The organism is Nonomuraea sp. NPDC001636, from assembly GCF_040298265.1.
Taxonomy (GTDB): domain Bacteria; phylum Actinomycetota; class Actinomycetes; order Streptosporangiales; family Streptosporangiaceae; genus Nonomuraea.
Genome location: NZ_JBEOZT010000006.1, coordinates 1 through 225,236, shown reverse-complemented (window position 1 = coordinate 225,236; position 225,236 = coordinate 1). Strand labels below are relative to the sequence as shown.

General features: G+C 72.4%; 221 protein-coding genes and 3 riboswitches (1 of these 224 running past the window's edge). Of the genes, 136 read left to right on the top strand and 85 right to left on the bottom strand.

What is annotated here, in order from left to right; translation table 11 throughout:
- The 5 genes from ABT158_RS15185 to ABT158_RS15165 all read right to left on the bottom strand — a co-directional run.
- Window positions 1-58 carry the 5' portion of a YhaZ family DNA alkylation repair protein gene (locus ABT158_RS15185; RefSeq protein ID WP_352353457.1) on the bottom strand. 1,055 nt of this gene lie to the left of the window's left edge, so the window shows 58 of its 1,113 coding nt (coding positions 1-58); its start codon is at window positions 56-58; its stop codon lies beyond the left edge, outside the window.
- 135 nt (window positions 59-193) lie between these two features.
- Window positions 194-1,966, bottom strand: coding sequence for an NAD+ synthase (locus ABT158_RS15180; RefSeq protein ID WP_352353455.1), 1,773 nt, complete (start codon window positions 1,964-1,966; stop codon window positions 194-196).
- A 32-nt stretch (window positions 1,967-1,998) separates the two neighbouring features.
- On the bottom strand, window positions 1,999-3,495 hold the full coding sequence (locus ABT158_RS15175) for a BTAD domain-containing putative transcriptional regulator (protein WP_352353453.1): 1,497 nt from the start codon (window positions 3,493-3,495) through the stop codon (window positions 1,999-2,001).
- 49 nt (window positions 3,496-3,544) lie between these two features.
- Window positions 3,545-5,425 carry a sensor histidine kinase gene (locus tag ABT158_RS15170; protein ID WP_352353451.1) on the bottom strand — a complete coding sequence of 627 codons (1,881 nt, stop codon included), beginning with the start codon at window positions 5,423-5,425 and terminating at the stop codon, window positions 3,545-3,547.
- Between the two features lie 116 nt (window positions 5,426-5,541).
- Window positions 5,542-6,735: an MDR family MFS transporter gene (locus tag ABT158_RS15165; protein WP_352353449.1), complete on the bottom strand. Its 1,194-nt coding sequence runs from the start codon at window positions 6,733-6,735 to the stop codon at window positions 5,542-5,544.
- Between the two features lie 58 nt (window positions 6,736-6,793).
- On the opposite strand from ABT158_RS15165, the gene ABT158_RS15160 reads away from it, so the two are divergent.
- Complete coding sequence (locus tag ABT158_RS15160; RefSeq protein WP_352353447.1) at window positions 6,794-7,759, top strand: DUF5937 family protein; 966 nt, start codon at window positions 6,794-6,796, stop codon at window positions 7,757-7,759.
- 20 nt (window positions 7,760-7,779) lie between these two features.
- On the opposite strand, the gene ABT158_RS15155 is transcribed toward ABT158_RS15160, so the two are convergent.
- Entirely contained in the window at window positions 7,780-8,760 is a 981-nt protein-coding gene (locus tag ABT158_RS15155; protein ID WP_352353445.1) for a terpene synthase family protein, read from the bottom strand.
- An 8-nt stretch (window positions 8,761-8,768) separates the two neighbouring features.
- A complete protein-coding gene (locus ABT158_RS15150) occupies window positions 8,769-9,314 on the bottom strand; it encodes an EF-hand domain-containing protein (protein WP_352353443.1) in 546 nt (181 codons plus the stop codon).
- A gap of 153 nt (window positions 9,315-9,467) precedes the next feature.
- Between ABT158_RS15150 and glnA (ABT158_RS15145) the strand changes: the two genes are divergently transcribed.
- On the top strand, window positions 9,468-10,829 hold the full coding sequence (gene glnA / locus ABT158_RS15145) for a type I glutamate--ammonia ligase (RefSeq protein WP_352353441.1): 1,362 nt from the start codon (window positions 9,468-9,470) through the stop codon (window positions 10,827-10,829).
- Window positions 10,830-10,855: 26 nt separating this feature from the next.
- On the opposite strand, the gene ABT158_RS15140 is transcribed toward glnA (ABT158_RS15145), so the two are convergent.
- Both ABT158_RS15140 and ABT158_RS15135 read right to left on the bottom strand, forming a co-directional pair.
- The gene (locus ABT158_RS15140; RefSeq protein ID WP_352353439.1) at window positions 10,856-11,200 is read right to left on the bottom strand and encodes a YciI family protein; all 345 of its coding nucleotides are present in this window, start codon (window positions 11,198-11,200) and stop codon (window positions 10,856-10,858) included.
- Between the two features lie 45 nt (window positions 11,201-11,245).
- A complete protein-coding gene (locus tag ABT158_RS15135) occupies window positions 11,246-11,839 on the bottom strand; it encodes an AAA family ATPase (protein WP_352353437.1) in 594 nt (197 codons plus the stop codon).
- A 445-nt stretch (window positions 11,840-12,284) separates the two neighbouring features.
- Between ABT158_RS15135 and ABT158_RS15130 the strand changes: the two genes are divergently transcribed.
- Complete coding sequence (locus ABT158_RS15130) at window positions 12,285-12,998, top strand: PaaI family thioesterase (protein ID WP_352353435.1); 714 nt, start codon at window positions 12,285-12,287, stop codon at window positions 12,996-12,998.
- Between the two features lie 44 nt (window positions 12,999-13,042).
- On the opposite strand, the gene ABT158_RS15125 is transcribed toward ABT158_RS15130, so the two are convergent.
- Window positions 13,043-13,891: an alpha/beta fold hydrolase gene (locus tag ABT158_RS15125; RefSeq protein ID WP_352353433.1), complete on the bottom strand. Its 849-nt coding sequence runs from the start codon at window positions 13,889-13,891 to the stop codon at window positions 13,043-13,045.
- A gap of 101 nt (window positions 13,892-13,992) precedes the next feature.
- Here ABT158_RS15125 and ABT158_RS15120 point away from each other — a divergent pair, with 101 nt between their 5' ends.
- Complete coding sequence (locus tag ABT158_RS15120) at window positions 13,993-14,679, top strand: type 1 glutamine amidotransferase (RefSeq protein ID WP_352353431.1); 687 nt, start codon at window positions 13,993-13,995, stop codon at window positions 14,677-14,679.
- 74 nt (window positions 14,680-14,753) lie between these two features.
- Here ABT158_RS15120 and ABT158_RS15115 read toward each other — a convergent pair whose 3' ends face one another.
- Window positions 14,754-15,317, bottom strand: coding sequence for an HXXEE domain-containing protein (locus tag ABT158_RS15115; protein WP_352353429.1), 564 nt, complete (start codon window positions 15,315-15,317; stop codon window positions 14,754-14,756).
- An 83-nt stretch (window positions 15,318-15,400) separates the two neighbouring features.
- Here ABT158_RS15115 and ABT158_RS15110 point away from each other — a divergent pair, with 83 nt between their 5' ends.
- Together ABT158_RS15110 and ABT158_RS15105 are read left to right on the top strand one after the other, a co-directional pair.
- A complete protein-coding gene (locus tag ABT158_RS15110) occupies window positions 15,401-18,322 on the top strand; it encodes a bifunctional [glutamine synthetase] adenylyltransferase/[glutamine synthetase]-adenylyl-L-tyrosine phosphorylase (RefSeq protein ID WP_352353427.1) in 2,922 nt (973 codons plus the stop codon).
- Between the two features lie 33 nt (window positions 18,323-18,355).
- Entirely contained in the window at window positions 18,356-19,399 is a 1,044-nt protein-coding gene (locus ABT158_RS15105; RefSeq protein WP_352353425.1) for a hypothetical protein, read from the top strand.
- 13 nt (window positions 19,400-19,412) lie between these two features.
- Here ABT158_RS15105 and ABT158_RS15100 read toward each other — a convergent pair whose 3' ends face one another.
- The gene (locus ABT158_RS15100) at window positions 19,413-20,240 is read right to left on the bottom strand and encodes a LysR family transcriptional regulator (protein ID WP_352353423.1); all 828 of its coding nucleotides are present in this window, start codon (window positions 20,238-20,240) and stop codon (window positions 19,413-19,415) included.
- Between the two features lie 83 nt (window positions 20,241-20,323).
- On the opposite strand from ABT158_RS15100, the gene ABT158_RS15095 reads away from it, so the two are divergent.
- Window positions 20,324-21,598, top strand: coding sequence for an MFS transporter (locus tag ABT158_RS15095; protein ID WP_352353421.1), 1,275 nt, complete (start codon window positions 20,324-20,326; stop codon window positions 21,596-21,598).
- 32 nt (window positions 21,599-21,630) lie between these two features.
- Entirely contained in the window at window positions 21,631-22,317 is a 687-nt protein-coding gene (locus tag ABT158_RS15090) for a B3/B4 domain-containing protein (RefSeq protein ID WP_352353419.1), read from the top strand.
- 25 nt (window positions 22,318-22,342) lie between these two features.
- Here the strand turns inward: ABT158_RS15090 and ABT158_RS15085 are convergent, their stop codons facing one another.
- Complete coding sequence (locus ABT158_RS15085) at window positions 22,343-22,576, bottom strand: hypothetical protein (protein WP_352353417.1); 234 nt, start codon at window positions 22,574-22,576, stop codon at window positions 22,343-22,345.
- A gap of 143 nt (window positions 22,577-22,719) precedes the next feature.
- On the opposite strand from ABT158_RS15085, the gene ABT158_RS15080 reads away from it, so the two are divergent.
- Window positions 22,720-23,292 carry a hypothetical protein gene (locus tag ABT158_RS15080; protein WP_352353415.1) on the top strand — a complete coding sequence of 191 codons (573 nt, stop codon included), beginning with the start codon at window positions 22,720-22,722 and terminating at the stop codon, window positions 23,290-23,292.
- Between the two features lie 76 nt (window positions 23,293-23,368).
- Here the strand turns inward: ABT158_RS15080 and glnA (ABT158_RS15075) are convergent, their stop codons facing one another.
- Window positions 23,369-24,793: a type I glutamate--ammonia ligase gene (gene glnA, locus ABT158_RS15075; RefSeq protein ID WP_352323044.1), complete on the bottom strand. Its 1,425-nt coding sequence runs from the start codon at window positions 24,791-24,793 to the stop codon at window positions 23,369-23,371.
- A 95-nt stretch (window positions 24,794-24,888) separates the two neighbouring features.
- A complete protein-coding gene (locus ABT158_RS15070) occupies window positions 24,889-25,911 on the bottom strand; it encodes a hypothetical protein (protein ID WP_352353413.1) in 1,023 nt (340 codons plus the stop codon).
- Between the two features lie 77 nt (window positions 25,912-25,988).
- Here ABT158_RS15070 and ABT158_RS15065 point away from each other — a divergent pair, with 77 nt between their 5' ends.
- Genes ABT158_RS15065 through ABT158_RS15050 form a run of 4 tightly spaced genes read left to right on the top strand, consistent with a single transcriptional unit; the run spans window position 25,989 to window position 29,257 of the window.
- Entirely contained in the window at window positions 25,989-26,450 is a 462-nt protein-coding gene (locus ABT158_RS15065) for an RDD family protein (protein WP_352353411.1), read from the top strand.
- Window positions 26,447-27,643 (top strand): MFS transporter, encoded by a 1,197-nt coding sequence (locus ABT158_RS15060; protein WP_352353409.1) that lies wholly within the window; start codon window positions 26,447-26,449, stop codon window positions 27,641-27,643. Before ABT158_RS15065 ends, ABT158_RS15060 begins: the two co-directional genes overlap by 4 nt.
- 49 nt (window positions 27,644-27,692) lie before the next feature.
- A complete protein-coding gene (locus ABT158_RS15055; RefSeq protein WP_352353407.1) occupies window positions 27,693-28,316 on the top strand; it encodes a TetR/AcrR family transcriptional regulator in 624 nt (207 codons plus the stop codon).
- Window positions 28,316-29,257: a glycoside hydrolase family 113 protein gene (locus tag ABT158_RS15050; protein WP_352353405.1), complete on the top strand. Its 942-nt coding sequence runs from the start codon at window positions 28,316-28,318 to the stop codon at window positions 29,255-29,257. Before ABT158_RS15055 ends, ABT158_RS15050 begins: the two co-directional genes overlap by 1 nt.
- Here the strand turns inward: ABT158_RS15050 and ABT158_RS15045 are convergent.
- The 14 genes from ABT158_RS15045 to ABT158_RS14980 all read right to left on the bottom strand — a co-directional run bounded on the left by ABT158_RS15045 (window position 29,238) and on the right by ABT158_RS14980 (window position 44,395).
- Window positions 29,238-30,002 (bottom strand): class I SAM-dependent methyltransferase, encoded by a 765-nt coding sequence (locus ABT158_RS15045; RefSeq protein ID WP_352353403.1) that lies wholly within the window; start codon window positions 30,000-30,002, stop codon window positions 29,238-29,240. The genes ABT158_RS15050 and ABT158_RS15045 overlap by 20 nt on opposite strands.
- Complete coding sequence (locus ABT158_RS15040; RefSeq protein WP_352323051.1) at window positions 30,002-30,682, bottom strand: DUF4191 domain-containing protein; 681 nt, start codon at window positions 30,680-30,682, stop codon at window positions 30,002-30,004. The genes ABT158_RS15045 and ABT158_RS15040 overlap by 1 nt, the downstream gene beginning before the upstream one ends.
- A 57-nt stretch (window positions 30,683-30,739) precedes the next feature.
- Window positions 30,740-33,109 (bottom strand): glycoside hydrolase family 3 protein, encoded by a 2,370-nt coding sequence (locus ABT158_RS15035; protein ID WP_352353401.1) that lies wholly within the window; start codon window positions 33,107-33,109, stop codon window positions 30,740-30,742.
- A 67-nt stretch (window positions 33,110-33,176) separates the two neighbouring features.
- Window positions 33,177-33,968 carry an alpha/beta fold hydrolase gene (locus ABT158_RS15030; RefSeq protein ID WP_352353399.1) on the bottom strand — a complete coding sequence of 264 codons (792 nt, stop codon included), beginning with the start codon at window positions 33,966-33,968 and terminating at the stop codon, window positions 33,177-33,179.
- Complete coding sequence (locus ABT158_RS15025; RefSeq protein WP_352353397.1) at window positions 33,965-34,348, bottom strand: VOC family protein; 384 nt, start codon at window positions 34,346-34,348, stop codon at window positions 33,965-33,967. The genes ABT158_RS15030 and ABT158_RS15025 overlap by 4 nt, the downstream gene beginning before the upstream one ends.
- A 96-nt stretch (window positions 34,349-34,444) precedes the next feature.
- Window positions 34,445-35,431 carry an AraC-like ligand-binding domain-containing protein gene (locus ABT158_RS15020; protein WP_352353395.1) on the bottom strand — a complete coding sequence of 329 codons (987 nt, stop codon included), beginning with the start codon at window positions 35,429-35,431 and terminating at the stop codon, window positions 34,445-34,447.
- 84 nt (window positions 35,432-35,515) lie between these two features.
- Complete coding sequence (gene lipA / locus ABT158_RS15015; RefSeq protein WP_352353393.1) at window positions 35,516-36,445, bottom strand: lipoyl synthase; 930 nt, start codon at window positions 36,443-36,445, stop codon at window positions 35,516-35,518.
- A gap of 42 nt (window positions 36,446-36,487) precedes the next feature.
- Window positions 36,488-37,471, bottom strand: coding sequence for a M48 family metallopeptidase (locus tag ABT158_RS15010; protein ID WP_352353391.1), 984 nt, complete (start codon window positions 37,469-37,471; stop codon window positions 36,488-36,490).
- A 56-nt stretch (window positions 37,472-37,527) separates the two neighbouring features.
- The gene (gene lipB / locus ABT158_RS15005; protein ID WP_352353389.1) at window positions 37,528-38,220 is read right to left on the bottom strand and encodes a lipoyl(octanoyl) transferase LipB; all 693 of its coding nucleotides are present in this window, start codon (window positions 38,218-38,220) and stop codon (window positions 37,528-37,530) included.
- A 37-nt stretch (window positions 38,221-38,257) separates the two neighbouring features.
- Window positions 38,258-38,995 carry a Type 1 glutamine amidotransferase-like domain-containing protein gene (locus ABT158_RS15000; RefSeq protein WP_352353387.1) on the bottom strand — a complete coding sequence of 246 codons (738 nt, stop codon included), beginning with the start codon at window positions 38,993-38,995 and terminating at the stop codon, window positions 38,258-38,260.
- Window positions 38,996-39,031: 36 nt separating this feature from the next.
- Window positions 39,032-39,925: a TIGR01777 family oxidoreductase gene (locus ABT158_RS14995; protein WP_352353385.1), complete on the bottom strand. Its 894-nt coding sequence runs from the start codon at window positions 39,923-39,925 to the stop codon at window positions 39,032-39,034.
- Between the two features lie 70 nt (window positions 39,926-39,995).
- Complete coding sequence (gene sucB / locus ABT158_RS14990) at window positions 39,996-41,471, bottom strand: 2-oxoglutarate dehydrogenase, E2 component, dihydrolipoamide succinyltransferase (protein ID WP_352353383.1); 1,476 nt, start codon at window positions 41,469-41,471, stop codon at window positions 39,996-39,998.
- Between the two features lie 38 nt (window positions 41,472-41,509).
- Complete coding sequence (gene lpdA, locus ABT158_RS14985; protein WP_352353381.1) at window positions 41,510-42,874, bottom strand: dihydrolipoyl dehydrogenase; 1,365 nt, start codon at window positions 42,872-42,874, stop codon at window positions 41,510-41,512.
- 51 nt (window positions 42,875-42,925) lie between these two features.
- A complete protein-coding gene (locus tag ABT158_RS14980) occupies window positions 42,926-44,395 on the bottom strand; it encodes a leucyl aminopeptidase (protein WP_352353379.1) in 1,470 nt (489 codons plus the stop codon).
- A gap of 105 nt (window positions 44,396-44,500) precedes the next feature.
- Here ABT158_RS14980 and ABT158_RS14975 point away from each other — a divergent pair, with 105 nt between their 5' ends.
- From ABT158_RS14975 to ABT158_RS14965, 3 genes are read left to right on the top strand one after another with little or no spacing between them, the layout of a single operon-like run.
- A complete protein-coding gene (locus tag ABT158_RS14975) occupies window positions 44,501-44,848 on the top strand; it encodes a GntR family transcriptional regulator (protein WP_352353377.1) in 348 nt (115 codons plus the stop codon).
- Entirely contained in the window at window positions 44,845-45,810 is a 966-nt protein-coding gene (locus ABT158_RS14970) for a hypothetical protein (protein ID WP_352353375.1), read from the top strand. Before ABT158_RS14975 ends, ABT158_RS14970 begins: the two co-directional genes overlap by 4 nt.
- Window positions 45,807-46,694, top strand: a complete 888-nt coding sequence (locus ABT158_RS14965; protein WP_352353373.1) for a CPBP family intramembrane glutamic endopeptidase — start codon at window positions 45,807-45,809, stop codon at window positions 46,692-46,694. Before ABT158_RS14970 ends, ABT158_RS14965 begins: the two co-directional genes overlap by 4 nt.
- 75 nt (window positions 46,695-46,769) lie before the next feature.
- Here ABT158_RS14965 and ABT158_RS14960 read toward each other — a convergent pair whose 3' ends face one another.
- On the bottom strand, window positions 46,770-47,513 hold the full coding sequence (locus tag ABT158_RS14960) for an adenosylcobinamide-GDP ribazoletransferase (protein ID WP_352353371.1): 744 nt from the start codon (window positions 47,511-47,513) through the stop codon (window positions 46,770-46,772).
- Between the two features lie 35 nt (window positions 47,514-47,548).
- Between ABT158_RS14960 and ABT158_RS14955 the strand changes: the two genes are divergently transcribed.
- On the top strand, window positions 47,549-48,349 hold the full coding sequence (locus ABT158_RS14955; RefSeq protein WP_352353369.1) for an ABC transporter ATP-binding protein: 801 nt from the start codon (window positions 47,549-47,551) through the stop codon (window positions 48,347-48,349).
- A gap of 24 nt (window positions 48,350-48,373) precedes the next feature.
- On the opposite strand, the gene ABT158_RS14950 is transcribed toward ABT158_RS14955, so the two are convergent.
- Both ABT158_RS14950 and ABT158_RS14945 read right to left on the bottom strand, forming a co-directional pair.
- The gene (locus ABT158_RS14950; protein WP_352353367.1) at window positions 48,374-49,357 is read right to left on the bottom strand and encodes a bifunctional adenosylcobinamide kinase/adenosylcobinamide-phosphate guanylyltransferase; all 984 of its coding nucleotides are present in this window, start codon (window positions 49,355-49,357) and stop codon (window positions 48,374-48,376) included.
- A gap of 10 nt (window positions 49,358-49,367) precedes the next feature.
- Window positions 49,368-50,099, bottom strand: a complete 732-nt coding sequence (locus ABT158_RS14945) for an SCO2322 family protein (RefSeq protein ID WP_352353365.1) — start codon at window positions 50,097-50,099, stop codon at window positions 49,368-49,370.
- Between the two features lie 84 nt (window positions 50,100-50,183).
- On the opposite strand from ABT158_RS14945, the gene ABT158_RS14940 reads away from it, so the two are divergent.
- Window positions 50,184-50,390, top strand: coding sequence for a hypothetical protein (locus tag ABT158_RS14940; protein WP_352323071.1), 207 nt, complete (start codon window positions 50,184-50,186; stop codon window positions 50,388-50,390).
- A gap of 79 nt (window positions 50,391-50,469) precedes the next feature.
- Here ABT158_RS14940 and ABT158_RS14935 read toward each other — a convergent pair whose 3' ends face one another.
- Window positions 50,470-51,468 carry an aldo/keto reductase family protein gene (locus ABT158_RS14935; RefSeq protein ID WP_352353363.1) on the bottom strand — a complete coding sequence of 333 codons (999 nt, stop codon included), beginning with the start codon at window positions 51,466-51,468 and terminating at the stop codon, window positions 50,470-50,472.
- A 56-nt stretch (window positions 51,469-51,524) separates the two neighbouring features.
- Here ABT158_RS14935 and ABT158_RS14930 point away from each other — a divergent pair, with 56 nt between their 5' ends.
- The gene (locus tag ABT158_RS14930; protein ID WP_352353361.1) at window positions 51,525-52,481 is read left to right on the top strand and encodes an SMI1/KNR4 family protein; all 957 of its coding nucleotides are present in this window, start codon (window positions 51,525-51,527) and stop codon (window positions 52,479-52,481) included.
- Between the two features lie 109 nt (window positions 52,482-52,590).
- On the opposite strand, the gene ABT158_RS14925 is transcribed toward ABT158_RS14930, so the two are convergent.
- Window positions 52,591-53,175 (bottom strand): DUF3043 domain-containing protein, encoded by a 585-nt coding sequence (locus tag ABT158_RS14925; RefSeq protein WP_352353359.1) that lies wholly within the window; start codon window positions 53,173-53,175, stop codon window positions 52,591-52,593.
- A 151-nt stretch (window positions 53,176-53,326) separates the two neighbouring features.
- Between ABT158_RS14925 and ABT158_RS14920 the strand changes: the two genes are divergently transcribed.
- From ABT158_RS14920 to ABT158_RS14895, 6 genes are all read left to right on the top strand, one after another.
- Window positions 53,327-54,130: a PspA/IM30 family protein gene (locus ABT158_RS14920; RefSeq protein WP_352323075.1), complete on the top strand. Its 804-nt coding sequence runs from the start codon at window positions 53,327-53,329 to the stop codon at window positions 54,128-54,130.
- Entirely contained in the window at window positions 54,127-54,405 is a 279-nt protein-coding gene (pspAA, locus tag ABT158_RS14915; protein ID WP_352353357.1) for a PspA-associated protein PspAA, read from the top strand. Before ABT158_RS14920 ends, pspAA begins: the two co-directional genes overlap by 4 nt.
- Before the next feature lie 5 nt (window positions 54,406-54,410).
- On the top strand, window positions 54,411-55,310 hold the full coding sequence (htpX, locus tag ABT158_RS14910) for a zinc metalloprotease HtpX (protein ID WP_352353355.1): 900 nt from the start codon (window positions 54,411-54,413) through the stop codon (window positions 55,308-55,310).
- Window positions 55,311-55,316: 6 nt separating this feature from the next.
- Window positions 55,317-55,874 (top strand): PspA-associated protein PspAB, encoded by a 558-nt coding sequence (gene pspAB / locus ABT158_RS14905; protein ID WP_352323078.1) that lies wholly within the window; start codon window positions 55,317-55,319, stop codon window positions 55,872-55,874.
- A 25-nt stretch (window positions 55,875-55,899) separates the two neighbouring features.
- Entirely contained in the window at window positions 55,900-57,243 is a 1,344-nt protein-coding gene (locus ABT158_RS14900; RefSeq protein ID WP_352353353.1) for an alpha/beta fold hydrolase, read from the top strand.
- A gap of 91 nt (window positions 57,244-57,334) precedes the next feature.
- Window positions 57,335-57,934: an SIMPL domain-containing protein gene (locus tag ABT158_RS14895; protein ID WP_352353351.1), complete on the top strand. Its 600-nt coding sequence runs from the start codon at window positions 57,335-57,337 to the stop codon at window positions 57,932-57,934.
- Between the two features lie 85 nt (window positions 57,935-58,019).
- Here the strand turns inward: ABT158_RS14895 and nadA are convergent, their stop codons facing one another.
- Window positions 58,020-59,177 carry a quinolinate synthase NadA gene (nadA, locus tag ABT158_RS14890; protein ID WP_352353349.1) on the bottom strand — a complete coding sequence of 386 codons (1,158 nt, stop codon included), beginning with the start codon at window positions 59,175-59,177 and terminating at the stop codon, window positions 58,020-58,022.
- A gap of 157 nt (window positions 59,178-59,334) precedes the next feature.
- On the opposite strand from nadA, the gene erpA reads away from it, so the two are divergent.
- Complete coding sequence (gene erpA, locus ABT158_RS14885) at window positions 59,335-59,688, top strand: iron-sulfur cluster insertion protein ErpA (protein WP_049566397.1); 354 nt, start codon at window positions 59,335-59,337, stop codon at window positions 59,686-59,688.
- A 108-nt stretch (window positions 59,689-59,796) separates the two neighbouring features.
- Window positions 59,797-60,783, top strand: a complete 987-nt coding sequence (locus ABT158_RS14880; RefSeq protein WP_352353346.1) for a carbohydrate kinase family protein — start codon at window positions 59,797-59,799, stop codon at window positions 60,781-60,783.
- 54 nt (window positions 60,784-60,837) lie between these two features.
- Here the strand turns inward: ABT158_RS14880 and ABT158_RS14875 are convergent, their stop codons facing one another.
- The 3 genes from ABT158_RS14875 to ABT158_RS14865 are packed head-to-tail and all read right to left on the bottom strand — an operon-like array spanning window position 60,838 to window position 62,705.
- Complete coding sequence (locus tag ABT158_RS14875; protein WP_352326606.1) at window positions 60,838-61,266, bottom strand: CBS domain-containing protein; 429 nt, start codon at window positions 61,264-61,266, stop codon at window positions 60,838-60,840.
- A gap of 54 nt (window positions 61,267-61,320) precedes the next feature.
- Complete coding sequence (locus ABT158_RS14870) at window positions 61,321-61,566, bottom strand: sulfurtransferase TusA family protein (RefSeq protein WP_352353344.1); 246 nt, start codon at window positions 61,564-61,566, stop codon at window positions 61,321-61,323.
- Window positions 61,563-62,705, bottom strand: a complete 1,143-nt coding sequence (locus ABT158_RS14865; RefSeq protein ID WP_352353342.1) for a cysteine desulfurase family protein — start codon at window positions 62,703-62,705, stop codon at window positions 61,563-61,565. Before ABT158_RS14865 ends, ABT158_RS14870 begins: the two co-directional genes overlap by 4 nt.
- Window positions 62,706-62,847: 142 nt before the next feature.
- Here ABT158_RS14865 and ctaC point away from each other — a divergent pair, with 142 nt between their 5' ends.
- The 4 genes from ctaC (at window position 62,848) to ABT158_RS14845 (ending at window position 67,104) form a co-directional block, all read left to right on the top strand.
- Window positions 62,848-63,681: an aa3-type cytochrome oxidase subunit II gene (ctaC, locus tag ABT158_RS14860; protein WP_352353340.1), complete on the top strand. Its 834-nt coding sequence runs from the start codon at window positions 62,848-62,850 to the stop codon at window positions 63,679-63,681.
- Window positions 63,678-65,339 carry an aa3-type cytochrome oxidase subunit I gene (ctaD, locus tag ABT158_RS14855; RefSeq protein ID WP_352353338.1) on the top strand — a complete coding sequence of 554 codons (1,662 nt, stop codon included), beginning with the start codon at window positions 63,678-63,680 and terminating at the stop codon, window positions 65,337-65,339. The genes ctaC and ctaD overlap by 4 nt, the downstream gene beginning before the upstream one ends.
- Window positions 65,339-65,752: a cytochrome c oxidase subunit 4 gene (locus ABT158_RS14850; protein ID WP_352353336.1), complete on the top strand. Its 414-nt coding sequence runs from the start codon at window positions 65,339-65,341 to the stop codon at window positions 65,750-65,752. The genes ctaD and ABT158_RS14850 overlap by 1 nt, the downstream gene beginning before the upstream one ends.
- Before the next feature lie 152 nt (window positions 65,753-65,904).
- Entirely contained in the window at window positions 65,905-67,104 is a 1,200-nt protein-coding gene (locus ABT158_RS14845) for a L,D-transpeptidase (RefSeq protein ID WP_352353334.1), read from the top strand.
- A gap of 110 nt (window positions 67,105-67,214) precedes the next feature.
- Here the strand turns inward: ABT158_RS14845 and trpD are convergent, their stop codons facing one another.
- Complete coding sequence (gene trpD, locus ABT158_RS14840) at window positions 67,215-68,261, bottom strand: anthranilate phosphoribosyltransferase (RefSeq protein ID WP_352353332.1); 1,047 nt, start codon at window positions 68,259-68,261, stop codon at window positions 67,215-67,217.
- Between the two features lie 6 nt (window positions 68,262-68,267).
- Entirely contained in the window at window positions 68,268-68,666 is a 399-nt protein-coding gene (locus tag ABT158_RS14835; RefSeq protein ID WP_352353671.1) for a hypothetical protein, read from the bottom strand.
- Window positions 68,667-68,873: 207 nt separating this feature from the next.
- On the opposite strand from ABT158_RS14835, the gene ctaE reads away from it, so the two are divergent.
- The 4 genes from ctaE to qcrB are packed head-to-tail and all read left to right on the top strand — an operon-like array spanning window position 68,874 to window position 73,115.
- Entirely contained in the window at window positions 68,874-69,524 is a 651-nt protein-coding gene (ctaE, locus tag ABT158_RS14830; protein ID WP_125630774.1) for an aa3-type cytochrome oxidase subunit III, read from the top strand.
- 14 nt (window positions 69,525-69,538) lie between these two features.
- Window positions 69,539-70,348 carry a cytochrome bc1 complex diheme cytochrome c subunit gene (gene qcrC, locus ABT158_RS14825; protein ID WP_397162240.1) on the top strand — a complete coding sequence of 270 codons (810 nt, stop codon included), beginning with the start codon at window positions 69,539-69,541 and terminating at the stop codon, window positions 70,346-70,348.
- Window positions 70,345-71,460, top strand: a complete 1,116-nt coding sequence (gene qcrA, locus ABT158_RS14820; RefSeq protein WP_352353328.1) for a cytochrome bc1 complex Rieske iron-sulfur subunit — start codon at window positions 70,345-70,347, stop codon at window positions 71,458-71,460. The genes qcrC and qcrA overlap by 4 nt, the downstream gene beginning before the upstream one ends.
- Entirely contained in the window at window positions 71,457-73,115 is a 1,659-nt protein-coding gene (gene qcrB / locus ABT158_RS14815; protein WP_352353326.1) for a cytochrome bc1 complex cytochrome b subunit, read from the top strand. Before qcrA ends, qcrB begins: the two co-directional genes overlap by 4 nt.
- 229 nt (window positions 73,116-73,344) lie before the next feature.
- Here qcrB and ABT158_RS14810 read toward each other — a convergent pair whose 3' ends face one another.
- Together ABT158_RS14810 and ABT158_RS14805 are read right to left on the bottom strand one after the other, a co-directional pair.
- The gene (locus ABT158_RS14810) at window positions 73,345-73,632 is read right to left on the bottom strand and encodes an Lrp/AsnC family transcriptional regulator (protein ID WP_125630767.1); all 288 of its coding nucleotides are present in this window, start codon (window positions 73,630-73,632) and stop codon (window positions 73,345-73,347) included.
- A gap of 17 nt (window positions 73,633-73,649) precedes the next feature.
- Window positions 73,650-75,374, bottom strand: a complete 1,725-nt coding sequence (locus ABT158_RS14805; protein WP_352353319.1) for a DEDD exonuclease domain-containing protein — start codon at window positions 75,372-75,374, stop codon at window positions 73,650-73,652.
- 136 nt (window positions 75,375-75,510) lie between these two features.
- Here ABT158_RS14805 and ABT158_RS14800 point away from each other — a divergent pair, with 136 nt between their 5' ends.
- The 3 genes from ABT158_RS14800 (at window position 75,511) to ABT158_RS14790 (ending at window position 80,245) form a co-directional block, all read left to right on the top strand.
- Window positions 75,511-77,016: a serine/threonine-protein kinase gene (locus ABT158_RS14800; protein ID WP_352353317.1), complete on the top strand. Its 1,506-nt coding sequence runs from the start codon at window positions 75,511-75,513 to the stop codon at window positions 77,014-77,016.
- Window positions 77,006-78,448, top strand: coding sequence for a serine/threonine-protein kinase (locus ABT158_RS14795; RefSeq protein ID WP_352353315.1), 1,443 nt, complete (start codon window positions 77,006-77,008; stop codon window positions 78,446-78,448). The genes ABT158_RS14800 and ABT158_RS14795 overlap by 11 nt, the downstream gene beginning before the upstream one ends.
- 333 nt (window positions 78,449-78,781) lie before the next feature.
- Entirely contained in the window at window positions 78,782-80,245 is a 1,464-nt protein-coding gene (locus ABT158_RS14790; protein ID WP_352353313.1) for a hypothetical protein, read from the top strand.
- 200 nt (window positions 80,246-80,445) lie between these two features.
- Here ABT158_RS14790 and ABT158_RS14785 read toward each other — a convergent pair whose 3' ends face one another.
- Genes ABT158_RS14785 through ABT158_RS14775 form a run of 3 tightly spaced genes read right to left on the bottom strand, consistent with a single transcriptional unit; the run spans window position 80,446 to window position 82,843 of the window.
- Window positions 80,446-82,107, bottom strand: coding sequence for a PH domain-containing protein (locus ABT158_RS14785; protein ID WP_352353311.1), 1,662 nt, complete (start codon window positions 82,105-82,107; stop codon window positions 80,446-80,448).
- Window positions 82,104-82,595 (bottom strand): PH domain-containing protein, encoded by a 492-nt coding sequence (locus ABT158_RS14780; protein ID WP_352353309.1) that lies wholly within the window; start codon window positions 82,593-82,595, stop codon window positions 82,104-82,106. Before ABT158_RS14780 ends, ABT158_RS14785 begins: the two co-directional genes overlap by 4 nt.
- A complete protein-coding gene (locus ABT158_RS14775) occupies window positions 82,592-82,843 on the bottom strand; it encodes a hypothetical protein (protein ID WP_352353307.1) in 252 nt (83 codons plus the stop codon). Before ABT158_RS14775 ends, ABT158_RS14780 begins: the two co-directional genes overlap by 4 nt.
- 111 nt (window positions 82,844-82,954) lie before the next feature.
- Between ABT158_RS14775 and ABT158_RS14770 the strand changes: the two genes are divergently transcribed.
- Window positions 82,955-84,178, top strand: coding sequence for a sensor histidine kinase (locus ABT158_RS14770; protein ID WP_352353305.1), 1,224 nt, complete (start codon window positions 82,955-82,957; stop codon window positions 84,176-84,178).
- 14 nt (window positions 84,179-84,192) lie between these two features.
- Window positions 84,193-84,849 (top strand): response regulator, encoded by a 657-nt coding sequence (locus tag ABT158_RS14765; protein WP_352353303.1) that lies wholly within the window; start codon window positions 84,193-84,195, stop codon window positions 84,847-84,849.
- On the opposite strand, the gene ABT158_RS14760 is transcribed toward ABT158_RS14765, so the two are convergent.
- Window positions 84,839-85,918: a phosphotransferase family protein gene (locus ABT158_RS14760; protein ID WP_352353301.1), complete on the bottom strand. Its 1,080-nt coding sequence runs from the start codon at window positions 85,916-85,918 to the stop codon at window positions 84,839-84,841. The two genes, ABT158_RS14765 and ABT158_RS14760, sit on opposite strands and share 11 nt — an antisense overlap.
- Before the next feature lie 144 nt (window positions 85,919-86,062).
- Here ABT158_RS14760 and ABT158_RS14755 point away from each other — a divergent pair, with 144 nt between their 5' ends.
- On the top strand, window positions 86,063-87,385 hold the full coding sequence (locus ABT158_RS14755) for an NYN domain-containing protein (RefSeq protein WP_352353299.1): 1,323 nt from the start codon (window positions 86,063-86,065) through the stop codon (window positions 87,383-87,385).
- Between the two features lie 132 nt (window positions 87,386-87,517).
- A complete protein-coding gene (locus ABT158_RS14750; RefSeq protein WP_352353297.1) occupies window positions 87,518-88,444 on the top strand; it encodes a C40 family peptidase in 927 nt (308 codons plus the stop codon).
- 116 nt (window positions 88,445-88,560) lie between these two features.
- On the opposite strand, the gene ABT158_RS14745 is transcribed toward ABT158_RS14750, so the two are convergent.
- Window positions 88,561-88,791: a hypothetical protein gene (locus tag ABT158_RS14745; RefSeq protein WP_352353295.1), complete on the bottom strand. Its 231-nt coding sequence runs from the start codon at window positions 88,789-88,791 to the stop codon at window positions 88,561-88,563.
- Between the two features lie 2 nt (window positions 88,792-88,793).
- A riboswitch (cyclic di-AMP (ydaO/yuaA leader) is annotated at window positions 88,794-88,957 on the top strand.
- Window positions 88,958-89,117: 160 nt separating this feature from the next.
- Between ABT158_RS14745 and ABT158_RS14740 the strand changes: the two genes are divergently transcribed.
- From ABT158_RS14740 to ABT158_RS14725, 4 genes are all read left to right on the top strand, one after another.
- A complete protein-coding gene (locus ABT158_RS14740; RefSeq protein WP_352353293.1) occupies window positions 89,118-89,561 on the top strand; it encodes a C40 family peptidase in 444 nt (147 codons plus the stop codon).
- Window positions 89,562-89,767: 206 nt separating this feature from the next.
- Entirely contained in the window at window positions 89,768-90,601 is an 834-nt protein-coding gene (locus tag ABT158_RS14735; RefSeq protein WP_352353291.1) for a gluzincin family metallopeptidase, read from the top strand.
- A gap of 11 nt (window positions 90,602-90,612) precedes the next feature.
- Window positions 90,613-92,370, top strand: coding sequence for a M48 family metallopeptidase (locus ABT158_RS14730; RefSeq protein WP_352353289.1), 1,758 nt, complete (start codon window positions 90,613-90,615; stop codon window positions 92,368-92,370).
- Window positions 92,367-93,461 carry a glycosyltransferase family 4 protein gene (locus ABT158_RS14725; RefSeq protein ID WP_352353287.1) on the top strand — a complete coding sequence of 365 codons (1,095 nt, stop codon included), beginning with the start codon at window positions 92,367-92,369 and terminating at the stop codon, window positions 93,459-93,461. Before ABT158_RS14730 ends, ABT158_RS14725 begins: the two co-directional genes overlap by 4 nt.
- 8 nt (window positions 93,462-93,469) lie before the next feature.
- Here ABT158_RS14725 and ABT158_RS14720 read toward each other — a convergent pair whose 3' ends face one another.
- Genes ABT158_RS14720 through ABT158_RS14710 form a run of 3 tightly spaced genes read right to left on the bottom strand, consistent with a single transcriptional unit; the run spans window position 93,470 to window position 96,542 of the window.
- Entirely contained in the window at window positions 93,470-94,387 is a 918-nt protein-coding gene (locus ABT158_RS14720; protein ID WP_352353285.1) for a carbohydrate ABC transporter permease, read from the bottom strand.
- A complete protein-coding gene (locus ABT158_RS14715; RefSeq protein ID WP_352322927.1) occupies window positions 94,384-95,256 on the bottom strand; it encodes a carbohydrate ABC transporter permease in 873 nt (290 codons plus the stop codon). The genes ABT158_RS14720 and ABT158_RS14715 overlap by 4 nt, the downstream gene beginning before the upstream one ends.
- Window positions 95,256-96,542 carry an ABC transporter substrate-binding protein gene (locus ABT158_RS14710; protein WP_352353283.1) on the bottom strand — a complete coding sequence of 429 codons (1,287 nt, stop codon included), beginning with the start codon at window positions 96,540-96,542 and terminating at the stop codon, window positions 95,256-95,258. Before ABT158_RS14710 ends, ABT158_RS14715 begins: the two co-directional genes overlap by 1 nt.
- A gap of 182 nt (window positions 96,543-96,724) precedes the next feature.
- Here ABT158_RS14710 and ABT158_RS14705 point away from each other — a divergent pair, with 182 nt between their 5' ends.
- Window positions 96,725-97,507: a DeoR/GlpR family DNA-binding transcription regulator gene (locus ABT158_RS14705; RefSeq protein ID WP_352353281.1), complete on the top strand. Its 783-nt coding sequence runs from the start codon at window positions 96,725-96,727 to the stop codon at window positions 97,505-97,507.
- Between the two features lie 134 nt (window positions 97,508-97,641).
- Here ABT158_RS14705 and ABT158_RS14700 read toward each other — a convergent pair whose 3' ends face one another.
- Complete coding sequence (locus ABT158_RS14700) at window positions 97,642-98,535, bottom strand: aldo/keto reductase (protein WP_352353279.1); 894 nt, start codon at window positions 98,533-98,535, stop codon at window positions 97,642-97,644.
- 59 nt (window positions 98,536-98,594) lie between these two features.
- On the opposite strand from ABT158_RS14700, the gene ABT158_RS14695 reads away from it, so the two are divergent.
- Complete coding sequence (locus ABT158_RS14695) at window positions 98,595-99,011, top strand: MerR family transcriptional regulator (protein WP_352353277.1); 417 nt, start codon at window positions 98,595-98,597, stop codon at window positions 99,009-99,011.
- Window positions 99,012-99,014: 3 nt separating this feature from the next.
- Here ABT158_RS14695 and ABT158_RS14690 read toward each other — a convergent pair whose 3' ends face one another.
- Window positions 99,015-100,760: an AMP-dependent synthetase/ligase gene (locus ABT158_RS14690; RefSeq protein ID WP_352353275.1), complete on the bottom strand. Its 1,746-nt coding sequence runs from the start codon at window positions 100,758-100,760 to the stop codon at window positions 99,015-99,017.
- A gap of 128 nt (window positions 100,761-100,888) precedes the next feature.
- Here ABT158_RS14690 and ABT158_RS14685 point away from each other — a divergent pair, with 128 nt between their 5' ends.
- From ABT158_RS14685 to ABT158_RS14655, 7 genes are all read left to right on the top strand, one after another.
- Window positions 100,889-101,656: a metallophosphoesterase gene (locus ABT158_RS14685; protein WP_352353273.1), complete on the top strand. Its 768-nt coding sequence runs from the start codon at window positions 100,889-100,891 to the stop codon at window positions 101,654-101,656.
- Between the two features lie 83 nt (window positions 101,657-101,739).
- Complete coding sequence (locus ABT158_RS14680) at window positions 101,740-102,183, top strand: SRPBCC family protein (protein ID WP_352353271.1); 444 nt, start codon at window positions 101,740-101,742, stop codon at window positions 102,181-102,183.
- Window positions 102,180-103,343, top strand: coding sequence for an ArsA family ATPase (locus ABT158_RS14675; RefSeq protein ID WP_352353269.1), 1,164 nt, complete (start codon window positions 102,180-102,182; stop codon window positions 103,341-103,343). Before ABT158_RS14680 ends, ABT158_RS14675 begins: the two co-directional genes overlap by 4 nt.
- Before the next feature lie 39 nt (window positions 103,344-103,382).
- Entirely contained in the window at window positions 103,383-103,778 is a 396-nt protein-coding gene (locus tag ABT158_RS14670) for a hypothetical protein (protein ID WP_352353267.1), read from the top strand.
- Between the two features lie 13 nt (window positions 103,779-103,791).
- Window positions 103,792-104,724 (top strand): ROK family glucokinase, encoded by a 933-nt coding sequence (locus ABT158_RS14665; RefSeq protein WP_352353265.1) that lies wholly within the window; start codon window positions 103,792-103,794, stop codon window positions 104,722-104,724.
- A 12-nt stretch (window positions 104,725-104,736) separates the two neighbouring features.
- Complete coding sequence (locus ABT158_RS14660) at window positions 104,737-105,471, top strand: endonuclease/exonuclease/phosphatase family protein (RefSeq protein WP_352353263.1); 735 nt, start codon at window positions 104,737-104,739, stop codon at window positions 105,469-105,471.
- A 37-nt stretch (window positions 105,472-105,508) separates the two neighbouring features.
- Entirely contained in the window at window positions 105,509-106,615 is a 1,107-nt protein-coding gene (locus tag ABT158_RS14655; RefSeq protein WP_352353261.1) for a hypothetical protein, read from the top strand.
- Between the two features lie 9 nt (window positions 106,616-106,624).
- Here ABT158_RS14655 and ABT158_RS14650 read toward each other — a convergent pair whose 3' ends face one another.
- Both ABT158_RS14650 and ABT158_RS14645 read right to left on the bottom strand, forming a co-directional pair.
- Complete coding sequence (locus tag ABT158_RS14650; protein WP_352353259.1) at window positions 106,625-107,086, bottom strand: hypothetical protein; 462 nt, start codon at window positions 107,084-107,086, stop codon at window positions 106,625-106,627.
- Window positions 107,087-107,132: 46 nt separating this feature from the next.
- The gene (locus ABT158_RS14645; protein ID WP_352353257.1) at window positions 107,133-107,891 is read right to left on the bottom strand and encodes an alpha/beta hydrolase; all 759 of its coding nucleotides are present in this window, start codon (window positions 107,889-107,891) and stop codon (window positions 107,133-107,135) included.
- Window positions 107,892-108,038: 147 nt separating this feature from the next.
- Between ABT158_RS14645 and ABT158_RS14640 the strand changes: the two genes are divergently transcribed.
- A complete protein-coding gene (locus tag ABT158_RS14640) occupies window positions 108,039-108,746 on the top strand; it encodes a lysophospholipid acyltransferase family protein (protein ID WP_352353255.1) in 708 nt (235 codons plus the stop codon).
- 73 nt (window positions 108,747-108,819) lie between these two features.
- Here ABT158_RS14640 and ABT158_RS14635 read toward each other — a convergent pair whose 3' ends face one another.
- The gene (locus tag ABT158_RS14635; protein ID WP_352353253.1) at window positions 108,820-109,275 is read right to left on the bottom strand and encodes a MarR family winged helix-turn-helix transcriptional regulator; all 456 of its coding nucleotides are present in this window, start codon (window positions 109,273-109,275) and stop codon (window positions 108,820-108,822) included.
- A gap of 81 nt (window positions 109,276-109,356) precedes the next feature.
- On the opposite strand from ABT158_RS14635, the gene ABT158_RS14630 reads away from it, so the two are divergent.
- Window positions 109,357-109,785 carry a DoxX family protein gene (locus ABT158_RS14630; protein ID WP_352353251.1) on the top strand — a complete coding sequence of 143 codons (429 nt, stop codon included), beginning with the start codon at window positions 109,357-109,359 and terminating at the stop codon, window positions 109,783-109,785.
- Window positions 109,786-109,956: 171 nt separating this feature from the next.
- On the opposite strand, the gene mmuM is transcribed toward ABT158_RS14630, so the two are convergent.
- From mmuM to ABT158_RS14615, 3 genes are all read right to left on the bottom strand, one after another.
- Complete coding sequence (gene mmuM, locus ABT158_RS14625) at window positions 109,957-110,823, bottom strand: homocysteine S-methyltransferase (protein ID WP_352353249.1); 867 nt, start codon at window positions 110,821-110,823, stop codon at window positions 109,957-109,959.
- A gap of 496 nt (window positions 110,824-111,319) precedes the next feature.
- On the bottom strand, window positions 111,320-113,779 hold the full coding sequence (locus ABT158_RS14620) for a VIT domain-containing protein (protein ID WP_352353247.1): 2,460 nt from the start codon (window positions 113,777-113,779) through the stop codon (window positions 111,320-111,322).
- Window positions 113,776-114,516 (bottom strand): helix-turn-helix domain-containing protein, encoded by a 741-nt coding sequence (locus ABT158_RS14615; RefSeq protein ID WP_352353245.1) that lies wholly within the window; start codon window positions 114,514-114,516, stop codon window positions 113,776-113,778. The genes ABT158_RS14620 and ABT158_RS14615 overlap by 4 nt, the downstream gene beginning before the upstream one ends.
- 116 nt (window positions 114,517-114,632) lie before the next feature.
- Here ABT158_RS14615 and ABT158_RS14610 point away from each other — a divergent pair, with 116 nt between their 5' ends.
- Together ABT158_RS14610 and ABT158_RS14605 are read left to right on the top strand one after the other, a co-directional pair.
- On the top strand, window positions 114,633-115,100 hold the full coding sequence (locus ABT158_RS14610; RefSeq protein ID WP_352353243.1) for a Dps family protein: 468 nt from the start codon (window positions 114,633-114,635) through the stop codon (window positions 115,098-115,100).
- Window positions 115,101-115,350: 250 nt separating this feature from the next.
- A complete protein-coding gene (locus tag ABT158_RS14605) occupies window positions 115,351-116,373 on the top strand; it encodes an alkaline phosphatase PhoX (RefSeq protein WP_352353241.1) in 1,023 nt (340 codons plus the stop codon).
- A 64-nt stretch (window positions 116,374-116,437) separates the two neighbouring features.
- Here the strand turns inward: ABT158_RS14605 and ABT158_RS14600 are convergent, their stop codons facing one another.
- The gene (locus ABT158_RS14600; protein WP_352353239.1) at window positions 116,438-117,295 is read right to left on the bottom strand and encodes a bifunctional helix-turn-helix transcriptional regulator/GNAT family N-acetyltransferase; all 858 of its coding nucleotides are present in this window, start codon (window positions 117,293-117,295) and stop codon (window positions 116,438-116,440) included.
- Window positions 117,296-117,389: 94 nt separating this feature from the next.
- Here ABT158_RS14600 and ABT158_RS14595 point away from each other — a divergent pair, with 94 nt between their 5' ends.
- Window positions 117,390-118,289 (top strand): lactonase family protein, encoded by a 900-nt coding sequence (locus ABT158_RS14595; protein WP_352353237.1) that lies wholly within the window; start codon window positions 117,390-117,392, stop codon window positions 118,287-118,289.
- An 82-nt stretch (window positions 118,290-118,371) separates the two neighbouring features.
- The gene (locus ABT158_RS14590) at window positions 118,372-119,838 is read left to right on the top strand and encodes a N,N-dimethylformamidase beta subunit family domain-containing protein (RefSeq protein WP_352353235.1); all 1,467 of its coding nucleotides are present in this window, start codon (window positions 118,372-118,374) and stop codon (window positions 119,836-119,838) included.
- 36 nt (window positions 119,839-119,874) lie between these two features.
- Here ABT158_RS14590 and ABT158_RS14585 read toward each other — a convergent pair whose 3' ends face one another.
- Complete coding sequence (locus ABT158_RS14585; RefSeq protein ID WP_352353233.1) at window positions 119,875-120,600, bottom strand: Clp protease N-terminal domain-containing protein; 726 nt, start codon at window positions 120,598-120,600, stop codon at window positions 119,875-119,877.
- A 170-nt stretch (window positions 120,601-120,770) separates the two neighbouring features.
- Here ABT158_RS14585 and ABT158_RS14580 point away from each other — a divergent pair, with 170 nt between their 5' ends.
- A complete protein-coding gene (locus ABT158_RS14580; protein ID WP_352331196.1) occupies window positions 120,771-121,796 on the top strand; it encodes a 6-phosphofructokinase in 1,026 nt (341 codons plus the stop codon).
- A 235-nt stretch (window positions 121,797-122,031) separates the two neighbouring features.
- Here the strand turns inward: ABT158_RS14580 and ABT158_RS14575 are convergent, their stop codons facing one another.
- The gene (locus ABT158_RS14575; RefSeq protein WP_352353231.1) at window positions 122,032-122,898 is read right to left on the bottom strand and encodes an MHYT domain-containing protein; all 867 of its coding nucleotides are present in this window, start codon (window positions 122,896-122,898) and stop codon (window positions 122,032-122,034) included.
- Between the two features lie 114 nt (window positions 122,899-123,012).
- Here ABT158_RS14575 and macS point away from each other — a divergent pair, with 114 nt between their 5' ends.
- The 3 genes from macS (at window position 123,013) to thiI (ending at window position 126,056) form a co-directional block, all read left to right on the top strand.
- A complete protein-coding gene (macS, locus tag ABT158_RS14570) occupies window positions 123,013-124,110 on the top strand; it encodes a MacS family sensor histidine kinase (protein WP_352353229.1) in 1,098 nt (365 codons plus the stop codon).
- Window positions 124,111-124,139: 29 nt separating this feature from the next.
- Window positions 124,140-124,793 (top strand): response regulator, encoded by a 654-nt coding sequence (locus tag ABT158_RS14565; protein WP_352353228.1) that lies wholly within the window; start codon window positions 124,140-124,142, stop codon window positions 124,791-124,793.
- A 66-nt stretch (window positions 124,794-124,859) separates the two neighbouring features.
- Window positions 124,860-126,056: a tRNA uracil 4-sulfurtransferase ThiI gene (thiI, locus tag ABT158_RS14560; RefSeq protein WP_352330713.1), complete on the top strand. Its 1,197-nt coding sequence runs from the start codon at window positions 124,860-124,862 to the stop codon at window positions 126,054-126,056.
- Between the two features lies 1 nt (window position 126,057).
- On the opposite strand, the gene ABT158_RS14555 is transcribed toward thiI, so the two are convergent.
- Entirely contained in the window at window positions 126,058-126,348 is a 291-nt protein-coding gene (locus ABT158_RS14555) for a YiaA/YiaB family inner membrane protein (protein ID WP_352330712.1), read from the bottom strand.
- Between the two features lie 155 nt (window positions 126,349-126,503).
- Between ABT158_RS14555 and ABT158_RS14550 the strand changes: the two genes are divergently transcribed.
- From ABT158_RS14550 to ABT158_RS14540, 3 genes are all read left to right on the top strand, one after another.
- Window positions 126,504-127,100, top strand: coding sequence for a molybdopterin-dependent oxidoreductase (locus ABT158_RS14550; RefSeq protein ID WP_352353227.1), 597 nt, complete (start codon window positions 126,504-126,506; stop codon window positions 127,098-127,100).
- 55 nt (window positions 127,101-127,155) lie between these two features.
- Window positions 127,156-128,295: a sensor histidine kinase gene (locus tag ABT158_RS14545; protein ID WP_352353226.1), complete on the top strand. Its 1,140-nt coding sequence runs from the start codon at window positions 127,156-127,158 to the stop codon at window positions 128,293-128,295.
- 66 nt (window positions 128,296-128,361) lie between these two features.
- Complete coding sequence (locus ABT158_RS14540) at window positions 128,362-129,102, top strand: LytR/AlgR family response regulator transcription factor (protein WP_352353225.1); 741 nt, start codon at window positions 128,362-128,364, stop codon at window positions 129,100-129,102.
- Between the two features lie 628 nt (window positions 129,103-129,730).
- Here ABT158_RS14540 and ABT158_RS14535 read toward each other — a convergent pair.
- The gene (locus ABT158_RS14535; protein WP_352353224.1) at window positions 129,731-130,573 is read right to left on the bottom strand and encodes a deoxyribonuclease IV; all 843 of its coding nucleotides are present in this window, start codon (window positions 130,571-130,573) and stop codon (window positions 129,731-129,733) included.
- Window positions 130,574-130,718: 145 nt separating this feature from the next.
- On the opposite strand from ABT158_RS14535, the gene uraD reads away from it, so the two are divergent.
- From uraD to ABT158_RS14500, 7 genes are read left to right on the top strand one after another with little or no spacing between them, the layout of a single operon-like run.
- On the top strand, window positions 130,719-131,240 hold the full coding sequence (gene uraD, locus ABT158_RS14530; protein WP_352353223.1) for a 2-oxo-4-hydroxy-4-carboxy-5-ureidoimidazoline decarboxylase: 522 nt from the start codon (window positions 130,719-130,721) through the stop codon (window positions 131,238-131,240).
- Window positions 131,237-131,536 carry a hydroxyisourate hydrolase gene (gene uraH, locus ABT158_RS14525; RefSeq protein ID WP_352353222.1) on the top strand — a complete coding sequence of 100 codons (300 nt, stop codon included), beginning with the start codon at window positions 131,237-131,239 and terminating at the stop codon, window positions 131,534-131,536. Before uraD ends, uraH begins: the two co-directional genes overlap by 4 nt.
- Window positions 131,537-132,400: a factor-independent urate hydroxylase gene (gene pucL / locus ABT158_RS14520; protein ID WP_352353221.1), complete on the top strand. Its 864-nt coding sequence runs from the start codon at window positions 131,537-131,539 to the stop codon at window positions 132,398-132,400. It abuts the gene before it with no gap.
- 6 nt (window positions 132,401-132,406) lie between these two features.
- The gene (locus tag ABT158_RS14515; RefSeq protein WP_352353220.1) at window positions 132,407-133,267 is read left to right on the top strand and encodes an FAD binding domain-containing protein; all 861 of its coding nucleotides are present in this window, start codon (window positions 132,407-132,409) and stop codon (window positions 133,265-133,267) included.
- Window positions 133,267-133,737, top strand: coding sequence for a (2Fe-2S)-binding protein (locus ABT158_RS14510; RefSeq protein ID WP_352353219.1), 471 nt, complete (start codon window positions 133,267-133,269; stop codon window positions 133,735-133,737). The genes ABT158_RS14515 and ABT158_RS14510 overlap by 1 nt, the downstream gene beginning before the upstream one ends.
- Window positions 133,734-135,116 carry an 8-oxoguanine deaminase gene (locus ABT158_RS14505; RefSeq protein WP_352353218.1) on the top strand — a complete coding sequence of 461 codons (1,383 nt, stop codon included), beginning with the start codon at window positions 133,734-133,736 and terminating at the stop codon, window positions 135,114-135,116. The genes ABT158_RS14510 and ABT158_RS14505 overlap by 4 nt, the downstream gene beginning before the upstream one ends.
- Before the next feature lie 47 nt (window positions 135,117-135,163).
- The gene (locus ABT158_RS14500) at window positions 135,164-135,376 is read left to right on the top strand and encodes an EF-hand domain-containing protein (protein WP_352353217.1); all 213 of its coding nucleotides are present in this window, start codon (window positions 135,164-135,166) and stop codon (window positions 135,374-135,376) included.
- A gap of 127 nt (window positions 135,377-135,503) precedes the next feature.
- On the opposite strand, the gene ABT158_RS14495 is transcribed toward ABT158_RS14500, so the two are convergent.
- On the bottom strand, window positions 135,504-136,655 hold the full coding sequence (locus ABT158_RS14495) for a winged helix DNA-binding domain-containing protein (RefSeq protein ID WP_352353216.1): 1,152 nt from the start codon (window positions 136,653-136,655) through the stop codon (window positions 135,504-135,506).
- 340 nt (window positions 136,656-136,995) lie between these two features.
- Between ABT158_RS14495 and ABT158_RS14490 the strand changes: the two genes are divergently transcribed.
- From ABT158_RS14490 to alc, 3 genes are read left to right on the top strand one after another with little or no spacing between them, the layout of a single operon-like run.
- Window positions 136,996-138,138: a glycerate kinase gene (locus ABT158_RS14490; RefSeq protein WP_352353215.1), complete on the top strand. Its 1,143-nt coding sequence runs from the start codon at window positions 136,996-136,998 to the stop codon at window positions 138,136-138,138.
- Complete coding sequence (gene allB, locus ABT158_RS14485; protein ID WP_352353214.1) at window positions 138,135-139,445, top strand: allantoinase AllB; 1,311 nt, start codon at window positions 138,135-138,137, stop codon at window positions 139,443-139,445. The genes ABT158_RS14490 and allB overlap by 4 nt, the downstream gene beginning before the upstream one ends.
- Window positions 139,446-140,393, top strand: coding sequence for an allantoicase (alc, locus tag ABT158_RS14480; protein WP_352353213.1), 948 nt, complete (start codon window positions 139,446-139,448; stop codon window positions 140,391-140,393).
- A gap of 9 nt (window positions 140,394-140,402) precedes the next feature.
- Here alc and pknB read toward each other — a convergent pair whose 3' ends face one another.
- The 4 genes from pknB to ABT158_RS14460 all read right to left on the bottom strand — a co-directional run bounded on the left by pknB (window position 140,403) and on the right by ABT158_RS14460 (window position 144,985).
- Complete coding sequence (gene pknB, locus ABT158_RS14475; protein WP_352353212.1) at window positions 140,403-142,328, bottom strand: Stk1 family PASTA domain-containing Ser/Thr kinase; 1,926 nt, start codon at window positions 142,326-142,328, stop codon at window positions 140,403-140,405.
- 242 nt (window positions 142,329-142,570) lie between these two features.
- Window positions 142,571-143,326 carry a thiazole synthase gene (locus ABT158_RS14470; protein WP_352353211.1) on the bottom strand — a complete coding sequence of 252 codons (756 nt, stop codon included), beginning with the start codon at window positions 143,324-143,326 and terminating at the stop codon, window positions 142,571-142,573.
- Window positions 143,319-143,519 (bottom strand): sulfur carrier protein ThiS, encoded by a 201-nt coding sequence (gene thiS, locus ABT158_RS14465; protein WP_352353210.1) that lies wholly within the window; start codon window positions 143,517-143,519, stop codon window positions 143,319-143,321. The genes ABT158_RS14470 and thiS overlap by 8 nt, the downstream gene beginning before the upstream one ends.
- Window positions 143,516-144,985: an FAD-dependent oxidoreductase gene (locus tag ABT158_RS14460; RefSeq protein WP_352353209.1), complete on the bottom strand. Its 1,470-nt coding sequence runs from the start codon at window positions 144,983-144,985 to the stop codon at window positions 143,516-143,518. The genes thiS and ABT158_RS14460 overlap by 4 nt, the downstream gene beginning before the upstream one ends.
- A riboswitch (TPP riboswitch) is annotated at window positions 144,975-145,091 on the bottom strand. Its footprint overlaps the gene before it by 11 nt.
- 52 nt (window positions 145,092-145,143) lie before the next feature.
- On the opposite strand from ABT158_RS14460, the gene ABT158_RS14455 reads away from it, so the two are divergent.
- The 3 genes from ABT158_RS14455 to thiE are packed head-to-tail and all read left to right on the top strand — an operon-like array spanning window position 145,144 to window position 147,349.
- Entirely contained in the window at window positions 145,144-146,313 is a 1,170-nt protein-coding gene (locus tag ABT158_RS14455; RefSeq protein ID WP_352353208.1) for an NAD(P)/FAD-dependent oxidoreductase, read from the top strand.
- Window positions 146,314-146,343: 30 nt separating this feature from the next.
- The gene (locus ABT158_RS14450; RefSeq protein WP_352353207.1) at window positions 146,344-146,718 is read left to right on the top strand and encodes an Rv2175c family DNA-binding protein; all 375 of its coding nucleotides are present in this window, start codon (window positions 146,344-146,346) and stop codon (window positions 146,716-146,718) included.
- Window positions 146,696-147,349 (top strand): thiamine phosphate synthase, encoded by a 654-nt coding sequence (thiE, locus tag ABT158_RS14445; protein ID WP_352353206.1) that lies wholly within the window; start codon window positions 146,696-146,698, stop codon window positions 147,347-147,349. Before ABT158_RS14450 ends, thiE begins: the two co-directional genes overlap by 23 nt.
- Window positions 147,350-147,457: 108 nt before the next feature.
- Here the strand turns inward: thiE and ABT158_RS14440 are convergent, their stop codons facing one another.
- Window positions 147,458-148,525 carry a polyprenyl synthetase family protein gene (locus ABT158_RS14440; RefSeq protein WP_352353205.1) on the bottom strand — a complete coding sequence of 356 codons (1,068 nt, stop codon included), beginning with the start codon at window positions 148,523-148,525 and terminating at the stop codon, window positions 147,458-147,460.
- Between the two features lie 85 nt (window positions 148,526-148,610).
- Between ABT158_RS14440 and metF the strand changes: the two genes are divergently transcribed.
- Window positions 148,611-149,531, top strand: coding sequence for a methylenetetrahydrofolate reductase [NAD(P)H] (gene metF / locus ABT158_RS14435; RefSeq protein WP_352353204.1), 921 nt, complete (start codon window positions 148,611-148,613; stop codon window positions 149,529-149,531).
- Between the two features lie 189 nt (window positions 149,532-149,720).
- Here metF and ABT158_RS14430 read toward each other — a convergent pair whose 3' ends face one another.
- Both ABT158_RS14430 and ABT158_RS14425 read right to left on the bottom strand, forming a co-directional pair.
- Window positions 149,721-150,284 (bottom strand): GNAT family N-acetyltransferase, encoded by a 564-nt coding sequence (locus ABT158_RS14430; RefSeq protein WP_352353203.1) that lies wholly within the window; start codon window positions 150,282-150,284, stop codon window positions 149,721-149,723.
- Window positions 150,285-150,294: 10 nt separating this feature from the next.
- Window positions 150,295-150,771 carry a YbaK/EbsC family protein gene (locus ABT158_RS14425; protein ID WP_352353202.1) on the bottom strand — a complete coding sequence of 159 codons (477 nt, stop codon included), beginning with the start codon at window positions 150,769-150,771 and terminating at the stop codon, window positions 150,295-150,297.
- Window positions 150,772-150,894: 123 nt separating this feature from the next.
- Between ABT158_RS14425 and ABT158_RS14420 the strand changes: the two genes are divergently transcribed.
- Window positions 150,895-151,746: a L,D-transpeptidase family protein gene (locus tag ABT158_RS14420; protein WP_352353201.1), complete on the top strand. Its 852-nt coding sequence runs from the start codon at window positions 150,895-150,897 to the stop codon at window positions 151,744-151,746.
- A gap of 77 nt (window positions 151,747-151,823) precedes the next feature.
- Entirely contained in the window at window positions 151,824-153,599 is a 1,776-nt protein-coding gene (locus ABT158_RS14415) for a hypothetical protein (RefSeq protein WP_352353200.1), read from the top strand.
- Here the strand turns inward: ABT158_RS14415 and ABT158_RS14410 are convergent.
- Window positions 153,588-154,085, bottom strand: coding sequence for a hypothetical protein (locus ABT158_RS14410; protein WP_352353199.1), 498 nt, complete (start codon window positions 154,083-154,085; stop codon window positions 153,588-153,590). The two genes, ABT158_RS14415 and ABT158_RS14410, sit on opposite strands and share 12 nt — an antisense overlap.
- 204 nt (window positions 154,086-154,289) lie before the next feature.
- Entirely contained in the window at window positions 154,290-154,889 is a 600-nt protein-coding gene (locus tag ABT158_RS14405) for a TetR/AcrR family transcriptional regulator (RefSeq protein ID WP_352353198.1), read from the bottom strand.
- Between the two features lie 92 nt (window positions 154,890-154,981).
- Here ABT158_RS14405 and ABT158_RS14400 point away from each other — a divergent pair, with 92 nt between their 5' ends.
- From ABT158_RS14400 to ABT158_RS14390, 3 genes are all read left to right on the top strand, one after another.
- Window positions 154,982-156,154 carry a cytochrome P450 gene (locus ABT158_RS14400; protein WP_352353197.1) on the top strand — a complete coding sequence of 391 codons (1,173 nt, stop codon included), beginning with the start codon at window positions 154,982-154,984 and terminating at the stop codon, window positions 156,152-156,154.
- Window positions 156,155-156,160: 6 nt separating this feature from the next.
- Window positions 156,161-156,352, top strand: coding sequence for a ferredoxin (locus ABT158_RS14395; RefSeq protein ID WP_352353196.1), 192 nt, complete (start codon window positions 156,161-156,163; stop codon window positions 156,350-156,352).
- A 185-nt stretch (window positions 156,353-156,537) separates the two neighbouring features.
- Window positions 156,538-157,260: an SAV_6107 family HEPN domain-containing protein gene (locus ABT158_RS14390; protein ID WP_352353669.1), complete on the top strand. Its 723-nt coding sequence runs from the start codon at window positions 156,538-156,540 to the stop codon at window positions 157,258-157,260.
- 343 nt (window positions 157,261-157,603) lie between these two features.
- Here the strand turns inward: ABT158_RS14390 and bldD are convergent, their stop codons facing one another.
- From bldD to ABT158_RS14350, 8 genes are all read right to left on the bottom strand, one after another.
- The gene (gene bldD, locus ABT158_RS14385; RefSeq protein WP_026214021.1) at window positions 157,604-158,098 is read right to left on the bottom strand and encodes a transcriptional regulator BldD; all 495 of its coding nucleotides are present in this window, start codon (window positions 158,096-158,098) and stop codon (window positions 157,604-157,606) included.
- A 300-nt stretch (window positions 158,099-158,398) separates the two neighbouring features.
- Entirely contained in the window at window positions 158,399-159,265 is an 867-nt protein-coding gene (locus ABT158_RS14380) for a universal stress protein (RefSeq protein ID WP_352353195.1), read from the bottom strand.
- Window positions 159,266-159,267: 2 nt separating this feature from the next.
- The gene (locus tag ABT158_RS14375) at window positions 159,268-160,689 is read right to left on the bottom strand and encodes an amino acid permease (protein WP_352353194.1); all 1,422 of its coding nucleotides are present in this window, start codon (window positions 160,687-160,689) and stop codon (window positions 159,268-159,270) included.
- A gap of 25 nt (window positions 160,690-160,714) precedes the next feature.
- Window positions 160,715-161,650, bottom strand: coding sequence for a carbamate kinase (gene arcC / locus ABT158_RS14370; RefSeq protein ID WP_352353193.1), 936 nt, complete (start codon window positions 161,648-161,650; stop codon window positions 160,715-160,717).
- Window positions 161,651-162,655, bottom strand: a complete 1,005-nt coding sequence (argF, locus tag ABT158_RS14365; RefSeq protein WP_352353192.1) for an ornithine carbamoyltransferase — start codon at window positions 162,653-162,655, stop codon at window positions 161,651-161,653.
- 44 nt (window positions 162,656-162,699) lie between these two features.
- Window positions 162,700-163,944 (bottom strand): arginine deiminase, encoded by a 1,245-nt coding sequence (locus tag ABT158_RS14360; protein WP_352353191.1) that lies wholly within the window; start codon window positions 163,942-163,944, stop codon window positions 162,700-162,702.
- Window positions 163,941-165,356, bottom strand: a complete 1,416-nt coding sequence (locus ABT158_RS14355; RefSeq protein WP_352353190.1) for an amino acid permease — start codon at window positions 165,354-165,356, stop codon at window positions 163,941-163,943. The genes ABT158_RS14360 and ABT158_RS14355 overlap by 4 nt, the downstream gene beginning before the upstream one ends.
- 105 nt (window positions 165,357-165,461) lie before the next feature.
- Window positions 165,462-165,677 carry a DUF3040 domain-containing protein gene (locus ABT158_RS14350; RefSeq protein WP_352353189.1) on the bottom strand — a complete coding sequence of 72 codons (216 nt, stop codon included), beginning with the start codon at window positions 165,675-165,677 and terminating at the stop codon, window positions 165,462-165,464.
- A gap of 226 nt (window positions 165,678-165,903) precedes the next feature.
- Between ABT158_RS14350 and pyrR the strand changes: the two genes are divergently transcribed.
- The 36 genes from pyrR (at window position 165,904) to ABT158_RS14170 (ending at window position 206,666) form a co-directional block, all read left to right on the top strand.
- Window positions 165,904-166,449: a bifunctional pyr operon transcriptional regulator/uracil phosphoribosyltransferase PyrR gene (gene pyrR, locus ABT158_RS14345; RefSeq protein ID WP_352322601.1), complete on the top strand. Its 546-nt coding sequence runs from the start codon at window positions 165,904-165,906 to the stop codon at window positions 166,447-166,449.
- The gene (locus ABT158_RS14340) at window positions 166,446-167,363 is read left to right on the top strand and encodes an aspartate carbamoyltransferase catalytic subunit (RefSeq protein ID WP_352353188.1); all 918 of its coding nucleotides are present in this window, start codon (window positions 166,446-166,448) and stop codon (window positions 167,361-167,363) included. Before pyrR ends, ABT158_RS14340 begins: the two co-directional genes overlap by 4 nt.
- A gap of 67 nt (window positions 167,364-167,430) precedes the next feature.
- Window positions 167,431-168,726 carry a dihydroorotase gene (locus tag ABT158_RS14335; RefSeq protein ID WP_352353187.1) on the top strand — a complete coding sequence of 432 codons (1,296 nt, stop codon included), beginning with the start codon at window positions 167,431-167,433 and terminating at the stop codon, window positions 168,724-168,726.
- Window positions 168,723-169,829 carry a glutamine-hydrolyzing carbamoyl-phosphate synthase small subunit gene (gene carA / locus ABT158_RS14330; protein ID WP_352353186.1) on the top strand — a complete coding sequence of 369 codons (1,107 nt, stop codon included), beginning with the start codon at window positions 168,723-168,725 and terminating at the stop codon, window positions 169,827-169,829. Before ABT158_RS14335 ends, carA begins: the two co-directional genes overlap by 4 nt.
- Window positions 169,816-173,103, top strand: coding sequence for a carbamoyl-phosphate synthase large subunit (carB, locus tag ABT158_RS14325; RefSeq protein ID WP_352353185.1), 3,288 nt, complete (start codon window positions 169,816-169,818; stop codon window positions 173,101-173,103). Before carA ends, carB begins: the two co-directional genes overlap by 14 nt.
- 22 nt (window positions 173,104-173,125) lie before the next feature.
- Window positions 173,126-173,992, top strand: coding sequence for a dihydroorotate dehydrogenase electron transfer subunit (locus ABT158_RS14320; protein WP_352353667.1), 867 nt, complete (start codon window positions 173,126-173,128; stop codon window positions 173,990-173,992).
- Window positions 173,982-174,959 (top strand): dihydroorotate dehydrogenase, encoded by a 978-nt coding sequence (locus tag ABT158_RS14315; protein WP_352353184.1) that lies wholly within the window; start codon window positions 173,982-173,984, stop codon window positions 174,957-174,959. The genes ABT158_RS14320 and ABT158_RS14315 overlap by 11 nt, the downstream gene beginning before the upstream one ends.
- Window positions 174,956-175,654: an orotidine-5'-phosphate decarboxylase gene (pyrF, locus tag ABT158_RS14310; protein ID WP_352353183.1), complete on the top strand. Its 699-nt coding sequence runs from the start codon at window positions 174,956-174,958 to the stop codon at window positions 175,652-175,654. The genes ABT158_RS14315 and pyrF overlap by 4 nt, the downstream gene beginning before the upstream one ends.
- 538 nt (window positions 175,655-176,192) lie before the next feature.
- On the top strand, window positions 176,193-176,516 hold the full coding sequence (gene mihF, locus ABT158_RS14305; protein ID WP_020541698.1) for an integration host factor, actinobacterial type: 324 nt from the start codon (window positions 176,193-176,195) through the stop codon (window positions 176,514-176,516).
- Window positions 176,517-176,637: 121 nt separating this feature from the next.
- Window positions 176,638-177,225: a guanylate kinase gene (gene gmk, locus ABT158_RS14300; protein ID WP_352353665.1), complete on the top strand. Its 588-nt coding sequence runs from the start codon at window positions 176,638-176,640 to the stop codon at window positions 177,223-177,225.
- 5 nt (window positions 177,226-177,230) lie between these two features.
- Window positions 177,231-177,500: a DNA-directed RNA polymerase subunit omega gene (gene rpoZ, locus ABT158_RS14295; protein ID WP_043638590.1), complete on the top strand. Its 270-nt coding sequence runs from the start codon at window positions 177,231-177,233 to the stop codon at window positions 177,498-177,500.
- Window positions 177,501-177,508: 8 nt separating this feature from the next.
- A complete protein-coding gene (gene coaBC / locus ABT158_RS14290; RefSeq protein ID WP_352353182.1) occupies window positions 177,509-178,702 on the top strand; it encodes a bifunctional phosphopantothenoylcysteine decarboxylase/phosphopantothenate--cysteine ligase CoaBC in 1,194 nt (397 codons plus the stop codon).
- 88 nt (window positions 178,703-178,790) lie between these two features.
- Entirely contained in the window at window positions 178,791-179,153 is a 363-nt protein-coding gene (locus ABT158_RS14285; protein ID WP_352353181.1) for a hypothetical protein, read from the top strand.
- A gap of 163 nt (window positions 179,154-179,316) precedes the next feature.
- Window positions 179,317-180,504, top strand: a complete 1,188-nt coding sequence (gene metK, locus ABT158_RS14280) for a methionine adenosyltransferase (RefSeq protein WP_352322591.1) — start codon at window positions 179,317-179,319, stop codon at window positions 180,502-180,504.
- Between the two features lie 593 nt (window positions 180,505-181,097).
- Complete coding sequence (locus ABT158_RS14275; protein WP_352353180.1) at window positions 181,098-183,812, top strand: primosomal protein N'; 2,715 nt, start codon at window positions 181,098-181,100, stop codon at window positions 183,810-183,812.
- Window positions 183,813-183,861: 49 nt separating this feature from the next.
- Entirely contained in the window at window positions 183,862-185,331 is a 1,470-nt protein-coding gene (locus ABT158_RS14270) for a hypothetical protein (protein ID WP_352353179.1), read from the top strand.
- Window positions 185,332-185,368: 37 nt separating this feature from the next.
- Window positions 185,369-186,715: a hypothetical protein gene (locus ABT158_RS14265; protein ID WP_352353178.1), complete on the top strand. Its 1,347-nt coding sequence runs from the start codon at window positions 185,369-185,371 to the stop codon at window positions 186,713-186,715.
- A gap of 38 nt (window positions 186,716-186,753) precedes the next feature.
- Window positions 186,754-187,302, top strand: coding sequence for a peptide deformylase (gene def, locus ABT158_RS14260; protein WP_352353177.1), 549 nt, complete (start codon window positions 186,754-186,756; stop codon window positions 187,300-187,302).
- A 2-nt stretch (window positions 187,303-187,304) separates the two neighbouring features.
- On the top strand, window positions 187,305-188,234 hold the full coding sequence (gene fmt, locus ABT158_RS14255) for a methionyl-tRNA formyltransferase (protein WP_352353176.1): 930 nt from the start codon (window positions 187,305-187,307) through the stop codon (window positions 188,232-188,234).
- A complete protein-coding gene (locus ABT158_RS14250; RefSeq protein ID WP_352353175.1) occupies window positions 188,221-189,774 on the top strand; it encodes an RsmB/NOP family class I SAM-dependent RNA methyltransferase in 1,554 nt (517 codons plus the stop codon). The genes fmt and ABT158_RS14250 overlap by 14 nt, the downstream gene beginning before the upstream one ends.
- Window positions 189,775-189,904: 130 nt before the next feature.
- On the top strand, window positions 189,905-190,558 hold the full coding sequence (gene rpe, locus ABT158_RS14245) for a ribulose-phosphate 3-epimerase (RefSeq protein WP_352353174.1): 654 nt from the start codon (window positions 189,905-189,907) through the stop codon (window positions 190,556-190,558).
- A 1,068-nt stretch (window positions 190,559-191,626) separates the two neighbouring features.
- Complete coding sequence (locus ABT158_RS14240; protein WP_352353173.1) at window positions 191,627-192,604, top strand: ABC transporter permease; 978 nt, start codon at window positions 191,627-191,629, stop codon at window positions 192,602-192,604.
- Entirely contained in the window at window positions 192,605-193,444 is an 840-nt protein-coding gene (locus ABT158_RS14235) for an ABC transporter permease (RefSeq protein WP_352353172.1), read from the top strand.
- The gene (locus tag ABT158_RS14230) at window positions 193,441-195,510 is read left to right on the top strand and encodes an ABC transporter ATP-binding protein (protein WP_352353171.1); all 2,070 of its coding nucleotides are present in this window, start codon (window positions 193,441-193,443) and stop codon (window positions 195,508-195,510) included. Before ABT158_RS14235 ends, ABT158_RS14230 begins: the two co-directional genes overlap by 4 nt.
- Entirely contained in the window at window positions 195,507-197,216 is a 1,710-nt protein-coding gene (locus ABT158_RS14225) for an ABC transporter family substrate-binding protein (RefSeq protein WP_352353170.1), read from the top strand. Before ABT158_RS14230 ends, ABT158_RS14225 begins: the two co-directional genes overlap by 4 nt.
- A gap of 88 nt (window positions 197,217-197,304) precedes the next feature.
- On the top strand, window positions 197,305-198,117 hold the full coding sequence (locus tag ABT158_RS14220; protein WP_352353169.1) for an oxygenase MpaB family protein: 813 nt from the start codon (window positions 197,305-197,307) through the stop codon (window positions 198,115-198,117).
- A 77-nt stretch (window positions 198,118-198,194) separates the two neighbouring features.
- Window positions 198,195-198,325: riboswitch (FMN riboswitch) on the top strand.
- Between the two features lie 105 nt (window positions 198,326-198,430).
- Entirely contained in the window at window positions 198,431-199,603 is a 1,173-nt protein-coding gene (gene ribD, locus ABT158_RS14215) for a bifunctional diaminohydroxyphosphoribosylaminopyrimidine deaminase/5-amino-6-(5-phosphoribosylamino)uracil reductase RibD (protein ID WP_352353168.1), read from the top strand.
- Window positions 199,603-200,205: a riboflavin synthase gene (locus ABT158_RS14210; RefSeq protein ID WP_352353167.1), complete on the top strand. Its 603-nt coding sequence runs from the start codon at window positions 199,603-199,605 to the stop codon at window positions 200,203-200,205. Before ribD ends, ABT158_RS14210 begins: the two co-directional genes overlap by 1 nt.
- Window positions 200,202-200,846 (top strand): nicotinamide mononucleotide transporter family protein, encoded by a 645-nt coding sequence (locus ABT158_RS14205; RefSeq protein WP_352353166.1) that lies wholly within the window; start codon window positions 200,202-200,204, stop codon window positions 200,844-200,846. Before ABT158_RS14210 ends, ABT158_RS14205 begins: the two co-directional genes overlap by 4 nt.
- Window positions 200,843-202,072 carry a bifunctional 3,4-dihydroxy-2-butanone-4-phosphate synthase/GTP cyclohydrolase II gene (locus ABT158_RS14200; protein WP_352353165.1) on the top strand — a complete coding sequence of 410 codons (1,230 nt, stop codon included), beginning with the start codon at window positions 200,843-200,845 and terminating at the stop codon, window positions 202,070-202,072. Before ABT158_RS14205 ends, ABT158_RS14200 begins: the two co-directional genes overlap by 4 nt.
- Window positions 202,069-202,536 (top strand): 6,7-dimethyl-8-ribityllumazine synthase, encoded by a 468-nt coding sequence (gene ribH, locus ABT158_RS14195; protein ID WP_352327123.1) that lies wholly within the window; start codon window positions 202,069-202,071, stop codon window positions 202,534-202,536. The genes ABT158_RS14200 and ribH overlap by 4 nt, the downstream gene beginning before the upstream one ends.
- Window positions 202,537-202,555: 19 nt before the next feature.
- Complete coding sequence (locus tag ABT158_RS14190; protein WP_352353164.1) at window positions 202,556-203,014, top strand: PH domain-containing protein; 459 nt, start codon at window positions 202,556-202,558, stop codon at window positions 203,012-203,014.
- A gap of 84 nt (window positions 203,015-203,098) precedes the next feature.
- Complete coding sequence (locus ABT158_RS14185; RefSeq protein WP_352353163.1) at window positions 203,099-203,965, top strand: AAA family ATPase; 867 nt, start codon at window positions 203,099-203,101, stop codon at window positions 203,963-203,965.
- The gene (locus ABT158_RS14180; RefSeq protein ID WP_352353162.1) at window positions 203,958-205,031 is read left to right on the top strand and encodes a vWA domain-containing protein; all 1,074 of its coding nucleotides are present in this window, start codon (window positions 203,958-203,960) and stop codon (window positions 205,029-205,031) included. The genes ABT158_RS14185 and ABT158_RS14180 overlap by 8 nt, the downstream gene beginning before the upstream one ends.
- A complete protein-coding gene (locus tag ABT158_RS14175; protein WP_352353161.1) occupies window positions 205,024-206,115 on the top strand; it encodes an XdhC family protein in 1,092 nt (363 codons plus the stop codon). Before ABT158_RS14180 ends, ABT158_RS14175 begins: the two co-directional genes overlap by 8 nt.
- Window positions 206,115-206,666, top strand: coding sequence for a nucleotidyltransferase family protein (locus ABT158_RS14170; protein ID WP_352353663.1), 552 nt, complete (start codon window positions 206,115-206,117; stop codon window positions 206,664-206,666). The genes ABT158_RS14175 and ABT158_RS14170 overlap by 1 nt, the downstream gene beginning before the upstream one ends.
- Before the next feature lie 28 nt (window positions 206,667-206,694).
- Here the strand turns inward: ABT158_RS14170 and ABT158_RS14165 are convergent, their stop codons facing one another.
- Window positions 206,695-207,582, bottom strand: coding sequence for an endonuclease/exonuclease/phosphatase family protein (locus ABT158_RS14165; protein WP_352353160.1), 888 nt, complete (start codon window positions 207,580-207,582; stop codon window positions 206,695-206,697).
- Window positions 207,583-207,675: 93 nt separating this feature from the next.
- Here ABT158_RS14165 and ABT158_RS14160 point away from each other — a divergent pair, with 93 nt between their 5' ends.
- From ABT158_RS14160 to ABT158_RS14115, 10 genes are all read left to right on the top strand, one after another.
- Window positions 207,676-208,716: an LLM class F420-dependent oxidoreductase gene (locus tag ABT158_RS14160; RefSeq protein WP_352353159.1), complete on the top strand. Its 1,041-nt coding sequence runs from the start codon at window positions 207,676-207,678 to the stop codon at window positions 208,714-208,716.
- A gap of 252 nt (window positions 208,717-208,968) precedes the next feature.
- Window positions 208,969-210,270 carry a dicarboxylate/amino acid:cation symporter gene (locus ABT158_RS14155; RefSeq protein WP_352353158.1) on the top strand — a complete coding sequence of 434 codons (1,302 nt, stop codon included), beginning with the start codon at window positions 208,969-208,971 and terminating at the stop codon, window positions 210,268-210,270.
- Window positions 210,271-210,540: 270 nt separating this feature from the next.
- Window positions 210,541-212,109, top strand: a complete 1,569-nt coding sequence (locus tag ABT158_RS14150) for a serine/threonine-protein kinase (RefSeq protein WP_352353157.1) — start codon at window positions 210,541-210,543, stop codon at window positions 212,107-212,109.
- An 81-nt stretch (window positions 212,110-212,190) separates the two neighbouring features.
- Window positions 212,191-213,252, top strand: coding sequence for a M24 family metallopeptidase (locus ABT158_RS14145; protein ID WP_352353156.1), 1,062 nt, complete (start codon window positions 212,191-212,193; stop codon window positions 213,250-213,252).
- 25 nt (window positions 213,253-213,277) lie between these two features.
- Window positions 213,278-213,838, top strand: a complete 561-nt coding sequence (gene efp / locus ABT158_RS14140; protein WP_352326968.1) for an elongation factor P — start codon at window positions 213,278-213,280, stop codon at window positions 213,836-213,838.
- A 1-nt stretch (window position 213,839) separates the two neighbouring features.
- Window positions 213,840-214,250, top strand: a complete 411-nt coding sequence (nusB, locus tag ABT158_RS14135) for a transcription antitermination factor NusB (RefSeq protein ID WP_352353155.1) — start codon at window positions 213,840-213,842, stop codon at window positions 214,248-214,250.
- A 241-nt stretch (window positions 214,251-214,491) separates the two neighbouring features.
- A complete protein-coding gene (locus ABT158_RS14130; RefSeq protein WP_352353154.1) occupies window positions 214,492-214,830 on the top strand; it encodes an MmcQ/YjbR family DNA-binding protein in 339 nt (112 codons plus the stop codon).
- 94 nt (window positions 214,831-214,924) lie between these two features.
- On the top strand, window positions 214,925-215,680 hold the full coding sequence (locus ABT158_RS14125; RefSeq protein WP_352353153.1) for a methyltransferase domain-containing protein: 756 nt from the start codon (window positions 214,925-214,927) through the stop codon (window positions 215,678-215,680).
- A gap of 32 nt (window positions 215,681-215,712) precedes the next feature.
- Window positions 215,713-216,954 carry a DNA polymerase IV gene (gene dinB, locus ABT158_RS14120; protein ID WP_352353152.1) on the top strand — a complete coding sequence of 414 codons (1,242 nt, stop codon included), beginning with the start codon at window positions 215,713-215,715 and terminating at the stop codon, window positions 216,952-216,954.
- Window positions 216,955-217,194: 240 nt separating this feature from the next.
- Window positions 217,195-217,590 (top strand): SCO2097 family morphological protein, encoded by a 396-nt coding sequence (locus ABT158_RS14115; protein WP_352326972.1) that lies wholly within the window; start codon window positions 217,195-217,197, stop codon window positions 217,588-217,590.
- Window positions 217,591-217,693: 103 nt separating this feature from the next.
- On the opposite strand, the gene ABT158_RS14110 is transcribed toward ABT158_RS14115, so the two are convergent.
- Genes ABT158_RS14110 through ABT158_RS14100 form a run of 3 tightly spaced genes read right to left on the bottom strand, consistent with a single transcriptional unit; the run spans window position 217,694 to window position 222,353 of the window.
- Window positions 217,694-220,120 (bottom strand): transglutaminase TgpA family protein, encoded by a 2,427-nt coding sequence (locus ABT158_RS14110; protein ID WP_352353151.1) that lies wholly within the window; start codon window positions 220,118-220,120, stop codon window positions 217,694-217,696.
- On the bottom strand, window positions 220,117-221,379 hold the full coding sequence (locus tag ABT158_RS14105; RefSeq protein WP_352353150.1) for a DUF58 domain-containing protein: 1,263 nt from the start codon (window positions 221,377-221,379) through the stop codon (window positions 220,117-220,119). Before ABT158_RS14105 ends, ABT158_RS14110 begins: the two co-directional genes overlap by 4 nt.
- A complete protein-coding gene (locus tag ABT158_RS14100) occupies window positions 221,376-222,353 on the bottom strand; it encodes an AAA family ATPase (RefSeq protein WP_352326975.1) in 978 nt (325 codons plus the stop codon). The genes ABT158_RS14105 and ABT158_RS14100 overlap by 4 nt, the downstream gene beginning before the upstream one ends.
- 466 nt (window positions 222,354-222,819) lie before the next feature.
- Between ABT158_RS14100 and mraZ the strand changes: the two genes are divergently transcribed.
- The 3 genes from mraZ (at window position 222,820) to ftsL (ending at window position 224,912) form a co-directional block, all read left to right on the top strand.
- A complete protein-coding gene (gene mraZ, locus ABT158_RS14095; protein WP_352326976.1) occupies window positions 222,820-223,251 on the top strand; it encodes a division/cell wall cluster transcriptional repressor MraZ in 432 nt (143 codons plus the stop codon).
- A 259-nt stretch (window positions 223,252-223,510) separates the two neighbouring features.
- Window positions 223,511-224,437 carry a 16S rRNA (cytosine(1402)-N(4))-methyltransferase RsmH gene (gene rsmH, locus ABT158_RS14090; protein WP_502911531.1) on the top strand — a complete coding sequence of 309 codons (927 nt, stop codon included), beginning with the start codon at window positions 223,511-223,513 and terminating at the stop codon, window positions 224,435-224,437.
- Window positions 224,427-224,912, top strand: coding sequence for a cell division protein FtsL (gene ftsL, locus ABT158_RS14085; RefSeq protein WP_352353148.1), 486 nt, complete (start codon window positions 224,427-224,429; stop codon window positions 224,910-224,912). The genes rsmH and ftsL overlap by 11 nt, the downstream gene beginning before the upstream one ends.
- The last annotated feature ends 324 nt before the right edge of the window (window positions 224,913-225,236 follow it).

Genomic DNA, 225,236 nt, shown 5'->3' with positions numbered 1-225,236 from the left:
CGTCGGCCAGCACCGAGACGGACCGGGCGTTGATCAGGTCTTTGAGCGGTTGTGCCACGGCCCCACCCTGCCACGCACGACCGACAATCCGCCCGCCCCTCCGGGGTGGAGGGGCGGGCGGGCCTGCCGGTCGTCCTGCGGACGAAGGCGGGCGGGGCGGCCCGTCGTCCCGCGGGTGGACGAGGGCGGTGAGTCAGGTCGTCGTCTCGCGCCACCGGTTGGTGATGGGCAGACGGCGGTCGCGCCCGAAGTTCTTCGGCGTGATCTTGGGGCCCGGCGGGTACTGGCGGCGCTTGTACTCCGCCAGGTCCACCAGCCTGATCACCCGCGTGACCAGCGCCGGGTCGTGCCCGGCCGCGATGAGCTCCTGCGAGCCCATGTCCTTCTCCACGTAGTCGTCCAGCAGCCGGTCCAGCACCTCGTACGGCGGCAGCGAGTCGGTGTCGCGCTGGTCGGGACGGAGCTCGGCGCTGGGCTCCTTGGAGATCGAGTTCTCCGGGATCGGCTGCTCGACGGCCATCAGGAAGCCCTCGCAGGTGTGCGCGTTGCGCCACTTGGCCAGCTCCCACACCATCGTCTTCGGCACGTCCTTGATCGGGGCGAAGCCGCCGGCCGAGTCGCCGTAGAGGGTGGAGTAGCCGGTCGCCAGCTCGCTCTTGTTGCCGGTGGTGAGCACCAGGTGGCCGTGCTCGTTCGACAGGCCCATGAGGATCATGCCGCGCACCCTGGCCTGGAGGTTCTCCGCGGCCAGGCCGGACAGCTCGATCTCCTTCTCGAAGGCCGTGACGATCTCGGCGATCGGCGCGATCCTGGAGTTGATGCCCTGCCTGGCCACCAGGTCCTCGGCGTCGGCCAGCGAGTGGTCGGAGGAGTAGCGCGAGGGCATGAGCACGACGTTCACCCGGGACGGGCCGATCGCGTCGGAGGCGATGGCCGCCGTCAGGGCCGAGTCGATGCCGCCGGACAGGCCCAGGATGACCGACTGGAAGCCGTTCTTGGCCACGTAGTCGCGTACCGCCAGCACCAGGGCCGAGTACACCTCGGCGTGCAGGTCGAGCCGCTCGGCGACGGGGGCGGGCGCCGCCGGGTAGGGCGCCACGGGCTCCTGCGAGAGCACCCGGCGCTCCACGGTGATCGTGGTGCCGTCGAGGGCGTCGTAGGGGAACGTCCCGGGCTCGGCGTCGGCGACCGGCAGGTCGAGGTCCACGACCAGCAGCTCCTCGCGGAACTGCCCGGCCCGCGCGACCAGCTCGCCCGAGCCGTCCACGACGATCGAGTCGCCGTCGAAGACCAGCTCGTCCTGGCCGCCGACCTGGTTGACGTAGGCGAGCGCGCAGCCGGCCTCGCGCGCCCTGCGGGCGCACAGCTCCAGCCGTACGTCGTCCTTCTCCTTCTCGTACGGCGAGGCGTTCGGCACCACCAGCAGCCCGGCGCCCGCCTGGCCGACGACGGACACCGGCCCGCCCTCCTGCCAGAGGTCCTCGCAGACCGCGATCGCCACGTCCACGCCGTGCAGCCGGAAGATCGGCAACCGGTCGCCGCGCACGAAGTAGCGGTACTCGTCGAACACGCCGTAGTTGGGCAGGTGGTGCTTGGCCGTGCGGGTGACGACCTCGCCCTTGTGCAGCAGCGCGGCCGCGTCCAGCGGCGCGCCCTTGGGCTGCCCCACGCGGGGGGCCAGGCCGGCGCGGTCGACGTAGCCGACGACCACGGGGAGGTCGCCCAGTCCCTCGCGGTCGAGCCTGCGCGCCACCTCCTCCAGGGTCCTGACGCTGGCGTCCACGAAGGACGTGCGCAGCACCAGGTCCTCGACGGGATAGCCGGTGAGGAACATCTCGGTGAAGACGACGAGGTGAGCGCCCCGCTCGGCGGCGTCACGGGTCCACGCGACCAGCCGCTCGGCGTTGGCGGTCAGGTCGCCGACGGTTGGATTCGTCTGTGCCAGGGCTATGCGCAGTTGTGCCACGTCATTAGCCTAGTACGACCCGATTTTTATCGTCAAAGCGACGAAAAGTGTCCCATGTCGCCAGGAGTGACCAATCCGGACTCGTAGGCCGCCATCACCAGCTGCGCCCGGTCGAACAGCCCCAGATGGTCCAGCAGCGACTTCACCAGCACCGACACCTCCTCCTCGGGCAGCGCGAGCGTCTGGCCGATCTGCCGGTTCGTCAGCCCGCGCGCGACGAGTTTGAGCACGTCGAGCCGGGCGTCGGAGAGCCCGGCCAGCGCCGGCGGCGAGGCCGGGTCGGTGCGGCCGGCGAACGCCGAGATCAGCCGGGTGGTGACCGACGGGTCGATGAGCGCGTCCCCGACGGCGGCCGCCCTGATGGCGGCCAGGAACTGCTCGGGGGCCGAGGTCTTCAGCACGAAGCCGCTCACGCCCGCGCGCAGCGCCGCGTACAGGTTCTCGTCGCTGCCGAACGTCGTCATCATGACGACCTTGGGCGGGCGTTCCCCGGCCAGGATCCGGCGGGCGGCGGCCAGGCCGTCCAGGTGCGGCATCTGGATGTCGAGCAGCACGACGTCCGGCCGGTGCGCGCGCACGCCCGCGATGGCCTCCTCGCCGTTGGCGGCCTCCCCGGCCAGCGCGACGCCGTCCTCGCTGTCGAGCATGGCGCGCAGCCCCGCCCGTACGAGCGCCTGGTCGTCGGCCACCAGCACGCGCAGCACCCGCTCGCCGGCGGCCGCAGCCGGCCCGGCGGACGGCCCGGCGGACGACGCGGCGGACGGCGGCGACGGCGGGGACGGCGGTTCCTCCAGCCGCTGGGCCAGCATGTCGGCCTCCAGCCGGCGCAGCCCGGCCGACAGGTCGAGCCCCAGCTCGTCCCGCCACACCGCGCGGGCCCGGCGCAGCGCGGCCAGCGCGTCGCCCTGGCGGCCCATCCGGTACAGCGCGAGGGCCAGCAGCCGCCACGCCTCCTCGCGCAGCGGATGGGCCGAGGCGTGCGCCTCCAGGTCGGCCACCAGGGAGGTGGCCCGGCCGAGCGCGAGACCGGCGTCGGCGCGCCGCTCGACCGCGATCAGCCGCAGCTCCTCCAGCCGGCCCGCCTCGGTCGCCGCCCAGGTCAGCTCGGCGAACTCGGCCAGCGCCGGCCCGCGCCACAACCCGAGCGCGCTGTCCATGGCCGCCCACACCTGCGGCGGCGGCCCCTCGGTCTTCACCAGGCCCTCGAACCGCCACGAGTCCACCTGCTCGGGCGCGGCCCGCAGCGCGTAGCCGGGCGCGGCCGAGACCAGCACCTCGGCCTCCTCGCGCGGCGCGCGGCCGGGCTCCAGCGCGCGCCGCAACCGGGAGACGTAACCCTGGATGGTGGACAGGGCCTGCGCGGGCGGATCGCCCGGCCACAGCTCGTCGATGAGGGTGTGCACGGGCACGGCCCGGCCGCCCGCCACGAGCAGACGGGCGAGCACCGCCCGCTGCCGCTGGCCGCCGAGGTCGAGGGGGACGCCGTCGCTCCAGGCGTGGAACGGTCCCAGTGCGGTGAATGTCAGCATGTCAGGGGTAAGCGTAGAGGGAGAACACGTCCGGGGATATGGCGAATTGTCACAGGGGGAGTTCGGCGTGGACAACCGTGCCACCTCCCGGTCCCGCTCGTACGGCGCAGGTGCCCCCGAGCTCGGCGGCCCGTTCGCGCATCGAGCCCAGCCCGACGCCGGGCCGCGCGTCCGGCGGCAGGCCGATCCCGTCGTCGGCGACCGTGACGCGCAGCCGGTCGTCGCGGCGCAACGCCACCGTGATCCGCGAGGCGTCGGCGTGCTTGCGGGCGTTGGTGAGCGCCTCCTGCACGATGCGGTAGGCCGCGACCTCGACCGCGGCGGGCAGGCCGGTCAGCTCGCCCGACGTCTCGATCGGCGTCCCGGCCAGCTCCTCGATCGCGCCGGCCACGCCCAGCTCGTCCAGGGCGGGCGGACGCAGGCCGTAGACGAGCTGCCGGATGTCGCCGGTCACGGCGTCCATGCCGGCGCGCAGCCCGGCCAGCAGCCGGTCGGCCTGCTCGGGGGCGCTGTGCATGGTCAGCCGGGCGGCGTTGATCGACATGGCCATGCCGGTGAGCGACTGGCCGAGCCCGTCGTGCAGGTCGCGGCGCAGCCGACGCCGTTCCTCCTCCCGCGCGGTCAGGATGCGCTCGCGCGAGCGCTGCAACGCCGCCGTCAGCCGGACGGCGTGCGCGGCGTCGGCGATGTACGGCGTGATCGTGGCGATCACCCGCTCGTCGTGGGCCGCGGGGAACCTGCGCCGGTCCGTCGGCCCGATCAGCAGCAGCCCGACCGGCTCGCCGTGCCACACCAGCGGGACCGTCCTGGCCGCCGCGCCCACCACGCCGGACGTGGTGACCGCGCCGTCGGCCTCGACCGCCACGCCGGTCACCGACAGGCCCTCGCGCAGCACGTCGAGCGTGGCCAGCAGGCCGTGCACCGGGTCGGTGTGCTGGAGCCGGTGCCGCAGCCGCCGGGCCAGCGTGCCGGGGACGCCGGTGCTGCCGTACAGCAGGCGGTCCACGCCGCGTTGCAGGCCGCGGCGCATCGGCTGGAAGAACGCCCCCGCGAACAGGGCCGCCGGGATCCCGGCGATCCGGTCCACCTCCGACAGGAACAGGCTGAGCGCCGCGCTGACCGCCACGTACACGAGGGTGATCACGATGGCCAGGCCGGTGCCCACCAGCGCCCTGCTGATCAGCGTGTCGATGCCGAACAGCCGGTAGCGCAGCACCGCCACGGCGATGGCCGCCGGGATCAGCGGGATGGCCAGCGAGGCCACCCACCAGACGTCCGCGCCGAGCATCCAGGGCACCAGCAGGCCCGGCAGGGCCACCAGCAGCCACAGGAGCTGGCGCCGCTCGACCGCGTCGCCGCGCCGGAAGCGCACGACCAGCGAGGCGAAGGCCAGCACCATACTCGCCGACAGCGTGCCGTGCCCGGCCTCGCGCAGCTCCGGCCGGCCGGTCAGCAGCCCGGCCCAGTCCAGCGCCTGCCCGGCCACGGCCAGCGCGACCACCGCCCGCCAGCGCCGCGACAGCAGCCTGCCCACCGGGTACAGCAGGGGCAGCAGGACGCCGAGGGTCAGCTCGCAGACGTTCCAGGTCAGGTTGACGACCGGCCAGCGCGGCCCCGGCCGTCCGTCGAGCAGCTGGTAGAGGTTGGCCGACAGGATGTTGGCCGCGGCGCTCGCCCCGCCCAGGCACAGCAGCCAGCCGATGACCAGCCGCGGCCTGCTGTGCACGAGGATCGCGCCGAAGACCGGGAAGGCCGTGCCCGCCATGTCCTCCGGCGCGAACGGCAGCGGCGTGTGCGCCGACGGCGGCAACTGGGCGGTCACCCAGATGTCGGCCAGCTCCAGCACGACGGCGAACGTGGCGATCCCGATCGCGACGCGGGGAGTGGCCAGCCTCGTCACCGCCCGGCGCGCCCATACTGCGTGGCGCATCCCACCATTTCCTTCCGTGATCGGCAGGAAATTATCGGGAACCGGCCAACATCCGATCAAAATTCTCTCAACGGCGGCGGATTCCGTGGAGCGCCGCCCCGGACCTCAGGCCGGCGTCAGCGCCGCCGGATCGCCGGGCCGAGGGCCAGCATGCCGGCCGCCGAGACCAGCGCGACGCCGCCCACGGAGAACCACAGCGTCTTCGGCCCGGCCGCGAGCAGCGGGCCGCCCATCAGCGGCGCCAGCACCGAGGCCAGCGACCAGGCGAAGCCGAACAGCCCCGAATACCGCCCCCGCAGGTGCTCGGGGGCCAGCGCGGCCACGATCGTCCCGGAGATGCCCGCGGTGATGATCTCGCCGACGGTCCACACCGCGATCGTGACGGCCAGCCAGAACGTCGTGGTGACGAAGGCCGTCAGCGCGAACCCGGCCCCCATGACCGCCAGCCCGAGCGCGAACGTGCGGGAGGGGTCCCTGCGCCCGAGCCAGCCGGAGACCAGCGGCTGCACGACGACGATCAGCACCCCGTTCAGCGCCATGGCCAGGCCGAACTGCCCCGGCGTCAGCTTCACCACCGACGTCATCGCGACCGGCAGCATGGTCACGGTCTGCAGGTAGACCAGCGCGTTGCCGAGCACGACCAGCGTGAAGGCCACCATCAGCCGGTCGCGCAGCACGACGCCGAACCCGCCGGACGACTCGCGCGCCGGCGGCCGGGTCTCCGGCACCGCCCGCCACACCAGCGCGGCGAAGACCAGGCACGAGACCGCGTCGATCCAGAACAACCAGGCGAACCCGACGCTGGCCAGCCAGCCGCCGGCCGTCATGCCGACCGCGTAACCCAGGTTGATCGCCCAGAACAGCAGCCCGTACGCGCGGGCCCGCTCCGACGGCGACACCAGGTCGGCCACCAGGGCGCTGGACGCCGGCCGGTAGATGTCGATCACCAGCCCGAGCACGAACATGGAGGCGACGATCGCCGGCAGCGAGGTGCTGTAACCGAGCGCCAGCATGGTGGCGGCGGTGGCCAGCATGCCGCCCGCCAGCGTGACCCGGCGCCCGATCCGGTCGGTGAGCACGCCGGCGAGGATCTGCGACAGCAGCGAGCCCGCGCCGTAGACGCCCATGACCAGGCCCACGGCGGTCACCGACATGCCGCGGGAGTGGGTCAGGTACACGCCGGTGAACGGCATGACCAGAGTGCCCAGACGGTTGACGAGGGTGCCGCTCCACAGGGCCCAGAAGGGCCGCGGCAGTCCGCCGACCTGGGAGCGGAGGAAGGAAGGCTTCTCAACAGCGGTGCTAGACACGGACCAAGGGTCAGGTCTGGACGGCCGAGGCGCCATCGATTTAGTGCACACTAAAACCATGGCCGTCACCTGGGACCTCAAGCCGGAGGACGTCGCGCGCATCCGGTTCGCGTTCTCGCCCATGTGGGAGCTGGTCGCGAGCCTGCGCACCCTCCAGGACCCCTCCAGGCAGTCGATCCACCTGCCCTGGGTCAAGGCCGTGCGCCCACGGCTGGCCGGGCTCGACCTCGACGAGCTGTTCGCGCTGGTGCCGCCGACCGGCTACCTGGCCGACTTCATCACCCCGCCCCCGCAGACGCCGCTGCCCGACTTCGCCGCCGAGCTGGAGCAGGTCCGCGGCACGCCGCCGGAACGCGCCCGCACGGAGGCCGCGACCATCGCGGGCACCGGCCGGGCGCTGCTCGACCGGTTCATGGCCGACCCGGCGGCCGGCGTGGCGCGGGTGGCCGACGCGCTGGAGACGTACTGGCGGGCCTGCTTCGAGGAGTTCTGGCCGCGCGTCTACGGGCTGCTCGAACGCGACGTGCTGCGCCGCTCCCGCCAGCTCGCCCAGGGCGGGGCCAGGGAGCTGTTCGCCGGGCTCGGCCCCGCCGTGGAGTGGACGGGGGAGCGGCTGCTCATCGACCGGCCCTGGTGCCACGCGGGCGGCCTGCACGGCGACGGGCTGCTGCTGGTGCCGAGCGCGTTCTACTGGCCGTCGGTGGCCGTGATGTCGGCTCCGTACCAGTCGATGCTCGTCTATCCGGTGCTCGGCGTCGGCACGCTGTGGGAGCAGGGCCCGCCGCCCGCCCCCGGCGCGCTGGCCGCGCTCATCGGCCGCAGCCGGGCGCAGATCCTGCTCGCGCTGGCCGAGCCGAGCACCACCTCGGCGCTGGCCGCCCGGATGTCGCTCACCCCGGGCGCGGTCAGCCAGCACCTCGGGGTGCTCAGCGACGGCGGACTGGCGGTGGGCCTGCGCCTCGGCAAGCAGGTCGTCTACCGCCGGACGGCGGCCGGCGACATGCTCGCCGGCGCCGCCGCCTGACCGGGTCCCCTCCGGCCGGCTCAGGCGTACCGGGACGACTCCAGCAGCCAGTCCAGGTGGGCGCGCGGCGCGGCCAGGTAGGCGCAGGCGACCTTGCTGACGTCCCTGGCCGCCTTGGGCGGGAGGTCGTCGAGCGGCAGCCGCCTGGCCGCCCGGTTCATGTCCTGGCAGCGCCCGGCGATCCGGTCGAGCACCCACGCGACGGCCTCGCGCTCGCCCAGCCCGAGCTGCCGGACCGCCAGCTCGACCAGGTTGTGCGCGTCGCCACGCTCCTTGGGCCGCGAGGCGACGTCGTTGCACCAGGCCGTGACGTCGCTGCAGGCGTCCACCAGCTCCCGCCACGGGTCGCACTGGACCACCCAGGCCGGCACCTCGACCCGCAGGCACGGCTCCACCAGGTCGTACAGGTAGGGGCCCACGGTGCCCCTGCGCAGGGCCGGGTACTCCTCCAGCGTCGGCATGCGCCCGGCGGCCCGGTTGTCGGCCTCGGTGCGGCAGGCGTCGGCCTGGCGGCGCAGGTTGACCGCGAAGCGGGCCCGCCACTGGTCGCTCATCCGCGCGCTGGTCACCCGCCACAGGTCGGCGAAGGCCGCCTCCAGCGGGTGCCGGGCCGCGCCCTTGAGCATGCCGCCGAAGATGTCCAGCGGGCACGACCCCTCGTCCAGCTCGTCGTCGAGGTGGAACAGCCAGGTCAGCCACTGGGCGAACAGCGCCGCCGCGGCCGCGTCGAACTCGGCGAACGCGCGCCCGGCCATCCGGTGGAAGCCCACCCCGGCGTCGGCGCGCAGGCCCGTCCGCCTGGCCCAGTCGATGACCGCGGCCTCGATGGCGTACACGGCCGGGTGCATCCGGCAGGGCGCCGCCATCGCCGGCACCCGCTCGACGAGCGGCAGCAGCGCCAGCGCGGGCGAGCCGCCCTTGCGCGGCAGCGGCAACATCGGCTTCCAGTGCAGGACCGAGCGGAGCGCGGTGCGCACCGTGGCGAACACGGTGGTGCTCACGGCCGTGTTCACAGCGGACCGTAAAGCCAGTTGCCCGCGGCGTTCGGGTCTGAGCTGCGGTAGTAGTCCTCGGCCGCGCGGATCAGCTCCTCGACGGTGAGCGCGCCTCTGCCCTCCCGGTCGAGCCGGTCGAACGCCTCGTCCACGTCGTCGTAGGCGGTGCCGAACGCGCTGAGCATCGTACGGAACTCGCCCGGCCGGATCAGGCCGTCGCCGTCGCCGTCGCAGAGCTGGGCCACCGCCACCGTCGCCGGCCGGAACACCGGCTCCCACCGGTCGCCGGTGACGAACGCCGCCGTCATCCCGCCGCGGAAGTCCGTGCGCGCGATGCCGGTGTCGCCGTCGCGGTCGAGCGCCCGCGACAACGTCGACCAGATGCCGTCGAAGCTGCCGACGAGCCGGTTGCCGGTGACCGAGGTGGGGGACTCCCCGAAACCCACCAGCAGGCGTGCGCCCAGCCCCAGCAGGTCCTCCCGTTCGACGACGCCGTTGCCGTTCGCGTCGATGTGGTCGAACGCCCGATCGAGCTTGTGATTGAGCAGGTCGATAGCCACCAATGCCTCCCCCGAGACTAACTGCGTGATCACAGTAGATCTGGGCGGCCCCTTTGTCAGTGAGGCTCGCACCGGCACCCCCCGTAACGTGTGCGAAACACGGGCACGGCATGCTGATATCAAGACCCGCACTGTCTTCAACGAGGGGACGCCTTGGACCGCCAGCAGGAGTTCGTGCTCCGCACGCTAGAGGAACGCGACATCCGGTTCATCCGGCTCTGGTTCACCGACGTCCTCGGCTTCCTCAAGTCCGTCGCGATCGCGCCCGCCGAGCTGGAAGGCGCCTTCGCCGAGGGCATCGGCTTCGACGGCTCGGCGATCGAGGGCTTCGCCCGCGTCTACGAGTCCGACATGCTGGCCAAGCCCGACCCCTCGACGTTCCAGATCCTGCCCTGGCGCAGCGAGACGCCGGGCGCGGCGCGCATCTTCTGCGACATCCTGATGCCCGACGGCACCCCGTCGCACGCCGACCCGCGCTGGGTGCTCAAGCGCACCCTCGCCAAGTGCGCCGACATGGGCTTCACCTTCTACACCCACCCCGAGATCGAGTTCTTCCTGCTGAAGAACCGTCCCGAGGCCGGTCAGCGGCCCGAGCCGATCGACTCCGGCGGCTACTTCGACCACACGCCGCACAGCTCCGGCCACGACTTCCGGCGCCAGGCGATCATGATGCTGGAGTCGATGGGCATCTCCGTCGAGTTCAGCCACCACGAGGGCGCCCCCGGCCAGCAGGAGATCGACCTGCGCTACGCCGACGCGCTCACCACGGCCGACAACATCATGACGTTCCGGCTGATCATGAAGGAGGTCGCCCTGGAGCAGGGCATCTGGGCCTCGTTCATGCCCAAGCCGTTCACCGAGCACCCCGGCTCGGGCATGCACACGCACATGTCGCTGTTCGAGGGCGACCGCAACGCCTTCCACGAGGCCGGCACCGACTACCGGCTGTCGAAGATCGGCCGCTCGTTCATCGCGGGCCTGCTGCGGCACGCCGCCGAGATCACCGCCATCACCAACCAGTGGGTCAACTCCTACAAGCGGCTGTGGGGCGGCGCCGAGGCCATCGCGGGGCAGGGCGGCGAGGCGCCCTCCTACGTGTGCTGGGGGCACAACAACCGCTCGGCGCTGGTCCGGGTGCCCATGTACAAGCCGCACAAGGGCGGCTCGACCCGCATCGAGTTCCGCTCCCTCGACTCGGCGTGCAACCCGTACCTGGCCTTCGCGCTGGTGCTGGCCGCCGGGCTCAAGGGCATCGAGGAGGGCTACGAGCTGCCGCCGGCCGCCGAGGACAACGTCTGGACCCTGACCAGCGCCGAGCGCCGGGCCCTGGGCATCCAGCCGCTGCCCGGCTCGCTCGACGAGGCCATCGCCGTCATGGAGCGCAGCGAGCTGGTGGCCGAGACGCTGGGCGAGCACGTCTTCGACTTCTTCCTGCGCAACAAGCGGGCCGAGTGGCGCGAGTACCGCCGTACGGTCACCGAGTTCGAGCTGGGCCGCTACCTGCCGGTGTTGTGAGGCCGGGCGGGGGAGACCCGCCCGGTTCAGCCCTTGAACTCGCGCACCTCGACCGGCAGCACGGCCACGGCGCGGGCGAGCCGGCGCCCCCACTCCAGCGCGGCGTCCCGGTCGGGGGCCCGGATGACGGTGAACCCGCCGACGTGCTCCTTGCCCTCGGTGTAGGGGCCGTCGGTGGTGAACGGCTCGTCCGCGCGCATCCGGATCACCGACGCCTGTTCGGCCGGGGCCAGGCCGCCGGAGAAGACCCACACGCCGGCCGCGCGCATCTCCGCCTCGACCGCGCCGATGTCGCGCATGATCGGCTCCAGGACCGCGGGCTCGGGCGGCGGGCCGTCGGGCTCGAACAGGGTGAGCACGTACTGCTTCATGGGTCGTGGTCCTTCCTCGTGCGTCCGCGTCCCCCCCGGACGCCGTCAGTCGGCGGGGGCGCGGTCGGCGCTGTCGAAGACGATGTGCTCCAGCAGGTCGGCCTCGGCCCGGGTGAGCACGTGCGCGCTGACGGCCGGGGCCGGGTCGCCGCCGGTCACCCGCGCCAGCAGGCTCTCCCAGCGGCGGCGGTGGCGGGCGAACGTGCGGGGCGCGACCACCCGGCCCCTGGCGTGCTGCCCGGCGACCGCCGCCTCCGGCGGCGCGTCGAGCAGCAGCAGGTGGAAGCTCGCCCGCTGCCTGCGGGCCAGCCAGGCGAACCCCTTCAGCACGTACGTGGCGCAGCCCCGGTTGTGCGCGAGGACCGCCCGCCCGCCGGCCAGCGCCCGGCTGATGCGGCTCAGGTGGGTGGCGAACACCACGGCGCGGCGCACCGGACGGGGAGCCCAGAGGATCCGGCCGTCCCAGCGCAGGCGGGACTGCCCCGAGTCGATCACCACGACCGCGTCGGCGGCGACGGGCGCGCTCTCGGCGCCGTGCAGGCCGTAGAGGCGGCGCAGCAGCGTGGTCTTGCCGGCGCCGGGCAGCCCGGTCAGCACGACCAGCGACCCGGGCGGAAAGCGTAACGTCGCCCGCTGCACAGCCCCACCCCGCCCGATCGGATTCGCTTCGACCCCTGTTCGCGTCAGCATAGGGCGCGGGGACGCGCGGCGGGCGGGCCCGGCCGCCGGAACGGTCCGACGGGATTCACCGGGAATGGGCCCGGGGCGGGGAAATCACGGGATAAGGTACTGCCGACGCCTTGATCGGTCTCACCCCGGATACAGATGCGGCTCCGGGTTGGGGCCGATTTTCGTTGTTCCTCACCCCCGAGTCACATCCGTGCCATGGACGGCGCCGACCCTGGGAGGGGATGGCCGGGGGCGGCCGGGGAAGTTTCGGCCACGCCTGTGGCGTTATGGCATGAGTCGGCCGTCGCTCAGGGACCCCCAGCATCGTGGTAATCCGGGAGTCCAGTAAAATCGGCCTACTCTTTACGATATTTCCGGACTTCTCGCCTTCTGGGGCGATATTGGAGGGTGTGGCATGACGACGGCTGCCCTGCAGACCGTGTTGACCGTTCCCGAGCGTTTCCGGGGCCCGGTGGGAGTCGCCAACGGCGGCTGGATCGCGGGCACCATGGCAGAGGCGCTGAACGGCGGCCGATCAGCGGTCGAGGTCACGCTGCACGCGCCCACGCCCCTGGAGACCGAGCTGCGCCTGGAGCACGTCGCCAACAGCGTCTCGCTGTCCGACGGCGACAAGGTCCTGGTCGAGGCCATCCCCGTCGCCGAGACCCTGACCGGGCCCGGGTTCGTGCCGTTCACCGACGCCGCCCGCGCCGAGGCCGGGTTCGTCGGCCTGCAGGCCCACCCGTTCGCCGAGTGCTTCGCCTGCGGCCTGCGCGAGCCGGGCGACGGCCTGCGCATCTTCCCCGGCCCGGTGGAGGGCTCCGACCTGGTCGCCGCCGGGTGGCGGGTGCCGTTCACGGTGAGCGGCGAGGACGGCGTGCCCGCCTCGATCGTGGGCGCGGTGCTCGACTGCATCACCGGCTGGGCGCACTTCGGCCCCGGCGAGTCGGCCCTGCTCGGCCGCCTGGTCGTGCAGATCAACGGCCCGGTGCTGCCGGGTGGCCGCTACTCCGTCGTGGCCCGTCCGACCGGCCGCGACGGCCGCAAGATGTACGGCGAGAGCGGCATCTACGAGGACGACGGCACCCTGGTGGCCGCCGCCCGCGCCACGTGGATCGCTCCACGCTGACCTGCGTCTGTGAAAGGCCCCCGAACTCGGCTCGGGGGCCTTTCTCATGCCCCGGTGATCCGTTCCAGGACGGTCGTGACCGGCTGCTCGTCGAACAGGATCGTGTAGTGGTTGCAGTCGGGCACGACCTCGTCGCGCAGGCCGGGCACGCGGGCGGTCCAGGTGCGGGCGACCTCGTCGGGGAGCATGCCGGTGTCCTGGTTCAGCAGGCCGCGCGGGGCCCGGAGCAGGTAGGTGGGCGCCTTGATCGCGGCCAGCGCGGCGCCGATCTCGTCGGACTGGGTACGCATCCAGCGCCCGTCCGCCATCACGGCCTCGCCGACCGCCCGCGAGCGCAGCGCGCCCTCGGGCCCGTCGAGGTCGTAGCGCACGTACGCCTCCACGTCGGGGCTCCAGTGGCCGGCGAAGGCCGGGTGGGCCTTGAAGAAGTCCACGTACTCCTCCGGGGAGGCGAACGTCCGGCGCAACCGGGCCAGCGCGGGGCCGAGCGTGGCCGCCAGCGCGGCGTCGGGATCCTCGCCCTCGGGCAGGGGGAGGGGCAGGCCGCCGTCCACCAGGACGACCCGGTCGAAGGCGCGCTCGGCCCCGGCCAGCACGGCCACGTACGCGCCCATCGAATGGCCGGCCAGGACCGCGTCCGGGCCCGCGCCGACGTGCTCGGCGACGCGCAGGACGTCCTCGGCGTGCCGGGGCAGCCCGTACGGGCCGGGCAGGGAGGCGCTGTGACCACGGCCGCGCAGGTCCATCGCGATCAGCGACCACTCCTCGGGCAGCCGCCGTCCGACCGCGCCCCAGGCCATCAGCGAGGCGCTGATGCCGTGGACCGCGATGACCTTGCGGGGGCCGGTGCCGAACGTGGCGACGCGGAGCCCGTCCACTTCGTCGAATCTCATAGCCGGATCCTAGGGACGCCGTCCGGGGCCGGGAATCACCGCCCGTCGTCGCGGCGGGCGTAAGAGCGTCTTCACCAAAAAATGGGGATAAATTACCCGATATGCGCATCACCGTGATCGAGCACGAGGCCGGCGCCGGGCTCGGCTACCTGGCGGACTGGCTGGGCCTGACCTGCGACGTCGTCCGGCCGTACCGGGGCGAGCCGGTGCCGGAGCGGGCCGCCGACGGCCTGATCGTGCTCGGCGGCGCCGCGGCCGCCTGGGAGGACGAGCGCAGCCCCTGGCAGCCCGCCACCCGCGCCCTGCTGCGCCGCGCCGTGGAGGAGGGCACGCCCACGCTCGGCATCTGCCTCGGCGCCCAGCTTCTCACCATGGCGCTCGGCGGCACGGTCGAGCGCGGCGGGAATGGCCTGGAGGTGGGGGCGTGCGAGGTGGTCGCACTGCCCGCCGCCGCCTCCGACCGGCTGCTGTCCGGCGTCCCGGCCAGGGCGACCGCAATCCAGTACCACCAGGACGCCATGACGCGGCTGCCGGCGGGCGCGGTGCCGCTGATGACCGGCGCCCAGTACCCGAACCAGGCCTACCGGGTCGGCGAGCGCGCCTGGGCGGTGCAGTTCCACCCCGAGGCCACCCCGGAGATCTTCACCTCCTGGACGGCGGAGTCCGACCTGGCGGCGGCCGAGGACCTGAACGCCGCCGTCAAGGCCGCCGAGCCCGCCCTGGTCGCGACCTGGCGCCCGGTGGCGCAGGCGTTCGCCCGGGTGGTCGAAGCCTCCGGCCCGGCCTGACGGCCCCTCGACCCGCCGCCACTGCTGCGCCGCCCCGGAACCATGGGCGGCCGGGGGCGAGACGCCGGTGCGGGTCAGAACCAGCGGTCGCGGCCCAGGCCGTCGGCGGCCGAGGACGCGGCGGCCCGGTCGTGGCGGCGGGTGAGCAGGTGGGCGATCGTGTGCACGCCCCCCGCCGTCAGCGGCAGCGCCGCGAGCCCGTACGCGGCCGACCGCCCCGGCGCCGCCACCGCTCCCGCCCGCCGCAACCGCCGCCACGCCCACGCCGAGAACGGGATCACCACCAGCGGCGCCGTCACCACGCCGGGCGTGTACCCCCGCGTGGCGGCGGCCTGCGCCAGGTGGACGACCCCGTGCAACCCGAACCCGGCCAGCATCGCCTGGAACACCGGGCTGCGCCCGCCGCTGCGCGCCCCCAGCGCCGAGGCCCCCGCCACCACGCCGCCCATCAGCCCGATGGCCACGTTCACCCGCGCCTGCGACACCTCCAGCCGCTCCCACGGCACCCCCGGGTACAGCCGTTCCAGCCGGGGACGGGCCCGCCGCGCCCATCCCGCCATGGTGGCCAGCTCCTCGGCGTCGTGCACGGCCCAGGCCGCCAGCAGTCCCCAGGTCACCGCCGCGGGCATCCGGCTCATGTCGTCCCCCTCCTCAGCAAAACACAACGCTACGTTGCGTTGTACTCTACGGCTTTCCCGAAGTGACCTGTCAAGATGAGCAGGTGCCCAGGATCGAATCGACCGCCGCACGCCTCGCCAAGCTCGGCTTCGCCGACGGTGCCAGAGCCGCCCAGCTGCTCGACCGCACCCCGGCCGACCTCGACGACCTCCTGGAGTTCCTGGTCGCCGTGGCCGATCCCGACCTGGCCCTGGTCTCGCTGACCCGGCTGGCCGAGCGCGAGCCGGCCGTCCTGACCGCGGTGCGCGAGGACGAACGGCTCAGGGCGCGCCTGTTCGCCGTGCTCGGCGTCAGCGCCGCGCTCGGCGAGCACCTGGTCCGCCACCCCGGGCAGACGGCCCTGCTGGCCGAGCCCGAGCTGGGCGGGGCGCGCGCCGCGCTGCTGCGCGCCGTCGGCGCCGAGCCCGGCGAGCCCGAGCCGCGCGCCGGCGACCCAGACCCGCTGGTGGCGCTGCGGGTGGCCTACCGGGGCCGGCTCATGCACCTGGCCGCCCGCGACCTCACCGGGCAGGCCACGCTCCCGGAGGTCATGGCCGAGCTGTCCGACCTGGCCGGCGCGGCGCTGGAGGCCGCCCTCGCGATCGCCCGCGCCGAGGTCGACGACTCCGAGGCGCGCCTGGCGGTCATCGGCATGGGCAAGTGCGGCGCGCGCGAGCTCAACTACATCAGCGACGTCGACGTGATCTTCGTCGCCGAGCCGCGCGAGGGCGCCGACGAGACCAAGGCGCTGCGGTCGGCGACCCGGCTGGCCCAGGCCATGATGCGGGCCTGCACGGCGGCCACCCAGGAGGGCTCGCTGTGGGAGGTCGACGCCGGCCTGCGCCCCGAGGGGCGGTCCGGCCCGCTGGTCCGCACCCTGGCCAGCCACCTGGCCTACTACCGCCGCTGGGCCAAGACCTGGGAGTTCCAGGCGCTGCTCAAGGCCCGTCCGGTGGCGGGCGACCAGGAGCTCGGCGAGTCCTACGTCCAGGCGGTCAACGACCTGGTCTGGACGGCCGCCACCCGCGAGCACTTCGTCGAGGACGTCCAGTCCATGCGCCGCCGCGTCGAGTCGCACGTGCGCGCCGAGGGGGAGCGGCAGCTCAAGCTGGGGCCCGGCGGGCTGCGCGACATCGAGTTCGCCGTCCAGCTCCTGCAACTCGTGCACGGCCGGCTCGACCCGCTGCTGCGCCGCCGGGCCACCCTCCCGGCCCTGGCCGCGCTCTCTCGCGGCGGCTACGTCGGCCGCGACGACTCGCGCGGGCTCGCCGAGGCGTATTCGTTCCTGCGCCAGGTCGAGCACCTGTTGCAGCTCCACCGGCTGCGGCGCACCCACCTGCTGCCCACCGACGAGGCCGACCTGCGCAGGCTCGGCCGCGCCCTCGGCATGCAGGCCGACCCGGTGGGGGAGTTCACCGCCCGGTGGCGCCGGCACGCCATGGAGGCGCGGCGGCTGCACGAGAAGCTGTTCTACCGTCCGCTGCTCCAGGCGGTGGCCCGGCTGCCGGAGTCGGAGGCGCGGCTGTCCACGGCCGCCGCGGCGGCCCGGCTGGAGGCGCTCGGCTACGTCGATCCCAACGGCGCCCTGCGGCACATCGCCGCGCTGACCACGGGCGTGTCCAGGCGCGCGGCCATCCAGCGCACGCTGCTGCCCGTCATGCTCGGCTGGTTCGCCGACACGCCCGACCCCGACGCGGCGCTGCTCGGCTTCCGCCAGGTCAGCGACAAGCTCGGCAGCACCCCCTGGTACCTGCGGCTGCTGCGCGACGAGACGGCGGTGGCCGCCCGCATGGCGCGGGTGCTCGGCACCGGCCGCTACGCCACCGGCCTGCTCATGCACGCCCCCGACGCGGTCGCCATGCTCGGCTCCGACGCGGAGCTGGCCGTGCGCCCGCCCGAGTCGCTGCGCGGCGAGGCGTCGGCCGCGGTGTCCCGGCACGCCGGCGACCCGGAGACCGCGGTGGCGGCCGTGCGCGGGCTGCGCCGCAGGGAGCTGTTCCGCACGGCCGTCGCCGACATCTCGGGGCTGCTCGACATCGAGGCCGTCGGCACGGCCCTGTCGTCGCTCACCGACGTGACCCTGCAGTCCGCGCTCGACGCCGCGCTGACCAAGGCCCCCGACGTGACCAGGTTCGCGGTCATCGCCATGGGCCGGCTCGGCGGCATGGAGTGCTCGTACGCCAGCGACGCCGACGTGATGTTCGTGCACTCGCCGCTGCCCGGCGTCGAGGAGCGGGAGGCCACCGACGCCGCCTTCGCCGTGGCGAACGAGCTGCGCCGGCTGCTGTCGCTGCCCGCGCCCGACCCGCCGCTGCTCATCGACCCCGATCTGCGCCCCGAGGGCCGCCAGGGGCCGCTGGTGCGCACGCTGGCCTCCTACCGCGCCTACTACGCCCGCTGGTCGTCGCCGTGGGAGGCGCAGGCGCTGCTGCGCGCCCGCTTCTCGGCCGGCGAGGCCTCGCTCGGCGACGCGTTCACGTCCGTGATCGACGAGCTGCGCTACCCGGCCGGCGGGCTGCGCGAGGACGCGATCAGGGAGATCAGGCGGCTGAAGGCGCGCATGGAGGCCGAGCGGCTGCCGCGCGGCGCCGACCCCGCCCTGCACACCAAGCTCGGCCCCGGCGGGCTGTCGGACGTGGAGTGGGTGGCCCAGCTGCTCCAGCTCTGCCACGCGGGCGAAGTGCCGGCCCTGCGCACCACCCGTACCATCGGGGCGCTGCGCGCGGCGGCGGCCGAGGGGCTGCTCGACCCGGCCGACGAGCGCGTGCTGGCCGAGGCGTGGCGGTTCGCCTCCCGGGTCCGCGACGCGATCATGCTGGTCCGGGGCAGGCCGGGGGACAGCGTGCCGGCCGAGGCGGGGGAGCGCCGGCTCATCGCCCGTACGCTCGGCTACCCGCCGGACGGCTCGGAGGACTTCCTCGACGACTACCGCCGCGTCACCCGCCGCGCCCGCCAGGTCGTCGAGCGCGTCTTCTACGGGGGTTGATCCCGGTCCGCCGCCGGGTGTATCAAGGCGCAGGTGTTATCCGTTTACGTGGACCTGGCCCTCGGCCTGGTGGTGTCGTTCCTGCTGCTCTCACTGCTGGTGAGCGGGGTCAACGAGGCGTTCGTACGCCTGCTCGCGATCCGCAGCAAGTTCCTGTGGGCCTACCTCAGGGACACCCTCGACGGCGCCGACGCGCAGGGCAGGTCGTGGCTGCCCGCCAAGGTGCGCGACGTGTTCGCCGCGCTGCCGTTCTCCCGCGATCCCCGGCCGGTCCACAGCGACCAGCCCGCGCCCGCCGAGCCCGGCACGCTGCCGGTCGCCGAGCCCAAGGCGCAGGACGCCATGGTCAAGCTGCTGTACGAACGCGTCCAGGAGATCGACCACCCGACGAAGGGCCGGACGAGCATCGCCAACATCCCGCCGGGGCGCTTCGCCGTCGCCCTGATGGAGCTGGCGGCCGCCGAGCCCGAAGGCGTCGAGGGCTTCCTGGCCAAGCTCAAGGAGATGGGCAGCCCCCTGTACGGCCACCTGCGCGGCGTCTGGGAGACCGCGCAGCGCGACCTCGACCGGTTCCGGCAGGGCGTCGAGACCTGGTTCGACGGCGAGATGGAACGCCTGTCGATGTTGTACAAGCGCTACGTCAAGTGGGTGGTGGCCGTCCTCGGCCTCCTGGTCACGCTGCTGTTCACCATGGACGGCCTGGAGTACGGCAAGACGCTGCTGCGCGACAACGCCTTCCGCGCCTCGGTGACCGCCGTGGCCGAGGCGGGCCCGGCGGCCTACGACGAGCTCAAGGCCCGGTGCGGCCAGTCCGACCCCGTGCCGTGCATCACCGAGACGCTCAGCGAGCCCGCGATGGTCCAGATGCTCCAGCACGCGCTGGTCAGCATCGCCATCCCGGCCGAGGGCGACCCCACGCTGCACTGGAACGGCGCCACCTGGTGGAGCCGGCTCACCACCCCCAGCCACTGGCCCGGCTACCTGCTGACGTACGTGGCCCTGCTGTTCGGCGCCCCCTTCTGGTGGGACGTGTTCCGCCGCATCACCGGCATCAAGGCCCGGCGCAAGGACCAGTGAGCAGGCCGCCGATTCAGGCGCTCATGGCGTACAGCACGTCCCGCAGCGACTCCTCGCGCCCGCGCAGCCAGACCAGGCGCAGGGCCAGCGCGGGCGCCCGGCAGTCGAGCGCGACCAGCACGCCGGAGCGCAGGTCGGCGCCCAGCGCGAAGTCCGGCAGCAGGGCCTGCCCGAAGCCCTGCCTGGCCCACTCGCGGGCGGTGGCGATGCTGGTCAGCTCCCTGCGCGGCACGTCCGGGCCGAACGTCTGGTCGGCCGCGAGCCGGATCGAGCAGCCGGGCGGGCTCACCAGCAGCGGCTCGCGCTCGCCGTCCGGCGCGGCGACCAGCGTCAGCGCGACCTCGCCGACGTCGAGGAAGTCCATGCCGGGCGGCGGGGTGAACCCGAGGCCGCCGATCCGCGGGCCGAGGTCGAGCAGGAGCGCCGCGTCCAGGTCGCCGGCGGCCACCTGGGCCAGCAGGTCCTGCCGCATCAGGGAGCGTACGTCCACGTCCAGGTCGGGGCGGCGTTCGGACAGGCGGCGCAGCACGGCGGGCAGCCGGGCGGCGGCCAGCATCTCCAGCGCGCCGACGCGCACCCGGCGGCGCCGGCCGGTGACCGCGCGGCGCACCTCCTCGGCGTGGTCGAGCAGGCCCTGCGCGCGGCCGAGCAGCGCGGCGCCGGCCTCGGTCAGCCGCATGCCCTGGGGCGTGCGCTCGAACAGCGGCACGCCGAGGCTGCCCTCCAGCCTGCGCACCTGCTCCGACACCGACGCCGGGGCCAGGCCGAGCGCGTTCGCCGCGCCGGTGACGGTGCCCGCCCCCGCGACGGCGACAAAGCCCCTCAACTGCCGCAAGTCCATATAGAGCAGCATAAGGTTGTGCCGAATGCCCCGTACGGCGCCGCCTGTTGAGGGGAAAAGCGGCGTTTGACCAGGCTGTGGGCATGCGAATGTTCGGTTTCTCCCTCGCCTACTTCCTGGTGATCCTCGACACGACCGTGCTGACGATCGCGCTGCCGGACCTGCGCGCCTCCCTCGGCGGCTCGCTGGCCGGGCAGCAGTGGGCGGTCAACGCCTACACCGTCGCCTTCGCCGCGTCGCTGCTCACCGCCGGCGCCGTGGCCGACCGGTTCGGCGCGGCCCGCGTCTTCAAGGCCGGGGTGGCGTTGTTCGGCGCGCTGTCGCTGCTCAGCGCGGCGGCGCCGGACCTCGGCGTGCTGGTCGTGCTGCGCGCGCTGCTCGGCGTGGCCGCGGCGCTGTGCACCGGCGGCTCGCTCGGGCTGCTCGCCGAGATGTTCCCGCCGCCCGCCGCCCGCGCCCGCGCCACCGGCCTGTGGGCGGCCGTCACCGGCTCGGCGCTGGCCGCCGGCCCCCTGCTCGGCGGCCTCCTGGTCGGACTGTCCGGCTGGCGCGCGGTCTTCCTGGTCAACGTGCCCTTCGCCGTGGCCAGCCTGCTGATCATGCGGGACGTCGCCTCCCCGCGCGGCTCCCGGCGGATCGACTGGCAGGTCCAGGCGCTGGCCTGCGTGCTGCTCGGCCTGGTCGCCGAGGCCCTGATCGACACCTCCGCGCTCGCCGCCGGGCTGGCCGTGGCCGTCCTGGCGGCGCTGGTGCTGGTGGAGCGCCGCAGCCACGCCCCCGCCCTGCCCGGCGGCCTGCTCGCCGCGACCTGGCCCGAGCTGCTGGCCGGGACGGTCGCCAACTTCGCCTTCTCCGGCGCGCTGTTCGTGCTCACCCTCCTCCTCCAGGACACCCGCCACCTGTCCCCGGTCGCCGCCGGGCTCGCCTTCCTGCCGCTCACCCTGCCCATGACGGTGAACCCGCTGCTCACCGGCCGCCTGGTGGCCCGTTACGGCCCCCGTCCGCCGATCCTCGGCGGTCTCGCCCTGCTCGCGGCCGGCCTGGCGGGGGTGGCGTTCACCGACGTGCTCGCGCCCTGGCTGGTGGTCATGGGGTTCGGGCTGTCGTTCGTGTTCCCGGCGCTGATGGCGGGCATGGTGAACGCCGCCCCCGCGGGCACGGCGGGCACCGCGGGCGGCGTGCTGAACGCCTCCCGCCAGGTCGGCGCCACCCTCGGCGTGGCGGTGCTGGGCGTCGTCGGGCGGCCCCTGCTCGCCGCGGCCGTCCTGACGGCGGCGACGTTCGGCTGCTACGCCCTGACCGCCGCCCGCGCCCGGCACGCCGCGCGGGGACGGCGGGCGGCCGCCGCAGTATCGTGAGGCGCACGAGTCAGACGACCGGCGAGGTGACAGTGCGTTTCCAGCATTCCGCGGACATCTGGCGGGACTTCCCCGACCTGGTGCCCTTCGCGCTCCACGTGGCGGGCGTCGACGCCGCCGCCCGCGTCGACGACCAGGTGGCCCGCTACGGCGACCTGGCCGCCCGGCGGGCCGGCCCCGAGAGCGAGCTGCCCGAGATCCAGGCGTGGCGGCGGGCGTTCACCCGGATGGGGCTCAAGCCGACGCAGTACCGGTGCGCGTCGGAGTCGTTGCTGCGCCGCTTCAGGAAGGAGGGCGCACTGCCGCGCCTGCATCCCCTGATCGACCTGTGCAACGCGGTCTCGATCGCCTTCGCCGTGCCGGTGGCGGTGTTCGACGTCTCCCGCGTCTCCGGCTTCGTCGAGGTGCGGTACGCCTCGGGCGAGGAGACGTACCTGACCTTCTCCGGCGAGACGGAGCACCCGGCCGCCGGAGAAGTGATCTTCGCCGACGCGGACGGCCAGGCGCACGCGCGCCGCTGGACCAACCGGCAGAGCGGCCTGTCGGCGGTCCGCGACAGCACCACCGACGTGCTCATCGTGGCCGAGGCCCTGCACGAGACGGCCCGCGCGGACGTCGAACGCCTGGCCACGGCCCTCTACGACGAGCTGACCGCCCTGTGGCCGGTGTCGCCGAAGTCGGAGATCCTCACCGCGTCGGCGCCCCGCTTCGACTTCTGACCACGGGGCGGTCCCCGCGCACGGCTCAGCAGGGCGTGAAGTAGACCTTCTGGGTGCCCGACAGGACGCCCCACTCGCCGGCGGGCTGGCCGCAGCCGAACCAGCGCTGGCCGACGAGCTGGTCGCCGTTGAAGTAGGCGAAGACGACGAGGAGGTCGCCGCCGGGCGGCGGCGGCGGGATGGCGTGAGCCGGGGTCGAACCGAGACAGAGCGCGCCGGCGGCCAGCACCGCGGCTAACAGCCCTCGTCTGATCCTCATGACGGTCCTCCAGATCCTTCGGGCGCGTTCGGCCGATGGCCGGTTGCGTGATCTGGGATCAAGGTAACCGCGTTCGGCGAACCCCGCCAGAGCCCCCGCGACCGGCCGTTGCGGGGGCGCGGAACGGGTGCCACGCTCTCCCCATGAGCCAGTTGCTCGCCCAGTTGCCCGCGCTGCTGGGCGTCGTCGTCGGCGCCCTGGCGACCCTGGCCACGACCAGAGCGGCCGACCGGGCTCGATGGAACCGGGAGCTGCGGACGCGATGGGACGCCCAGCGTCTCGACGCCTACATGCAGTACGCCGGCACGCTCAAGGACCTGTCGGTCCTGGCACACAGGGCGACCGCGAGGAAGCGGCCGGGGTCGCGCAGCGAGCCGATCGACGCCGAGGAGGTCGGCCGGCTCTACGCGGAGGCGGAGAACCGCCGGACCAGGACGTGGGAGGGCGTCCTGCTCCTGGGCGACGCGGCCACCGTGGAGGCGGCCCGCGCGTGGCGCGGGGCGATCGAGCGGCTGAACGACTTCACCCGGGGCGTCACCGACGACTGGGAGTCGTGGGGTCCGGCGGTCCGCCGGGTGGACGAGGCCCGGGACGCGTACTACGCGGCCGCCCGGCGAAGTCTCGTCGTCGGCGGCGGAGAGGTCCCCCAGGCGACCTTTCTGGGGAAGGCGATCGACCCGCCCGAAGGGCGCGGCGGCTCCGTTTCGCGGGGGTGAGCGAGAAGGGGCCCGGCGCCGTCATCGGCGCCGGGCCCCCTCGGTTCCGGGTTCTCCCGAGGGGAGAACCGCGGCCTCACACGTCGTAGTACAGCTCGAACTCGTGCGGGTGCGGCCGCAGGCGGATCGGGTCGACCTCGTTCTCCCGCTTGTACGACACCCACGTCTCGATCAGGTCGGGCGTGAACACGCCGCCTTCGAGCAGGTAGTCGTGGTCGGCCTCCAGCGCGTCGAGCACCTCGGGCAGCGAGCCGGGCACCTGCGGCACCTGGCGGGCCTCCTCCGGCGGCAGCTCGTAGAGGTCCTTGTCGACCGGCTCCGGCGGCTCGATCTTGTTGCGGATGCCGTCGATCCCGGCCATCAGCATCGCCGAGAAGGCGAAGTACGGGTTGCACGACGGGTCGGGCACGCGGAACTCGATGCGCTTGGCCTTCGGGTTGGACCCGGTGATCGGGATGCGCACGCAGGCCGAGCGGTTGCGCTGGGAGTAGACCAGGTTGACCGGGGCCTCGTAGCCCGGGACCAGGCGGTGGTAGGAGTTGACCGTCGGGTTGGTGAAGGCCAGCAGCGACGGCGCGTGCCGCAGCAGGCCGCCGATGTAGTAGCGGGCGGTGTCGGACAGGCCCGCGTAGCCGACCTCGTCGTAGAACAGCGGCGAGCCGTCCTTCCACAGCGACTGGTGGCAGTGCATGCCGGAGCCGTTGTCACCGAAGATCGGCTTGGGCATGAACGTGACGGTGTGGCCGTACTCCAGGGCGGTGCTCTTGATGACGTACTTGTAGAGCATCAGGTTGTCGGCCGTCTTGAGCAGCGTGCCGAACCTGAAGTCGATCTCCGCCTGGCCCGCGGTGCCGACCTCGTGGTGCTGCATCTCGACGTCGATGCCGCACTCGATGAGGTTGCGCACCATCTCCGAGCGCAGGTCGGTGAAGTGGTCCATCGGCGGGACGGGGAAGTAGCCGCCCTTGTAACGCGGCTTGTAGCCCAGGTTGCCGCCCTCGGCCCGCTTGCCGGTGTTCCAGGCGCCCTCGATGGAGTCGATGTAGTAGTAGCCGGCGTTCGCCTTGGTCTCGAAGCGCACGTCGTCGAAGATGTAGAACTCGGCCTCGGGGCCGAAGTAGGCCGTGTCGGCGATGCCGGTGCCCTTGAGGTACTCCTCGGCCTTGCGCGCCACGTTGCGCGGGTCGCGGCTGTAGGCCTCGCCGGTCAGCGGGTCGTGCACGAAGAAGTTGAGGTTGAGCGTCTTGTGCTGGCGGAACGGGTCGAGCACCGCGCTGGACGGATCGGGCAGCAGCAGCATGTCCGACTCGTGGATCGCCTGGAAGCCGCGGATGGACGAGCCGTCGAACATGAGCCCGTCGGTGAAGACGTTCGCGCCGAAGTTCTCGACCGGGAAGGTGAAGTGGTGCGTCGTCCCCGGCAGGTCGGTGAACCTGACATCGACGAACTGCACCCCTTCGTCACTGATGAACTTCAGGACGTCGTCGGCGGAGTTGAACACTCTCGAACCTCCCTGAGGGACTGGCCATCATGCCGACGCTAAGTCGCGGCCGTTTCCGTACGGTGTCTCGATTGTTTCGCATGTGTTACGCAGGGTCACGTCCCCTGGGACGTGTCGCAGCCGCCGTCGAAATCCGGCCGGTCGTCCAGGTCGTAGGGGTCGTGGGCCGGGCCCGTCGGGGCGACCGTACCGGGCGCGTCGTCCTCGTAGACGGGGTGGACGAACCCGTCGTCGATGTCGCAGTCGGCCGGGGTGCTGCTCATGCCCCACTTCACCCACAGGGCCGGCTTGCCGTCCGAGCGGTACAGCTGCACCTCGCCGGTGAGCTGCGAGACCAGCCGCATGGTGGTGGCCGGCGCGCCGGGGCGGCGCACGGCGTAGACGGCCAGGTAGTTCACGTCGACCTTGACGCCGTGCAGCCCGTCCTCCCGGAAGGTGCCGAGGCGGGCGGTGCCGTTGATCTTGACCACGTCGGTGGCGAGCTCGGCGCTGCCGGGGGCGAAGCTGTTGACCATCTGGCGGCTGTCGTACTTCTTGCCGCCCAGGTCCTTGTGGAACGACTCGCGCTGGTCGGCGTCGAGCAGCCGGGCGAACGCCTTGGGGCGGCCGCCCAGCAGCGTCTCACGGTCGAGCAGGGCGGCCGCCAGCAGGGCGCGGGTGCGCTCCAGGCCCTTGGCCACCTCCGCCTTCGACAGGCCGCCCAGCGCCTTCGCCGCCGGCATCACCAGGCCCGCGGCGCCGTCGGCGTAGCGCTCGGCGGGCGAGCCGGCGAAGGGGTCGTCCGCGTCGACGCGGTTCGCGGGCACGGACAGGGCCTCCGGGCCGGGGTTCCCGCCGAGCAGGTCGGGGCGGTAGGTGACCACGAGCCCCGCGGCGCCCACGATCGCGCACAACGCGATCAGGGCGACCGACATGCGCCCGAGCCGGCGCGGGCCGTGGTCGACCCGAACGTGATCGGCGGGTAAGCGGTCCCGCCGCGGCGGGCGTGGCGCGCGTTGCCGCGTCACGCCTTCCTTGGCCCCCTTGGCGGCGGACGAGCGCATCCTGCGGCGCTCGCCCTCGTCGATCTGCGCGATCACCTCGTTGAAGCGCGCGTCAAGGTCATCCCCGTGTGGCATGGCGACCATGATGGCGACGGCAGAGCGCGGTTGGGTCACGATGCCGACCGCCCCTGGGGCCGGATACCGTTGACGGCATGAGCAGCAACGAGCCTCGGTGGACGCAGACCTGGCTGGGCGGCGTCCGGTCCGCCGGAATCGACCTCGGATACCCGGGCGAGCGTCTCGGGCTGCCCGAGGAGGGCAGCGGATCGGTCGCCGGGTGGGGGCGCAGGATCGCCGCGCTCGTGATCGACTGGATGATCTGCACCTGGGTCGTCGTGCAGCTGCTGCTCAGGATGAACCCGGCCGAGTCCCCGTGGGCGCCGGCGCTGGTGTTCGCGCTCCAATACCTGCTGCTCGTCGGCTTCATGGGCCAGACGTTCGGCCACCGGCTGGCCGGCGTCCGCGTCGCCGCCATGGACGGCGGCGCCCCCCGCCTGCTGCCCGTGCTGGTGCGCACCGTCCTGCTCGGCCTGGCCCTGCCGGCCCTGATCTGGGACCGTGACCACCGCGGGGTGCACGACCGGGTGTCCAACACCATGGTCGTCCGGATGTGACGTCCCGCCGGGCCGGGACGGGCCGGTGGTTCGGCCCGCTCATGGTGGCGGCGGTGTGCGTGCAGGCGGCGACGTTCGCGGCCCGTCCGATGGTCAGCTACCGGGCCATCGAGATCGGCGCGGGCAACCTCGGCATCGGGCTCATCACCGCCGGGTTCTCGGTGCTCCCGCTGTTCGCGGCCGTCTCCGTCGGGCGCTGGGTGGACGCCTCCGGCGAGCGCGGCGCGGCCCTGCTGGGCGCCGCGCTGATCACCGGCAGCGCCCTGGCCCTGGCCGTGGCCCGCTCGTTGTGGGCGCTGGTGCTGCTCAACGCGCTGTTCGGGCTCGGGCACCTGCTGTCCGTCGTCGCCCAGCAGGCCGTCATCGCCAACCGGGTGGCCGCCGGGGGCCACGACCGCGCCTACGCGCGCTTCACCGTGTTCACCTCGCTCGGCCAGCTCGCCGGGCCGTCCGCCGCGGCACTCGTGGCCGGCGGCACGCTCGCCACCGGTGGCGAGGCGGGCAGTGCGGCCGGCGTCGGGCCCGCCCTCGTCGTGGCGGCCGGGTTCGGGCTGGTGGCGGGGGTGGCGAGCCTGTGGACCGGCGGGCCGGGCCCGGCGCGCGGGCGGGCCGCCGTCCGGCGTTTCCCGCTGCGCGGCACGCTCGGCCAGGAGGGCATGTGGCAGGCCCTGGTGACGAGCCTGGCCACCGTGTCCACGATCGACCTGGTGCTGGCGTACCTGCCGGCCTGGGGGCAGAGCCGCGGCGCCGGGGTGGTCGCGGTCGGCGCGCTGCTGGCGCTGCGGGCCGCCACCACGATGGTGAGCAGGCTCGCCATGGAACGCTTGGTGCTGCGGTACGGCCGCCGCGCCGTCCTGGTGACCAGCACCGTCGCCGCCGCGGTCACCGTCGCCGCGCTGCCGCTGTGCGGCCCGGCCGCCGCGGTGCCGGTGGTCGCGCTGATGGGGTTCGCGCTGGGGCTGGGCCAGCCGCTGACGTTGTCCTGGGTGGCCGGTCGCGCGCGGGCCGGCGAGCGCGGGACGGCGCTCGCGCTGCGCCTGACCGGCAACCGGCTGGGCCAGGTGCTGGTGCCCGCCGTGGCGGGCGTGGTGGCGGGGGCGACCGGCGTGCTCGGCGTCTTCGCGCTCAGCGCCGCCATGCTGGCCGCCACCGCCGGTTTGGCCGCCCGCGCGCCGATGAGCACCGCGGAGTAGAAATCCGTACCGGGTTTGTTTTCTTACCCGGTACGGTTATTGTGGAGTCATGATGGCGGGGCTCAGGGAGCGCAAGAAGGAGCAGACGCGGCGGCGCATCGCGGAGACGGCTCTGCGGCTGTTCGCCGAGCGCGGCTACGACGCGGTGACGGTCAACGAGATCGCCGAGGCGGCCGGGGTCGCCAAGGTCACGCTGTTCGCGTACTTCCCCAGCAAGGAGTGCCTGGCGCTCGACGGCGTCACGGAGGACACGGCCGCGATCGTGGCGGGCCGGGCGCCGGGCGTCTCGCCGCTCGGCGCGCTGCGCGAGCACTATCGGGCGATGGCCGCCCAGGGTGCGAAAGAAGTGGACGTGGAAGGGCTGCTGACCCGCGTCCGGGTGATCGCGGCCACCCCGGCGCTGCTGGCGGCCGTCCAGCAGACCCACGCGGGGGAGCGGCACGCGCTGGCGGCGGCGCTGGCCGAGGCCGTGGGCGTGCCCGCGGGCGGCCTGACCGCCCAGCTCATGGCGGCCCAGATCACCGCCGCGGTCACCACGCTCCAGGAGACGTTCTTCCATCGGCTCGCCGCGGGGGGAGCGCTGGAGGAGGCGGGCCGGCTGCTGGCGGACGACGTCGAGACGGCCTTCGACCTCCTCGAAAACGGCTTTTCATCCATAAAAGAGGGAAAATAGTGAAAAAAGGGATTAACTACGACACTGGGTTTCTGAACGGCCCGCAGCTCAGCCGCCGGACCTTCGACCCCGACGTCGTCGCCCGCGAGATGCGGGTGATCGCCGACGAGCTCCACTGCACGGCCGTCCGCGTCTCCGGCGGCGACCCCGACCGGCTCTCCGTCGCGGCCGAGCGGGCCGCGGCGGCCGGTCTGGAGGTGTGGTTCGCGCCCTTCCCCGTGGACGCCACCCCCGAGCAGGCCGTCGCCCTCTACGCCGACTGCGCCGCCCGCGCCGAGTCCCTGCGCCGCACCGGCGCCGAGGTGGTGCTGGTCGCCGGGTGCGAGACCAGCGCGTTCTGCCACGGCTTCATCCCCGGCGCCACGTACGCCGAGCGCCTGCAGGCCATGACGACGGCCGACCTCGCCTGGTGGCAGACGACGGCCGCCGACGTCGCGCCCCGCTTCAACGCCTTCCTGGCCGAGGCCGCCGCGGCGGTCAGGGCCCGGTTCGGCGGCCGGCTCACGTACGCGTCGGGCCCCTGGGAGTTCGTCGACTGGACGCCCTTCGACATCGTCGGCGTCGACGCCTACCGCGCCGCCTACAACGCCGCCGACTTCCCGGCGGAGGTGCGCGCCCACTTCGCCCACGGCAAGCCGGTGGCCGCCACCGAGTTCGGCACCTGCGCGTACAAGGGCGCGGGGGAGCGGGGCGGCTCGGCGTACCTGGTGCCCGAGGGGGCCGTGCCCGACGAGGGCGAGCAGGTCCGCTACTTCGAGGAGTTGCTCGACGTCTTCGAGGCCGAGGGCCTGGCGGCCGTGTTCTGGTTCACCTTCGCCGCCTACAACCGGCGCGGCGCCGACGACCTCGGCTCCTACGGCGTGGTCAGGATGCTCGACGAGACCCGCTGGGAGCCCAAGGAGGTCTTCGCCGCGCTGGCGGCTAGGTATTCGCGCAGGTGAAGATGGCCGTGCCGGGGATGTGCCGGCCGCGCAGCGGGCTCCAGCCGCCCCACGCCCGCTCGTGCCCCTGCGGCCACTCCGGCTCCAGCAGGCCGGTGAGAGTCAGCCCGGAGGCGGCCAGCAGGCCGATCCAGTCGCCCATCGTGCGGTGGTGCTCGACGTAGGAGGGGGTGCCGTCGTCGTCCTGCTCGACGTAGGGCGAGCGGTCGAAGTAGGAGCGGTCGGAGGTGAGCCCGCGCGGGCCGGGATCGTCGGGGAAGGCCCAGCGGATCGGGTGGCTCACCGAGAACACGAACCGGCCGCCCGGCCGCAGCACCCTGCGCACCTCGCGGAAGACCGCCAGCGGGTCGGCCACGAACGGCAGCGCCCCGTACGCCGAGCACGCCAGGTCGAAGGCGCCGGACGCGTACGGCAGCGACTCGGCGTCGGCCTGCGCCACGGGCACGCGCAGGCCGGTGTCGAGGTCGATGCGCTGGGAGTGGCGCAACTGCCGGTGGGAGATGTCGAAGGCGGCCACCTGTGCCCCCTGCGTCACCAGCCACCGCGCGCACTGCGCCGCGCCGCAGCCGATCTCCAGCACCCGCCGGCCGCGCACCTCGCCCAGCAGGTGCGCCTCGGCCTCGTCGACGCCCTCGGGGCACCAGACGAAGCCGGTGTCCCGTAGGAAGCCGCCGTGCTCGACCTGGTAGTCGTCGGCGTTGCCGTCCCACCAGTGGCGGTTGGCCCGCGAGGAGACCGACAGCACTAGCGCATCTTCGGGCCGCGCGGCATGCGGGCCCCCTTGGGCATCGGGCCCTTCGGCATCGGCAGGTTCTTCGGCAGCGAGCGCAGCCGGTCCTTGACCTCGTTGACGGAGGGCTTCTTCAGGTTGCGCGGCAGCTTCATGATGTGCCGCTGGAGCTTGGCGATCGGCACCTGGCCCTCGCCGTCGCCGCACTGGATGTCGTAGATCTCGACGCCCAGCACCACGCGCGCGACCCGCTTCTTCTCGGCCGCGAGCATCTTGGCCACCCGGTTGCCCGGCCCCTCGGAGACCAGCACGACCCCCGGGAAGCCGACGACGAGGTGGACCAGGTCCTGGTCACGGTTGACGGCGATGGCCGGGGTGACCTGCCAGTTGCCCCGCATGCCCTGCAGGACCGCGGCGGCGGCGCCGGTCTGGCCGTGCAGGATCGAGTACTGGGCCTTCTGGGCGAGCTGGCCGAAGACGACCAGCCCGACGGTGAGCGCGGCCAGGACGCCGATGAACACCGAATACCACAGGTAGTCCGTGACCAGGCCGATCACGACGACCACAGCCAGCGTGCCCACCGCCGAGAGGAAGACGATCGGCATCCCCTTGGGGTTGGCCTGCTTGATGATCTGCGCGATCATGCGGAGCTGCTTGATGCGCCCCGGCTTCTCTGGATCCTCGGACTTTGCCATGCTCAGAAGGATACAAACCAACTGGTGCACTATGGAAAACGCGACCGGCCTTTGTCGCTAGATCTTCACCGCGATCGACAGCCTCGGGTCCGCGACGTGGTGCGACGCCTGGACCGTGTACTCGCCCTCGACCGTGCGCCAGCCGTCCTCCCACACCTGGAAGGCGCTGTCGGGCAGGAAGACGGTCGTGATCACGGTCTCTCCCGGCCCGGCCTCGACCACGTCGAACCCGGCCAGGCGGCGGTCGGCGCCCCGGCAGAGGTAGATCTGCACGACCTCGCGGCCGAAGCGGTCGCCGGTGTTGGTCAGCGCGACGGTCACGGTCGCGCCCTCGGCGGCGATGGAGTCGTAGCTCCACGTCGTGTAGCCGAGGCCGTGGCCGAACCAGAAGGCCGGAACCCGCCCCGACCGCTCCCAGGCCCGGTACCCGATGGACGTGCCCTCGTCGTAGACCACAGCGCCGTCCACGGGGGTGACGTCCGTGACGGGGGCGTCCGCGAGCGTCGCGGGCCACGTGGTGGGCAGGCGGCCGCCGGGCTCGGCGCGGCCCGACAGCACGTCGGCCAGCGCGGACCCGGCCTCCTGCCCGGGGAACCAGGTCAGCAGCACGGCCGCGACCTCGTCCGCCCACGGCATCTCCACCGGCGAGCCCGCGTTGACCACGACCACCGTGCGCGGGTTGGCCGCGGCCACGGCGCGGATCAGCTCGTCCTGGCGGCCGGGGAGCGCCAGGGTCTCGCGGTCGAAGCCCTCGCTCTCGACCTCCGGCGTGGTCGAGGCCATGACCACCGCCACGTCGCTGTCCGCGGCCACCCGTACGGCCTCGGCGATCAGCTCGTCCGGCCCCGGCGCCGGGTCGGCGTGGCCCAGCGTGTACGCCACGAACGCCATGCCCCCGAAGGCCCCCGCCGGATGCGTCACGCTCAGCTCGTACGGCTCGCCCGCGGCCATCTCGACGGCGAAGCGCCGCTCCGGCGGCGACAGGAACGCGGCCGCCGGATCGCCCCCCTCCGGCTCGATCGTCGCGTCGAGGACGGTCTCGCCGTTCACCGTGACGGTGAAGGCGCCCACGCCCGCCACCGACAGCTCGTGCCGGCCCGACGTGCCCGGCGTGTACGCCGCCCGCAGCCGCACGGCGTCGAGCCGCTCGCCGTCCACGTCCGGCGGCAGCTGGCCGACCCAGCGCGCCTCGGCCGCCGCCAGCGGATGCTCGGCCAGCAGGCCGCCGCTCGCGTCGAGGAACTGCGCCACGACCGGGCAGGCCAGCGGCGCCAGGCGGATCCGCGGGTCGGTCCCGACGGCGTGCCGGACCTCGACGCCCTCCAGCGCGCTCAGCCCGGCCAGCGGCGAGACGATCCGGTCGGGGAAGACCTGGGCGCTGCCGCCGCCCATGACCCGGGCCTCGCCGGCCGCCGAGCCGATGAGCGCGAGCGTGCGCACGTCCCGCAGCGGCAGCACGCCGTCGTTGGTGAGCAGGGTGAACCCGCGCGCGGCCACCTCGCGGGCCAGCGCGAGTCCGTCGACGGGGCCGTCGACGGGGCCGTCGACGGGGCCGGGGGCGGGCCGGTCCTCGCCGCCGCCGAGCGCGCCCGTGCGCCGGGCCAGCCGCAGGACGCGCCGGACCTTGTCGTCGATCACCGACTCGGGCACCCGCCCCTCCCGGACGGCGGCCTCCAGCTTGTCCCCCCACGGGCCGAACGGGCCGGGCATGGCCACGTCGGTGCCGCCGAGGGCGGCGGCCTCGGTGCTGCGCACGGCCGTCCAGTCGGACACGACGAGCCCGTCGAACCCCCACTCGTCCTTCAGCACGCCGTTGACCAGGGCGGAGTGCTCGGTCATGGTGGTGCCGTTCACCGCGTTGTAGGCCGTCATCAGGCCCCACGCGCCGGCCCGCACCACCCGCTCGAACGGCCGCAGGTACACCTCGCGCAGCGTCTTCTCGTCGACCCGCACGTCCACGGTGAAGCGGTCGGTCTCGAAGTCGTTGGCCACGAAGTGCTTCGGCGTGGTGGCCACGCCGCCCTCCTGCACGCCCTCGACGTAGGCCGCGCCGATCTCGCCGGTCAGGTACGGATCCTCCGAGAAGCACTCGAAGTGCCGGCCGCCGAGCGGCGAGCGGTGCAGGTTGATCGTGGGCGCGAGCAGCACGTGTACGCCCTTGCGCCGGGCCTCCTGGGCCAGCAGCGCGCCGGCCCGCCGGACGAGCTCCACGTCCCAGGTGGCTGCGAGCGCGGTCGGGCTGGGCAGCGCGATCGACGGGTCGGCGGAGGTCCACTGCTCGCCGCGGACGCCGATCGGGCCGTCGCTCATCACGAGCCGGTCGAGCCCGATCTCGGGGATCGGCGGAAGGGACCACATGCCGGCCCCGGTGAGCAGGCGGATCTTGGTGGGTAGGTCGAGCCGGGCGATCAGTTCGTCGAGTTCCACGGCATCAGTGTTCACCAGAAAACCGAGCACTCGATAGGTTTGTGGCCTTTACGTTATGCAAAGCCTGTCACCGGGCGAAGAACTCCAGCAACTCGGGCACCAGCGCCTCCGGCGTCACGGCGTGGGCCTGCTCCTCCAGCACCCGGTGCCGCGCCCCCGGCACGGCCGCCGCGACCGCCAGCGCCGCGCCCGCCATCCACCGGGGGCTCCGCTCCCCGCTCAGCACCAGCAGCGGCTGGGCGATCGCGGCCAGCGTGGCGGCCGGCAGCCGGTTGCCCGGCCCGAGGACGGCGGCCTCGTAGGCCAGCGTGCGGGCCACGTCCTTGAGGTGCGCCCACGACGCGTCGGCCCGCATCGCGGCCACGGCCTCGACCGGCACCTCGGCCGCCTCCACCATGAACCGCTCGACCGCCTCCTCCCAGCGGCCCGCCTCGACCAGCGCGTCGAGCTGCGCGGCGAAGTCGTCCGGCAGCGGGGGAGCGTCCTCGTCCACGTGGTACGGCGGCTCCCACACCGCCGCCCTCGTGATGCCGAGGCCCCGGGCGGCGGCCTCCAGCACGAGCGCCGCGCCGGACGAGCCCCCGAACACCATGGCCGTCCCGCCCGCCGCGCCGATCACCGCCGCCAGGTCCTCGATCTCCCGCTCGACCGCGTACGGCCGGGTGTCGCCGCTGCCGCCCCGGCCCCTGCGGTCGTAGTTGACGACCGTGAACCAGGGCGCCAGCGCGGCGGCCACGCCCGCCAGCGTGGGGTGCGCCCGGTCGCCGAACGCGCCGTTGACCAGCACGACCGCGGGCCCGGCGCCGTAGCTGTCGTAGGCCAGCACGGTGCCGTCCGCCGAGGTGGCGTGGCCGTTCACGCGGGCTGGACCAGGCAGAGGGCCTCCCAGTGGTGCCCGTCGAGGTCGGCGAAGCCGCGCTGGTAGCGGAACCCGGCCTCCTGCGGCACGCCGGCCGGGGTGGCGCCGAGCGCGAGCGCCTTGTCCACCAGCTCGTCCACCTGGGCCGGGTTCTCCATGCCGAGCACCAGGATGGCCTCGGTGCTGGTGGTGGCGTCGGCGATCTCCTTGGTGACGTACGTCGAGAACGTCGGCTCGGTGAGCAGCATGACCTGGGTCTGCTCGTTGACGAGCATCGAGGCCATGCCCTCGGCCATGCCGTACATCGTGAAGCCGAGCTCGGTGAAGAACTTCTGCGACCGGTCCAGGTCCTTGACCGGGAGGTTGAGGAAGAGCTGCATGTCGTGCTCCTAGGCGTCTGAGGTGTTTTGCGACACCTTCAGTCTGCTGGCCACGACCTCGCGCGTCTTGGATCCCCGTGCCAGGACGGTTGACGATCAGCGCACGGGGTTGGCGCGCCGGAACTCGGCCGGCGGCAGCCCGTACGCCCGCTTGAACAGCCTGCTGAAGTGCGCCGAGTCGGGCAGCCCCCACCGCGCCCCGACCTCGCCGACCGGCAGGTGGCGGGCGCCCAGCAGGTCGGCGCGGCAGCGCTCCAGCCGCCGGTGCCTGATCCAGGCGGCCACCGTCGTGTTCTCGGACTCGAACAGCCGGTGCAGGTAACGCACCGAGACGTGGTGCGCCTCGGCCACCATCGCCGGATCGAGGTCGGACCAGCCCAGACGCTGGTCGATGAAGGCGCGCACGCGCAGCAGCAGGGCGCGGCGGCGGGCGTCCTCGGGCACCGCGGCGGCCTGCTCGGCCCGTTCGGCCAGGGCCGTGGTGACCAGGTCCATCACCACCGTCGCCAGCCTGGCCGCGCTGGCCGGGGTGTAGTCGTCGTAGTCCTCGGTGACCCGGCGCAGCAGCGGCACGGCCAGCGCGCCGGCGCCCTCGCGCGCCGAGACGGGCACCGCGGTCAGCCGGGCCACGTCGGCGTAGGGCAGCGGCAGCAGTTCGTGCGGGAAGCTGAACACCGCCAGCTGCACGGCCGAGTCGTAGGCGATCTCGTAGGGGCGGGTGAAGTCGTAGATGGCGAACTCGCCCTTGTCCAGGCGGATCTCGCGTCCGTCCTGGCGCAGCACCGGCTTGCCCGAGACGGCCAGCACGGCCCGGTAGAGCTCGGGGTTGTCGCGGTGGATCAACTTCGCCGTGCGGTGGACGCTGTGCGGCGTGGACGTGCGCACCCGGCCCACGCCCACGGGGCCCAACTGCCCCAGCTCGATCTCGCCCCGCAGCGGCGCGCCGGAATCGATGCGCAGGTCGAGCGGCCCGAGCGTGTCGCAGACGATGCCGCGCCAGGCGTCGTGACGGCTGCGCGCGGGCAGGTCGCTGGTGCGGATCACGGTCGCCACGGCCTCGCCCTCCCTCGGCAGCCCTGCCATGCTAGGGACGCGAAAAGCCCCGGGCAAACGGCCCGGGGCTCCGCTCAAGCAAGATCAAGCAGGATCGGCTGGGGTCAGCCTGGATCAGGTGGTCTGGCGGGCCGCGATGGCCTGCTGGTAGAGCCTGCCCGCGCGGTACGACGAGCGCACCAGCGGCCCCGACAACACCCCGGCGAACCCGATCGCCTCGGCCTCGGCCTGCAGCTCGACGAACTCCTCCGGCTTGACCCAGCGCTCCACCGGGTGGTGGCGCGGCGTCGGCCGCAGGTACTGGGTGATCGTCAGCAGGTCGGTGCCGGCGGCGTGCAGGTCGCGCATCGCCTCGACGATCTCTTCGCGGGTCTCGCCCATGCCCAGGATCAGGTTGGACTTGGTGACCAGCCCGGCCTCGCGGGCCGTCGTGATCACCCCGAGCGAACGCTCGTAGCGGAAGGCGGGGCGGATGCGCTTGAAGATGCGCGGCACCGTCTCGACGTTGTGCGCGAACACCTCGGGCTTGCTGGAGAAGACCTCCTCCAGCTGGTCGCGGTTGCCGTTGAAGTCGGGCACCAGCAGCTCGACGCCGCAGCCGGGCAGCAGGGAGTGGATCTGCCGGGCGGTCTCGGCGTAGAGCCAGGCGCCGCCGTCGGGCAGGTCGTCGCGGGCCACGCCGGTCACGGTCGCGTAGCGCAGGCCCATCTGCTGGACGGACTCGGCGACCCGGCGCGGCTCGTCGCGGTCGTATTCCTTGGGCTTGCCCGTGTCGATCTGGCAGAAGTCGCACCGGCGGGTGCACTGGTCGCCGCCGATGAGGAAGGTCGCCTCGCGGTCTTCCCAGCACTCGTAGATGTTGGGACAGCCCGCCTCTTCACAGACCGTGTGCAGGCCCTCCCGGCGCACGAGCGATTTCAGCTCGGTGTATTCGGGGCCCGTCTTCAGCTTGGTCTTGATCCACGGGGGCTTGCGCTCGATAGGGGTCTCGGCGTTGCGCACCTCCAGGCGGAGGAGCTTTCGGCCATCAGGAGCAACGGTCACCCGTCCAGCTTACGTCCGCCGCAGAACCGGACCGGTCGAGGGTCAGGTGATGAGCCCGAAGCCGCGGATCGCCCTGGTGTAGTGGCGCAGCAGCTCCTCGTCGATCAGCGCGGACCCGGCGGTGCCCAGCAGCTCCGAGTGCGGCGCAGAGGTCAGCACGCCGTCGTCGGTGAGCCGGTGGCGGGCCAGCGCGCCCTGCCTGATGGCCGTGACGCTCTCGCCGCGCAGCGCCGCGGCCTGGATGGGCGCCAGGTAGCCGCCGGCGGCCAGGCCGCGCAGCTCGTCCAGCTCGGCCTCGGACACGACCCGCCGGGCGATCGCCTCGCGCCGCTCCTCGGCACGGGGCCGCCCGGCGCGGGCCAGCGCCGTCAGCGCGTACTCCGCCAGCAGCACCGGGCCGCCCAGCACCCGCCCGATCAGCCGGCCGAAGAACCCCGCCGCCTCGTACGTCGTGCCGGGCTGGTCGAGCGCGCCCAGCGACGAAGCGGCGATCTTGGCCTGGGCCTCCTCCCTGATCTTCAGCGGAGCGCTCGACCCGAGCAGCGCGTCGTGCCAGGAGGCCAGCGTGTACAGGGCGCCGTCCACGATCAGCTCCTCGGCGGCGGGGGTGCGCGCGTACGCGGTGGCCAGCAGCGCCACCCGCTGCCGCGGCGTCAGGGCCAGCCACAGCGGCAGCCCGATGACCAGCACCGGCGTGCGCGGCACGCCCACATGGTCATAGACGGTCTCGGTGGCCAGGTCCCGGACCGCGACCTTGCGCGGCCTCTTGACGCGGGCCCGGTCGGCCACGCGGTCGGCCAGCGAGTACAGCTCGCCGGCCGCGGCGCGGTCGAGCACCTCGGCGTCGGCCGGCAGGCGGGGAAGACGGGGCCGCAGCGCCCATCCCAGGGCCAGGCTCACGCCGCCGACCAGCCACGCGACGAGGGAGCCGAGATGCGCCAGCACGGCCCACGCGCCCAGCGCGAAGAAGGCCAGCGTGAGCAGGTGAACCAGGAGCGCGAGAACGAGAGCGGCGGAACGCTTCACACGGCGATGTTAAGCCGGAAAGATCCGGATTCAACCGCTGTTCGATGCCGATCTGGTCACCTGCGCAGCAGATCCTCCTCGTGCAGGTCGAACGGCTCCCTGCCGAGCGCCTCGGCCAGGCGCTTCTCGGCGATCGGGATGACCTCCTCGACCACGATCCGGCGGCCGGTCTCGGCCGAGAGCGAGGAGACCCCCGCGTCGGGCAGCCCGCACGGCGTGATCCGGTTGAACCACCGGGGGTCGTTGGCGCAGTTGAGCGCGAACCCGTGCATCGTCACGCCGCGCGCGACGCGGATGCCGACCGCGCCGAGCTGCCGGTCGGGCAGCCCCAGGGCGGCGTCGCCGGACGCCCACACGCCCGGCCGCCCCGGCACCCGCCGGCCGGTGACGCCGAAGTCGGCGCACACCTGGATCATCGTCTCCTCCAGGGCGCAGACGTAACGGGTCACGTCGGCGACGGCGACGATGGGGTAGGCGACGAGCTGGCCGGGGCCGTGCCAGGTGACCCGGCCGCCCCGGTCGGCGTCGACGACGGGGGTGCCGTCGGAGGGGCGGTCGCCGGGCAGGGTGCGCCTGCCCGCGGTGTAGACGGGGGCGTGCTCCAGGATCAGGACCGCGTCGCCCAGCTCGCCGGCGACCCGCTTGCCGTGCATCCAGCGCTGCAACGACCAGGCTTGCTCGTAGGGGACGTCCACACCAAGGCGGACGACGGCCAGCGCGTGGGGATCGTCCCCGTGGATGGGGCGCATGAGCCTATTGTGCCGTTCCCTCACCCGGTCCGGGTAATCAGGGGGTCAACAGGCGTGGCTCGATCCTGAACTCCTTGACGCCGTTGGCGCCGTCGTACTCCAGCCGGTAGGCGTAGGCCCGCGGGTCGACGGTGACCGCCTGGATGAACTCGGTGCCCACGTAGTGCAGGGCGACGCCCTCGTCGGCGGCGTACCCGCCGGGCAGCTCGCCGGAGGCGACCGACTCCTGCAGCAGCGGGCGGCGCTGCGGCTCGGCGTTGTAGTGGACCCCGCACGAGTACGGCAGCAGCGCGAGCCCGTCGGCCCACGGACGCAGCGCCGGGCCGAAGGAGTCGGTGTTGCCGCCCACGTGCCAGCACAGGGCGCCCGCGCTCTGCCCGGACAGCACCACGCCGGCCCGCCACGCCTCCTCGAAGACCTCGTCGAGGCCGTGCAGCCGCCACAACGCCATCAGGTTGGCCACGCTGCCACCGCTGACGTAGATCATGTCCTGTTCGAGCGCCCAGGCCCGCGCGTCCTCCACGTTGGGCATGGGGAAGACCGTCAGGTGGCTCAGCTCGACGTCCCAGCCGGAGAAGGCGCCGTACATCTTCAGCAGCCAGTCGGCGGAGTCGCCGAGGGCGGTGGCGACCAGGCCGAGCTTGGGGCGGTCCTGGCCGGTCAGGTCGAGGCCGTACCGCAGCAACCCGCTCGCCTCGATGAAGTTGTGACGCTCACTCGGGCGGAACGATCCGCCCCCGATGGCCAGAATGTGCGACTGCCCGGACCTGCTCATGTCGGATCTCCCGCGTGCTGAAGGACGAACGGCACCCTACAGTACGGCGCGCAGCGCCTCGTCGAGACGGGTATGCGTGAAGCCGTAGCCGCTGTCAAGCAGTTTCCGCGGGATCATGCGATGGCTCGGCAGGAGTCCCGCGCGGGCGAATTCGCCCACCCCGATGGACAGGGCGAACGCCGGTACGGGCATGGGGACTGTGCCTTTACGCAGGCATTTACCCAGAGTCCGGGTGAATTCTTCGTTGGTGACCGGAGAAGGGGACCCGAGATTGACCGGACCCTCGATATTCCGATTTTTCAGGATATGTAGTGCGGCGGCCACCCAATCGTCCAAGGAGATCCACGACCAGTACTGCCGGCCCGTCCCCAGCGGCGCGCCCAGCCCGACGCGGAAGATCGGCAACATGCGCCCGAGCGCCCCGCCGTGCCGGCTCAGCACCATCGCAGTGCGCAGCCGCGCGACCCGGCACCCGGCCTCGGCGGCCCGCTCGGCCTCCCGCTCCCAGCGCTCGCACAGCTCGGCCAGGAACCCCTGGCCCCTGCCCTGGCTCTCGTCGATCTCCCGGCTGCCCGTGTCGCCGTAGAAGTCGACCCCCGAGGCCGACAGCAGCACCTCGGGCGGCCTGCCGAGCGCGCGCAGGGCGTCGACCAGCAGCCGGGTGCCCTCGACGCGGCTGCGCACCAGCTCGCGCTTGTAGTCCGCGGTCCAGCGCCGGTCGCCGACCGAGGCCCCGGCCAGGTGCACCACGGCCTCGGCCCCTTCGAGCGCGGCCCGGTCGATCACCCCCGCCGAGGGATCCCAGAAGGCCTCTCCCGGCCCCGCGGGCTCCCGCCGGACCAGGCGGACGACCTCCCGCCCCTCGTCGCGCAGCGCCCCCACCAGGGCCGTACCGATCAGGCCCGACGCCCCGGTCACGATGATCGCCATGGCTCCCACAGTACGCCAAAGGCCGGGCGGCCCCCCGGAAGGGGAGCCACCCGGCCTTCATGGGCGATGACTACGCGAGGCCGAGCTGGGCCTCGAAGCGGCCCTCCTCCAGGCGACGCTTGATCGTCGTCAGGAAGCGGGCGGCGTCGGCGCCGTCGACCAGGCGGTGGTCGTAGGTCAGCGCCAGGTAGACCATCGAACGCACCGCGATGACCTCGCCCTCGGGCGTGTCGAGCACGACGGGCCGCTTGACGACCGCGCCGGTGCCGAGCATGCCCACCTGCGGCTGGTTGAGGATCGGGGTGTCGAACAGCGCGCCACGGCTGCCGGTGTTGGTCAGCGTGAACGTGCCGCCGGTGATCTCGTCGGGCGTCACCTGGTTGTTGCGGGTGCGCTCGGCCAGATCGGTGACCTTGCGGGCGAGGCCGGCGAGGTTGAGGTCGCCGGCGTTCTTGACGACCGCCGCGAGCAGGCCGCGCTCGGTGTCGACCGCGATGCCCAGGTTCTCCACGTCGAAGTACGTGACCTCGTTGGTCTCGTTGTTGATCGTGGCGTTGAGCTTCGGGTGCTGCTTGAGCGCCTCGACGGTGGCCATCGCGAAGAACGGGGTGAAGGTCAGCTTCACGCCCTCGCGGCGGAAGAAGTCGTCCTTCGCCCGCGCCCGGAGCTGGGCGATCTTCGTGACGTCGACCTCGACGACCGACGTGAGCTGCGCCGCGGTCTGCAGCGACTCGACCATGCGCTTGGCGATGGTCTGACGCAGCCGCGTCATCTTCTCCGTACGGCCGCGCAGCGTGGTGTCCACCTCGACCGGCTCGGGCGCCGCGGCGACCGGGGCCTGGGCGGCGGCGGGAGCCGAGGCGGCGGCGGCCGGCTGGGCGGCCGGAGCCGCGGCCGGGGCGGCGGCCGGGGCGGCGGCCTGCTCGCGCTGGGACTTGGCGGCCTCCAGCACGTCCTGCTTGCGGATGCGGCCGCCGACGCCGGTGCCGTTGATCGAGTCGAGGTCGACGCCGTGCTCGTTGGCGAGCTTGCGCACCAGCGGCGTCACGTAGGGGCTGTCGCCCGAGGACGGCAGCGGCGTGGGCTCGGCGGCGGGCTGCTGCGGAGCCGGCGCCTGCGGGGCCGGAGCCGGAGCGGCCTGCTGCGGGGCCGGGGCCTGCGGGGCCGGAGCCGGGGCGGCCTGCTGGGGAGCGGGCTGGGCCGGGGCCGGCTGCGGGATGGAGGAGGCCGGGGGAGCCGGGGCGGGCTCGGGCTCCGGCTCGGGCTCGGGAGCGGCCTGCGGGGCCGGGGCGGCGGCGCCCGGCTGGGCGTTCTCGTCGATGATGGCGAGCTCGGCGCCGACCTCGACCGTCTCGTCCTCAGCCACGACGATCTTGGTGAGGACACCCGCGGAAGGCGACGGGATCTCGGTGTCGACCTTGTCGGTCGAGACCTCGAGGAGCGGCTCGTCGGCCTCGACGCGCTCGCCCTCCTTCTTCAGCCAACGGGTTACCGTGCCCTCGGTCACGCTCTCGCCGAGCTGGGGCATCTGTACGGAGACCGGCATCGTTATTCTTCTCTCGCGTTCTGATCTCGAGGGCTGGACTAGTTGTGTACGTGCAACGGCTTGCCGGCCAGGGCCAGCATCGCCTCACCGACTGCCTCGGACTGGGTCGGATGTGCATGGATGAGCTGGGCGACCTCTGCGGGCAGCGCCTCCCAGTTGTAGATCAGCTGGCCTTCCGTGACGAGCTCGCCGATGCGCCGGCCCACCATGTGGACGCCGACGACCGGGCCGTCCTTCTGGGCGATGACCTTCACCGCTCCGGAGGTGCCGAGGATCTGGCTCTTGGGGTTGCCGGCCAGGTCGTAGACCTGCTCGACGATCTCGATGCCGCGCTCGGCGGCCTGCGCCGACGTGATGCCGACCGAGGCGACCTCGGGGTCGGAGTAGGTGATGCGGGGCACGCCGGCGTAGTCGATCGGCGGCGGGTTGAGGCCGGCGATGTGCTCGGCCACCATGATGCCCTCGGCGAACCCGGCGTGGGCCAGCTGCAGCGTGGGGATCAGGTCGCCGATGGCGTAGACGCCGGGGACCGAGGTCTGGCAGTGCTCGTCGACCACGACGGCGCCGCGCTCGACCGTGACGCCCTGCTCCTCGAAGCCCATGCCGGCCGACACCGCGCCGCGGCCGACCGCGACGAGCAGGATCTCGGCGTCGAGGGTCTTGCCGTTGGCCAGGGTGACGACGACGCCCGTCTCGGTGGTCTTGGCGGAGTCGAAGAAGACGCCCAGCTCGTACTTGATGCCGCGGCGGCGGAAGGCCCGCTCCAGCAGCTTGGAGCTGGACTCCTCCTCGGTCGGCAGCAGGTGCGGCAGCGCCTCGACGATGGTGACCTCGGCGCCGAAGGAGCGGTAGACGCTGGCCAGCTCGACGCCGATCACGCCGCCGCCCAGGACGATCACCGACGACGGCACCCGGTCCATCTTCAGGGTGTGCTCGCTGGTGATGACGCGCTCGCCGTCGATCTCCAGGCCGGGCAGCGTGCGGGGGGCCGAGCCGGTGGCCAGCACGAGGTTGGCGCCCTCGTAGACCTCCGAGCCCACCTGCACGCTGCGCGGGCCCACCAGCCGGCCCTCGCCCTCGACCACCGTCACGCCCGCGCCCTTGAGCAGGCCCTGGACGCCCTTCCAGGCCCGCGTGACGATCTTGTCCTTGAACGCGTGCACGCCCTGGACGTCGATGCCCTCGAAGCTCGCCTTGACGCCGAAGGACGCGCTCTCGCGGGTCTCGTCGGCGACCTCGGCCGAGTGCAGCAGGGCCTTCGTGGGGATGCATCCCCTGTGGAGGCAGGTGCCGCCGATCTTGTCCTTTTCGATGAGGACGACCGACTTGCCCAGCTCGGCCGCCCGGAGGGCGCAGGCGTAACCGCCGCTGCCGCCACCTAGGACGACGATGTCATAGGCCACAGGAAGGCTCCTTGTCGGGGTGTTCGTGATGCCGTCATCTTTTCATTTGTTTCAGATGCTCGCGTGCCGCTCTGCGAGTCCGATGAGGGTGCGGGTGATGGCGCCGGTGCCGCCCTTGGGGGTGTAGCCGTACGCCTCGCCCTTGTTGAAGGCCGGTCCGGCCATGTCGATGTGCGCCCAGCGCACCCCGTCGGGCACGAACTCCTTGAGGAAGATGGCGGCGGTGAGCATGCCGCCGAAGCGCTCGGGGTGGAGGTTGGCGATGTCGGCGACCGGCGAGTCGAGGCCCTTGCGCAGCTCCTCCGGCAGCGGCATGCCCCAGGCGCCCTCGCCCGCGGCGGTGGCGGCCTCGACGACCAGCTCGCGGACGGCGTCGTCGTTGGCCATGACGCCCGCGGTGCGCCAGCCGAGCGCGACGATCTGCGCGCCGGTCAGCGTGGCGATGTCGACGATCAGGTCGGGGTCGTCCTCGGCGGCGCGCGCGATGCCGTCCATGAGCACCAGGCGGCCCTCGGCGTCGGTGTCGAGCACCTCGACGGTCTTGCCGCTGTAGCTGTGGATGACGTCGGAGGGGCGCTGGGCGGTGCCGCTCGGCAGGTTCTCGGCCAGGCAGAGGTAGCCGACGACGTTGACCGGCAGGCCGAGCCGGGCGATGCCGATCAGCGCGCCGAGCACGGCGCCCGCGCCGCCCATGTCGGACTTCATCCAGTCCATGGCGGCCGACGGCTTGAGCGACAGGCCGCCGGAGTCGAACGTGATGCCCTTGCCCACGAACGCCAGCGTCTTGCCCGCCTCGGGGTGGCTGTAGGCGACGCGGACCAGGCGCGGCGGGTTGACCGAGCCCTGGCCGACGCCGACCAGGCCGCCGTAGCCGCCGTCCTTGAGCTGCTTCTCGTCGAGGACCTCGACGGTCAGCCCGTGCTTGGCGCCCTCCTGCTCGGCGATCTCGGCGAACTTGGCCGGCCACAGGTCGGACGGCGGCGTGTTGACCAGGTCGCGGACGAGCGAGACCGACTCGGCCAGCACGCCGGCCCGCGCGGCGGCGGACCCGCCCTGCCCGGACAGGACGGTGATCTCGGAGACGGGGGCCTTCGGCGGCTCGCCCGTGCGGTAGCGGTCGAAGCCGTACGCGCCGAGCAGCGCGCCCAGGGCGACGGCCTCGGCCTGGGCGTCGTCGTCGGCCGGCAGGGCCAGCGCGGCGCGCGCGGTGCCGGCCAGCGACCGCACGGCGGCACCGGCGGCGCGGCGGAGGGACTCGTGGTCGGAGGAGTCGCCCAGGCCGACGGCGACGAGCACCGGGGCCTGGACGGCGCCGAACGTGGGCAGCTTGGCCAGCTCTCCGGGTTTGCCGGAGAAGCCGAGCGAGCTGAGGGAGGTGGCGAGGTTGCCGCCGAAAGCCGCGTCGAGGGACTCAGCGCCCGTGGCCGGGCGGGGGCCGTCCTGGCCGGGCCGGAAGCCGACGATCAGGGCGTCGGTGTCGACAGAGACTGGGTCTGCTGAGTTCAGCCGCACAGTGGTCACGTAAACCGATGCTATCCACGGTTTCTGCGTACTCACAAACAGGGGTTCATCCTACAAATGCTGGTCGGGTGCATTCTGTTTCATGGTGCTAGTCTCATTAGCATCATGTTGCTAGCGCTCGATCTCAACGACGCACGGCCCCTCCACGAACAGGTGGCCGGCGCCATCCGCCGCGCCATCGGCGAGGGCTCCTACACGCCCGGTGACCGCCTTCCGCCGGCCCGCGACCTCGCCAGGGCGCTCGGCATCAACCCCAACACCGTGCTGCGCGCGCTGCGCGACCTGCGCGACGAGGGGCTGCTGGAGTTCAGGCGGGGGCGCGGGGTCAGCGTCGCGGGCCAGGCCGACGGGCGCGCGCTGCTCGTGCAGCGCGCCCGGGAGCTGCTGGAGGAGGCCGAGAGGCACGGCTACCGCCGTGAGGACCTCATCACCATCCTGGAGGATCTGCCATGAACCCCCGAATCCCAGCGGCCGGGTGGGGCGCGGCCGTCACGGCGGCCCTGCTCCTGGCCCCCATGGGGCTGCGCGACCGGTTGCCCGACCCGCTGGCCACCCACTGGGGCGCGGCGGGGGTCGACGGCTCGGCGTCCTTCCAGGCCCACGTGCTGACCGTGGCGGCGGTGTGGACCGCGGTGTGGATCGCGTTCCTGGCCGTCGCCGCGCGGGGCTGGGCGCTGCGGCACCGCAACGGGCGGGCGCTGTGGTGGGGCGGCCTGTTCGGCGGCGGCGTCCTGATGCTCGGCACGCAGTCCTCCACGCTGGCGGCCAACCTCGACGTGCCCGACTGGACGGCCGCGAGCCTGCCGGGCTGGCACGTCCCGCTGGTTCTCTTCGGCTCCATCGGCGTGGGCGTGCTCGCCGGTTACCTCGGCAGGGGCGGGCCCGACCCGGTCGAGGCGGTGCAGCCGCCCCCGGCGCTGAAGCTGCGGCCCGGCCGCCGTACGGTCTGGGTCAGCCGGCTGGTCAACCCCTGGCTGGTCGCGCTGACGCTGGTGGCCGCGGCGGCGGTCGTCGCGCTCTGCGGGCTGCGCCTGGCCGGCGTCGTGTCGGCGGCGACCCTGGCCTCCGCCCTGCCCGGCGCCGTGATCGTACTGGTCGCTGGGCTGGCGACGGCGACGCTGTCCGTACGGGTCGGCGACGACGCGCTCGTCATCGGCTTCGGGCCGCTCGGCGTCCCGGCGCGCAGGATCCCGCTGTCGCGCATCGACCGGGCCTGGACCGAGGACCGCAGGCCGAGCGAGGTCGGCGGCTGGGGCTTCCGCGGCCTGCCCGGCGCGGCCACCATCATGCTGCGCGGCGGCGAGTGCCTGGTCATCGGCTACCGCTCCGGCGGGCGGCTGGCGATCAGCATCGACGACGCCGAGCGCGGCGCGTCCCTCATCAACGCCCTCGTCGCGGAGCGTGCACGGTCATGAGAAAACAGCTTCCCGTCTTCCTCGTCCTCGCCTTCGGGCTGTCCTGGCTGGTGGCGCTGCCCATCTGGCTCGGCGCGGGCCTGGGCTCGCCCGCGGCCAAGGGGCTGGCCGCGGTCATGATGTTCACGCCGGCCGCCGGGGTGCTCGGGGTGTGGGCGCTGTCGCGCGCGCCCTGGCGGCGCTGGGCCGCCGAGACCGGCCTGACGCTGGGCGAGAGCAAGGGCCGCACCGGCCGGTACGTGCTGGCCGCCTGGCTGGGCGTGCCGCTGCTGATCGCCGTCTGCGCCGGGCTCAGCACCGTCGTCGGGCTGTTCCCGCTCGACCTCGACCGGTTCAGCCTGTTCCGGGCCCAGCTCGCGGCCGCGGGCGTGCAGCCGCCGGCCGACCCGGGCCCGGCGCTCTACCTGCAGATCGCCATCGGCGTGCTGGCGGGCCCGGTGCTGAACGCGGTCCCGGCGCTGGGCGAGGAGTGGGGCTGGCGCGGCTGGCTGCTGCCCCGGCTGTCCGCCACGTACGGCCCGATCGGCGGCCTGGCGCTGTCCGGCGCGATCTGGGGGCTGTGGCACGCCCCGCTCACCCTGCTCGGCTACAACTACCCGAGCCTCGGGTCGTGGGCGGCGCTGCAGTTCATCGGCTTCTGCGTGCTGGCCGGCATCGCGATCGGCTGGCTGCGGCTGCGTACGGGCAGCGTGTGGCCCTGCGTGGTCGCGCACGGCTCGCTGAACGCGGTGCTGCCCGCCGTGCTGCTGCTCGGGGACGCCGCGGCCCCGCCCGACACCGCGGTGTCCGGGCTCACCGGGCTGGTCGGCTGGGTGCCGCTCGCGCTGCTGTGCGTGGTGCTCCTGCGCCGCCTCCCGGCCCGCGCCCCGCAGCCGGTCGCCTGACCCCGCCTGCGCCGGGAGCCGGGCGCGGCGACCGCGTGGGCGGTCCGCCGGTTCGCCGGTCAGCCAGTCAGCCGGTCAGGGCAGGATCGCGTACACCACCAGCGCGGCCGCCGTCCCGGTCTCCACCAGGGCGCCGAACACGTCCCCCGTGACGCCGCCGAGCCGCCGCCGGGCGTGCCGGAGCAGCAGCAGCGCCGCCCCGAGCCCGGCCGCCAGCGCGACCGGCGGCGCCCACGTCCCGGCCGCCAGCCCCAGCCCGGCGCTCACGGCCAGGGCGGCCGCCGTGGCCAGCCACGCCGCCGGATCGCTCACGGTGCCCGCCACCATCGCCCCGAGCCCGCCGGGCCGCGCGGCGGGCACCCCCGCCCGGCACGCCCAGGTGAGCGCCAGCCGCCCGGCCACGCAGGCGGTCACCAGGGCGGGATAGCCGGCCCCGGTCAGCGCCGCCGCCTGGACGAGCAGCGTGATGACCAGCGTCATCACCCCGAACGGCCCGATGTCCGACTTTTTCATGATGTCGAGGGCCTCTTCGGCGGGCCGGCCGCTGCCCAGGCCGTCGGCGAGGTCGGCCAGCCCGTCCAGGTGCAGGCCGCGGGTGAGCGCGGCGAGCAGCCCGAGCGCGAGCGCCGCGCCCAGCAGCGGCGGCCCCGGCAGCAGCAGCGCCAGGCCCGCCACCGCGCCGAGCCCCAGCCCGATCGCGGGGGCCGCCACCATGGCCGGCCCGGCGACCTCCCGATCGACCCTGTCGACCCGCACGGGAACGGCGCTGAGCATGCCGATCGCGAAGCGCAGCCCATGGGTCAGCTCAGCAAGCGGCATAACGACCGATCCTAGGGCCGACTAATGTGGCGGGAATGCACGTGCTTGAACTCGAAGGTGTAGCTGTCCGGGTTGTCGGCAAAACGCTGCTCGACGGCATCGACTGGCAGGTGGCGTACGGCGACCACTGGGTGATCCTCGGCCCCAACGGCGCGGGCAAGACCACCCTGCTCTCGCTGGCCGGGGCGGTGCGCCACCCGAGCGAGGGCGCGGTCAGCGTGCTCGGCCACCGGCTCGGCCGGGTCGACCTGCGGGAGCTGCGCCGCCACATCGGCCTGGTCGCGGCCAGTCAGCGGCTGATCGACGAAGACCTGCTGGAGGAGGAGGGCGCCACCGCCCACACGGTGGTCCTGACCGGCCACACCGGCACGAGCGTCCCGCTGTGGGACAAGTACGGCGACAACGAGCGCGAGCGCGCCACCCGCCTGCTGGCCGACCTGGGCTGCAAGGACCTGGTCGAGCGCCCGTTCCGGGTGTGCTCGCAAGGGGAGCGGGCCCGGGTCAGGGTGGCCAGGGCGCTCATGGCCGAGCCCGCCGTGCTGCTGCTCGACGAGCCGTTCGCCGGGCTCGACCTGCCGGCCCGCGAGGACCTGATCACCGCGGTCGAGCAGCTGGCCGCCACCCGTCCGGTGCTGACCACGGTCACGGTGACCCACCACCTGGAGGAGGTGCCCGCGACCACCACGCACGCGCTGCTCATGCGCGACTCGCGGCTGCTGGCCGCCGGGCCGGTGTCGGAGGTGCTCACCCCCGATCTGCTGTCCGAGTGCTTCGGCCGCCCGCTGCACGTCGACCGCCTCGACGGCCGCTGGTACGCCAGGGCCGTACGCCCGTAGCCCCGGCTCCCGGGGGCCACGGGGTCACAGTTCCAGAAGACGTCCCGCGACCACCAGGGCGACGTACTCGGACTCGGCGGCGAGCCGTTCGTTGAGCCTGCCGAGCGCGTCCCTGAAGGCCCGGCCGGCGGACGTGGCGGGCACCACGCCCATCCCCACCTCGTCCGAGACCGCCACGAGCGGCACCGGCGTGCCGCGCCACGCCTCGACCAGCTCCGCGCAGCGCCGGGCGACCGGCGTGCGGTCGCCGTCCCAGGCCCCGTGCTCGTCGAACACCGCCGCCAGCCACGTGCCCAGCCCGTCGATCAGCAAGGGCGTGCTCGCCGTCGCGATGACCTCGGTCAGGTCCGTCGTCTCGGCCGTGTCCCAGTGAGCGGGCCGCCGTTCCCGGTGCGCCCGGACCCGCGCCGCCCATTCGCCGTCCGCCGCGCCGTCGCCGCCGGTGGCGACATAGGTGACGTACGGCTCGGCCGCCAGCCGCAGCTCGGCCTCGGCCGACTTGCCGGACCTGGACCCGCCGAGCAGCAACGCCCGCCGCGGCGGCGTCTCGCGGACCGTTCCGCCGCTCTCCAGGACCGTCCCGTCCGGCACGGCCACCGCCCCCCACAACCGCAGCCGCCTGGCCAGCTCCTCCTCCGACCTGATCCGGTGGTCCAGCCACGCGGCCACCACGGTCGTCCGCTCGTCGGCCAGCCCGGCGCGGCGCAGCTCACCGAGCCGCTGCGGGCGGTCCAGCAGGTCCAGTACGACGACGTCGTAGCGGGCGGGACCGTCCGAGGGGGCCTCCCGGCCCGGCGGCAGGCACAGCACCGCCGCGCCGTCGGCCGTCACCAGCCCGAGCCCGCCGCCGAACGCGCCGCCGCCGGTGAAGGGGAACCGCGCCATGTCGTCCACGAGCAGCTCGAAGGGGCGGCGACGGCCCTGGGGGAGGCGGGCGCACGAGGCGCACGGGCACCCGTCCTCCGGCCAGCCCGCTGCACCCCCGGTTCCGGAGAGAAGAATCTTCACCGCCCAGAGGCTACCGACCAGCGCGACCGGCCCGACCGGCCCCACCGGGGCGGCGGCGGGCGGCCAGGGCCGTGGCGCCGCCGAGCAGCAACAGCGCCCCCGCGCCGCCCGCGATCAGCAGCGCCGGAACCCCGCCGGACGCGCTCGCGGGCGCGGCGGCACGCTCGGCGACGCCCGCCTCCTGGGACGGGGCGGTCCCCGCGCCCTGGGAGAGGGCCGTCCCCGCGCCCTGGGACGGGTAGCCGCTGACCGACACGACCTCGCCGCGCCCGTTCACGCCGACCCTGGCCGCCGAGGCCAGGAGCTGGGCGGCGGTCGCGTCCTCGGCGCCGGTCACGCAGCGCAGCAGCGGGTGCGCCGGCGGCCGGTCACCGGGCGGGACGTCGCCCTCCCCGTCCCCGAAGTCCACCGCGACCGCCACCCGCTTGTGCCCGGAACCGGCCGCGTCCTGGACGCACACCGCCGGGAACGACGGCAGCTCACCCCCTGGCGGCTCGCCCACCGACCCGTCGGCCGAGACCCCGAAGCGCCACCCGACGACCGAGCCGTCCGCCGGCTGGTACGCGGCCGTGGACGCCAGCCACGCCGTGCCGTCGCTGCGCCAGACCCCCCACAGCCGCACGGCCCCCGGCGCGGGACCGCCGGGCCGCGAGGAGGGTGAGCCGAGCGCGGAGGAGGGGAGAAGGACTACGGCGGCCGCCCCCAGGACGACCGCCGCGGCAACACGGCCCGCGCGCAGCATCGATGGACCTCCGAGCTCGGGAGTAGGGTTCCAGTGCCGTCGGAGGGAAGGCGCCGGCGAACCCGCGGAGAAGGAGCGTATGGCATGACATGGCGGTGGCGTTATGAAAATGCAAATGGTGGTGAGGTGACGGACCGCCCTTTGCCGCGAGAGGTTTTCCCGAGTCAGGCCGATGCGGAGTCCTGGCTCGGGGAGAACTGGCGTGAGCTGCTCGAATCCGGCGTCGAGCAGGTGGCGCTGCTCGACGAGGACCGCGTCGAATACACGGGATTGTCATTGCGTCCGGAGTGATCCGCGAAAAAACGGAAACCCCTTGAGCGCATTGTGGCTCAAGGGGTTTTTCGTTTCACCGGGTCATGGACTTACCGGGTCACGGACGGATGGCGGGGCTCACCGTCTTGGCCGGGTCGCGCTCCACGACCGTGCCGAGCACGTCGTCGATGCGCTTGAGCACGTCGTCCTCCAGCTTGACGCCGGCCGCCTTGACGTTGTCGCGCACCTGCTCGGGGCGGGTGGCGCCGACGATGGCGCTGGAGACGTTCGGGTTCTGCAGCACCCACGCCACGGCGAGCTGGGCCATGGTCAGGCCGAGGTCGTCGGCGATGGGCCGCAGCTCCTGCACGCGGGTGAGCACGTCGTCGTTCAGGTACCGCGCGATCATGGCGCTGCCGCTCGCGTCGGTCGCCCGCGAGCCCTGCGGAGGCTGCCGGCCGGGCAGGTACTTGCCGGTGAGCACGCCCTGCGCGATCGGCGACCAGACGATCTGGCCGAGGCCCTCGCGCTCGCTCAGCGGCACGACCTCCGCCTCGATGACCCGCCACAACATCGAGTACTGCGGCTGGTTCGACACGATCCGGTCGAAGCCCATCTCGTCGGCGATCTTCAGCGCGCGGCCGATCTGCTCGGCCGTCCACTCGCTGACGCCGACGTAGAGCACCTTGCCCTGGCGTACGAGGTCGTCGAACGTCTTGAGGGTCTCCTCAAGAGGCGTCTCGTTGTCGAAGCGGTGGGCCTGGTACAGGTCGACGTAGTCGGTCTGGAGGCGGCGCAGCGAGGCGTTGATCGACTCGGTGATGTGCTTGCGGGACAGCCCGCGGTCGTTCTTGCCGGGGCCGGTGGGCCAGTAGACCTTGGTGAAGATCTCCAGCGACTCCCTGCGGACGCCCTTGAGCGCCCGGCCGAGCACCTCCTCGGCTTTCGTCCCCGCGTAGACGTCGGCGGTGTCGAAGGTGGTGATGCCCTCGTCGAGCGCCGCCTGCACGCACAGCTTGGCGGCGTCCTCCTCGACCTGGGAGCCGTGGGTGAGCCAGTTGCCGTAGCTGATCTCGCTGACCATGAGACCGCTGCGGCCGAGGTGTCGGAATTCCATACGTTCGACCTTAGAGCGTCACATGAGCCGATTCGATTCGGGATAGGGTGCGCGACGTGCTCAAGCTCGTCCGCCAGGCTCTCACCGCGGCCGTCCTGATCGCCCTCGCGGTGCGGTTGCGCCGCCGGGCCCGCCTGCCGCGGGCCGAGCCGCCGCCGTCCGTCCCGGCGCCCGCACCGCGGCGCCGACGTGCGGGAACGGTCCTGTCGTGGCTGGCCGTCGCGGTCGTCGTGACGCTGACGCTGGGGTTCGCCCTGATGGGGACGTCGGTGCAGCGCGGCGCCCTGGCCCTCGTGCGCGCCGTCACCGAGCAGGAGGAACCGCCCCCGGCGGGCCCCGAGCCCGTGACACCGGATACGGCCGTGACGGCCGTGGAGCCGCCGGCCGAGCCCGTGGCGACAGCGCAGCCCACGCCCGCCGCCTCCGCGGCCCAGGCGCCCAACTGCGCGCCCCGGCGCCGCCCGATCGACCCCCGCAGGGTCGCGCCCGACGTCAAGCGGGCCGTGGACGCCCAGTGGCGGCGCATCGAACGCTGGCTCAGGAGCAACGCCCCCCGCACCTACCGCGCGCTCGGCGGCCCGGTCAGGGCGCGCACGATCGCCGTGGCCGAGTCGCAGATGGGCGTGGACTTCCCCGACGCCCTGCGCGCTTCCCTGCTGCGCCACAACGGCGCGCGCGGCCCCGGTGTCCTGGGCTTCCGCCCCGGGGCGGGCGACCACCTCACCGTCCGCGGCATCAGGGACGCCTGGCGCGAGATGTGCGCCCGCCGTCCGGCCGGGTCCTGGGACGGCCTGCTGATCCCGATCCTGTCCTACACGGCCGCCGACGGCGCCATCGCGTACGCCACCGTGAGCTCGGCCGACGGGACGGTGGCCGGGGTCACGGGCAGGCGGCTGCGGTCGTCGTACACGCTGCTGCGGACCGTCGCCGACGCCCTCGAACGGGGCGGCGCGATCGACGGCCGCCGCCCTGTGGTCACCGGCGGCGTCCTGCGCTGGAAACCGGCCCGCTGAGCGGGGACGTACGGCGAAAGGCGGGAAGCACGAGTGCCCACCACCGGGCGGTGATGGGCACGCGGGCGTCGCCGATAAGTCGCTTTCCCGAAAAATCGGGAAAGCGGGGCTACTTCTTGGGCGGCGCGGGCTTCCCGCCCGGCAGCACCGTGGGCGGCGGGAAGCGCAGCTTGCGGATCTGCAAAGCGCGCATCGCCGCGTAGAAGCCGACGCCCTTCACGCTCTCGTTCGGGAGCTTGGCCGCGACCTCCTTCTTCACCTTCCACGCCACGTAGAGGGAGGTGGCCAGGACGCCGACCATCATGATCGGCCAGCCGACCGCGATCACGATGTTGAGCACCTTGGCGCGGATCTCGATCGGCCACGGGATCCAGGTCGCCAGCAGGATCAGTAGCGAGAACGGCAGGAAGTACTGGCTGGGCAGGCGCCGCGAGTCGACCCAGTCGCGGGCGAACTTGCGCGCCGGACCCTTGTCGCGAACCGGAAGATAACGCTCGTCACCTGCGAGCATGCCCTTGCGGGCCCGGTCGCGCTCGGCGGCCTGCTTGGCGCGCATCTGCCGATAGGCCTCCTTGCGGTCCTTCGGCGCGGAGACCGGCTGGCGTCGTCTGCCCTCGGCATCCCGGCGCTTGGGTGTGGGACGACCTTTACCCTGGGGCTTAGGATCGTCAACGGGGACGGGGGTGTCGTCCACGGAGGTTTGGGATCGGCGTCGCAACACACGTCAACCCTACCTGGACTGCAACTTAGTGACGCCCCCGTGCGTTATGCGTAGGGTAATCCCAAGGCGGCTGCGCTGCATTGGGTGAACACCAGCACGACCTAGAAGGGGACGGCCGACGCGCATGAGCGTGATGAAGAGACTTTCGATGATCTTCAAGTCCAAGGCCAACAAGGCCCTGGACAAGATGGAGGATCCGCGCGAGACGCTTGACTACTCCTATCAGCGGCAGCTCGAGTTGCTGCAGAAGGTGCGTCGAGGGGTGGCCGACGTGGCCACTTCGCGCAAGCGGGTAGAACTGCAGATCAACGGCCTGGAGGCGCAGGCCAGGCGCTACGAGGACCAGGGTCGCAAGGCGCTGTCCGTCGGGCGCGAGGACCTCGCGCGCGAGGCCCTGCAGCGGCGGTCCAATCTGCAGGGGCAGATGGCCGACCTCAAGGTCCAGCACGACAACCTGCAGGCCGAGGAGGAGAAGCTGACCACGGCTTCCCAGCGGCTGCAGGCCAAGGTCGACTCCTTCCGCACGAAGAAGGAGACGATCAAGGCGACCTACACCGCCGCCGAGGCCCAGACGCGCATCAACGAGGCGTTCTCCGGCATCTCCGAGGAGATGGGCGACGTCGGCCTGGCGATCCAGCGCGCCGAGGACAAGACGGCGCAGATGCAGGCCCGGGCGGGCGCGATCGACGAGCTGCTGGCCAGCGGCGCGCTCGACGACTTCAGCGGCACCCGCGGCGACGACATCCAGGCCGAGCTCGACCGCATGGGCGGCGGCATGGACGTCGAGCTGGAGCTGGCCCGGATGAAGGCCGAGCTGGGCCAGGGCCCGGCGCCCAAGAGCGCCATCGAGCAGGGGCAGCCCCAGCAGCAGGCCCAGCCGCAGCAGGGTCACACCCAGCAGCTGCGTCAGCCCGGGGAGAACGCATGATCGTCAGAATCATGGGCGAGGGCCAGGTCGAGATCTCGGCGGACGACATCGCGGTGCTCAACGAGCTCGACAGCGAGCTGGAGGCCGCCATCGAGACCGGTGACGAGGGGGCCTTCCGCGTCAAGCTGCACGCGTTGCTCGACAAGGTGCGCCATGTGGGCAAGGCGCTTCCCGACGACAGCCTTGAGCCGTCAGAGCTGATCCTTCCCCCCGCGGACGCCTCGATCGAGGAGGTCCGGGAGATGCTGGGCGACCAAGGCCTCATCCCGGGCTGAGTCCCGTGGGCACGCGGTTCGCGTCCGACAGCGGCCTGACCCGCCGCATGGTCGTGACGATGTTCCTGCTGGGGTTGCTCTACGTGGCGTTCGTCGGCGTGCTGATCGCCTTCGGCGTGCGCGCGCTGACCGTGCTGGTGCTCGCCGGGGGGCTGCTGCTGGTGCAGTACTTCCTGTCCGACCGCATCGCCCTGTTCGCGATGCACGGACGGGAGGTCTCCCCACAGGAGGCCCCCGAGCTCCACGGCCTGATCGACCGGCTGTGCGCGTTGGCGGACATGCCCAAGCCGCGGGTGGCGATCGCCGACTCCGACGTCCCCAACGCCTTCGCCACCGGCCGCAACCAGAAGCGGGCCGTCGTCTGCGTGACGACGGGCATCCTGCGCCGCCTGGAGCCTCAGGAGCTCGAAGGCGTCCTGGCGCACGAGCTGTCGCACGTCGCCCATCGCGACGTCGCCGTCATGACGATCGCCTCGTTCCTCGGCATCGTCGCCGGGCTGATGACGAGGTTCGCCCTGTACGCCGGCTTCGGCGGGCGCCGGGACAACGGCCAGGGCGGCGTGCCGGTCGGGCTGATCATCATGCTCGTCTCGCTCGTCGTGTACGCCGTCAGCTTCCTGCTCACCAGAGCCCTGTCCCGCTACCGCGAGCTGGCCGCCGACCGGGCCGGAGCGCTGCTCACGCAGCGTCCCTCGGCTCTGGCCAGCGCGCTGACCAAGGTCACCGGCGACATGGCCCGCATCCCGACCACCGACCTGCGCGAGGCGGCGCCGTTCAACGCCTTCTACTTCGCGCCGGCCCTGGCCAAGGGGGAGACGCTGGCGAACCTGTTCTCCACGCATCCGCCGCTGGAGCGCCGGCTCGAACTGCTCGCGTCCATCTCCAAGCAGCTCGGAAGGGGCTGAGGCCGTATGGGCTGGCTCGACTCGCTGCTGGGCCGGTCCAAGCCGGTCAAGCCCAACCTCGACGCGCTGTTCGCGCTGCCGTCCGCCGCCGTGACGCTCCAGGCCGCGACCGGTCTCGTCCCCACCGGTCTCGGCTCGGTGTCGTTCAGGGCGGCGGAGGGCGGCGCGTTCGCCACGCTGGAGAGCGACGTCAAGGCGCTGCTCGGCGGGCGCGTCGAGGAGTCCGACGACGGCTACGGCTACACCTGGCTGCTGGTCCGCCGCGCGCCGGACGACGTCAGCGACCTGGTCACCGAGCTGCACGCGGTCAACTCCTCGCTGGAGTCGGCCGGGTTCGGGCCCTCGTTGCTGTGCTCGCTGGTGTCGTTCGCCGATCCGGCGGGCCGGCGGCTGGCGGTGGTCTACCTGTACAAGCGCGGCACGTTCTACCCGTTCGCGCCGCTGCCCGGGAACAGGCGCGACAACGCCCTCGAACTGCAGGCCAGAGGCGTCCTGGACGGCGAGCTGCCACTGGAGGCCGACCTCGGCCGATGGTTCCCGGTATGGGGTGCCCCGGGCCTTTGACCACGGATGGTGTTCTAATCATCACGTGGAGCGAAGGTTGTTCGTCGCCGCGGCCGCGGCGCTCATCGTGGCGGCCGTGCTGTACAGCGCCTGGATCACCGGCCAGTTCACCACGCCCGCCGTGGACCGGACCGACGGCTACGTGAGCGAGCTGGCCGCCCGCGACCAGCCGTGGACGCGCCTGTTCCGGGCCAGCGACGTGCTGTCCGGGCTGGCCTGCCTGGCCGCCGTGGCGACGCTGCCCAGGGTGGCGCGCGAGTGGGCCGGCTGGCTGGCGCTGGCCGCCTTCGGGCTGCTGACGGTCGTCTCCGGCCTGGTCCCGCTCGACTGCGCCGTGCTCAGCGACCCCTCCTGCCGCGGCGAGGGGGTCTCGCACCGGCTCCACATGGTGGCCGGCGCGCTGGCCACGACGGCCCTGCTGACCGCGATGGCGGTGCTCTCCGCACGCTGGCGCTCGTGGGTGTCGTGGTTGTTCACCGGCCTGAACGTGGGGGCCGCCGGGCTCATGCTGGCCGCCCTGGCCGCCGGGCGGCTGGCCGGCGTCGCCCACCGGATCCAGCTCACGATGGTCGCTGTCTGGGTCGTGTACGTGGCGCTCAGGCTGCTCGTCCACGACGACGACGAGGCCCCCGCCGGCCCTCCGCACGTCCTCGACCAGGGCGCGGGCCCCGGCGTGCTCATCACGGCGGGTCTCGGCGGCGCCTGGTTCCACTGGGACGCCGTGGCCGCCGGCCTGGCCGCCTGCCACCGGGTCGTCCGCTTCGACCGTCCCGGGCTCGGCCTCAGCCCGCCCGCGACCGACCGGCCCACCCTGTACGGCGAGGTGGCCCGGCTGGCCGCGCTGGCCCCCGCGCAGCCGTCCCAGGTCACCCTGGTCGCGCACGGCCTGTCCTGCTGGCACGCCGAGGCGTTCGCCCGGTTGCACCCGCTCTGCGTGGCCAAGCTCGTCCTGGTGGACCCCAGCCCGCCGCCCGTGCGCCGGCCGCTCGCGCTCGCCGCCGTCCTGGGCGCGTGGCTGCCCGCGCTCGGCGGCACGTGGGGCGCGAACGTGCTGGCCCGCCTGGCCGGGCCGCCGGCGCACCGCCTGGTCACGGGCATGGGCGACCCCTTCGGCGTGTACCGGATGGGCAAGGTGCCCGCGGCGGTGGCGGGGGAGTGGCTGGCCCGCCGCGACATGGCCGCCGACCTCCGCGACATCCGGGCCGTCCATCCCTTTCCCGACATCCCGGTCACCGTGCTCGGCGTGGGCGGCCGGGACGCCCGCAGGCAGAGCCTGGCGGCCTGCCTCGACGCCAAGCTGGTGCTGCTGCCCCGCTCGGGGCACCAGGTCGAGCTGGACGATCCGGGCGCGATCGTCGACGCTGTGTGAGCCGCCGTGTGAGCCGCCGGGTGAACCGGCCGTGGGCGGGGGCAGGACACGCCCGTAGGATCGAGGCGAACCCAGTCGAGGGGGGCTAGGCGTGGACATCTCCGTCGTCGGTGAGGGCAGCGTGCAGGCCGCGCCCGACGTCCTGCGGTTGCTGGCGGGCGTCGAGGTGCGCAGGGCGTCGGCGTCCGAGGCGTTCACGGCGGTCAGGGCCGCCGCGGCCCGGCTGGCCGACGCGCTGGCCGGGGCCGGCGTCGCGGCCCACGACGTGCGCACGGTCGAGCTCTCGCTCGGCCCCGAGTACGAGGTCTACCCGAAGGTCTCCGCCTACCGGGCGGCCCAGGGCGTCGAAGTGGTCGTCAGGGACCTGTCGCGGGCCGACGCCGTCATCGACACGGTCGCCGGCGTGGGCGAGGAGGCCCGGCTCAACGGCGTGACCTTCGAGCTGTCCGACCCGGCGTCGGTGCTCGGCGAGGCCAGGACGAGGGCGTTCAGGGACGCCGCCACCAAGGCCGCCCACTACGCCGAGCTGGCCGGACGCCCGCTCGGCCCGGTCGTGTCGATCTCCGAGGAGGTCAGGGGCGGCCCCCAGCCGCTGGTCGCGATGGCCGCGGCGGCCGAGAGCTCGTCCTCGGTCAGCCCCGGCCGCCAGACGCTGACGGTCGGCGTCCGCGTCGGCTACGACTTCGCCTGACCAGGCCCGAAGGAGCAGGAAAGAGCCGGGCCCGCGGCGAGGGCGGGCGCTCCTCGCCGCGGGCCCGGCCCGTCGGGGGAGGGCGTTACGGGAGCGCCAGCATGCGGTCCAGCGCGACCCTGGCCCAGTGGGCGGTGTCCTCGTCCACCGTGATCCGGTTGACGACGTCGCCCAGCACCAGCGACTCCAGCGCCCACACCAGGTGCGGCAGGTCGATCCGGTTCATCGTGGAGCAGTAGCAGACCGTCCGGTCCAGGAACGACACGTTCTTGTCGGGGAACATCGTGGCCAGCCGCTTGACCAGGTTCAGCTCGGTGCCGACGGCCCAGCTCGACCCGGCGGGAGCGGCCTGGAGGGTCTTGATGATGTGCTCGGTCGAGCCCACGTGGTCGGCCTTGAGCACCACCTCGTGCCGGCACTCGGGGTGGACCAGCACGTTCACGCCGGGGATGCGCGCGCGCACGTCGTCGACGGACTCGGCCGTGAAGCGGCCGTGCACCGAGCAGTGGCCCTTCCACAGGATCATCCGCGCCCGGTCGAGCTGCTCGCGGGTCAGCCCCCCGTCGGGACGGTGCGGGTTCCAGACCACGCAGTCCTCCAGGGACATGCCCATCTCCAGCACCGCCGTGTTGCGCCCGAGGTGCTGGTCGGGCAGGAACAGCACCTTGCGGCCCTGCTCGAAGGCCCAGTCGAGCGCCCTCCTGGCGTTGGAGGAGGTGCACACCACGCCGCCGTTGCGCCCGCAGAACGCCTTGATGTCGGCGCTGGAGTTCATGTACGTGACGGGGACCACCTCGCCGGCCAGACCGGCGTCCTCAAGGGCCTCCCAGCACTCCTCCACCTGGTCGAACGTGGCCATGTCGGCCATGGAGCACCCGGCGGCGAGGTCGGGCAGCACCACCTTCTGGGCGTCGCCGGTGAGGATGTCGGCGGACTCGGCCATGAAGTGCACGCCGCAGAAGACGATGAACTCCGCCTCGGGCCGCGCGGCGGCCTGCTGGGCGAGCTTGAAGGAGTCGCCGGTCACGTCGGCGAACTGGATGACCTCGTCGCGCTGGTAGTGGTGGCCCAGCACGAACAGGCGGCCGCCCAGCGCCTCCTTGGCCTTGCGGGCGCGTTCGACCAGGTCAGGGTCGGACGCGGGCGGCAGCTCGCCGGGGCAGTCGACGCCCTTCTCGCTGTGCGGATCGGCGCCCTGCCCGAGGACGAAGAGCGGCAGCCCAGTCTGGGTGGCCATCGCCATACCCCCTTATCGTCGTTTTGACGATACTCACTATGACACATGGACGAACGTGGTTATTCCGGGGGTAGGGGACCCGGGAATGTGTGGCATGGGCGAGGTGTTGGTAGCGTCATCAGTAGGACGTCGGAAACAGACAGCCGGGTTAGGGAGTCAGCAGATGACGGTTGAGAGCAGCGAGACCACGACGCAGGGCCTGATCCTGACTGACGCGGCCGCCGCGAAGGTCAAGAGCCTGCTGGAGCAGCAGGGTGAGGAAGGTCTGCAGCTGAGGGTCGCCGTGCAGCCGGGTGGTTGCTCCGGCCTGCGCTACCAGCTCTTCTTCGACGACCGTTCCATGGACGGTGACGTGGTGACGGACTTCGGCGGTGTCAGTGTGGTCACCGACCGCATGAGCGCCCCCTACCTGATGGGCGCCAGCATCGACTTCGTCGACACGATCGAGAAGCAGGGCTTCACCATCGACAACCCCAACGCCACCGGCTCCTGCGCCTGTGGCGACTCGTTCAACTAAGGGGTCACGGCTTCGGCCCGTGGGGTCCCGCCCGCCTTTGTGCGAGCGGGACCTTCGCGTATTCTCGTGGGGCTCATTGGCCTGCTGACAACGAGGAAGAAGAATCCCGTGCGCATCGCCGTAACCGGCTCCATCGCGACAGACCACCTGATGACGTTCCCAGGAAGCTTCGGCGATCAGCTCATCGCCGAGCAGCTCGACCGGGTGTCGCTCTCGTTCCTGGTCGACGACCTTCAGATCCGTCGCGGCGGTTGCGCGGCCAACATCGCCTTCGGCATGGGCTGCCTCGGCCTCAAGCCGATCCTGGTGGGCGCCGTCGGCAACGACTTCGCCGACTACCGCTCCTGGCTGGAGCGCCACGGCGTCGACTGCGAGTCCGTGCACATCTCCGAGACGCAGCACACCGCGCGCTTCCTGTGCACCACCGACGAGCACCACAACCAGATCGCCTCCTTCTACACCGGGGCGATGGCCGAGGCGCGGCTGATCGAGCTGCAGCCGGTCTCCGCCCGGGTCGGCGGCCTCGACCTGGTGCTGATCAGCCCCAACGACCCCGACGCGATGCTGCGGCACACCGACGAGTGCCGCCAGCGCGGCATCCCCTTCGCCGCCGACATCTCCCAGCAGCTCGCCCGCATGGAGGACGAGCAGATCAGGCAGCTCGTCGACGGCGCCGCCTACCTGTTCTCCAACGACTACGAGAAGGGGCTCATCGAGCAGAAGACCGGCTGGTCCGACGAGGAGATCCTCGACCGGGTCGGCGTCCGCGTCACCACGCTCGGCCCCAAGGGCGCCGTCATCGACCGCAAGGGCGAGCCGTCCATCCAGGTCGCCCCGGCCCCCGAGCGCGGCAAGGCCGACCCCACGGGCGTCGGCGACGCCTTCCGCGCCGGCTTCCTGTCCGGCCTGGCCTGGGGCCTGCCGCTGGAGCGCTGCGGCCAGATCGGCAACCTGACGGCCACGCACGTGCTGGAGCGCGTCGGCGGCCAGGAGTACGAGCTGGGGCAGAAGGTCTTCCTGGAGCGCTTCACGGCCGCCTACGGCGCCGAGGCCGCGGCCGACATCGCCGGCCACGTGCGCTGCTACCACCCCTGACACGCGTACGCCCCGCCCGCCGCAGGCGTGGCGGGGCGATCCCCGTACGGGTGGTCAGCGCTTGGCGTACACCCGGTGCACGAACTCGGCGAGCTGGTCGTCCGGCAGGCACCGGGCCAGGTCGGCCTCGCTGATCATGCCGACGATGCGGTCGTTCTCCAGCACCGGCAGCCGCTTGATCTGGTTCTGCTCCATGCGCGACAGCGCCTCCTGCACGGTGGCGTCCGCCGTCACCCAGACCAGGCCGGTCGCCAGCTCGCCCGCCGTCACCTGCGCGGGGTCGTGACCGGCCGCGACGCACTTGATCACGATGTCGCGGTCGGTGATGATGCCGGTCACCCGGTCGTCGGGGCCGCACACGGGCAGCGCGCCCACGTCGTTGTTGCGCATCATCTGAGCCGCCCGGTCGAGCGTCTCGTGCGCGGCGATGCACTCCGCGCCCGTGCTCATCACGTCACGGGCGGTCTCGTTCCCCTTGGCCATGGTCTCCCCCGAATGGTCGATGTGCCGTCAGGGGAGGGCCCTACCCACAAACCGTCAGTAGTTGCGCATCACGTGGATCGCCCAGCCGCCCTCGGGCAGCTCGTACGAGGCCACGTGGCGGTGGGACTTCAGCCGGCACCACGCCGGCACGTCGGTGTAGGCCGCCGGATCGTCGGCCAGCACCGCCACCACGGCGTTGAGCGGCACGTGGTTGATCTGCTCGGCGAGCATGATGATCGGGATCGGGCACTTCTTCCCGAGCGCGTCGATCGTCAATGACGGCTGAGTTACCTCGGTCATGCGACTCCTGCGTCGTGCCGGATGCGGCGCACCAGATCGGGCAGCACGGCCAGGAACCGGTCGACCTCGGCCGCGGACGTGCCCCTGGGCAGCGACACCCGGACATTCCCATGCGTCAGCACGCCCATCGCTTCGAGGACGTGCGATGGACGAAGCGTACTAGCGGTGCACGAGCTTCCGGACGATACGGCGAATCCCGCCTTGTCCAGCTCGGTGAGCAGCGCCTCGCCGTCGACGTAGAGACACGAGAAGGTCACGATGTGGGGCGCCCGGCCGACCGGGTCGCCGATCACCTCGACGTCCGGCACGACCTTCGGCACGGTCTCCCTGATCCGGGCGACGAGCGTGGACAGCCGCGCCTGCTCCTGCGCCGCCTCGGCGCTCATCGCGCGCAGCGCCGCCGCCGCGGCCACGATGCCCGGCACGTTCTCGAAGCCGGGGACGCGCCGCCGCTCGCGTTCGTCCTCGGGCAGGAACGAGCGGAACCGGGTGCCCTTGCGCACCGCCAGCACGCCGACCCCGGCCGGGCCGCCCCACTTGTGGGCGCTGGCGGTCAGCACCGACCAGCCCGGCGGTATCGGCATGCGGCCGGCCGTCTGGGCGGCGTCGACCAGCAGCGGCACCCCGTTGGCCCGGCACGCGGCGGCGGCCTCGGCGACCGGCTGCACCGTGCCCACCTCGTGGTTGGCCGTCTGCAGGCAGGCCAGCGCGGTGCCGGGAGCCGCGACCGCCCGCGCGAACGCGTCGAGGTCGACCCGGCCTTCGAGATTCACGCCCACGGTCTCGACCGTGCCGCCGTCGCGTTCGTGCACGCCGGCCGCGTGCAGCACGCTGGAGTGCTCGACCGCGCTGGTGATCAGATGACGCCCGACCCTGCGCCTGCCGTGTAGGGTGCCGAGCACGCCGAGATGCGCGGCCTGCGTGCCGGACGAGGTGAACGACACCTCGTCGGGGCGCGCGCCGAGCGCCTCGGCCACCTCCGTGCGGGCCTGCTCCAGCAGCAGGTGAGCGCGGCGGGCCTGGGTGTACAGTCTCGCGGGGTCGGCCCAGCCGACGTCGATCGCCGCCAGCAGCGCCTCGCGTGCCTGAGGGTGGAGCGGCTCGCTCGAGGCCGCGTCGAAATACGCCACGAGACTCATCGTCCCACTTGCGGCACCATCGAGGGGTCGCGCGGTAGGGCGGGACACCTGCACGCTAATGTGTCTGCAATCAGCTGTGCATTTGGAAATACGAGCACCCAAGGGAAAGACTCTTGGGCTTCATCTGTGGGGTAGGCGATCCGTGAGTCCGACTCGCCGTACGACGCGGCGTTCGTTGGCCCGGCGCAGGGTGCCGCGCGCCGCCGCTTTGGCGTTGCTGCTGGCCACTGCTACGGCGTGTGCTAATGACGTTCCCAAGTTCGACTGGTCCAACGGCCTGCTGCCCGAGGGCGTGACCGAGCAGGCCAAGGTCGTTCAGCATCTGTGGAACGGGGCCTGGATCGCCGCACTCGCCACGGGCGCCGTCGTCATCGTCCTGATCGTCTGGGCCGCGATCTTCCACCGCAAGCGCAAGGGGAAGGCCGAACTGCCGCCCCAGGTGCGCTACAACCTGCCGATCGAGATCCTCTACACGGTGGTCCCGCTCGTCATGGTGTCGGTGTTCTTCTTCTTCACCGCCCGCGACAGCAAGGCCCTCACGGAGGTCGCGGGCGACGCGCCCGTCAAGGTCAAGGTCGAGGCGTACCAGTGGAGCTGGCGCTTCACCACGACCTACAACGGCAAGACGACGCAGCCCGTGTCCGGCATGCCGGTGCACGACTACCACCAGGGCCCTCAGCTGGTCCTGCCGACGAACACCAAGGTCGAGTTCGACCTCTCGACCGACGACGTCATCCACTCGTTCTGGGTGCCCGAGTTCCTGTTCAAGCGGGACATCATCCCCGGCATCCCGGAGGGCAACCCGGGGCGCAAGTTCGAGATCAAGACGCTCGGCGACGACCGCGTGGGCGTCTACGCCGGCCGGTGCGCCGAGCTGTGCGGCGTCGACCACAGCCGGATGCTGTTCTCGGTGAAGCTCGTCAAGCAGGCTGAGTTCGACCAGTACATCGCGACCCAGGCTGGAAGTGCCCAGTGACCGCCATCCAAGAACCGCTTCGCGCACCGGTCCGGCCCGTCACCAAGGGCCAGATCATCGCCAAGTGGCTGTCCTCGACTGATCACAAGATCATCGGACACCTGTACCTGATCACGTCGTTCGCCTTCTTCCTGATCGGTGGCGTCATGGCGCTGATCATGAGGGCCGAGCTGGCGCAGCCCGGGCTGCAGATCACCAGCAACGAGCAGTTCAACCAGCTGTTCACCATGCACGGCACGATCATGCTGCTGATGTTCGCGACGCCGCTGTTCGCCGGCTTCGCCAACGAGCTGATGCCGCTCCAGATCGGCGCCCCCGACGTGGCCTTCCCGCGCCTGAACATGGTCAGCTACTGGCTCTACCTGTTCGGCAGCATCATCGCGGTGTCTGGCTTCCTCACGCCGGGCGGCGCGGCCTCCTTCGGCTGGTTCGCCTACACGCCGCTGTCGAACGCGATCCACTCGCCCGGCATCGGCGGCGACCTGTGGATCATGGGCCTGGCCCTGTCGGGTCTCGGCACGATCCTCGGCTCGGTGAACTTCATCACCACGATCATCTGCATGCGCGCGCCCGGCATGACCATGTTCCGCATGCCGATCTTCACCTGGAACGTCCTGCTGACCAGCATGCTCGTGCTGATGGCCTTCCCCGTGCTGGCCGCCGCGCTGCTGGCCCTGGAGGCCGACCGCAAGCTCGGCACGCACATCTTCGACCCGGCCAACGGCGGGCCGATGTTGTGGCAGCACCTGTTCTGGTTCTTCGGCCATCCCGAGGTGTACATCATCGCGTTGCCGTTCTTCGGCATCGTGACCGAGATCCTGCCGGTCTTCAGCCGTAAGCCGATCTTCGGCTACATCGGCCTGGTCGGCGCCACCATCGCGATCGCCGGTCTGTCCATCACGGTCTGGGCGCACCACATGTTCCCGACCGGGCAGGTCCTGCTGCCGTTCTTCTCGTTCATGACGTTCCTCATCGCGGTGCCGACGGGCGTGAAGTTCTTCAACTGGATCGGCACGATGTGGCGGGGGCACCTGTCGTTCGAGTCGCCGATGCTGTTCTCCGTCGGCTTCCTGATCACCTTCCTGCTCGGTGGCCTGACCGGCGTCATCCTGGCCTCGCCGCCACTGGACTTCCAGATCAGCGACACCTACTTCGTCGTCGCCCACTTCCACTACGTGGTCTTCGGCACGGTCGTGTTCGCCATGTTCGCCGGCTTCTACTTCTGGTGGCCCAAGTTCACCGGCAAGATGCTCGACGACAAGCTGGGCAAGGTGCACTTCTGGCTGCTGTTCATCGGCTTCCACACCACCTTCCTCGTCCAGCACTGGCTGGGCATGGTCGGCTTCCCCCGCCGGTACGCCGACTACAGCGCGGCCGACGGCTTCACCGACCTGAACATGATCTCGTCGGCCGGCGCGTTCATCCTGGGCGCCTCGACGCTGCCGTTCTTCTACAACGTCTGGAAGACCTGGCGGTCGGGGGTCAAGGTCACCGTCGACGACCCCTGGGGCTACGGCGGCTCGCTCGAATGGGCGACCTCCTGCCCGCCGCCGCGGCACAACTTCACCTCGCTGCCGCGCATCCGGTCCGAGCGCCCGGCGTTCGACCTGCACTACCCGCACATGTCCGCCAAGTCCGCCCAGGAGGTTGAGGCCTGATGAAGGTCCAGGGTTGGCTGTTCCTGCTGTGCGGCCTGTTCTTCGCCGGTGTCGACGTCGGCTACTGGTTCTGGACCAAGGCCGCGACCGGCCACGGTGAGCCCGTGGGCACCACCGCCATGGCGATCTCGGTCGGGTTCGCGTTCATGGTGGGCTACTACCTGATGTTCACCGCGCGGCGCATCGGCGCCCAGCCGGAGGACGACAAGCAGGCCGACATCAGCGACGGCGCCGGCGAGATCGGCTTCTTCAGCCCGAGCAGCTGGTGGCCGCTGTTCCTGTGCCTGGCGGCGGCCTTCGCCTTCGCCGGGTTCGTGATCGGCTTCTGGATGTTCCTGATCGGCGTGTTCCTGATCATCATGGCCATGATCGGGTTCGTGTTCCAGTACTACCGGGGCAACTTCTCGCACTGATCTCGCACTGACAAGCGGCTCGAAGCGGGCGTCCTTCCCATAGGGGAGGACGCCCGCTTTTTCGTGTTCTTTACCAGGTCACGGATGTCGTGAATAGATCACTCAGGGTAATAAGGGAGGAGAAGGTTGGATCTTGGGCGAGGGGGTCACTCGTGAGACGCGTGGCGAATGGATCGGCCGGCCTGCTGGCCCTGGCGCTGCTCACGGCGTGCTCGCTGAGCGGCACGGCGAACGAGACGAAGGAGCTGACCGCGGTCGCGCGGCAGCCGGCGGTGGGCGTCACGCCCCAGGACAAGGCCGTGAACGTGGCCACCGACCAGCCCGTGGTGGTGGCCGCGCACGGCGGCACGATCAAGAGCGTCCGGGTGGACGGCGGCAAGGCGGGCCGGCTGAAGGGCGTCCTGAGCGGTGACGGCACCCGCTGGCGCAGCACGACCACCGCCCGGCCGAGCGCCGCCTACACGGTCACCGTCGTCAGCGTGGACGCCTCGGGCAAGCAGAACGAGACCTCCAGCACGTTCACCACGGTCAAGGGCGACAAGACATTCGACATCCAGACGATCACTCCCAACAAGGACGACACCGGGCTGACGGTGGGCGTCGGCATGCCCGTCATGATCGCCTTCGACAAGCCCGTGAGCGACCGGGTGGCCGTCGAGCGCAACCTGACCATCCGCAGCTCCAAGCCGGTGGACGGGGCCTGGCACTGGTTCGACGACAGCCATGTGGACTTCCGGCCGGAGGAGTACTGGCCGGCGTACACGAAGGTGCGGCTGGAGGCGAAGCTGGCCGGCGTGCGCGGCGGCCCCGGCCTGTACGGCAAGCGCGACGTCACCCTCGACTTCAAGATCGGCCGCTCCCAGATCACCCGGGGCAGCACCGACGAGCACGTGCTGACGGTCCGCCGGGACGGCAAGCGCATCCGCACCATGCCGATGAGCGCCGGGCAGGGCGGCCAGTGGAAGTACTACACCACCTCGGGCGTGCACCTGGCGATGTCGCGGGAGCCGGTGACCGTCATGACCTCGCCCGGCATCGGCCCGGGACAGTCGGGCTACTACCAGCTCACCGTCTACAACACCGTGCGCATCTCCAACAGCGGCGAGTACGTGCACAGCGCGCCCTGGTCGGTGGGCTCCCAGGGCAACTCCAACGTCAGCCACGGCTGCGTGAACGTCAGCCCGGAGAACGCGGCCTGGTTCATCAAGAACACCCTGATCGGGGACCCGATCATCATCACCGGCTCGCCGCGCAAGCTGGAGCCCACCAACGGGTGGGGCCACTGGCAGGAGAACTGGAAGGACTGGCTCAAGTGGAGCACGCTCAAGGACGGCCCGAGCATCACCTTCTGAGCCGACTGACCGCCACCCGGCCCTGAGCAGGCCGTGGAGGCTCTGCCAGGGCCCCCGGGCACCTGCGTACCGACGAAGGAGGTGAGCGCGCCTCAGGGGCGCGCTCACGCTCACGACGGGCGGTAGGAGCTGCTGACCTCGATCCAGCGGCGCAGGGTGTCGGCGGCCGCGCCGGAGTCGATCGCCTGCGTGGCGCGCTCGTAGCCCTTGATCATCGCCGTGTCGAGGTCGTCGCCGGCGCCGTCGTGGGCGACCAGCGCGGCGGCGGTGTTGAGCAGGACGGCGTCGCGCACCGGCCCCTTCTTGCCGCCCAGCACGTCGTGCACGGCCTGGGCGTTGAACTGCACGTCGCCACCGCGCAGCGCGCCCGCGTCGGCCCGGGGGATGCCCAGGATCGCGGGGTCGAACCTGGACTCGGTGGCCGTGCCGTCGCGGACCACCCACACCGTGGAGGTGCCGGTGATGGTCAGCTCGTCGAGCCCGTCGTCGCCGCGGAAGACCAGGGCGGACACACCGCGCTCGGCGAAGACGCCGGCGATGACGGGCAGCATGCGGGCGTCGTAGACGCCGATGGCCTGGGCGCTGGGCCGGGCCGGGTTGGTCAGCGGGCCCAGGAAGTTGAAGACCGTGGGGACGCCGATCTCCTTGCGCGCCGGGCCGGCGAAGCGCAGCGCAGGGTGGTAGACGGGCGCGAAGCAGAAGGCGATGCCCGCCTCGCGCGCCACCCGCGCGGTCTGCTCGGGCGTCAGGTCGAGCCTGATGCCCATGTGCTCCAGGACGTCGGCGGCCCCGCACAGCGAGGAGGCCGAGCGGTTGCCGTGCTTGACGACCCTGGCCCCCGCCGCGGCGGCCACGATGGCGGCCATGGTGGAGACGTTGACGGTGTGGGCGCGGTCGCCGCCCGTGCCGACGACGTCGAGGACGGGCCCCTCGACGGTCAGCGGCGTGGAGAACTCCAGCATCGTCCGGGCCAGGCCCACCACCTCGGCCACCGTCTCGCCCTTGGCCCGCAGGGCCAGCGCGAAGCCCGCGATCTGCGCGGAGGTGGCATTGCCCGAGAAGATCTCCCGCATCGCCCAGGCCGTCTCGTCGGCCGACAGGTGCTCGCCGGAAAGGAGCGCGGAGAACAGGGCAGGCCAGGTCGTCCGGGAGTCCATGGGCACCTACTTCGCGTTGAGTCGGGTGGCGGAACGGCGGCGCATCAGGTCGGCGACGGTGTCGGCCAGGACCATGGGCTCGATGGGCTGCGGGACGACGGCGTCGGCCTTGGACCACTCGGCCAGCCAGCGGTCGTCGCGCCTGGCGATGATCAGGCAGACGGGCGGGCAGTCGTAGACCTCGTCCTTGGCCTGACGGGAGACGCCCATGCCGCCGGCGGGCTGGGTCTCGCCGTCGAGGACCGCCACGTCGATCTCGCCGGAGCCGAGCCACTGGTGGACCTTGGGCTCGGTGGCGCACTCGATGATCTCGACGAGGGGCAGATCGGCCGCCGGCCGCCGGCCGATCGCCTGGCGGACCTCGGCCCGGGTGGTGGCGTCGTCGCTGTAGACGAGGACCCTCATCGTGTCGTCGGTGCTCCCAGAGGACGTCACTGTCGCACTCACTATCGGTCGAAGCTGTATGGTCACCTGGATCGTACCGTTGCGCCGGGATGCAATCCCAGGCCACCGGGTCTGACAGGCGTTTTGTCCCAATTATCCCAGGTTGATGGCCGGTTTGTTCCTCCTAACGGGGGGTCGTTGGCCGGACCGAACACCGGAGCCGCAATAATGCTGCCCGTGGCGACAGCATCCGCAATAACTTCGACGACGACAGCACAGTCGTACCGGCGGCCGAACCTGGTCAGTGTCGGGACGATCGTCTGGCTGTCCTCTGAGCTCATGTTCTTCGCGGCGCTGTTCGCGATGTACTTCACCATCCGGTCGGTGAGCGAGGGGAAGGGCATCGAGTGGGGCCCTGCCTTCCTTCCTGCAGGCGTTGAGGCAGAAGGCGCTCACCTGAACATCCCGTTCGCGACGGTCAACACGATCATCCTGGTCCTGTCGAGTGTGACGTGCCAGCTGGGCGTGTGGGCCGCGGAGAAGGGGCAGGTCGGCAAGCTCCGCTTCTGGTACATCGTCAGCTTCCTGATGGGCGCGATCTTCGTCGCCGGTCAGCTGTACGAGTACGGCGAGCTGGCGTCAGAGGGCGCGACCCTGTCCGCCAACGCTTACACCTCGGTGTTCTACCTGACGACGGGCTTCCACGGCCTGCACGTGACCGGTGGCCTGATCGCGTTCCTGTTCATGCTGGGACGCACGTACGCCGCGAAGCGCTTTACGCATGAGCAGGCCACCAGCGCGATCGTCGTGTCCTACTACTGGCACTTCGTAGACGTCGTCTGGATCGGTCTTTTCGCGACCATCTACATCATTCGTTAAGGAACGGGATCTCTGTGACTAGGATCACCGCTTGGCGGCGGCATCCCCTCGCGAGATACGCCGTCCTGATTTTGGCGTTGGCGCTGGTCGGGATGGTATACGCCGCCTTTGTCCAGGCGGGCAAGCCTGCCGACGCGGCGCTGGCGGCAGGCAAGGTCGACGACGTGGCCGAGGGCAAGAGCCTGTTCGTGGCCCACTGCTCGAGCTGCCACGGCATGAACGCGGAGGGCACCAACACCGCCCCCACGCTCGTCGGCGTCGGCGCCGCGGCGGTCGACTTCCAGATGAGCACGGGCCGCATGCCCGCCGCCAACCCCGGCCCGCAGGCGCCTCGCAAGCCTCCGGCCCACTGGGTCACCGAGGAGACGACCCGTCAGGTCGCCGCCTACGTGCAGTCGCTCGGCGGCGGCCCGCAGGTGCCGGGCAAGGAGCAGGTCGACCCCAAGCTCGGCGACGCAGGCAAGGGCGGCGAGCTGTTCCGGGCCAACTGCATCCAGTGCCACAACTGGGCGGGCTCCGGCGGTGCCCTGACGCAGGGCAAGTACGCGCCCAACCTCAACGAGTCCTCACCGACGCAGATCTACGAGGCGATGGTCACCGGCCCGCAGGCGATGCCGGTCTTCAACGACTCGACGATCACGCCTGAGGAGAAGCGCAGCATGATCGCGTACATCACCCAGGTCCGTGAGCAGAAGGACCCCGGAGGGTTCGGCCTCGGGCGCATCGGCCCGGTCACCGAAGGTCTCGTAGCGTTCGTGGTAGGCATCGCCGCCCTAGCCCTCGCCGCCATCTGGATCACCGCGAAGAAGCGACAGAAGTCATGACAGACAACGAGCACGAGATCGAGCAGCCGGACGAACGCGTGCCCAAGCGCGTCATCGGCACTCCCGCGCCGGGCACGTCGATGCTGGGCGCCGCGGAGAAGCAAGACGTTGCCGAGCGCGACGTCCCGGGCGTGACGCTGCCGGACGAGAGCAAGGCCCGCAAGGCCGAGAAGATCGTGGCGCTCTGCTTCGCGATCACCTTCCTGGCCGGCATCGCCTTCCTCATCTCCTACGTGGTGTTCCAGGTGGGCAGCCCCGAGGCGACGGGGGTCTCCAACCTCGCCCTCGGCGGCACGCTGACCCTGGCCGTCCTCGGCCTCGCGGTCGGCATCGTGGTCTGGGTCCGCCAGATGATGCCGAAGTACGCGCTGGTCCAGGAGCGCCACACGATGGCCTCCGACGAGGACGACCGCGAGGTCGTCTCCGAGACCTTCCTGCAGGGCGCCAACGAGAGCGGTTTCGTCAAGCGCAAGCTGATGCGCCGCACGCTGCTGCTGGCCGCCGCGCCGCTCGGCCTGGTGCCGCTGGTGCTGCTGCGCGACCTCGACAACTCCAAGATGCCCGGCGCGAAGTTCAACAAGCTGCTGCGCCACACGGTCTGGGGTGAGAAGACCAAGGAGGGCAAGCCGCTGCGCCTGGTCGTCGAGGGCACCGGCCAGCCGATCCGCGCGGCCGACTTCAACTCGCCCGGCGGCATCCTGTCGGTGGTGCCCGAGGGTTACGAGCACGACCTCAACGCGCTCGCCAAGGCCACGCTGATCCTGATCAAGTTCCGTCCGGAGGAGCTCAAGAGCGGCGTCAAGCAGAACTGGACGCACGACGGCATCGTCGCCTACTCCAAGATCTGCACGCACGTCGGCTGCCCGGCGGCGCTCTACGAGCAGACCACCCACCACATCCTGTGCCCGTGCCACCAGTCGACCTTCGACGCGGCCGACGGCGCGAAGGTCATCTTCGGCCCGGCCGCCCGGCCGCTGCCGCAGCTGCCCATCACCGTCGACAGCGAGGGTTATCTGATCGCCCAGAGTGACTTCAACGTGCCCGTCGGTCCCAGCTACTGGGAGCGCGGCGACGCCGAGGCCGAGGCCAGGGAGAAGGGAGGCCAGGCATGAGCGACCTGAACGCCGTACCGAAGGCCATCGCCGGGCCGTCGACCTTCCTGGACGAGCGTCTGGGCGGGGCGAACTTCCTCAAGCGCAACCTGCGCAAGATCTTCCCTGACCACTGGTCGTTCCTGCTGGGTGAGATCGCGCTCTACTCGTTCATCATCCTGCTGCTCACCGGTACGTTCCTGACGCTGTGGTTCAAGCCGAGCATGGGCGAGATCGCCTACGACGGCTCGTACGCGCCGCTCAAGGGCGTCATGATGTCGGAGGCCTACGCGTCGTCGCTGGAGATCAGCTTCGACGTCCGGGGTGGTCTGCTGATGAGGCAGATGCACCACTGGGCGGCCCTGCTCTTCGTGGCCGGCATGACGGTGCACATGCTGCGGGTGTTCTTCACCGGCGCCTACCGCAAGCCGCGCGAGCTCAACTGGATCATCGGCGTGCTGCTGCTGACCCTGGCGCTGGCCGAGGGCCTGACCGGCTACTCCCTCCCCGACGACCTGCTCTCCGGCGCCGGTCTGCGGATCACCGAGGGTGTGGCGATCTCGCTGCCGCTGGTGGGCACGTACGTCACGTTCTTCCTGTTCGGCGGGGAGTATCCGGGCGGGGACGTCATCTCCCGGTTCTACTCGCTGCACATCCTGCTCATCCCGGGCATCCTGCTGGCGCTGGTCTCGGCCCACATGGTGCTCATGTGGGTGCAGAAGCACACGCAGATGCCGGGCAAGGGCCGCAACAACAAGAACGTGGTGGGCGCGCCGTTCTACCCGGCCTTCATGGCCAAGGCGGGCGCCTACTTCCTGTTCACGCTCGCCGTGGTGTCGGGGCTGGCGACGTTCGCCCAGATCAACCCGATCTGGCTGTTCGGGCCGTACACGCCGGCGGACATCTCGGCCGGTTCGCAGCCCGACTGGTACATGGGCTTCCTCGAAGGCTCGCTGCGGCTCATGCCGCCGTGGGAGTGGAACCTGTTCGGCACGGCCCACGCGGGCACGCTGCCGCTGAGCGTGATCATCCCGGCGCTGGTGCCGATGGGCATCATCATGACCGGTCTCGCGCTCTACCCGTTCCTCGAACGGTGGGTCACCGGGGACAACCGCGAGCACCACGTCGCCGACCGTCCGCGCAACAACCCCCACCGCACCTCGATCGGCATCGCGGCGATGACGTTCTACGGTGTGCTGTGGCTGCTCGGCGCCAACGACGAGATCTCGGCCAACTTCCACGTCAGCCTCAACTGGACGACGTACATCGGCCGGGTGCTGGTCTTCGTCGCGCCGGCGCTGGCCTACCTGATCACCTACCGCATGTGCCTCGGCCTGCAGCGCAGCGACGCCGCGGTCATCGGGCACGGTGTGGAGTCGGGTGTCATCAAGCGCATGCCGCACGGTGAGTTCATCGAGGTGCACACGCCGCCGTCCGACGACCTCGAGGCCCACATGCGGGGCAAGGAGGCGGTGCCGGCCCTGCCCGTGGACGAGGACGCCTCCGGCATCCCGCCCAAGGGCATGCGCGGCCCGCTCGGCAAGCTCCGCGGCCGGATGTCCAAGGCGTACGGCGGGGAGAAGATCCCGCTCGACGACGGGCACCACGGCGAGCACGGCGAGCACGGCGAGCACGCCGCGATTGGTTCCGGCGACGACCGGAGCCTCACCCACTAGGGTTTCGCCTGATCGAGATCGGCCCGGACGGGGTTTCCCCGTCCGGGCCGTTCCGCGTTCCGGCCCGCCAGCCGGGGAACGCGTCGGGCCCGGCCGAAGAACGGCCGGGCCCAGAAGACGGACGCGGAGGACGGGTGCCGAGGACGACGCCCAAGACGCATGCAAAAGCAGACGCACGCAGTAGCCGAGGCGGGTGCGGGGATTTACGCGGGGATCGCGGGGGAGCGGGTCAGTCGGATTCGGGGAAGCCGATCGAGAAGGCGGCGTCGAGGTCGTGCCTGGAGTAGGTGCGGAAGGCGATGTGCGTCTCGGTGTGCTCGACGCCGTCGACCTTGTTGACCCGCCCGGGGATGACCTCGGCCACCTCCTCGTAGCGGGCGACCCTGACCATGGCGAGCAGATCCCATTCGCCGGTGATGGAGTAGACCTCGCTGACCCCGTCGATCTCGGCGATCGTCTGGGCGACCTCCGGGATCCGGTCTACCTCGGCCTTGATGTGGACGATTGCCGTGACCATGTATTAACTGTATCCGGTCATCGCAAAGGCCGTCCCTCTCGGTCGCGGCGCTGATCAAGCCCGCGGTAGGCCAGGTCGATGCGGGCCTTGTGGCGGGCGGCGCCCCGGGCGGGCATCGACCACACGCCGTCGACCTCGACCAGCCGCACGCCCGGCGACTCCAGCCAGCGCAGGATGCACTCGGTCTCCTCGGCGCTGGCCGCGTGGACCGGGCCCGGACCCGGGATGACGGCCTCGGCCATGGCCTTGAGCGAGGCGACGAACGGCGTGGGGTGGGCGCCCTTCGGCATCACGCCCGCCGCGGCCAGCCGCCCGTAGCGGACGACGTGGATGTCCCAGCCGCCGTCGAAGGCCGGGCTGGCGGCCACGAGCTCGGGGATGCGGGTGATGGCGGTCAGGCGCTGCATGCGGGCCGCCGCCCGGACGAACGCGGCCAGCCGGTCGCGGTCGACGGACGCCTCCTCGTAGCGCTGCTCGACCGACAGGCGCTCCATGCGGGCCGAGACGGCGGTGTAGACGAGCGAGGCGTCGGAGGTCATGGCCCGGCGGGCGCTCTCGACGTGCGCGGCGTACTCCTCCGGGCTCTCCTTGCCCGCGCAGGGCGCGCCGCAGCGGCCCATCTCGTGCAGGACGCAGGCCGCCCGGCGGGTGCGCAGGCTGATCGGCTGGGTGCACTGGCGCAGCGGCACGGCCTCGTGCAGGGCGATGCGGGCCTCGTCGGCCAGGCGGGAGCTGCTGAACGGGCCGAGGTAGGTGGCGTCGTCGTCCTTCAGCTCGCGCACGATCGACAGGCGGGGGAAGGGGCCGGCGGTGAGCTTGAGCCAGACCACCTTCTCCGGGAAGCGCGAGCGGCGGTTGTAGCGCGGCTTGGCGCCGCCGATCAGCCGCAGCTCCCTGACCTCGGCCTCCAGCCCGGTGGCGCAGACGACGTGGCGCACGCGCTCGGCGATGCCGATCATCTCGCGGATGCGCGGGCGGGTCTCGGCGGCCGTGAAGTAGGAGCGCACGCGGTTGCGCAGGTTGGTGCTCTTGCCGATGTAGAGCACCTCGCCGCGGTCGTCCTCGAAGAAGTAGACGCCGGGGGCGTGCGGGACGGACTCGGCCAGGTGGCGCTTGCGCTGCTGCTCCGGCGTGGGGGCCCGGACGAACGACTTCAGCTCCTCCAGCGTGTGGACCTGGAAGGAGCCGGCCCGCTCGATCAGACCGTGGAGCACGTCGACGGTGGCCCTGGCGTCCTGCAGGGCGCGGTGGCACGGCTCGGTGGGGCTGCGGAAGAAGCGGGCGAGCGTGGACAGCTTGGCGTTGGGCGTCTCGTCGCGGGTCAGCACCCGCCGGGCCAGGTCGACGGTGTCGACGACCGGGTTGGCGGGCGGGGGGTAGCCGTGGGCGGCGCAGGCGGCCTTGACGAAGCGGGTGTCGAAGCCCGCGTTGTGGGCCACCAGCGTGGAGCCCTTGATGAACTCCAGGAAGCTCGGCAGCACCGCCTCGATGCGCGGGGCGGCCACCACCATGGCGTCGGTGATGCCGGTCAGCACCGAGATGAACGGCGGGATGGGCCCGCCGGGGTCGACCAGGGTGGAGAACTCGCCCAGCACCTCACCCGCCCGCACCTTGACCGCGCCGATCTCGGTGATCGAGTCTTCGGCCGGCGAGCCGCCGGTGGTCTCCAGGTCGAACACGACGAACGTGACGTCGCTCAGCGGGGTGCCGAGCTCGTCGAGGGTGCCTTGTACCGCGTCCACGTTCCAAGACCATAGAGAGGGGGACCGACAGTTACTCCGCCGGACCACGCCGGAGCGTGGGGACGGGGGGCCTGGACGGCATGGGGGGACGTGCTCGAATAACCATCCTTCTTGATCCTTAGTTACCCTTCCCTTTATGTCCGCGGGAAGACTTGCCGGCCGCTACGCCCTGCTGCGCCCACTCGGCGCCGGCGGCATGGGGAAGGTGTGGCTGGCCAAGGACGAGATGCTCGACCGCGAGGTCGCGGTCAAGGAGCTCACCCTGCCCGAGGGCATGCCGTCCAAGGACCGCGCCGACGCGGTCACCAGGGCCGTGCGCGAGGCGCAGGCCACCGCCCGGCTGCGCCATCCCGGCATCGTGGCGCTGCACGACGTCATCGTCGAGCACGAGCGACCGTGGCTGGTCATGGAGCTGCTGCGGGGCCGTACGCTGGCCGACACCGTGCGCGAGTTCGGCCCCATGCCGCCCGAGTACGCCGCCCGCGTCGGCGCCGACGTGCTGGAGGCGTTGCAGGCCGCCCACGCCCAGGGGCTGCAGCACCGCGACGTCAAGCCGGGCAACGTGTTCCTGACCGACAGCGGCAGGGTGGTGCTGACCGACTTCGGCATCGCCCGGCAGGAGGGGCAGGCCGCGCTCACCGAGCAGGGGCTCATGATCGGCTCGCCCGGGTTCATCGCGCCCGAGCGGCTGGAGGGCGAGCCCGGCGGCCCGTCCAGCGACCTGTGGTCGCTCGGCGCGACCCTGTTCGTCGCCGTGACCGGCGGGAACGCCTACCAGGGCTCGATCGCCGAGCGGGTCAGGGCGACCGTGACGCAGCCGGTGCCGGTCGCGCCGGGGCCGCTCGGGCCGCTGCTGGCCGCCATGATGGCGCGCCATCCTGACGCCCGTCCCGATCCGCGCAATGTCGTGCACGCGCTCAGGCAGGTGGCCGCGGGCGGCCCGCCGCCGGTCCTGGCGGCAGGCGAGCAGGCGACCGCGCCCCGCCGGGTGGGGCGGCGCGGGCGGCGGCCGCTGCTGCTGTGGGGGGCGGTCGCGGCGGTGCTCGTGGTCGCCGCCGGGGCCACCGGCTTCGTCGTGCTGCGCGACGACGACGGGCCGCCGGCCGCGTTCACCGTGCCGATGGACGTGTGCACCCTTCTCACCCCGCAGGACGTCGGCGGCCTGCTGCGCACCCAGAGCCCGCCCAAGGCCCAGCCGGACAGCGACGAGGTGGGCCCCGAATGCGGCTGGCCGGCCGCAGGCACCGGCATCGGGCTGCAGGTGCAGAAGGACTCCGACACCGTCGATCCCTGGTCGATGACCGCCGCCACGGCCCGCACCCTGTTCCAGAACCAGAAGCGCTACTGGGCCAAGTACGACCAGATCGACTGGACCTGGCCGGAGATCGGCGTCAAGTCCGACATGCGGTCCACTCGCACCCCCGTCCACGACCTGGCGGGCCTCGGCGAGGAGGCGTTCGCGTTCGAGCTGAAGGGCAAGACCGGCCGGGTCCACTCGGCGCACGTCTACTACCGGATCGCCAACCTGGTGGTGGCCGTCCAGTACGCCACCCTGGCCGACAAGCCGACCGACGAGGACGTCCGGCAGGCGGCGATCAAGGCGGCCCGGGCCAGCGAGCAGGCGTTGCGCCGTGCGAAGTGACCACTACCTGCTGGCCGGCCGCTACCGGCTGGTCGAGCAGCTCGGGCAGGGCGGCGCGGGCACGGTGTGGCGGGCGCTGGACGAGACGCTCGACCGCGAGGTCGCCGTCAAGCAGGTGCGGGTGCCGCCGGGGCTGAGCCCCCACCAGCGGGCCGAGTTCGCCGGTCGCGCCATCCACGAGGCCAGGTCGGCCGGGCGCCTGCGCGACCCGGCCATCGTGCTCGTGCACGACGTGGTGCTCGACGGCGACCAGCCGTGGATCATCATGGACCTGGTCACCGGCCGGTCCCTGGACAAGGTGATCAGGGAGAACGGGCCGCTGCCGCCCCCGTACGCGGCCCGCATCGGGCTGCAGGTGCTGTCGGCGCTGGAGGTCGCGCACTCCCACGGCATCCTGCACCACGACGTCAAGCCGGCCAACATCCTGCTCGACGCCGACGGCTCGGCCATGCTGACCGACTTCGGCATCGCCGTCCCCATGGGCGGTCAGGGCGACGGCGCCGGCAGCGGCGGCTCGCCCGGCTACATGGCGCCCGAGCGGCTCAACGAGCAGGCGCCGGGCCCGGAGTCCGACCTGTGGTCGCTGGGCGCGAGCCTGTACACCGCCGTGGAGGGGCGGGCGCCGTTCGAGCGGCAGCTGCCCGCGGCGGTCGCGGCGGCGGTGCTGCTGCACGACCCGCCCTTCCCCGCGCGGGCGGGCCGCGAGTTCGGCGGTCTGCTCATGGCGATGCTGGCCAAGGAGCCCGCCGCCCGTCCCACGGCGGCCCAGGTCCGGCAGGTGCTCAGCGGCGCGCCGGTGCGCTCTGGCCCGGTTCCCGGGCGTCGCCGGCGGTGGTTGCTGCCGGTGGCCGTCGCGTCCGGCGTCGCGGTGCTCGGCGCCGGCTGGTACGCCGTCGACGCCCTGGCCGGTCAGCCGGAGACCGGCCGGTACGCCGCCGCCCCCGACCCCTGCCGCCTGCTGAGCGACGCCCAGGCCGCCGAGCTGGCGAAGGGCGCCGTCCGGCGCAGCGCCACGCGTGACGGCGAGTGCCAGTGGGTCGCGGGGCTGGAGGAGCGGCGAGGCCGGCGGATCACCGTACGGACCTGGATCGAGAAGCCCGACGGCGACCTCGGCGGGCCGCAGGTGGCCGCGCGCCGGTTCACCAGCGAGAAGGGCACCAGGAACGCGGCGCAGGGCACCCGGGCGCGGATGGCCGCCGGTGAGGTCGTGGACGTCGCGGGGGTGGGGGAGGCGGCGTTCGTGCAGAACCGGTTCGAGCTGTTGATGACCTCCAGCACGGTCGGCCGGTCCGACAGCGTCGTGCTCTTCCGGTCCAGCAACCTGCTCGGCGAGGTGGTCTGGCACCGCGACGACGTGTCGGTCAAGACGCCGGTCGACAAGGAGACGGCGCTGCGGATCGCCCGGGTGGTCTCCGGGGCGCTGCCGGGATGATCGTCGTGCGTGCTGCAAGGGGCGTTTCGCCATGTCTCACCGCAAGTCAGGGCAATCTCAGGAGTCGCAGTGAATCCCGGTAGCGAGTACGAGCCGCCGACCACCCCTCATCCGGTGCCGGGCAGGCGGTTCGAGCCGCAGGGAAGGCCGCCGACGCCGCCGTCCGGCCCGCCCCCCGCACCGCAACCGGGCCCGCTTCCTGCACCGCAACCGGGCCCGCCGCCTCGCCCGCAGCCGGGGCCGCAAGCGGGTCCGCAGTCCGGTCCGCAGTCCGGTCCGCAGCCCGGCCCGCAGTGGGGGCCGCCGTCGGAGCCGCAGTGGGGGCCGTCGTCGTTGCCGCCCACCGGGCCGATGGGCGGGCCGCCCGCCGGTCGGCCGGGACGCCGCCCGGCGTGGTTGCTGCCCGCCCTCGCCGCGGCCCTGGTGGTGGTCGTGGCCGGCGGCGGCGTGGGGGCCTACCTGCTGCTGTCCGGCAAGGGCGGCGGCGGGACGGCCGCCGGCCCGTCGTCGTCGGGGGCGCGGTCGGTGGTGCCGGCCGCCGCCGTGCCCGGCCCGGACGCCTGCTCGATGCTGCCCGCGGACGAGGCCGAACGGCTGGCGCCCGGCGCGACGGTGAGCAAGTCCTCCAGGGACTCCGACTACACCGTCGCCTTCACCTGCAACTGGCAGAACCAGCGCATCTCGTTCGGCGAGTTCTGGCGCAGCCGGGAGATCGACGTCAGGATCGAGCAGCACAAGGGCGAGGGCGCCAAGACCGGCCGCTCGATGGCCCAGAACTCCTACGAGATGGACTACCGCGGCGCCAAGTACGGCGCCACCGCCAAGCCCTCGCTCGACCCCGACGAGAAGGAGTACGTCTCCCCGGTGAAGGACGTCCCCGGCGTCGGCGAGGGGGCGTTCGCCCAGTACACCTGGCGGCGCGACGGCAAGCTGCTGTGGTACTCCTTCGGCCAGGCCCACGCCCAGGTCGGGGACATGACGATCCGGGTCAAGTTCCAGGCCGGGCAGCAGCGCAAGGACGCGCAGATCCTGTCCAACGAGAGCACCAGGTCCATCACCGAGGAGAACGCGATCCGCGAGGTCAGCGGCCTGATCGCGTACTTCGCCAAGGGGGTGGCCGCCTGGCAGGCGCAACACCCCGGCGTGCTGGCCAAGCCCGACCAGGCCCCGGCCACCACCCAGAGCCCGGCCGCCCGCCCGACGCCCTCGCCCACGGAGCTGGCCGCCTTCCCGCCCGCCTGCCAGGCCGTCACGCAGGCCGCCACCCGCCTGGTGCCGAAGCCCGCCACCAGGGCGCGCGCCACCGAGTCGGGCAACGACGACGAGACCGAGTGCCGCTGGCTCAACCTCGACCTGCCGGGCACGGCCGGGAACGTCAGGATCCGCAGCATGCTGATCACCACCCACCGCTTCACCAACCGGGCGGGCGCGATCGACCCGGGCGCGGCCAAGGCGTACTACGCCGGCGAGTACGGCGGCGACAAGAACACCGCCGGATCGTCCATCGGCGGCATCACCTGGGGCGAGCTGAGCGACATCAAGGGGCTCGGCGAGCAGGCCTACGGCCAGTTCGTGGAGACCAGGCAGGGGGAGGTGTCGGCCTCCAGCGGCACGGTGATCGCGCGTACCGGCGCGCTGGTGGTCAGGGTCGACTACTCCGGCTCCGAGCGGCCGAAGGGCGAGCCGGCGAACTCGCCCAAGGCCCGGCTCATGCCGCGCAAGGAGGCGCAGGACGGCGCGCTCGCCCTGGCCAGGGCATACCTGGCCGAGCTGGCCAGGCAGCCGGCCGGAAGCTGAGCCCGCGCGGACCCCGCGACCGGCAGGCGACGCCGGTCCTGGCACCACGCGGGGATCATCCGCCCGGCGGGCGATCTACGTCAACGGTCAACAAGGCTGCAACTCGGCTGCAAGCGCGACAAATAGCGTATTGACCAGAAAGCCGCCGGGCCGCGCGATCACGGCTTGTCCGCTACAGGGGCATGGGCAACCGTGGTGGATCACGCGGCCTGCCGCCCGCCGCCCTGTCCGCCGCCCTGTCCGCCGCCCTGTCCGCCGTCCTGTCCGCCGCCCTGTCCGCCGCCCTGTCCGCCGTCCTGTCCGCCGGTCAGGAACGGCTCCAGCAGGCCCGGCACCGCGCGTGCCGCCAGGTCGAGCCCGTCGCCGCGGCCCACGTCCAGCACCTCGTAGTGGCCGCCGCCCGCGGCCGTGCAGGCCGAGACGGTCAGCAGGCCCGAGCGCCGCTGGAAGAACGACTGCCGGAACGTCCAGCCGGTGATGCCGGCCCGGTCCAGCGCCACCGTACGGCGGACGAGCGCGCCGCGGCGCGTGACCAGGTGCCGCGGGCCCAGCGCGTGACCGAGCGCACGCCGGCTCTCGGCGGCCAGCCACAACCCCGCCGGGAGCGCCAGGACGGGCGCCGCCCACACCCACGCCCGCGGCCACGACGCTGGCAGCAGCCACCAGGCGAGCCCCGCGCCCGCCGCCAGCACGACCACGGCCACCAGCGCCCGCACGACCCGCCGCCGCCCGGCCGCCACCGGATGCGCGACCAACGACGCAACCCCCGCGCCGACCCCCGCGCCGACCTCGGCGCCGACCCCCGCGCCGACCCCTGTGCCGTCCCTCGTGCCGATTCCCGTCCTGGCTTCGGGGCCCGCCGTCGTGTTCGCGATCGCGGCGGCGACGCGGGCGGCCTCGGCGCGGGGGAGCGGCGGGGTGAGGGCGGCCACGTCCTCGGTCTCGTCCTCCGTCTTGGCCAGGCCGGTGGCGACGGCCTTGACCCGGGCGCCGCCGCCCAGCCGCAGCAGCAGCGGCTCGCTGATCTCGACGCCGCGCAGCCGCCGTTCCTCCAGGGTCAGCGAACGCGTGGTCAGCAGCCCGCGGCGCAGCCTGAGCCGGCCGGGCTCGCGTTCCAGGCGGTAGCGGCCCCAGGACTCGGCGTACAGCAGGAACGCGCCGACCGCGCCGACGGCCGCGTTGACCGCCAGCACCAGCGGGACCGCGAGCCACGGCTGCGCGCTCACCCAGCCCCACAGGCCGCTCGCCGCCCGGTCGGTGAAGTCCTTGAGCCCGACGGCGCCGAGCCCCTTGTAGGCCGCGCCCAGGACCACGGCCGCCCCGGTGAACGTCCAGACCGACAGGGGCGCGTACCGGATCCACGACCAGCGCAGCTCGGCCAGGGGGCCGTCCTCGGGCGCGGGCGCGTCCTGGCGCAGCAGCGTGCGGCGCAGCATCTCGGCCGAGTGCCGGTCGAGGGCGTCCAGCACCAGCTCCGAGCCCTCGGCCGCGCGCTCGCCGGTGCCGACCTTGACCACGGTCAGGCCGAACGCCCGGCGCACCGGGTCGGCGCGCAGGTCCACGCTGCGCACCCGGTCCAGCGGGACCGCGCGGTGCTGCCGGACGGTCACGCCCGAGCGCAGTTCGAGCCGGTCGGCGGTGAGCCGCCAGGCGGTCGTCCGCAGCCGGGCCGCCTCGTAGGCCACAGCCCCCGCCACGATCAGCACGGCGGCCCCCGCGCACGCGGCGACGACGCCGCCCGCCTCCCAGTCCTGGCCCACCAGGAACCGCGCCAGCGCGGCCACGGCGCCGGCCACGAACGCCAGCGACCTGGCGGCCGCGTTCCACAGGCCCCGGCCCGACAGCCGCTGCCAGCCGGTCACGTCGCGTCCCCGGGCGTCGCCTGGGTGCGCGCGGTGAGCCGTTCGGCCAGGTCCGCGGCGAGCCGGTGGTCCAGCGCCGTGATCTTGACGGCCCCGGCGGAGGAGGCGGTGGTCACGATGACGTCGGCCAGCCCGAACAGCCGCTGTACCGGCCCCCGCTCGGTGTCGACCCGCTGGATCCGCGACATCGGCGCCACCTTCCACGTGTGCGTCAGCCACCCCTGGCGGACGTAGACCGCCTCCTCGGTGACCTCCCACCGCTGCATCCGGTAGGCCGCCCGCGGCTCGGCCAGCGCCACCAGCAGGCACGCCGCCGCGAACGCCCCCGCCGCCACCCCCAGCCCAGGCGTGCGCGGTGTGAACGCCAGGTACGCGCCCACGGCCGCCGCCGCCACCGGGACCATGAGGACGAGCCACTGCACCGTCCACCACGCCACCGCCCGGCGGTCGGGACGGTGCCGCGGCGGACGCAGCGCGGCCCCGCTCATCGGCCCTCCTCCGCCCCGCCGGCCGCCCCGCCGGCCGTCCGCCCGGCCGCGCCCGCCACCGAGAGCAGCGCGAACCCGAGCACGCCGAGCACGACGGCCGCGAACACCTCGTAACCGTCGAGGAAGGGCAGCACATTGACGACGAGCAGGCCGTGCGCCCACCCCCACCAGCCGAACAGCGTGTTGAGCAGCCCGCCGACCCCCTGCAGGATCAGCAGCCAGCCGAACACCTCCACCACCGCTTTCATGCCGTCCACACTCGCCGCCGCGGCGGCCCGCCCGCCTCGGCCATCGGTCTGCTGCGACACCGACTTTGGTCGCTGTCGCCGGCTCCCGCGCAGGGCATAACCTCGACGAATGTGAGGGAACTGCGGGGGGAGGGCGATCCGGCCCTGGAATACCGGTGGGCGTTGCCGTCCACGCTGCTCGGCGACGGGCGCGGGGGCCGGGTGCGGCGCTCGACCCATGACTGGATCTCCGACGCCGCGCTGTTCCTGCTGGCCTGCGGCGTGACGTTCATCAGCCTGGAGGAGATCAGGAACGAGCCCGAGCCGCTGCTGGTCGTCGAGCAGATCGTGGGGGCGCTGGCGTGCGCGGGGGTGTGGCTGCGGCGCCGCTGGCCGGTGGGGTTCGCGCTGGTGACGATCCTGCTGTCGTCCTACCTGGAGCTGGTCGGCGGGGCCTCGCTGGTGGCGCTGTTCACCGTGGCGGTGCACCGGCCGTTCAAGGTGTCGGGGCCGGTCACGCTGCTGGCGCTGGTCACCCTGGCCCCCTACGTGCTGCTGCGGCCCCAGGAGGACCTGACGCCGCTGTGGGGGGCGGCGTTCGGGATCACGATCGTGCTCACCGTCTACGCCTGGGGCATCGTCATCCGGGCCAGGCGGCAGCTCGTCTGGTCGCTCAGGCAACGGGCCGAGACCGCCGCCGAGGACGCCAAGCGGCTCGAACGCGAGCGCATCGCCCGCGAGATGCACGACGTGCTGGCCCACCGCATCTCGATGCTCAGCCTGCACGCCGGGGCGCTGGAGTTCCGTCCCGACGCGCCCGCCGAGGACGTCGCCAGGGCCGCCGGGGCGATCAGGAGCAACGCCCACCTGGCGCTCCAGGACCTGCGCGAGGTGATCGGCGTGCTCCGCCACACCCCGCCGGGGGCCGCCGACCCGGTTCCCGACCGGCCGCAGCCGACGCTCGCCGACCTGCCCGCGCTGGTCGAGGAGTGCCGCCAGGCCGGCATGGACGTCCGCCTCGACCTGGACGCCGCCGACGGCGTCCCGGCCGGGGTGGGCCGCAACGTCTACCGCATCGTGCAGGAGGCGCTCACCAACGCGCGCAAGCACGCGGGCGGCGCGCCGGTGGCCGTGGCGGTGGCCGGCGAGCCGGGCGAGGGGGTCTCGGCCGAGGTGCGCAACCCGGTGTGGACGCGGCAGGGGCCGCGCATGCCGGGCGCGGGCGCCGGGCTCATCGGGCTGACCGAACGGGCCGAGCTGGCCGGCGGCCGGCTGGAGCACGGCGTGACCGGCGGCGAGTTCCGGGTGCGCGCCTGGCTGCCGTGGCCGCCGGAGAAGGACGGGGACGGACGTTGACCGACGGAGGGCAGATGGACGCGCCGATCAGGGTGCTGATCGTGGACGACGACGCGATGGTGCGGGCCGGGCTGTCGATGATCCTCGGCGGGGCCGCGGACATCGAGATCGTGGGCGAGGCGGCCGACGGGGCCGAGGTGCCGCCGCGGGTGGCCGAGCACCGGCCGCACATCGTCCTGATGGACATCCGCATGCCGGGCGTCGACGGGCTCACCGCGACCGAGGCGCTGCGCCGCACCGCCTCGCCGCCCGAGGTCGTGGTGCTGACCACGTTCCACGCCGACGCCCAGGTCGTGCGGGCGCTGCGCGCGGGGGCGGCCGGGTTCCTGCTGAAGGACATCCCGCCCGGCGACCTGGTGGACGCCGTCAGGCGGGTGGCCGCGGGGGAGCCGATCCTGTCGCCGGCGGTGACCCGGCAGCTCATCTCGCACGTGTCCGACGGCGGCGGCCGCGACCGCACCGAGCGGGCGCGGGGGCTGCTCGGCCGGCTGAGCGAGCGGGAGCGCGAGGTCGCGCTGGCCGTGGGGCAGGGCAGGTCGAACGCCGAGATCGGGCGGGAGCTGTTCATGAGCGTGCCTACGGTCAAGGCGCACGTCTCGCGCATCCTGACCAAGCTCGACCTGAACAACCGGGTGCAGATCGCGCTGCTGGTCTACGACGCTAGCGGGTGAGCAGCTCCTCGATGGCGGCCCGGTGGAGCACCAGGTCGTCGGGGTCGTCCGGCATGGGCTGCTCGCCGAAGTGGATCCTGCGCTGCCACACCCGGGCCATGATGACGCCGTGGCGGAGGGCGGCGTACATCTCGTAGAAGTCGAGGTCGCGGGGCTCGTAGCCAGTTATTTCGCAATATTTCTGGCATACGTCGTCGCGGCGCATGAAGTCTGGCATGCCGGGCAGGCCCATCGCCACCGCGAGGTCCTGGAAGAAGCGGTGCAGGAAGATCATCCAGGAGACGTCCAGCTCGCGCGGGCCCACGGCGGCCATCTCCCAGTCGAGCACCGCCACCGGCGTGAAGTCGCGGTACATCACGTTGCCGATCCTGGCGTCGCCCCAGGTCAGGACGTCGGGGCCGGGGTCGTCCGGCCAGTGTGAGCCGAGCCAGTCGAAGGCCCGCTCCAGCACGGGGATCGGCCGCGCGCCGTGCGCCCACCGGTAGTAGGCGCGCTGGGCCTCGACGTGCGCGCGCAGGCCGTCCGTGCCGCCGGGGGCGAGCGGGCCGAGCACCGCGACGTCCTGCCCGGTGTACGGCGTCTCGTGCAGCGCCGCCACGAGCCCGACGCTCGCCTCCTGCAGCCGCCGCCGGTCGCCGGGGGAGGCGTCGTGCAGCCAGCCCCCGAACGTGTACGGCATGACATCGGGCGGCACGTCGCCCTCGGCCCGCTCCATGACGAAGAACGGCGTCCCGAGCGGCGCGGGGTCGGGCTCGAACCAGAGCGGCCTGGGCGCTGGGATCCCAGCTTTCTCCCTGGCCAGCCGCATCACCTCGAACTGGGCCCGCAGATCGTAGGAGGGGAACACCGGAACGGCTTCCGCCGCAGGTGCGAGCCTGGCCACGCACCGCCGCGTCCCGGCGGCCCAGGTGGCGGTGAAGAACAGCGTCTCGCTCGACATGCCGTTGCCGGAGGGCCGCGACAGCTCCGACACCGTGGCGTCCCCGCCGACCCGGCCGCGCAGCCAGCGGGACGCCCGCTCGCGCAGTTCCTCCAGGTCACGTGTGGACGTGCGCATCTGTTCCGTCACCGCTCACCTCCAGGCCGCACCGCTGCCCCGGCTCAGTCGTATACCCCCTACCAAGCGCTTGTCTAGGTTCAAGGGACCGTTACGGTCAGGTACGCAAGAGCCGTACCCTTGTCTGAAAGGGCATGTCACGAAGGGACAAGTGGGATGAGTTCAGCGGGTGAAGGCCTGTCTCGCCCGCTTCCCGAGCAGGTGCGCCTCAACGTCGTCGACCTGGCCGCGCAGGTTCTCGGCACGATGCCCGCCGTCTCCGTGCCGCCGCCGCTGCGCGGCATCGCCAAGTTCGACCCGCGCAAGCGCGCCAAGCTGGGCAGCGCGCCGATCGCCGCGCAACTGGAGAACGACAAGAAGTTCCGCGAACTGGTCGCCGAGTCCGTCGCCGCCGGATGGCCCGAGCTGGTCGCCGCGCTGGCCGAGGGCAGTGTGCCGCCCGCCGCCGACCCCGTGCTGGTGGCTGCCGCAGCCTATCTCACCAGGCCCCCCGGCTGGGCGGAGATGATCGAAACCGCCCGCGCCGACCTGGAGCAGTCCGCCGTGGCGGCCGAGGGGTCCGAGCGCGAGGAGGCCGTGACGCGGCTGCGCGAGCAGCTGGCCGCCCAGAAGACCGCCGCCAAGGAGGAGGCCGACCGGCTGCGCGAGCAGATCAAGGCGGCCCGCGCCGAGAACTCCGATTTGCGGCGCAAGCTCCACGACGCCCGCGAGCGGGCCAAGGCCGCCACCCGCAGGGCCGAGGAGATGGAACAGGCCGCCGACGACGCCCGGCACGCCGCCTCCACCGCCGGCAACGCGGGCGAGGCCGAGCTGCGCCGCCTGCGCGAGCGCCTGGCCGACGTGGAGAGGCAGCTCGAAGCCTCCCGCCGGGCCGCCCGCGAGGGCCGCAGCATCGAGGACGCCCGCATCAGGGTGCTGCTCGACGCCCTTCAGGACGCCTCGGCCGGGCTGCGCAGGGAGCTGGCGCTGCCCACCACGATCAGCAGGCCCGCCGACTCGGTCGCGGCCAGCACCGGCGAGCGTCCAGGGGTGCGCGGCGTGCCCGCGCGGGCCCTGGCCGACGACGACCCGCAGCTCCTCGACCAGCTCCTGGCGCTGCCGCAGGTCCACCTGATCATCGACGGCTACAACGTCACGAAGACCGGCTACGGCACGCTCACCCTCGCCGACCAGCGCAACCGGCTGATGACCGGCCTCGGCGGGCTGGTCGCCCAGACCCGGGTCGAGGTGACGGTGGTCTTCGACGGCGCCGAGCTCAACGCGCCGGTGCAGGTGGTGGCGCCGCGCGGGGTGCGGGTGCTGTTCAGCGCGCCGGGCGAGATCGCCGACGACCTGATCCGCCAGCTCGTCCGGGCCGAGCCGCCCGGCCGGGCCATCGCCGTCGTCTCCTCCGACCGCGAGGTCGCCGAGTCCGTACGCCGGATGGGTGCCAGACCGGTTCCGTCGGGTCTGCTGCTGCGCCGGTTGGGCCGCGCATAAGTTACGAATTAGCACTATTGGCAAGACCCCACCCGCCACTTCTGTACTATTTCGCCCCAGGTGTAATCCCTGGGAGGCGACGCTGTGAGGTTTGGCCGGGTGACGGTGGCCGCGGGTCTCGCGATCGGACTGATGACGGTCCCGATGGGTGCGGCGCTCGCTGATCCCAAGCCCACTCTCAAACAGGCCAAGGCCAAGCTGGAGAAGCTGAACGACAAGGCCGACAAGGTCGTCGACCGGTACAACACGGCGACCGAGAACTATAAGAAGGCCAAGGACGCCTACACCAGGCTCAACGACCGCTACAAGCAGAAGCTGCAGACGGTCGCCGACCTCCGCGCCGAGATCATCAGGGTGGCGGTGGACTCGTACAAGCTGGGCGGGGACGTCACCTCCCTGCCCGGCATGGTCGGCGTCGAGGACCCCGAGAACCTGCTGGCCGGGCTGGCCATGGCCGGGCAGCTCTCGCGCGAGCGGCTGGAGAAGCTGGCCGCCTTCGACCGCGAGAACAAGGGGCTCAAGGCCGAGCGCGACAACGCCGAGACCGCGCTCGCCGACGCCGACAAGGAGCGGGACGCCGTCCAGCGGGAGCGGGCCGAGGTGCTGAAGCTGGTCGGCCAGCAGAAGAAGCTCCTGGACAAGCTGGGGGCCTACAACCCGGGCAACCCCAACAGCACCGGCATCAAGTACACCGGTCCCGCCTCGGGCAGCGCGGCGGCCGTGCTGAACTTCGCCTTCGCCCAGGTGGGCAAGCCGTACATCTACGGGGGCACGGGCCCGCGCGGCTACGACTGCTCAGGGCTGACCCAGGCCGCCTGGCGCGCCGCCGGCGTCTCACTGCCGCGTACGACGTGGCAGCAGTGGGCCTGGGGCGCGAGCCGCAAGGTGGACCTCAAGGACCTCCAGCCGGGTGACCTCATCTTCAGCGAGGGGCTCGGGCACGTCAGCATCTACGCGGGCGGCGGCAAGATCGTCCATGCGCCGCAGACGGGCGACGTCGTCAAGGTCGTCCGCCTGGCCGACTACGGCCGTCCGCTCGTCGGAGCCATCCGCCCCTGACCCGGCCCCCGCCCGAATCGCGGGCGGGTTCGGCGTGCCCATGACCGCTGGGGCGAACGGGACAAACGGCGCGAAAGTGCCCTGACAATCAGGTGTGCCGGGAAGTGTGAGAAGGGTCACAAATCCGTAACGGAACCCTCAGCTCCAACAGGGGTTTCACCCTTTACTTGCACCTTTATCTGATCTTTACAGGCCGTGTCTCCCTTTGCCAAATCTTGACCCCTCGGCGTAGTTTCTGGCGTCGCGGTCAGCAAGCCATGCGCACCGCGGATCGACATCGGTACCCCCGATGCGGACCGAATAAAAATCCAGCGGTCGCCGCCGATATCCCCGTTCAGCACCACCATCGGGCGGCGACCTGCCGAGTCCGTGCAGCCAGGAGGCACGGAGCCGGGGACCCAACGATCCCGTAATCCCCCGGGATCAGGGGTGAATCGGCGCGTCTTCGCGCCGTAGGGCGACTTCCAGGCCCGAATCCGTCAGCTAACCCGGTAGGCGTTCGTGGAAGACACAAGGAGAAATCCTGTCTACCTCCCTGCATAACCCCCGTCTGTCCCGTCTTGCCCTGAGGGGCGTCGCACTCACGATGACCGTGACGGCCGGAGGTGCGGTTCTCCATGCCGTACCGGCCGGGGCGCAGACGGCGAACGAATCGGCCGCCAGGCTCACCGCGGTGTCCAGCACCGCCAAGGCGGCCACCGCCAGGTCGGCCAAGTCGGCGAAGACCGTCAGGTCGGCCAGAGCCGCTCGGCAGACGTCGAAGGCCCGCAGGGCCGTCGCCGTCGCCAAGCACCAGGTCGGCGACCCGTACCGGTACGGGGCCACGGGCCCTGGTGCGTTCGACTGCTCCGGACTCGTCCAGTACGCCTGGAAGAAGGCCGGGGTGCGGCTCCCGCGCGTGGCGAGCAGCCAGTTCGCCCGCATCAAGCGCAAGGTCTCCTGGCGCAATCTCAAGCCGGGCGACCTGATGTTCTTCAACGGGCTGGGCCACGTCGGCATGTACGTCGGCCACGGCAAGATGGTCCATTCGCCGCGGACCGGCGAACGGGTGCGCATCGACAAACTGGGCGGATGGCGGAAGTCGTCGTTCGTCGGCGCGGTGCGTCCCGGCGCGTGACAACGGGCCCCGCCCGGACCCTCCCCGGTCCGGGCCGGGGCCTGTCGCATGCCCGGTCCCGTGCAGAGGCCGGTCCTGTGAAGTGGCCGGTCCCGTGCAGAGGCCGGTCCGGCGAAAGGGCCCGGCGTCGTGAAGGCCCGGCGCCCATGCGGGGCCCGGTATCGCGGAAGGGGCAGGCAGGGGCGTGGGCCTACTAGCATCGGGCCGTGTCCTCGCAGGTGCGTCCGTCCCTCCGCGGGCCGCGTCTGCTCCTCTCGGTCCTGCTGCTGTTGACGGCGGTGCTCGTGATCGCCGACGCGCCGCCCGCCGCCGTCCTGCCCGCCGGGGCGCGCGGGTTGTGGAGCGACGGCGGTCAGGTGGCCCGCGGCGCGCGGTCCGTGGTCGTGGGGCACCGCGCAGAGCCCGCCGTGCTCGCCGATCTGGCCCGCCGCGCCGACCTCGCCGGACGGCGGGTGTCCGCGATGCTCGGCCGGCCGGTGCGCGCGCTGGTCGTCGTGCCGGACTCCGACGCCGAGGCGGCCGGGCTGGCGGGCACGGGCCCGCTGGACGGGCTGGCCGCGGTGGCCGACGGCGCCAGGGTGATCGTCGTGCCCGGCTCGTTCGCCCGGCTCACCCCCACGGGACGCGACGTCGTCCTCACCCATGAGCTCACCCACGTCGCCGCGGGCACCGACGGGCTGCCCGTCTGGCTCTACGAGGGGTTCGCCGACTACGTGGCCTACCGCGACGCCGGGCTCCCCGTCCGGACGGCCGCCGCCGAACTGGCCGCCGACGTACGGGCCGGCCGACTGCCGAGCGAGTTGCCCGGACCTGCGGCTTTCGCCCCCACGGCCGCCGATCCCGGACGGCTCGCGCGGGCGTACCAGGAGGCCTGGATGGCGTGTCGCTTCCTCGCAGACCGGTTCGGTGACGGGACCCTGGTACGGCTCTACCGTGATGCCCGCGTGGCCGGCGTCGATCAGGCGCTCGCCTCCGTGGGGCTCACCGCCGGGACGCTGGCGGCACGGTGGCGCGAGTACGTACGAGAGCAGCTCGCGTGAAGGGGAGGCAGATGAGCGAGCGGAACGACCCGCCCCGGGAAGGGGACGAGCCCGCCGGAGCGGTCGCCAGAGGGGCCGACGAGCCCGGCACGGCGGTCGCGGCGGCGCACGGCGGCGGTGTGGCCATCACGGACGACGGCGGAGACCGCCCCGGCGACGGTACGCCGCGGGAGCCGTCCGGCACCAACGAGCCCCCCGAGTCCCCGGGCCACCCCGACGACCCGGACGATCCGGACGCCCGCCCCGACGCCCGCCCCGACGCGGACGCCGACCCCGACACCGAGGACCCCCGTCACCCCCAACCCCCCACCCCCGACGACCGCCCCCACGCGACCCGCGCCGACGCCCCCGCCGCCGACGCCTCGGCCCCCGCGCAGGCCGCCGAGGGCACGGACGACCCCGGCAAGAGCCCCGAGAACCCCGACGCCCCGAGAACAGGCGGCAAGGACGACGGCAAGGGAACCGGCAAGCTGACGGGGACGGCGGAGCACCTGATCGCCCGCGAACGGCAACGCGCGGAATCCCGCTCCAGGCGCGCCGCCGGCGCCGCCCTGGCCCTGGTCGGCGGCGTGATCCTGGCCGTGGCCGCGTTCACCACCCCCTGGCGGGTCCTGGCGGCGGGCGCGCCCGCCGTCGCCCCCGACCCCGCCCGCGACTTCAGCGCCGCCCAGATCGCCAGGTCGCAGGCGTTCGACGCGGCCACCACCCTGCCCGGCTACATCTCGCTCGGCCTCACGGTCCTGTTCGCCGGGCTGCTGGTCCTGACGCCGTTCGCGGCCAAGGTGCTGGGCGTGCTCAGGGGCCCGTGGTGGGTGCGGGTGCTCCTCGGCGTGGTGGTGCTCACCGCGATCACCGAGCTGCTGAGGTGGCCGCTCGGCATGTGGTTCGAGACGATCCTGCGCGACTACGGCCTGTCCACCCAGGACTGGACGGGCTGGGCCGCCGACCGGCTCAAGAACACCGGCGTCAGCGTGCTGCTGATGGCCGTCATGCTGCTCGCCCTCGTGGCGCTGGCCCGCAAGGTGCGCCGCTGGTGGATCCCGGCCGCCGTGGGCGCGTTCGCGCTCACCCTGGGCGTGTCGTACGTCTACCCGGTGGTGTTCGAGCCGCTGTTCAACGACTTCACCTCCATGCCGCAGGGCTCGCTGCGGACGGAGCTGCTGGCCATGGCCGAGCGGGACGGCGTCCCGGTCGAGGACGTGCTGGTCGCCGACGCCTCGCGGCGCACCACGGCGCTCAACGCGTACGTGTCGGGCTTCGGGGCCACCCGCCGGATCGTCGTCTACGACACGCTGCTCAAGGCGCCGGAGTCGGAGGTCGAGCTGGTGGTCGCGCACGAGCTGGGCCACGCCAAGCACGCCGACGTGCTCGACGGCACGCTGCTCGGCGGCCTGCTGGCCGCCTTCGGGGCGATCGGCCTGTTCCTGCTGGTCGGGCCGCTGCGGCGGCGTACGGGGATCGCCTCGGTGGCCGACCCGCGCGCCATCGGCGTGCTCATGGGGCTGATGACGCTGGCCTCGCTGGTCTCCGACCCGGCCCAGAACCTGATCACGCGGCACGTGGAGGCGCGGGCCGACGTGCACGCCCTCGACCTCACCAGGGATCCGGCCACGTTCGTCGCGATGCAGAAACGGCTCGCCATAACCAACATTTCCGACTTGTCGCCGGATGCGGTGGAATATGTGCTCTATGCCTCCCATCCCTCCAGCCCCGAGCGCATCGCCCTGGCCCGCTCGTGGGCGAGACTGAACGGCGTCCCCGAACCGTGACCGACGTGGTCTTCGTGACGAACGACTTCCCGCCCAGGCCGGGCGGCATCCAGTCGTTCGTGCACGGACTCGCGCTCCGCACGCCGGGCGTGGCCGTCTACGCCCCCGCCTGGCCGGGATGCGAGGAGTTCGACCGGCGTCAGCCGTACCGGGTCGTCCGGCACCCGACGCGGCTGATGCTGCCCACCCCGGCCGTCGCGCGCAGGGCGGCCGGGCTGGTGGCCGAGCACCGCGCCGAGACCGTCGTCTTCGGCGCGGCCGCGCCGCTCGGCCTGCTCGCCCCCCGCCTGCGCGCGGCGGGCGCGCGGCGGGTGGTGATGCTCACCCACGGCCACGAGGCGTCGTGGGCGGGCGCGCCGGGCTTCCGCTCGGTGCTGCGCAGGATCGGCGCGCACGCCGACGTGGTGACCTACCTGGGCGACTACACGCGGCAGCGCCTGGCCGCGGCGATCCCGCCGCACAAGCTCGTCCGCCTGGCGCCCGGCGTGGACGTCGAGCAGTTCCACCCGGGGGCCGCCAAGGCGGCGCTGGGCCTCGACGGCCGGCCGGTGGTGGCCTGCGTGTCCCGGCTGGTCCCGCGCAAGGGCCAGGACCAGCTCATCCGGGCCTGGCCCAGGGTGCTGCGCGCGGTGCCGGACGCGGTGCTGCTGCTCGTCGGCGGCGGCCCGTACCGGTCGCGGCTGGAGCGCCTGGCGGGCGGGCACGAGTCGATCAGGTTCACCGGCACCGTCCCCGCCGCCAGCCTGCCCGGCTACTACGCGGCGGCCGACGTCTTCGCGATGCCCTGCCGCACCCGCTGGAACGGCGTGGACGTCGAGGGCCTCGGGATCGTCTTCCTGGAGGCGTCGGCGACCGGCCTGCCGGTGGTCGCGGGCAACTCCGGCGGCGCGCCGGACGCCGTCCGGCCCGGGGAGACGGGCCTCGTCGTGGACGGCGCGGACGTCGCGGACGTCGCCCAGGCCGTCGTCGACCTGCTGTCCGACCCCGCGCGGGCACGCAAGATGGGCGCCCGCGGCCGCGACTGGATCACCCGCGAGTGGACGTGGGAGCAGGTCGCCACCCGCTTCCACGCCCTGCTCCGTCCCGCCTGACCCTTGACCTAGCCCTTGGTCGAGCCCAGCGTGAGCCCGGCGACGAACTGCTTGTGCAGGAGCTGGAAGACGACCAGCGTGGGCAGCGCCACCAGCAGGGACCCGGCCGCCAACAGGTTGTAGTCGGTGAAGAACTGGCCGCGCAGGTTGTTCAGCGCCGAGGTCACCGGCAGCTTGTCGCCCGAGGACATCAGCACCAGCGCCCACAGGAAGTCGTTGTACATCCAGGTGAACTCCAGGGTGGCCAGCGCCGCCAGCACCGGCCTGCACAGCGGCAGCGTGAGCCGCCAGTAGCGCTTCCACACGCTCGCGCCGTCCACGAGCGCCGCCTCGGTGATCTCCTCCGGGATCGTCCGCATGAAGTTCGCGATGACGAAGACGCAGAAGCCGAACTGGAACGCCACGTGGATGAGGATCAGCCCGAGGTAGGAGTCGTAGAGCGACTGGGAGTCCGACAGCCAGGCGGGCAGCGGCACCAGCGTGTAGAGGGTGTAGAGCGGGGTGATGAGCACCTGCGGCGGCATCAGGTTCCCGGCGGTGAACACGATCAGCAGCGCCTTGCGCCCCGGGACGCGCACCCGCGCGACGGCGAACGCCGTGAACGAGGCCAGCAAGAGCGTGACCAGCACCCCGGGCACGACGATGATCAGCGTGTTCAGGTAGTAGCGGGGCAGCTCGGCCTGGCTCCACGCGTCGGCGTAGTAGCCCAGTGTGAGGTGCTCGGGCACCGACAGGTAGCCCAGCCGGGCGGTCTCCTCGTACGGCCGCAGCGAGGCGTAGACCGACAGGGCCAGCGGCAGCACCCAGCCCAGCGCGACCAGCGCGAGGAAGACGTGCAGCAGGATGCGCAGCGGCCGCACGGGCCGGCGCGCGGGCGGCCGCCGGTCCTGCGCCGGGGGAGCGGCGGCGGGCGCGGTGAGCGTCATCGCTCCTCCTTGAACAGCTGCGACAGGTACGTGACGATGAACCCCAGCGAGATCACCAGCAGGATCACGGCGATGGCCGAGCCGAAGCCGATGCGCCCGGCCTCGCCCACGATGTTCTCGGTGACCAGCACCGACAGCAGCTCCAGGCCGTTCCTGCCCTTGTTGACGGCGTAGACGACGTCGAACGCGCGCAGCGCCTCGATCACGGTGATGACCAGCACGATCACGTTGACCGGCCGCAGCGTCGGGAACACCACGCGGAAGAAGGCCTGCGCCTCGGTGGCCCCGTCGATGGCGGCGGCCTCCTTCAGCGCCGGGTCCACGGCCTTGAGCCCGGCCAGGTAGATGATCATGACGTAGCCGACGTGCCGCCAGCCGGCCGCGACCATCACCACCCAGATGTTGATCGACCGGTCGCCCAGCCAGTCCACGGTCAGGCCGGTGACCGCGTTCAGCACGCCGTAGTCGGAGGAGTAGACGAGCTGGGCGATGAAGCCCACCACGGCCAGCGACAACACGACCGGCAGGTAGAGCGCGCTCTGGTAGACCCGCGACCAGCGCAGCCGCCGGTCCAGCAGCACCGCGCAGAACAGCCCGAACGGCGTCGCGACCAGCCCCAGGAAGCCCAGCCACAACACGTTGTTGCGCACCGCCGACCAGAACGGCGGGTAGGCGGTGGCCAGGTCGTGGTAGTTGCGCCCGCCCACCCACTCGATCGGCCCGATGCCGTTCCAGTCGGTGCCGGACAGCGCGACGGAGGCCAGCGCGGGCCCCCAGATGAGGCCCACGTTGACGATGACGGCCATCCCCAGCCCGATGACCAGCACGGTCACGTCCCGGGCGGAGTAGCGACGGGTTTTGACGGTCATCAGCGGAAGATGTTGGCCTTCTGCTTCTCGATGCCCGCCAGCAGGGAGTCGATCTCGTTCGGTGCGCCGACGAACGCCTGCAGGGACGGGATCATCACGGTGGAGGCGAAGTCCGGCCGGGTGTCGCGGTCGAGGAACTGCGCCAGGTGGGTGGCCTGGGAGACCAGTTCGGCGCCGCGCTTCTGCAGGGCGCTGTAGCCGCTGGTGTCGGCCTTGGAGCTGGAGGCCAGCGTGCCCGGGTCGAGCTTGGTCGCCTCGTTCTGGGACGAGCCCTTGGCCAGGTGCTTGAGCAGGGCCTTGGCGCCGTCCACGTTCCGGGCCTTGGCCGAGATCATGTAGCCGTCGATGGGGGCGTCGATCGAGTCGGTGCCGTGGGCGGGGTCGATCTCGGGGAAGGTGAAGAAGTCGATGTCGTCCCGGTCGGCCTCGGGGAACTGCTGGGCGACGAACATGCCGAGCAGGATCATGCCGGTCTTCTTCTGCGCCAGCGACTGCCCGGCCTCCTGCCAGGTGCGCCCGAGCGCGGCCGGCTGGTGGTACTCCATCAGCCCCCGCCAGGTGTCGAAGACCTGCCTGACCCGGGGGTCGGTCCACGACTCCTTGCCGGCCATGAGCGAGATGTGGAAGTCGTAGCCGTTCGTGCGCATGTTGAGGATGTCGAACGTGCCCATCGCCGGCCAGCCGTCCTTGTCGGCGAACGCGATCGGGACCAGCCCGTCGGCCTTCATCCTCCTGGCCAGGGCGGTGAACTCGTCCAGGGTCCTCGGGGGCTCGTACCCCTTGGCCCGCCACAGGCTCTTGCGGTAGAAGACGGCCCACGGGTAGTAGGTGAACGGCACGAAGTACTGCTTGCCGTCGGTGCCGGTCGACTGGTCCTTGAACGCCTGCGTGTAGTCGCCGCCGATCTCCCGCCACACGTCCGAGATGTCGGTCGCCAGGCCCTGCTCGGCGAAGAAGCGCATCCGGTAGCCGGCGAACCAGGTGAACACGTCGTCGGGCGTGCCCTTGAGATAGCGGTTGATGTTCTCCTGGAACGTGTTGTGGTCGACCGTGTTGACCTTCGGGACGGCCTGGGTGAAGCCCTTGAGCACGGTCTCCAGGGCCTTCTTGGGGACCTCGTCGGAGGCGTTCGAGCCGATCGTGACCGTGCCCGTCCCGCCGCCGGACGACCCGCCCGGCCCGGCGGAGGGGCTGCCGGACCCGCACCCGACGAGGACGGCGGGCACGCCGAACGCGGCGGCTCCGAGGAGTAGACGGCGGCGGGAGATCGGCATGTGTCGGTCCATGGTGGTTCCTCCTTGCCGGACCCTTCAGATTCCCCCGAGTTCGCTCACACCCATTCATCGAAAGACGAAGCCCTACCGCTGTCAACGCACTGTTTCATGACGTTTTCGACGCATTCACTAGGTCGGTGTCATGTCATGATGCGGACGGGATGTGTCGGAACCTGTTGGGATCTGGTGATGCGATGCTCGCCCCGCAGCGTCAGCAGGCGATCCTGGACCTCGTCCGGCAGAACGGCGGTGTCAGGGTCGTGGACCTGGTGCGCACGTTCGGCGTCTCCGACATCACGATCCGGCGCGACCTGGAGCTGCTGGCCGAGCGCGGCCTGCTGGCCAAGGTGCACGGCGGCGCGACCACCATCGGCTCGACGAACGAGCCCGGCTTCGCCGCCAAGTCCGTGCAGCAGGAGCAGGAGAAGCAGGCCATCGCCGGGCACGCCGCCGCGCTCGTCCGCCCCGGCACGGCCGTGGCCCTGTCGGCCGGCACCACGACCTGGACGCTCGCCCACCACCTGGGCCAGGTCCCCGGCCTGACCGTCGTGACGAACTCCGTCCGCGTCGCCGACGTCTTCCAGCACGCCGGCCGTCCCGACCAGACGGTCGTGCTCACCGGCGGCGTGCGCACCCCGTCCGACGCCCTGGTCGGGCCGGTCGCGGTCGCCGCGATCCGCCGGCTCAACGTGGACCTGCTCTTCCTGGGCGTGCACGGCATGACCGCGAGGACGGGCTTCACCACCCCGAACATGATGGAGGCCGAGACCGACCGCGCGCTGGTCGAGGTGGCCTCCCGGCTCGTCGTGCTGGCCGACCACACCAAGTGGGGGACCGTCGGCATCAGCACGATCGCCGAGCTCGGCGAGGCCGACGTGGTCGTCTCCGACACCGGCCTGCCGGAGCCGGCCAGGCAGGCGCTGTCGGAACGGGCGGGCCGGCTCGTCCTGGCGGAGGCGCGGCCGGTCATGAGATGAGGCCGGTCATGAGATGAGGCCGGTCATGAGATGAGGCCGGTCATGAGATGAGGCCGGTCACGAGATGAGGCCCGTCACCGGCTGAGGGGCCGCCCAGCGGCCGCGCCGAGCCCCCCTTTTCCGGACAGGCGGCCTCAAGCGGCCGCCGCCGACAGCCGGTCGTACTGCTCGTCGGTGAGCTCGACCGACAGCGCCGCCACGTTCTCCTCCAGGTGCCCGATCGAGGAGGTGCCCGGGATCGGGATCACCGTGGGGGAGCGGCGCAGCAGCCAGGCCAGCGACGCCTGGGCCGGGGTGAGGCCGATCTCGGCCGCCACCGCAGCCAGCGGCGTGCCGGGCCCGGCGTGGGAGCCCGCCGCGATCGGGAAGAACGGCAGGAACGCGATGCCGTGCGCGGCGGCGTGGTCCACGACGTCCTCGTGCTGCCGGGTGGCCAGGTTGTACATGTTCTGCACGGCCGCGATCGGCGTGATCTCCGCAGCCTGGCGCAGCTCCTCGGCGCTCACCTCCGACAGGCCGATGTGCCGGACCTTGCCCTCGTCCCTGAGCTGCTTGAGCGCGCCGATCTGGTCGGCGAGCGGGTAGGCCGGGTCCAGGCGGTGCAGCTGGAGCAGGTCGATGCGGTCCACCCGCAGCCGGCGCAGGCTCAGCTCGGCCTGCTGGCGCAGATAGGCCGGATGGCCGAGCGGCACCCACTCGGCCGGCGAGGGCCGCAGCACGCCGATCTTGGTGGCCACCGCCACGCCGTCCCCGTACGGGTGCAGCGCCTCGGCGATCAGCTCCTCGTTGGCGCCGAGCGCGTAGGAGTCGGCGGTGTCGAAGAGGTTCACGCCCAGCTCGGCCGCCCGGCGCAACACGGCCACGGCGCCCGCCCGGTCCGCCGGCGCCTCCCAGATGGGCGCCTCCATCGCCGAGCGCGCGGGGTCGGGGGCGTCGGCCAGCCGCATCGACCCGTAGCCGATCCGGCGCACCTCCAGGTCTCCGCCAATGGTGAACGTCTGTACAGTTTCGCGAGGAATTTCTCTCATGGACGTCACGCTAGAAGTTCACATCGATGTGAGATGCAAGCAGGTGTGAGGAGCATCACGTGAAGATCGGCGCGCTCTCCGCGGAGACCGGGGTCAGCCCCCGGCTGCTGCGCTACTACGAGGAGCAGGGGCTGCTGACCTCGTACCGGGCCGACGGCGGTCACCGGCGCTACGGGACGGACGCGCCCGTCGTGGTCCGGCGCATCCGCACGCTGCTCGCCGCGGGCCTGCCGACCAAAGTGATCAGGGACGTGCTCCCGTGCGCCTCCGGCTCCGGCGACGTGCTGGACGCGTGCACCCTCGGCCACCTCCGCGGCCGGCTCACCGGCCTGGACGAGCAGCTGGCCGAGCTCGAGGCCACCCGCCAGGCCCTGGCCGCGATCCTGACCGCGACCGAGCGGGCCGGCGACCCGGCCCGTGAGCCGGCCGATGGGCCCGCCCGTGAGCCGGCCCGTGAGCTGGCCGGAGCCGCCTGACGGCTAGTGGCCGTAGAGCTCCTCGATCTCCTTGGCGTAGTCGCGCATCACCAGGTTGCGCTTGACCTTCAGCGTGGGCGTCAGGTGGCCGCTCTCCTCGGTGAGGTCGGTGTCGAGGATCGTGAACTTCTTGATCTGCTCGGCCTTCGACACCGTGCCGTTGGCCCGGTCGACGGCCTCCTGCACCTGCGCCAGGATCGCCGGGTCGGTGCGCAGCTCGGCCGCGCTGCGGCCGCCGGGCGTCGCCTCGGGGTCGAGCGTGACCAGCGCGGCGACGAACGGACGGCCCTCGCCGACGATCATCGCCTGGGACACCAGCGGGTGGGCGCGCAGCGCGTCCTCCAGCGGGCCGGGGGCGACGTTCTTGCCCGCGGCCGTCACCAGGATCTCCTTCTTGCGGCCGGTGATGCGCAGGTAGCCGTCGGCGTCGAGCTCGCCCACGTCGCCCGTGCGGTACCAGCCGTCGGCGTCGACCGCCTCGGCGGTGGCGGCGTCGTTCTTCCAGTAGCCCTGGAAGACGTTGCGGCCCTTGGCCAGGATCTCGCCGTCGTCGCCGATGCGGACCGAGACGCCGGGCAGCGGCTTGCCGACCGTGCCGATCTTGTTGGCGCCCGGCATGTTGACCGAGATGGGGGCGGAGGTCTCGGTCAGGCCGTAACCCTCGAAGACCTCGATGCCGACGCCACGGAAGAAGTGGCCGAGCCGGTCGCCGAGCGCCGAGCCGCCGGAGACGGCGGCCGACAGCCGGCCGCCGGTGGCCGCCCGCAGCTTGGCGTAGACCAGCCGGTCGAACAGCAGGTGACGCAGCCGCAGGCCGAGCGGCGCGCCGCCGGACGCCTCGGCCTTGCTCCAGGCCACCGCCACGTCGACGGCGCGGGCGAAGATCTTGCCCTTGCCGCTCGCGGCGGCCTTCTGCTCGGCGCCGTTGTAGACCTTCTCGAACACGCGCGGCACGCCCAGCAGGAACGTCGGCTTGAAGTCCTGGAGGTCGGGGGCGACGTTCTTCATGTTCGGGGTGTGCGCCATGATCGCGCCGGCCTCGACCAGCACCACCTGGATCATCCGCGCGAAGATGTGCGCGAGCGGCAGGAACAGCAGCGCCGCCGGGTCCTTGGAGCTGAACAAGGGGTCGAGCGGCCCGCGCAGCACGTTGAGCGCGGTGAACAGCAGGTTGTCGTGGGTGATCCGGCAGCCCTTGGGACGGCCGGTGGTGCCCGAGGTGTAGACGATCGTGGCCAGATCGGCGGCGACGACCTTCTTCCTGCGCTCCTCCACGGCCGAGCCGGGCACGCCCTCCGCGTCGAGCCGCCCCTCGACCCGCCAGACGGCCTTCAGCTCGGGCGCGGCCTCGCGGACGGTCTCCTCGTGCGCGTCGAGCTCGACGAAGGCCGCCTTGGCCTCGCTGTCGGCCAGGATCCACCGGACCTGCTCCACCGACGAGGTCTCGTAGATCGGGACGGTGACCGCGCCGACGGACCAGAGGGCGTAGTCGACCAGCGTCCACTCGTAACGCGTGCGCGACATCAGCGCGACCCGGTCGCCGTGCTCGATCCCCGCCGCGATGAGCCCCCTGGCCACCTCGACCACCTGGTCGCGGAACTCGCCCGCGGTCACGACGGGCCAGCCGTCGTCGGTCTTGCGGCGCATGATCACGGTGCCGGGCTCCCGCTCGGCCCGGTCGAAGACCGTGTCCGGCAGGCTTGCTGAGGCAGGCACATCGACCAGGACGGGGACGCTGTACTCGCGCACGAACTTTCAACTCCTCTACGGGGACCGCCTGGACGTTACCGCCTTAAGTTACGCGCCGGTAGCATCGTCATGGGAGCGTTATGAAGGGCGTTCATCACGCTAGCAGCCGTCCCACCTAGGATTTCCCCATGAGGGTCCACGTGGTGAGTGACGTGCACGGCAGGGCCGACGCGCTGGCCCGCGCGGGCGAGGGCGCCGACGCGCTGGTGTGCCTGGGCGACCTGATCCTCTTCATCGACTACGACGACCACGCCAACGGCATCTTCGCCGACCTGTTCGGCGCGGAGCGGGCCGCCGAGTTCATCGCCCTGCGCACGGCCAAGCGCTTCGACGAGGCCAGGGCCATGTCGGCGCGGCTGTGGGCCACCCTCGACGGCGACCCGCGCGAGCACATCGAGCGCAACGTGCGCGCCCAGTACGCCACCCTATTCGCCGCCATGCCCACCCCCGCCTATCTCACCTACGGCAACGTGGACATTCCCCGCCTGTGGCCCGACTACCTCAAACCGGGCCATCAGGTGCTCGACGGCGAGGTGGTGGAGATCGGCGGCCTGCGCTTCGGCTTCGTCGGCGGCGGCCTCAAGACCCCCTACCGCACCCCGTACGAGATCGGCGACGAGGAGTACGCCGCCAAGGTCGAGGCGATCGGCCAGGTCGACGTGCTGTGCTGCCACATCCCGCCCGCCCTGCCCGAGCTGCTCTACGACGTCGTGGCCAGGCGCTTCGAGCGCGGCAGCGAGGCCACGCTGGCGGCCATCCGGCGCACCCAGCCGCGTTACGCCCTGTTCGGCCACGTCCACCAGCCCCTCCACCGCCGCGCCCGCGTCGGCCGCACCGAATGCGTGAACGTCGGCCACTTCCGCGGGAAAGGAGAGCCGTTCGTCCTGGAATGGTGAGCCGTTCGTCCTGGAATGGTGAGCCGGGCGGCCCGTGACCGGCGCTCCGCCGCAACGGGCGGATTCTGCATTACGGTGGTCGCATGGCTGATCGCACCACTTCGAGCACCACCATCGGCGCCGGCCGCGCAGAGGTCATGGCGGTCATCGCCGACTTCCCCGCCTATCCCGAATGGGCCGGATCGATCAAGCGCGCCGAGGTCGTCAGTACGGGCGCCGACGGGCGGCCCGAGCAGGTGCGGTTCGTCCTCGACGCGGGCGTGATCAACGACACCTACACCCTGGCCTACACCTGGGACGGCGACGACAACGTGCGCTGGCAGGTGGTCGAGCCGGGCAAGATGGTCGGCGACCTGCGCGGAAGTTACCAGCTGGCCGAGACGGGCAGTGGCACCGACGTGACGTACGAGCTCACCGTCGACCTCACGGTGCCCATGATCGGGATGATCAAGCGCAAGGCCGAGAAGGTGATCGTGGACACCGCGCTCAAGGGGCTGAAGAAGCGCGTCGAGGGCCGTACCCGGTGAGCCCCCGGGTCCTGCTCTTCACCGGCAAGGGCGGCGTGGGCAAGACCACCGCCGCCGCCGCGACCGCCACGCTGGCCGCCGAACGCGGGCTCAAGACGCTGATCGTCTCCACCGACACCGCCCACTCGCTGGCCGACGCGCTCGCCGTCGAGCCCGGCGAGATCGCGCCGGGCCTCCACCTGCACCAGGTCGACACGCAGAAGACCCTGGAGCGCCACTGGGGCGACCTGCAGCACTACGCCAGGGGCGTGCTCACCGAGCTGGGCCTCGACGAGATCACCTCCGAGGAGATCACCGTGCTGCCCGGCGCCGAGGAGGTCATCGCCCTGCTCGAACTGCGCGAGCACGCCCGCCAGGGCGCCTGGGACGTCATCGTCATCGACTGCGCCCCCACCGCCGAGACGCTGCGGCTGCTGGCCCTGCCCGAGGCGCTCGACTGGCACGTCACCAGGCTCATGCCGGTCGGCCGCAAGCTGGTCAAGGTCGTCGCGCCGTTCGTGCGCAGCGTGGCCAGGGTCAGCGCGCCGGGCGACGACGTCATGAACGCCGCCGAGCGGTTCCACCGCGGGCTGATGGAGGTGCGCGAGCTGCTCACCGGCGACAGCGCGTCCGTGCGGCTCGTGCTCACCCCCGAGGCCGTGGTGCTTGCCGAGGCCAGGCGCACCCTCACCTCGCTCAACCTGTACGGCTACCGCGTCGACGCCGTCATCGCCAACCGCGTCTTCCCGGCCGGCGGCGCCGACGAGTGGCGGGCCAACTGGGTGAGCGCCCAGGCCAGGCTGCTGGCCGAGGCCGAGGAGTCGTTCGCGCCGCTGCCCGTCCACACCGTTCCCTACCTGCCCGCCGAGCCGGTCGGCCGGCGCGCGCTGGCCGAGGTGGGCGCCTCCGTCTACGGGGACACCGACCCGTTCGCGGCGCCCGCCGTCGAGCCGCCGCTGCGGCTGAGCGCCGACGAGCTGACGCTCGCCCTGCCCGGCGCCGACCACGACGACGTCGACCTGGCCCGCAAGGGCGACGAGCTCATCATCACCGCCGGCCCGTACCGCAGGATCCTGGCGCTGCCCGCGGCGCTGGCCCGCAGGAAGATCAGCTCCGCCGTGCTCCGCGACGGCGCGCTGAGAATACGGTTCAGTGTGGGGAGCGAATCCGGCTCCGAATGAGTTGAGCAGGATGAGCGAACCATACGCAGGGAGGGCCAGATGACCGAGAACAACGACAGAGACCCCATCGGCACCGTGGCCGACGAGGCGCGCAAGCTGTTCGAGACGATCCAGGGGCGTGCCACGCGCCAGGTCGGCAAGACCGTCTACAACTCCTTCACGGGCGGCGGCGCCCGCAAGGAGCGGGACGTGTGGAGCGAGGCGGTGTCCGAGCCCCACGACGAGTACATCTGCCGCGCCTGCCCGGTGTGCCGGGCGATCGCGGCGCAGCGCGAGTCGGGCGCCGACGTGACCGGCCACCTGGTGGCCGCGGGCGGCGAGCTGTTCGCCGCGGTGCGCGGGGCGTTCGACGCGCTGAGCAGGCCCGCCCCCCGCGGGCCGCGCGACACCCGTGACCGCGATCGCGGCGACGTGGAACACATAGATCTGGGATAGGGAGACACGCGGCATGCTCACGATCGGTGTCGACATCGGCGGTACCAAGGTCGCCGCGGGCGTGGTCGACGACAACGGCGAGATCGTCGAACACACGCTCAGGCCGACCGCGGCCGACCGGCCCGACGTGGTCGCCGACACGGTCGCGGACGTCGTCCGCGAGCTGTCGCAGGACAGGGACGTCGAGGCGGTCGGCGTCGGCGCGGCCGGGTTCGTCGACGAGACCCGCTCGATCGTGCGCTTCGCCCCCAACCTCGCCTGGCGCGAGGAGCCGCTGCAGAAGAAGATCAGCGACCTGGTCGGCCTGCCCGTCGTGATCGAGAACGACGCCAACGCCATGGCCTGGGGCGAGACCAGGTTCGGCGCCGGGCGCGGCCAGTCCCACGTGGTCTGCCTGACGCTCGGCACCGGCATCGGCGGCGGCATCGTCATCGACGGCGCCCTCTACCGCGGCCGCTGGGGCATGGGCGCCGAGCTCGGCCACATGCAGGTCGTGCCCGACGGACGGGTGTGCGGCTGCGGCAACATCGGCTGCTGGGAGCAGTACGCCAGCGGCCAGGCCCTGGTCAAGGAGGCCAGGGAGATCGCCGCCCGGCAGCCCGACCGCGCCGAGATCCTGCTCGGCCTGGCCGGCGGCCGGATCGAGGGCGAAGAGGTGACCGAGGCCGCCCGGCTGGGCGATAAGGCCTCGCTGGCCGCCTTCCGCAGCCTGGCCGACTGGCTCGGGCAGGGCATGGCCGACCTGGCCGCCGTGCTCGACCCCGGCTGCTTCATCGTCGGCGGCGGCGTCTCCCGGGCCGCCGACCTGTTCCTCGACGAGGCCCGCGAGGTGTTCGCCAGGCAGCTCACCGGCCACGGCCACCGGCCGCTCGCCGAGATCCGGCTGGCCGAGCTGGGCGCGTCCGCGGGGGTGGTCGGGGCCGCCGACCTGGCCAGGCGGCGCTAGCGCGTGCCGGCCGTGGCTCCCTCGTCCGGCACGCGGGGCATGCGCGACGGCGTGCTGGTCAGGGTCGCCTCGTACAACGTGCGCAGCATGCGTGACGACGTGCCCGCGCTGCGCCGGGTGCTCGCCGCCATGCGGGCCGACCTGGTGTGCGTCCAGGAGGCGCCGAGGTTCGCCCGGTGGCGGGCCAGGCGCCGGGCCCTGGCCGAGGCCGGCGGGCTGCGCGTGGCCACGCCGGGACGCGCCGGCGGCGTGTGCGTGCTGGCCGGGCCGCGGGCCCGGGTGCTGGAGGCGCGGCTGCACCGGCTCAAGGCGTTCCCCGGCCTGGAACGCCGGGTGCTGGCCGTCGCCGTCGTCGAGATCGGCGGCGCGCGGCTGGCCGTCGGCTCGCTCCACCTCGACCTGCACCTCGCCGCCCGGCTGCGGCACGCGGGCGAGGCCATGTCCCTCATGGAACGGGCGGCCGCCGCGCACGACGCGGCCGTCGTGGTCGGCGCCGACGTCAACGAGCGGGGGCACCAGCCGGCCTGGCGTCTCCTGGCCGCCCGGCTGTCCGACTGCCACGCCGTCGCGCCCGCGGGCGACGGGCTGACCTTCCCCGCCGCGCGGCCCGCCGAGCGCATCGACGCGGTGTTCGCCGCGCGCGAGGCACGCGTCCTGTCCTGCGGGGGAGTGGCGGCCGGGAACGCCGATCTGGCCGGGGCCAGCGACCATCTGCCGGTGCTCGCCGAGTTGCAGGTTGGACTCTGACGGGCGAGCCGCCCGGGGCAGCCCGTAGCATTTGTTCATGACCCGTCGCTCTCAGCGGCGTGCGCTCTCCGTCCTTCTGGCGACGTCCGTGGCCTTGCCGCAGGTCACGCCCGCCGCGCATGCCGAGCCCCGTCCCGCCGCCGAGGCGTGGCAGAAGTCGACGAGCGCGCGCCTCGACGCGGACGGCTCGCTCTCCGACGTGCTCGCCGTCTCGCCGGGCGACGTGTGGGCGGTCGGCCAGCAGGAGATCTGGGACGTCTGGAAGAACCGCGGCACGATCCGCCACTGGAACGGCACCTCCTGGAACGAGGTGGCCGTGCGCGACGCCACCGCCGCGGGCAACCTGCGCGGCCTGGCCGCCGCCGGCGCCTCCGACGTGTGGGCGGTCGGCGACGGCCACGACAGCCTGCCCTACCTGGCCCACGGCGACGTCACCGGCTTCGACCGGGTCCGGCCGCAGGGCCTGCACGCTGGCGACTGGCTGGGCGGCATCGACGCCAAGCCGGGCCGGGTGGTCGCGGTCGGCAGCCGGGAGAAGTACGGGCTCATCCTCAGCGGCCAGGGCAACACCTGGACCGTCCAGCAGACCAAGGAGAAGGGCGCGCTCTACGCGGTCGCCTCGGGCTTCGCGGTCGGCGACACCGGCGGCGCGCCGCTGATCATGCATTACACGTCGGGGGCCTGGAAGTCGATGTCCGTGCCCGCCGTCCCCGGCGGCTACCTGCGTGACATCCAGGTCGACAGCGCCAAGCGGGCGGTGGCCGTCGGCGGGGTCTACCACGGCCCCGGCGAGATCTCGCCGCTCGTGCTCACCTGGAACGGCAAGCGCTGGCAGCGCCTGGCGATCCCGGCCACCGGCGCCCGCCTCTACGGCGTCACCGGCGACGGCAAGGGCCGCTACTGGATGACCGGCTACGACCCGGAGCAGGCGGCCCAGCCGTTCGTGATGCGCTGCGAGAAGGACGCCTGCCAGATCATCCGCGGCGCCGCGGAGAAGGGCCGCAGCAGCGTACGCCTCCAGGCGGTGGCCTACCTGGCCGGCAAGGGGGCGCTGTGGGCGGTCGGCCACGCCGTCGACGCGGCCGACCGCTACACCGACGTCGTGGAGTCCTTCGCCCCCCGCACCACCACGGCCAAGTCGTAGCGGGCCGGGCTACAGGACGGCGCCGTCGTCCCAGCCGGAGTCGTTGGGCGGGCCGTCGCCCATGCGCACGACCAGCGCCACGAACCCGCCGATGAACGCCGCCACCGCGGTGAACAGCGCCCATCCCTCCATCTGCCAGCTGGCCATCGCCGCCACCAGCAGGTAGGCGGGCCCGCCGAACAGCGCCACCCAGGCGAGCTTGGTGGGCAGGTCGAGCTTGGGCAGCGGCGGCGGGGGAGGCGGCTCGAAGTGCCCCTCGTCCTCGTCGTCGTCGCGGGCGGGTTCGTCGCGGTCGGGCGCGTCCTGGTCGAGTTCGGGCTCCTCGGACGGTTTGACCACCCTGCGGGTGGGCTCGGCGGGCACGTTCTCGCTGTCCGGCCATGGCTGGTCGGCCGAGTCGCGCTCGGCTGTGTCGTTGAAGGACGCGACGATCTGCCGCCAGACCTCGTCCTCGTCACTCTGGGGCGTCACCTAGATGGGCCTCTCCGCAGCGATCGCGACTTCCCCCTGGGTGCGATCAGTCCCTCTGCAAGGGTACCGAGGCATGTGTCCGGATGAAGTCGAGGCTACCGGCAAAGATCCTGTCGGCATCGTTGTCAAGCGTCGCAACATGGTAGCTGTCCGTGAGCTCCTCGATCGTGGCCTGCGGGACCTTCTGGCGAATGATCGCCACACTCGTCGGTTTCACCACGTGGTCGTCGCGGCTGTGGAAGACCAGCAGCGGCTGGGTGACCTTCGCCAGGTCGGCCTGCACCAGCGACCACAGCCCCGGCAGCGACGCGGCCGCCTTGACGGGCGTGCGGGAGTAGGCCAGCTCGGTCACGCCCGGCTTCTTGACGTCGTTGGCGACGCCGGGCACCGACGGCAGGAACCACTTCAGCAGCGGCGCCAGCCTCAGCAGCGGCACGTCACTGGCGATGGACGGATTGACCACCACCACGCCCCTGACCGCGTCCCCGTGCACCTCGGCCAGCCGCAGCGCCAGGCAGCCGCCCAGCGACAGGCCCGCCACGAACATCTCCGAGCAGCGCCCCTGGAGGTCGGCGAACGCCTTCTCCACCTCGGCGTACCAGTCTTCCCAGCGGGTGCGGTTCATCTCCTGCCACGTGGTGCCGTGCCCCGGCTGGCGGGGCAGCGAGACGCTGACCCCATGGCCCGCCAGGTACTCGGCCCAGGGCCGCAGCGACTGCGGCGTGCCGGTGAACCCATGGCACAGCAGCACACCGACCTGACCCGCTCGGTGGTGGTAGGGCTCCGCGCCTGGCATGAGCGGCATAACAGCTCCTTGACGCAATTTCATCCCGGAACTGCCCGATCGTCGCACGTTCAGGGGTGATTGTGCGAGAGCTGGTGTAGTTGCATCTCGTCAGGGATGGGAAGATGACTCTGCTCAATCACGCTGTCCTGGGGAAGAGGTGGCCGGGTGTTCTACTGGGTGGTCAAGGCCATCTTGAAGCCGATCCTCATGCTCTTCCGCCCGTGGACGGAGGGTGGGGACAACGTACCCAAGCAGGGTCCCGCGATCCTGGCCGGAAACCACCTCTCCTTCGCCGACCACTTCTTCGGCCCGCTGCAGATCCGCCGCAAGGTGATCTCGCTCGGCAAGGCCGACTACTTCACCGGCACCGGCGTCAAGGGCTTCTTCACCCGGCTGTTCTTCAGCGGCGTCGGCACCGTGCCGATCGACCGCTCCGGCGGCAAGGCCAGCGAGGCCGCGCTCCGCACCGGCCTGCGCATCCTGCGCGAGGGCAACGTCCTCGGCATCTACCCCGAGGGCACCCGTTCGCCCGACGGCCGCCTCTACAAGGGCAAGACCGGCGTGGCCCGGCTGGCGCTGGAGTCGCGGGTGCCGGTCATCCCGTGGGCGATGGTCAACACGTACGAGATGATGCCGCCCGGGCGGCTGTTCCCCAAGCTCGGCATCCGGCCGGGCGTCCGGTTCGGCAAGCCGCTCGACTTCTCCCGCTACTACGGCATGGAGGACGACCGGCTGGTCCTGCGCGCGGTCACCGACGAGATCATGTACGCGCTGATGGAGCTGTCCGGCCAGGAGTACGTCGACAAGTACGCCGCCAGCGCCCGGGTCGAGATGGAACGCGCCCGCCGCGCCGCCGCCAAGACCGGCTCCTGAGGGCCTGTCCGTTTTCGCGGTCAGCTCCCAAGGGCCTGTCCGTTTTTCCGGCCGGTTCCCGGCGCCTTCGCGGTCAGCTTCTGAGGGCCTGTTCGCTCTTCGTCATCGCGCTGGTCAGTGAGGTCAGCTCCGCGCGGGTGAGCCGGTCGATCAGATAGTCCCGCACGACCTCCACGTGCCCCGGAGCGACGCGCTCCAGGCAGCGCTCGCCCGCCTCCGTGAGCACCGCCAGCACCCCGCGGTCGTCGGACGGGCACGTGGCGCGCTCCACCAGCCCCGCCTTCTCCAGCTGCGTGATCTGGTACGTCAGCGCGCTCTTCGACACCACCACGCCCCGGGCCAGCTCGGTCATCCGCATCCGGCGCTCGGGGGCGGCCGACAGCCGCACCAGGATCTCGTACTGCGGGTGCGTCAGCCCGGCCGCGGCCTTGAGCTGCTCCTCGATGCGCCGTTCGAGCAGGTGGGAGGCCGACAGGAAGGCGCGCCAGGCGGCCATCTCCGTCTCGTCGAGCCAGCGGGTGTCCGTCACGTCCCAAGTGTACTTGTTGTTCAGATTTGAACTACCGGTAGAGTGGTTGTTCAAATCTGAACGACTCCCTTTGGAGGGTCCATGATCGACCAGGCGCGTCCCATCGCCCTGCTGCTGGCCAGGATCGCCGTCGGCGTGATCTTCCTGGTGCACGGCTACCAGAAGTTCGCCGACATGGGCATCGCGGGCACCACGAAGTTCTTCGAGTCCGCGGGCATCCCCCTGGCCGGGGTGGCCGCGCCGGCCGTGGCGGTGCTGGAGGTGGCCGGCGGGATCGCGCTGATCCTCGGCGCCGCCCTGCCGATCGCGGGCACGCTGCTGGCCCTCGACATGATCGGGGCGATCGTGTTCGTCCACGGCTCCAGCGGCTTCGGGGCCGGTGAAGGGGGCTACGAGTTCGTCCTCGCGCTGGCGGCGGCGAGCCTGGCGGTGGGATTCACCGGCGGCGGCGCCCTGGCGCTCGACACTCTCCTCGGCCGCCGCCGCACCCCGGCTCCGGCCACCGCCTGACAACCCGCCCGTTCCGGCCGCTCACGACCCTCGCGCGCGCCCGTGCGCGGGGGTCCTGCGGCCTTTTCGTCCGTACGGCGTGCGCGGGGGCCTGCGGTCGGGGCTTCGTCCGGACGGCGGCCGGGGCGTCGGGGTGCCGGTGACGTCTCGCCGGGTCCGGGCCCGGGGGTGTCAGGTCAGGTGGGCGCGGATCTGCCGGATGTGCTCAGGGGTCGTGCGGCAGCAGCCGCCGATCAGCGACGCCCCGGCGCGCTCCCACTCCTTGGCGGCCAGGCCGTACTCCACCGGGTCGGACAGGCCCAGCCACCGGCGCTGCTCGGCGTCCCACGTCTCGCCCGAGTTCGGGTAGACCACGACGGGCAGGCCACCGGACAGGCGGGCGACCAGCCCCGGGATGTGCCGCGGCGCCGTGCAGTTGACGCCGACCGCCACCACCTGCGGGTTTCCGGAGAACAGCGCGGCGGCCCGGTCGATCGGGGTGCCGTCGTTGATGCGCTCGGCGTCGCGGCAGGAGAAGCTCACCCACGCCTTGACCCCCGGCGTGGAGGCCAGCAGCCCGGCCAGCGCCCGCGCCTCGGCGTAGGACGGGATGGTCTCGCAGGCCAGCAGGTCGGCGCCGGCGGCGGCCAGGATCTCCCAGCGCGGACGGTGCCAGGCCAGCAGGCCGTCTTCGTCGAGGTCGTAGTCGCCGGTGTACTCGGCGCCGTTGGCCAGATAGGCGCCGTAGGGGCCGACCGAGGCCGCCACCAGGCCGCGACCGGCCTCGTCGCGGGCCTGCCCGGCCAGCTCGACCGACAGCCTGATCAGCCGCTCGGCCTCGGACCGGTCGAGCCCGCGCCGCTGGAAGCCGGGGATGGTGGCCTGGTAGCTCGCCGTGGTCGCCACGTCGGCGCCCGCCGCGTAGTAGTCGGCGTGCACCCGCCTGATCAGCTCGGGCTGCTCCAGCAGCAGGCGCGCCGACCAGAGCTCGTCGCGCAGATCCGCGCCGAGCGACTCCAGATGCGTGGACAGGCCGCCGTCCAGGACGAGTGTGCTCACCCGTCCAGAATAGGAGGCCGCGGGGGATGGTGGCACATGAGAATGGCACGCCTTTTCCCGGGGACGCCGGAATATCGCGGCGGAGATATCGCCGGGCGTGGAATTCATAATGGGTCGTGGGGTCATTCGTACGCGGGTGTGCCGGGTCGTTCGCGACGCCGGGGCCGGTCATGGCGTGCCGTCGTTCCCTGGACGGCCGCCATGGCCCATTACGCCGGGCTCGCAGAGCGTCGAGATGATTAGGCGCTGAAATCAGCAAAGAATCCAGAATCCCCGCCTTTGGCGGAAACGACGGTTCTGGAAACGGTGCCAGCGCCAAGTCCGGTGCGGCACGGCTGGACCCGTTAGTGGCCGATTACCCATTCGCCACAAGTGTCCTTGAACGCGAGCCTCCGCCGAGGCGGATCGCTGCGGCGCGTTCCCTCGTCGGACCGCTCGTGGATGGACGTGGCAGCGCTGCGGGATGGCGCAGCGCTGCCGGGGTGTCAGGTGGGCGTCAACCTCGTTTCCAGAAGGGGCGGTGGCGCTTGCCGGGCTCGGGGTCGCCGGGGGCGAGCGGGCCGTCCTTCGGCAGCGGGTCGCCGGGGGCGACGGGGTCCTCCGGCGAGGCGGGGTCGGTCGGGGCGTGGTCGGCGGGGGCGCCGGTGAGGGCGGCCAGCGCCTCGACGGCGTGGTCGTGCAGGGCGCGGAGGTCCGTGCCGGGACGTTCGGCCGCCTCCAGGTCGCGGGCCAGCGTCGCCAGCGCCTCGTTCCCGCCCAGGTACGCCGCCAGCGCCGCCAGCCGCGAGCCCAGGTCGGCCAGGTACAGCGCGTCCGGTTCGCGCATCGCCCTGAGCCGGTCCAGTTCGGCCTTCAGCTGCGGCCCGACCGACTCCAGCCGGTGCGCCGGGCGCGGCGACGACGGAGGCGCGAACTTGGGCGAGGCCCCATGCCCAGGGCCGCCACCGGAACCGGGCGCGGACGGCGCAGGACCGGCGGGGCCGCCCGTGAGGGGCGGGGCCGGGGAGGGGCCGCCGAGCGGAGGCGGCGCGCCGAAGCCCTGGTCGAAGCCCTGGTCCAAGAACGACGGGGCCGGCGGCATCATCCGGGCAGCACTCGCGGGACGCGCCATCGTCATCGCCTGCGCCACGAACCCCCCGCCCGTGGACGGGTTCGGCGGCAGCTCCCACCCGCTGGGCGGCTCGACCGGCTGGATGACCCGGTGCTCGGGCGCGCCCTCCGCGACCTGCCTCGTGTCGATCGCCACGTACGCCGTGAACCTGCACAGAACGCCGTTCTCCAGCGAGACCTCGACGATCCGCGACTCCAGGCCGTGCTCGCCCATGGCGTACCGGTCCTCCAGCTCGCGCAGGTGGGCGCGGGCCCAGACGGCGCGCAGGGCGGGACTGTCGGTGGTCACCCCCGTGACCCGCTCCTCCCACGGCCCCTCGGCCGACGTGCCGCGCACGGTGACGGCCTCGGCGCCCTCGCGGCACCGTCCGTACACCCGGAGCGGGACCCCGGGGAAGATCGAGCCGAGGTGGGTCACCGTGCCGGGCTCGGGCTCCAGCCCCTTCAGGGACAGGTCCGTCACCAGCGGCGCGCCGATCCTGCGGTGGATCTGCTCCATCGCCGCGTCGAGCCGGTCCTCGGACTCGACCAGCTCGCACCGGCCGGCGCCCAGCCCGGCCAGGCGGCCGAGGAAGCCGGCGTTCACCGCCCGGTCGATCCCGACCGTGTGCACCCGCATCGCCGACAGCGCGCCGCCGGCCTGCTCCAGGATCTGGTCCTCGTTGCCCACCTGGCCGTCGGTGACCAGCACCACCACCCGTTCCCGGCCGCCGGGCGCGCCGAGGAGCGCGATGGCGCGGCGCAGCGGTTCGAGCAGCTCGGTGCCGCCGCGCGCGTCGACCCGCGCGAGGTGCTCGACCGCGCGGTACCGGTTGCGGTCGGACGCCTCCACCAGCCCCTCGAACGCCGCCTCGACCACCGAGTCGAACGTCAGCACGTTGAAGCGGTCGTGCGCGGTCAGCGTGTCGACGATGCGCGCCGCCGCCCGCCGCGCCGCGACCATCTTCCAGCCGCCCATGCTGCCCGAACGGTCGAGCACCAGCACCACGTCCCGCGGCGCGCGGGCGGCCTGGAGGGCGGGCGGGACGACGGTGAGCGCGAACGTCCCCCGCCCGTCGAACTGCAGGGACGTGGACGCCTCGAACGACAGCCGCAAAATGAAGTCACGGTCGAGGCGCTCGCCCGGACGCAGGCGCACGGTGTGGCCGTCCTCCTCGACCACGTGCAGGCTGGAGGCCAGCTCCCGCAGGTCGAGCCCGGCGGCGTCGACGCGGGCGGTGAGCGAGAGCCGCACGGGGCTGGGGAAGCCGGGCAGCAGCACCGGCGGCGTGATCCTCGACGCGTCGGGCACGGCGTCGGTGTCCGGCGCCACCCCGGAGCCCGCCGGGTCGCCGTCGAGCGGGGTGCCCGGGACGTACCGCGGGGCCACGACGAGCGGGAACCGGAAGGTCGCGGCGCCGTCCTCGTAGGGGAGGGGCTGGCTCATGGTCAGCCTGACCGAGACGCGTTCGCCGGGCAGGATGTTGCCCACCCGGATGGTGAAGACGTCGGGCCGGTCCTCCTCGGCGATGGCCGCCCGCCGGCCCTCGCGCAGCGCCTGGTCGTAGTCGGCCCTGGCCTGGCCGCGCTCCTTCAGCACGCCCTCCACGATCCGGTCGTCGGCCTCCATCCTGAAGGCCGTCACCGCCGCCCGGTCGGGCAGCGGGAAGACGTAGGTCGCCTCCAGCGTGACGTCGAACGGGTTGCGGAACCCCTGCTCGACCTCGACCCCGGCGACGAGCCCGGCGATGTCGGCGTGCACGTCCACGCTGTCCAGCGGCAGGTTGCCGCGCTCGGTCAGCAGCGCGCCGAACCCGGCCTCCGGCACCGGCAGGCACCGTGCGGGCTCCAGCGAAGTGATCTTCACAGCAGTCTCCTCTCTACGAGCACCGCGAGCAGCGGCCCGGCCGCCGCCAGCACCGCCTGAACGTCGTCCTCGGACGGAGGCCGCCCCCCGTCCCACACAATGCGCACCCCGTCCGCGAGCACGACCCCCGCGGCCGGCCCGCCCCCGGCATGCCCCGCCGCCGCGCCGGCGGGCCGTTCGCTCCCGTCCGGCGCGCGGCGGACCGGCCGCTCGGCCCAGAACCTCTCCCGGCCGGGCTCGCCGCCGCCCGCGGCCCGCCCGCCCGGCGGGCGTCGCGCCGCACGCGCCTGGCCGTCGAAGGTCCCGTCCGCCTCACCGCCGGGCGTCACGTTCGTGGTCGTGGCGATGACGGACGCGGGCCCCGCGAAGCGCGGGCCGTCCGGCGGAGAGCCAGGGATCGCCCGCCCCTCGCCCGCGGACGGCACGTCGGCGAGCCCGGCGGCCGCCGCCAGCGTGGCGTTCGTCGCGCCGGCCAGCGCCGCCTGGATCTCGGCGATCGAGTGCCCCGCCGCCTGCATGCGCTTGACGGCCACCAGTTGCAGCAGGTGCCGCCGGCCGTAGCGGGCGATTCTGCCGCGCCGGGTCAGGGGCGGGTCCACGAGGCCGATGGTGGTGTACCACCTGATCAGGCGTTCCCCTGGCACGTCGCGGACCCGGCCGTTGACCGGCTGGGCGCCCGCACGCAGCGCCCGCGCCGCGTGCTCGGCCAGCTCGCCGATGGTCCAGGTGTCGCTCATACCTCCACAATGACACTGTCACTATTACACTGTCAACGACGGAAAGATCGGAAGAATCCAGCCCCGGATGACGTTCTAAATAGGCAAAAGCACCACTGAAGGGGAGGAAATACGACATGGCTACGATCACCGGTCCGCTCGCGGGTGAAGCCAAGAACACTGTCGCCGAAGCCCTGCAGGGCGCCCTGGTCGATCTGATCGATCTGTCGCTGATCGCCAAGCAGGCGCACTGGAACCTCGTCGGCGCCCATTTCCGCCCGATTCACCTTCAACTCGACGAGCTGACCGACCTGGCCCGTGCCCACATGGACACCATCGCCGAGCGGGCGGTCGCCCTCGGCGTGAACCCCGACGGGCGCTCGGCGACCGTCGCCAAGTCCACCCAGCTCCAGCAGCCCGAGCGCGGCTGGCTGGAGGACGGCAAGGTCGTGGCGACGATCACCGACATCCTCGACGGCATCAGCAAGCGCATGTACGAGCGCATCCGCGCCACCGACGAGGCCGACCCGGTCAGCCAGGACCTGCTCATCGCCGTGACGCAGGACATCGACAAGCAGCACTGGATGTTCCAGGCCCAGCGCTGACCGCGCGCGGCCGCCGGCCGCACCACCCGAAAAGCCCGGGCACGAGCACAGTGTCCGGGCTTTCGCGTGTCCGCCCCCGAAGTGGGCGATCTTCCGTCCCGTGGGTACGGACTGTCACGCATCGTCCAGGGGCCTGCGGCGATCTCCCGCCACGACCGGGCGCGGGGTTTGCGCAGAGTTTGATGTCACGAGTCCTTGCCATTCATGTCGGTGCGGTCGACTAGCGTGGCACCTAGAGGGAGGCCCCACGATGTCCCACAAGACTCTCCTCCGCACGGGCCCGCTCTTGCAGGGCGGCATCAGCCCGTACGGGCCGCTCACGCCGGCGTCCGCCGACGGGCTCGCGCTTCCGCCGGGCTTCACCGGCCGGGTGGTGGCCCGGTCGGGCGAGAAGGTGGCCGGGCTCACCTGGCACGCCGCGCCCGACGGCGGCGCCTGCTTCCCCGACGGCGCGGGCTGGATCTACGTCTCCAACTCCGAGCTGCCCCTGCTCGGCGGCGCCTCCGCGCTGCGCTTCCACGCCGACGGCACGGTCGCCGACGCCTACCGCATCCTGTCCGGCACCGACCTCAACTGCGCGGGCGGCGCCACGCCGTGGCACACCTGGCTGTCGTGCGAGCTCGGCGACCGCGGCCGCGTCTTCGAGTGCGACCCCTACGGCGCCCGCGCGGCCCGCCCCCGCCTGGCCATGGGCCGCTTCCGGCACGAGGCCGCCGCCTGCGACCCCGAGCGGCGCGTCGTCTACATGACCGAGGACGAGCACGACGGCTGCTTCTACCGCTTCCGTCCCGGCGACTGGGGCGACCTGACGGAGGGCACGCTGGAGGTGTTGTGCGCGTCGGGCGGATGGCGGCCGGTGCCGTCCCCGGCCGCGCTGCTCACCGCGGCCCGCCACCAGGTCGAGGACGCCCGCCACTTCGACGGCGGCGACGGCTGCCACTACGCGGGCGGCGTCTGCTACTTCACCACCAAGGGCGACACCGGCCTGTGGGCCTACGACGCCCACACCTCCACGCTCGACCGGCTGTGCGAGGGCGTGCGCGCGATCACCGCCGCCCCCTCGGGCGACCTCTACGTGGCCAGGGAGACGACGGAGATCGACGTCATCGCGCCCGACCGGGCCGTCACGCCGTTCCTGCGGCTCACCGGGCACGAAGGGGCCGAGCTCACGGGGCTGGCGTTCTCGCCGAGGGGCGACCGGCTCTACTTCTCGGCCAGGCGCGGCCGCACCGAGGGCCACACCTTCGAGGTCCGCGGCCCCTTCCGCCCATGACCCCGCCGCCCATGACCCCGCCGCCCCCGGGCTCAGGTCGGGCGGCGGGCCGGCATGAGGTCGCTCAGGTGGCGGCCGCGAGGTCGAGCGACCACATCTCCTCGGTGACCTCGGCGCCGTTCTCCACGCCCCGCTCCGCCGACTCCAGCTCGAACCCGGCCTCCTGGTAGATGCGCCGCGCGCTCACCAGGCAGTCGCGCGTCCACAGCGTGATCCGCCGGTACCCCCGGTCCCTGGCGTGGCGCAGGCACTCGGCCACCAGGCGCCGCCCGATCCCGAGGCCCCGCGCCGACGGCTCGACCAGCAACATACGCAGCTTGGCCGTCGTGTCGTCCTGGTGCACGCAGAACACGCACCCGGCGCGCTCGCCGTCGACCTCGGCGATCCAGCCGGCGTCGCGGGCGGGGTCCCAGGCGCCCACGATCCTGGCCACGAGCTGCTCGAACTCGGTGCCCCAGCCGTACTCCTCGCTGTAGAGGGCGCCGTGCCGGTAGGCGACCCAGCCCAGGTCGCCCGTGCGCGGGGGCCTGATCACGTACGAGCGGGCGGCTGGTTCGCCGAGCAGCCGCCTGATCGTCGCCATGCTGCCGACCAGCAGCGCCCGGTCGGCCTCGGGCAGGCCGCCGAGCAGCCGTTCGATCTCCTCGGCCGAACGGCGGTCGAGCCCGGCGAACGTGGCCGCGCCCGCCTCGGTCAGCCGGACGAGCTGCTTGCGGGCGTCGGCGGCCGACCGCTCGCGGGCGACCAGCCCGTCGCCCTCGAAACGGGCCAGGATCCGGCTCAGGTAGCCCGCGTCGAGGTCGAGCAGGCCGCGCAGCTCGCCGGTCTCCATGCTCTCGGCGTGCGCGAGCTCGAACAGCACCCTGACTTCCGTCAGCGAGTAGGGCGAGTCGAGCATGCCTGCCTGGAGGACGCCGATCACTTTCGTATAGAACCGGTTGAAGGCTCTGATCTCAGAAACCCTTGCCTCCGTCAACGAATTCATTGCCCCAGTCAACCATAAGAAGGATCCCGTTGTGAACCTCTACATAGGCGGCTACGGTCCCGGCATCGTCACGGTGGGCGGCGAGCTGACCCGCGTGGCCTCGCCGTCGTTCCTGGCCGCCCACCCCACCCTGCCGGTGCTGTACGCGGCCGGCGAGCTGCAGCGCGGCTGGCTCACCGCCTTCACCACCGAGGGCGGCCTGTCCCCCCTGGACGAACGGTCCAGCGACGGCGACAGCCCCTGCCACGTCGCCGTGCACCCCTCGGGCAGCCTGCTGGCCGTGGCCAACTACGGCGACGGCACCGCCGGCCTGCACCACCTGGACGAGCGCGGCGCCTTCACCGGCGACCCCGTCGTCCTGCGGCACGAGGGCTCGGGCCCCGACCCCGACCGCCAGGCCGGCTCGCACGCCCACATGTGCGTCTTCCACGACGACGTCCTGCACGTCTCCGACCTCGGCACCGACGAGATCCGCCGCTACCGGCTGGACGGCTCCCCGCTCGACCCGATCACCCTGGCCCCCGGCACCGGCCCCCGCCACTTCGCCTTCGCCGGCGACCGCCTGTACGTGGCCGGCGAGCTGGACGGCACGGTGACCCTCGTCGAGGGCGAGCGCCGCACCGTCGTGCCCGCCTCGCGCGCCGGGGGCGACAACGCGCCCAGCCACCTGCAGCTCGACGGCGACCTGGTCTACGTCGCCAACCGCGGGCCCGACACGGTCTCGGTGCTGCGCGCAGCCGACCTGTCCCCGGTGGCCGAGGTGCCGTCGGGCGGCGTCTGGCCCCGCCACTTCGCCATCGCCGGCGACCGTCTGTACGTCGCCAACCAGAACTCCGGCGAGGTGACCGTGTTCACGCTGGAGGACGGCGTGCCCGAACCGGCCGGTCAGTCGTACGAGGTGCCCAGCCCGTCCTGCGTGCTGCCCGCGTAGGAACGCCGGGAAGGGCGCGGCCTGGTGTAAGGATCTGGCCAAGTCGTGGCCCGGCCCCGTGGCGGGCCGCGACGATGGCCGGGTGCGCAAGCTCCTGCTGCTCCTCACCCTGTTGATCGCCGTCCTGCCGGCCGCCGGATGCGGCGGCGGTCCCGTGCGGCCGGCGCCGTCCGTCTCGCCCGCGCCGCCCGTCCCGCAGCCGTCGGAGACGGGCCGGCCGTCGCCGCCGCCGCCGGTGGACGCGGGGGAGTCCTGGCGGATCACCACCCGCGGGGCCGACCACGAGATCGAGGGCTACGCCGACCACGTGAGCGTCCTGCCCGGCCAGTCCTTCGCCCTGCACGTCTCCACCACCGCCCCGCGCTTCACCGCCGGCGCGTTCAGGATGGGCGCGCACCCGGCCAAGGTGTGGGAGTCGCCGCAGGTGGAGGGCGTGCGCCAGCCGCCGGCCCGGACCGTGGACGGCATGGTGACCGCCGCCCACTGGAAGCCCTCGCTCACCGTGGACACCCGCGGCTGGACGGAGGGCGCGTACCTGATCAGGCTCGACGCCTCCACCGGCGCCCAGCGGTACGTGCCGATCACCGTCCGCTCGGCCTCCACCCGGGGCCGGGTGGTGATGGTGAACGCGGTCACCACCTGGCAGGCGTACAACCTGTGGGGCGGCCGCAGCCTGTACCTGGGCCCCGGCGGGTTCGCCGATCGCTCGCGCGAGGTCACCTTCGACCGCCCGTACGACGGCGGCGGCGCCCGCCTGTTCCTCGACTTCGAGCAGTCGGCCCTGGCCGTGGCCGAGCGCAGCGGCGTGCCCCTGGCCTACCTCACCAGCCTCGACCTCGGCCCCGGCGTGCTGGACGGCGCCCGCGCCGTGGTCTCGCTCGGCCACGACGAGTACTGGTCGCCCGCCATGCGCACGGCCGTCACCAGGGCCAGGGACAGCGGCACGAACCTCGCCTTCCTCGGCGCGAACGCCGTCTACTGGCGTATCGCGATCAAGGGCAGGACGGTCGCCTGCGACAAGGAACGGCTCTGCCCGCTGTGGCGGGACTCCCGCCCGGAGAGCGCCCTGGTGGGCCAGATGTACGACTGCTTCCCCGCCCAGGGCGCCTACACGGTCCGCAGGCCGGGCCATTGGATCTTCGCGGGCACCCGGGGCCGGCGCTTCCCCGGCATGGTCGGCCCGGAGACCGACAAGGTCTCGCGCGGCTCGCCGAAGGGCGTGGAGGTGCTGGCCGACTCGCCGTTCTCGTGCGGGGGACGCGGGACGACGTCGCAGAGCACGTACTACACGGCGCCGAGCGGGGCCGGGGTGTTCGCCTCGGGCACGATGCGCTGGGTGTGCGCGATGCGCGGCAAGCGCTGCGGCCACGGCGTCCCGGAGTCCGCGGCCGCCTTCACCCGCCGCGCCACGGCGAACGTGCTGACCCGGTTCGCCGCCGGCCCGGCCGGGCGCACCGGCCAGCCCGCCCACCCTCCTCAGGACCGCACGGGCCCGCCGGGGAACGCCGCCCCCGGCAGCGGCCCGAAGGCGCCAGGCAAACGACTGTGAGCGGTCCCGGGAGCGGCCCGAGGGCGGCCGGGGCGGCTACGAGCGGCGCTCGCGCAGGATCGCCGCCAGCCGCTCCCTGATCTCCCGCTCGGCCGCCTCCTTGTGCACGCCGAGCTCGGCGAGGGCCCGCACCACCGGGCCCTCCTCCAGGGAGAGCACGCCGAGCAGCAGGTGCTCGGTGCCGACGTAGTTGTGCCCGAGCCGCAGGGCCTCGCGCAGGGTCAGCTCCAGCGCCTTGGCGCTCTGCGCGGAGAACGGCAGGGTGACGGGCGACTGCCCGCCGCCGGGCCCCATGGCCGCCGTGACGGACTCCCTGACCGCCTCGGGGGAGGCCCCGAGCGTGCCCATGGTCGAGGCGGCCAGCGCCTCGGGCACGTGCAGCAGCCCGAGCACCAGGTGCCCGACCTCGATGTGGTCGTGCCCCGACAGGCGCGCCTCCTCCTGGGCCTTGACCACCGCGACCCGGGCCTTGTCGGTGTAGCGGGCGTAGTTGCGCAGGTCGTCGGCGAGCGAGCCGCCCTCCTTGACCACGAACCGCTTCTGCGCGGCCTGCTTGGTCACGCCCATGCTGCGGCCGATGTCGGTCCAGGAGGCGCCGGAGTGGCGGGCGTGGTCCACGAAGTGGCCGATCAGGTGGTCGGCCACCTCGCCGAGGTGCTCGCCCAGCGTGACGGCGTCGGAGAGCTGGCCGAGCGGGTCGCCGTCCGGATGGCGGCTCTTGATGGCGGCGATGAGGTCGTCGAGACGTACGGTTTCATCCATGCGTCAACCATAGGTTGACGGTTCAGTGCCGTCAACCCAAGGTTGACGATTGCTCCTCCAGGAAATGATCGAGGGCGGCGCGTTTGGTCTAGACCACTGAGCGTCGCGGCAGGCACAATGCGAGCTGTCACCGAGCAATGGTTCGTGAACCCCATCGGGAGGAACCCGCCATGCGTATAGGAGTGCTCACCGGAGGCGGAGACTGTCCGGGTCTCAACGCCGTCATCAGGGCCGTGGTGCGTAAGGGGGTGAGCACGTACGGCCATGAGTTCGTGGGCTTCCGCGACGGCTGGCGCGGGCCCCTGGAAGGCGACACGATGCCGCTCGACATCCAGGCCGTACGAGGCATCCTGCCGCGGGGCGGCACCATTCTCGGATCCTCCCGCACCAACCCGATCAAGATCGAGGGCGGCGTCGACCGCATCAAGGAGAACCTCGCCGCCACCGGCGTCGACGCCCTGATCGCCATCGGCGGCGAGGACACGCTCGGCGTCGCCAAGCAGCTCTACGACCGCGACGTCAAGGTCGTGGGCGTGCCCAAGACCATCGACAACGACCTGTCCGGCACCGACTACACCTTCGGCTTCGACACCGCGGTCAACATCGCGATGGAGGCCATCGACCGGCTGCACACCACCGCCGAGTCCCACCACCGCGCGCTGATCTGCGAGGTCATGGGCCGCCACGCGGGCTGGATCGCGCTGCACGCGGGCATGGCCGGCGGCGCGAACGTGATCCTCATCCCCGAGAAGCCGTTCGACATCGACCGGGTCTGCGAGTACGTCGAGTCCCGCTTCCGCACCCGCTACTCGCCGATCATCGTCGTGGCCGAGGGCGCCCACCCGATCGAGGGCCAGATGGAGCTGCAGACCGGCACCCTCGACGCGTTCGGGCACGTCCGGCTCGGCGGCATCGGCGAGGTGCTGGCCAAGGAGATCGAGAAGCGCACCGGCAAGGAGGCCCGCACCACCGTGCTCGGCCACATCCAGCGCGGCGGCACCCCGACGGCCTACGACCGGGTGCTGGCCACCAGGTTCGGGCTGCAGGCGATCGACGCGGCGCACGAGGGCGACTACGGCACGATGGTCGCGCTGCGCGGCACCGACATCGTCCGGGTCGGGCTCGACGAGGCGACGGCCGAGCTGAAGACCGTGCCGGCCTCCCGGTACTCCGAGGCCGAGGTGTTCTTCGGGTGAGGCTTTCTACGGCTGCGTGAAAGCGGCTTGCAAGCGCCGGGCCGTACCTTCTGAGCAGCGGGGTTACCGCTTACAACCCCCCTCGGGGTACGGCTTGGGGCGCAGCGAGTCGGCGGCCCACTTCGCGCCGCAAGCCGTACCCAGGAGATAGCTCGACCGCGGGGCGCGCCGAGGTGATCCACCTCCGGCGCGCCCTCGCCGCGTCCGGCCCCGTCCGGACGCTCCTCGCCGCGGGCTACCTGCGGGGCGTGCGCATCATCCGCTGCTGTTGGGGGCGGGGGGCGGCCTGCGGCCCGGGGTAGACCAGGCGCTGCTGCTGCTGGGCGGCGCGCCGGCGCAGCTCCAGGCGGGCCACCATCTCGGCGTCCTCGTGCAGCTCCTCCTCCGAGGGCGCGAGGATCACCATGAGCAGCATGGTCAGCGTGATCAGGCTGATCACGGTCATCAGCGGGACGAGGAAGTCGAGGGCGTCCGCGCCGGTGACCATGCCGGGCTCGGCGTCGACGGAGACCCGCATGGCGTACATGCCGGTGTAGTGCATGCCCGAGACGGCCACGCCCATGACCAGGGCCGCGCCGGTGATCCAGACCGACTTCTTGACCCGCAGCGTGAACCAGAGCGCGGCGGTCGCGGCCACGACGGCGATCACCACGGACCCGGCCACGATCGTGCGGTCGTAGGAGACGTGGGCGCTCATGTTCATCGCGTACATGCCGAGGTAGTGCATGCTGGCCACGCCGAGCCCGGTGAGCAGGCCGCCGCCGAGCAGCGCCAGCGCCCGGCCGCGGCCGTAGGAGACCAGGAACAGCCCGGTGCCGACCACCACGACGGCCACGGCGGCCGAGATGACGGTGAGCGGGACGTCGTACTTGATCTGCGTGCCCTCCACCGCGAAGCCCATCATCGCGACGAAGTGCATGACCCAGATGCCGGTGCCGCCGATGGAGATGGCCGCGCCGATCAGCCAGCGCACCCGCGACGCGCCGCGGCTGGCGTGCGCCTGTGCGGTGAGCCGCAGTCCGAGCATCGAACCCAGGCACGACATCAGGTACGCCAGCAGCGGTGTGAGCGGTCCGTGGGTGAAATGATTAACAGCGGTCATATATCGACATTCCTTGTGATTAGGGGTTGACGGATTGTGTCATCCGGTCTGTCCCTTCCGCATGGATATCACGACTATCTGTCAACCGGCGTGTCGGAAACGTGAGAGGGTCTCATGAGCATTGAGGGGCCCTTCTGGCGCGCGATCGCCGTCTTCCGCGCCGCGTCGTTGCTGTACGCCGCCGTCCTGATGGCCCAGCACCGCGGGTACGAGCAGCCCGTCGCCGGCTGGCTGGTGATCGCCCTGATGGCGTTGTGGACGGCCGGAGCCACGTACGCGTACGCGTCGGAAAGGCTGCGCGGGTGGCCCCTGCTGGCCGTGGACCTGCTGGTGGCGCTGGGCTGCCTGCTGGCGTCCCCGTACGTGGAGGGCGCCCGTCAGGGCGTGGCGGGCACCATGCCCGTGCCCGCCACCTGGGTCGCCGCGCCCGTCCTGGCCTGGGCCGTGTACGGCGGCAGGCGCGCGGGCGCGGTGGCGGCGGCCCTGGTCGCCGCCGCGGACCTGTGGCTGCGCGTGCGCGCCCCGGAGGCGCCCGTGATGATCAACGGCGCGGTCCTGCTGTTCCTGTCAGGAGTGGTCGTCGGACACGTGGCCCGGCTGGCCAAGGAGGCCGAGGAGCGCATGCAGCGCGCCGCCGAGATGGAGGCCGCCCAGCGCGAACGCGACCGGCTGGCCCGCGACCTGCACGACTCCGTCCTGCAGGTGCTGGCCCTGGTCCAGCGGCGCGGCCGGCAGATCGGCGGCGAGGCGGCCGAGCTGGGCCGCCTGGCCGGCGAGCAGGAGGCCGCGCTGCGCGAGCTCATCGCCGCCCGTCCCGCCCCGACCGGCGCCACGGACCTGCGCTCCCTGCTCATGCGGCACGGCTCGCCGCTGGTGACGGTCTCCACCCCGGCCACGCCGCTCGTCCTGCCCACGCCGGCGGCCGAGGGCGTGGCGGCCGCGGTGGGGGCCGCCCTGGACAACGTGCGCGAGCACTGCGGCGCGGACGCGCGGGCCTGGGTGTTCGCCGAGTCCTGCGACGACGTGGTCATGGTGACCGTGCGCGACGAGGGCCCCGGCATCCCGGAGGGGCGCCTGGAGCGGGCCGCCGCCGAGGGCCGCCTGGGCGTCGCGCAGTCCATCCGCGGGCGCGTCGCCGACCTGGGCGGGACGGTCGCCGTCGCCTCCACGCCGGCCGGGACCGAGATCGAGATCAGTCTTCCCTGCGGATAGCCGGGGAGCGGCCCGGTTAGAGTGACGTCATGGTGCGGGTCATGGTGGTGGACGACCATCCCATGTGGCGCGACGGCGTGGCCAGGGATCTGTCCGAGGCGGGCTACGAGGTCGTGGCCGTGGTGGGGGAGGGGCGGCAGGCGATCAGGGCGGCCGCGGCCGTACGGCCCCAGGTCGTCGTGCTGGATCTGCGCCTGCCCGACATGTCCGGCGCGGAGGTGGCCGCCGGGCTGGCCCGGGCCGAGCCGGCGCCGAAGGTCCTGGTGCTGTCGGCCAGCGCCGAGCAGGACGACGTGCTGGCGGCCGTCAAGGCGGGCGCGTCCGGCTACCTGGTGAAGTCGGCGAGCCGGGAGGAGTTCCTCGACGCCGTCCGCCGCACCGCCGAGGGCGACGCCGTCTTCACGCCGGGCCTGGCCGGGCTGGTGCTCGGGGAGTACCGGCGGCTGGCCGCGCGCCCCGCCGCCGGACGCGCCGGCGACGACGGCCCGAGGCTGACCGAGCGCGAGACGGAGGTGCTCAGGCTGGTCGCCAAGGGCCTGACCTACCGGCAGGTCGCCGACCGCCTGGTGCTCTCGCACCGCACGGTCCAGAACCACGTGCAGAACACGCTGAGCAAGCTCCAGCTGCACAACCGGGTGGAACTGGTCCGATATGCGATCGAGCAGGGCCTCGACGCGGACTAAACTCGATGGGTCGCGGCGTTGCCTTCCTACGGCCGCGCTTTCCCCGTCTTCCCCGGAGGTTCCACCATGACGATGTCCGCCCTGGGCGAGCCATGCGTTCTGCTCAAGCTGGGCGAGATCGTTCTCAAGGGCAAGAACCGTGAGCTGTTCGAGCGCCGCCTGATCGACAACATCCGCTTCGCGCTGCAGGATCTCGGCCTCAAGACGGACGTGCGCCGGCGCCACGGCGTCGTCGCGATCTTCCTGCCCGAGGGGTCGGACGTCGAGCAGGCCGACGCGGTGGCCCGGCGGGTCGCCGACGTGCCCGGTCTGGTGTGGATCCACCGCGCCTGGCGGGTGGCCAAAGACCCCGACACCGTGCTCAAGGCCGGCCTGGAACTGATCCGCGACCGCGAGGAGGTCGCCCGCGGGGCCCGCTTCGCGGTGCGCTCCCGCCGCCGCGACAAGCGCTTCCCGCTGCGCTCCAACGAGCTCGACCGGCTCGTCGGCGGCGCGATCAACGACGAGTACCACCTGCCCGTCGACCTGAAGAACCCCGAGCTGACCGTCTTCATCGAGGTCGACCGGGACGAGGTGTTCGTCTTCACCGACGGCATCCCCGGCCAGGGCGGCCTGCCGGTCGGCAGCAGCGGCCGGGCGCTGGTGCTCATGTCGGGCGGCATCGACTCGCCGGTGGCGGCCTACCGGATGATGAAGCGCGGCCTGCACGTCGACTTCCTGCACTTCTCCGGCATCCCGTTCACCACCTCCGAGTCGATCTACAAGGCGTACGCGCTGGTCAGGAAGCTCGACAGGTTCCAGGGCAGGTCGCGGCTGTGGGTGGTGCCGTTCGGCAAGGCGCAGCAGTCGATCCGCAACTCGGGCCAGGACCGCCTGGCCGTGATCGCCCAGCGGCGGCTCATGCTCAAGACGGCCGAGGAGGTCGCCCACCGCATCCGCGCCGGCGCGCTGATCACCGGCGACGCGCTCGGCCAGGTCTCCTCCCAGACGCTGGCCAACATCACCGCCCAGGACAACGCGGTCGACCTGCCGATCCTGCGTCCGCTCGTGGGCTGGGACAAGACCGAGATCATGGCCGAGGCCCGGCGCATCGGCACGCTGGAGATCTCGGAGCTGCCCGACGAGGACTGCTGCTCCCTGCTGGCTCCCAAGCGCGCCGAGACGCGGGCCAAGATCGACGACCTCAAGCAGATCGAGAAGCGGCTCGACGCCGAGGAGCTGTGCGTGCAGCTCGCCGACTCGATCCAGGAGTACACGCTGTAGCTCAGGCCGCGTCGACCTTGAACGGGTCGTGCTCGGCCAGCAGCTTGTCCAGCCTGGCCTGGTCCACGCGGTTGGTGACCTCGGCCAGCTCCTGCCGGTCGCGGACGACCTTGCACAGGTTGACCGTGGAGGTGACCACGTACAGCAGGCCGAGCGCGAGGAACGCCCTGATCCAGCCGGAGGCCGGCAGGTAGATCAGGGCGATCACCACGGACGACACGGAGACGGCGAACGACAGGACCGCCTGGACGTAGAACGCGGCGGTCTGCGTGGGACGGATGGGCTTGCTCATGAGTTCATGGTGATCTCGCAGGCCAGGCCGTCGCATGGGGTTTCGTACTCAAGTTACTCCTGAGTACGAAAGGCCCGGGCGCAGCCCCGGACGCGGGGCGCGGGCGGGCCGATGGCAGGATGGCCCAAGACCCGAGATCGGTGAGGGGAGTGATCGTGGAGGAGTCGCGCCTGCCTCCAGGCCAGTACGTCCCGCGCGGCCGCCCCGTGATCCACTACGGCAGGGTGCCCGCGTTCAAGCCGGACAGCTGGGACTTCCGCGTCTTCGGCGCCACGGCCTCCGGCGAGGAGCACTGCCTGACGTGGGGAGACTTCGAGCTGCTGCCCCGGGACACGCGCGTCGCCGACTTCCACTGCGTCACCAAGTTCTCCCTCATGGCCAACGAGTGGCGGGGCGTCACCCCGGCCACGATCATGGAACTGGCGCCGCCCGACCCCGGCGTGCGCCACGTCATGATCTGGGCCGAGTACGGCTACAGCGCCAACCTCCGCATGTCCGACTTCGCCGCCCCCGACACCCTGTTCGCCACCGAGCTGGACGAGAAGCCGCTCAGCCCCGACCGCGGTTTCCCCGTCCGCATCGTGGTCCCCCACCTGTACGCGTGGAAGAGCGTCAAATGGGTGCGCGCCGTCGAATACCTTCTGGAGGACCGGCGCGGCTTCTGGGAGGAACGCGGATACCACAACCTGGCCGACCCCTGGCGCGAACAGCGCTACTCCTACCAGGAGGAACCCGGCGAGGGCCCCCCGTAGACTTCGCTGCGGGTTTCCACCCGAACACGACCGGTTATTGGCTACGGTTTGGCGCATGCAGACCACCGCATGCGTGGCGCTCTCCCTCCTGCTCTTCCTCCTCGGCTACGCCTGCGCCAGGACGCGCCGCCCGGCGCTGCCCGAAGGCGGCGGCAAGCACGAGGCCACCTTCACCGCGCTGCACGTCGCGGGGCTGGCCGCGCCCGCCCTGCGCGGCGGGCTCGACCGCGACTCGGCGCGCAAGGCCGTACGCCACCTGCACGCGCTGCTCGGCACCCGCGCCGTCGCGATCACCTCCACCGACGCCGCGCTGGCCTGGAACGGCCCGTGCACCGACGACGTGCTCACCTACGCCCGCACCACCCTGGCCGCCGGGCGGGCGCAGGTGTTCGCCGGGCGGCCGTACGGGGCCGTGGTCGTGCCGCTGACCGTGGACGACACGGTCGTGGGCACGCTGGCGGCCTTCGACGAGGAGGTCAGCGCGGCGCTCGTGCGCGCCGTGACCGAGCTGGGCCGCTGGGTGTCGGGGCAGCTGGAGCTGGCCGACCTCGACGCCTCCCGCAGGCGGGCCCTGGAGGCCGAGATGCGCGCCCTTCGCGCCCAGATCTCGCCGCACTTCGTCTACAACGCGCTGACCACGATCGCCTCGTTCGTCCGGACGAACCCCAAACGCGCCCGCGAGCTGCTGCTCGACTTCGCCGACTTCTCCCGGTACGCCCTGCGCCGGGCCCACGACTTCACCACCCTGGCCGACGAGCTGACCTGCGTCGACCGGTACCTGCTGCTGGAGCGCGCCCGCTTCGGCGACAAGCTGCGCTTCAGCCTGCAGGTCGCGCCCGAGGTGCTGCCGGTGCCGGTGCCGTTCCTGTGCCTGCAACCGCTGGTGGAGAACGCCATCAAGCACGGCATGCGCGGCCGGCGCGGCGGCGGCGAGGTGCGGGTCGTGGTCCGCGACGCCGGCCCCGAGGCCCACATCACCGTCGAGGACGACGGCACCGGCATGGACCCCGAGTGCGCCAGGCGCATGCTCGACGGCGAACCGGCCCGCGAGGGCGGCGGCATCGGCCTGGCCAACGTGGACCTGCGCATGCGCCAGATCTACGGCGACGGCTACGGCCTCGTCGTGGAGACCGCCCTCGGCGTCGGCACCCGGGTACGGCTACGCGTCCCGAAGAGGCAATTTACCTCATTGTAGCCAATTCCTTACGCTGAGCTGGCGTGTCGCTTGTGACCTCTGCTTTCATACGGCAGCGTGGAGGCCATGCTGAGGGTCCTGGCAGTCGACGACGAGGTGCCCGCTCTTGAGGAGCTCGCCTACCTGCTGCGCCAGGACACGAGAATCGAACACGTCGCCACCGCGGCCGACGGCGTCACCGCGCTGCAGGACATGGTGCAGATGATCGGCGGCGGCGAGCGGCTCGACGCGATCTTCCTGGACATCCGCATGCCGGGCCTCGACGGGCTCGACCTCGCCCGGCTGGTCGGCGGCTTCCCCAGCCCGCCCAAGCTGGTGTTCGTCACGGCGCACGAGGAGTGCGCGGTGCAGGCGTTCGAGCTGGAGGCCGTCGACTACCTGCTCAAGCCGGTCCGGGCCGAGCGCCTGGCGGAGGCGGTCAGGCGGCTGGAGGCGGCCTCCGCGCCGCTCGCCGAGCCGAGCCAGGACGACGTGATCCCGGTCGAGCTGGGCGGCCGCACCAGGTTCGTGCCGCAGCAGGCCATCTGGTTCGCCGAGGCCAAGGGCGACTACGTGCGGCTGCACACCGGCGACGGCAGCTACCTCGTCCGCATGTCGCTGGCCGCGCTCGAACGCCGCTGGTCGGAGGCGGGGTTCATCCGCGTCCACCGCAGCACCCTGGTCTCGGCCCGGCACGTCAGCGAGCTGCGCTTCGAGGGCGGCCGGGTCACGCTCACCGTCGGCACCGAGACGTTGCAGGTCAGCCGGCGGCACAGCCGTCAGGTGCGCGAGCAGCTCGTCCGCCAGCATCGCGGCGTCTTCTCCTGACCGCCGGCCGGCCGGCGTCCCCGCGGGCTGGTGCCGATGGGTGGGCGTGAAGCTGGGCGTGTCCGGCGGGCGCCGGGCGGGCGCGGGCCTCGGCCGCCGGGCGGTCCGCCGCCGCGATGGTAAAAGATTCCCCAGGTCACGTCGGGGTCGGGCGCTTGGCGCCGGTTCCCGCGACGCCATCCAAGGGCCTGCCTCTCGCCGCGAGGACCCATGAATCAGCCGTTCGTCGCTCCCCGGTGACCGCTCGCCGTCCGGACACCCTCCGTATGTCGATGACTACAGACCGTTCAGCGAGCTGACCGTAAACAGGGTTTCGCCCACAAGATCGCGACCGTAGTGTTTCGGCATCGGAAGCCACCCGGCGCATCGGGGGGGACGGGCCGCAAGGCCCAAGCAAGGGCCTGATGCGTCGGCTTCACCGGTGACCAACCAGGTCACCACGGCTGTCGGGCCTTTGACCGGGGGGTAGGGCCCGCCTGCCGATCAGGTGAGGGGGCGCCTGCGGAGGCCACGGACCCCGGCCCCGCGATCCGGCCTTCGGGGGCGGCCGGATCGTGCGAGCAGGCGCCCCTATCACGATTGCTGACCAGAAGGGGCTTTGATCCCCGTTGCCGGGGATCGCGCCGGGTCAGCCCTCGTCGCGGAGCTTCTTCAGCAGCTCGATGTCCTCGCGGTGCTTGTCGGCCTTGCCGGGCGTCTCAATGCAGATCGGCACGCCCGCCACCGCCGGATGCCGCATGATCTCGGCGAACGGCTGCGCGCCGATGTGGCCCGCGCCGATGTTCTCGTGCCGGTCCTTCTTGGCCCCGCACACGTCTTTGCTGTCGTTGGCGTGGATGAGCTTGAGCCGGCCCGGCGCGATGGCGTGCAGGGCGTCGAACGTCTCCCGCACCCCGCCCTCGGCGGCCAGGTCGTGGCCGGCGGCGAAGGCGTGGCAGGTGTCGAGGCAGACGCAGGCCCGCGGGTGCCACTCGAGCGCGGCGAGGTAGGGCTCCAGGTCCTGGACGGTCGCGCAGAGCATCGCGCCCTGGCCCGCCATGGGCTCCAGCAGCAGGTCGGGGCCGCCCTCGGGGATCTCGTCGAGCAGCGGCAGCAGGGTCTCGCGGATCTGCCGCAGCGCGTCGTCGCGGGACTGCGTGACGGCCGAGCCGGTGTGGACCACGACGCCCTTGGCGCCGGTCTCGACCCCGCGCCGCAGCCCGTGGCGGACGACCGCGACGGAGTTGGCCAGGGTCTCGGGGTTGGGCGAGCCGAAGTTCACCAGGTACGGCACGTGGATGAACGCGGTGACGCCGGACTCGGCCAGCTTGGCGTCCTCGGCGGGCTTGCCGTCGTTGAGCGCCCAGCCGCGCGGGTTGGTGACGAACACCTGGATCATCTCGGCGCCGATCTCGGCCATGTACTTCAGGCCGCCGGTCGCCAGGCCGCCGGTGACGGACACGTGCCCGCCGATCAGGGATGTCAAGGTCATGATGGCTCCCAGTGTAGGCGCAGCTCAGGGGCGTCCCGGCCGGGGCCGGGTTGGAGCATGACACGAAAAGTCCTGGCCATCCCGTTGCGTACTTGGGAGTTCTCACGGATGGACCGGGAGCCGGGCCCGTGTGTGTACTGCTGACATGTCCAACTCCCTGGCCGGGTTCAACCGGCGGCCGCGCGCGGAGGCGGAGGCGGAGCTGCTGGCCTGCTGCGCCTCCCGCGCGTTCGCCGCGGCGGTGGCCGCCCGCAGGCCCTACGCCGCCCGCGAACGGCTCGCCGAGGCCGCCGAGACGGCGGTGCGCGAGCTGACGTGGCCCGACGTGCTGGAGGCGCTGGCGGCCCACCCGCGCATCGGGGAACGCCCGTCCGGGGACGGCCGGGAATCGCGCTGGTCACGCCAGGAGCAGGCGGGCGCGCACGCGGACGCGCCGGAGGCCGAGGAGCTGCGGGCCGAGCTGGCCGCGGGCAACCGCGCGTACGAGCAGCGGTTCGGGTACGTCTACCTGGTCTGCGCCGCCGGCCTGAGCGGGGCCGAGCTGCTGGCCCGGCTGCGCGCCCGGCTGGACAACGACGAGGAGACCGAGCGCGGGGTCGTCCGCGACGAACTGGTGAAGATCACCCGGCTGCGGCTGGGGAAGCTCATGGAAGGGGAGGGGAGATGAGCTTCTCGACGCACGTCCTGGACGCGGTCTCGGGCCGCCCGGCCGCCGGGGTGCATGTCCGGCTGGAGCACGAGGGCCGCGTGCTGGCCCGGGGCAGCACCGACGACGACGGCCGGATCAGGGGCTGGGACACCGGGGAGGGCGTGCACCGCGTCGTCTTCGACACCGGCGCCTACCTGGCCGACACCTTCTATCCCGAGGTGGTCATCGCCTTCACCGTCACCGACGCCGGAGCGCACCACCACGTGCCGCTGTTGCTCAGCCCGTACGCCTACTCCACCTACCGAGGGAGCTAGATGACCGTCAAGCTGGGCCCCAACCGTTACGGCAAGGCGGAGACCAGGCTGGTCCACGTGGTCAGGGAGGGGGCCGTCCACCACCTCAAGGACATCAACGTCAGCACCTCGCTGTCGGGCGACATGGAGGAGGTGCACAGGAACGGCGGCAACGCCGCCGTCCTGCCCACCGACACGCAGAAGAACACCGCCTACGCCTTCGCCAGGAAGCACGGCGTCGGCGAGATCGAGGACTTCGCCCTCTTACTGGCCCGCCACTACGTCTCCGCGCACCCGTCCATCCACCACGCCCGGGTGGAGATCGAGGAGTACGCCTGGAACCGCATCCCCGGGCAGTCGCGGCACTCCTTCGTGCGCGACGGCGGCGAGGTGCGCACCTGCGTCGTCCACCACGACAGGGACGGCCGCACCACCGTCGTGTCCGGCCTGACGGACCTGGTCGTGCTGAACACGACCGGCTCGGAGTTCCACGGCTACATCGTGGACGAGTACACCACCCTCCAGCCGACGACCGACCGCGTCCTGGCCACCGCGGTCACCGCCCGCTGGCGGCACGCCGGGACGGGCGGGCGCCCGCCGTACGCGGAGGTGCGCGCCTGCCTGCTGGACGCCTTCGCGCAGACGCACAGCCTGTCGTTGCAGCAGACCCTCTACGCGATGGGCGAGCGGGTGCTGACGACCTGCCCGCAGGTCTGCGAGGTGCGGCTGACGCTGCCGAACAAGCACCACTTCCTGGTCGACCTGTCGCCGTTCGGCCTGGACAACGAGAACGAGGTCTTCTACGCCGCCGACCGTCCCTACGGGCTGATCGAGGGCAGTGTGCTGCGTGAGGACGCACCCGACGCGGGATTCGCCTGGGAGTGAGGACGGATGGACTTCTTGCGGCCCACCACGTGGGCTGAGGCGCTGGCCGCCAAGGCGGACCGGCCCGGAGCGCTGCCCGTCCAGGGCGGCACCGACGTGATGGTCGAGATCAACTTCGACGTGCGCAGGCCGGAGGCGCTGCTCGACCTCAACCAGGTGGCCGAGCTGCGCGAATGGCACATGACCGACGGGATCTGCCGGATCGGGGCAGGCGTCACGTACGCCACGGTCGTCGACGAGCTGGGCGGCGTGCTGCCAGGACTCGCGCAGGCCGCGCGCACGGTCGGCTCGCCGCAGATCCGCAACCGCGGCACGGTCGCCGGCAACCTCGGCGCGGCCTCGCCCGCGGGCGACAGCCATCCGCCGCTGCTGGCGGCGGGCGCGGTCGTCGAGGTCGAGTCGCGCGAGCGCGGCACCCGGCTGATCCCCGCGGCCGAGTTCTACCTCGGGGTCAAGCGCAACGCTCTGGAGCCGGACGAGCTGATCAGGGCCGTGCGCGTCGAACCCGCCCAGGGCCCCCAGTACTTCTCCAAGGTCGGCACGCGCAACGCCATGGTGATCGCGGTGTGCTCGTTCGCGGTCGCGCTGCACCCGGGCGAGCGGCGGGTCGGCACCGGGATCGGCTCGGCCGCGCCCACGCCGCGCCGCGCCCTGGAGGCGGAGGACCTGCTGGCCCGGGAGCTGGACTGGCACGCCCCGCTCGACCCCGCGCTGCTGGCCCGCTTCGGCGAGCTGTGCGCGCGGGCCGCCGCGCCGATCGACGACGTGCGCGGCACCGCCGCCTACCGGGTGCACGCGGTCGGCGTGATGGCCCGGCGCACGCTCACCTGGGCCTGGAACGACCACCTCGCGAGGAGGGCCGCCTGATGCGCCTGAACGTCACCGTCAACGGCCGCGCCCACAGCGTGGACGACGTCTGGGAGGGGGAGAGCCTGCTGTACGTGCTGCGCGAGCGGATCGGGCTGCCCGGCTCCAAGAACGCCTGCGAGCAGGGCGAGTGCGGCTCGTGCACGGTCTACCTCGACGGGCTGCCGGTCTGCTCGTGCCTGGTCGCCGCCGGGCAGGCCGAGGGGCGGCGGGTGCGCACGGTCGAGGGGCTGGCCGCGGGCGACCGGCTCGACCCGGTGCAGGAGGCGTTCGCCGAGTGCGGGGCCGTGCAGTGCGGGTTCTGCACCCCGGGGCTCGTCGTACAGGCCCATGACCTGCTCGAACGCGTGCCCCGGCCGTCCGACGCGGAGATCCGCGAGGCGCTGGCGGGCAACCTGTGCCGCTGCACCGGCTACGAGAAGATCCTCGACGCGGTCCGGCTGGCCGCAGCGCGGAAGGCGTCCCGATGACCCTGCTGATCGAGAACGTGCACATCGCGCCCGTCGCCGGCCCCGAGATCCCGTCCGGACACCTCGTCGTCGAGGGCGACCGGATCGCCGCGCTCGGCCCCGGCCCCGCGCCCGCCACCCCCGGCGCCCGGCGCGTGGACGGCTCCGGCTGCCTGGCCACCCCCGGCCTGGTCAACACCCACCACCACCTCTACCAGTGGGCCTCCCAGGGGCTGGCCCAGGACGCCACCCTGTTCGAGTGGCTGGTGGCGCTCTACGACGTGTGGGCCGCCATGGACGCCGAGGTCGTCAGGGGCGCGGCCACGGCCGGGCTCGGCTGGCTGGCGCTGTCCGGCTGCACCACCTCCAGCGACCACCACTACGTCTTCCCCAAGGGCCGGGGCGACCTGCTCGCGGCCGAGGTCGAGGCGGCGCGGGAGATCGGCCTGCGCTTCCACCCGGCGCGCGGCTCGATGGACCTGGGCCGCTCGCAGGGCGGGCTGCCGCCGGACGAGGTGGTCGAGGCGCTCGACGACGTGCTGGCCGCGACGGCCGAGGCGGTGGACGCCCACCACGACCCGTCGCCGTCGTCGATGGTGCGGGTCGCGGTCGCGCCGTGCTCGCCGTTCTCGGCCGGCGCCGAGCTGATGACCCAGTCGGCGGCCCTGGCCAGGGCCAAGGGCGTCCGCCTGCACACCCATTTGGCCGAGACGCTCGACGAGGAGGAGCACTGCGTCGAGCGGTTCGGCCTGCGTCCGGTCGAATACATGGACAAGCTCGGCTGGCTGGGGCCCGACGTGTGGCTCGCGCACGCCGTGCACCTCAGCGACGCCGACATCGCCAAGCTCGCCCGCACCGGCACGGGCGCGGCCCACTGCCCCTCCTCCAACGGCCGCCTGGGCGCCGGGATCGCCCGCGTGTCGGAGATGCTGCGCCAGGGCGTGAACGTCGGCCTCGGCGTGGACGGCAGCGCCTCCTCCGAGCTGACCTCGCTGGCCGGGGAGATGCGGCAGGCCCTGCTGTTCCAGCGGGCCAGGTACGGCCCCCGCGCGATGTCGGCCCGCCAGGCGCTGGAGCTGGCCACCCTGGGCGGGGCGCGCAACCTGGGCCGCGAGGCCGAGCTCGGCTCGCTGGAGCCGGGCAAGCTGGCCGACGTCGTCCTGTGGCGGACCGGCGGGCCCTTCGGCGCCGCCGTGGCCGACCCGGTGTGCGCGCTGGTGTTCGGGCCCCCGCCGCCGGTGGCCCGCGTCCTGGTCGGCGGCCGGACCGTGGTCGAGGACGGCGAGCTGCGGACGACGTCCCACGACGCGGCCGGACGGGCGGGCGCCGAGGCCCACCGCAGGCTGATGCGGCTGGCGGCCGAGCGCGGGCACTCGGCGGGCAGGGAGGTCCAGCACTAGGGTGGTGAATGTCCGGAACGTGGCATTCAGTACCGAAAGGCGGTCCCGTGTCGGCAGAACTCCCCGGTGAGCGGCTGGCGCAGCTCAAGAGTGCCTTCGCCGAGATCGACACCGACGGCGACGGCTTCGTCAGCGAGGCCGAGCTGAAGCGGCACTTCCCCGACCTGCCCGCCGAGGCCCTCGGCGCGCTGAGCCAGGAGGCCGACTCCGACCAGGACGGGCGCTACTCGCTGGAGGAGTTCATCCGCGCGGTCTCCTGACGCCCTGCTCCGCCGGCGCGCGCTTCAGAGGCGTGCGCTGACGCCCTGCTTCGCCGGCGCGCGTTCCAGGGGCGTGCGCTGACGCCCTGCTTCGCCGGCGCGCGTTCCAGGGGCGTGCGCTGACGCCCTACTGCGCCAGCGCGCGTTCCAGGGGTGTGCGGAAGCGGGGTGTGATCCGCACGCCGCCGAGCCAGGAGGCCAGACCGGCGATCTCGGCCTCCACGGCCGCCACGGCGTCGGAGCCCAGGTCGGTGAGCGCCCGCCACACGATCTCGCCGCCGGGCCGCTGCCCCCAGCCGCCGACGACCCGCCCGTCCCACCACACGGTCGGGCCGACGTTGCCGCTGCGGTCGAACAGCTCGGCCCGGTGCTCCTTCGGCAGGTACCAGTCGCGGCCCTGCCAGCCCATCGGCGTGGGGTCCAGGGCGGGCAGCAGCGCCGCCCACGGCTCGGGCTCGGGCGTGTCGTCCAGATCGCCGGGCAGGACGTATCCCGCGCCTTCGTCCAGCTCGACCTCGACCGCGCCGACGGCGGCCAGCGCGGCCCGCACCTCGCGCAGCGTCCAGCCGGTCCACCACTTGACGTCGGCCTCCGTGCCGGGGCCGAACGCGGCCAGCCAGCGGCGCACCAGCTCCGCCTGGGCCTGCGGGACCGTGGTCGCGTCCATGGGCGGGGCGACGGCCCACAGGTGCTGCGTGCTCGTCCACGAGCCGGACGGGCGGCCCTGGCGGACGAGCCGGCCCTCCATGCCCATCAGCGTGATCAGCCGCTGCCCGACGCTGTGCACGGCCTCGTACGGCTTGCCCACGGCCACCCGGAACTGCTCGCGCAGCCGCGGCTCCAGCACCCCCAGCCGGGCCGCCGTCGCCGTGCCCTCCGCCGCCAGGACGCGCAGCACCGACGCCTCCACGTCGGCCAGCCACGCCTCGTCCCAGCCGCCGGCCGCGGCGAGCTCCTTGACCAGCGCCTTGCGCACCCTCGTGGCGACCGCGAGCGTGGAGGAGTGGTGCACGACGGGCACCAGCGCCGCCGGGACCACGAACACCGTGCGGCGCATCCCGTGCATGCGCACCAGCGTGCGGTCCTCGTACAGGGCCCGCTCGACCGGCGCGGTCCCGGGCGCGGTGAGCCGGGCGCCCGCCGACAGGAACACCGTCGCCGGGTCGGTGGCGTGCAGCGCCACCACGGACGCCGTCGCCTCCTCCGGGGTCGCCGCCTTGGCCGCCAGGCTGTGGCGCACGCCCAGCCGGCGCCGCCTCTCCCGCTCAGATATGCGCATCAAACGCCTCCTTACGGGATGTGAGCCTAATTGGAGGATCACACACCTCAGAACCCGTCAGAACGGCTCAGGTTCGTGCTCGCGGCCCATGGGCGGCGGGCGCGGGCGCCTGTTTCACTGAGGGCACCTTCTCTGAGGGCACTTTCATTGAGGGCACTTTCATTGAGGGCGCTTTCACTGAGGGCACTTTTCACTGAGGGCGCCTACCCTCGGCCGCCGCCGGCCGGGGGGCTGATGTGATGATGAGTCACGCCTTCCTGCCCGCTCGCACCGGGCAGGAAGGCGTGTCCGGCCATTGTTCAGCATCTTGTGGGAGTTCGTAGTGGTAAAGCAGGTTCTGGTGGCACCCGACAAGTTCAAGGGCTCCCTCACGGCCGCCGAGGTCGCGGCCCGGGTGTCGGCGGGGCTCGGGGTGCCCACGGTCGAGCTGCCGGTCGCCGACGGCGGCGACGGCACCGTCGAGGCGGCCGTGGCCTGCGGGTTCGACCGCGTCACCGTGGAGGTCACCGGGCCCACCGGCGAACGCGTGCGCGCGGCGTACGCCTGGCGGGAGGCCGGCGGCGCGCCGACGGCCGTGGTCGAGCTGGCCGAGGCGTCCGGGTTGCGGCGGCTGTCCGCCGGGCCGGCCCCCTTGACCGCCACCTCCTACGGCACCGGAGAGCTGATCGCCGACGCCCTGCGCAGGGGCGCCCGGCGGATCGTCCTCGGGCTCGGCGGCAGCGCGTCCACCGACGGGGGAGCGGGCATGGTCCGGGCGCTCGGCGCCCGCCTGCTGGACGGCGACGGCGCCGAGCTGCCCGACGGCGGCGCCGCGCTGCGCGGGCTGGCCCGCATCGACCTGTCCGGGTTCGCCGACGTCTCCGGGGTGGAGTTCGTGGTGGCGGGCGACGTGGACAACCCGCTGCTCGGCCCGCACGGAGCCGCCGCCGTCTACGGGCCGCAGAAGGGCGCCGGCCCCGAGGACGTCAAGGTGCTGGAGGCGGGCCTGTCCCGGCTGGCCGCCGTCGCCACGCAGACCCACGGCCTGGTCGGCGCCGTCGAGCACGACGACACCCCGCGCGCCATGGGCGTGGCCGGAGCCCCCGGGGCGGGCGCGGCGGGCGGCGTCGGGTTCGCGGCGCTCGCCTTCCTCCACGCCGAGCTGCGGCCCGGCATCGAGTACCTGCTCGACCTGCTCGGCTTCGGCGCGCTCGTCCAGGACGCGCGACTGGTGATCACCGGCGAGGGCTCGCTCGACGAGCAGTCCCTGCGCGGCAAGGCGCCGATCGGCGTGGCCCAGGCCGCGGCCAGGGCGGGCGTGCCGGTGGTCGCGGTCTGCGGCCGGCGCACCCTCGGCGACACCGAGCTCAAGGACGCCGGCATCGAGGCCGCCTACGCCCTGACCGACCTGGAGCCCGACCCGGCCCGGTGCATGGCCGAGGCCGGGCCGCTCCTGGAACGCCTGGCCGCCCGCGTGGCCGCCGAGCACTTGGAGGGCAGATGACCGTGCACGACCTCGTCGTCCGCTCCCGCAGGGTGGTCACGCCCGAGGGGGAGCGGGCCGCGGCCGTGGCCGTGCGGGGCGAACGCGTCCAGGCCCTGTACGACTACGCCGAGCCCCTCGACGCCGCCGAGGACATCGACCTGCGCGACCTGCCCCTGCTCCCGGGCCTGGTGGACACGCACGTGCACGTCAACGAGCCGGGCCGGACCCATTGGGAGGGCTTCGCCTCGGCCACCAGGGCGGCCGCCGCGGGCGGCGTGACCACGATCGTCGACATGCCGCTCAACTCCCTGCCGCCGACCGTCAGCGTGGAGGCGCTGGAGACAAAGCTGCGGGCCGCCCGCGGGCAGTGCCACGTGGACGTGGCGTTCTGGGGCGGCGCGGTCCCCGGCAACCTCAAGGAGCTGCGGCCGCTGCACGAGCGCGGCGTCCGGGGCTTCAAGTGCTTCATGTCCCCGTCGGGCGTCGAGGAGTTCCCGCCGCTCGCCACGGCCGAGCTGCGGGCGGTGCTGACCGAGGTGGCCGGGTTCGGCGGGCTCGTCGTGGTGCACGCCGAGGATCCCGAGCTGCTGGCCGAGCCGGGCGGGCCGACGTACCGGGAGTTCCTGGAGTCGCGGCCGGGGGCCGCCGAGCGCAGCGCGGTCGCCCGGGTCGTCGCGCTGGCCGCCGAGACCGGCGCGCGCGTGCACATCCTGCACGTCTCCAGCGCCGAATGCCTCGACGTGCTGGCGCGGGCCCAGGCCGACGGGGTGGCGGTCACGGCCGAGACCTGCCCCCACTACCTGACGCTGGAGGCCGAGCAGGTGCCCGAGGGGCGCACGGCGTACAAGTGCTGCCCGCCCATCCGCTCGCGGGCCAACCGCGAGCTGCTGTGGGACGGCCTGGCCCGCGGCGTGCTGAGCAGCGTCGTCTCCGACCACTCGCCCTCGCCCGCCGACCTGAAGGTGCCCGACTTCGCCGCCGCCTGGGGCGGCGTCGCCTCCCTCCAGCTCGGCCTGTCCGCGGTCTGGACGGAGGCCGCCCGGCGCGGCCACACCCTCGCCGACGTCGTCGGCTGGATGTCGTCGGCCCCCGCCGCGCTGGCCGCGATCCCCGGCAAGGGCGCGATCCGCCCCGGCGGCGACGCCGACCTGGTCGCCTTCGACCCCGACGCCGACAACCCGGTGGACGCCGCCCGCCTGCACCACCGCAACCCCGTCACCCCCTACCACGGCCGCGTGCTCAAGGGCGCGGTGCTGACCACCTGGCTGCGCGGCCGTCCCGTGGACGGCGAGCCGCACGGCCGCCTCATCCTCGGGGAGCAGTAGATGCCCGGCTTCACCGCCCTGCCCGACCTGGCCCTGCGCACCCTCGGCGGCGCGGTCGTGGCGGCCAGCGACGAGTCCTTCGCCGAGAAGGAGAGCCTGATCAGGCCGGGCCGCCCCGGCTTCCGCGCCGAGACGTTCGGCAACAAAGGGCAGGTGTACGACGGCTGGGAGACCCGCCGCCGCCGCACCCCCGGCCACGACTGGGCGCTGGTGCGGCTGGGCCTGCCGGGCGCGATCCGCGGCGTGGTGATCGACACAGCCTGGTTCAAGGGCAACTACCCGCCGTACGCCTCGGTCGAGGCCGCCGCCGTGCCCGGCCATCCCTCGCCCGCCGAGCTGGCCGCCGCCGACTGGACGGAGATCGTCCCGAGGACCGCGCTCAAGGGCGACGCCGAGCACCGCGTCGAGGTCACCGGCGACGACACCCGCTACACCCACGTACGCCTGAACATGTACCCCGACGGCGGCATCGCCCGCCTGCGCGTGCACGGCGAGGTACGCCCCGACCTGTCCGTCTACGAGGGGCTGAGCCTCGACCTGGCCGCCCTCCAGAACGGCGGCCTGGTCACCGCCTGCTCCGACGCGTTCTACTCCGCGCCGAACAACGTCATCGCCCCCGGCCTGGCCCGCCACCAGGCGGAGGGCTGGGAGACCGCGCGCCGCCGCGAGCCGGGCAACGACTGGCTGCTCATCCGCCTGGCCGGGCCGGGCCTGGTGCGCCTGGCCGAGATCGACACCACGAACCTGATCTTCAACGCCCCCGGCCACGTCGCGCTCACCGGGCTGTCCGGCGGGCGCGAGGTCACGCTGCTGCCGAAGACCCGGTTGCAGCCCGACACGCCCCACCGCTTCCGGCTCGGCCACTCCGAGCCGGTCACCCACGTACGGGTCGACATCTACCCCGACGGCGGGCTGGCCAGGGTGCGCCTGCACGGGCACCTGGCCTGACCCGGCGCGCTACTGCCAGAGGAAGACGGTCGCGCCGGGCGGCCGCTCACTGTTCGGTAACGGCCGCTGGTACTGCACGACGCCGCCGTTGGCCAGCCGCTGGACCCGTACGTGGAAGCCCAGCGACTCCAGCTCCGACTTGGCGTCCTTGACGTTCTTGCCGATGACCGCGGGCACCAGGCGGAAGTCCTGGTCGTCGCGGGCCTCGTTGTCGCCCTTGAACCAGTCCCAGAAGTCGGTCTGGCAGCGCGCCACCGTGATCATCGCGGGGGTGCCCTTGTCGACCTCGGACTTGGCCTTCGGCGCCTGGGCGATGACCGTGCACGGCTCGGCGTCGTCGTCGACCTCGTTGACCTGCACCTGGAAGCCCTGGCCGCCGAGGTAGGCGGCGGCCTCGTCCTTCGGCATGCCGGTCACGTCGGGCATCACCATGCCGGCGCTCACGAAGATGCCGACCTTCGCGCCCTCCTTGACCTTCTCGCCGGCCTCGGGGGAGCTGCGGATCACCTTGTTCCGCTCGACCTCGCCGTTGGGCAGGCGCTTGACGCTGCCCACGGTGAGCCCGGCCTCGGCGATCTTGACGCGGGCCTCGTCGCTGGTCAGGCCCCTGACACTGGGGACGATCACCCGCTTGGGGCCGAGCGAGGGCACCAGCGTGATCGTGCTGCCGCTCTCCACCTCGGTCTTGCCCTCGGGGTCGGTACGCAGCACCAGCCCCTCGGCGGTGTCCTCGTTGTACTCGCCGGCGACCTTGTTGACCTTGAAGCCCTTGCTCGTGGCTGCGCGCTCGGCGACCACCACGTTCTGGCCGACGAGGTCGGGCACCTGCACGTACTGGGTCTGGGAGAAGTACCAGCCGGTCACCGCCACCGCGACGACCATGACCGCGGCGAGCAGGACCAGGAACCAGTTGGGCCTGAACGAACGCCTGGGCGCCGGCGGCGACACCGGCGGCGGCACCTCGGCGCGCGGCTGGATCAGCGTGTGCGCCGGCGCGGCCAGCGGCATCGACGGGGCGCCCGCGCCGCTCGGCCGCGGCGGCATCGACTGGTTGAACACGGCCGTCATGGCCGGCGGGGTGCTCAGCCGGGGCAGCATCCGGTGGGCGTCGACCGCCTCGACCAGCATCGCCGTGGCGTCGGCCGGGCGGTCGTGGGGCTCGCGGGCCGTGGCGTGCCCGACCAGCGTGTCGATCAGCGGCGGCACCTCGGGCACCAGCGACGACGGCGGCGGCACCGTGTCGTGCACGTGCCGGTAGGCCACCGACATCGGCGTCTCGCCGTCGTAGGGCTGCTGCCCGGTCACCAGCTCGAACAGCATGATGCCCGCGGCGTAGACGTCGCTGCGCACGTCGGCGCCGCCGGTGGTGACCTGCTCGGGCGACATGTAGCCGATCGTGCCGATCATCACGCCGGTACGGGTCTGGTTGGTCGCCTCGATCGCCCTGGCCAGCCCGAAGTCGACGACCTTGACCCGGCCGTCGTCGGTCATCAGCACGTTCTCGGGCTTCACGTCGCGGTGGACCATCCCGGCCTGGTGGGCCGCGCCCAGGGCGGCCAGCACCGGGATCATGATCTCCAGCGCCTCGCGGGCGGGCAGCCTGCCGCGCTCGCGCAGGATGTCGCGCAGCGTGCGGCCCGGCACGTACTCCATCGACAGGTAGACGACGTCGGTGTCGGTGCCCTGGTCGAAGACGTGCACCACGTTGGGGTGGGACAGGCTGGCCACCGACTTGGCCTCGCCGATGAACCTGCGGACGAACGCCGGGTCCTCGGCGAGCGAGCGGTGCATGACCTTCAACGCGACAGTGCGATCCAGCCGGACGTCGAGCGCCAGGTAGACGGTCGCCATACCGCCCCGGGCGATCCGGCTCTCGATGCGGTAACGCCCATCGAGGAGCCGCCCGACCAGGGGGTCCGCAGTCGTCTTATCCACCACCCCCCAGAGTTTACGGGCGTTTTGCCACCGGCAGGGCCCGCGCGCCCGAAACCGATGCGGAGACGTTCTCGCGAGAGCGGCCCCGACCGGCGGAAGGACCGGCGCGAGCCGGTCCCTCCGGGGATCGCAGAGGGGATCTTCAGGGGATCTCCCGGGGGATCTCCAGGGCGTCTCGGGGGCGCCTCCAGGGCGTCTCGGCTGCGTCTCCGGGGCGTCTCCAGGGCGTCTCCGGGGCGCCGCTAGGGGGTCGTCGGCGAGGAGGCCTCGGCGTAGCGCCGGCGCGGGATCCGGCCCGCCTGCCGCGCCTGGCGGCCGGCCGTCACGGCCGCCCTCATCGCCGAGGCCATGAGCTCGGGCCGCTGCGCCCGGGTGACCGCCGTGGCCAGAAGTACCGCGTCGCAGCCCAGCTCCATGGCCAGGGCGGCGTCGCTGGCCGTGCCGATGCCGGCGTCGAGGATCACCGGCACCCCGGCGGCCTCCACGATGAGCTCGATGTTGTGCGGGTTCCTGATCCCGAGCCCCGAGCCGATCGGCGCGCCCAGCGGCATCACCGCCGCGCAGCCGGCCTGCTCCAGCCGCCGCGCCAGCGCCGGGTCGTCGCCGATGTACGGCAGCACCACGAACCCGTCGGCCACCAGCCGCTCGGCCGCGTCGAACGTCTCGATCGGGTCGGGCAGCAGCGTGCGCTCGTCGGAGATGACCTCGAGCTTGACCCAGTTCGTCCCCAGGGCCTCGCGGGCCAGCCGGGCCGTCAGCACGGCCTCGCCCGCGGTGAAGCAGCCCGCGGTGTTCGGCAGCACCTTGATGTCGCGGCGGCGCAGCACGTCGAGGACCGAGCCGCGGGCGCCGGGGTCGAGCCGCCTCATGGCCACCGTGGTCAGCTCGGTGCCCGAGGCGACCAGGGCCTGGTCGAGCACCTCCAGGGAGGGCGCGCCGCCGGTGCCCATGATGAGCCGGGAGGCGAACTTCTCCCCGGCGATGATCAGCTCATCCACCCTGCACCGCCGTCAGCACCTCGACGCGGTCGTGGTCGCCGAGCGCCGTCGTCTCCCACGAGCTCCGCGTGACCACCTCGTCGTTCACGGCCACGGCCACTCCGGTGGTGGCGGTGGTCAGCGTCCGTACGGCCTGGGCCACGGTGGTGCCGTCGGCCACGTCATGCGCGGCGCCGTTGATCGTCACAATCATGAAATATCCCGAAATCTCGCGGGCGAGCACAGCGCGGCCAGCTCGCCCTCCTCACCCGTCAGAATCCCCGCGCCCGTCGAAACCCCCGCCGCCCGAGCCGCTGCCTGGGCCGCCGGCTGTGTGCCTGTCTGGGCCGCCGTCTGTGTGGCCGTCTGGGCCGTCGTCGTGGCCGCTGCCGGGGGTGCCGCCTGGGCCGCCGTCGTCGTGGACGGTGTCAGCACCGCCGACGTGACCAGGGCCGCCGTCAGGGGGGCCAGCAGCACCCCGCCCCGGTGGTGGCCGGTCGCCAGCACCAGCCCGGGGACCTCGCCCGCCCCGATGATCGGCAGGTTGTCGGGTGTGCCCGGACGCAACCCCGCGACCACGTCGGCGACCTCCAGCTCGGTGACGCCCGGCACCAGCTCCCTGGCGTCGCGCAGCAGCTCGTAGAGCCCGCCCGCAGTCACCCGGGTGTCGAACCCCAGCTCCTCCTGGGTCGCCCCGAGCACCAGCTCGCCGTCGCCCCGGGGGACGAGGTAGACGGGCGCGCCGTGCACCATCCCGCGTACGCACCGGCCGAGCAGCGGCTGCGGCGAGCGCAACCGCATGATCTGCCCCTTGACCGGCCGGACGGGCACGTCGGCCAGCTCCCCGCTCCACGCCCCGGCGGCCAGCACCACTCGCTCGGCCGCGATCTCCCGCACCGCCGGCTCAGGCTGACCGGGAACGGCCTCAATCCGCACCCCCGTCACAGCACCGGTCCCAGAGCCGGTCCCAGCGCCTGTCGCGGCGCTTGGAGCGGCGTCGCCGTCGCGCAGCAGGCCGGTCACCCGCGCCCGCAGCACGGGCACGCCCAGCCGGTCGAGCGCGGCCAGCAGCGCCGCCGTGACCCGGCGCGGATCGACCCAGGCGTCACCGGGGGCCAGCAGCCCGCCGCGCACCGAGGGGGCCAGCATGGGCTCCAGACGGCGGCACTCGCGCCCGGTCAGCCGCTCGACCCGCAGCCCCAGCTTGTCCATGAACGCCGCCAGGTCGTCGAGCGCCGCGAGGTCGTCGGCCCCGAAGGCGACGTCGAGCGTGCCGTCGGCGCGCAGGTCGAGCGCCCGGCCAGCGGCCCCCTCCGGCCCGATCACCCCGAACGCGCCCCCGAACGCCTCCCCGGCCCTCGTCCCGGCCCTGCCACCGGGAGGGCCGCTCAGCCCCGTGCCGAGCCCTGCCCCAGAGCCCGCACCGAGATCCGGGCCGAGGCCCGCGTCGGCGGCCAGTTCAGCGGCGAAGGACGGCCATCGGCTCAGCGAGGCGGCCCCCAGCCGCAGCAAAGGCTCCTCGGTGTAGGCGACCTCGCTGACGGGCGCCAGCATCCCGGCCGCCGCGTAGGAGGCCCCGCGGCCCGGGGCCGGATCGACCACCGTGACGGGCAGCCCCTCGCGGGCCAGCCGCCAGGCGATCGACAACCCGACGACCCCGCCGCCCACGATCACATTCATCCGCGCTCCCTTCGCCGGCATGATCCGGATCAGGTGTCTTGCGGTCGAAGGCCCGCTCAAGCCTTCCTCTCAGCCCGGTGACGGCCGGACTCCCGCGCGTCTTGCGCCTCCAGCCTACGGCCTCGGCGCGACGTGCCGGCACCGCCCCCGTTATGGTCATGAACGTGAACCATGTCGTAGTGGTGGGAGCGGGCCTGGCCGGGCTGCGCAGCGCGGAGGCGCTGCGCGGGCGCGGCTTCACCGGACGGATCACGCTGATCGGCCAGGAGCGCCATCGGCCCTACGACCGTCCGCCGTTGTCCAAGGCGGTCCTGTCCGGCGCGGCCGACTCCAGCTTCCTGGAGGCCGACCTCGACGCGCTGGAGGTCGACTTCTGGCCAGGCGTCACCGCCAAGGCCCTGCGCGAGGGCGTCGTGGAGACGACCGAGGGCGAGCTCGGCTACGACGGCCTCGTGATCGCCACCGGCGCCGAGCCGATCACCGTGCCCGGCGACGGCCCCCAGCACGTCCTGCGCACCCTCGACGACGCCCACGAGCTGCGCGCCGGGCTCGTGGCCGGAGCCCACGTGGCGATCATCGGCGCCGGCTGGATCGGCGCCGAGGTCGCCACCGCCGCCCGCAAGGCCGGCTGCTCGGTGACCGTGATCGAGGCCGGCCCCACCCCGCTGGCCAACGCCGTGGGCCCGGAGATCGGCGCCCGCACGCGACACTGGTACGACGGCATCGACCTGCGCCTGAACACCATGGTCGACGAGGTGGACGAGGGCGGCGTGCGGCTGGTGGGCGGCGAGTTCGTCCAGGCGCACGTGGTCGTCACGGGCATCGGCGTGCGCCCGGCAATCGAGTGGCTGGCCGGCTCCGACATCGACCTGCACAACGGCGTCGTCACCGACGAGCACCTGCGCACGTCCATGCCGAACGTGGTCGCCGCCGGCGACTGCGCGGCCTGGTGGTCGCGCCGTTACGGCGTCCGGCTGCGTGTCGAGCACTGGGACACCGCACTCGGCTCGCCCGAGGTCGCCGCCGCGACCCTGCTGGGGGAGGAGGCCGTCTACGACCCGGCCCCCTACTTCTGGTCCGAGCAGTTCGGCCACATGGTCCAGTACATCGGCCACCACCCCTCCGGCGACCGCCTGCTCTACCGGGGCGAGCCCGAGGGCAAGTGGTCGGCCGTCTGGCTGACGTCCGGCGACACCCTCGCCGCCGTGCTCGCCGTCGACCGGCCCCGGGACTACGTGCAGGGCCGTAGGATCATCGAAGGCGGGCACCGCCTCGACACAGAACGCCTGGTAGATCCAGAGGTCCCCCTACGGGATTGTGTTGTTTGAGCAAGGACGGCATGTGGTAGTTGTGGTTTCGTGACGCTTTCTGTTGCACAGATCGACCGGGAGACCGACCAGCTCGTCGACGAGTGGCTCACTCTCCCCGAAGTGGCCTCACGCCTCGACCTCTCGATCGGGCGGGCCAAGCAACTCCTCAAGGACCACAAGCTGCTCGGCGTGCGCCGTGGCGGCGGCGGGCCACAGGTTCCCGCGGTGTTCCTCGACGGGAAGGACGTGATGAAGGGCCTGCCCGGCACACTGACCGTGTTGCAGGACGCCGGCTACGACGACATCGAGTCGCTGCGCTGGCTCTTCACCCCAGACGAGTCCCTGCCGGGGTCGCCCATCGAGGCGATCAAGGCCGGCCGTCACACGGAGGTCAAGCGGCGTGCCCAGGCCCTCGGTTTCTGAGGCCCGCCTCTATCTCTGCACCGACGGCCGCCGCGACCGCGGCGACCTGGCAGAGTTCCTCGATTCGGTGCTGGCCGGCGGCGTGGACATCATCCAGCTGCGGGAGAAGGGCCTGGAGGCACGCGAAGAACTCGCGCTCCTGGAAGTCTTCCGCGACGCCTGCGACCGGCACGGCAAGCTGCTGGCCGTCAACGACCGGGCGGACATCGCCTTCGCCGCCCGGCCCGACGTGCTCCACCTGGGGCAGGACGACCTTCCCGTGACGGTCGCGCGAGAGATGCTCGGCGACGACATCGTCATCGGCCGGTCCACCCACTCCGTCGCCGAGGCGTCCGCCGCGGCCGTGGAGGAGGGCGTCGACTACTTCTGCTGCGGCCCGATCTGGCCCACGCCGACCAAGCCGGGCCGCCACGCGCCCGGCCCGGCGCTGCTGCGGCACGCGGCCTCACTGGGGCCGGCCCCGGGGTCGGCCGCGCCGCGGCCGTGGTTCGGGATCGGCGGCATCGACCTCACCAACCTCGACGAGGTCATGTCGTACGGCGTGAGCCGCGTGGTGGTCGTACGCGCGATCACCGACGCGGAGGACCCGGGGGCGGCGGCGGCCGAGTTCGCCAAACGCCTGACCCCCTGACCCCTGACCCCCTGACACGAACGGGCGCCCGTCCACGACGGGCGCCCGCACTCCACAGCGAGGCCGAAGCGGGCCGCTCAGGCCGGCCGCCGGTACCAGGGGCCCGGGTCAGGTCCTGCGGGACGTCGCGGCGATGGCCAGCTCGGTCAGCGCCGCGCGCGACCCGGCGGTGACCGGCGCCTCGTCGAGCGCGGCCAGCGCGTCCGTGAGATAACCGGCGATCAGGTCCTCGCACTCCCGCAGCGCGCCGCTGTCGGTGATGATCTCGCGCAGGGCGCTCACCCCGTCCTCGTCGAGCGCGGGGTCGCCGAGCAGCCTGCGCACCGTCGCGGCCGCCTCCGGGGGAGCCGCGGCCAGGGTGCGGGCCACCAGCATCGTGCGCTTGCCCTCCCGCAGGTCGTCGCCGGCCGGCTTGCCGGTCTGGGCCGGGTCGCCGAAGACGCCGAGGATGTCGTCCCTGAGCTGGAAGGCGATGCCGACGCGGCGGCCGTAGCCGGTGCACAGCTCGTCCATCCACGGCTCCAGCGCGCCGGCCGCGAGCACCAGGCCGAGCCTGAGCGGCTGCTCCACCGAGTACTTGCCGCTCTTGAACAGCGCCACCCGCAGCGCCGACTCGAAGGTGTTCTCGCCGTGGGCCTGCTCCAGCAGGTCGAGGTACTGGCCGCACATCAGCTCGGTGCGCATGTGGTCGTGGACGGGCTGGGCGGCGGCCAGCGACGCCGGCGGCAGGCCGCTGGTGCGCCACATCTCGCCCGACCACACCAGCAGCAGGTTGCCCAGCAGGATGGCGGCCCCCTCGCCGAACTGCGCGGCCGAGCCGTGCCAGCCCTCCTTCTCGTGCAGGGACTGGAAGCGGCGGTGGGCGGCCGGCATGCCCCTGCGCAGGTCGCTCTTGTCCATCACGTCGTCGTGCACGAGCGCGCTGGCCTGCAACAGCTCCAGCGACGCGGCGGCGGTGAAGATCTCGGGCACGTCGGTGCCGCCCGCGCCGCGCCAGCCCCAGTAGCAGAACGCGGGACGCAGGCGCTTGCCGCCGGCCAGCAGGTCGCCCGCGGCGGTGCGCAGCGGTTCGAGCTCGGCGTCGCCCGAGGCGGGCAGCTGCCGTTCGACGAACTCCCCGAGGGCGCGCTCCACCTGGGTGCGCAGGGCGTCCATGCTCGCGGCGTCAGTCGTCATGCCTTGAGACTAGTGGGCGCGGACTCGGGGTCGGGTCCCCGGTCTAGGGGCGGCCGATCCGGACACCGGCCTGTACGCTTGGGACATGGCGCTTGGTCGATCCTCCATCCTGCCCGATCGTGTCCCCACCGTCCGCGAGCTGCTCGCCACCGGTGGCCGGTCGTTCTCCTTCGAGTTCTTCCCGCCGAAGACCGACGAGGGCGAGCGGCAGCTGTGGAAGGCGATCAGGGAGCTGGAGTCCCTGCGTCCCACGTTCGTCTCGGTGACCTACGGGGCCGGCGGCTCGACCCGCGACCGCACGGTCGACATCGTCGAGCGCCTGGCCCACGACACCACGCTCACCCCTGTGGCGCACTTCACGGCGGTCAACCACTCGCTGCGCGAGCTGCGCCACCTGGTCGGCCGCTTCGCCGACGCGGGGGTGCGCAACATCCTGGCCGTGCGCGGCGACCCGCCCGGCGACCCGACCGCCGAGTGGGTACGGCATCCCGAGGGCGTGCTCTACGCCGAGGAGCTGGTGCGGCTCATCCGGCAGGCGGGCGAGTTCTGCGTGGGGGTGGCGGCGTTCCCGTACAAGCATCCGCGCTCGCCGTCGATCGAGTCCGACACCGAGTACTTCGTGCGCAAGTGCCGCGCGGGGGCCGACTACGCGATCACCCAGATGTTCTTCCAGGCCGACGACTACCTGCGGCTGCGCGACCGGGTGGCGGCCCAGGGCTGTGACACGCCGATCATCCCGTGCATCATGCCGGTCACGCAGATGAGCACGATCGCGCGGTCGGAGCAGTTGTCGGGGGCGCCGTTCCCGGCCGAGGTGGCGGCCCGCTTCGAGGCGGTCGCCGACGACCCGGCCGCGGTGCGGGCGCTCGGCATCGAGCACGGCGCGGAGCTGTGCCAGCGGCTGCTCGACGAGGGCGCGCCCGGCATCCACTTCATCACGTTCAACCGGTCCAGCGCCTCGCGCGAGGTGTTCCAGCGCCTGACGCCGGTCGCCGCCACCGCCTGACCTGCCATCGCCCGACCCCGCACAAAGCGGATGCCCGTCACCCGCCCGCAGGGGGACCGGGCGGGTGACGGGCAGGGGGTGGTATCCAGTCGGTAACGTGTCCGTCACTTTCTGTCATGAAGATGCCCTCGGGCATGACCAGGCAAACCCAGCGAGTACGGGCTTTACCTGCGGTGATGTGCGACGCCCTCAGTCGAGGGGGAGCGGGCGGCCGACGATCGCGTACTCCTCGTGGCCGCCGGGGAAGACGAAGCGGGTCAGCAGGTCGGCGAAGCCCATGCTGGCGTAGAGGTGGCGGGCGGCCGTGGGGCGGTCGTGCGTGGACAACACGGCCGAGCGCTCGGTGCGGCCGGCGCACAGAGTCCGGATCATGGCCCGGCCGATGCCCTTGCCCTGGTGGTCGGGGTGCACGTGGATCTCGGCCAGCTCGAACGCGTGGCCCATCCAGGCGTGCGCGGCCTCCTCGCCCGCCTCGTCGGCCAGCGCCCTGCTCACCACGTCGTGCCACCACTGGCCGGTCGCGCCGCGGAAGCCGTACGCGAAGCCGACGATCCGGGGGCGCGCCACGCCAGCCGGGTCGCGCAATTCTGCGAGATAGCACTGGAAATAGGGATATGTGCCGTGGTTTCGCATGATGGTCTTGCGGCCGGCGATCTGCTCGGGGGGTGGGTTCATCGCCGCCGTGTAGATGTCGATCACCGTGTCCAGGCGTTCGGTGAACTCGGCCGGGCCCGCCCCGCGAAACTCGATCACTCGTCGCACATTACTCGACGTCGACCGGAGTGCCTCCGGTGATCGCCACCAACTCCTCGAACGTCGTCGGGAAGACCGTCAGCGGGTGGCCGCCGGCCGCCCACACCACCTCGTGCTTGCTCAGCCAGTTGTCCACCAGGGTGCGGACCGGGGCCGGATGGCCGACCGGGGCCACCCCGCCGATCGGCTGACCGGTCGCGGCCCTGACGAACTCCGGCGTGGCCCGCCGCACCTTGGCGACGCCGGCCGTACGGGCGACGAGCTCGACGTCCACCCGGTGGGCGCCGCTGGTCAGGACCAGCAGCGGCGCGCCGTCGGCATCGAAGATCAGGCTGTTGGCGATCGCCCCCACCTCACAGCCGAGCTGGGCGGCGGCGGTCGCCGCGGTCGGGGCCTTCTCGGGCAGGACGACGATCTCTCCGGTGGCGCCCGCCGCGCGCAGGGCGGCCTCCACGACGACGGCGTTCGCCGGCAACTTCTCGGACATGAGGACACTCTAAACAGGTTGACCGGCTTATTACCTGTTCATGGTGGGTGGTGTAGGGTCCATCGATCCGGATAGTTCGTGATATGAGAGGTGGTACCGGTGGGGGCTCGACGGCTGCCTGGAGTGGCTGCTCTGCTGACGGCTGGGGCCGTCGTACTCACGGGCTGCGGCGCGCAGACGGGCACATCGGCCGCGACGACCGGGATCACCGGCGCGCCGGGCACGGTCGGCACAGGCAACGCGGCGGGTGCCAAGGCGGGCCCGGCGAAGGCGCCCGTCACAGCGCCTGTCACAGCGCCCGTCACTGCGCCCGTCACAGCGCCCGTCACGGCGCCGCGCAAGACGCTGAAGCTGGGCGCGAAGGGCACGTCCGTCACCTGGCTGCAGCGGCGCCTGGCGGCCCTGGGCTACCTGCCCGGCAAGGCCGACGGCAGTTACGGCGGCACCACCCTCGCCGCCGTCTGGGCCTTCCAGAAGGTCAACGGCATCACGCCGACCAGCACGATCGCCCGCAGGACGTGGGAGGCGCTGGAGCGGCCGAAGACCCCCACGGTGCTGGTGGCCAACGGCAGGCCGACCCGCGCCGAGGTCAACCTGACCAAGCAGATCATGGTCCTCTACGTCGACGGCCAGGTGCGGCTCATCACCCACGTCTCCTCCGGCAGCGGCGTCCCGTACTGCGAGACGACCACCTGGCAGGGCAAGGAGCAGCGCTTCTGCGGCTCGGCCCGCACGCCGACCGGCGACTTCCGCACGACGTGGCGGGCGAGCGGCTGGCACAAGTCCTACCTGGGGCAGCTCTACAACCCGATCTTCTTCAACGGCGGCATCGCCTTCCACGGCGCGCTGTCGGTGCCGCTCTCCCCGGCCTCGCACGGCTGCGTGCGCATGCCGATGAACGTCGCCGAGGTGCTGCCCGGCCTGCTCGGCAAGGGCGTGCCGGTGCATGTGAGAGGCGCGTTCAGGCGCGCATAACGTCCGCGTAACCGGATCCGGTGACGGCCGGGTTATCCGCCTCTTGCTGGACTTCCCCCGACTTCAGGGGGGATTCCATGACGACGACGTTCGCAGCTCGTGTTCCGGCTCCTGCCCCGTACGTGCGGCGCAGGAGCCGGTCGCGTTCGTGGTGGTTGCTGGCGATCGGGTGGGTGGCGCAGGTCGCGCTGCGGTTGTGGTTGTTCCGGCAGCACGCCGGGCCCGTGGCCAACCCGGACGAGACCGGATACCTGATCGCCGCCCGGTGGCTGGCCGGCGGGCCCGGGGCGGATCTGACCGGCTTCACCTTCTACCAGGGCGGCTACCCGCTGCTGCTGACGCCGGTGTTCCGGTTCACGCAGGATCCGGTGGTGGCCTACCGGCTGGTCGTCGCGGTGGGGTCGATGGTGGCGGCGGGGGCGTTCCCGCTGGCGTACCTGCTGCTGCGGCGGCTGGGGGCGGGGCCGCGGGCGGCGATGGCGGCGGCGTTCGCGGGCGGGTTGTCGCCGTCGCTGCTGCTGTTCTCGGGGCTGGCGCTGGCCGACGCGGTCCTGCCCACCCTCGTCCTGGCCTGGCTGGTCGCGCTGCACGACCTCGTGGCCAGGGGGTCGGTCAGGGCGGGCGTGCTGGCGGGCGTCCTGGCGGGGTACGCCATGGCGGTGCACCTGCGCGGCACCGTCGTCCTGGCGGTGACCCTGCTGGCGATGGCGGGGCTGCTCATCGCGGGCCGCAGGGGCGCGGCGGGGAGGTTCTTCACGCGCCGCCGCAGCTCGGCGGCCGGGACGGCGACGGCGGGGGTGTCCATCGCGCGCCGCAGGGGCGCGGCGGCCGGGCTGGTGGCCGCCGTGGCGGCGGCGGGAGCGGCGACGGCGCTCAACCGGGTGTTGTCCGCGGCGCTGTACCCGGGCGGGGCGCGTGACCTGTCCGGCCTCCTGGCCGAGCGGGTGAGCGGGCTCGACGGGCAGGCGTGGGCGCTGGCGGGGGCGGCCGGGCAGCTCTGGTACCTGATCGCCGGGACCTGGGGGCTGGCCGGGGTGGGGCTCGCGGGCGCCGTCGCCATCGTGGCCAGGCGGTCGGCGCCGGTGCCGCGGCGCGTGCTCGCGGCCGTCCTGCTGGCCACGACCCTGGGCATCGCCTACGCCTCCTCGGCCGCGCTCCCCGACGAGCACCGGATCGGCAACTACGCCTACGGCCGCTACCTGGCCTGCGTGGCGCTCGCCTGGACCCTGGCCGGGCTGCTCGTGCTGGCCAGGGCCGGCCGCGGGGCCCTCGTCCGGCACGCGCTCGCGGCGGCCGGGCTGCTGGCGGCGACCGGCGGCGTGGTGGTCCGGTACGCGGGGGACCGGCTCCAGCGGTACGCGTTCATCGCCTTCGACTTCCCCGAGGTGATCTTCCTCAGCCGGGTGCGGGACGCCTTCGACCTGGTCGCCGCCTCCCTCGCGGCGCTCGCCCTGCTGGCGGGCCTGGCGGCGGCGGCGCTGCTGACCGCCCGCCGGCGGTGGCCGGCGCTCCTGGCCGTGCTGGCGGCGGTCAACCTGGTCTTCGCCGCCGACCTGGCGCCGAAGTCCGCGCCCGCCGCCGGGCCCGACTGGCTGCCCGTCCTCACGGGCCCGGGACGGGTGGCCGTGGACCGGCGGGTGGTGTGGAACATCCGGGCCGTCCTGGCCTACCGCGTCTCCTGGACCGAGGCCGAGCTCTACGACGGTACGCCGCCGGCCGGCGTCTGCACCGCCGTCGTCCCGCCCGGCTCGGGGCCGGCGCCCGCGGGGTGGGCCGCGACCGGCGCGGGCGGCGCCCGCCAGGGCTGGACCACCTGGGTCAGCGACCGCTGCTCCGGCGGGTCAGCGCGGTGACGCCGTCCGGGCCGCGGTGTACGCGCGGACCATGCCGACGGCCTGGGCCAGGGCCGCCACCAGCAGGAGCAGGGCCGAGAAGTACTGGTACGGCGGGAGCGCGCCGGCGAAGGCCTGATGGTCGTAGAAACCGGGCAGCCGCGGCACGGGGTTGTAGACGGCCGCCGCGAGCCCCAGCACGTACGGCAGGATGAGCACGCCCGACACCACCAGCAGCGCGCCGCGACCCCGGGCCGCGCGGCGCAGCAGCAGGCCCACCACGGCGATCCCCGCGGCCGCGACGCCGGCCACCAGCGCGATGCCCCTGACGATCCACCACAGGTCCGAGCCCAGCGACGTCAGGCCGCCGGAGGTCATCGGGTCCGCCGGGTCGGGGCCCCGCGTCCCCGACGCCGTGCGCAGGGCCGCGTAGTTGACGGCCGCGTACGCCGCCGCCAGGACCGGCCCCGACAGCAGCAGGATGAGAGTGCCCGTCCGTCCTCGCACCGATCCCCCTCACACGACCGTTCCCGTCCGGCCGGTCCGTCCGCTGTCCGCCACTCGCACCGATTCGCGTCCGGCCGGTCCGTCCGCCGTCCGCCGTTCGCGCCGATTCGCGTCCGGCCGCTTCGTCAGCTGTCCGCCACCCGCGCGGACAGCCTGTCAGACGCGCGCCGTCACCCGCCACCCGCGGCCGCGTCGGCGGGGTGGTCAGCGGGGGAGGCCGTGGAGGGCGATGTCGGCGGCCCGGCGGGCGGCGTCGCGGGCCTGCTCCACCGGGAGGCCGTCGTTGAGCGTGGTCATCACGGCCAGCTTCACCGCGCCGATCAGCGACCCCACGGCGGCCGCCGCCTCGACCCGGTCGAGCCGGCCGGGATAGGCCGCCGACAGCGCGTCCGCCAGCCGGAGCTGGCTGTCGAACAGCAGGTGCAGCGCCCGCGCCTGGAGGGGCGGCTCGCGCATGATGAGCTCCAGGCGCAGCGCCGTCTGCTCCGACCAGGTGTCCTGGCCGTCGTCCGAGGTCGAGAGCGCGTCCTCGATGAAGGCGCGCAGCAGGTCGGCCGGCGTCTGGCCGGGGGCGGGCGCGGACAGGAACGCCAGCGCGCGCTCGATCTGGTGCTCGGAGTCGTAGAAGAGCACGTCCTCCTTGCTGGCGAAGTAGCTGAAGAAGGTGCGCGTGGAGACCTCGGCGCTGGCGGCGATCTCCGCCAGCGTGGTCTCCTCGTAGCCCTTCTCGCCGAACAGCCGGAGCGCGCCCTCGATCAGCGCCCGGCGCGTGCGCTGCTTCTTGCGCTCCCGCAGTCCTACCATGACGGAACTCTACACCGATATACGAATTTCATGCATTGAAGTTTTGCATCGGTTGAGGTTTTCTAGGAAGGTGAGCTCGGAAAGGAGCCAGCATGTCCGACCTGACCTTCCCCATCACCCGACGGCGGCCGTTCGATCCGCCCGAGGAAGCCACGGCCCTGCGACAACACGGCGCCATGCACCGCCTGACCTTCGCCGACGGCCACCTCGGCTGGCTGGTCACCGGCTACTCGGCCGCCCGCGCGATCCTGGCCGACCCCCGCTTCAGCAACCGTCCGGAGCGGCTGCACCCCGTCGTGCCCGCCCGGGTGCAGCTCCAGCAGCAACTGCCGCCCGGGTTCTTCCTGCGCATGGACGCGCCCGAGCACACGCGCTACCGCAAGCTGCTCATGGGGCAGTTCACCGTCCGGCGGATGAAGGCGCTCGAACCCAGGATCGAGGAGATCACCCACTCCTGCCTCGACGCCATGCAGGCCGCCGGGCCGCCCGCGGACCTGGTGCAGTCCTTCGCGCTGCCGATCCCGTCGCTGGTGATCTGCGAGCTGCTCGGGGTGCCGTACGAGGACCGCGCGGTGTTCCAGGAGGAGACCAAGATCCTGGTCAACCTGGAGACCCAGGCCGACGACGCCCTGGCCGCGTTCGCCAGGATCGGGGCGTACCTGTCGGAGCTGATCGGGCGCAAGCGGGCCGAGCCGGCCGACGACCTGCTCAGCGGGCTCGTCGGGGAGCTGAACCACGAGGAGCTGACCGGGGTCGCGTTCCTGCTGCTGCTGGCCGGGCACGAGACGACCGCCAACATGCTGGGGCTGGGCACGTACGCGCTGCTCACCAACCCCGACCAGCTCGCCGCCATGCGCGACGACCCGTCGGTGGTGGACAACGGCGTGGAGGAGCTGCTGCGCTACCTCACGATCATCCACCTCGGCCCGGTGCGCAGCGCCCTGGAGGACGTCGAGATCGAGGGCCACCTGGTCAGGGCGGGCGAGTCGATCGCCTTCCACCTGCCCACCGTGAACCGCGACCCCTCCCGCTTCCAGGACGCCGACCGCCTCGACGTCCACCGGCCGGTCGGCGGGCACCTGACGTTCGGTCACGGCATCCACCAGTGCCTCGGGCAGCAGCTCGCCCGGGCCGAGATGCGCATCGCGTACCCGGCGCTGCTGCGGCGGCTGCCTGGCCTACGCTTGGCCGTAACGCCTGAGGAGGTGCCGATGCGTTCGGACATGAGCATCTACGGAGTGCACCGCCTCCCTGTCACTTGGTAGGTCACGATGAAGATCACAGCGGATACGACGGTGTGCATCGGGGCGGGCATGTGCGCCCTGACGGTGCCGGAGGTGTTCGACCAGAGTGAGGACGAGGGCACGGTGGTGCTGCTGCACGAGGTGCCCGAGGAAGGGCAGGAGGAGGCCGTGCGGCGCGCGGTGTCGCTGTGCCCGTCGGGGGCCCTCTCCGTGTCCTGAGCCGCCTCGTCCGGTCTGACCGTCCCGCCGCCGCCACCGCCCCCGGTGGCGGCGGCTTCGTGCGCTCGCGGGTGGCGATCCCCGTGCCCGAACGGAGGGGCGTCGCGGGACGGATCGATCATTTCGCGCCATGGTCATCGAACCTGTGTTCGTGGAACAGGTTGACACCGAGCGTGATCGAAATTATGTTCGACCTAGTGGCGGTGAGGCTCGCGGCTCAACGTCACCCAAGGGCCTGGCCGCGGTCGTTCGCTTCCCCAAGCGAGTCCCGTGGCCAGGCTCCACGGGCGAAGGGCGCGTCCTCGTCGTCGGCGGAGACGAGTGGGCGTGTCCTGGCCGGACGGGGAGAGGGGAAGCTCCTCGTCCGGCCGGCCCGGCGGAAATGTCGGTGGCGTCTGAGAGTGTTGGCCTCACCGGCGGAGACGCCGGCCGCCGCCCACGACTCCAAGGAGGCGCGCAAGATGGCACCACGGCCTAGAGAAACACCCGGGCCCCGGCTGTCGCCTGCGGTTCGGGCACACTTGACCGATTCACGTTCCTGCCTGGCGGAGGCGACCGCCGCTCGCACCCCGGCATCCCGATATGTGGCCGCCCATCTGGCGGCTCTTCGTGCGGCTGCGGCGATCCTGGCCGCCCGTCCCCGTCCCATGGAGGGCCGCAGGCGCCGTCTGCGCAGCGCGTGGGAGCTGCTGCCCGAGGCCGAGCCGCACCTCGCCGAGTGGGCCGCCTACTTCTCCGTGAGCGCCGCCAAGCGCGCGGCCGCGGAGGCGGGCGTGGTCCGCGGCATCAGCGCGGCCGACGCCAATGAGATCCTGGCCGAGGCCGAGACGTTCGTCTCGACGGTGGAAGACCTGCTCGGCGTCCCCGCCCAGCCCCAGCTCCCGGTGGACGTGCCGCTGGCGGGCTGACCCCGCCGCCCGGCTCTCCAGGCGACGCCGCCGCGCGGAAGAGCGCGGGTGGCGGGGTCCAACAAAGCCGATGAACGTGAGCGAGGCGGCTGTTGCTGACACGCGTGCCCAAAAGGGGCCGGTCGGGTCTTCGCTTCGTCGGGCCTCGGTGGTCCCGCTGTCCCTCTGGTAGGCATCGCTTCGCGCCTGGCCCCTCGGGGCGCGTGCGGGGCTCAAGAATCGGTTTTGAGGGATTCGGGCCCTTTGTCGCGTTCGCCGATAATTGAAAGTTCATTTTCGGGGCGGTACGACGGAGGGCCCGCCAGGGGAATTGGCGGGCCCTTCGGGGGTGAAGCGGCGGGTTCTAGAAGGACTCGACGGCCCGGCGCGCCTCGGCGTCGAGCACACCCCAGCTGATGAGCTCCTCGGTCAACTCGCTGGGCGACTTGTCATAGATCACAGCCAACGAACGCAGGTCCTCCTGGCGGATCGACAGGACCTTGCCGTTGTAGTCGCCACGCTGGCTCTGAATGGTGGCGGCGTAACGGGCAAGCGCTCCGGCCTTCTCCTTCGGCAGTGTCGCCAGGCGCTCCAGGTCGATCACAAGCTTGGGAGTGGGCCCGAGCGGGCTCGGCGCGGCGCCTCCGGGCAGCAGCTCGGAGACGGGCACCCCGTAGAAGTCGGCAAGCTCGGCAAGTTTCTGCACGGTGACGGCTCGGTCGCCACGCTCGTAAGAGCCCACGACCACGGCTTTCCACCTGCCGCGCGACTTCTCTTCGACTCCATGCAGGGACAGCCCCTGCTGGGTGCGGATGGCGCGGAGTCGTGCACCCAGCGACTTTGCGTACTCAGACGGCATCGTGTGGCCCCCCGGCTCTCGTATGTATCGCTCTTAGTAGATTGTGCTCCCTTGCGGCATATGCCCCAGCCACCGGGGGGTACGGTGCCAGGCTCGGCACCATCGGTAGCCGTGGCCCTGGGTTTACCCCAGAACGCCGCGCGGTGTGGTTACGCACAGTGACGGTAAAGGGGTGGGAGCCTAAGGTCAAGCTGATTGGAAAAAAGATGCCGAATCCGGTCCGGGAGGGAACGCAACAAACGCCCCTCTTGTACCGATGGCAACACTACTTCGTCATAGTTTGACGAGTGAAATCGAGCGTCAGGTCTCGCGGGTCAGAATCATGACCGGGCAGGTCGCGGCCTGGACGATCTTGATGGACGTGTCGCCCAGGAAGACCCGGCGCAGCGGCCCGGCGTCGCTGGAGGCGCACACCAGCAGCTCTCCCGGCAGCCACGTGGTCGTGCCGAGCGCCTGTGCCACGTTCCGGCCCTCCAGGAGCTCCACCTCGACCTGAAGCCTGCGCCGCTGCCCCCGCGCCGCCGCGCGCAGGTCCGCGGCGGCCTGGTCGCGCAGCCGTACGAGCATGTCCTCCTCGACCTGGACGCGGCGGCCGGTCCTGACCACCAGGGTGACCAGCCGCAGCGGGATGTCCAGGGTGACCGCGGCCTTGGCCGCGCCCCGGACGGCGGCGTCGGCGCCGGGCCCGCGGCGGTAGGCGACGGTGATGCGCTCGAACGCGGCCGGCGGGTCGTCGCCGTAGCCGCGCGGGGCCAGCAGCACGGGCACCGGCGAGGAGTGCAGGAGCTGGTCGGCGGTACTGCCGACGGTGATGCGGGACCGGGTGCCGCCGGGCGCCGAGCCGATGACCACGACGTCGGCGCCGCGCCTGCGGGCCACCTCCACCAGCCCGCGCCCGCTGCCCTTGTTGGTGTGGCGCACGTACTCGGCCTGGTCGCCGGCCAGCTCGCGGGCCTGCGCCAGCGCGGTCTCGGCCTGCTCGCGCAGGTAGGAACGCCAGGCGCCCTCGTCGGCGCGGGCGGGGCCCGGCGTGGTCGTCACGGGCGGCTGGACGGTCGCGACCGTCAGGCTGCCCCCGGTCTGCCGGGTCAGCACGACGGCCAGCGCGAGCCCGTCCCAGCCGCGCGGCTCGGCGATGTACCCGGCCAGCACCTTGTCGAACTTCATGGTCACCGCACCTCGGCATTCAGCCGCGAATGCCCGTAGCCGTACAGGAAATAGCAGATCAGGCCGACCAGCATCCACAGGCCGAAGGCGGCCCAGGTGACGCCGGCCAGCCCGGCCATCACGATGACGCAGAAGATCGCGCCGAGCGCCGGGGTGAGGGGGAAGAGCGGCGTGCGGAAGCTGCGCGGCAGCTCCGGGCTGCGGTAGCGCAGGACCAGCACGCCGACGTTGACGATGAGGAAGGCGAACAGCGTGCCGATGCTGGTGGCCTCGGCGAGCTGGCCGAGCGGCACCAGCCCGGCCAGGACCGAGATGAACAGGGCCACGATCAGCGTGTTGGCGACCGGCACCTGGTGGCGCGGGTTCACCCGCTGGAAGATCCGGGGGATGAGCCCGTCGCGGGACATCGCGAACAGGATGCGGGTCTGGCCGTAGATGACCGTGAGCACGACGCTGGCGATGGCGATCACCGCGCCGAAGGAGACGATCACGCCCGGCCAGGTGGCGCCGGTGGCCTGGTCGACGATCTGCGACAGGCTGGCCTCGGTGCTCTCCGGGTCGAACTCGGTCCACGGCTTGGCCCCGATGGCGGCCACGGCGACCAGGACGTACACGGCGGTGACGATGAGCAGGGACAGCAGGATGGCCAGGGGCAGGTCGCGCTTGGGGTTCTTGGCCTCCTCGCCGGCGGTGGAGGCGGCGTCGAAGCCGATGTAGGAGAAGAACACCTGCGAGGCGGCCGCGGTGACCCCGGCCACCCCGAGCGGCGCGAACGGGGTGAAGTTCCCGGACTGGAACGCCGTGAACGCCACCACGCAGAAGAACACCAGCACCGCGATCTTGATCAGCACGAACACCGCGTTGGCCTTGGCCGACTCCGAGGCCCCGTAGAGCAGCAGCCAGGTGGCCAGGAGCACGATGAGGATCGCGGTGACGTTGACCACGCCGCCGTCCTGGCCGGGGGAGCGGGTGATCGCCTCGGGCAGCGTCCAGCCGAACAGGCTGCGCAGGAACGCGTTGAGGTACTCGCCCCAGCCCACGGCCACGGCCGCGACGGACACGGCGTACTCCAGCATGAGGCACCAGCCGCACACCCAGGCCACCAGCTCGCCCAGCGTCGCGTACGCGTAGGAGTAGGACGAGCCGGACACCGGGATCGTCCCGGCCAGCTCGGCGTACGACAGGGCCGAGAACAACGCCGTGACGGCCGCCAGCACGAACGCCAGCACCACCGCCGGCCCCGCCTTGGGCACCGCCTGGCCGAGGATGACGAAGATGCCGGTGCCCAGCGTGGCGCCCACGCTGAACAGCGTGAGCTGCCACAACGTCATCGTGCGCCGCAGCTCGCCGCCCTCGCCCTGCCCGCCCTCGGCCACGATGCGCTCGGTCGGCTTGGTGCGCAGCAGCCGTGCGGCCAGTGTCACGTCGGTCTCCTAGAGGGTCGGTCTCCTAGAGGGTGCTGGTCAACGGCCACATCCCGTTGGGTGTGACAATCGTGCCCGCGGAACCGGCGAGTATGTCCTTCGCCTCGTCCAGCCTGCCGATGGCGGCCATGTCGCCGGTCGTCTCGACGAACCGGCACACCGCCTCGACCTTCGGTCCCATCGACCCGGCCGGGAAGCGCAGGCCGCGCAGCTCGTGCGGGGTGGTGCAGGCGATCTCGCTCTGGCCCGGGGCGCCGAAGTCGCGGTACACCCGCGGGACGTCGGTCAGGATGAGGAAGGCGTCGCACTCCAGCGCCTCGGCCAGCATCGAGGCGGTCAGGTCCTTGTCGATGACGGCCTCGACGCCCGCCAGCCGGCCGCGCGCGTCCCGCACGACCGGGATGCCGCCGCCGCCCGCGCAGACCACCACCACGCCCTCGCGGACCATCTTGCGGATCAGCCGGGTCTCCACGATGCGCTGCGGCGTGGGGGAGGGGACGACGCGGCGCCAGTGGTCGCCGTCGGGCTTGACCGTCCAGCCGTACTCGGCGGCCAGTTTGCGGGCCTCGTCCTCCTCGTAGATCTGGCCGACGAACTTGGTGGGGTCGTCGAAGGCCGGGTCGACGGCGCTGACCAGGGTCTGGGTGACCATGGCGAGCACCTGCCGGCCGGGCAGGGCGTTCTGCAGCGCCTGCTGCATCCAGTAGCCGAGCATGCCCTGCGTCTGCGCGCCGAGCGTGTCGAAGGGGTAGGGCCGGCTCAGGTTCGGGTCCGCGGCGCTCTCCAGCGCCAGCATGCCGACCTGGGGGCCGTTCCCGTGGGTGATGACCAGCTCGTGCTCGCCGGCCAGCTGTGCCAGCGTCCTGACGGCGGTGGCGATGTTGTCCCTCTGCACGTCGGCGTCCGGCTTCTGGCCGCGCTTGAGCACCGCGTTGCCGCCGAGTGCGACGATGACCCGCATTCAGTCCCCCAGGGTTGCGACCATGATCGCTTTGATGGTGTGCAGCCGGTTCTCGGCCTCGTCGAAGACGATGGAGCGCGGCGACTCGAAGACCTCGTCGGTCACCTCCAGGGCCTCCAGGCCGGTCCTGGCGTAGATGTCGGTGCCGACGCCGGTCTCCCGGTTGTGGAAGGCGGGCAGGCAGTGCATGAACTTCACGTCCGGATTGCCGGTGGCCCGGACGACGTCGTCGTTCACCTGGTACGGCAGCAGCAGCTCGATCCGCTCGTCCCACACCTCCTTCGGCTCTCCCATCGAGACCCACACGTCGGTGTAGAGGAAGTCGGCGCCCCTGACGCCCTCGGCCACGTCCTCGGTGATGGTGATCCGGGCGCCGGTGGACCTGGCCAGCTCCTCGGCGGGCCGCACCGCGAGGTCCCGGTCGGGCCGCAGCGCCGCCGGGGTGACCAGCCGGATGTCCAGGCCGAGCAGCGCGCCGGTGACCAGCAGCGAGTGGCCGGTGTTGTTGCGCGCGTCCCCCAGGTAGGCCAGGGACACCTCGCGCAGCGGCTTGTCGCTGTGCTCCTGGACGGTGAGCATGTCGGCCAGCATCTGCGTGGGGTGCCACTCGTCGGTCAGGCCGTTCCACACCGGCACGCCGGACAGCGCCGCCAGGTCCTCGACGTAGGACTGCTTGCTGCCGCGGTACTCGATGCCGTCGAACATGCGGCCCAGCACCCGCGCGGTGTCCCTGACCGACTCCTTGTGCCCGATGTGCGAGCCGGCCGGGTCGAGGTAGGTGACGTGCGCCCCCTGGTCGTGGGCGGCCACCTCGAACGCGCAGCGGGTGCGGGTGGAGGTCTTCTCGAAGATGAGCGCGATGTTCTTGCCCTTGAGCCGCTGCCGTTCGATCCCGGCGTACTTGGCGGCCTTCAGCTCCGCCGACAGGTGCAGCAGGAAGCCGAACTCCTCCGGTGTGAAGTCCAGTTCCTTGAGGAAACTGCGGTTGCGCAGGTTGAACGCCATGTCGCCCCTTCCCTGTGGCCGCCCGGGTGCCGGCCGGACGTCCGCTAGATGCCGTCGCGCTCCAGCGGGCAGCTCATGCACCGCGGGCCGCCGCGCCCTCTGCCGAGCTCGCTGCCCCGGATGGTGATGACCTCGATGCCGTTGTCGCGCAGGTGGTTGTTCGTGGTGGTGTTGCGCTCGTAGGCGATGACGACGCCGGGCTCGACGGCCAGGCCGTTGCAGCCGTCGTCCCACTGCTCGCGTTCGGCGGCGTACACGTCCTGGTGGGGGGTCAGGACGGTGATGTCGTCCATGTCGAGGGCGCGGGCGATGGCCTTGTGCATGTCCTGGGGCGGGTGGTCGGTGACCCGCAGCTCCTTGGAGGTCTCGCCCGGCTCGATGGTGTACGCCGGCAACATCCCGAGCCCGGCGTACTTGGTGAACACCCCGACGTCGAGCATGGTCATGACCGTGTCGAGATGCATGAACGCGCGTGCCTTCGGCATGTCCAGCGCCACGATCCGGGTCGCGGACCCGGCCGCGAACAGCCGCTGGGCCAGCATCTCGACCGCCTGCGGCTGGGTGCGCTCGCTCATCCCGACCAGCACCGCGCCGCGCCCGATGACCAGCACGTCGCCGCCCTCCAGGGTCGCCGGGGCCATCGCGTGGCCGGGCAGCCAGCAGTGGAAGCCGCCCTCGTAGGGCCGGTCGAAGCCGGCGGCGAACATCGGGTGGAACCGGTAGACGGCCTCCAGGTTGACCGTCTCGCGCATGCGGGCCTTCTTGCGCATCGCGTTGATCGACACGCCGTCGTAGATCCAGCAGGAGGTGTCGCGGGTGAACAGGTGGTTGGGCAGCGGCGGCAGGACGAAGTCGTCGTCGGCGGTGGTGTGGAAGGCCACCGACTTGGGGTCGCAGCCCATCGCGACCAGCTCGCGCTTGGTGATGCCGCCGGTCAGGTGCATCTGGAGGGTGCCGGCGTCCATGCCGTCGAGGGTGTTGCGGATGTCGTCGATGGCGGTCGGGCCGAGCCAGCGTTCGTCGATGACCGCGTCCAGGATGTGCTTGCGGGCCTCGGGGATGTCGACCACGTCGCGCAGGAGGTCGGCCAGCATGTGGACGACGATGCCGCGTCCGCGCAGCACCCGCTCGAACTCCTCGTGCTCCTCCACCGCGCGCTGCACCCACAGCACGTCGTCGAACAGGAAGGCGTCCTTGTTGCTGGGGGTCAGCCGCTTGAGGGCCAGCTCCGGCTTGTGCAGCAGGACCTGGCGCAGTCGGCCGACCTCTGAATCGACATGAAAGGTCATTTTTCAGATATCCCCTCAGCGCGGCGGACATCACGCGGGCCGTACTCGCCGTGTCTGGCCTTCAGCCAGATGTAGACGGGCACGCCGACCAACAACATCAGCGTCCCGCCGAGCACGGCGGGGGCCCCCGAGCCGTACGCCATCCAGAACGAGAACAGCAGCGCGAGCACCGCGACGGTCAGGTCGCGGGCCAGCCGCCCGCGGTCGATCCGCCGCTCCCGGGTGACCAGCCAGAACAGCTGCGCGGCGGCCGAGAAGAAGTAGGGGATGACCGTGGTGAAGGAGGCCAGCAGCACGATGGTGTCGAAGGCGTTGGCGGAGGCGTAGCCCACCAGCAGCATGAGCGAGGTCAGGACGGTCCCGGCCAGGATGCCCGTCAGGGGCGCGCCGCGCCGGGAGACCACGGAGAAGGCGGGCGGGAACATGCCGTCCCTGGCGGCGGCCAGCGGCATCTCGGCGACCAGCAGGGTCCACCCGTTGAGCGCGCCGATGCCGGAGACGACGGCGCAGGCCGCCATCAGCAGCCCGCCGCCGGTGCCGCCGAACATGTGGTCCAGCGCCGCGGCGAACGGCGCGGTGGACCCGACGAGCTCCTCCTGCGGCACGGTGCCCATGACGGCGACCGTGCTGAGGATGTACATGACGGCGCAGGCCAGCACGCCGATGACGCTGGCCCGGCCGATGGTGCGGACCGGGTCCTTGACCCGGTCGGCCGCGATGGCGGCGCTCTCCACGCCCGAGTAGATGAACAGCGTGACCGCCCCCGCCAGGGAGACGGCCGAGACCCAGCCGCCGCCGCTGGCGTTGAACGGCGGGTAGTTGTCCTGGTGCACGAAGAACAGGCCCACGATCGCCACGAACAGCAGCGGCGTGAACTTCAGGACCGTGGTGACCACCTGGAAGGCGGCCGCGTTGCGCACCCCGGCCAGGTTCACCACGGCCGGGATCCACAACCCGGTCAGGCCGATGAGGATCGCGCTGAGCGTGCTGCCCCAGTTGAGCCCGAACAGCCCGTGGGCCAGGTACTGGACGTAGCCCACCCACGCCACGGCGATGGCCGCGTTGCCGATCCACGCGGTCAGCCAGAACGACCAGGCGATCCAGAACCCGGCGAACTCCCCGAACGCCTCGCGCGCGTAGGCGTAGGGGCCGCCCGCCGCCGGGATGCGCCCGCCCAGACGGCCGAAGACGATCGCCATCGCGATGGCGCCCGCGGTGACCAGGACCATGGAGACCAGGCTCACCGTGCCGAACGCGGCCAGCGAGGCGGGCAGCAGGAAGATGCCGGTGCCCACGACGTTCCCCATGACCAGCGCGACGGCCGCGCCGAGGCCGAGGCCGCCGGCGGCCGCCGGGCGCCTCCCGCGCGCCGCCGTGGTCACGCCGTCGGAGGGCGGACGTGGTTCCCCCATGCGTGCCCCCCGCGCGAGTCCCCAGGAAGAGCCGCCGCCGAGCGCGTACGGCCCTCGGGGACGTGCCCTACGCGCAGGACGCCGACACGGGGGGTTGCGGGGGTTTTACCTGATCACGGCGTGCGGCAGGGGGTCGGCCGAACCCGTCAGCAGCAGCACGACGGCGAACACCGCCAGGCACAGCGCCATCAGGGCCAGCGGCCAGGCCAGCGACGCGGGAGCGCCGTGCCGGGACATGGCCGCGAACAGCTCGGGGTCCTCGTCCCTGACCTGCCGGGCGATGGCCTTGAGCACCGACTGCTCGCGTGCCGACAGCGCCATGTGAAACCTCCCCCGAGAAGACTTAGAGCAGGTTTTATACCTGTATGTCGGTAATTGCCAAATTCGCCGGGCCGGCCGGGCCGAACGGCCTGCCAGGACGCCCGCCACACCCGTACGGCAGGGCGGGGCGCTCACGTTGTACCAGGTAGCCCCTGGTACTGTGTGTCCCGACCAACACCCTTTTAAGACCCGTCCCGTGAGGCGGGAAAGGTGGTGAGATCCCTCCATGTCCGATTCCAGGGCCGTGCTCGAAGGCCCGGACATCCACCGGGCGCTGACCCGAATCGCGCACGAGATCCTCGAACGCACCAAGGGCGCCGGTGACGTAGTCCTCCTCGGCATCCCCACCCGCGGCGCCACGCTCGCCCGCCGGCTCGGCGACCGCGTCGAGCAGTTCGAAGGGCTCAAGATCCCCGTCGGCTCGATCGACATCACCATGTACCGCGACGACCTGCGCCGCGGCCCCGTCCGCCCGCTCGGCCGCACCGAGCTGCCGCCCGACGGCATCGACGGCAAGGTGGTCGTCCTCGTCGACGACGTGCTCTACTCCGGCCGCACCGTCCGCGCCGCGCTCGACGCGCTCAACGACCTCGGCCGCCCGACCGCCGTGCAGCTCGCCACGCTGGTCGACCGCGGCCATCGCGAGCTGCCCATCCGCGCCGACTACGTGGGCAAGAACCTGCCCACCGCCAAGAGCGAGAAGGTCAAGGTCTACCTCTCCGAGATCGACGGCCGCGACGCCGTCCTGCTCATGAAGGAGGACGACAGGTGAACCGGCACCTCATCTCGGCGGGCGACCTCACCAAGGACGACGCGCTGCTCATCCTCGACACCGCCGAGGAGCTGGCCAGGGTCTCGGAACGATCCATCAAGAAGCTGCCCACGCTGCGCGGCCGCACGGTGGTCAACCTGTTCTTCGAGGACTCCACCCGCACCAGGATCTCCTTCGAGGCGGCGGCCAAGCGGCTCTCGGCCGACGTCATCAACTTCTCGGCCAAGGGGTCGAGCGTCTCCAAGGGCGAGTCGCTCAAGGACACCGCGCTCACCCTGGAGGCCATGGGCGCCGACGCCGTCGTCATCCGCCACGGCTCCTCCGGCGCGCCGCACCGGCTGGCCGGCTGGGTGCGCGGCAGCGTCGTCAACGCCGGCGATGGCACCCACGAGCACCCCACGCAGGCGCTGCTCGACGCCTTCTCGATGCGCCGCCGCCTCGGCGGGCTCGACGGCCGCCGGGTCACCATCGTCGGCGACGTGCTGCACAGCCGGGTCGCCCGCTCCAACGTGCTGCTGCTCAACACGCTCGGCGCCGAGGTCACCCTCGTCGCGCCGCCCACGCTGCTGCCCGTCTCGGTCGGCACCTGGCCGTGCGAGGTGTCCTACGACTTCGACGCCGTGCTGCCCAAGTCCGACGCGGTCATGATGCTGCGGGTGCAGAAGGAGCGGATGAACGCCGCCTACTTCCCCAGCGAGCGCGAGTACTCCCGCCGCTACGGCCTCGACCGCGACCGCTTCGCCAAGATGCCGGACGAGGCCATCGTCATGCACCCCGGGCCGATGAACCGGGGTATGGAGATCGCCGCCGAGGTGGCCGACTCGCCGCGCTCCACCATCGTGGAGCAGGTCGCCAACGGCGTGACCATCCGCATGGCCGTCCTGTACCTGCTGCTCGGGGGAGAGATCCAGTGAGTGAGCGGAGCGAACGAACCAGTAGGCACAGCATCATGATGATCGTCGTGCCGACGAAGGAGGCACGATGATCATCAAAAACGTCAGGATCCTCGGCGGGGAGCCGGTGGACCTGCGGATCGCCGACGGGCGCATCGCCGAGATCGGCGCCGGCCTCGACGCCGGCCCCGGCGGCGAGACCGTCGACGGCGGCGGCGCGATCGCGCTGCCCGGCCTGGTCGACCTGCACACCCACCTGCGCGAGCCCGGCCGCGAGGACGCCGAGACCGTCCAGACCGGCACCCAGTCCGCGGCCCGCGGCGGCTACACCGCCGTGCACGCCATGGCCAACACCTCGCCCGTCGCCGACACCGCCGGCGTGGTCGAGCAGGTGTGGCGGCTCGGCCGCGAGTTCGGCCACTGCGACGTGCAGCCGGTCGGCGCGGTGACCGTCGGCCTGGAGGGCAGGCAGCTCGCCGAGCTCGGCGCGATGGCCGACTCGGCCGCCCGGGTCCGGGTCTTCTCCGACGACGGCAAGTGCGTCAGCGACGCCGTGCTGATGCGCCGCGCCCTGGAGTACGTCAAGGCGTTCGACGGCGTCGTCGCCCAGCACGCCCAGGAGCCCAGGCTCACCGAGGGCGCCCAGATGAACGAGGGCGTCGTCTCCGGCAGGCTCGGCCTGACCGGCTGGCCGGCGGTGGCCGAGGAGGCGGTCATCGCCCGCGACTGCCTGCTGGCCGCGCACGTCGGCTCCCGCCTGCACGTCTGCCACGTCTCCACCGCCGGCTCGGTCGAGATCATCCGCTGGGCCAAGTCCAAGGGCTGGAACATCACCGCCGAGGTCACCCCTCACCACCTGCTCCTCACCGACGACCTCGTCGAGGAGTCCCCGGTCGGCGCCTACAACCCGATCTACAAGGTCAACCCGCCGCTGCGCACGCACGCCGACGTCCAGGCGCTGCGCGCCGCGCTGGCCGACGGCACGATCGACGTCGTCGCCACCGACCACGCCCCGCACCCGGTCGAGGACAAGGAGACCGAGTGGCCGGCCGCGGCCATGGGCATGATCGGCCTGGAGACCGCGCTGAGCGTCGTCCAGGAGGCCATGGTCGAGACCGGGCTGCTCGACTGGGCCGGGGTCGCCGAGCGCATGTCGATCACCCCCGCCCGCATCGGCCGCCTGTCCGGCCACGGCCGTCCGCTGGAGCCGGGCGCGCCGGCCAACATCACGCTGTACGACCCGTCGGCCCGCACCGAGGTGGACCCCTCCGCCTACGCCTCCAAGAGCAGGAACACCCCGTACGAGGGGATGACGTTGCCCGGCCGGGTGGTGGCCACGTTCCTGCGCGGCACGCCGACCGTTCTCGAAGGGAAGCTGGTTTGAACACCGCGGTGCTCGTCCTGGAAGACGGCCGCGTCTTCCACGGAACTCCTTACGGCGCCGAAGGCGAGACGTTCGGCGAGATGGTCTTCAACACCGGCATGACCGGCTACCAGGAGACCCTCACCGACCCCTCCTACCACCGGCAGATCGTCGCCATGACGGCCCCGCACATCGGCAACACCGGCGTCAACGACGAAGACCCCGAGTCGGGCCGCGTCTGGGTCGCCGGGTACGTCGTGCGCGAGCCGTCCAGGATCGTCTCCAACTGGCGGGCCGACCGCTCGCTCGACGACTACCTCAAGCAGCAGGGCGTCGTGGGCATCGCCATCACCGGCACCCGCGCCCTGACCCGCCACCTGCGCGAGCGCGGCGCGATGCGGGCCGGCATCTTCTCGGCCCCCTCCGCGACGGTGGAGGAGCTCGTCGAGCGGGTGCGGCGCGCGCCCGCCATGGAGGGCGCCGACCTGGCCGCCGAGGTGGCCACGGCCGAGCCCTACGTCGTGCCCGCAGTCGGCGAGAGGCGCTTCACGGTCGCCGCCGTCGACCTCGGCATCAAGGGCATGACCCCGCACCGCATGGCCGAGCGCGGCTGTGAGGTGCACGTGCTGCCCGCCACGGCCACGTACGAGCAGATCATGGCGGTCGAGCCCGACGGCGTGTTCTTCTCCAACGGCCCCGGCGACCCCGCCACCGCCGACGTGTCGGCGCTGCGCAGCGTCCTTGAGGCCGGGGTGCCGTTCTTCGGCATCTGCTTCGGCAACCAGCTGTTCGGCCGGGCGCTCGGGCTGTCCACGTACAAGCTGCGCTACGGCCACCGCGGCGTCAACCAGCCGGTCCAGGACGTGCGCACCGGCAAGGTCGAGATCTCGGCCCACAACCACGGGTTCGCCGTCGAGGCCCCGATCGGCGAGCCGTTCGAGACCCCCTACGGCCCGGCCGAGGTCAGCCACGTCAACCTCAACGACCGGTGCGTGGAGGGCCTGCGCCTGCTCGACGGGCGCGCCTTCAGCGTCCAGTACCACCCCGAGGCCGCCGCGGGGCCGCACGACGCCGCTTATCTCTTCGACGAGTTCTGTGAGGTCATGAGCCGTGCCCAAGCGTGAGGACATCCGGTCGGTCCTGGTGATCGGCTCCGGCCCGATCGTGATCGGCCAGGCGTGCGAGTTCGACTACTCGGGCACGCAGGCCTGCCGCGTGCTGCGGGCCGAGGGCTTCCGCGTCATCCTGGTCAACAGCAACCCGGCCACGATCATGACGGACCCCGAGTTCGCCGACGCCACGTACGTCGAGCCGATCACCCCCGAGTACGTCGAGAAGATCATCGCCAAGGAGCGCCCCGACGCGCTGCTGCCCACGCTGGGCGGCCAGACCGCGCTGAACACCGCGGTCGCGCTGCACGAGTCGGGCGTGCTGGAGAAGTACGAGGTCGAGCTGATCGGCGCCGACTTCGACGCGATCCAGGCGGGCGAGAACCGCGAGAAGTTCAAGGAGATCGTCGCCAAGGTCGCCCGCGAGCACGGGCTCAACGCCGAGTCGGCCAAGTCGGTCATCTGCCACACGATGGAGGACTGCCTGGCCGCCGCCGGCGAGCTGGGCTACCCGCTGGTCGTGCGGCCCAGCTTCACCATGGGCGGCGTCGGCTCCGGCTTCGCCTACGGCGAGGAGGACCTGCGCCGCATCGCCGGCGCCGGCCTCGACGCCTCGCCGACCACCGAGGTGCTCCTGGAGGAGTCCATCCTCGGCTGGAAGGAGTACGAGCTGGAGGTCATGCGCGACAAGGCGGACAACGTCGTCATCGTGTGCTCCATCGAGAACATCGACCCGATGGGCGTGCACACCGGCGACAGCGTCACCGTCGCGCCCGCGCTGACCCTGACCGACCGCGAGTACCAGAACATGCGCGACGTGGCCATCGCGGTCATCCGCGAGGTCGGCGTGGACACCGGCGGCTGCAACATCCAGTTCGCCGTCGACCCGCGCACCGGGCGCATGATCGTCATCGAGATGAACCCGCGCGTCTCCCGCTCCAGCGCCCTGGCCTCCAAGGCCACCGGCTTCCCGATCGCCAAGATCGCCGCCAAGCTGGCCATCGGCTACACCCTCGACGAGATCCCCAACGACATCACCAAGGAGACCCCGGCCTCCTTCGAGCCGACGCTCGACTACATCGTGGTCAAGGTGCCGCGCTTCGCCTTCGAGAAGTTCCGCGGGGCCGACCGCACGCTGACCACGCACATGAAGTCCGTCGGCGAGGCCATGGCCATCGGCCGCTCCTTCGCCGAGGCGCTGCAGAAGGCGCTGCGCTCGCTGGAGAAGAAGGACTCCGCCTTCAGCTGGGCGGGGCCCGTCCTGGACAAGGACGAGCTGCTGGCGGCCTGCCGCACCCCGCACGACGGGCGGCTGCGCACGATGCAGCAGGCCGTGCGCGCGGGCGCGACCGCGGCCGAGCTGTTCGAGGCCACCAGCGTCGACCCCTGGTTCCTCGACCAGCTCCTGCTGCTGGAGGAGGAGGCCCAGGAGATCGCCGCCGCGCCCGAGCTCACCGCCGCCGCGCTGACCCGTGCCAAGCACCACGGCTTCTCCGACGCGCAGATCGCCGAGATCCGCGGCGTCGAGGAGGCCCACGTGCGCGGCCTGCGCCACGCGCTCGGCGTGCGGCCGGTCTACAACACCGTCGACACCTGCGCCGCCGAGTTCGCCGCGAAGACGCCGTACCTGTACTCCACCTACGACGAGGAGACCGAGGTCCCCTCCGGCGAGCGGGAGAAGGTCATCATCCTCGGCTCCGGGCCCAACCGCATCGGGCAGGGCATCGAGTTCGACTACGCGTGCGTGCACGCCTCCTTCGAGCTGTCGCGGGCCGGGTTCGAGACCGTCATGGTCAACTGCAACCCCGAGACCGTCTCGACCGACTACGACACCTCCGACCGGCTCTACTTCGAGCCGCTCACGCTGGAGGACGTCCTGGAGGTCGTGCACGCCGAGCAGCAGACCGGCCCGGTCGTGGGCGTGATCGTGCAGCTCGGCGGCCAGACGCCGCTCGGCCTGGCGCAGGCGCTGAAGGACGCGGGCGTGCCCGTGGTCGGCACCTCGCCCGAGTCGATCCACCTGGCCGAGGAGCGCGGCGCGTTCGGGCGGGTGCTGGCCGAGGCCGGGCTGCCCGCGCCCAAGCACGGCACCGCGCTGACGGTGCCCGAGGCGCTGGAGATCGCCGGGGAGATCGGCTACCCGGTGCTGGTCCGGCCCTCGTACGTGCTCGGCGGGGCCGGCATGGCCATCGTCTACGACGACGAGACGCTGACGACGTACATGGCGGCCCAGGAGGGCGGCCACCCGGTCCTGGTGGACAAGTTCCTCGACGAGGCCATCGAGATCGACGTCGACGCGCTCTACGACGGCCAGGAGCTCTTCCTCGGCGGCGTCATGGAGCACATCGAGGAGGCCGGCATCCACTCCGGCGACTCGGCCTGCGCCCTGCCGCCGCTCACGCTCGGCAGCCACGACGTCAAGCGCATCCGCGCCGCCACCGAGGCCATCGCCGCCGGGGTGGGCGTGCGCGGGCTCCTGAACGTCCAGTACGCCATGTCCGCCGGCGTCCTGTACGTCCTGGAGGCCAACCCGCGGGCCAGCCGTACCGTGCCGTTCGTGTCCAAGGCGACGGCCACGCCGCTGGCCAAGGCGGCGGCCCGGGTGATGCTCGGCTCCTCGATCGCCTCGCTGCGCGCGGAGGGCATGCTGCCGGCCACCGGCGACGGCGGCACGCTGCCGCTGGAGGCGTCCATCGCGGTCAAGGAGGCCGTGCTGCCCTTCAACCGCTTCCGGGGCGTCGACACCGTGCTCGGGCCCGAGATGCGCTCCACGGGCGAGGTCATGGGCATCGACGCGTCCTTCGGCGTGGCGTTCGCCAAGTCCCAGGCCGGGGCCTACGGCGAACTTCCGACCAAGGGACGCGCGTTCGTGTCCGTGGCCAACAGGGACAAGCGTGCGATGATCTTCCCTGTGAAGGCACTGGCCGACCTCGGCTTCGAGATCCTCGCCACCGAGGGCACGGCCGAGGTGCTGCGCCGCAACGGTGTCCATGCCAAGATCGTGCGAAAGCACAGCGAGGGGACCGGGCCCGGAGGTGAGCCTACGAGCGTGCAGGCGATTCTCGACGGCGAGGTGGACCTGATCGTCAACACGCCGTTCGGCAGCCCCGGTCAGTCCGGGCCGCGCCTGGACGGCTACGAGATCCGCACCGCTGCGGTGCTGCGCGGCATCCCGTGCATCACCACCGTCGCGGGGCTGGCCGCGGCGGCGGCCGGGATCCAGGCGATCGTCCGCGGCGACGTCGGCGTGCGGTCACTCCAGGAGCACGCACAGGCACTACGCGGCTGACCCGCGCGGGAGGTGAAGACGACTGGCCGGCACACCTGTGCAGGTGACGGGCACGGTGCTGACGACGCGCCGGGTCGACGCCTACCATGCGCTGACGGTGGTGGCGCCCGGCATCGCCGAGCGTTACCGCCCCGGCCACTTCGTCTCCGTGGCGGTCGGCGGGGCCCACACGTCGATGGTGACGCGCCGCGCGCTGTCCATCCATGACGTCAAGTCCGACTACGGCGGCACGGTCGAGCTCGTCTTCACCGTCGCCGGGCCGGGCACGTCCTGGCTGGCCGAGCGGCGCGCCCGCGACACGCTCGACCTGGTCGGGCCGCTCGGCCGGCCCTTCCCGCTGCCGCGCGACCCGGTCAACTGCGTGCTGGTCGGCGCCGAGTACGGCTCGGCCGTGCTGTTCCCGCTGGCCGACGCGCTGCTGGCGCGCGGCTGCCGGGTCGACTTCGTGCTCGGCGGCGCCGGGGCCGACCGCGTCTTCGGCGCCATGCGGGCCCGCCGCATCGCCGAGACGACGACCCTGACCACCGAGGACGGCTCGCTCGGCCTGCGCGGCAAGGTCACCGACGCGCTGCCCTCGGTGATCGCCGACACCCGGGCCGACGCCGTCTACGCCTGCGCGCCCATGCCGGCGCTGCGGGCGGTGACGGCGGTGGCGATGGAGTTCGACATCCCGGTGCAGGTGGCCGTCGAGGAGTCGATGGCCTGCGGCATCGGGGTGTGCATGACGTGCGTCATCCCCGTCATCGGCGACGACGGCGCGACCAGGATGGTCCGCGCGTGCGCGGAGGGACCGGTGTTCCGGGGGGAGCGGGTGCGCTTCGAGGACGTGGGAACGATCCCGTTCGACGCGCTCGGCGCCCCCGGAGGCGGTGCACGACATGTCAGTTGATATGCGTACGTTTCTGGCGCACGTCGAGCTGGCGAACCCCGTCACCACGGCCGCCGGCTGCGCGGGCTCCGGACGCGAGCTCGCCCAGTTCTTCGACCTCCACCGGCTCGGCGCGCTGACCACCCGGTCCATCACCATGGCCCCCCGGGCGGGCCGGCCGACCCCGCGCATGGCCGAGACGCCCTCCGGCATGCTCAACGCCGTCGGGCTCCAGGGGCCGGGCATCGAGGCGTTCCTGGAGCGCGAGCTGCCCTGGCTGGCCCAGCGCGGCATCAAGACCATCGTCTCGATCGGCGGCGGCACCGTCGCCGAGTACTCCGAGCTGGCCCGCAGGCTCGCCGACGCGCCCGGGGTGACCGCCCTTGAGGTCAACCTTTCTTGCCCGAACATGGAGGACAGGGGGCGTGTCTTCGCGCGCGAGGGCAGCGCCGCGGCCGAGGTGATCGCCTCGGTGCGCTCCATCATGCGCTACGACGTCCCCGTGGTGGCCAAGCTCGCGCCCGACGTGGCCGACATCGTCTCGGTCGCCCGCGCCTGCGTGGACGCCGGGGCGGACGCCCTGTCCATGATCAACAACCCGCTCGGCATGGCCATCGACACCGAGGCGCTGCGCCCGTCGCTGGCCGCCGTCACCGGAGGGCTGTCGGGGCCCGCCATCCTGCCCCTGGCCGTCCGGTGCGTGTGGCAGGTGCACGCGGCCCTGCCCGGGGTGCCGCTCATCGGCATGGGCGGCGTGATGACCGGCAGGGACGCCTTCCAGCTCATCCTGGCGGGCGCCTGCCTGGTCGGGGTGGGCACCGCGCTGTTCCACGACCCCTACGCGTGCCTGCGCATCGAGCGCGAGCTGGAGGACCTGCTGCGGGCACGCGGCTTCCAACGCCTCGCCGACGCCGTCGGCCTGGCCCACCGGCCGCCGGGGAGCGCTCCCCGGCACCTTCTAGTCGACTCCGAGGAGAGCTCCCCTTGACGCCCGCACCCATCGCCGTCGCCCTCGACGCCCCCGACCTGGAGACCGCCGCCAGGTGGGCGAGCCTGGTGACGCCGCACGTCAGCACCATCAAGGTGGGCCTGGAGCTGTACCTGCGCTACGGCCCCGACGTGATCGCCTCCGTGCGCGGCGCCAGCGGCGTCCAGATCTTCCTCGACCTCAAGCTGCACGACATCCCCAACACCGTCGCGGGCGCCGCCAAGGCCGTCGCCCGCTTGCGTCCGGCCATCCTGACCGTGCACGCGGCCGGCGGCGCGGCGATGATCCGGGCCGCGGTCGAGTCCGCCCCGCAGACCAAGATCGCCGCTGTGACGATCCTCACCTCGCTGGACGAGTCCGACCTCGACCGCATGGGCCTGGCCGGACCGGCCGACGAGGCCGTGCGCCGCCTGTCCGCCCTGTCGGTCGAGGCCGGGGCCACGGCGCTGGTGTGCTCGCCCCACGAGGTCGCGGCGGTGCGGGCCGAGGTGGGGCCCGGCATCACCCTCATCACGCCGGGCGTGCGCCCTCAGGGGGCCGAGGTCCAGGACCAGGTGCGCGTGGCGACGCCCGAGCAGGCGCTGGCCGACGGCGCCGACCTGCTGGTCATCGGGCGTCCGATCACGGGTGCGGCGGACCCGGGAGCGGCCGCCGCCGCCATCGCCGCCTCACTGCGCCGCACGACCGCGTCCTGAACCCGCGCCCGGGGCCCGCGGCTCCGGGCGCCCGCGTTCCTGCGTGCTTGCGGCGCGCGCGGTACTCCGTGCGGGCGGAGGCGAGCCTTCCGGGCATGCCGCGAGGTGTGCTTGTCCGCGGGGCGGGGGCACGATCTTCGCGTGCACGGAGAGGGTGCTCTCCGTGCGGGCGCGGGGCATGGCGGCAGGTGTCGCCGGACCGTTCGCGCAGCCCTCGCTTCACAAGATCGTAATGCATCCGCCGGGCGTTCGCGCACCCTTCCCGATTCTGGTTTCGGTCCTGGTCCGGCCCTGGTTTCGGACATCGCCCGGCGCCGCGCGGGCGATCTTCGCCCTGCTCCGGGACGCCGTCCGGAGCGGACGCGCGAAGCGGGAAGTGAGGGCGATTTGATCAGCAGTGTGTAATTTTACGCTCACGGACAGTGATGAAGTGGATTTTGTGAGGAGAGAAACCGCTCTTGACGTTGCTTAGGGGGCGATGACCAGCTAGTTTCCCTTCCCGTCCGAGTACATCGACAGAAATTCGAGGTGACCCGGCGTGGCTCTTCCTCCCCTGACCCCTGAGCAGCGCGCCGCAGCCCTTGAGAAGGCTGCCAAGGCCCGTAAAGAGCGTGCCGAGGTCAAGAACCGGCTCAAGCATGGCGCGGTTTCTCTGGCTGAGGTGCTCAAGGATGGGCAGACCGACGACGTCATCGGCAAGATGAAGGTGTCGGCCCTGTTGGAATCGCTCCCCGGCGTGGGCAAGGTCCGCGCCAAGCAGCTCATGGAGCGGCTTGCCATCGCCGAGTCCCGCCGCGTGCGGGGTCTCGGCGCGAACCAGAGGGCTTCCCTCGAGCGCGAGTTCGGTGGCAACGAGAGCTAATCTCTTTTCCACAAGAAAGCGCAGGTTCAACGGGGGGTAGGAAGTGACCGACAGGTCCTGGTCCGGCGAAGCAAGGGCCCACGAGGCAGTCGGATCGGGAGCGAAGGTCGGCTTCCTCCCCCTGAGCAGGAGGCGTCTGACGGTCCTGTCAGGGCCGTCGGGCGTCGGCAAGTCCACGGTCGTCGCCGAGCTCCGGCGGGCACACCCAGAGGTGTGGCTGTCGGTCTCGGTGACCACCAGGAGGCCCCGTCCCGGCGAGGTCAACGGGGTCCACTACTTCTTCGTCGACGGCGCGGAGTTCGACCGGCTCGTCGAGGCCGGCGAGCTGCTGGAGTGGGCCGAGTTCGCGGGCAACCGCTACGGCACCCCGCGCGAGCCGGTGCTGGACAAGCTCGCCCAGGGCGTGCCGACCGTCCTGGAGATCGACCTGGAAGGCGCCAGGCAGGTGCGCACCACCATGCCCGACGCCCTGCTGGTCTTCCTGGCCCCCCCGACGTGGGAGGAGCTGGAGAAGCGGCTGCGCGGCCGCGGCACCGAGCCGGAGGACGTCATCGAGCGCCGGCTCAAGGCCGGGCGGGTCGAGATGGCGGCCGAGTCGGAGTTCGACCTCACGCTGGTGAACACGAGTGTCCAAGAAGTGTGCCACCGGCTGATAGCCTTGATGACTGACCCTCAGGGGGTCACCACCACCATCAACCGAGAGGTCTGACAATCGTGGCAGGCACCACCCCGGCCGCGGAGGGCATCACCAACCCGCCGATCGACGCGCTGCTCGACATCGTCGACAGCAAGTACTCCCTGGTGATCATGGGCGCCAAGCGCGCCCGCCAGATCAACGCCTACTACTCCCAGCTCGGCGAGGGCCTGCTGGAATACGTCGGGCCGCTGGTCGAGACGCATGCTCAGGAGAAGCCGCTGTCCATCGCGCTGCGCGAGGTCTCCGAGGGCCTGCTCAACGCCGAGCCCATCGAAGGCGCGGTCTGACCCCTTCGATGAAGGTCGTCCTCGGCGTCAGCGGCGGCATCGCCGCGTACAAGGCATGTGAGCTGCTCCGGCTGTTCACCGAGTCAGGTCACGAGGTGCGGGTCGTCCCGACCCGCGAGGTCCTGCGTTTCGTGGGCGAGCCCACGTGGGCCGCCCTGTCGGGCAACCCCGTGACCGCCGACGTCTGGGACGACGTTCACGAGGTGCCCCACGTCCGCATCGGCCAGCGCGCCGATCTCGTCGTGGTGGCGCCGGCGACCGCCAACACCCTGGCCAAGGCGGCCCACGGGCTCGCCGACGACCTGCTGACCAACACCCTGCTGACGGCACGCTGCCCGGTCGTGTTCGCCCCGGCCATGCACACCGAGATGTGGCAGCATCCGGCCACCCGCGCCAACGTCGCGACCCTGCGCGAGCGCGGCGCCGTCGTCATCGACCCGGCCGTGGGGCGCCTCACCGGCGCCGACACCGGCCCCGGCCGCCTGCCCGACCCCGCCGAGATCTTCCAGGTCTGCCTGCGCGTGCTGCGCGGCAGGCCGCGCGACCTGGCCGGGCGCAAGGTGGTGATCTCCGCCGGAGGCACCCGCGAGGCGATCGACCCGGTCCGCTACATCGGCAACCGCTCCTCCGGCCTGCAGGGGTACGCCTTGGCCCGCACGGCGGTCGCGCGCGGCGCCGAGGTGACCCTCGTGGCGGCCAACGTCGCCCTCCCCGATCCCGCGGGCGCCGCCGTGGTGCGGGTGGGGTCCACGGCCGAGCTGCGCGAGGCGGTGCTGGCCGCCACCGAGAAGGCCGACGCCGTCGTCATGGCGGCCGCGGTGGCCGACTTCCGCCCTGCGTCCCGGCACGAGACGAAGATCAAGAAGACCGACGGCGAGCCCGACCCCATCCACCTGACGAAGAACCCCGACATCCTGGCCGAGCTGGGCCGGTTGCGGCGCGAGGGTGGCGCCGGTCCGCGGGTGATCGTCGGGTTCGCGGCCGAGACCGACGACGTGCTCGCCAACGGGCAGGCCAAGCTGGCCAGGAAGGGCTGCGACCTGCTGGTCGTCAACCAGGTGGGGGAGGGGCTGGCGTTCGGCACGCCCGACAACGCCGCCACCGTCCTCGTCGCCGGCGGCGAGCCGGTCGAGGTGCCGCGCGGCCCCAAGGACGACGTCGCCGACGCCGTCTGGGACCTGGTCGCGCCCCGCCTGTCCTGACGCGCGTCTTTCGCGCAAGAACGATTACCTGATCGCCAGTTGCGGCACCCCGGACGCCTACCGATACTTGGGGGCAAAGGGGGACGGAATGCCGGTGGGTTCCGCTGTCAGGGAACGTTGCAGGAGATTGCTGGAGGACCAGGGAGGTATCCGTTACGTCTTCCCCGCGTTGTCCGTGGGGCCGGCGGGAACGGGCCACTTCCTCATCGTCGTCACCGATTCGTCCGTCTCGGTGCTCACCACCAGGACCCTCAGGAGCGACCGGCCCGTCGCGGTGTACGCCACGTACCCGCGGCACACCAGGCTCGGCCCGATCCTGCCCGGCCCGTTCATCGAGCTCGGCACCACCGTGTTCGAGTTCGACGAGGAGTACGCGGCGGTCGTGTCCGCCGCCGACGCCGAGGTCTTCGCGCCCGAGACGCTGCCGCCGGATCCCCTTCCCGACCTGTGACCGGGCAGGGGACCGGACTCATGCCGGACACGTGACCGGACACGGACACGGGACGGTTTCGCGACCGGACGCCGGGTGGGGCTAGACTTCGGCGAGGCCCTGGCGTGTTCTTCCGTCCCGGGCCCAACATCCGTCAGCAGCCGCTGCATGAGGAGCCACTGAGTTGTCACGTCGCCTGTTCACCTCCGAGTCGGTCACCGAAGGCCACCCGGACAAGATCGCCGACCAGATCAGTGACGCGATTCTCGACGCCATGCTCAAGGACGACCCCAAGAGCCGGGTCGCCGTCGAGACGCTGATCACTACCGGCCAGGTCCATGTCGCAGGCGAGGTCACGACCGAGACCTACGTCGACATCCCCGGCGTCATCCGGGAGAAGATCCTGGAGATCGGCTACGACGCTTCCCACAAGGGCTTCGACGGCGCCTCCTGCGGCGTGTCGGTGTCCATCGGCGCGCAGTCGCCCGACATCGCCCAGGGTGTCGACGACGCCTACGAGCACCGCGTGGGCGGCGACGCCGACGAGCTCGACCGCCAGGGCGCCGGCGACCAGGGCCTGATGTTCGGCTACGCCTGCCGCGAGACGCCGGAGCTCATGCCGCTGCCGATCACGCTCGCGCACCGGCTCGCCCAGCGCCTGTCCGAGGTCCGCAAGACCGGCAAGGTGCCCTACCTGCGCCCCGACGGCAAGACCCAGGTCACCATCGAGTACGACGGCGACAAGCCCGTCCGCCTCGACACCGTCGTCGTCTCCACCCAGCACGCGGCCGAGATCGACCTCAAGGAGATGCTCGCCCCCGACATCAAGGAGCACGTGGTCGACCCCGTGCTCGACGGTCTGGAGATCGAGACCGAGGGCTACCGGCTGCTGGTCAACCCGACCGGCCGCTTCGAGATCGGCGGCCCGATGGGCGACGCCGGTCTGACCGGCCGCAAGATCATCATCGACACCTACGGCGGCATGGCCCGCCACGGCGGTGGCGCGTTCTCGGGCAAGGACCCGTCCAAGGTCGACCGCTCGGCGGCCTACGCGATGCGCTGGGTGGCCAAGAACGTCGTCGCGGCCGGGCTGGCCGACCGGTGCGAGGTGCAGGTCGCGTACGCGATCGGCAAGGCGCAGCCGGTGGGTCTGTTCGTGGAGTGCTTCGGCACCGAGAAGCTGCCGGTGGAGCAGATCCAGGCCGCCGTGCTGCGCGTCTTCGACCTGCGTCCGGCCGCGATCATCCGCGACCTCGACCTGCTGCGCCCGATCTACTCCGAGACCGCCGCCTACGGGCACTTCGGCCGTGAGGGCTTCTCCTGGGAGTCCACCGACCGCGCCGAGGCCCTTCGGACGGCCGCCGGTCTCTGACCTCCTCGGTCTCTGGTTTCGTGCAGGTGCCGCATTCGGCCCTTTCGAGGGTTGGGTGCGGCACTTGTCGTCGGCTGGGGTGGTTCGGTGCGGGCGTTCGCCCGGTCTTCTGAGGGCCGCAGGTTCGGACTGCTGATCTCTTGAGGGGCGGCAGGCCCGATGGTGACTGCTGATCTCTTGGGGCTGCGGGCTCGCCGGTGACTGCTGGGCTGACGTTCTCTTCTGCCGCGCCTTCGGCCCGGTGACAGTCTCGGGCTGGTTTCTTGGGCGTCGGCGGGCGGCGGGCGGCGGGCGCTGAGCGTCGAGGCTCGTCGGCGGTGCTCGGTGGGTGTCGGGGGCTGGTCGGCCGTGCTTGGTGTGGGGCGCGGGTGGGGTGGCTTCTGCGGGGCCTTGTCTCTGCGGTGAGGGCGGGCTTGTCCGTCTTCGTGAGGCCGTTTCCGGTCGGGTCTGTTGGTGGGCGCGGGTCTGCGTGCTTGTCGCGTCCTGTGTGCTGTTCTTGCGCTGCCCGTCCGTGGGAGCGCTGTTCGGGCCGGCGGGGGTGTGCGCCGGTGGTGTGGGGATGGCGGGGCGCGGGGTCTGGTAGACGTTAGTGCGTGACCCACTCCGACGACGCCCTCCTGCCGCTCGACGCCGTGCGGCCTCCTGCGTCGTCCAAGGACACCAAGGGGGCCGTGGTCGCGGCGCCCGAGCGGCCCGTGGCGCGGGTGGTCGTGGACAGTCCGCTGCCGCACCTCGACCGGCCCTTCGACTACCTGGTGCCCGCCGCCATGCACGAGGCGGCGCGGCCTGGGGTGCGGGTGCGGGTGCGGTTCGCGGGCAAGCTGATCGACGCGTTCCTGCTGGAGCGGGTGGACGAGAGCGATCATGAGGGCAAGCTGACGCCGCTGGAACGGGTGGTCTCGCCCGAGCAGGTGCTCACGCCGGAGATCGCCGGTCTGGCCCGCGCGGTGGCCGACCGTTACGCGGGCACCCTCACCGACGTGCTGCGCCTGGCCGTTCCGCCACGCCACGCCAAGGCCGAGGCCGAGGTCCCGCCCCCCGCGGCCCCGGCCCCCGAGGTCCCGCCCCCTGCGGCCCCGGCCTCCGAAGTCCCGCCTCCTGCGCCCCAGGCCCCCGGGGTTCCGCCACACGCGCTCGGGGCCTCCGCCGACCCGGCCCCCGCCGACCCGCCTCCCGCCGACCCACCTCCCGCCGACCCGCCTCCCGCCGGCCCGGTTCCCGCCGGCCCGGCCCCCACCGACCCATCTACCGCCGACCTGGCCCCGGTGCCCGTTCCCTCCGGCGAGGCGGCGCAGAGCGTTTCCGCCGCCGTGGCCCGAGCCGCCGCCAGTGCATCTCCGGTCGCGGCCCAGGCGGCTGCGCCTGGGGCTCCTGCCGCGGCCCAAGTTGTCGGGAGCGGGGTTCCCGACATCGTCCGCGCCACTGGGAGCGAATCCGCCGCCGTCGCGCAGGTCGCCTCGGGTGCGTCTGCCGAGACCGGGGGAGCGCGAGGCGCGGAGGGCTCGTCCTTCTCGGGGCTGGAACCGGCGGCCCCCGCGCACGGACGGGCGGCGGCCCGTCCGGAGCACATGAACGGGACGGACACCCCCGAACGCGCGGCAGCAAGCCGCAAGAGCGCCTGGGACGCCTACCCGACCGGCCCCTCCTTCCTGGACGCCCTGCGCCACGGCCGCGCCCCCCGCGCCGTGTGGTCGGCGCTGCCCGGCGCCACGGGATGGGCCGGAGCCATGGCGGAGGCGGTGCTCGCCACCCTCGACGGCGGGCGGGGAGCGGTCCTCGTGGTGCCCGACGGCAAGGACGTCGCGCTGGCGGACGCCGAGTTCGAGCGGCTGCTCGGCCCCGGCAGGCATGTGGCGCTCACGGCCGACCTCGGCCCCGCCGAGCGGTACAGGCGATGGCTGAAGGTCCTCAGAGGCCAGGTGCGCGCCGTCGTGGGCACCCGGGCCGCCATGTTCGCCCCCGTCGCGGAGCTCGGCCTGGTGGCCATCTGGGACGACGGCGACGACCTGCACGCCGAGCGCCTGGCCCCCTACCCCCACGCCAGGGAGGTCCTCGGCCTGCGCGCCCACCGGACGGGCGCGGCCATGCTGATCGGCGGCTACGCGCGTACGGCCGAGGCCACCCAGCTCATCGCCGCGCGCTGGGCCAGGCCGATCGTGGCCGCCCGCACCACGATCAGGAGCCTGGCCCCGCGGGTGCGTCCCGCCGGTGAGGACGCCGAGCTGGCCAAGGACCAGGCGGCCCGGCAGGCGAGGCTGCCCAGCCTGGCCTGGCGGGCGCTGCGCCAGGGGCTGGAGAGCGGGCCGGTGCTGGTGCAGGTGCCCAGGCGCGGTTACCTGCCGGCGCTGGCCTGCCGCCACTGCCGGGCCCCGGCGCGCTGCGTCCTGCCGCCCACCAGAATCGCCCCGCACCTGGCCGCGCCGGTCCCCGGCGGCCGGCAGGCGGCGGCTGTCGGCGAGGCGGAGCCGTACGCCGGAGCTCTGACCACCGCCACGGACACGACGGGCGGGACGCCGGAGGGTCTCGGGAGCGGCGAGTCGCTGTGCCACGGGCCGCTCGCGCTCAGGGCCGGGCACGCCGCCCCCTACTGCCGCTGGTGCGGCCGGGTGGACGCCGACTGGCGGTGCCCGTCCTGCGGCAGCCCCCGGCTGCGGGCGGTCGTCACCGGCGCCCGGCGCACCGCCGAAGAGCTGGGGCGGGCCTTCCCGTCGGTGCAGGTCCGCACCTCCGGCCGCGACGGCGTGCTGGCCAGTGTGCCCGCCGCGCGCGCCCTCGTGGTCGCCACGCCCGGCGCCGAGCCGGTGGCCGAGGGCGGCTACGCGGCGGCCGTGCTGCTCGACGGATGGGCGCTGCTCGGCCGGGCCGACCTGCGGGCGGGGGAGGAGACGCTGCGCCGGTGGATGAACGCCGCCGCGCTGCTGCGGCCGTCCGCCGAGCTGGTGGTGCTCGGGGACGCCGGGCTGCCGTCCGTGCAGGCGCTGCTGCGGTGGGACCCGATCACGCACGCCGAGCGCGAACTGGGCGACCGGGCCGAGCTGGGGTTCCCGCCCGCCGTGCGGATGGCGACGCTGACGGGTTCGGCGAGCGCCGTCCGGCAGATGCTCGACGAGGTGCGCCTCCCGCCGGACGCCCAGGTGCTGGGCCCGGTCCCGGTCGACGAGTCGGGCCTGGAACGGGCCATGATCCGGGTACGGCGCGGCGGCGGGGCGGCGTTGTCGGCCGCGCTCAAGGGGGCAAGTGGGGTACGTGCGGCGCGTAAGACGCCAGATGTCGTGAGGGTGAGTGTCGACCCACTCGACCTGATTTAGACCGTTTCCCCGATTCGCTCATCTGTTGGTCAGCCGTTAGCGTGCCCCTGTGTCGATCGAATGGGTGAACCAGGCCATCGACGACCTGCGCGCATGGGGGCGCGCGCGGGAAGTCGAAGTGGACGCGGACGAGGTCCGCCTGCTCTGCGACTACGCCAGCGACTATCTCAACGTCAACGAACTGCGCGACTTCACGCCGGAGACCTTCGACGAGCTGCTGCTGTCCATCTATCCGCGCAAGGTGATCGCGCCGCCCGAGAGCGCGCCCGAGACCGTGGCGGCCGCCCGCACGCTGGTGGACTACCTCGGCGAGGCCGGTCACGCCAGCCCGGCCACCGTGGCCGGCATGCGCGCGCGGCTCGACGACATCGGCCCCCGCATGCCCGAGGCGCTGGCCGACCCGGCCAACTTCGGCATGGCCAAGAGCCTGTTCAGCTCGATCGGGCCCGAATCGCTCGAACAGGCGGTGCCGATCCCGTCCGGGGAGCTGCCCGACCTGGGCGAGGCGCCGTGCGACTGTCCGGGCTGCACGCCGCTGCCCGCCGTCCGGCTGGCCTCGGAGGAGGAGCTGGCCGAGGCGCTGCGGACCGTTCCGAAGCTGGCCGGCGGCCCCCCACCGGGCGACGGCGAGCCGCTGGACGCCTGGGCCGAGACCGTGGCCCGGCTGCTGGAGGACGACACCGGCGGCGAGATCACCGGCCACGCCGAGCTCGACGAGGGCCTCTACGACCTGTTCGACATGCTCTACCGACTCCAGTCGCCGGTGCCGCTCCAGGTCGTCGCCGACTACCTGGAGGAGGTGTCGGGCGAGGGCGGCATCGACGTGGCCGGGGCGCTCGACCGGCTGGCCGGGTGGGGCATGGTCCGCCTCGACGGCGAGGCGGCCGAGCTGACGCCCCTGGCGGTCTGGGGGCTGCGTGAGCACTACCTCTCGCTCGGCCTCGACGCCCCGGTCGCCCCCGACCTGGGCGAGGCCGACGCGCGCGGCCTCATCGAAGGGCTGCTCGAAGGGCTGCCCGCCGAGCTGGCCGAGCAGGACATCTCCCGCTGGCTGTCCGGCCGCGCGCCGGGCGAGGCCGCGGCCGAGCTGCTGACCGCCGCCTCAGGCGCGCCCGCCGTGGCCCGCGGCATCGCGGTCACCATCGTCGACCGGCTGGGCGCCGAGGCCGAGCCGCAGGTGCGCGACCACCTCGACGACCAGGAGTTGCGCCCGCACGTCATACACTGGCTGGCCGCACGTGGTCTGGGCGCGCCGCCGCTCACCCAGGACGAACTGCTCTGGGTCAGCGTCGACATGCTCGCCCTGGCGATGCCCGCCGCGCGGGAGGATCCGGAGATCTTCGCCGAGAACATGGCGGCGTCCGGTCCGCCGGCCCATCTGATCGAGGAGATGTGGCGGGTCGACCACCCCGACGTCGTCGAGGTTCTGGAGCTGCTCGGACGCTCCATCCCCGACGACACGGTGGCCAAGGCGGCGCGCAAGGCGGCGTTCAAGGCGCGCTCCCGGGCCATCCGTTGAGTACGTCCTTGTGACTGCTGTGCAGTAAGTTTCCTGGGTGGCAAACAATGTCTTCGACCTCGCCGAGCTGCGCAAGCTGATCGATGAGCAGGCCGCCGTGCCTCCACGGCCACCTGAGGAGACCTCCGTGGAGCACGAGGCGCTGACCTTCCCGCCCGTCCTGCTGGCGAGCGACGCCGAGCTGGCCCGCGCGGTGCCCGCGGTGCCGCTCGTCGCCGACGCCATCCGCCTGACCGCCTGGACGGGCAGCCGCGAGGTGGGCGCCGACGGCATGCTGAGCGAGTCCGACGCCAGGGCCGCCGCGGAAGAGCTGGGGCTCCAGGAGTCCCGGATGCGGCTCATCTGGATCGTCGCGGTCAACACCGGCCTGCTGCGCATCCTCGGCGGCCGGGCCTCCCGCGGCCCGCTGTCGATGCAGCTCACGGTCGAGGCCACGCTGGAGTTCTGGGACGGCGTGGTGATGGACGTCCTCGACCGCGCCGACGAGGGCCTGACCGGCTCCTCCGTGGTCGACGACCACCTGGCCGAGATGCTGGCCACGATCTACTCGGTGCGCTCCGGCGTCGCCGTGGGCAACCTGGCCAGGGGCATCCTGCAGTCGCACGAGGTCGCCTGCGCGCCCGGCCCGGTCGAGATGCGCAGGCTGGCCGCCGCGCTGCCGGCCGAGCTGCTGGAGGCGGTCTCGCTGCTGACGTACTGCGGGCTGGTGGAGCAGACCGAGGCCGGGCGCACGGCGCTCACCCCGCTCGGGGTCTGGGCCGTCCGGCGCGACCTGCTGCGCGAGGGCCACGACGCGCCCACCGCCGCCGAGGTGCAGGTCTTCGCCGACCTGTCGGCCGCCGAGCTGGTCGAGGCGCTGGTGAAGGGCACCGCCACGCAGAGCGCCGTGGCGGGCTGGCTGGAGCGGCGGCCCCCCGAGGCGGCCGCCCGCGAGCTGATCGAGATCGCCGCCTCCGGCACCGCCGGGCAGCGCGGCGCGGTCGGCGCGATCCTGGAGGAGCTGGGCCCCGAGGCCGAGCAGCCCGTGCGGCAGGCGCTCGACCACCCGCTCATGCGCCGCTACGCCGCCTCCTGGCTGCACATCCGCGACCTGGAGGCCCCGCCGCTCAGCCCCGAGGACCACACCTGGATCGCGGTCGACAACCTCGCCGCGCTCATGCACCTGTCCGGTCCGGCCGCGGGCCGCCTCGACATGCCCGAGCCGGGCGAAGACCTGATCAAGCTCGTCGGCGAGATGCCCGCGGTCGGCCATCCCGACACGCTGGCCGTGCTCGACATGCTCGCCGCCTCCCACGACGACCGGGCGGTGGCCAAGGCGGCGCGCAAGGCCGCGATGAAGGCCCGCTCCCTGCGCCACGACCGGCCGCCGGCCCACCGCCGGTAAACTGGGCTGATCCACGTTCGAGAACAGGAGTGAGCCCCTTGGCGATCCAGTCGATCCGGCTGTTCGGAGATCCGGTGCTGCGCACCCCGGCGGCCCCGGTCGTCGACTTCGACAAGGAGCTCCGCAAGCTGGTCAAGGACCTCACCGACACGATGATGGACGCCCCGGGCGCGGGCCTGGCGGCCCCGCAGATCGGCGTCGGCCTGCGGGTGTTCACCTACTACGTCGACGACCAGCTCGGCCACCTCATCAACCCCGACCTCGACCTGTCGGCCGACCTCGACGAGGAGGGGGAGGAGGGCTGCCTGTCCTTCCCCGGCCTGTCCTACCCGACGCCGCGCGCCCTCCGCGCCGTGGCCAAGGGCTTCGACATGCACGGCGAGCCGGTCACGCTGGAGGGCACCGACCTGATGGCCCGCTGCTTCCAGCACGAGACCGACCACCTCGACGGCATCCTGTTCATCGACCGCATGGACCCCAAGCAGCGCAAGCTGGCCATGAAGGCGATCCGCGAGGCCGAGTGGAGCGGCCTGTCCGCCCCCGTGATCAAGATGTCGCCGCACGCCACCGGCGGAAGGGCGCTCTGACGATGCGGCTGGTCTTCGCGGGCACACCCGAGACGGCGCTGCCGTCGCTGCGCATGCTGATCGACTCGCCACGGCACGAGGTCGTGGCCGTCATCACCCGTCCCGACGCCCAGTCAGGGCGGGGGCGCAAGGTCCACCCCTCGCCGGTGGCCGAGCTCGCGGAGGAGGCCGGCATCGAGGTGCTGCGCCCGGCCAAGGTCGGCGACCCCGCCTTCCTCGACACGCTGCGCGCCCTGGAGCCCGACTGCTGCCCGGTGGTGGCCTACGGCGCGCTGTTGCCGCAGTCGGCCCTCGACGTGCCTCGCCACGGCTGGATCAACCTGCACTTCTCGATCCTGCCCGCCTGGCGCGGCGCGGCGCCCGTCCAGCACGCGGTGCTGCACGGCGACGAGATCACCGGCGCCACGACGTTCCAGATCGTCAAGGAGCTCGACGCGGGCCCGGTCTACGGGGTCGTCACCGAGGAGATCCTGACCCACGACACCAGCGGCTCCCTCCTCGAACGCCTGTCGGTCTCCGGCGCCGGCCTGCTGGCCGCCACGCTCGACGGCGTCGAGGACGGCGCGCTGGAGGCCCGTCCGCAGCCGCTCGACGGCGTGACGATCGCGCCCAAGATCAACGTCGCCGACGCCAGGGTCGACTGGTCCAAGCCCGCCATGCGGGTCGACCGCCTGATCCGCGCCTGCACCCCAGGCCCGGGGGCGTGGAGCGAGTTCAGGGGTCAGCGGGTGAAGCTCGGCCCGGCCAAGGTCGCCGTCCAGGCCGACCGGCTCCCGCCCGGCCGGATCCTGGCCACGAAGAGCCACGTGCTCGTCGGCACCGCCACCGACCCGGTCGAGCTGGGCGAGGTGCAGCCGCAGGGCAAGCGGGCGATGGGCGCGGTCGAGTGGGCGCGCGGCGTCCGGCTTGCGAGTGACGATGCCTTCGCGTGAACCCCGCCGGTCGCCGGCCGGCTCCACGGGCACCAGGCCCCGCGGAGCGAACCGTCCGCGCCGCCCCGCCCGCGACCACGCCCGTAACGCGGCCTTCGACCTCCTGCGGGCCGTCGACGAGCGCGACGCCTACGCCAACCTGCTGCTGCCGCGCCTGCTGCGCGAGCGCGACATCCGGGGGCGCGACGCGGCGCTGGCCACCGAGCTGGCCTACGGCACGCTACGCGGCCTCGGCACCTACGACGCGATCATCGAGATGTGCAGCGACCGGGCGCCCGACCCGGCCGTGCGCGACGCCCTGCGGCTGGGGGCCCACCAGCTCCTGCGCATGCGCGTCCCGCCGCACGCCGCCGTCGGCACCACCGTCGATCTCGTACGCCTGCGCATCGGCCAGGGCGCGGCCAAGTTCGTCAACGCGGTGCTGCGCAAGATCGGCTCGCGCGAGCTGGAGGACTGGATCCCCATCGTCGCGCCCGACTCCGACCAGGACCCGGTCGGCCATCTGGCCGTCGCCTACGGGCATCCCCGATGGATCGTCTCGGCCTTCCGCGACGCGCTGGGCGGCGGCGGGGAGCTGGCCGACCTGCTCGACGCCGACAACGTCCGGCCGCTGGTGACGCTGGTCGCCCGGCCGGGGCGCAGCTCGGTGGCCGAACTGGCCGAATCCGGCGCCGCGCCCGGCCGCTACTCGCCGTACGCGGCCTACCTGCGCGAGGGCGATCCCGGGCAGATCGAGGCCGTGGCCGAGACCCGCGCGGCCGTCCAGGACGAAGCCAGCCAGCTCGTGGCGCTCGCCCTGACCCGCGTGCCGCTCGACGGCGAGGACGAGCTCTGGCTCGACATGTGCGCCGGGCCGGGCGGCAAGGCGGGCCTGCTCGACGCCGTCGCCACGTACGGCGACCTGGCGGGCCTCGACGGCGAGCGCCGTCCGGGCGACGGCGGCGCGGCGGGCGACGGTGGTGCGGCGGGCGACGGTGGTGCGGCGGGCGACGGTGGTGCGGCGAGTGGTGGTGGTGCGGCGAGCGGCGGCCCTGTGGCGTTCCCCGGTGGGGCGCGGGTGCTGGCCGCCGACGTGCAGTACCACCGGGCGCGGCTGGTCTGGCAGACCACCAGGACCGCCTCGGTCGTCACCGCCGACGGCACCGAGCCCGCCTGGCGGCCCGGGGTGTTCGACCGGGTCATGCTCGATGCCCCCTGCACGGGGCTGGGCGCGCTGCGGCGGCGTCCGGAGGCCCGGTGGCGGCGCGACCCGGCCAGCATTGCCGAGCTGGGCGCGTTGCAGCGGCGGCTGCTCGGCACGGCGCTCGACGCCGTGCGCCCGGGTGGGGTGGTGGCGTACGTGACCTGCTCGCCGCACCTGGCCGAGACGCGCGTCGTGGTCGGCGACGTCATGGGCCGCAGGGACGACGTGGAGCAGCTCGACGCGCGCGACTACCTGCCGGAGGTCGACGGGCTCGGCGACGGGCCGTACGCGCAGTTCTGGCCCCACCGCCACGGTACGGACGCCATGTTCCTCGCCCTCCTCCGCAAACGCCCCTGATTCCGCCCGTCCCTCGCCCGCGCGCTGGGCGCCCACGCGCTGGGTGCCCGGCCCTCGCCCGCGTGGTGGCGCTTGGGGTGGTGGGAGGGGGCGTCGAGGGGGAGCGGGCGGTTCAATAGACTGGCGCATCATGGCCGTACAGATCTCGCCCAGCATCCTCGCCGCCGACTTCGCGCGGCTGGCCGACGAGGCCGCCGCCGTGCCGAACGCCGACTGGCTGCACGTGGATGTCATGGACTACCACTTCGTGCCCAATCTCACCCTCGGGCTGCCCGTGGTGGAGTCCCTGCGCAAAGCCACCCAGACACCCCTCGACTGCCACCTCATGATCGCCGACCCCGACCGCTGGGCCCCCCAGTACGCCGAGGCCGGGGCGGGCAGCGTGACCATCCACGCGGAGGCGTCCAAGGCGCCGGTGCGGACGTTGCGCGAGATCCGGTCGCTCGGCGCCAGGGCGGGGCTCGCGCTCAACCCGGCCACGGCGGTGGAGCCGTTCGAGGGGCTGTTCGGTGAGATCGACATGCTGCTGCTGATGACGGTCGAGCCCGGGTTCGGGGGGCAGAAGTTCCTCGACATGGTGCTGCCGAAGGTGCGGGCGGCGCGGGCGATGATCGAACGGCACGGTGGCTCGGTCTGGCTGCAGGTTGACGGGGGTGTGACGGCCGAGACGATCGAGCGCTGCGCTGAGGCGGGCGCCGACGTTTTCGTGGCCGGCAGCGCCGTCTACGGGGCCGCCGACCCTGTGGCCGCCATCGACGCCCTCCGCGCCGCCGCCACCCGTTGACCGTCCCTCGCCACTCGCCCAAACGTTCCCGGGCATTCGCCTAACGTTCCCCGGCACTCGCAGACCGTTCCCCACCACCCGCTGACCCTTCCCGCTTACCGCTGTTCCCTCCTGCCACGGGCGTGCCCCGCGCGCTTCCGTGGCCCCTTCACCCCTTCGCGAGGTGTGGTCCGCGCAGGGGTGTGGGTCCTTCGCCTCCCCACAAGGCGTGCGCCGCGCGCTGGGCGGAGCGTTCGCGAGGTGCCCCAGGTGCTCCTGCGGCCCCTCCGCGAGGCACGCACCACAGTCCTGCCGCCGCGCCTCGGTCGGCTGGGGTGCGGGTCCACGGGGGACGCGCCCACTGGGGTTCAGGCCCACTGGGGTACGGGCCCAGGGGAGTTGCAGGCCCCCTGGAGGACGCAGGCCCGTTCGGGGTGCAGGTCCGCTCGGGGTGCGGGCCAGGGGAGTGCAGGCCCACTTAGGGGTGTAGGTCCGCTCGGTGCAAGCCCATTCGAGGTGTGGGGCTCACTGGGGCCTGCCGGAGGCGCGGGAGCCGCGAGGGGCCGGTCTTGGGCGGCGGGGCGCCGGACGCCGGAGGGGCGGACGCCGCGTGGTGAGCGGAGCGTGAGCGTGGGGGGAGCGTCCTGGGGACGCCTGCGGGGCGGGCGGCAGCGTGCCCTCGGACCGACCCGCCTCGGTCACCCGCCTGCGATCAAAAGCCGCGACGTCGCAAAATATCAATCCTCATCCTATTGATCAGTATGACGTGCGTCACTTCGGGATTGGGTTATTTTTTGTCAGGATTCTGTGACACACGCCGATCCGATAGCGTCGGTTACCGATCTTGGTAACGCCTGTTTCCCCAGGTAAATCCCACTGTAGGGCGGTGATCCACGACGAGCCTCCACCGTGCTTAGTGACCTTACCGTTATGTCGAACTATTGCTGACTGTGATGTTTGGCTAGATATCCTGCGTTTTGATCGCCGTTCCGCGTCATGACTTTTCGCGGCGTAAGACGGTCTTTTTCCATTGCGGGGGTCTTCTCCTACCGGGGTTTCCGGGCCCTCGTTCAGTGCGAACGGAGGGTAATGGGCAAGTACCTGCTCCGCAGGTTGGCGATCAATCTGATCTTGGTCGCGATCGCGGCCAGCTTGGCTTACATGCTCGCCGCGACGACCATGAACCCCCGCGGCGCGTACGAAGGCCGCCAGCCTCCCGTCGCCGAGGAAGTCATCGACGCCACCCTCGACAACTACAACCTCAACGACAAGACGCCCGTCCTGGAGCGCTACGCGACCTGGGCCAAGGGCGTCGTCACGGGTGACTTCGGCAAGACCTGGAACGGCGGCTCGGTCAACGACGAGATGGGCCGGCGGATCTTCGTCAGCCTCCGGCTGCTGCTGGTGGGCACGATCCTGGGGTTCGTCCTGGGCGTGGCGCTGGGCGCACTGTCGGCGGTCAAGCAGTACCGGATATCCGACCGGGCGATCGGGGTCGGCTCGTTCGTGATCATGGCGGTGCCGGTGTTCGTGCTGGCCACGCTGCTCGCGATCGCCGCCTACAACCTCAACCGCGGGCTCGGCTTCACGCTGATCGAGTTCACCGGCGAGTACAACCCCAAGCTGTCCGGCTGGGACCAGTTCACCAACCGGCTGAACCACCTGATCCTGCCGACCATCTCGCTCAGCCTGGGCTCGATCGCCTTCTACAGCCGCATCCAGCGCAACATGATGCTGGACGTGCTCGGCCAGGACTTCGTCCGCACCGCGATGGCCAAGGGCCTGCGGCGCAGGACGGCCCTGATCAAGCACGCGCTGCGCACCGCGCTGATCCCCGCGGCCACGTACTTCGCCTTCGCCTTCGGCACGATGCTCACCGGCGCCACCTTCACCGAGAAGATCTTCGCCTGGAACGGCATGGGCGCCTGGCTGGTCGACTCGATCAACCAGAACGACGTGAACTCGGTGGCCGCGGTCAGCATGTTCGCCTCCGTCTGCGTCCTGTTCGCCGGCTTCCTGTCGGACCTGCTGGTGGCGGCCCTCGACCCTCGAGTGCGGGTGAGCTAAGTGCGTTCCAAGGTTGTTCTCGGGCGGATGCTGCGCAACCGGCAGGCCCGCTACGGCTTCATCGCCCTCGTGCTGCTGGTGGCGCTGGCCTACATCGGCCCCATGTTCGGCGCCTACGACTGGACGGACAAGGACTTCCTCGCCTTCCTGTCGGCCCCGTCGTCCGACCACTGGTGGGGCACCACCACGATCGGCCAGGACATGTACGCCGTCACCCTGCGCGGCATGCAGAAGTCGATCATCATCGGCCTGCTCGTGGCGCTCATCTCGACCGGCCTGGCCGCCATGGTCGGCGCCTTCGCCGGGTACTTCGGCGGCTGGGTGGACCGCGTCCTCATGTGGGGCGTGGACCTGCTTCTCGTCCTGCCCAGCTTCCTGATCATCGCGATCGCCTCGCCGCGCCTGCGCGGCGCCTCCTGGCTCTGGTTCGTGGTCCTGCTGGCGGCGTTCGCCTGGATGATCACCTCCAGGGTGGTGCGCAGCATGACGCTCTCGCTCCGTGAGCGCGAGTACGTGCAGGCGGCCGTCTACATGGGCATCCCCCGCTGGAAGATCATTTTCCGGCACATCGTGCCGAACCTGTCCTCCTTGCTGATCATCGACGCCACCCTCAACGTGAGCGGCGCGGTCATCGGCGAGGCCGCGCTGTCCTTCTTCGGCTTCGGCATCCAGCCGCCCGACGTCTCGCTCGGCACGCTGATCGCCGAGGGCTCCCGCAACGCCACCGGCTACCCCTGGCTGTTCGCCTTCCCCGCCGGGCTCCTGGTGCTGCTGGTCCTGAGCATCAACCTCATCGGAGACGGCCTGCGCGACGCACTCGACCCGGGGAGCAACTCATGAGCATCCTGGAGGTTCAAGACCTCACCGTGACGTTCCCCGGCGGCATCGAGGCCGTGCGCGGCGTCAGCTACGAGGTCGCCCGCGGCGAGGTCCTGGGCATCGTGGGCGAGTCCGGTTCGGGCAAGTCCGTCACGTCCCTGGCGATCATGGGCCTGCTGCCGCGCAACGCCCAGATCAGCGGCTCGGTCAAGCTCCACGGCCAGGAGCTGATCGGGATGAAGGAAGACGACCTGATCAAGGTCCGCGGCAAGTCGATGAGCATGATCTTCCAGGATCCGCTGTCGGCCTTCACGCCCGTCTACACGATCGGCGACCAGATCTCCGAGGCGCTGCGCGTCCACCAGAAGCTGGGCAAGGACAAGGCCGCCAAGCGCGCCGTCGAACTGCTCGACCTGGTCGGCATCCCGCACCCGGACGTGCGGGCCAAGGCGTTCCCGCACGAGTTCTCCGGCGGCATGCGCCAGCGCGCGATGATCGCGATGGCCATCGCCAACGACCCCGACCTGCTGATCTGCGACGAGCCGACCACCGCGCTCGACGTGACCATCCAGGCCCAGGTGCTGGAGGTGCTCAAGACCGCCCAGCGCGAGACGGGCGCCGGCATCGTCATGATCACGCACGACCTGGGCGTCGTCGCGGGCATGGCCGACCGGGTGCTGGTCATGTACGCCGGCAAGCCGGTCGAGCAGGGCAACGTCGACGACATCTACTACCGGCCGCGGATGCCGTACACGATGGGACTGCTCGCCTCGATCCCCAGGATCGACGGCGAGGAGGGGCCGCTGGTGCCGATCGAGGGCAACCCGCCCTCCCCGGCGGCGCTGCCGCCGGGCTGCCCGTTCGCGCCGCGCTGCCCGATGAAGATCGACTCGTGCGACGACGAGGAGCCCCCGCTCACCGACGTCGGCGGCGGCAGGCACGTCGCCTGCATCCGCTCCCGCGAGATCGAGTACAAGGGCCTGACCGGCACGGACGTGTTCCCGGTCCCGGTCATCCCGGTCAGCGAGGTGGTCCGCGTGCCGCGCGAGCAGCGCGCGACCGTGCTGGAGCTGGACAACCTCATCCGGCACTACCCGCTGATGAAGGGCGCGGTGTTCAAGCGCCGCGTCGGCACCGTGCACGCCGTGGACGGCATCAGCTTCGACATCGCCGAGGGCGAGACGCTGGCCCTGGTCGGCGAGTCGGGCTGCGGCAAGACCACGACCCTGCAGCAGATCATGCAGCTCGCCCCGCCGCAGAGCGGCCGGATCGTCGTGCTCGGCCAGGACAGCGCCAAGCTCGGCCCGTCCGGGCGCAAGGCGCTCAGGGGCGACCTGCAGATCGTCTTCCAGGACCCGATGGCGGCGCTCGACCCGCGCATGCCGGTCGGCGACATCATCGCCGAGCCGCTGCGCGCCCACGGGCGCAAGAACGTCAAGCAGCGGGTCGCCGAGCTGCTCGAACTGGTGGGCCTGGCGCCCGAGTACGCCGAGCGCTACCCGCAGAGCTTCTCCGGCGGCCAGCGCCAGCGCATCGGCATCGCCCGCGCCCTGGCCCTGGAGCCCAAGCTGCTCGTCCTGGACGAGCCGGTCTCGGCACTGGACGTGTCCATCCAGGCCGGCGTGATCAACCTGCTGGACGAGCTGAAGAACACCCTGGGGCTGTCGTACCTGTTCGTGGCGCACGACCTGGCGGTGGTCCGGCATCTGGCCGACCGCGTCGCGGTCATGTACCTCGGCAGGATCGCCGAGATCGGCACGGTCGAGGAGGTCTACGACCGCCCCGCGCACCCCTACACGCAGGCGCTGCTGTCAGCGATCCCGCTGCCCGACCCCGAGATGGAGCGCACGCGCAAGCGGATCCTGCTCGAAGGCGACCTGCCCAGTCCGGCCGACCCGCCATCGGGTTGCCGGTTCCGCACGCGCTGCCCCAAGTTCGCCCTCCTCACCGAGGCCGAACGCCGGCGCTGCGTGGACGAAGAGCCCTCGGTTGCCCGGCTCGCGACCGCCGTGGACCACGGCGCCGCCTGCCACTACGCGGAGGAAGTCGAGGTCATCACGGCCTCGGACGATCAGGAGGAAAAGTGAAGGTTCGTTACCGGGCGGCGGCGGGAATCGCCGTCCTCGCCATGGCCGCGGCGGCTTGTGGCGGTGGTGGCGGCGAGGCCAAGAAGCCGAGCGCCGAGCAGTCGCAGCAGGCTCAGCAGCAGATGTCGCAGACCCCTGGCATCGCGATCAACCCCGTCCCGTACGAGCAGGTCAAGGACGGCGGCACGCTCACCCTCTCGGTCGGCCAGTGGCCGAGCCAGTGGAACGGCAACCACATCGACGGCAACCAGCGCGACACGGCGGACATGCTGGACTCGCTGATGCCGCAGCTGATGGTCGCCGACGCCGAGGCCAACTTCAAGGCGAACCCCGACTACCTCACCGACGTCAAGATGGACCTGTCGTCGGGCAAGCAGGTCGTCACCTACACGCTGAACGAGAAGGCCCAGTGGTCGGACGGCACGCCGATCACCTGGAAGGACCTCGAGGCGGCGTGGAAGGCCAACAGCGGCAAGGACAAGAAGTTCAAGCCGGCCTCCACCGACGGCTGGGACCGCATCGAGTCGGTCACCAAGGGTGACAGCGACAAGGTCGCGGTCGTGACGTACGGCAAGAACTACCCCGAGTGGATGGGACAGTTCTCCCGCTCGCCGCACCTGTACCCGGCCTCCCACATGGAGACCCCGGAGAAGTACGAGAAGGACTACCTGCAGAAGATCCCGGTCACCGCCGGGCCCTTCAAGGTCGAGAGCATCAACGAGGGCACCAAGACCCTGACCGTGGTGCGCGACGACAAGTGGTGGGGCCGCAAGGCCAAGCTCGACAAGGTCATCTTCCGGACCATCGAGACCCCCGCCGCGCAGGTCAACGCCTTCGCCAACGGTGAGCTCGACGCGGTGGAGATCCCGCCGGGCAGCCCGGCCGACCTCAAGCGCGCCAAGGAGGTCCCGAACGTCGACGTCCGCAAGGCGCTCAGCCCGAACTGGCGGCACATCACCGTCAACAACCAGAGCGAGTTCCTGAAGGACAAGTCGGTCCGCCAGGCCGTCGCGTACGCGATCAACCGTGACGTGATCACCCAGTCCGACCTCAAGGACATGGACTGGCCGCTGCAGACGCTCGGCAACCACGTCTTCATGAACAACCACAAGGCGTACGTCGACAACTCCGGCGAACTGGGCAAGTACAACCTGCCCAAGGCCAAGGAGCTGCTCGACGCGGCCGGCTGGAAGCAGGAGGGCGACGTCCGCAAGAAGGACGGCAAGGAGTTCTCGCTGAACTTCGTCGTCCCGGCGGGCCTGCCGTACGCCAAGACCGAGGGCGAGCTCACCCAGGCCATGCTCAAGGAGGCCGGGATCAAGCTGACGATCCGCCCGGTCCCCGATGACAAGTTCTTCACCGACTTCATCATCAAGGGCGACTTCGACCTGGTGCCGTTCTCCTGGATCGGCACGCCGCTGCCCCTCGGCGGCCTGCCGCAGATCTACAAGACCGGCTCCGAGTCGAACTTCCCCAAGGGCAGCGACCCGGCGCTGGACGCCGCGATCGACGCCGCGGTCAGCGAGATGGACCCGACCAAGGCCTACGAGCTGGCCAACGCGGCCGACAAGCTGATCTGGGACCAGGTGCACACCATCCCGCTGTACCAGCGTCCTGACATCCAGGCCACCAAGAAGACGCTGGCCAACTACGGCGCCTTCGGCTACCAGGCCGCCGACTACACGGCGATCGGCTTCACCGGCTGATCTCCGTAGCCTCGACGAAAGCCCCCGGCCGGTTACCGGCCGGGGGCTTTTGGCATGGTTTGTCGCCTCACTGGGTAACTCTTCACTTATGGACGACGACTATGGGATCTTCGGCCCCGAGTCGGTGACCTGGCGGGTGATGGGGGAGCCGATCCAGCTCGTCGGCGGCTTCCGCGCGCTGCTGATGCAGGGGCTGCACCCCAGGGCGATGCGCGGCGTGCTGCAGAACTCGGCGCTGCTCGACCCGGCCGAGGCGTGGTCGCGCTTCCTGCGGACCAGCGAGTTCGTCCGGGTGCGCACGTACGGCACGCGCGCGGAGGTGGAGCGGGCCGGCCGCCGGGTGCGCAAGATCCACGCCACGCTGACCGCCCGCGACCCCGACACCGGCGAGCGGTACCACCTCGACGACCCAGAAGCGCTGCGCTGGGTGCACGTCGGCGAGGTCGACTCCTACCTGACGGTGGCCCGCCGCGCCGGCGTGCGGCTGTCCGACGCCGACGCCGACCGGTTCGTCGCCGAGTGGCGGCGCGCCGCCGAGGTCGTGGGCCTGGACGGGAACGACGTGCCCGGTTCGGTGGCCGAGCTGCGCGCCTACATCGACGGCCGGCGTCCGGGGCTGCGGCTCGTGCCGGAGGCCGCCCATCCGCTGCGGCTGTCGCTGCACACGCCGCTGCCCGGCGCGCTGTCCGCGCTGCGGCCCGCCGTGCCCGCGCTGACCGTGCTGGCGCTGGCCACGCTGCCGCGCTGGGCCCGCCGCCTGTACGGCCTGCCCGCCACGCCCGTCGGCGACCTGTGGGCCTCGGCCACGCTGCGCGCCCTGCACACCGGCATCGGCCTGGTTCCCGAGCAGGTCCGCTACGCGCCCTCGGCCCGCCGGGCGCGCAAGCTGATGGCTGCCTGAGCGAGCGCTTGTTCAAATAGCACGGGGGCGGTCGCGCTTTCCGTAATCGGCATGGCAAACTGGTACAAGAAGAGAGCTAGCGTGCTCCGGGGTCGGTGAAAGTCCGAACCGGCGGTTACAGTCCGCGACCCGGCCGATGCCATCGGCCGGTTGACCCGGTGAAATTCCGGGACCGACGGTTAAAGTCCGGATGGGAGGAAGCGCGCGAGGTGTCCGGCGTCCCAGCCGGGCTCCTGACGTGGTGCCGTGCCGGCACCCGACAACCCCCCGGGGCCCGCCGTGGCTTGAAGCTACTGGCGAGTAGGAGGCCCGGGTGGACATCTCAGCCGCCGACGCCGCGCACATGGCGCGCGCCGTCGAGCTGGCCGCGCGCGGACACGGCGGCACCAGCCCCAACCCCGTCGTCGGCTGCGTCGTGCTGTCGGCCGCCGGGCAGGTCGTCGGCGAGGGCTTCCACGCCTACGCGGGCGGGCCGCACGCCGAGGTCGTGGCGCTGGCGCAGGCGGGCGAGCAGGCGCGGGGCGGCACGGCGTACGTGACGCTGGAGCCCTGCGACCACACCGGCCGCACCGGGCCGTGCAGCCGGGCGCTGCTGGCCGCGGGCGTGGCCCGCGTGGTCGTCGCCGTCGCCGACCCCAACCCGAAGGCCGCCGGCGGCGCGGCGCGGCTGCGCGCGGCCGGGGTGAGCGTGACGCAGGACGTGCTCACCGAGGCGGCCGAGCGGGTCAACGAGGAATGGCTCACCTACGCCCGCCTCGGCAGGCCGCACGTCACCTGGAAGTTCGCCGCCACCCTCGACGGCAGGTCGGCCGCCGCCGACGGCACCAGCCAGTGGATCACCTCGCCGCAGGCGCGGGCCGACGTGCACCGGCTGCGCGCCGCCTCCGACGCGATCGTGGCCGGGATCGGCACCGTGCTCGCCGACGACCCCCACCTCACCGTCCGCCTCCCGGAGAACGCCGGGGCGGAGGCGGGCGAGGGCGACGCGGGGGCGCTGCTGGCCGGCAGCCCGCCGCTGGCCGGCCGGCCCCTGGGCGCCCGCCCGCCGCTGCGGGTCGTCGTGGACACCGAGGGCAGGACGCCGCCCGCGGCCCGCGTCCTCGACGACGAGGCCTCCACGCTGGTCGCCGTCGCCGACGACGCCGTGACAGGGCTCAAGGCCGGCCTGCTGCGCCTGCCCCGGCACGCGGAGGGCGGCCTCGACCTGCACGCCCTCCTGCGCGAGCTGGCCGCCCGCGAGGTGGTCGCCGTGTTCCTGGAAGGCGGCCCCACCCTCGCCGGCGCGTTCCTGCGGCAGGGCCTCATCGACCGCGTGTACGCCTACCTCGCCCCCGCCCTCCTCGGCGAGGGCAGGGCCGCGCTCGGCCCGGCGGGCGTCGCCACGATCAGCGGCGCCCACCGCCTCACCTTCGACGAGTTTTCCCCCATCGGGCCGGATCTGCGGCTGACCGCGCGGCCCGCTCCGCATCAAGGCAGGGAGAAGTGATGTTCACCGGAATCATCGAGGAGAAGGGCGAAGTCGTCGCCATCGAGCCGGCGGGCGGGCAGGTCGGCGGTGGCGCCCTGCTGTCCGTACGCGGCCCGCTCGTCACCTCCGACGCCGCCCACGGGGACTCGATCGCCGTCAACGGCGTCTGCCTGACGGTCGTCGAGGTCGAGGACGACGTGTTCACCGTCGACGTCATCAGGGAGTCGCTGGACCGCAGCTCGCTCGGTGGCCTCACCGCGGGCTCGGCGGTCAACCTCGAACGGTCCGTACGCGCCGACCAGCGCCTCGGCGGCCACATCGTCCAGGGCCACGTCGACGGCACCGCCCGCCTGCTGTCCCGCGCCCCCGGCGAGAACTGGGACGACCTGCGCTTCTCCCTGCCCGGCCCGCTCAGCCGGTACGTGGCCGAGAAGGGCTCGATCGCCATCGACGGAATCAGCCTGACCGTCACGACGGTTGACGACGACAGCTTCGGCGTGAGCCTCATCCCGACCACGCTGAAGCTGACCACCATGGGCGACCGCCAGGTGGGCGACGTGGTGAACCTTGAGGTCGACGTGATCGCCAAGTATGTGGAGAGGCTGGTGGGCACCCGATGAGCTGGGTGGACGCATCGATTGACATCTTCGGTCTGCCGGTGAAGTGGACCGACCTGATCGGCAACGTGTTCGCCCTCGCCACGGTGGCGTTCGCGATGCGCAAGTCCATGTGGACCTGGCCCGTCCAGTTCACCGGCTCGGTGCTGCTGTTCCTCGCCTCGATCAGCGCGCACGTCACCGGCAACGCGCTCAAGCAGGCCCTGTTCGCCGTGCTGGCCGTCTACGGGTGGTGGAAGTGGCGGCAGGGCACCCAGGAGCACGCCCTGGCCGTCCGGCCCGCCACGGGCGGCGAGCGGTGGCGGATGCTGGCGGCGCTGGCGGTGGGCACCGCGCTGGTGACCGTCCTGTTCAAGACGTTCGACCTGTCGTGGTACCCGGGCGCGCCGGTGCCCGTCGTGGCCTCCGACGCCTACATCTTCGTCGGCGGCGCGGTCGCCACCTGGGCGCAGGGCCGCGCGCTGGTCGACTTCTGGGTCGTCTGGGTGCTGGTCGACCTGGTGGGCGTGCCGGTCGCCTTCAACTCCGGTCTCTACGTCTCCGGCGCCGTCTACGGCGTGTTCTTCGTCATGGTCCTCACGGGCTTCGCCAAGTGGCTGCGCGAGTACCGCGCCGCCCGTCCGGAAGCGGTGGCAGTGGCATGAGCGAGTTCAAGCTCGACCCGATCGAGCGGGCCATCGAGGACATCCGCAACGGCCGTCCCGTCGTGGTCGTGGACGACGAGAACCGCGAGAACGAGGGCGACCTGATCTTCGCCGCCCAGAAGGCCACGCCGGAGCTGTGCACGTTCCTGATCCGGCACACCAGCGGCATGATCTGCGTGGCCATGGACGGCAAGGAGCTCGACCGGCTCGGGCTGCCGCTCATGGTGTCCCAGAACCGCGAGCGCATGCGCACGGCGTACACGATCACCGTGGACGCCCGCGACGGCGTCACCACCGGCATCTCCGCCGCCGACCGCGCCAGGACCATCCGCACCCTCGCCGACTCGGCCACCGAGCCCAACGAGCTGGTCCGGCCCGGCCACATCTTCCCGCTGCGCTACCGCGAGGGCGGCGTGCTGGCCCGGCGCGGCCACACCGAGGCGGCCGTCGACCTGGCCAGGCTCGCCGGGCTGTCGGCCGCCGGCGCGCTGGCCGAGGTGGTCAACGACGACGGCACCATGGCCAGGCTGCCCCAGCTGCGCCGCTTCGCCGACGAGCACGACCTGGCGCTGGTCTCCATCGAGCAGCTCGTCGACCACCGCCGCCGCGCCGAGAGCATGGTCACCAGGGTCGCCGAGACCCGGCTGCCCAACGCGTACGGCATGTGGCGGGCCTATGGCTACTCCAGCGCCCTCGACGGCGGCGAGCACGTCGCGCTCGTCTACGGAGACCTGGGCGGCGGCGAGAACATCCTGGTCAGGGCCCATTCCGAGTGCCTGACCGGCGACGTGTTCGGCTCGCTGCGCTGCGACTGCGGCGTGCAGCTCGACCACGCCATGGGCGCCATCGCGCAGGAGGGCCGCGGCGTCGTCGTCTACCTGCGCGGCCACGAGGGCCGGGGCATCGGCCTGCTGGCCAAGCTCAGGGCCTACAGCCTCCAGGACAACGGCAGCGACACCGTCGACGCCAACGTCGAGCTGGGGCTGCCGGTGGACGCCCGCGAGTTCTCCAACGCCGGGCAGATCCTGGCCGACCTCGGCGTGCGCTCGGTGCGGCTGCTCACCAACAACCCGGCCAAGCTCAAGGGCATGGACGGCTACGGCATCAAGGTGCTCGGCCGCGAGCCCATGCCCGTGGCCCTGAACCCGCACAACGAGCGGTACCTGGAGGCCAAGCGCGAGCGGCTCGGCCATGACATCTCGCACCACATCTCGGAGGCATCATGAGCGGCGAAGGCCGTCCCGGCGTGGCCGTGGTGGACGCGGCCGGCCTGGTCGTGGGCGTGGTGGCGGCGAGCTGGCACGCCAAGATCACCGACCAGCTCGTGGCGCGGGCCGTGCAGGCGTGCGACGACAGCGGCGCCACCGCGACCGTGGTCCGCGTGCCCGGCTCGCTGGAGATCCCCGTCGTGGCCCAGGCCCTGGCCCGGCGTTGTGACGCGGTGGTCGCCCTCGGCGCGGTCATCAAGGGCGAGACCGCCCATTTCGACTACGTCTGCGACTCGGTCACCAGCGGTCTGACCCGCGTCTCGCTCGACGAGGAGACGCCCGTCGGCAACGGCGTGCTCACCTGCGAGACGATGGACCAGGCGCTCGACCGCTCCGGGCTGCCCGGCAGCAAGGAGGACAAGGGCTACGAGTCGGCCCTGGCCGCCCTGGAGACCGCCCTCCTCCTGAGGGACCTCCACTGACCTGCGGTAGGTTTCCCTCGTGCCCGAGCCCGTGACCCCGCCGCCCCTGCCCGTGACCTGGCGTCCCCGCCGGGGCCGGATCGTGCCCTACGCCTTCGCCCTGGTGGTGGTGGCGGGGGCGGTGCTGATGGCGATCTTCATCGCCGACCCGTTCAAGCTGCCCGACCGGGTGGCGATCGTGGGCTTCGGCCTGGCGGTGGCGTACGTGCTCCACCTGCTGGGCCGGGTCCGGGTGGAGGCCGACGCGCAGGGCCTGACCGTCGTCAATGCCCTGCGCGTCCACCGCTACACCTGGCCCGAGGTCATCGACGTGACCCTCCTGGTGGGCGACCCGTGGCCGAAGATCGACTTCTCCGACGGCCGGACGATCGGCGCCATGGGCATCCAGGGCTCGGAGAAGGCCCGCGCCCGCCGGGCCACGGCCGAGCTGGCCGCGCTGATCCGCGAACGCGGCGAGGCGTCCGAGTCCGGCGACTGAAACCCGATGACGAGGGCGAGCCGATATCGCCGGAGCGGGGTTGCGACGTAGCCTGAAGGCGTGCTGCGGCGGACAATCAGGGCAATGGACATCGAGTCGCCGGACAAGCTCATCGAGCTGCTCGACCGGCACGACTACCTGGCCGACCGGGGGCTGGCCACGGCCGCCTTCCTGGCGCTGCGTATGGGGCGGCCGCTGTTCCTGGAGGGGGAGGCGGGCGTCGGCAAGACCGAGCTGGCCAAGACCCTCGCGAGGCTGCTCAAGGCCCCCCTGATCCGGCTGCAGTGCTACGAGGGCCTCGAAGCGTCCCAGGCCCTGTACGACTGGGACTTCGCCCGCCAGCTCCTCCACCTCAAGGCCGCCGAGGCCGCCGGGATCACCGACGCCGCCCGGCTGGAGGGGGAGATCTACGACCGCCGCTTCCTGATCGCCCGCCCCCTGCTGAAGGCCGTGGAGACCCAGCCGAGCGTGCTGCTGGTGGACGAGATCGACCGGGCCGACGACGAGTTCGAGGCGTTCCTGCTCGAAGTGCTCTCCGACTTCACCGTCTCCATCCCCGAGCTGGGCACGATCAGGGCCGCGACGCCGCCGGTCGTCGTGGTGACCTCCAACCGCACCCGCGAGGTGCACGACGCGCTCAAGCGGCGCTGCCTCTACCACTGGCTGGAGCACCCGAGCTTCGACCGCGAGGTCGCGATCCTGCTGCGCCGCCTGCCCGGCTGCACCGAGGAGCTGGCCCTGCAGGTGGCGCGGGCGGCCGAGCGGCTGCGCCGGGCCGACCTGGTCAAGCCGCCGGGCGTGGCCGAGACCCTCGACTGGACCGAGGCGCTGCTGACGCTCGGGGCCAGGGAGCTCGACCCCGACCTGGCCGCGGCCACCCTGGGCGCCGCGCTGAAGTACCGCGAGGACGTCGCCGCCGTCCTGGGCGACGGGCTGCTGTCCGGTGGATGAGCTGGTCCGGACGGTGACGGGCTTCGTCAGGACGTTGCGCGCGGCGGGCGTGGACGCCGACCACGAGCGGACGCGGAGCCTGCTGCAGGCCCTCGGCCACCTGGACGCCGGGGACCGGGAGGCGTTCTACTGGGCCGGCCGGCTCACCCTGTGCGCCACGCCCGACGACCTGCCCCGCTACGACCGCTGCTTCGCCGCCTGGTTCGGCGGCCGGCGGGCGGCGGCGGCCCGTACCGGGACGACCAGCGTCACCCGGCACCTGGCGGCCGGCGACGGCGAGGAGGCCGGCGCGGGCGAGGACGCCGCCGCCCCGGCCACGGCCAGCCGCGCCGAGGTGCTGCGGCACCGGGACGTCGCCCGGCTTACCGAGGCCGAACGCGCCGAGGTGCACCGCATGCTGGCCCTGCTCGGCCGCGGCCGGGCCGCGCGCCGCTCCCGCCGCTTCGAGCGGGCCCACCGGGGCAGGCTGGACCAGCGCCGCACCGTGCGCGAGGCGCTGCGCAACGGCGAGGTGGCCCGGCTCCGCCGCCGCCGGCACACCACCAGGCCCCGGCAGGTGGTGCTGTTCGTGGACGTCAGCGGGTCGATGGCCCCCTACGCCGAGACCCTGCTGCGCTTCGCCCACGCGCTGGTCAGGAGCGAGCCGCGGGCCACGAGGGTCTACTCGGTCGGCACCCGGCTCACCGAGGTCACCGCCGAGCTGCGCCACCGCGACCCCGGCACGGCGCTGAACGCGGCGTCCGCGGCCATCCCCGACTGGAGCGGCGGGACCCGGCTCGGCGAGGAGTTCAAGGAGTACCTGACCCGGCACAGCGCCCGGGGGGCGATCGTGGTCATCGCCTCCGACGGCTGGGAACGCGGTGACCCCGCGCTCCTGGGCGCCCAGCTCGCCAGGCTGGCCCGGCAGGCGTACCGGCTCATCTGGGTCAATCCGCACAAGGGATATGAGGATTACCAGCCGCTGACCGGAGGCATGCGGGCCGCCCTGCCGCATCTGGACGATCTGGTGGCCGGCCACAGCCTGGCCGCCTACGAGGAACTCAGCGAAAGGCTCGCCCATGCGTGACGTGCTCCCGGAGATCATGCGGTGGTGGAGGTCGGGGCTCAGGTTCGGGCTGGCGACCGTGGTGAGCACGTTCAGCAGCGCGCCACGCCCGCCGGGCGCGGCGATGGCGGTGCGCGGCGACGAGGTGGTGGGCAGCGTCTCGGGCGGGTGCGTCGAGGGGGCGGTCTTCGAGCTGGCCTCCGAGGCCGACGCGCCCGTCCTGCAGCGGTACGGCGTCAGCGACGACGACGCCTTCGCCGTCGGGCTGACCTGCGGCGGCATCATCGACATCCTGGTCGAGCCGGTCTCCATCGAGACCTTCCCCGAGCTGGGCGAGATCTTCGCCTCGGTCGAGGCGCACCAGCCGGTCGCGGTCGCCACCATCGTCGCCGGCCCCGGCCCGATCGGCGCCCGCCGGATCGTCTGGCCCGGCCGCTCGTCGGGCACCCTGGGCCTCGACCGCCTCGACGAGGCCGTGGACGACGACGCCCGCGGCATGCTCGCCCAGGGCCTGACCGGCATCCGGCACTACGGCGGGCACGGCGAGCGGCGGCTGGACGACCTGTCGGTGTTCGTCCAGTCGTTCGCGCCGCCGCCGCGGATGCTGGTCTTCGGCGCGATCGACTTCGCCGCGGCCGTCGCCAAGGTGGGCAAGTTCCTCGGCTACCACGTCACCGTCTGCGACGCCCGGCCGGTCTTCGCCACCGCCAAGCGCTTCCCCGAGGCCGACGAGGTGGTGGTCAAGTGGCCGCACGACTACCTGGCCTCGGTGCAGGTGGACGAGCGCACGGTGATCTGCGTGCTGACCCACGACCCCAAGTTCGACGTGCCGCTGCTGGAGGTGGCGCTGCGGACCGAGGCGGGCTACATCGGGGCCATGGGCTCGCGCCGCACGCACGAGGACCGGCTGGCCCGCCTGCGCGAGTCGGGGCTCAGCGAGGCCGAGCTGGCCCGGCTGAGATCGCCCATCGGCCTCGACCTGGGCGCCCGCACGCCGGAGGAGACGGCCGTGTCGATCGCCGCCGAGCTGATCCAGCTGCGGTGGGGCGGCTCGGGCCGGCCGCTGTCGCAGACGGGCGGCCGCATCCACGGGGAGCCGGCGTGATCGCCGGGCTGCTGCTCGCCGCGGGGGAGGGCGCCCGGCTGGGCACGCCCAAGGCGCTCGTGGAGTTCGGCGGCGAGCGGCTGGTCGACCGCGGGGTGCGGCTGCTGGCGGAGGGCGGCTGCCGTCCGGTGGTGGTCGTGCTGGGCGCGGCGACCGTGCAGGTGCGCGGGGCGGTCAGCGTGCGCAACCCGGACTGGCGCACCGGCATGGGCTCCTCGCTGCGGGCCGGGCTGGCCGCGCTGCCGCCGGAGGCGACGGCCGTGGTGGTCGCGCTGGTGGACCAGCCGCTCGTCCGGGCGGGCGCGGTGCGGGCGCTGGCCGCGTCGGGGGCCGGGCTGGCGGTGGCCACCTACGGCGGACGGCGGGCGAACCCGGTGCTGATCGCGCGCGAGCACTTCGCCGGGGTGGCGGAGCTGGCGGTGGGCGACGTGGGGGCGCGGGCGTTCATGAAGGCGCATCCCGGGCTGGTCACCGAGGTCGCCTGCGACGAGCACGGCGACCCGGCCGACATCGACACGCCGCAGGACCTGGAGCTGCTGGAAGGCCGCTAGACCCGCGCCGGGAGCTGCTGGAAGGCGGCTAGAAGCGCAGCGAGGCGATCGCCGCGCGGTGGTCGCTGCCGGTCGCCGGGGCCACCCCCGCCTTGGTCGCCGTCATGCCCCTGAACAGGATGTGGTCGGGCCGGGTGATCGGGAACTCGGCGGGCCAGGTGAACCCGAACCCGTCGCCGGCCACGCTCTGGGCGTCGGTCAGGGGCGGGGTCAGCCCGCGCATGCCGCGGTCGGTGGTGGCGGTGTTGAGGTCGCCGAGCAGCAGGACGCGCTTGCTGGGGTCGGCGTCGACGAGCCGGCGGGCGTGGGCCAGGGAGGCGTCGCGGGAGGCGGTGTGGCCGGGCCTGGCCGAGGCCAGGTGCATGACGTAGACGGTGACCTTGCCCTTGGGGGTGCTCACCACCGCGCGCAGCGCCCGCGGCCAGCCCATGCCGACGTCGAGCGGACTGGTCTCGCTGATCGGGTAGCGGCTCCACAGGCCGACCGTGCTGACCGGGTAGTGGTAGCGGAACATCTTGTTGAGCTGCTTGGCCGCGGGCCCGCCGGGGGTCAGCTCCTGGGCGGCCAGCAGGTCGAGCTCCTCGGCGATGGCCTTGACCGCCTCACCGGAGGCGCTGTTGCGCACGCCGACGTTGACCGTGCCGACGGCCAGGTCGCTGGGGCCGCCGGGCGGCGCGGCCAGCAGCGTGGAGCCGAACATCGCCGCCCACACCAGGCCGGGCGCCAGCGCCGCGAGCGCGGCCGCCCTGGACCGGGCCAGCAGGGCGAGGAGCAGCAGCAGCGGCACCGCCACCCCCATCCAGGGGAGCAGGCTCTCCAGGACCGGCGTGAAGCCGCCGAGCGACGGGATCAGCGAATGACCCGCCAGGGCCAGGGCGACCACGGCGGAGGCGATGACGACGACCCGGCTCAGCACCCGAACCAGGCTAGTGCTTCGCCGCGCGACACGCCGACACGCTAACCTGTTGACGTCGCAACGGAACAACATTCGGTTCATCGGGAGCCCGGCATGCGCATCGGTATGGCACTCAACTACTCGGGCGGTTTCAAGGAGACGGTCGCCGAGCTGGCCGACTACGAGAAGGCGGGCCTCGACATCGTCTTCGTGGCCGAGGCGTACAGCTTCGACGCCGTCAGCCAGATGGGGTACATCGCGGCCAGGACCGAGCGGGTGCAGATCGCCTCGGGCATCCTGCCGATCTACTCCCGCACGCCGACGTTGCTGGCCATGACCGCCGCGGGCATGGACTTCGTCTCCGACGGGCGCTTCACGCTGGGCATCGGGACGTCCGGGCCGCAGGTCATCGAGGGCTTCCACGGGGTGCCGTACACCGCGCCGATCGGGCGTACCCGGGAGGTCATCGAGATCTGCCGCAAGGTGTGGCGGCGCGAGCGGCTGGAGCACGCGGGCCGCAACTACCAGGTGCCGCTGCCCGCCGGCGAGGGCACCGGCCTGGGCAAGCCGCTGAAGATCATCAATCACCCGGTGCGCCCGCGCATCCCGATCGTGGTCGCCGCCATCGGCCCCAAGAACGTGGAGATGACCGCCGAGCTGGCCGAGGGCTGGGAGCCGATCTTCTACTACCCGGAGAAGGCCGCCGACGTGTGGGGCCCCTCGCTGGCCGCCGGCCGGGCGAAGCGCGACCCCGAGCTGGGCGAGCTCGACGTGATCGCCCAGGCGGCGCTGGCCATCGGCGACGACGTGGCCGGGCTGCGCGACTTCGGCCGGGCGATGGCCGCCCTGTACATCGGCGGCATGGGCGCCAAGGGCAAGAACTTCTACAACGACCTGGCCCGGCGCTACGGCTACGAGAAGGAGGCCGAGCAGATCCAGGACCTCTACCTGGAGGGCAAGAAGGACGAGGCCGCCGCGCTGGTGCCCGCCGAGCTGCTGGAGAACATGTCGCTGATCGGCAGCGAGGGCTTCGTCCGCGACCGGATCGCGGCGCTGAAGGAGTCGGGGGTGACGACGCTCAACGTCGCGCCGCTCGGCCGTACCCACGAGGAGCGCGTCCGCCTGCTGGAGAAGGTCAAGGAGCTGGCCGCCTGATCGGACGGGCTCCGGAAGGGGTATGACGCACGTCACAGTGCCGAGCGGGAATATGCCCCGTTTCGCATGGTGTTGTACGTCCTCGTGAGGTTCTCTGTGGTCATCGTGCGGCTCGTCGAGCGTCTGCACGTGGATCTGTGCCGTCTGCACGGATCCCTCTGTCGCTGATCGGCGCGTCCCCCAGACTCCCCCCTTCCTCACCCGCATGCCCCCCTTCGCCGTGGCATGCCTGACTTCCGGAGCCTTCCTCCCGTGAAGAGATTCACCTTCTCCCTTCAGCTGCTGCTCGGCCTGGCCGTCGGCGTCGCCCTGGGGTTCGTCGCCAAGATCTGGGACGTGGCCTGGCTGGCCGAGACGCTGACCCAGGTCGGCAAGATCTTCGTCCAGCTCCTCAAGCTCGCCGTGCCGCCGCTGGTGTTCACCGCCGTGCTGGTCAGCGTGGCCAACCTGCGCAACGTCAACGGCGCCGCCCGTCTGGCCTCCAAGACCCTGCTGTGGTTCCTGATCACCGCGTTCGTCTCGGTGGCCTTCGCGATCGCGCTCGGCCTGATCATCAACCCGGGCCAGGGCGTCACCCTGGACACCGGCGCGGCCAAGGCCATCGACACCGAGGGCGCCGGCACCTGGCTCGACTTCGTCACCGGCATCCTGCCCACCAACATCGTCACGGCCTTCACCGAGGTGAACGTCCTCCAGATCGTCTTCCTGGGTGTCGTCCTCGGCGCGGCGGCCCTGGCGGTGGGCGAGAAGGCCGAGCCGTTCCTCAACCTCAGCCGTTCGGTGCTCGAACTGGTGCAGAAGGCCCTGTGGTGGGTCATCCGCCTGGCCCCGATCGGCACCGCCGGCCTCATCGGCAAGGCCGTCTCCACGTACGGCTGGGACCTGCTGGCCCCGCTGGCCAAGTTCAGCGTCGGCGTGTACGTCGGCTGCTTCATCGTCCTGCTGGCCGTCTACCCGACGCTGCTCGCGGTCTGGGGCAAGGTCAACCCGATCACGTTCTTCCGCAACGCCTGGCCCGCCATCGAGCTGGCCTTCGTCTCCCGTTCCTCGGTCGGCACGCTGCCCCTGACCCAGCGCGTCACCGTCGAGCGCAACGGCGTGGACCGTGACTACGCCTCCTTCGCGGTGCCCTTCGGCGCCACCACCAAGATGGACGGCTGCGCCTCGGTCTACCCGGCGCTCGCCGCGATCTTCGTGGCCCAGGTGTTCGGCGTGCACCTCGGGGTGGGGGACTACCTGCTGATCGCGTTCGTCTCGGTCGTCGGCTCGGCCGCCACCGCCGGTCTGACCGGCGCGATCGTCATGCTGACGCTCACGCTGAGCACGCTGGGCCTGCCGCTCGAAGGCGTCGGCCTGCTGCTGGCGATCGACCCGATCCTCGACATGATCCGCACCGCGACCAACGTGGCCGGCCAGATGGTCGTCCCGGTCCTGGTGGCCCGCTCCGAGGGCCGTCTGGACGAGGCGGTCTTCAACGCGCCGCCGCAGCCGCTCGACGACGCCCCGGCCTCGGCCGCCCGCACGCCGCGCGCGCCGGAGCCCGCGACGGCCTGACCGGAATTCGAGCGAGGGCGGGTGGCCGTACGGCCACCCGCCCTCACTCGTAGGTGCGCAGATCGCCGGGCCGACAACCCAGGGCCTCGCACAGCGCCGCCGCGGGCGAGGGCCCCACGGGGCGGCGTGTCACGTCGGCCGTGGCGCTGACGATCTCTCTCTCCCCCCTCCGGGACGGGGGGTGCGAAGTGTGGATCATGGGGCGGGGAGGGCCTGGGGGGCCCTATGGTGGGTCGGAAATAACCCACTTTTCGAGTTTTTGGCGGGGATATGTCCGACGCTACGCCTTCGATGGTCGCCGACCGGTACCGGCTTGACGAGCTCATCGGCAGCGGTCCGATGGGTGAGGTGTGGCGAGCCTACGACACCCGCGCCGACTGGGTCGTGGCCGTGAAGATCCTGGGCGCGGGCGCGGCCGGCGAGGCCGCGAGGGAGTCGCTGAAGCAGCACGCGCAGGCGGTGGCCAGGGTGATCCACCCCAACGTGGCCATGGTCCTCGACGTGGGCGACCAGGAGGGCGCCCCCTTCCTGGTGACCGAGTTCCTCACCGGGACCAGCGTGGGGGAGGACCTGGCGGCTGAGGGGCCCCTGCCGATCGTCGAGGTGTGCGACCTGGTCGGCCAGGCGGCCGCCGGGCTGGACGCCGCGCACCGCGCCGGGGTGTTCCACGGGCAGATCGACTCCGGCAGCTTCCGGCGGGCGGCCAGCGGCGTGCTGAAGGTCGTCGGGTTCGGGCTGCCGGACGAGGAGCCGTCCCAGGCCGAGCGCCGCTACCTGGCCCCTGAGCGGGCCTCCGGCCGTCCCGCCACGGCCGCCGCCGACCTGTACGCGCTCGGCGCCGTCTGCTACGAGCTCCTCTGCGGCCGCCCGCCCGCCGCCGCCCCTGACCTGCCGGTGACCGGCATGCGCGCCACCCCGCCGTCCCCACCCTCCGCCCCTGGAACCGAGGCCCCCGGAGCTTCGGCCCCCGGAACCGAGGCCCCCGGGGGGGCTGGGCAGGGGGTCGTCCCGCCCAGTGCGATCCGGCCCGAGATCCCCGCCGAGCTGGACCGGCTCGTCCTCGCGATGCTCGCGCCCGACCCCGCCAGGCGGCCCTCGGGCGGCGAGCCCGTCCGCCGGGCCCTGGCCGCCATCGCCCGGCCCGGCGCGGCCCCGAGCACCGCCCCGAATCCCGCTGGAGCCCCGGCCGGCCGGCCGGGCGACACCCGGGTCTACGACTTCAACGGCGTCCCGCGGGCCGGTGACACCGCCGTCTACGAGTCCGCCGAGCTGGACCCGGCGCCGCCGCGTACCGGGAACAAGCTGCTGATCCAGATGGGCATCGCCGTCGCGGTCATCGCGGTGGTGGCCGTCGCCATGGTGATGTGGGCGGGCTCGCGCAAGGAGACCCCGGTGGCCGAGCCGAGCACGAGCACGCCACCCACGCCCGTCCTGACGCCGGAGGTCACGCCGACCGCCGGCCCGACCTCCGAGCCGCCCCGATCCAGCCCCACCGACCTCACCCCGGGCGACACCGCCACCAGCCTGGTCCAGACCGTCGGCCCCAAGGCGACCCTGGGCTCCGGGCAGACCCCGGCGGGCGGCTGGGACCACTGGCTGGTGAAGTTCGACGAGGCGGTGACGGCCCAGGAGGACATCGGCGACATCGACCCCCATGTCGCCGAGAAGGTCCACGACAAGCTCAGGAAGGCCGCCAAGAAGCTCCAGGACGGCCACTTCGAGCCCGCCCGCGGCCAGATCGCCGGCGTCTACCGGGACCTGCGCAAGGCCCAGGTGAAGGGCGACGTCCCCCTGTCGGGCCCGCTCGCCTCCTTCCTGGACGACTTCGCCCTGTCCTGACCGTGACGGGGGACGGGAGGCCCGTGCCTCCCCCTCTCCTGACCGGTGGGGGAGGGGCCGGGGCGCGCGTACATTGGCGGGATGACCATCGACCACGCGGCGCGCCGGGCACGCCTGGCCGCCGCGCTGCCCGCCCACGAGGTCCCCGCGCTCCTCGTCACCTCCCCCGTCAACGTCCGCTACCTCACCGGGCTGGTCAGCTCGAACGCGGCCGTCCTGGTCAGGGCGGACGGCTCGGCGCTGCTGGCGACCGACAACCGCTACATCGACAAGACCCGCGCCCTGGACGTGCCCGCGGTCGAGGCGCCCGACGTGGCCGGCCGGCTGGCCGCGCCGGGCGTGGGCATCGAGGCCGCCGCGATGACCGTGGCGACCTTCCGCCGTCTGGAGGCGGACCTGGAAGAGAACGGGGGCGGGCGCCTGGTGCCGCTCGGCCCGCTGGTCGAGGAGCTGCGCGCGGTCAAGGACGAGGCCGAGCTGGAGCTCATCCGCACCGCCTGCGCCCTGACCGACCAGGCCTTCGCCGACGTGCTCCCGCTGATCGCGCCGGGCCTCACCGAGCGCGCCCTGGCCCGCCTCCTCGACAACCGCATGACCGAGCTGGGCGCCGACAAGCCGGCGTTCGACACGATCGTCGCCGCCGGCGAGAACGGCGCGATCCCGCACCACGCCCCCACCGACCGCGAGCTGCGCGCCGGCGACCTGGTCACGATGGACTTCGGCGCCCGGTACCACGGCTACCACGCCGACATGACCAGGACGGTCTGCCTGGGCGCGCCCGCCGCCTGGCAGCGCGACCTGTACGACCTGGTCAGGCGCGCCCAGCGGGCCGGCCGGCACGCCCTGACCCCGGGGGCCCGGGCCAAGGACGTCGACGCCGCCGCCCGCGGCCTGATCGAGGCGGCGGGCCACGGCGAGCACTTCCGGCACGGCCTGGGCCACGGCGTCGGCCTGGAGATCCACGAGGACCCGTTCCTGGGCCCCTCCAGGACCGGTAGACTAGAGGATCGAGTTCCGATCACCGTCGAGCCTGGGATCTACCTCCCCGAGCGGGGCGGGGTTCGCATCGAGGACACCCTCGTGACCCGCGAGGGCGGGCCGGAACTTTTCACCAAGACCACCAAGGAGCTGCTCGTCCTTTAGAGCGGCCACACGCGGGAGAGAACGAGTGGCGACGACCAACGACCTCAAGAACGGCATGGTGCTGAAGCTCGAGGGCGGTGAGCTCTGGAGCGTTGTCGAGTTCCAGCACGTCAAGCCGGGCAAGGGCGGCGCGTTCGTGCGCACCAAGCTCAAGAACGTCCTCTCCGGCAAGGTCGTCGACAAGACCTTCAACGCCGGCGTGAAGGTCGATGTGGCCAACGTCGACAAGCGCGAGATGCAGTACTCCTACAAGGACGGCGACGACTTCGTCTTCATGGACACCGAGACCTACGACATGGTCAACGTGCCCGCCCGCACCGTCGGCACCGCCGCCAACTACATGCTGGAGAACACCCTCGCCACGATCGCCTTCAACGAGGGCTCGGCGCTCTACGTCGACCTGCCCGCCGCGGTCGAGCTGCTGATCTCCAACACGGAGCCGGGCCTGCAGGGCGACCGCTCCACCGGCGGCACCAAGCCCGCCACGCTGGAGACCGGCGCCGAGATCAAGGTGCCGCTGTTCATCACCACCGGCGAGAAGGTCAAGGTCGACACCCGCAGCGGCGAATACCTCGGCCGGGCCTGAGGTGTCTGCACGCGGCAAAGCACGCAGGCGCGCCCTTGACATCCTCTTCGAGGCCGAGCTGCGCTCTGAGGATCCGCTGAAAATCCTCGCCGAGCGCGTCGAGCGGCAGGAGCCGCCGGTCAACGAGTACACCTCGACCATCGTCGAGGGCGTCGCCCGCCACCATGCCCGTATCGACGAGCTGATCACCACCTACTCCGAGGGCTGGACTCTCGACCGCATGCCCGCGGTCGACCGCAACCTGCTGCGCGGCGGCACGTACGAGCTGCTGTGGATGCCCGACGTGCCGGAGGGCGTGGTCATCAGCGAGTGGGTGCACCTGGCGGGCGAGCTGTCGACCGACGAGTCGCCGCAGTTCATCAACGGCCTGCTGGCCCGGTTCAAGCAACTCAAGCCAAGCCTCACCCTTTAGACAAAGGCCGCGAAGGCCGTTTCGGAGTACGTTCCACTCAGACGGTCCGTACGGCTCGCGGAGAGGCGGCGGAAGGCGCGCCGGCGCGCGGCCTTCCGGTGCGGTCCCCGGCCGCGGGGCCGTGAGCGGTCCGGGGAAGTGGCGCGTCACCAGCCGCGACGCGCCCTTTTCCGGCCCTGCGCGACGCGCCCTTTTCCGGCCCTGTCCGGCCTTGTCCGGCTTCTGTGTGAGCATCGGTCCCATGGTGACCGAAGACGAGGTGCGCGCCCTCGCCCTGGCGCTCCCCGAGACCGCCGAGAAACCCATGTACGGCACGCCCGCCTTCTACGTGCGCGGCAGGTGGTTCGCCCGGATCACGCAGGAGGACGGCGTGCTCGCCGTGCCGGTGGGCGGCGTGGAGCTCAAGCACGAGCTGATCGCCGCCGTCCCCGGCACGTTCTTCTCCACACCCCACTACGACGGGCACGCCGTGGTGCTGGTGCGCCTGGCGGCCGTGGCGTCCGGCGAGCTGGCCGAGCTGCTGACCGACGCCTGGCGGCTGCGGGCGCCGAAGCGGATCGCGGCGGCCTTCGACGGTTAGGGTCCGGCCTGCGGGCGACGGCGCGTACGGCGTAGGCTGGGCCCGTCCGCACAGGGCGAGGGCCGCCCGCGGAGGAGAGAGAGGCGAGCCGACGTTGCGAGCAGAAGGCGTCACCACGAAGACCCCGGCGGTGCGCACCGCCGTCGTGTGGGGCGCGTTGCGGTCGGTGCTGGCCGAGCGTGCCGAGGCCGTCGGCCGGGCCACGCTCGACATCGTCGACGCCGGCGGGGGCACCGGCGGGTTCGCCGTGCCGCTGGCCGAGCTCGGCCACACCGTCACCGTCGTCGACCCCAGCCCCGACTCGCTGGCCGCGCTGGAGCGCCGGGCCAAGGAGAAGGGCGTGGGCGTGCGCGGCCTGCAGGGCGACACCGCCGACCTCGGCGACCTGCTCGACCGCGACAGCGCCGACCTGGTCCTGTGCCACAGCGTCCTGGAGTACGTCGACGACCCCACCGGCGCGCTGGCCGCCGTCGCCGGGCTGCTGCGCCCGGGTGGCGCCGTCAGCGTGCTGGCCGCCAACCCCGTGGCCAGCGCGATCCACCGGGCGCTGGCCGGGCAGTTCGACGAGGCCAGGGCCGTGCTGTCCGATCCGCGCGGCACGTGGGGCGACCGCGACCCCACGCCGCGGCGTTTCACCGCCGAGACCCTGGCGCAGCTGCTGACCGCCACGGGCTTCACCGTCGGCGCGGTCCACGGCGTGCGGGTCTTCGCCGACCTGGTGCCCAGCCGGCTCGTCGACGGCGAGCCCGGCGCGGCCGACGCGCTCGCGGCGCTGGAGCAGGCCGCGGCCGTCCACCCCGTGCTGCGGGACGTCGCCACCCAGGTGCACGTCCTCGGCCACCGCCCCTAGTCTGGAACGTCTGTTCGGATAGACTCGCAGGCGTGTCCCGCAAGCAGATCACAGGCATCGGCCCCGCGCCGCGGACCGGGGCCGATGACAGCGGCTGCCCGATTCTCCACGTCGACATGGACGCCTTCTTCGCCAGCGTCGAGCTGCTGGAACGGCCGGAGCTGCGGGGCCGCCCGGTGATCGTCGGCTCGCCGGCCGGGCGCGGCGTCGTGCTCAGCGCCACCTACGAGGCCAGGGCGTTCGGCGTCCACTCGGCGATGCCGATGAGCAGGGCGCGCCGCTTGTGCCCGCAGGCCACGATCATCCCGCCCAGCCACGGCAAGTACTCCGAGGTCTCCCGGGGCGTCATGGAGATCTTCCACTCGATCACCCCGCTGGTCGAGCCGATCGCCTCCGACGAGGCGTTCCTCGACGTCGGCGGCGCCCGGCGGCGGCTCGGCCCGCCCGCGGCGATCGCCGCCATGATCAGGGAGCAGGTCCTCGACCGCTACGGCATCACCTGCTCGGTGGGGGTGGCCTCCAGCAAATTCGTGGCAAAGCTGGCCTCCAAGCAGTGCAAGCCCGACGGCCTGCTGGTGGTGCCAGAAGGACAGGTGGTCGACTTCCTCCACCCGCTGCCGGTCTCGGCCTTGTGGGGCGTGGGGGAGCGCACCGAGCAGTCCCTCGTCCGGCTCGGCATCCGCACCGTCGGCGACCTGGCCAGGGTGCCGCTGGGCACGCTCCAGCGCGAGCTCGGGCAGGCCGTCGGCGGCCACCTGGCGACGCTGGCCTGGGGGCGCGACGAGCGTCCGGTGACCGCGCACGTGCCCGACAAGAGCATCGGCAACGAGGAGACCTTCGCGGCCGACGTCGACGATCCCGAGGTGATCCGGCGCGAGCTGCTGCGCCTGGCCGAGCGCGTGGCGGCCCGGATGCGTAAGGGCGGACACGTGGGCAGAACTGTAAGTGTGAAGCTGCGCCGGGCCGATTTCACCACGATCACCCGGTCGCGCACCCTGCGGGAGCCGACCGACGTGGCCCAGGTGATCTACGCCACCGCCTGCGAGCTGTTCGCGGCCGCCGGTCTCCAGCGGGTGCGCCTGCGCCTGGTCGGGGTCCGGATGGAGAACCTGCGCCCGGCCGGCGAGGCCACCCATCAGCTCGGTCTCGGCGAGCGCGAGACCGGCTGGCGCGAGGCCGAACAGGCGATGGACAAGGCGATCCGGAGATTTGGCCCCGATGCGGTGCTCCCAGCGTCGCTGGTACGTGGCAAGCTTGATGAAATAGAGACATGACGCCCATGTCCTACTTGATCGGTCAGTCGGGTAGGAGAAGGATGTCGCGATTTTGGGGGAAGGGGTGCGAGATGGTCCACAATGGAGCCATGACGTCACCTCCGGTTTGGTCTGCGTTGGACGTTTGCTTTCGCCTACGTCTACAGCCTCGTATTCTGGGGATAACCGACCGCGAGGTTCGGACACCCCGTGTCGTCCGTTGCCGTCTTCCCCGTCCTGGGGCTGTCCTTGGGAGGCGCCGTGCCGCTCTCTGAGCACGAGCAGCGCTTGCTCGACCAGATCGAGCAGGCCCTCTACGCCGAGGACCCGAAGTGGGCCAACACCGTAAGGATCAGTGACCCGCGCAGCCATTACAAGCGTCGCCTGATCAAAGCCTCCATCGGCTTTGCGCTCGGCGTCGTGATCATGATGGTCGGCGTGGTCATGAGTCAGATCCCGCTCGGCGTCGGCGGTTTCGTGGTCATGCTCGCCGCGTGTCTGTGGGGTCTGTCCAGCTGGAAGCGCATGAACGGGTTCGGCGACTCGCCGCCGGCCCCGGGCGCGGGCGGCGCGGGCAGGCAGCCCCGGCGCGCCGGCCGGGGCACCTTCATGGAGCGCATGGAGGAGCGCTGGCGCCGTCGTCACGACGAGCGCTGACCTCTGAGCAGCTTCTCGCCGGCCCCGAGCCTTCCGCCCTACGCGAACGTGCGGCCGTTCCCCTTCCGGGGAGCGACCGCACGCTCGGTCCTGGGCAGGCGGCTCAGGCGCCCTTGTGGGCCGCCGTCCGCCGCAGCCTGATGTTCTCCAGCAGGTCGAAGCCGTCCAGCAGACGCTCGCCCAGCGCCCGCAGCCGCCGCAGCGTCGAGGGCGGCAGCAGCACCGCCCGCATCCGCCGTCCCCGCGACACCGTCGCCGCCAGGGCCTGCCGCACCTTGCGCAGGTCCTTTCTCATGGGCCCGATCGTGCCCGGGTCCCTGGCGAACAGCACCCGCTCGACCGTCGTCGCGATGGCCGTCATGGCGGCCGCCGACTCGGCGTCGAACTCGTACTGCTCGCTCAGCCGCCGGGCCAGCGCCCGCGGGGTCTCGCTGGCGCCGCGGGTCATGCCGTAGTCGCACAGCACGTCGTCCAGCTCGGCCCACACGGCCGCGATCGACGGATGGTGGGCGGTCGCGATCCTGGCCGTCAGGTCGTCGGCCGGCTGCGAGACCTTCCAGCCCAGCGCGCGCACCCGCCGGTTCCTGGTGAGCAGCCGCAGCGCCGCCGGGACCAGCAGGAGCAGCAGCAACGCGCCCGCGCCGATGCCGAGCTTGCCGATCAGCGGCATCGAGTCGTCCGGCGGCAGGCCGCCCGTGGCGATCAGGCCCTCACGGTCGAGCTCGCGCGGGTTGCGCCGGGTGGAGGGGTTGATCGGGTCGTCGGCGCCGGACTCGGTCGCGCCGCTGGTCGGCGAGGTGGACGGCGTCGTCGAAGGCGCCGGCGGGACCGTGTAGTCCGGCACCCGCGCGCTGCCCTGCCCCAGCGACCCGGACGGCGTCGGCTCGAACGGCAGCCAGCCCACGCCCTCGAAGTACAGCTCGGGCCAGGAGTGCGAGTCGCCGGTGGTGACCGTCCAGTTGTCGCCGGCCTTCGTGCCGCCGGTGTAGCCGATCGCCACCCGCGACGGGATGCCGACGATCCTGGCCAGCACCGCCATCGAGGCCGCGAACTGCTCGCAGTAGCCCGTGCGGTCGCGCAGCAGGAAGTCGCGCAGCGCGGAGTTGCCGTGGCCCTGGGTCCGCAGGTCGTAGCGGAAGTCGCCGTCCTTGGTGAAGAACTGCTGGAGCTTCACCGCGGCCTCGTAATTGGAGTTGGTCTGCGCGGTCAGCGAACGCGCCAGCCGGACGATCTCCGGCGGCAGGTTCTCCGGCAGCTTCAGGTACCGCCGGTCCACGCTCGGCTGGACGCCCTCCAGCGACTCCAGCAGCTCCGGCGTGGCGGCCGGCTCGCTGGTGGCGACCTCGTACTCCAGGCCGGCCGCCTCGTCGGGGATGGAGAAGACCATCAGCGTGCCCACGTCGGCGCGCCAGTCGCCGTCCACCCGGATCTGCCGCGGCGGGTACGGCAGCGGCAGGAACTGCAGCCGCTCGATCTCGTCGCTCATCCGGATCCTGGTGACGACGTTGCTGACCTTCGTGCTCGCGCTCAGCCCCGGAGGCGGCGGCAGCGGGCCGTTGTCCGTCCTGTTGTCCGGCGAGCCCTTCGGCTCGGTCATGCCGAACTGCTGGCCGTCGAAGGTGTCCAGCGCGTAGATCCGCAGGTACCTGGGCTTGTCGTCGTTGTTGTTGTAGGTGAGCACCACGCGCCGCTCGGGCAGTTCGAGCTGCCCCCGCAGGCTCGCGATCGGGCTCGCGATGCTGATCGAGTTGCCCTTGCCGCCGCCCCGGCCGCCCACGCCGAACTGGAAGAAGGAGACCGGCTCCATCACCGGCAGCGCGGCGGGCAGCAGCACGGCCAGCGCGATGGCGGCGAACCCGATGCGCTTGCCCGACAGCCGCAGCCCGCTGGTGTCGGCCCTGGCCCCGCCGGTGTCCGGCCGCGGCCCGGTCGCCGACCTGGTCCGGCGGACGAGCACCGCCCGTCCCCAGTGGCCCACCCGCTCGCGCCCGTCGGCGATCAGCAGGCTGACGAAGCCGAGCGCGGCGATGATGAAGGCGGGCCAGCTGATCGGCTCGGCCAGGATCGTCGCCGGGACCGTGGCCAGCGCCAGCAGCGGCAGCCCGGCCAGCGCCGCCCGCCGCAGCCGCGCGGCGAGCAGGTCCACGGTGATCGCGATGACGCCCACGCCGCCCGCGGTCAGCAGCGTGATGCCGTCCGTGGGCGGCACGGGCGCGGCGTAGCGCTGGATGTCGGCCCAGCCGACCCCGAGCAGCTGGCCCAGCTCCCACACCGACTCCTTGGTCGGGATCACCAGCGCCCACGCCTTGCCGGCGGCGAAGACCACGGTCAGGAAGATCCATAACGCGGCCAGCCCGGCCAGCGGCGCGGCCCAGGCGGGCAACGACAGGCGCGAGCTGAGCAGCCCGGCGGCCATCACGGCCAGCACCGCGCCGAGCGACGTCCAGAACCAGGCGCCGCCCTGGAAGAGCGGATAGAGCAGGATCGCCGCGGCGAACGCGGCCACACCCGAGGCGGCCGTCAGCCTCATGCCGCACCTCCCGTGGGGTTGAGCGCGAACCTGCCGCGGTTGGCGGCGTCCGGCCAGACCGAGGCGATGGAGGTGCCGGCCGGCAGGCGGACGATCCGCCACCCGTAACCGGCCAGGACGCCCTGAACGGCGTCGAAGTTCTCGTGCGAGCCCCGGCCGGCGCCCTCCCAGGTGCCGGCGTCGAGCAGGACCGCGACACCGGTGACGCCGCTGTGCCGCAGCCTGGCCAGTTCCCTGGCCTCCTCGGGGTCGAGCGCGCCGAGCACGGCCACGATCAGGCCGTCGCCGCCGCCCTGGCGCAGGGCCGAGATGCCCATCTCCAGCGAGCGGGCCGAGCTGTGCCGCACCACGGCGAGCGTGTCCAGCAGCGAGTAGCTGAGCCCCTGGTCGGTCAGGTGCTCGGCGCCCTGGTCGGTCACCAGCCGCAGGCCCAGGCCCTCGTGGGCGAGGTGCACCCCGATCGAGGCCGCGGCCGAGACCGCCACCTCGAAGGACGAGCGCGGGCCCTCGCCGCGGTGGGCGTGCCTGCGGGTGTCCAGCAGGAGCGCGCCGCGGCTCTGCCACTGCTGCTCCTCGCGGCGCACCATCAGCTCGCCGTGCCGGGCGGTCGAGCGCCAGTGCACCCGGCGCAGGTCGTCGCCCTGCCGGTACTCGCGCGGCGCCACGTCGTCGTCGCCGGCCGCGGCCACGCTCCTGGTGCGGCTGTCGCCGCCGCCCGTCCACTCGCCCGACAGCCGTACGTGCGGCAACGCCACCACCTGCGGCGTCACCACGAGCGTGTCGCTGATCGTGAACGCCCGCGTCAGCTCCACCAGCCCGAACGGGTCGGCGATGCGCACCGACAGCGGGCCGATCGTGTACCTGCCGCGCAGGTCGGACCGGACCCGGTAGTCGATCTCCCGCACGCCCTTCGACTCGACCCGGTCGAGCACGAACCGCGGCCGCACGCCCAGCGCGTACGGCACGGTGTCCTCGATCAGCAGCAGCCCGGTCGGCAGCCTGGTCACGTTCTCCAGGCGCAGCGTCACCGTGGCCTCCCCGCCCACCTCCGCCCTGGGCGGGTCCAGCCTCCGCGCGCAGCTCAGCCGGTACCTGGTACGTGCCACCACCAGCGCGGCCAGCAGCGGCAGCGCCGTGACCAGCACGCCGATCCTGAACAGGTCGTTCTCGCCCAGGATCAGCGCCATCAGCAGCGCCGCGATCCCCGAGGCCAGGAACGACCTGCCGCGGGAGGTCAGCGCCCGCAGTCCGGCCCTCACGACGCTCGCGTCTCCGGCACCGGCACCCGCCTGACGAGGTCGGTCACCACCTGCTCGGGCAGACGGCGCTGGCCCTGGGCCTCGACGCTGGGCAGCAGCCGGTGCGCCAGCACGGGCACGGCCAGGTCCTGCAGGTCGTCGGGGATGACGTAGTCGCGTCCGGCCAGCGCCGCGTGCGCCCTGGCCGCGCGGACGAGCTGCAGCGTGGACCGGGGAGAGGCGCCCAGCCGCAGGTCGGGGGAGTGGCGGGTGGCCACGACGAGGTCGATGGCGTACTTCTTGACCGGCTGCGAGACGTACACGCCGCGCACGGCCTCGATCAGGGCGCGCACCTCGGCGGTCGTGGCGACCGGCTCCAGCTTGTCCAGCGGCGAGGTGCTGCCGTGCACGTCGAGCATCTCCAGCTCGGCGGTCGGCTCCGGGTAGCCCATGGCGACCCGGGCGGTGAACCGGTCGCGCTGGGCCTCGGGGAGGGGATAGGTGCCCTCCATCTCGATGGGGTTCTGGGTGGCGATCACCATGAAGGGGGCGTCCAGGGGGTACGTCACGCCGTCCACGGTGACCTGGTGCTCCTCCATGCACTCCAGCAACGCCGACTGCGTCTTGGGGGAGGCGCGGTTGATCTCGTCGCCCACGACGATGTTGGCGAACACCGGTCCGGGCTTGAACTCGAACTCGCGCGTCTGCTGGTTGTAGGCGCTGACCCCGGTGATGTCACTGGGCAACAGGTCGGGCGTGAACTGCACGCGGCGCACCGGGCAGTCGATGGACCGCGCCAGGGCCTTGGCGAGCATCGTCTTGCCGACGCCCGGCACGTCCTCGATCAAAAGGTGGCCCTCGGCGAGCAGGACGGTCAGCGTGAGACGGACGGCGTCGCTCTTTCCCTCGATCACCGACTCGATGGCCTGCCGAATTCGGTGGGCGGTGGAGACCAGCTCGTCAAGCTGGGGAGGGACGTCATGGGTTAGTGCCACCAGGCCTCCATAGTGCGACGGCTGTCCCGCACGGTGCCATTACGGGAGCCATGCCATTCCTTTTCCATTGTCTGTACGACCCTACGACGCTGCGGGTTCTTGAGCGACATTTGTGGATATTCCAGGGAACCCCGCTGATGTTCCTGTTCTTGTCGCATAGCAGTGCGAATCCCGTGACACTGACCCCCTCGGCCGCCCCACTTTCCTCCACGCCCGCCTTCGCGCCCGCCGGAAGCCCCTATACCGCCGGCCTTTCCAACCCTCGACACGCCCATGAGGGTTGGCCCGCCCCCCGGCGCCCCCCACTCCCGCTCCACCGCTCTGACCTGCGGTAACGCAACGGAAACTGATGATGAAGACGGTTCGAATCAGTTGACGGTGGGGAGAAGTGGAGTATGGTGGTGCGCAGTGGAGGGCCCGGTGCACCAGCGCTGAGCGCTTCGCTGAGGCACGGGAGGTGGCGCCGATGTTCCTCGGCACCCATCAACCGCGTCTTGACGACAAGGGACGGCTGTTCCTGCCGGCTAAGTACCGTGAGGAGCTGGCGGAGGGTCTTGTGATCACCAAAGGCCAGGAGCGATGCCTCTACGTCTTTCCAGTAGAGGAGTTCCAGCGCATAACCGAGGCTCTCAGCACCGCCCCGGTCACCGCCAAGGCGGTGCGTGACTACAGCCGCGTCTTCTTCGCCAGCGCGTCCGACGAGAAACCAGACAAGCAAGGACGCGTCACGATCCCGCAGAGCCTGCGTCAATACGCCGGCCTGGAGCGTGACTGCGTCGTCATCGGGGCCAACACCCGGCTGGAGATCTGGGACTCGCAGGCTTGGGACACCTATCTCAACGCGCAGGAGCAGGCGTTCGCCGATCTGTCGGAGGAGGTGCTGCCAGGGATCTTGTAGTGACCACGGTCGATCCGTCGGTGATGTCGTTCGGCGAGGTCTCCACCCGCAACCACTGCCTGCCAACTGATGCACCTTCCCCGGTGTCAGAGGGCGGGCGTCCACGAAGAGGGTGCGGATGGGGACCTGGCCGGACGGCGCCGGGTGGGGACCCAGGAATGACTGACGATTGACCGATACGCGTTCATCCGCGAGCAGGACGCGAGAGGGGGGGTTGGAGTTGGACGACAACGCAGGCACGGGCGGTCACGTTCCGGTGATGCTCGACCGCGTACTGGAGCTGCTGGGCCCGGCGCTGTCGGGGCCGGAGCCGGTCGTCGTCGACGCCAATCTCGGGCTCGGCGGCCACTCCGAGGCCCTGCTCGCCGCCTTCCCCTCCCTGCACCTGATCGGGATCGACCGCGACCCGTTCGCGATCGACTTCTCCACCCGCAGGCTCGCCCCCTACGCGGGCCGCACCACCCTGGTCCACGCCTCCTCCGGCGACCTGGCCCAGATCGTCGCCGAGGCCGGGCATCCCACGGTCCACGGCGTGCTGTTCGACCTCGGCGTCTCCTCGCCGCAGCTCGACGAGGCCGAACGCGGCTTCGCCTACTCCTACGACGCCCCGCTCGACATGCGCATGGACACCGACCAGGAGCTGACGGCCGAGCGGGTGGTCAACACCTATCCGGCCGCTGACCTGGTACGAATCCTGCGCGACTACGGCGAGGAACGTTTCGCGCCGAGGGTCGCGGGGCTTATCGTCAAGGAACGCGCCAAGGAGCCCATCACCTCCACCAAGAGACTCGCCGACATCGTGCGCGACGCGATCCCCGCGGCGACCAGGCGCACCGGCGGCAACCCCGCCAAGAGGACTTTCCAGGCGCTGCGCATCGAGGTCAACGCGGAGCTGTCCGCCCTGGAGGCGGCGCTGCCCGCGGCGCTCGACGCGCTGGCGCTGGGTGGGCGGGTCGTCGTGCTCTCCTACCACTCCCTTGAGGACCGGCTCACCAAGCAGGCCCTCACGGCGCGAACCAAGGACACCAGCCCGCCAGGGCTGCCCGTCCCGCTACCGGCACACCAGCCGAGGTTCCGCCTGCTGACGAGGGGAGCCGAGCTCCCCAGCGATGAAGAGCTCGCCCGCAACCCGCGGGCGGCCTCGGCCCGGCTACGGGCGGCAGAGAGGATCCGCGTTGACGATTGAGCAGGAGACCGGCCGGGTCGCGCCCGTCCGCCGCGCCATGCCCAAGCCGGGCACGCGCAGGCCGGGCGTCTCGCACCAGACCAAGCCGCGGCCCCGTCCTGACACCGGCGACCGGCGGCCGGCGGCCGCGCGTCCCGGCGAGAGCGCCGCGCGCCGTCCCGCCGCGCGGCGGCCCTCGACCAAGCGGCAGCGGGCGCCGTTCGTGCTGCTCGTCGTCGGGTTGATGTGCGGTGGGCTGGTGAGCCTGCTGCTGCTCAACATCATGCTCAACCGCGACGCCATCACCGACGCCAAGCTGCGCGAGGAGATCGCGGTGGCCCAGCAGGAGGCGGAGGCGCTCCGGCTGGAGTACGAGCGCAAGATGCAGCCCCAGAACATCGCGGGCCGCGCCGAGGCGCAGGGCTACCACCCGGACAAGAACCTGCGGACATGGGACAAGGGCGAGCCGAGTGACCAGGCGGTCCCGGAGCGGTGAGGGATTCAGGCGGCAGGGGACAGGGTCCCGGCCGCGGCGCTGGCGGCGCCGGCTCTCCTGGAGGGCCCGGCGCCGCTCGTCGTACGCCGGGCGGTCCGGGGCGGGCAGGGCGAGGGGGCTCTGCCCGTTCTGACGGGGCGGGCCGCCCAGGGGCGCCGGACGACTCGCCGCGCAAGCGTCCCCCCGACCCGTTCGACCTGCCGTTCGACGACGACCTGAGGGGCCGCCGGCCCCACGACCCCGACGACGACGCGCGCGGCAGTCTATCCGAAGATCGGCGACCTGAAGTTCCTGGCCCGCATCCTCGGCGTCCCCTACCTGCCG

Bases quoted from the DNA above. Each gene is read 5' to 3' on its own strand.
- ABT158_RS14250 (WP_352353175.1), top strand. From the start codon at position 188,221: ATGCCTTCGCGTGAACCCCGCCGGTCGCCGGCCGGCTCCACGGGCACC.
- ABT158_RS14315 (WP_352353184.1), top strand. From the start codon at position 173,982: ATGTCAGTTGATATGCGTACGTTTCTGGCGCACGTCGAGCTGGCGAAC.
- ABT158_RS15140 (WP_352353439.1), bottom strand. From the start codon at position 11,200: ATGAAGCAGTACGTGCTCACCCTGTTCGAGCCCGACGGCCCGCCGCCC.
- mraZ (WP_352326976.1), top strand. From the start codon at position 222,820: ATGTTCCTCGGCACCCATCAACCGCGTCTTGACGACAAGGGACGGCTG.
- ABT158_RS14835 (WP_352353671.1), bottom strand. From the start codon at position 68,666: ATGAGGGTCCTCGTCTACAGCGACGACGCCACCACCCGGGCCGAGGTC.
- ABT158_RS14745 (WP_352353295.1), bottom strand. From the start codon at position 88,791: ATGGTGGTGCTGAACGGGGATATCGGCGGCGACCGCTGGATTTTTATT.
- ABT158_RS14545 (WP_352353226.1), top strand. From the start codon at position 127,156: ATGCAGACCACCGCATGCGTGGCGCTCTCCCTCCTGCTCTTCCTCCTC.
- ABT158_RS14965 (WP_352353373.1), top strand. From the start codon at position 45,807: ATGAGAAAACAGCTTCCCGTCTTCCTCGTCCTCGCCTTCGGGCTGTCC.
- ABT158_RS14540 (WP_352353225.1), top strand. From the start codon at position 128,362: ATGCTGAGGGTCCTGGCAGTCGACGACGAGGTGCCCGCTCTTGAGGAG.
- ABT158_RS15170 (WP_352353451.1), bottom strand. From the start codon at position 5,425: ATGCGCCACGCAGTATGGGCGCGCCGGGCGGTGACGAGGCTGGCCACT.
- ABT158_RS14175 (WP_352353161.1), top strand. From the start codon at position 205,024: ATGCGTGACGTGCTCCCGGAGATCATGCGGTGGTGGAGGTCGGGGCTC.
- ABT158_RS15115 (WP_352353429.1), bottom strand. From the start codon at position 15,317: ATGAGCCGGATGCCCGCGGCGGTGACCTGGGGACTGCTGGCGGCCTGG.
- ABT158_RS14955 (WP_352353369.1), top strand. From the start codon at position 47,549: ATGCACGTGCTTGAACTCGAAGGTGTAGCTGTCCGGGTTGTCGGCAAA.
- macS (WP_352353229.1), top strand. From the start codon at position 123,013: ATGAGCATTGAGGGGCCCTTCTGGCGCGCGATCGCCGTCTTCCGCGCC.
- ABT158_RS14755 (WP_352353299.1), top strand. From the start codon at position 86,063: ATGAGTTCAGCGGGTGAAGGCCTGTCTCGCCCGCTTCCCGAGCAGGTG.
- ABT158_RS14355 (WP_352353190.1), bottom strand. From the start codon at position 165,356: ATGGGGGAACCACGTCCGCCCTCCGACGGCGTGACCACGGCGGCGCGC.
- ABT158_RS14110 (WP_352353151.1), bottom strand. From the start codon at position 220,120: ATGAGGCTGACGGCCGCCTCGGGTGTGGCCGCGTTCGCCGCGGCGATC.
- ABT158_RS14145 (WP_352353156.1), top strand. From the start codon at position 212,191: ATGACCATCGACCACGCGGCGCGCCGGGCACGCCTGGCCGCCGCGCTG.
- ABT158_RS15160 (WP_352353447.1), top strand. From the start codon at position 6,794: ATGGCCGTCACCTGGGACCTCAAGCCGGAGGACGTCGCGCGCATCCGG.
- ABT158_RS14495 (WP_352353216.1), bottom strand. From the start codon at position 136,655: ATGCGCATATCTGAGCGGGAGAGGCGGCGCCGGCTGGGCGTGCGCCAC.
- ABT158_RS14230 (WP_352353171.1), top strand. From the start codon at position 193,441: ATGAGCATCCTGGAGGTTCAAGACCTCACCGTGACGTTCCCCGGCGGC.
- qcrA (WP_352353328.1), top strand. From the start codon at position 70,345: ATGACAGACAACGAGCACGAGATCGAGCAGCCGGACGAACGCGTGCCC.
- ABT158_RS14565 (WP_352353228.1), top strand. From the start codon at position 124,140: ATGGTGCGGGTCATGGTGGTGGACGACCATCCCATGTGGCGCGACGGC.
- rsmH (WP_502911531.1), top strand. From the start codon at position 223,511: ATGCTCGACCGCGTACTGGAGCTGCTGGGCCCGGCGCTGTCGGGGCCG.
- ABT158_RS14685 (WP_352353273.1), top strand. From the start codon at position 100,889: ATGAGGGTCCACGTGGTGAGTGACGTGCACGGCAGGGCCGACGCGCTG.
- ABT158_RS14865 (WP_352353342.1), bottom strand. From the start codon at position 62,705: ATGAGTCTCGTGGCGTATTTCGACGCGGCCTCGAGCGAGCCGCTCCAC.
- ABT158_RS14535 (WP_352353224.1), bottom strand. From the start codon at position 130,573: ATGACCTTGACATCCCTGATCGGCGGGCACGTGTCCGTCACCGGCGGC.
- thiS (WP_352353210.1), bottom strand. From the start codon at position 143,519: ATGATTGTGACGATCAACGGCGCCGCGCATGACGTGGCCGACGGCACC.
- ABT158_RS14510 (WP_352353219.1), top strand. From the start codon at position 133,267: ATGCGCCTGAACGTCACCGTCAACGGCCGCGCCCACAGCGTGGACGAC.
- ABT158_RS14680 (WP_352353271.1), top strand. From the start codon at position 101,740: ATGGCTGATCGCACCACTTCGAGCACCACCATCGGCGCCGGCCGCGCA.
- ABT158_RS15120 (WP_352353431.1), top strand. From the start codon at position 13,993: ATGCGCATCACCGTGATCGAGCACGAGGCCGGCGCCGGGCTCGGCTAC.
- ABT158_RS14240 (WP_352353173.1), top strand. From the start codon at position 191,627: ATGGGCAAGTACCTGCTCCGCAGGTTGGCGATCAATCTGATCTTGGTC.
- pucL (WP_352353221.1), top strand. From the start codon at position 131,537: ATGACCGTCAAGCTGGGCCCCAACCGTTACGGCAAGGCGGAGACCAGG.
- ABT158_RS14645 (WP_352353257.1), bottom strand. From the start codon at position 107,891: ATGCCGCTCATGCCAGGCGCGGAGCCCTACCACCACCGAGCGGGTCAG.
- ABT158_RS14380 (WP_352353195.1), bottom strand. From the start codon at position 159,265: ATGAAGTTCGACAAGGTGCTGGCCGGGTACATCGCCGAGCCGCGCGGC.
- trpD (WP_352353332.1), bottom strand. From the start codon at position 68,261: ATGGACTCCCGGACGACCTGGCCTGCCCTGTTCTCCGCGCTCCTTTCC.
- ABT158_RS14425 (WP_352353202.1), bottom strand. From the start codon at position 150,771: ATGTCCGAGAAGTTGCCGGCGAACGCCGTCGTCGTGGAGGCCGCCCTG.
- ABT158_RS14210 (WP_352353167.1), top strand. From the start codon at position 199,603: ATGTTCACCGGAATCATCGAGGAGAAGGGCGAAGTCGTCGCCATCGAG.
- pspAA (WP_352353357.1), top strand. From the start codon at position 54,127: ATGATCGTCAGAATCATGGGCGAGGGCCAGGTCGAGATCTCGGCGGAC.
- ABT158_RS15025 (WP_352353397.1), bottom strand. From the start codon at position 34,348: ATGCAGCTCTTCCTCAACCTCCCGGTCAAGGACCTGGACCGGTCGCAG.
- ABT158_RS14285 (WP_352353181.1), top strand. From the start codon at position 178,791: ATGCCGGTGGGTTCCGCTGTCAGGGAACGTTGCAGGAGATTGCTGGAG.
- ABT158_RS14765 (WP_352353303.1), top strand. From the start codon at position 84,193: ATGGACGCGCCGATCAGGGTGCTGATCGTGGACGACGACGCGATGGTG.
- ABT158_RS14665 (WP_352353265.1), top strand. From the start codon at position 103,792: ATGCTCACGATCGGTGTCGACATCGGCGGTACCAAGGTCGCCGCGGGC.
- ABT158_RS14395 (WP_352353196.1), top strand. From the start codon at position 156,161: ATGAAGATCACAGCGGATACGACGGTGTGCATCGGGGCGGGCATGTGC.
- ABT158_RS14200 (WP_352353165.1), top strand. From the start codon at position 200,843: ATGAGCGAGTTCAAGCTCGACCCGATCGAGCGGGCCATCGAGGACATC.
- ABT158_RS14705 (WP_352353281.1), top strand. From the start codon at position 96,725: ATGCTCGCCCCGCAGCGTCAGCAGGCGATCCTGGACCTCGTCCGGCAG.
- ABT158_RS15125 (WP_352353433.1), bottom strand. From the start codon at position 13,891: ATGAGATTCGACGAAGTGGACGGGCTCCGCGTCGCCACGTTCGGCACC.
- ABT158_RS14945 (WP_352353365.1), bottom strand. From the start codon at position 50,099: ATGCTGCGCGCGGGCCGTGTTGCCGCGGCGGTCGTCCTGGGGGCGGCC.
- coaBC (WP_352353182.1), top strand. From the start codon at position 177,509: ATGAAGGTCGTCCTCGGCGTCAGCGGCGGCATCGCCGCGTACAAGGCA.
- ABT158_RS14160 (WP_352353159.1), top strand. From the start codon at position 207,676: ATGCGCATCGGTATGGCACTCAACTACTCGGGCGGTTTCAAGGAGACG.
- ABT158_RS14870 (WP_352353344.1), bottom strand. From the start codon at position 61,566: ATGACCGAGGTAACTCAGCCGTCATTGACGATCGACGCGCTCGGGAAG.
- ABT158_RS15040 (WP_352323051.1), bottom strand. From the start codon at position 30,682: ATGGCAAAGTCCGAGGATCCAGAGAAGCCGGGGCGCATCAAGCAGCTC.
- ABT158_RS15130 (WP_352353435.1), top strand. From the start codon at position 12,285: ATGACGACGGCTGCCCTGCAGACCGTGTTGACCGTTCCCGAGCGTTTC.
- ABT158_RS14390 (WP_352353669.1), top strand. From the start codon at position 156,538: ATGTTCGACCTAGTGGCGGTGAGGCTCGCGGCTCAACGTCACCCAAGG.
- ABT158_RS14505 (WP_352353218.1), top strand. From the start codon at position 133,734: ATGACCCTGCTGATCGAGAACGTGCACATCGCGCCCGTCGCCGGCCCC.
- ABT158_RS14605 (WP_352353241.1), top strand. From the start codon at position 115,351: ATGTCCCACAAGACTCTCCTCCGCACGGGCCCGCTCTTGCAGGGCGGC.
- ABT158_RS14585 (WP_352353233.1), bottom strand. From the start codon at position 120,600: ATGGATGAAACCGTACGTCTCGACGACCTCATCGCCGCCATCAAGAGC.
- ABT158_RS14655 (WP_352353261.1), top strand. From the start codon at position 105,509: ATGACCCGTCGCTCTCAGCGGCGTGCGCTCTCCGTCCTTCTGGCGACG.
- ABT158_RS14350 (WP_352353189.1), bottom strand. From the start codon at position 165,677: ATGGCGCTGTCGGCACGCGAGCAGTCGGTGCTCAAGGCCATCGCCCGG.
- ABT158_RS15065 (WP_352353411.1), top strand. From the start codon at position 25,989: ATGAGCAGCAACGAGCCTCGGTGGACGCAGACCTGGCTGGGCGGCGTC.
- ABT158_RS14335 (WP_352353187.1), top strand. From the start codon at position 167,431: ATGATCATCAAAAACGTCAGGATCCTCGGCGGGGAGCCGGTGGACCTG.
- ABT158_RS14185 (WP_352353163.1), top strand. From the start codon at position 203,099: ATGGACATCGAGTCGCCGGACAAGCTCATCGAGCTGCTCGACCGGCAC.
- ABT158_RS15000 (WP_352353387.1), bottom strand. From the start codon at position 38,995: ATGAGCAGGTCCGGGCAGTCGCACATTCTGGCCATCGGGGGCGGATCG.
- lipB (WP_352353389.1), bottom strand. From the start codon at position 38,220: ATGCGCCCCATCCACGGGGACGATCCCCACGCGCTGGCCGTCGTCCGC.
- arcC (WP_352353193.1), bottom strand. From the start codon at position 161,650: ATGCGGGTCATCGTCGCACTCGGCGGCAACGCGGTGCTCAAGCGCGGC.
- ABT158_RS14405 (WP_352353198.1), bottom strand. From the start codon at position 154,889: ATGGTAGGACTGCGGGAGCGCAAGAAGCAGCGCACGCGCCGGGCGCTG.
- allB (WP_352353214.1), top strand. From the start codon at position 138,135: ATGACCGTGCACGACCTCGTCGTCCGCTCCCGCAGGGTGGTCACGCCC.
- ABT158_RS15055 (WP_352353407.1), top strand. From the start codon at position 27,693: ATGATGGCGGGGCTCAGGGAGCGCAAGAAGGAGCAGACGCGGCGGCGC.
- ABT158_RS14555 (WP_352330712.1), bottom strand. From the start codon at position 126,348: ATGAGCAAGCCCATCCGTCCCACGCAGACCGCCGCGTTCTACGTCCAG.
- ABT158_RS15095 (WP_352353421.1), top strand. From the start codon at position 20,324: ATGCGAATGTTCGGTTTCTCCCTCGCCTACTTCCTGGTGATCCTCGAC.
- ABT158_RS14150 (WP_352353157.1), top strand. From the start codon at position 210,541: ATGTCCGACGCTACGCCTTCGATGGTCGCCGACCGGTACCGGCTTGAC.
- ABT158_RS14575 (WP_352353231.1), bottom strand. From the start codon at position 122,898: ATGACCGCTGTTAATCATTTCACCCACGGACCGCTCACACCGCTGCTG.
- ABT158_RS14580 (WP_352331196.1), top strand. From the start codon at position 120,771: ATGCGTATAGGAGTGCTCACCGGAGGCGGAGACTGTCCGGGTCTCAAC.
- ABT158_RS14730 (WP_352353289.1), top strand. From the start codon at position 90,613: ATGAGCGAGCGGAACGACCCGCCCCGGGAAGGGGACGAGCCCGCCGGA.
- ABT158_RS14720 (WP_352353285.1), bottom strand. From the start codon at position 94,387: ATGACGCTCACCGCGCCCGCCGCCGCTCCCCCGGCGCAGGACCGGCGG.
- ABT158_RS14360 (WP_352353191.1), bottom strand. From the start codon at position 163,944: ATGACCTTTCATGTCGATTCAGAGGTCGGCCGACTGCGCCAGGTCCTG.
- ABT158_RS14800 (WP_352353317.1), top strand. From the start codon at position 75,511: ATGTCCGCGGGAAGACTTGCCGGCCGCTACGCCCTGCTGCGCCCACTC.
- ABT158_RS14610 (WP_352353243.1), top strand. From the start codon at position 114,633: ATGGCTACGATCACCGGTCCGCTCGCGGGTGAAGCCAAGAACACTGTC.
- thiI (WP_352330713.1), top strand. From the start codon at position 124,860: ATGACGATGTCCGCCCTGGGCGAGCCATGCGTTCTGCTCAAGCTGGGC.
- rpe (WP_352353174.1), top strand. From the start codon at position 189,905: ATGGCCGTACAGATCTCGCCCAGCATCCTCGCCGCCGACTTCGCGCGG.
- ABT158_RS14220 (WP_352353169.1), top strand. From the start codon at position 197,305: ATGGACGACGACTATGGGATCTTCGGCCCCGAGTCGGTGACCTGGCGG.
- ABT158_RS14715 (WP_352322927.1), bottom strand. From the start codon at position 95,256: ATGACCGTCAAAACCCGTCGCTACTCCGCCCGGGACGTGACCGTGCTG.
- ABT158_RS14850 (WP_352353336.1), top strand. From the start codon at position 65,339: ATGAAGGTCCAGGGTTGGCTGTTCCTGCTGTGCGGCCTGTTCTTCGCC.
- ABT158_RS14400 (WP_352353197.1), top strand. From the start codon at position 154,982: ATGTCCGACCTGACCTTCCCCATCACCCGACGGCGGCCGTTCGATCCG.
- alc (WP_352353213.1), top strand. From the start codon at position 139,446: ATGCCCGGCTTCACCGCCCTGCCCGACCTGGCCCTGCGCACCCTCGGC.
- pyrR (WP_352322601.1), top strand. From the start codon at position 165,904: ATGTCCGATTCCAGGGCCGTGCTCGAAGGCCCGGACATCCACCGGGCG.
- ABT158_RS14975 (WP_352353377.1), top strand. From the start codon at position 44,501: ATGTTGCTAGCGCTCGATCTCAACGACGCACGGCCCCTCCACGAACAG.
- ABT158_RS14670 (WP_352353267.1), top strand. From the start codon at position 103,383: ATGACCGAGAACAACGACAGAGACCCCATCGGCACCGTGGCCGACGAG.
- ABT158_RS15070 (WP_352353413.1), bottom strand. From the start codon at position 25,911: ATGCCACACGGGGATGACCTTGACGCGCGCTTCAACGAGGTGATCGCG.
- ABT158_RS14455 (WP_352353208.1), top strand. From the start codon at position 145,144: ATGAACGTGAACCATGTCGTAGTGGTGGGAGCGGGCCTGGCCGGGCTG.
- ABT158_RS15175 (WP_352353453.1), bottom strand. From the start codon at position 3,495: ATGCTGACATTCACCGCACTGGGACCGTTCCACGCCTGGAGCGACGGC.
- ABT158_RS14970 (WP_352353375.1), top strand. From the start codon at position 44,845: ATGAACCCCCGAATCCCAGCGGCCGGGTGGGGCGCGGCCGTCACGGCG.
- ABT158_RS14960 (WP_352353371.1), bottom strand. From the start codon at position 47,513: ATGCCGCTTGCTGAGCTGACCCATGGGCTGCGCTTCGCGATCGGCATG.
- ABT158_RS14205 (WP_352353166.1), top strand. From the start codon at position 200,202: ATGAGCTGGGTGGACGCATCGATTGACATCTTCGGTCTGCCGGTGAAG.
- ribH (WP_352327123.1), top strand. From the start codon at position 202,069: ATGAGCGGCGAAGGCCGTCCCGGCGTGGCCGTGGTGGACGCGGCCGGC.
- ABT158_RS14995 (WP_352353385.1), bottom strand. From the start codon at position 39,925: ATGGCGATCATCGTGACCGGGGCGTCGGGCCTGATCGGTACGGCCCTG.
- ABT158_RS14920 (WP_352323075.1), top strand. From the start codon at position 53,327: ATGAGCGTGATGAAGAGACTTTCGATGATCTTCAAGTCCAAGGCCAAC.
- qcrB (WP_352353326.1), top strand. From the start codon at position 71,457: ATGAGCGACCTGAACGCCGTACCGAAGGCCATCGCCGGGCCGTCGACC.
- ABT158_RS14630 (WP_352353251.1), top strand. From the start codon at position 109,357: ATGATCGACCAGGCGCGTCCCATCGCCCTGCTGCTGGCCAGGATCGCC.
- bldD (WP_026214021.1), bottom strand. From the start codon at position 158,098: ATGCCGTCTGAGTACGCAAAGTCGCTGGGTGCACGACTCCGCGCCATC.
- uraH (WP_352353222.1), top strand. From the start codon at position 131,237: ATGAGCTTCTCGACGCACGTCCTGGACGCGGTCTCGGGCCGCCCGGCC.
- ABT158_RS14750 (WP_352353297.1), top strand. From the start codon at position 87,518: ATGACGGTCCCGATGGGTGCGGCGCTCGCTGATCCCAAGCCCACTCTC.
- ABT158_RS14940 (WP_352323071.1), top strand. From the start codon at position 50,184: ATGACATGGCGGTGGCGTTATGAAAATGCAAATGGTGGTGAGGTGACG.
- ABT158_RS14440 (WP_352353205.1), bottom strand. From the start codon at position 148,525: ATGACGACTGACGCCGCGAGCATGGACGCCCTGCGCACCCAGGTGGAG.
- sucB (WP_352353383.1), bottom strand. From the start codon at position 41,471: ATGCCGGTCTCCGTACAGATGCCCCAGCTCGGCGAGAGCGTGACCGAG.
- ABT158_RS14460 (WP_352353209.1), bottom strand. From the start codon at position 144,985: ATGAATGTGATCGTGGGCGGCGGGGTCGTCGGGTTGTCGATCGCCTGG.
- erpA (WP_049566397.1), top strand. From the start codon at position 59,335: ATGACGGTTGAGAGCAGCGAGACCACGACGCAGGGCCTGATCCTGACT.
- ABT158_RS14615 (WP_352353245.1), bottom strand. From the start codon at position 114,516: ATGAGCGACACCTGGACCATCGGCGAGCTGGCCGAGCACGCGGCGCGG.
- pspAB (WP_352323078.1), top strand. From the start codon at position 55,317: ATGGGCTGGCTCGACTCGCTGCTGGGCCGGTCCAAGCCGGTCAAGCCC.
- ABT158_RS14775 (WP_352353307.1), bottom strand. From the start codon at position 82,843: ATGAAAGCGGTGGTGGAGGTGTTCGGCTGGCTGCTGATCCTGCAGGGG.
- ABT158_RS14935 (WP_352353363.1), bottom strand. From the start codon at position 51,468: ATGGAATTCCGACACCTCGGCCGCAGCGGTCTCATGGTCAGCGAGATC.
- ABT158_RS14780 (WP_352353309.1), bottom strand. From the start codon at position 82,595: ATGAGCGGGGCCGCGCTGCGTCCGCCGCGGCACCGTCCCGACCGCCGG.
- metF (WP_352353204.1), top strand. From the start codon at position 148,611: ATGGCGCTTGGTCGATCCTCCATCCTGCCCGATCGTGTCCCCACCGTC.
- ABT158_RS15100 (WP_352353423.1), bottom strand. From the start codon at position 20,240: ATGGACTTGCGGCAGTTGAGGGGCTTTGTCGCCGTCGCGGGGGCGGGC.
- ctaE (WP_125630774.1), top strand. From the start codon at position 68,874: ATGCTGCCCGTGGCGACAGCATCCGCAATAACTTCGACGACGACAGCA.
- ABT158_RS14700 (WP_352353279.1), bottom strand. From the start codon at position 98,535: ATGAGAGAAATTCCTCGCGAAACTGTACAGACGTTCACCATTGGCGGA.
- fmt (WP_352353176.1), top strand. From the start codon at position 187,305: ATGCGGCTGGTCTTCGCGGGCACACCCGAGACGGCGCTGCCGTCGCTG.
- ABT158_RS14810 (WP_125630767.1), bottom strand. From the start codon at position 73,632: ATGGTCACGGCAATCGTCCACATCAAGGCCGAGGTAGACCGGATCCCG.
- uraD (WP_352353223.1), top strand. From the start codon at position 130,719: ATGTCCAACTCCCTGGCCGGGTTCAACCGGCGGCCGCGCGCGGAGGCG.
- ABT158_RS14130 (WP_352353154.1), top strand. From the start codon at position 214,492: ATGGTGACCGAAGACGAGGTGCGCGCCCTCGCCCTGGCGCTCCCCGAG.
- nadA (WP_352353349.1), bottom strand. From the start codon at position 59,177: ATGGCGATGGCCACCCAGACTGGGCTGCCGCTCTTCGTCCTCGGGCAG.
- ABT158_RS15085 (WP_352353417.1), bottom strand. From the start codon at position 22,576: ATGAGGATCAGACGAGGGCTGTTAGCCGCGGTGCTGGCCGCCGGCGCG.
- ABT158_RS15080 (WP_352353415.1), top strand. From the start codon at position 22,720: ATGAGCCAGTTGCTCGCCCAGTTGCCCGCGCTGCTGGGCGTCGTCGTC.
- ABT158_RS14415 (WP_352353200.1), top strand. From the start codon at position 151,824: ATGACGACGACGTTCGCAGCTCGTGTTCCGGCTCCTGCCCCGTACGTG.
- ABT158_RS14515 (WP_352353220.1), top strand. From the start codon at position 132,407: ATGGACTTCTTGCGGCCCACCACGTGGGCTGAGGCGCTGGCCGCCAAG.
- ABT158_RS15020 (WP_352353395.1), bottom strand. From the start codon at position 35,431: ATGGCAGGGCTGCCGAGGGAGGGCGAGGCCGTGGCGACCGTGATCCGC.
- ABT158_RS14875 (WP_352326606.1), bottom strand. From the start codon at position 61,266: ATGGCCAAGGGGAACGAGACCGCCCGTGACGTGATGAGCACGGGCGCG.
- ABT158_RS14710 (WP_352353283.1), bottom strand. From the start codon at position 96,542: ATGGACCGACACATGCCGATCTCCCGCCGCCGTCTACTCCTCGGAGCC.
- argF (WP_352353192.1), bottom strand. From the start codon at position 162,655: ATGGCGTTCAACCTGCGCAACCGCAGTTTCCTCAAGGAACTGGACTTC.